Genomic DNA, 174,938 nt, shown 5'->3' on the forward strand with positions numbered 1-174,938 from the left:
CCCTTCACGTCGGGCACGGGGTCACCCGATGCGAAAACGCCGGAGAAGACGAGCGCGGCGATGGCGATGACGGCGATGGCTGCCACGATAGCCACGATGAGCCCCGTCTTCTTGCCGCCCTTGTCCTCGGGCATGTTCGGGGTGTTGGCTCCGTGGTAGTTCGTCTGGCCGCTGTGGGTCACGGGCTTCACGGGCTGGGGTATGACCATCGTGCTGTCGGCGCCTGCCACGCCGCCCTCGATGGGGCTCATCACGCGGGTCTGCGCGCTCGTGAATCCGCCCGGCACCGCGGCGCCCGCAAGTTTCACGGGGCGGCCTGCCAAGAAGTCGTTCAGCGCGAGGCGCATGTCGTTCGCAGTGGCGAAGCGGTCCGCGGGGTTTTTCTGCATGGCCTTCGCGATAATGCTCTCAAGGCCCGGGTCGATGTCGGGGTTGAAGTCGGAGGGCAGCGGCGGCTCCTCGTTGACCTGCTTCATGGCGACGCTGATGGCGTCGGGGCCGTCGAAGGGGAGCTTGCCCGTCGCGGCCTCGAAGAGCACCACGCCAAGCGAGTAGATGTCGCTTGCGGCGGTGAGCTCCTTGCCCTGCGCCTGCTCGGGCGAGATATAGTGTGCCGTTCCGAGAACGGTGGACGTCTTGGCGTTCACCGAGTTCTTTGCGCGCGCGATGCCGAAGTCCATCACCTTCACGTTGCCGTCGGGCTGGACCATAATGTTTTGCGGCTTGATGTCGCGGTGGATGATGTCCTGGTTGTGGGCGACGGAAAGCGCCTGGCACACCTGCGAGCCGATTTCGGCGACCTTGCGCTGGTTGAGCGCGCCTCGCTGCACGATGCCGGTCTTGAGGTCGGTGCCGCGGATGTACTCCATGACGATGAAGTACGTGCCGTCGTCCTGGCCCCAGTCGTAAACGTTCACGATGTAGGGGCTTTGCAGGTTGGCGGCCGACGCGGCCTCCTGGCGGAAGCGCTGCGCGAACGCGGCGTCCGATGCGTATTGGGGCAGCATCACCTTTACGGCAACGCGGCGCCCGAGGACATTGTCCTGAGCCTGGTACACCTCGGCCATGCCGCCGATCCCGATGCGCTCGGTGATCTGGTACCTGTTGTTGAAGATTCTGCCTGTCATCGCTGCGCTAGACACGTTTGCTCCTTAAACTTCCCTGCTGTGCTGCGTTTTTGTTTCGTTTATGCCGGTTCGCATTAGCATACCAAATTATAAATCGCCTTGTACTTCCAACGCCGTTTTCATCACATCTCGAGCCTTGCTGGCGGCGTACTCGCTGGATTGTCCCTTCTCGATCACGATCGCCACGACGACGTTGCAATTCTCCGACGGCGCCATGCCGACAAACCACACGTCGTTGTAGCCGTCGTGCTCGGCGGTGCCCGTCTTGCCCGCCACGGTGACGCCGTTGATTTGGGCGGAAGTGCCGGTGCCGTTGTTCACGACGCCCTCGAGCACAGTGCGCACGCGGCTTGCCGTATCGGTGCTCACTGCTTGCGAGAGCTTCTTCGGTGTGGCCGTGTAGCTGCGCTTGCCGTCGGCGTTGTAGATGCCGTCGACCAGGTAGGGCTGCATGATCGCGCCGTCGTTGGCGATGCCGCAGCCTGCGAGCGCCATCTCGAGCACGGTGGCCTGGGGACCTGCGGGGCTTGGGTGGTTGGTCGTCTTGCTCTCGCCGACGGGCTCGCCCGCCGCCGCCCAAGCGGTCTCCCACGTGGTCATGTCCTTCGCGTCGGGCATGACCGAGGTTGCGAGGGGCAGATCGAAGTCGATGTCCATGTTGAAGCCGAAGAGCTTCGCGTAGTTCACGAGGTTCTCCGCGCCGATCTGCACGCCGAGCTGGCCGAAGACGACGTTGGAGGAAAGCTCGGTCGCGCGTGCGAGCGAAATCGTGCCGTAGTCGTGCTTCTCGAAGTTGGTGACGGCGGCGTTGCCGATGTCCATCGACGAGGGCGACTCGAACATGGTGCTCTCGGTGGCGATGCCTTCCTGCAGCGCGCAGGCGAGCGAGATGATCTTGAACGTTGAGCCCGGCGCGTAGAGTGCTTGCGTCGCGCGGTTGTACAGCTCGCTCGAGCTTGTGGAATTCGCTCCCGAGCTTGCGGCGTCGGCGATCACCTGGTCGATGTCGGCGGCGTCGTAGGTCGGGGCCGAGGCCATCGCGAGCACGGCGCCCGTCTTCGGGTCCATGACCACGCAGGCGCCCGAGTCGTTGACCAGAGCATCTTGCGCCGCCTGCTGAATCTGCGAGTTGATGGAGAGCGTTACGTCGTTGCCAGGGGTGCCCACGCCCGAAAGCGAGTTCACGACATCGGTAATCGACGCGAAGTTCTTCTCGCCCTTGAGCGTGTCGTTGTAGCTGGCCTCGATGCCGCTCGTTCCGTACTTCGACGAGGTGTAGCCCACCACGTGGCTCGCGAGGTCGCCTGCCGGGTAGACGCGCGAGTACGTGCCGTCGTCGTTCTTGACGCTCTGCGCGAGGATGGTTCCGTCGTAGGTGGAGATGGTGCCGCGTTCGGTCTTCGATTCGCGCGCCATGGTGTGGTTGTTCGCCGCCATGTTCTGGTAGTCGCTCGCCTGCACGACCATAATCAGCGTGAGGTTCGCCACGAGCGCCGCGAACATGAGCGAGAACACGATCATGGTGTGCGTGAGGCGCTTGCCGAGCGAGACGCGCCCGAGCACGCTGTTCGCGCTGATGATGGTCGTGGTGTTCATGATCTCGGAAGACGAGCCTGTGCCCTCGTCGCCGCAGCGCAGGAGGAACCCGACGATGATGAACGCGGCGAGCAGCGACGAGCCGCCTTGGCTGACGAAGGGGAGTGTGATGCCGGTGAGGGGGATGAGCCTGGTGACGCCGCCGACGATGATGAACGCCTGGAGCACGATGATCGAGGTGAGGCCTGCGCCGATAAGCGAGCTCACATCCGATTTCGCGCGCGCTGCGGTCACGAAGCCGCGAATCGCGAAGCACAGGTACAAAAGCAGCAGGCCTGCCGCGCCTAAAAGCCCCGTCTCCTCGCCGATGGCCGCGAAGATGAAGTCGCTTTCCACGACCGGGATGCGGGTGATGCCGTTGCCGCCGCCTGCCATGCCGCGCCCGATTCCCGTGCCGAACAGGTCGCCGTCGGCAAGCGAATAGATGGTCTGCACGAGCTGGTAGCCGGTGTTCTGCGCGTCGGCGAAGGGGTTAAGCCAGGTGGCGACACGCGTCTGCACGTGGTCGAAGGCGAAGTAGGCGCCCACGCCGCCGATGGCAACGAGGCCCAAGCCGATGACCAGGTAGAACTTCTTTCCCGTGGCAACGTAGAGCATGACCAGGAACACGAGGAAGAAGACGAGCGCGCTGCCGAGGTCCTTCTCGAACACGACGATGAGCATTGCCACGCCCCACATGAGGAGCAGCGGCAAGAGCGTGCGGATGTCGGGCAAGCGGAACGGGCCCACATGCCAGGTGAACACCGAGAGCATCTCGCGGTTCTGCGCAAGGTAGCCGGCCAGGAAGAGCACGATAATGATCTTCGCGATTTCGCCTGGTTGGAAGGAGAATCCGCCCACATGCAGCCAGATGCGGCTGCCGTAGATTTCCTGGCCGATGCCGGGGATCATCGGCGAGAGCAAAAGGATGACGCCGACGATGGCGAGCGTGTACTTGTAGTTGGCGAGCCGGTCGGGGTTGCGCAAAAACGCCATGACCGCGATCATGAGCACGACGCCCAAGAACAGCCAAACGACCTGGTTGATGGCCATGTTGGGGCTGTCTGAGAAGGGCGCTACGCGCGTGATGAAAGCGATGCCGATGCCTGAGAGCGCGAACGAGATCGGCAGGATGGCGGGGTCGGCTTCGGGGGCGAGTATGCGCGTGGCGATGTGCGCCACGACGAAGGCGCCGAAGATGCCGATCGGCACGCCGAGGGTCTGCATGTCGAGCGCTTGCCCCTCGTTGATTGCAAGCATCGCGAACATCAAGATGACGAGCGGCGATGCGATGAGCAGCAAGATGAGCTCTATGTTGCGCCTCGTCATGCGGCATCACCGCTTCCCGATGCGCTGGGGGATGCGCCGTCGTTTTGAGTCTCCTCGCTGGAGGCGGCGCTTGCGGTGGTGGAAGCGCTTTGCCCTAAGGCTTTCGAGTCGTCGGATTGCGCATCGTCGCGCGTGCGGTCCCGCTCGTCCTCGGTCTGCTTCTTGTTTAGGACTTCCTGCTCGTATTCGGCAACGAGGCTTTCGGCAGCCTCGACGTTGTCGCAGGTGATGGAGTTCTCCGCCAGGCGATTGGCAAGGCCTGGCTGCAGGTCGTCCACGTCGATGTCGGTCGTCTTCTCGAGCGTTGAGAAACTCATCCCCGCGAACTCGCCGGGAACTCCGCGGTAAATCGCGACTTTCCCCTGGTCAACGCCGAGATATGCCGCGGTGTTGATCCAGTAGTTCAGCCCGTATGCCGCACCGCCCACAATCGCCGCGAGCAGGACGAGGACGAATGCAATGGTGATCTTCGTTTTGCGCGCCACTTTGCGGCGACGCTTCTCGGCAAAGCCCTTCACATCGACCACGATGACGGTCACGTTGTCATGGCCGCCGGCGGCGATTGCCTCGTTTACCAGCTGCGATGCGCAGCGCTGCGGGTCTGAGACGCGATTTAGGATTGCCTCGATGTCCTGGTCGAGCACCATGCCCGAAAGTCCGTCTGAGCACAAAAGCAGGCGGTCGCCTGCGTCGACGTTGATCTCGTAGAGGTCGGCCACGGTGCGCGGGTCGCTGCCGAGCGCGCGCGTGATGACCGAGCGCTGCGGGTGGACGCGCGCCTCTTCAGGGGTAATCTGGCCGGCTTCGATGAGATCGGCCATGAGCGAGTGGTCGCGCGTGAGCTGCTGGATCTTCCCTTTGTGGAGCAGGTACGCTCGCGAGTCGCCCACCTGCGCGATGACGAGGCGCTCGCCTTCGAGCATGGCACAGGTGCAAGTGGTGCCCATGCCCTCGCGACCGCGCCCTTCATGTGCCGCCTTCAGGATCGCGTGGTTTGCGGCCTGGACAGCGCGCCCGAGCTCGTTCGCATCGGGATGCTCCGGCGCCCGCTCGGCGATGACGTTGACGGCGATTTCGGATGCGACCTCGCCTGCGGCGTGGCCGCCCATGCCGTCTGCCACTACGAACAGCGGCGGCGCCACGACGAGCGAGTCCTCGTTGTGGTCGCGCACGCAGCCGACGTCGGTTCTGCTGCCGAACGTCGCCGAAGAAGCTCGACGCCCGCGCCCGCTTGAGCGATGCCCTTTCGAGGGGCGCTCCCCGCGCGCTGCGCGATGCGGGTCGTGATTGAATGATTGCTCGTTCTGAACTGGCATTATGCGAACCTAACGCGGATGGCAACGTCGCCGATGTTAACGACGTCGTTGTTCTTTAGGGCTACGGGCCCGGCGATGAGCTTGCCGTTGACGGCGGTTCCGTTGGTGGAGCCGAGGTCTTCGATGAACAGGTTCTGCCCCATGGGATTAAAGCATGCGTGACGTGCGGAAACGTACCCGGCTCCAATCACGATGTCGGCGCCAGGCGTGCGGCCGACCACAACCGGCCCGCGCACTGCGATGGAGACACCGCGAAGCTCCTTCGGGCCGCGTTCGATCGACAGGTTCCACGAGCGCTCCTTCTTGCGCTGTCCGCGGACGAGTCCCACGCCGGTTTTCATGATGGCGAACAGGAACAGGTACAGAAGCGCCACGAACAGCAGGCGCGCGATGAGCAATACGGTGTCGATCACGATGTGCCTTTCGCGTTATCCGATCACGAATTGAAGGTTGGTGGTTCCCATGACGATGCGCTCGCCGCCCTGCAGTACCTGCGAGGTGATCTGTCGGCCGTTCACGAGCGTGCCGTTCGTGGAGCCGAGGTCGGTGAGAACCCATACGCCCGGCTGCTCGAAGCGCAGCTCGGCGTGCGTGCGGCTTGCGTTGATATCGGGGATAACGATGTCGCAGTTGGACTCGCGTCCGATGAGCTGGCGCGCGGAGGAAAGCGGGAACGTCTTGCCGTGCGTCGTGTCGATGAGAGCGGCGCCGCCTTGCTGAGCGCGGGGCTGCTCGCGGCGCGCTGCTTCCTGCGGGAAGGCCATGGTCTGGGGTGCTCCCTGCGCTGCGGCACCCGCGATTGCGGCGCCTGCGTCGGCGAAGGATTCCCCTCGGTTCATCGGGGGCTCTGCCCAGCCGGGTTCTTCCTGCGACTCGAAGGGCTGGTCGTCGTCGTAGTTGTCGTAATCGTCATAGCCATCGTAGTCGTCGTAGTCGTTGTAGTCGGAATAGCCCTCGTCTTCGGCGTAGTCGTCGTATGCGGGCTGATCGTAGCCGCCGGCGTACGGGGCGGCCTGCGGCTGAGGGGTATATCCGCCAGCGGGGGCGCCGTAGCGGTTGGCCGCCGGCGCGGCGCCGATGCCGTAGCGCGCCATTTCCTCTGCGCGGAGCTGCGCGATAAGGGGTGCGGCGACAGGCTCTGCCACCACGTCGAACTTGCCGTGGCGAAGGCCCTCGTCGACGATGAAGCGCACGAGCGGCTGCCCGTCCATGAGAAGCCCCTCTTCGGCAGCCTTCGCGGAAAGGTAGGTCTCGGTCTCGCCCGCGAGGGTGGGGTAGTAGCCGAACAGGCGCTCGTCGTCGTCGGCGTTCACAAGCACGGTGTAGAGCGTCGGAGCGTATTGCTTTCCTGCGCCGACCATCTTGTTGCGGCGCATCTGCTTTTCCGCCTTCTTGGCAATCTGCACGGGCGACAGCGGCGAGTTCGCCATTTTGTCGGCTGCGCCCTCGAACGTGTCTTCCATTTTGCCTTCGAATTTGGACAGGAAGCCCATCTCATCTCCTTCGCGCGGTGTTTTCGAAGTCTCCATGTTGCCACAAAGCGGGCAAGAGGGCTCAAGCTTTACCGAATTGTCATTTAATCAGCGGATTCGCGTCGGGAAAGTGCGGGGGAAGGGGAAGACGATGGGACGGGTGCGCGACGGCGGCGTGAAGGGGACGAGCGGGCGCGCAGGGGAAAGGCGCCTCGCGGTGTGCGCGACGGGGAACGGGAAGGCGGCGGGGCGTGCGGGCGCGCGGGTGGGCGAGCGGGGGCGCGACTCGTTTCGGCGCCCTCGCTCTGCGCAAGCTGTGGCGCGGGTGCGCGGTATCGATATAATTGGCGGCAACAAGTTTCCCGAAAGGATTGCCCATGACGCGCATCTACTCGTATTCCCAGCCCATCGATTCCGACATCGTCGACGGGTTCTGCCTTTTGCAGAAGGGCTTCACCGACCAGTTCGTCTACTACGACAAGCAAAGCGCGAACCGCTACATGGGTCTGGGGCGTTGCATCGCGTTACCGCAGATGGAAGGCGTGGAATACGAAATCGAGGGACCTATTGACCAGCCGCCTGTGTTCTTCTCGTTCAACCGTTTCGACGCGGAGAACCCCAAGGCCACTGACGAGCTCTTCGAGGCCTTCCCGCGCCTTCGATTCATGCTGCCCGAGGTGGTGCTCGTGGAAAACGAGCGCGGGCGCATGTTGCAAGTGAACAGCCTCTCCCCCGTGTATCCGGGCCGCATCGCGCGTTTCGCGCGCCAGGCGGCAGGCGCTCCGCGCCGCGAGCGTGTAACGGTGCCGTTTACGTTGGAGCGCGACTCTCGCGAGCAGTGGCGATCTGAAGTGGACGCCGCGCTTTCGGCGATTCGCTCGGGGCGCGTCAGCAAGGTTGTGCTCTCGCGCAGGCAGAGGCTTCTCGCCGAGCATCCGTTCTCCTCGAAGGATCTGCTGGTCAACTTGATAGACGGCGATGCGCGCGGCACGGTGGTGCTCTACCGCTACGCCGACGTGTTCTTCTGCGGCTGCACGCCCGAGCTGCTCGTTCGCAAGCGCGGCCAGCAGCTCGAGAGCATGTGCCTGGCGGGGACGTGCCTTGCTTCCGAAGACCCTGATCGCGCTCGCGAGCTGGCAAGCGAGCTTATGGCGGACGAGAAGAACCGCGCCGAGCACGAGCATGTCGTCCACTTCATGCGCGAGGTTCTGGGGCGCATCTGCCATGACGTGCGCATCCCGCGCGAGCCGCAGATCCTCTCGCTGCGCCACGTGCAGCACCTCCACACCCCGGTGAGCGCGAAGGTGCTCGAGGGCGTGAACCTGCCCGAGCTCGTGGGCGATTTGCACCCCACGCCTGCGGTGGCGGGCACGCCCGTCGGTGAGGCGAAGATGCTCATCCGCCAGATCGAGTCGTACAACCGCGGGTTCTTCGCGGGTGCGTGCGGTTACATCGACGGCGCAGGTGACGGTTCATTTTCGGTCGGTCTTCGCACGGGCGTGTTCGATGGGGAAGGCGGCTGGGTGTACGCCGGGTGCGGCATCGTCGAGGGCAGCGTGGCCGACGACGAGTTCGACGAGATCGACATGAAGCTCAAGACCATCTTAAGCGCGTTCGGAGAATAGGGCGGGTCGCGTGCCGGTTTCCTTGCGGCGAGGAGGTGCTGGCCGCGCCAACAATCAGATACAAAATAGAATATCCTTTATCAGAATAATCAAAACAGTGTAGCCTCGCCCCTCGCCTGGTGGTCTTCTTCGTTGCTTGTTTCATAACCATCCCTATTTAGGGATATTCCCGCTTGCGTAATTCTGCATATATGTATATATTTCGGGAGTAGCATTATTCGAAGGGAACGATGTGCCGAAACTTGAGGGAACAGATCCGGGGAGAAGAATCTCCCTGCGCGAAGATTTCGTCATCATGGCTCTTGCCGTGATTTTGGTTGCCATCACGTCGGTCTCGCTTATGCTCGGCAAATTCCCCATCGAACCCCATGAGGCCATTTGCATGCTGCTTGGCCAGGTATTTCCCATCGACCAGTTTTGGACGAACCAGCAGCAGACGCTGTTCTTCAACGTTCGCCTGCCGCGTATCCTGCTCGCGCTCATGGTGGGCTGCTGCCTTGCGGCCGCGGGCGCGGCGTTCCAGGGAACCTTCCAAAATCCGCTCGTGTCGCCCGATATCCTGGGCGCGTCCCAAGGCGCCGCGCTTGGAGCCGCGATTGCCATCCTTTTGGGAGCGAGCGCGTTCGCCACAAGCCTGTTCGCGTTCTGCTTCGCTATCGCGACGGTGTTTCTCGTGCTGCTCATATCGAGCCGGGCGAAGGGGAACCGCATCCTTGTCGTGGTGCTCGCAGGCGTTATGGTGAGCTCGCTGTTCCAGGCGGGCGTCTCGTTCACCAAACTGATCGCAGACCCCACCGACCAGCTTCCCGCTATCACGTATTGGCTGATGGGAAGTTTGACAAGCGCCAAGATGTCCGACGTTACGCTGGTCGCTGCCCCGATGATCATCGGGTGCGTCGTGCTGTTCGCCATGCGCTGGCGCATCAACATCCTTACCATGGGCGACGACGAGGCCGCCACGATGGGCGTGAACGCCAAGCGGATGCGCGTCGTCGTTCTGCTTGCGGCCACTCTTGTCACCGCGTCGAGCGTGGCGGTGTCGGGCATGGTGGGCTGGGTCGGCCTGGTCATTCCGCATCTGTGCCGCATGCTCGTGGGCTGCGACTATCGCAAGCTTTTGCCGGCGAGCATGCTTATGGGCGCGAGCTTCCTTTTGCTTGTGGACGACATCGCGCGTCTTGTGGCCACGTCCGAGATTCCCATCGGCATCCTGACCGCGTTCGTCGGCGCGCCGTTCTTCCTCTATCTCATCACGAGGGAGCGTAAGATTTGAGTATAGATATCGAACATGTGAGCTTCTCCTACGGGAAACATCAGGTGCTGCGCGACGTGAATGCGAGCATTCCGGACGGCGTGCTCGTGAACGTGCTTGGGCCCAACGGCGTGGGCAAGTCGACGTTGTTTCGCTGCATCCTGTGCCTGAACAGCGATTACGAGGGAGTCATTCGCGTAAACGGCAAGGACTTGCGCGATCTTTCGGTGCGCGAGCGCGCGCGGGAGATTTCCTATATCCCCCAAACCCATGCGCCTGTGTACAACTACAAGGTGCGCGACGTCGTGCTTATGAGCACGGGCGCCGATGTGGGAATATTCGGGACGCCTGGCCGCGAGCAGGTCGAGCGGGCGGAACAAGCGCTCAAGCGCATCGGCATCGGGCATTTGGCGGATCGCATGTACACCCACATTTCCGGCGGAGAGCAGCAGCTCGTTCTGATAGCCCGCGCGCTTGCCCAGAACGCGAAGACGATCGTGATGGACGAGCCCACGAGCGCGCTCGATTACGGCAACACCGTGCGCGTGCTGTCGTGCGTGAAGCAGCTTGCGCGCGAGGGACTTTCCATCGTGCAGTCGACTCATCAACCTGACCAGGCGTTTCTCTTTGCTGATAAGACTCTCGTGGTGTACGACGGCACCGTCGAGGCGTACGGCGACCCAAAGGATGTGATCACCGCCGAGCTGGTGGGGCGCATCTACGGTGTGGATGTCGAGGTCAACTCACTATATGGCGACAAGGTGCGCGTATGCGTGCCTACTAGCGAAATCAGGGAAGAATAGGATGCAAGGAGGAAGAATGGAGATGACGAAGAAGCGCGGCATCGGGTTCGCAATCGCGGCGACTGCGATGGCACTCGCGCTCGCTTTCTCGCTTGCCGGATGCTCCGGTGGGCAGAAGGAGTCAAGCGACCAGAAAAGCGATGCGCAGGCCGAGGCGCCGGCAACGCGCACCTTCACGGACTCACTCGGACGGGAAGTGGAGCTTCCCGCGCAGATCGATCGTGTGGCGGCTTCCGGCCCGCTCGCACAGAACGTGCTATTGACGATCGCTCCCGAGAAGATGGTCGGCCTTGCAACGAAAATAGCTGACGACCAGGCAAAATACCTGGGTAGCGAATATGCGTCGCTCGACGTTTTCGGTCAGATTTACGGCAGCAAGGGCGACTTCAACAAAGAGGCCGTCGCTGCAGCCGACCCGCAGGTCGTGATCGACGTGGGCGAGGCGAAGGATGGAATGAAGGACGACCTCGATACGCTGCAGGAGCAGATTGGCATTCCCGTTGTCCACATCGCGGCGTCGCTCGATTCCTATGACAAGGCTTACACGATGCTCGGTGAGCTTCTGGGCACCACCGATCGCGCGAAGGAGCTTGCGGACTATTGCAAGAAGGCCTACGACGAGACCACTTCGGTGATGGCGGGTATTCCCGAGTCTGAGCGCGCGAACGTGCTTTACTGCGTGGGCGACTCCGGCCTCAACATCATCGCGAAGGGCGCTTACCAGGGAGGCGTCGTCGACATGTGCGCCAACAACATCGGCGTCGTCGAGAAAGCGACCGGTTCGGGCACGGGCAACGAGGTGAGCTTCGAGCAGATCGCCAACTGGAACCCCGGCGTCATCCTGTTCGCCACGAACGGCAAGGATGCGGGCGATTTCTACGAGGCCGCTGGTAACGATCCGACCTGGGCTTCCCTCGAGGCTATTCAGAGCGGCTCGTACTATCAGGTACCGAAGACGCCCTACAACTGGCTGTCGAGCCCGCCGTCGGTGAACCAGGTGCTCGGCATGCAGTGGCTGCCCCGCGTGCTTTACCCGGGCAAGTTCTCCACGAGCGTGACCGACGTGGCGAAGGATTACTACAAGACGTTCTACGGTTACGACCTTACCGATGCGGACATCGCCGAGCTTATGGCCCACGCCGTTCCGTCGAAGTAGGTTTCAAGCTGCTCTTCGCGAGCGGTGATGTTCGGGCCCGAGCGCTTTGCCGCTTCGGGCCCGTTTTATGTTGTGGGATAGTGCGGAACGCGAATTGCTCGCTTGGCCTGCGCGCCAGGTACGCCCCGCATCTGGCGGGGTCGCGTGGCGGACGTGGTGGGCGCGCCCCCGCGCTTAGCGGGCCGCCTCGAATGCGCGGCGGATCGCCTCTTCCGCATCTTGTGTGGGACTTATGAGCGCGGGGTCGCCCCATGCGGGTGCGAACCGTTCGCGCGCCAGGTCGACCAGCGCGTCGCGCACCACGATGAGCGCGTGGGGGAAGGCAGGGTTGGGGCCCTCGTCGAGCAGGGCGAGCGCGCTTGTGAGCCCCTGATTCCGCATGAGCTCGAGACGCCCGAGCTCGTCGACGACGAGCAGGCTTTGGCGTCCGTTGGGGTGGATGCTGGAGGCGATGAGGTCGAAATGGGCATTCACCTGCACTATCGCATCGTCGGAGATTTCCCATCCCAGCTGCATCTGCGCGCTTTGGCTGTTCGGGTCGAACGTTCCCTCGACCTGCGCCAGGTCGCGCCTGCGGGCGAAGGGAATGCGTTCGCCTTGCGGTAGGAGCAGGTTGTCGATTCCGAGCTTCTCGAACCCGTTGGCGTCGTCGTGTTCGGAGGGCACCCAAACGCCAGGCGCCACGACGCCCGCGCAGGGGATGCCGTCGGAAGTGAGCTTTCGGCACGTGCTCTCGAGCCAGCGCGTCTTGCCTATCTGGATATCACCTGTCAGTATGAAAAGCACGCCGACCTCCTCGCGTTTCCCTTTGCGTCGTCGTTGGCGAAAGTATACTTCTTCAAGGTCAATTATCGGCATGCCCCGCGAAAAAATGCGGTCGCGGGGCTGTTTCGCGCGGGCGCTTTCAGGCTCGGGCAAAGGAAGGTAATGCGAGATGGCAGAGACATCTTCGGTACAGCAGGCTACGGCACTCGTCGTTTCGGCGTTTTTCGACGAGCTTGCACGCTGGGGCGTTCGCGAGGTGGTGGTGAGTCCGGGTTCGCGCTCGACGGCGCTCGCCATGTGCGCGTACGAGCTCGGCAGGCGCGAGCCCGAGCGCATGACTGTTTATGTGGACATCGACGAGCGCAGCGCCTCGTTCTTCGCGCTGGGGCTGGCGAAGGCGTCGGGTCGCCCCGTGGCGCTTGTGTGCACCTCGGGCACGGCGCTCGCGAACTACTACCCCGCGGTGCTGGAAGCTGAGACCTCGCGCGTGCCGCTGATCGTGCTTTCGGGGGACAGGCCTCCTCACCTGCAGGGACTTGGCGCGCCGCAAACGTGCGACCAGGTGAAGGCCTACAGCGACCACGTGCGCCGCTTCATCCAGATGCCTCTTGCGGAGGACTCGCCCCGCGCGGTCGCCTTCGCGCGCCAGGCTGCTCGCGAGCTTGTCCTGGGCGCGCTTCCCGAGGGGTGTCTTCCCCTCGAAGGCGATGCCGTCGCCTCGCGCGCGTGTTCGCGCATGGCGGGCCCCGTGCACGCGAACTTCCTCTTCGACGAGCCGCTGAAACCTGACTTTTCCACGCCCGGGGTCTTTTCGACGGGACGCAGTGCGCTCGATGGTGCGGGCGGCTTGGCGGGGACGGCGGGCATTGCCGGGCCCGAGGCCGCTGCCGTAAGCCGCCTTTCGGCAGCAGCGTGCGACCAAGTGAAGGCCTTAATCCGTGGGCGCCGTGCACTGGTGCTTGCGGGCGAGGGTACTTGCGAGAGCTTGGAAGAGGCGCGCGAGATGGCGGCATGGGCGAAGGCATACGGCTTACCTCTTCTAGCTGACCCGCTTTCGGGACTGCGCTCGCTTGGCAGCGAGGCGATCATCGACAACTATGACAACGTCTTCGGGCGTGACGATTTCCCCGCCCCGGAGGTGGTCATCCGCTTCGGGCGTTACCCCGTATCGAAGCGCTGCGTGCAGAAGCTTGCCGCGGCGCGTCCCATTGAGATTGTCGTAGACGCAGGTGAGACGCGCGATTTCAATGCGATGACCGACCTGTTCGTCGCTTGCACGCCGATTGATTTCGCGCGATCCTTGCTGGCGTGCGATTGCGATGTGCAGGCGAGCGCGGGCTTCTTTTCCGCGTGGCGCGAGGCGAACGCGGCCGAACGGGCACGCATCCTTTCGGTAGAGGAAGATTTGCGGCAGGGAGCGACGGGCGACGCTGCCGACGAGGCCTGGGTCGCAGGAGGCGCCGATTCCGGTTCCGCCGTTACCCCTCGTCCCGAAGGCGCGTACGTGCGCGAGATTCTGAAGGCGGCGCCCGTGAGGTCGTGCTTGTTCTCCGCGAACTCGATGGCGATTCGCGCGATCGACACCTTCTACGTGAAAGGCGACAAGCCGCTTGCCGTGCTGTGCAACCGAGGGCTCAACGGCATCGACGGCACGGTGTCGACCGCCCTTGGCGTCGCGCAGCATTTCGAGCAGACGACGTTCCTTACGGGGGATTTCACGTTGCAGCATGACTTGGGCGGGCTTGCGCTCCAGCGCGAAATCGCCCAGGTTGCGGCCGAGCACGGCAAGCCTGCTCCGAGCATCGTCGTGGTGCTGCTGAACAACAACGGCGGCGGCATCTTCGAGATGCTCCCGCAGGCGTCGGATGAGCCGTACTTCGCGCGCCTGTTCTCGGCGCCGCAGGACGTCGATTTCTCCCACGCGGCGGCTGCCTTCAACGTGCCTTATCGCAAAGTGGGCACTCCGAGCGAGTTTTCGCAGGTCTACGGGGAGATGCTCGGGACGCCGGGCATAAGCCTCATTGAAGTGAAGCTGCCGCTTTCTGGCCTCAAGGCCCGCTATCGAGCGTACCAATAGGGTTGCGGGGGAGCCCTTCGGCTTGCGTCCCACATTGCTTTCGGCTCGTTCGCGCCTTGCGTTTGAGCTCTTGCGGGCAAGATAGGGCCCTTCGGCGGTGCCCACAAAGCGAGTTCCGCAGCGCAGTGAGGACTGTCTGAGCGACTGGGCACTGCCGAAGGGCCCCTCCCGCGGTTCGGTGTAACACCCGCAAAGCGAGTCCCGCAGCGCGAAGGGGACCGCCTCGGGCGACTGGGCACCGCCGAAGAGCCTCGCCTTGCGGAACTCGTGTTCGCGCCTTCCGTTATTCGTTTTCCCAAGCGGCGCGCAGGGCTGCGATCTCCTCGCCCCACCCCGAGAGCTTGTCGTTCGGGGTTTCCAGATAGAAGGGCAAATCGCGCAGCGCGGGGTGCTTCGTGACTGCCGAGAGCGCCTCGAAGCCGATGTGCCCCTCCCCGATGCGAGCATGGCGGTCCTTATGCGCGCCGCAAGGGTTCAGGCTGTCGTTCAGGTGGATGGCACGCAACCTGTCAAGCCCGATGATCTGGTCGAACTCGCGCACCACGCCGTCGAGGTCTCCCGCTATGTCGTAACCCGCGTCCCAAATATGGCAGGTGTCCAGACACACGCCCACGTGGTCGGACAGTTTCACGCCATCGATGATGCGCGCGATTTCCTCGAACGTGCGCCCGACTTCGCTTCCCTTTCCCGCCATCGTCTCGAGCAAAAGCGTGGTCGCCTGGTCGGCGCGCAACGCCTCGTTGAGCGCGTCGACGATCATTTCGATGCCGGTGTCGACGCCTTGCCCTGTATGGCTTCCCGGATGCATGTTGTAAAACTGACCAGGTGTTTCTTCCATTCGTACGAGGTCGTCCGTCAGCGTCGCGCGCGCAAACTCGCGCGTTTCGGGGCTCTTCGAGCACGGGTTGAGCGTATAGGGCGCGTGCGCCAGGATGCGCGTGATACCATGCGCCGCAGCGAACTCGTGGAACGCGGTCATGTCGGCGGGGTCGATTGCCTTCGCCTTGCCCCCGCGCGGGTTGCGCGTGAAGAACTGGAACGTGTTCGCGTCAATCGAGACGGCGTCTTTCGCCATCGCCAAAAAGCCCTTCGCGACCGATAAATGACATCCGATGGTAAGCATATGCGTCCTTTCTACTGCTTCGCGACATTTTAGCTCGATGTGCGTAGGTATTTCCGCGGCTTGCGAGCCTATCGCCGGGGTGCGGGCGAGTGTTTCTCTATAACGCCAGGTCAGAGAGGCGCGGTCTTTTCAGCCCTTCACATCTTCGGTCGCCCTCTCGCTAAAACCTACGCACATCGAGCTAAAATATTTCAGAGACGCGGTGCAATCGATCGAATCGCCGCATCGGGACAGAAGAGGGGCGTCGAAGGTGGCAAACGAGGTTCTGAAGAAGGGCGGCGAGGTGGCGAGCGAGGTTTTGGGAGAGACGCGCAGCTTCGATTTCGAGGGCATGCGTTTTGGCGTGAAGGTGTGGCGCGCTTCGGCGTCGGATGCGAGGGCGCATGGCACCTCGACGGTCCCGATCGTGCTCGTTCACGGCTTCGCGCAACAAGCTTCTACCTGGGACGATACGGCGCGGCTCCTTGCGGATGCGGGGGCTCGGTGCTTCGGCTTCGAGCTTGCGGGGCATGGGGCGGGCGCCTGCTCCGCTGGCGGCGACCCCGCGGAGCGCCCTGACTTCTTCGACCTGTGCTTCCAGGCGCGAGCGCTCCTTGCTTTTTGTAGGGTCGTTGCGCGCGACGCAGGTGTGGCGCCCGTTCTGGTTGGGTACTCCATGGGCGGGCGCGTGGCGCTTCGGGCGGCGTGTCTTGCTGCGGACGACCTGCGGGGCGGCGACCAGCTCAACCGCACTGCGCTCAGAAGCTCCGCAGCCATCGCTCCGCGCGGTCGAGATCGCCGCCTGGATGCGATCGCAGCCCTCATTCTCGAAAGCGCTGGTCTTGGGCCTGTCGACGATGCCGCGCGCGAAGCGTTGCGTGAGCGCAATTTCGCCTGGGCGGCGCGCGTGCGAGGCGAAGGGGTGTCCGCTTTCATGAACTGGTGGGCGGGCCTGCCCTTATTCGAAAGTCAGCGCAACTTGGCCAATGACCAGCAAAAACGACTCCGGGTGGGCCGTCTTGCCAACGATGCGGAATCGCTTGCGCTCTCCTTCGAGCGAGCAGGCGCCCACGTGATGCCCCCAAAGCAGGAAACGATTCGCGCGCTTTGCGAGCTTTCGCGGCGCGGCATTCCCGTAAACTACCTGGCGGGGGAGCTCGACGCGAAATACTGCAAGGTTCTCGCCGACCTTCGCGCGGAATCCCAGGGCGCAATTTCGTGCCGCATTGTTCCCGCTGCCGGGCATAACGTCCACCTCGAGCAGCCCGAAGCGTTCGGCGCGATCCTGGAAGAAGTGGTCGAATCGTGCACTCCCGAACCCGCGGCCCCATGACATACCTCGTCGCGGTATGATATAGAAACTTGCGAAACAGGAATCATTCGAAGCGAAAACGCAGAATCAAACATCGTCAATCGCCGGCATGGCGTCGTTTTCCCCTGAGTGCGAAATCGGCGTCGTGAAGCCGATGCCTCCGTTGCGGGGCGCGCCAACCGTTTCGCGTCCTGCAACGAATCAACGATATGCCACGAAAGGACAGCTATGGATGACGTAGCTTGGAGATCCGCCAAGCAATATCGCGAAATCAAGTACGAAACCGCTGATGGGATTGCGAAAATCACCATCAATCGCCCCGAGCGGCGCAACGCGTTCACCCCGCTCACCGTGACTGAGATGTACGACGCGTTCTCCGTGGCGCGCGATGACGCGTCGATCGGCGTCATCATCCTGACCGGCGCGAACCACGGCGGCCGCCACGAAGACGAGGCGTTCTGCTCGGGCGGCGACCAGAAGATCCGCGGCAACGGCGGCTACGTGGGCGAGGACAACATCCCTCGCTTGAACGTGCTCGACCTGCAGCATCTGATCCGCGTGGTGCCCAAGCCGGTCATTGCCATGGTGAACGGCTACGCTATCGGTGGCGGGCACGTGCTGCACCTGCTGTGCGATTTGTCCATCGCTGCCGAAACTGCCAAGTTCGGCCAGACGGGCCCCAAGGTCGGCAGCTTCGACGCTGGCTACGGCGCGGGGTACCTGGCAAACGTCGTGGGTCAGAAGAAGGCGCGCGAGATTTGGTATCTCTGCCGCCAGTACTCCGCCGCCGAGGCGCTCGAGATGGGGCTGGTCAACAAGGTCGTTCCCTTCGAGGAGCTCGAGGCCGAATGCGTATCGTGGGCGCGCGAGATGCTGCAGTTCTCGCCGACGGCGCTGCGCTTCATGAAGGCGAGCTTCAACGCGGCAACCGATGGGCTTGCGGGTATCCAGCAACTCGCCGGCGACGCCACGCTTTTGTACTACACCACCGACGAGGCGAAGGAGGGCCGCGACGCGTTCAAGGAGAAGCGAGCGCCCGACTTCACTCAGTATCCTAAGTTTCCCTAAAGCCAAGCGACCCGATGCCCTGCGTGTCGGGTCGCTTCCCATTTCCTTTGTCCGCCCAAGTCGCTGATGCGGCGTCCGAAGAGAACAGTGGTCTGAACTCGCGATGATCAATGCGTTCGAAAGCTTGGTGAGATTGAATCCCGACGGGGTCTTCTTCACGTTCGTCGCGCGCGACGGCTCGGAGCATTCGTGCACCTATCGCCAGGCCAGGCTCACGGCGGCGGCAATCGCCCGTCGTCTGCGGAGCAAGGGGGTCGGGCGCGGCGACTGCGTCTCGGTCGACCTTCCGAACTGTCCGGAGTTCATCTTTCTCGCCCTGGCCGCGGGGTACGGGGCGTTCTCGCTCGTCGTGCTGAACAATCGCCTCACATCGGCGGAGAAGCTTTCGCGCCTGTTCGATCTGGAAAGCTCGGGCATTCGCGTGGCGTGCCGCATCGACGAAGCGCGGGCTGAAACGCTTATGGACCACGTGGCGGATGACCTTGCGGGGGTGTCGCGGCTCCAAAGCGGCAGGCGCGTCATCATGAGCGCCGAGCGCGATGCGGTTTTCGAGGCCACCCATTTTGCGGAAAGAGAATCGCACCTGTTCAATGACAAGGAGCGGGCGCTCATCCTCTTCACGTCGGGCACGACGGGCAAGCCGAAGGCGGTGCCGTCGACCTGGCGTATGCTCACGGCCGCCGCTGAGTCGTCCAACGCGGTGCTCTCGGTGCGGGGCCGCGGCATGTGGCAGGTGGCGCTTCCCCTGTACCATATTGGGGGCTTCGAGCAGGTGGTGCGCAGCATCACGAACCGCACGCCGTTTCGCCTCTACGCGCGCTTCGACGCGGCGCGGATCCTGAAGGACGCCGCGCGCGTCGGCTTCACCCATATCTCCGTGGTCGATAAGATGCTGCAGGACCTGCTCGCTGTCGAGGGGGGCGGCCCTGCGCTGGCCGCGTATCGCTGCATCCTGCTTGGCGGCGGTGCGCTCAATCCCGCCACCATCGCCCGCGCGCACGAGGCGGGGCTTCGCCTGTATGCGAGCTACGGGATGACCGAAACGTGCAGTCAGGTTGCAAACAGCCTGATAGATGGGTCGTTCACGGGTGGTATGGAGCTTCTACCCGGCTACCAGGCGCGTATCGTCGAGCCCGATGGGCGCGGTTTCGGCCGCCTGGCGGTGCGCGGGCCGGGCGTGCTGTCGAACTACCTGAATGCGCGCGCTGCCTTCACCGCGGATGGCTTCTTCCTCACCGGCGATGTGGCGGCTCTCCACGAGGGCAAGATTTACGTGAAGGAGCGCACCACCGACATGTTCGTCTCGGGTGGGGAAAACGTCTATCCCGCAGAGATTGCCGACAAGCTCATGGCGATTCCCGGCGTGGCGGACGCCTACGTTTTCGGCGCCCCCGACCCCGTGTGGGGACGGCGTCCCGTGGCGTTCATCGAGCGCACGAGCGAGGTTCCCGAACGTGGTAGTCGTGACCAGGCTTTTGACAGGCTTTCCCCGGTGAAGACGGCACGCTTCGGTCGCGAGGTGATGAAACCGCAGGTAAGACGGCATACCCCGAAACCGCTCGCCCCCTCTCGCCCGAGTGACCGCGAGTTCGTCGCCTCTGTCCATAGCCAACTCGAAGGCGTGCTCTCGAAGCTCTACCGCCCCAAGCAGATTTTCGTCATGGAAAGCCTGCCGCGGCAGGGCATTGGCAAAATCGACCGCGCTGCCATCGAGCGAATCTACTCAGAATGCCTCGATGTTCGTCGCGTGATTCTGCATCGTGTGCGTATCCCCTTCAAAAAGCCGTTCGTGACGGCGAAGGCGACGCTTGAATTCCGCGAGTCGATCATCGTGGAGGTTGTCGACGCGAAAGGACGCGTTGGCCTGGGCGAATGCGTCGCATTTTCCTCTGACTGGTATCTTCCGGAAACAATCGAGCAGGATATTGAGGTGCTGCGAGGCACGCTTGCGCCGAAGGTGATCGGCGAGGTCTTCCTTCACCCGCGGGAGGTCTCCGCGGCGTTCGCCTCCATCTCCGGGATGGAGCGCTTCCCGCTCGCTTGCGGCGCAATCGAGCCCGCGCTGTGGGACCTTTACGGCAAGATCGTGGGGAAACCCCTCGGGCGTTTGCTTAACGAGGAATACGATGTGATTGAGCGCGCGGCTCATCGCGGACGTGCGAATGGCGAGGTGAGAGGTTCGTTCGAGAAGACGTGCGAGGCTGCCGTCTCGGCGGGCGCGGTGGTCGGGATGGGCAGCGTGGAGGAGACGCTCGATTCGGTCTCGCGCTGCGTGGAGGCGGGCTATTGCCGCGTGAAGCTCAAGGTTGCGCCTGGTAGTTTAGGCGTGGTTCGCACGATTCGTCAAAAGTACCCGCACCTGTTCGTCACGCTCGACGCGAACCAGAGCTTCACGGACCGCTCGATCGCCGAGCTCCGCGCTCTCGATCCGCTCAATGTCGCGTGGATTGAGGAGCCTATCGATTTGACGCCGTGCGGGGGGTCGACCGCCCGGGCTTTTGCGCGGCTGGCGGCGCTGCAGCGGACTATCGCCACACCCATCTGCCTGGATGAGTCGTTCGTGAACGAGCGTGAGGCGTACCAGGCGCTTTCATATCCTGAGCTGCGATGCTTCGCGGTGAAGGTCGCGAAATTCGGGGGCGTGGAGGCTGCGCTCAAGTTCATCTTTGCGGCGCGTTCGCGCGGGCGCGAGGTGTGGATGGGCGGCATGTACGACACGGGAATCTCGAAGCGCATGCACGCGGCGTTCCAAACTCTCGATGAGGTGGTGATGCCGGGCGACATCGGGTCGACCTCGCGTTACTTCGACGTCGACGTGACCATGCCCCCCTATACTGCCGAGCGTGGGAAAGTGACGCTGAACCGGGCGGGACACGAGTTTGGCCTGGGGTGCAGCCTGTGCCCCGAGGCGATTTCGAGCGTGCAGATCGACCGCATCGTGATCGAGTAGCGCCGGGGGGTGCCTCATAATCGGCAGCCCCATCGCAACCCGCGCCCCCACCTCGGCTCGCGTTCCGTCGCAACCTGCGTCCCTTCATCGCTCGCTTACCGCCCCATCTGGTCAACTTGGTGAACAAAATGGCAACAAAAGCGCTCTCGGATGCGGAATATGCCATACTTCAAGGTTAAAAACGTCGCTTGAAAACAAAACGCGCCCTGAGGAGGCCCGCATACCCGATGTCCATAGCTGTCAGCCTGATTCTTGTCGTCTTCTTCCTTTTGATGAACGCGTTTTTCGTTATCGCGGAATTCGCCATGGTGCGCGTGCGCAAGTCGCAGATTGAACTTGCCTACGATGAGGGCAAGCGCGGCGCGAAGAACGCGAAGACCATCACCGAGAACGTCAACGCGTACCTGTCTGCCTGCCAGCTTGGAATTACGCTTGCTTCGCTTGCACTCGGCTGGTTGGGCGAGCCCGCTATCTCGGCGCTCATTCGCCCGCTGTTCGTTCTGCTCGGCCTGCCCGATGCTGTCATCTCGGTAATTGCGGTCGCAATCGGATATTTCCTCATGACGACGTTGCACGTGGTCGTGGGCGAGCTTATCCCCAAATCGTTCGCCATCTTCGCGACGGAACGCTACGCGCTTATGACGGCGACCCCGCTTCTGTGGTTCTATCGCATCACCTATCCGATTATGCTTATGTTCAATGGCATCACCAACGGCGTCGTGCGGCTGACCGGGCACGATCCGGCCAACGAACACGATGTGTATACGGGCGAGGAGATCAAGCTGCTCATCGACGAGTCCACGGAAAGCGGGCTTATCGAGCCTGAGCAAAACGAGTACGTCGACAACATCTTCGATTTGGGCGACAAGGACGCCGAGGCAATCATGACGCCGCGCACCGAGCTGACCTGCCTCGATATGGAGGACTCGCTTAAGGAGAACCGCGAGCTTGCCGAACGCTACAAGTACACGCGCTATCCGGTGTGCCAGGGGAGCAAAGACCACCTGGTCGGGTTCGTGCACGTGAAGGACCTGTTCATGATGGATGCCGACGCTTCGATGGAAGATCTGCCCATCCGCGAGTTGTACGCAGTGCCCGAGAGCATCCCCATCGCGAAGCTCTTGCAGCTGCTGCAGCGCCGCCATACCAAGATTGCCGTGGTTGTGGACGAGCACGGTGGCACGGCGGGCATCGTCACGATGAGCGACATCATGGAGCAGATCGTGGGGCGCGTCGACGACGAGTACAGCCACGGTTTGGCCGACGAGATCGTGAAGAAAGGCGACGGTCGCTACTTGATTGACGGCTCGCTTTCCATCGATGACCTGGAGGATCTGCTCGGCTTCCTTCCTGAGGAAGCGAACGAATGCGAAACGGCGGCAGGTATTTTGCTCGCTGCGTTCGACCGCATTCCCGAGGAGGGAGACACGGTGACGTTTACGGGGCGCGACGCGAAGGCGACGTTCACGGTGGTCGACATGGATCGCCACCGCGTCGACAAGATTCTCGTGCGCGTGGAGCAAATTTCCCACGAGGACGACGAGGAATAGCCTGCGCGTTGGCGGCGGCGGGAGTATTCTCGCCGCCGCTTTTTTGTGACAGCGAGAATGTGATAGCCTGGCCCCTAAAGGTTTCTAGCGAATGTCCATCCCGATGAATCGCTCGGCGTTATGCCAGGTCATTTTCTCGAAATCGGCTTTGGGGAAGTCGAGTGACTCGAACATCTCGAACTCTTCTGAGGGGTCCCACATGGGGAAGTCCGACCCGAACAGGATGCGGTCGGCGCCGTAGATTTCGCAGAGCTCCCGCGTGCGGCGACGCCCCAGAAACTTCTGCGAGCTCGACATGTCGAGGAAGCAGTTTTCGTTTTCCAGATACTCGACAGCCAGGTCGAACACCGACCAGCCGCCGAAGTGCGCCGCGTCAACGACGAGGTTCGGGAACTCGTGCAGGATGCGCTTCATTCGGCGCGGGTGCGAGAAATCGGTTCGGTAGTCGCCGCAGTGCATGACGAGCGGCATGCGGCCCTCGATCAGCTCGTAGATGCGCATGAGCCGATCGTCGTCCATGTTCACCTTCTGCGTGTCGGGATGGAGCTTCATCCCTCGAAGTCCCAGGCCAATCGCACGTTCGATTTCGGCCTCCGGATTGGGATAGTCCTGATGCATCGCCATGAAGCCGACGAAGTTGGGGTGCTTTTTGCACTCTGCCGCGATGAAGTCGTTGATGGACTCGACGTTGGAGGGTTTCGTCGCCACCGAGTAGATGATGTGATGCGTGATGGGCGAGCCCTCCACAGCGGCGAGCATTGCAGGGATGGACCCCTCCTTGAACATGGGGTACTGGTAGAAGTCGCCCACGCTTTCAGCGGCGCGGAGCGCGATTTTCTCAGGGTATACGTGAACGTGGGCATCGACGACGGTCATGGGGTGGAATCTTCTTTCTAGCTTCTTCTCTGGGTGCTTGCTTGATTGTCCAACTTCTGGGTGCTTCTGTCTTCGGTTGTTTTTGCGGAAGCAAGGCGTTCGGCGGCTTCGTGGGCCCGTGCGGCAGCGGCGGCGGCCCGAGCGGAAGCGGCAGCTGCTTTTGCCGAGGCTGCAACCTGGGCTTTCTCTGCGGCTTCGTGCGCTCGCGCGGCTGCCTCGTGGGCGCGGGCTGCAGTGTCTGCTGCCTTTGCCGCCGCAGCGTCGCTAGCAGCCTCGGCGGCGGCACCCGCGGCGCTGCGAGCAGAGGAGGCGGTCTTTGCTGCGAACTTGCCGGCGTCGATCGCGTGGGCGGCCACGTCGGCGGCTGCGTAAGCGGCGCTGTCCGCGGCACTCGCCACGGCAAGGGCCGCGTCCGAGACAGCAGAACTTGCCGCCTGCGGAGCGCAAGCAGGCGCTTTCTCAGCTTCTACCTGGGAATTCTCTGCACCCTTTGCGCTTAGGATGAGCATCTGCAAGCGGTTCTCGATGTTCGCGAAGCTGACGTCGGGGTCGTAATCGAGCGGCAAGATGTTCGCCTGGGGGTAGAGCTCCTTCAGGCGTTTGGCGATGCCGCGCCCGACGACGTGATTCGGTAAGCACCCGAACGGTTGCAGGATCAAAAACGACGTGCAGCCGTGGGCGGCGTGGTGCAAGATCTCGCCGGGGATGAGCACGCCTTCGCCCGCGTCGAACGTGTGATGGATGATGGGATCGCTCGCGCGTACCAGATCGGGCATGCGACAGGGTGGCTCGTAAAGCGGGTGCGCGCACGCGATGCTGTCGCACACGTTGTGGGCCACGTCGAACACATTGTCCGCGACCGCGTGCCATGCCTTCTCCTTGAGGGGGCGCGTGACGCGGTACTCCTTTTCCTGTGCATGCTGGTAGAAGTACGTCTTCCTGATGACGTCGGTCATGCGAGCCTCGATGACCTCGAGCCCGTTGTGCTCCAGGTACAGCTCGACGTCGTGGTTGGCGCCAGGGTGGAAGTTCAGCAGGTACTCGCCAACGATGAGCACCTGCGGCTTGCGGTGCGTACGGTCGTAAGGGACTTTCTTCATCGCGTCGATGGCCTGGGAAAATCCACGTTTAAGGGAGCGAAGCGACTTGCCGCGCAAACCCTCCATCAGCAAGTCGAGCGCCTCGTCGAAGGCGCGGTCGGCAGCTCCCGGCTCGGTCTCGTAGGGGCGCATCTTGCGCAGCAGCTCCTCGAGCGCATCGATCATCGGCAGCGTGAAGGCGACTTTCAATGCCGAGCTCACGTTCATCTTGAACCCAGGGTGCACGTTGTGGAAGTCGACGTCGTCGTTCGTGATGATAGGGACCTGCGGATAACCGGCGTCGTCGAGCGCCTTGCGCAGGAGCGCCTCGTAGTGTGTGAGGCGGCAGTCGCCAATGTACTTGCCGGTGCCGACAGCGACCTTGTCGGGGTCGTACTTCCCACTGCGGAGCGCGGCGAGTGCTTCGCCGATGACGATTTGCGCGGGGAAGCAGATGTCGTTGTGCACGTATTGTTTACCCAGGCGGATGGCCTCTTCGCGCCCGATCTCAAGCGGGATGGTTCGCAACCCTTGGCTTTCGAAGGCGACTGACATCAGGCGACAGAACGCATGCGAGGTGTTCGGGATGAGCACCACCTTGTCCTGACGGTTGGCTTTCGTGAACTTCTGCGGATAGGGATCGGGCAGCTCACAGGCGCGCTTTCTCGTTTGCGGAGCGGGGGTCGCGGCAGCTTGCGTGGTTGTCGGGGCGCTCGCGGAGGCCTCGGGGGTCGCGGCGGGCGGCGCGGCAACTTCCCGATCGCTCACCTTCTCGTTCTCGGCCTTTTTCCTGCGTAGACGGATGGTCTCGATGAACGAACGCACGCGGATGCGCAGCGGCCCTTGGATGTCGCTCTCGTCGACCTTCAGGATGAGGGGCGCTTTGGGCCCGGCGAGATGCATGAGGCGTATGATCTCGTCGGAGAGGTAGGCGTCGTGGCCGCAGCCGAAGCTCACGAGCTGGACGTATTCCAGATTCGGGCTTCCCGCAGCGATCACGGCGGAGCCCAGCATGCGCGCGTGGAAGTTGTTCACCACGTCGAGGCGGCTTCTCGAAAGGTCGACCTCGTTCACGTGGGGCACAGCATCGGCGCAGATCACGGGGATGCCAAGCTCGGTGAAGGCGCGCGGCAGCTCGTGGTTGACCAAGTCGTCGTTCTGATACGGCCTGCTTGCGAGCACGACGGCGAAGGAGCCTTCACGTTCCACCTGGTCGCAAATGCGCTCGCCTTCCCGCGCAAGCTCGGCCTTGAACGTTTTTTGCGCAGCGTCGGCCGCACCGATCGCCTGGCGTATGCTTGCGGTGTCGAGGGAGAACTCGCGTGCGAGGTACTCGGTGAGCTGGCGGTCGCGGTCTTTCTGCGAGAGCCAGTGGAACAGCGGCGCGTCGAAGGGGATGCCGAAGCGCTTCTCGGGGTTGTCCGAATTGCGCATGACGATAGGGTAGCCCTTCACCACCGCGCACATCGACTGGCTCGTTTTTGCAGTGTTTTCCGAGGTCACCGTCGTGACGGAAGGCATGAAGATGCGGTCGACCCCCTGATCGGCCAAATCGCGCACGTGCCCGTGGACAAGCTTTGCGGGGAAGCACACGGTGTCCGAGGACACGGCCGCAAGCCCGCGTTCATACATGGCGCGCGTGCTCGGGCGCGACAGCTTCACCGTGAAGCCGAGCGAGCGGAACAGTGTCGTCCAGAAGGGGGCGTATTCCCACATCGAGAGGACGCGGGGCATGCCGATGACCGTGTTTTGCGGCGCAGGGTTGGGCGTGCAGGGCCAGTCGCGGAAGAGGAGCTTCTCGCGGACGTCGAACAAGTTCGGCACGCTGTCGACGGCGGCAGCGATGCGTTTTACCTGGTCGCGTATGGATTTATCCTTCGGGTCGCCCACCACCTCGCCGCGCGGGCAGCGGTTGCCTGTCACCCACGAGTCGCCGTTCGCGAAGGTGATGCGCGTGCGGTTGCAGTGGTTCGCGCAGAAGGGGCAGATGAGGTTAGACTCCTGCGTATACGAGAAGGCGTCGAGCGCATCGAGGGAGAAGGCGGTCGCGCGTGCGGGCTCGCGCCCCTCGCTGGTCGCGTTTTCGTTGGTCTCGTTCGCGTTCTCCAAGCTTGCCGCGACCTCGCCCCTCTCGCGGCGGGCGCCCTCCAGATGCTCCTGTGTAAGCAGCGCGATGCCGATGGCGCCCATGAGCCCCGGGTAGGGCGCGCGCGTGACCTCGCGGCCGATGTGCTGCTCGAGTGCGCGCAACACGGCGTCGTTTAAGAACGTGCCGCCCTGCACGACGACCTTCTTGCCGAGGCTTTCGAGGTTCGATATGCGAATGACCTTGGTAAACGCGTTCTCGATGATCGAGCGGCACAGGCCCGCCATGATGTCGGCGGGCGTTTTCCCGCAGCGCTGTTCGGATACGATGCTGCTCGTCATGAACACGGTGCAGCGGCTGCCGAGCACGGCGGGGTTGGTCGAGGAGAACGCGGCCTGCGCGATGCCTTCCACGGGGATGTTAAGTGAGGACGCGAAGTTTTCCAGAAACGACCCGCAGCCCGATGAGCAGGCCTCGTTCACGACGATGTCGGTGATGATGCCGCCGTCGAGCCAAAGGGCCTTCATGTCCTGCCCGCCGATGTCCAAAACGAAGCTCGCATCGGGCACGCACGCCTCCGCCGCGCGGGCATGCGCCACGGTCTCGACCGTGTGGTAATCGGCGCCGAAGGCTTTCGCGAACATGAGCTCGCCGTAGCCAGTGGTTCCCACGCCCAGGATGTCGAGCGTGGCACCCGCTGCGCGATAGCGGTCGCGCAGCGCGATGAGCGCCGCGCGTGCGACGTCGAGCGGCTCGCCCTCGTTGGGAGCGTAAAACGAATTGACAAGCTTCCCATCGGGGGAAACGAGTGCGAACTTGGTGGTGGTGGAACCCGAATCGATGCCCAGGTAGGCGCGCACCGTCGAGCCAGGGACGGGGTCGGGCGGCGTTTGGGAGGCGAGCGCATGCGAGGCTTCCCACGCGGCACGCTCCTCGTCCGAGGCGAAGTAGGCTGTCCCGCGCGTGCTGGGGGCGGGGCTCGCCGCAGCCTTGTCGAGAGCGTCGGCTGCATCGAGGAGGTTTGCGACGAGGCAGTTCTCGTTATCGGCGAACAGCTCGTCGGCGGCGAGCGCGGCGCCCAGGGCGACGATGGTCTCGGGGTTTTGGGGGATCACGATGTCGTCGCCTGTGAGATCCAGGCGTTCGGCGAACACGCGCACGAGCGTCGGGTTGAAGGTTAGCGGGCCGCCTTCGAAGATGACGGGCGGATGGATGTCGAGGCCCTGCGCCAAGCCGCCGATCGTCTGCTTCGCGATGGCGTGAAACGACGACAGTGCCAGGTCCTCCTTCGAAACCCCCTGGTTGAGCAGGGGCTGGATGTCGGTCTTCGCGTAAACGCCGCAACGGCCCGATACCTGGTGGACCGATTGCCCGCGCGCGGCGAGCTCGTCGAACTGTTCGACAGGCACCTTCAGAAGCGCGGCCATCTCGTCGATGAAGGCGCCCGTGCCGCCGGCGCACGAGCCGTTCATGCGCATGTCGGCAACGGTGGTTGCGCCCGACTTCTCGTCGCGCTCGAAGAACACCATCTTCGCGTCTTGGCCGCCGAGCTCGATCGCGCAGCGCACGTTCTCGTGGTCGCGGCGCACGGCGAGCGAGTTCGCCACGACTTCCTGCACGAAGGGCACGCCGAGGGCGTCGGCGATGGTAGTGCCGCCTGACCCGCATGTTACCAGGCGAAACGAGCACCCGGGGAATTCTTTTGCCACCGTGCGCAGGAGGGTGGCGACCGTTTCCACCTGATGCGCATTGTGGCGCACGTAGCGCGAGAAGAGCACGCGCTGCGCGAGCGGGTCGAACACCACGGCTTTCGCGGTGGTGGATCCGACGTCGATTCCCAAATGGTAAGTGCTAGCTATCATTGATTCCCACGTTTCACAAGGTCGGCGTAGAGCGACATGGTTTGGAAGCGTTCGCTCATAAACTCGTCGCTGTAGTTCTCTGCAAAGTATGACTGAAGCGGCGTCTCGATGGGGTTGCCATTCTGCCGTTCGTACCAGTAATTGAAGCTGAGGATGGTCATCACGATGTTCGCAATCATGTACGCGCAGAGGATGGTCGTGAGCGGCTTGCGGACGCTTTTCGGGATGTCCTCGATGATGCGCAGCATGGGCGGCAGGCCGATCCGCATCCAGGCGAGGCCGGCGAATCCCCAGACGATCGCGATGCCGAGGCAGGTGTGTCCTCCCAGGTTAAAGGGCTGGTCGGCGTAGCTCCACGCGACGATTCCGAAGAACGTCTCCCAAAACCAGCCTGCGATGAACTCGAAGCCCGCGCCGACGAAGCCCGCGCAGATTCCCATGGCGAGCGCGCTTTTGTCGCGCAGGTTCCACAGCGCCATGGTGATGAGCATGCCGCCGACACCGTAGATCGGGGAAAAGGGGCCCCAGACCAGGCCAGCGCGGTCTTTCCAGATGCCGTCGATGGGGTAGCTCACGATGGTCTCGACGACGAGGCCGATGACGCTGCAGATGACGAAGATCCAGAAGAGGTGGAAGAAGGTGAGCTTTTCGGGGAGGGGTCTGGCGCGGCGCACCATGCGATGGGAGGGAAGCGCGGGGACGTGTGGACGCGCGGAACCGTCCGTATTGCGATGGTTCGCATCGGCCATTCGCCCCTGCTCCTTTCCCCAGATAGATGACTTGCTCGCATTATTCCGTAGAGACACTATTATATGCTCCCCACTTGTGGCGAAACGAAATAATTCGAGAAAGGTTGCGGAAGGGTTGCCGAGAGCTGCATGTGGTGGTTTTGTGACGCGAGATTTAATTCTTGCCTTGTGCGACCCACAAGGGTAATATTCTTTCTTGCAGCTTTTCTCATTGCGGAAAGCGCCAAACATACATTGCGGGGTGGAGCAGTCTGGTCAGCTCGTCGGGCTCATAACCCGAAGGTCGGTGGTTCAAATCCGCCCCCCGCGACCAAAATTTCAGCAGGCTAGAACGGTAAATGTTTTTGCCTGCTTTTTTCTGTTCTCGAATTCGCCCCTGGGGCTTATAGGCAAATATTGCAATGCTTGTATGGCAAATGGTTTGAGTCGACCCGCTTAAGGTATCTCGTTCCTGATTATTTCGGCTGCCACTGTTAACTTTGTAGCTACGTGATCCTGCCGGTGACGGGCGCAAAGACCGACGAAGAGACGGCGCGGATTCTTTCAGGGCATGGGTGCTGCAATCTTTGTAGTCTTATGTCCATATAGACATCGTTCGTCTCAAGCAGACGGTGAAAAGCTATGGCGAGTTGGTTGCTTCGAGCGGTGGTTTGGCAAGCAATGCCAATTGCAAAAGGCGGCCGCCTTCGTCAGCCGATTATGCAAGAGGAGCAGCTGGGCCAATGGCTCGAAGGTCGACGTAACCTGCGTTTCGAATAAATGCGGCAAAGGAAAAATCGTAAGGAGCGTGGGGAATGCGACGTTGTAATTCAAGGATGGGGGCTGTTGTTTTCCTGACGACAGAGAAGGCCGTTACCTGTCGGTGCGGTATGAGCGTATGCCGCTCGCGATCATTGGTTTACACTAGCTGATGTCAAATGATGAAGGAGCCGCATATGCAGCAGCCTATAGCGATGAACGACGTCGCCCGATTTTCTTCTACGAAAGAGAGCCAATACTTCGATCGCAAGAGTGCCCGCAAAGACGACAAGGAGGTCGCCAAACATATAAGCGCGTTTGCGAACGCCGCTGGCGGCAAGCTCGTTATCGGAATTGAGGACGATGGTGAGGTGACGGGCTTCAAGCGCAATGGAGCGCGCGACATCGAGAATTTTGAGCGCGCTCCGATCGCTACATGCTCTCCGAGCCCTGTCGTGCATAAGGAGCGTATTTCTGTGGTGAACTCTTCAGGTGAGGATGACGTGGTTCTCGTTCTCGACGTTGAAGCCTCGTCTAGCCACGTTATATCGAGGATGAGTGACGGCGAGGTGTTTCTTCGCCAGAATGACAAAAGCGTCAAGCTGACGCGCGAGCAGGTCTCGGCGCTCCAATACGACAAGGGACAGCGCGTTTTCGAGGATGAGCTCGTGCTGGACTCCTCGATTGACGACGTCGACCACGAAGTGCTCGACCGCTATAAGGAATTGCTTGGAACCGAGGCTTCCGACGAGCAGGTGCTCAGGAGCCGGCGTTTCATGCGCGACGGCAAGCTGACGGTCGCGGGTGCACTGCTGTTCGCCCAGGATCCGTCGGTCATGATGCCGCAGGCGCGCGTACGCGTGCTTCGTTACGATGGCGTGAGGATGGAGACGGGCGAGCGGCTCAACATCACCAAGGAGCGCACGTTCTGCGGCCCGCTTCCCAAGGTCATAGAAGGGGCGCACGCACTCATTTCAGGCATGCTCCGCGAGTTCCAATTCCTCGGACCCGACGGAAAGTTCAGAACGGTGCCCGAGTATCCGGAGTTTGCCTGGTTCGAGGGTTTGGTCAACGCCGTGACGCATCGCGACTACGCTTTTCGCGGTGATTACGTGCGCGTTTCGATGTTCGATGACCGCCTGGAGATCGTGAGTCCTGGCGCGCTGCCCAACATCGTGACGCTTGACAACATGCGCGAGACGCGTTATTCGCGAAACCCGCGCATTGCCCGCACCCTCGTTGAGTTCGGGTGGGTTCGCGAGCTCAACGAGGGCGTGCAGCGCATCTACAGCGAGATGCGAAGCATGCTTTTGGGCGCACCTACGTATTCAGAGCCCGACAACGCGAAGGTCAGGCTTACGCTGGAAAACAATATCGTGGCGCGAACCGTCAGACGTCGCGAGGCGCTGGAGGACAGGCTGTCGCCGGAATCCATGGCGCCGCTGGGCGAATACGAGCTTGCCGCCGTGCGGCTCGCGTTTGCAAACGGCAAGGTTACGGCGGCGGAGCTCGCCGAGCATATCGGCCGCGGGCAGCGCACAGCAACCCGTGTCCTCAAAGGCCTTTCCAAAGATGGCGGGCTGCTTGAATGGCACGGATCTTCCGCCACTGATCCTAATCAGTTTTATACGCTGGCATAGGTATGGCGTCGGAGCTTTGTCGGAGCTTTGTCGGAGCTTGTCGTAGCTTTGTCGTAGTTTGAATATGTATCCGATATCGCATCCAGGCTTGTTCTGGGAATGCTGCTCTATGCGATATCGGCCTTGCGGCCGATGCCCGCGTTGCTTTGCGGGCGTTTCTTATAGCAATAATGATGAGCACTGTTCCGCTATTTGCCGCGCTTCGTTCCGTTGTTTAACGAGCGAGGCCAGCAACTCGAAGGCGTCGTACACCTGGCCGTCGAAGAACGCCTTCTGCTTCGGCGCCTCGCGGGTCTCCATGTAGTCGAAAACGCGCTCGAATTGCTCGTCGGCTGTCTTCTGATATCCGAACTGCCTCAGCTCCACGGCTCGAATCTGCTCGAATATGACGGTGTTGTCCGCAACGAAGTGGCGCATCTCCACGAAACAGTCCATGATGCGGACGCTTGCATCGATAGCCGTGTCGCTGCGCAATACCCTCGACAGCATCGAGACGCCCTGCTCCGTGAATACTCGGGACATATAGCGCCATTAAATGTATTGTTTCCCCAGGTCAGGTATAATATCACAATTTGTGACCTTAGATCGTCGGCCTCTTCTATGGTCAATCTGAAACAAAACCGTTCCGGGAACCTTTTCGGGTTTCTGGCACTGCTTGGTTAAGCGCCTCCGTCTCGACGCCGTACAGCATCTCTAAGTCGCTGTCGAGCATGACCTGCATGCCACGCATCGTATGCTGGAAAGCGTGGTTTCAGGTGGAAACGGTGATTAGGAAAAACGAGGTTCCATTAGATCTGAATTGGAGTTTTGGGAATGGTAAGTAACGCTGATTCGTTCTGAAAACGCTTTGATTCGCTCATAACCCGAAGGTCGGTGGTTCAAATCCGCCCCCCGCGACCAAAATTTCAGCAGGCCAGAGGCTAGAACTCTGGTCTGTTTTGCATTTTGGAGAGACTCCCTGGGGGTGAATGGGGAGTGAATCAAAATGCGTTATTTGATACGTGCTCCCTAACCAGTCTGTCTGATGACTTTTTAGGATCATTGGTGCTTTGGGTAGGACTTTCGTTTTAAGGAGCCTATTGTTGCTCCGAAGAGATGCTGCTTCCGGATTGTTTGTCCGCGCGATTAGCATGCTGTAACGGGCAACGTTCCATGCGTCGAGCGCAATGAGCGGGATCAGGAAGAACGGGGCTGCCTTGCACCGTGGGTTTGCGGACGGCGGATTAGTCGAACTGGCCTGAATTTACCGATCGATTCGAGCCGCATTTTATCGCGGTAAAGCTCTTTGTCAGCGTAATGTTCTTCTCAAGAATACTCAGCTCTGCCTGACAGGATAGGGAGAACAACTGTGAGAAGAGATCCGTTTGCTGGCCAAAAGGACATGTCCGGTTACCCCGAATGTATAGCCTGCATTTCCTATTGCCAGATGAAGATGCCTTGGCGAAACCCAGAAGGAAAGATTGAAATGCGTTGCAGCAGTCCAATCCGAAATAAAAAAACGAGTACAGTAAGTGTATCGAAAAGTGGGGGAGCGCCAGTTTCGGAGATTCAGCGAAACCTACCTTAGAATAAAGATTTATTCTGTTGTCTATGGATGCGATATGTTGTTGGCTGCAGGGGGTTCGAAACGCGATCGCCGGTGATGATGCGTCTCACGACAGGGTATCGTTTCCTATGATTTGGAAGATGTCCAGGGCGAGGGCGAGATCAAAAAGGGTGCGTGTTTCTCGTATATCGACCCCCGTTATCTTTTCTATATTTTTCAAGCGATATTTCAAGCCGCTTGAAGATAGATTGAGATCTTGGGCCGTTTTATGGGCGTTGCCTTTGTTTTTCACGTAAGCTTCGAGTGTTTCGAATAGCTCGGCGGAGTTTTGCTCGTCGAAGTCGAGCACGGGTCGCAAGCGAATTTCAGCGAATTCAGCCATGACTTCGCTGTCGAGCGAACTATACAGCAGAGCACGAGAGCTGAACTGCTCGAGGGAGAGCACTTGCCCCCTTCTATGGAGGCTCACTCCTAATTCAATAATCTTGCAGGCGGACTTAAAAGATCGGGCATAGTCATTTGCCGACCTGCATACTGATCCTACCCCCAAGGTAAAGATGAGATGGGGGTAGTTGTTCTCGAGATTGTCTTTGAGTCGTTCAGCGAGTTCGCAAAATCTTCTCGTTGAATGGTCCTCGGGATCCTGCAAGATGGAGACGAGGTGCTTGTCTCGGTATACGATGATCATTTTGGCGTTGCCAAGAGGCATTTGTTCGGCGCGGCGGCGGATGATCTGAATCCAGTTGTCGGATTGGGGAGCGCCGGGCATCGGAGGAAGGCGCCCTTCGGGATCGTGAATCTCTACCACTACCATGCGGCTAGGAAGATTCAGATTGAATCCCAGTTCTTTGGAGTGGTCGAGAGCGGGATTCGAGTCTTCGTAGTTGCCGGTGATCAGATTGTCAACAAATGCTGTCATCAGTTTGCCTTTAAGCTCTTGAATATAGCGCTCTTCTGCGATTTGCTTGGCAAATATGCCCGAGACTTTTCCACAAGTCCTTTATCAGCTTCCGAAAAGGGGAAATCTATCCGAATGAGCGAAAGATAGCCGAGGCGCCGATTGTTCGCTAAAAGGGGGCAAACTAAGCGATTGACGGTATGTCCATTGACTTCGTCGGAGATTAGGAAACCCTGACGCTTGCTCTCGTAGAAATTTAAAGCATGGGAAAACGAGGAGCTGTTTCTGAGCGATAAGCTCGCAAGCAAGGGGGAGACGGACCCGCCTGAGTCGCGGTCGTTTCGATGAATGCAAGAATAGGTGACAACACTGAGTTCCTCGATAGACACAGTGCATCCGAATGCTTCGGAAAGTTCGACGACGGCATTCTCAATCCCTTTCTCGGAATTAATTTGGCGGCCGTCAGTAATGATTTCGGATACAGATGAGATGATAGCGTCAACCTTGCTGCGGTGTTGAGAGTTGTTGATGGGGAATAGCCCTGTTCCTCCTTTGATGTCGTCTATCTGCTGAATAAGTTCGGAGAGATCTTCGTTCCAATCTTGCTTAGGTTTGCCTACGAATAGGCAACGATGGTTGTGGGCGCATCCGCATTCGATTTCTTGATAGAAGTAGTGCATGTCGGGGATCAAGGCATTGATATACCCAGAAAGATAGCCGCCAGTGAACCAGCATGCGGGAGTTTGATGCTTGCCGAATTGAAGCATATGCTGTTCGGCTTCGAGAGAATTCTCTATTTCGATTACGTGCCATAGTGGATGGTCTTTTGGCAATGAGGAACTTGCTACCATGTCCAGGTTATTCAAAGCCTGCGCAGTAATCCGGAACGCTTTTCGTAAGCATGTGGGATCCGATGAAATCCTGTGTTGGTAGTCGCTGCTCTTCGCTGCCTGTGCGCCGCAGATATATCCGTAACGAACGAGGACCTCCGCCGCCTCCCTGATACCGAATCGATTGATTAGGTCTTGACGAAGCAGCCCCAGTGATGCCATATCTACGGGTGAGGGAGCGTTGTCCTTCGCGGCATCATGGGGCGTCGCTCTCGTCGAACGGTCATTCTCGGAAGGGTTACCGATAGCGTGTTCGAGGTTATCGGTTGGATGCAGGGACGTGGCCATTCCGCCTCCTTGACGCTGGTAATTTGCAATTGCGCGAGAAATCTCAACCTAGAAAAGCCAAGACCTATCTCCATCGCGCTGCATTACTGAAGTATATCAGCATAGAAAAACGACTAGATGGACGCTTTGCGGCCGGATGGCGGAATCATTTCGCATAGCTAAATCGCCTCGTTCTCCCTACTGGTGCTGTTGTGAGAGTCGATGGTTTTCGCAATGGGTCTCGGAAGTGTCAGCGTAAGTGCCGTGGAGATGAGCATCATGATGGCGGCAAACAGAAAAGCACCTCCAAGCGAGCCGATTGCATCTGCTGCAATGCCGCCAAGGACGGGGCCAACGGTTCGGCCAATCATACCCAGCGTGCAGATCACCCCCGACCCACTACCGCGCAAACCAGCAGGGTAGTAGTCCGCCATCATGGCGGATATCACTGGAACCATGCCGAGGCCGATTCCCATGAGCACTACCAGGGCAAACATGATTGGGATGTTGCCATAGGATAAGAAAAAGCCTATGGCGCATAACGACCAGAGTGAGGCTGAACAGGCGACGATATGTTTGCGCTGGAAGCGATCGGAAAGGGGGCCCCAGATTTGCTGACCGACAAGCTGTCCTAGGCTGTAAACTGAAACGGCGAGGCCGGCGATCGCTGCTGCTCCCCCTGCATCCAATATTGATTTAGACAGAAAACCTGATATTACAAGATAACCTGCCTGCCAGAATATATACATGATTCCCAAATGCCATGTGATGGGCATCTTGAATATTCGTAAGTAGTGCTTTTTGTCGGATGGCTCGGCTATCTCGATGGCGGGCGTGCCAATAGGCTCGAGGTTCTTTTCTTTCGGCGAATCGCGCAGGATGGCGAAAATTAATCCGGAGAAAACTACGACTATGGCGCCCATTCCGACGGAAGTCTGCTGCCAGCCAAATGTAGATGAAATCGTCGGAATAGTTGCGCCAAGCAGCATGCCCATGATGACGGATCCGGGAGTAATAAGGCTCATGGCGCGTCCGCGCTTGTCTGGAAAGAACCAGGCTCCGACAAGCTTGGACAATGTTGCGTTGAAAACACCTGCAGCGCCGAACCCTACGATGCCATATAGAATGATCGCCTTGACGTAGCTGTCCGCCATAAGTCCGAAGAATATGCTGAAAACTCCAATGATCAATGCCGCAAAAGCGGACACTTTGCGAGGTCCGAAGCGGTCGGCGAGGAAGCCCCAGAAGAAAGCGGCGACTCCCGAAGTGAAACCGTAAACGGATATGATGAGACTAGAGGATGCGTTATCGAGCTTGAGCGTGTCTGCGATGAAGCCGAGCTGCAATGGAACGAGCTGAATGGCAAACATCATGGCGGCAGTGCAACAAAGGCCGCCCACAACGATAAGCCACCCGTAATGCGGTGCTTTAGATCCCATGATCTCCCCCCCCTGTTTCATATAAGACAAGTTGGTGCTGGCTCTCTTTTGTATCGAACCCGCATGGGCGTTGCCCGCGCGGGTTCGATATCGACTGATATGAGCTTATACAAGTTTGAAAACTAGTCGAGTACCTTGCCCTTGGTTTCGGGGAGGAACAGCAACACAGACAGTCCGCATACGAGAGCGAGGCAGGCCGCGACAATGAACGCTCCGTTCATTCCGAAAGTGGTCATCGACCACGCCATGATTATCGGACCCGCAATGCCGCCAATGCGTCCAAAGGCGAGAAGCAGGCCATTGCCGGTGGAGCGTAGTGAGGTCTCGAACAATTCAGGCAAAAACGCGGTGGACGCTTGGGAGAGTATTGCTCTGCCGAACTGGAACAGAATGCTGAGTGTGGCAACCATGACCACAGTGGACGCTAGCCCGTAGACGTAGGCAAACAATGCCGCAAGGACGGCGCCCACCATGACCGACCAACGACGGCCGATATGGTTGGAGATCCAGGTTACGCAAAAAGCTGCGGGTAGTGCGCCGAGTTGGCCAAGTGCCGAGAATGCGACGGAACGGATTACATCAAAGCCTTTCGACATGAGCAGAGAGGTGATCCAAGCGTTTAGGCCAAAGTCGAAAGCCATGCAGCAGAAGAACCATACGAAGCCTGCAGCAACGATTTTTATGTATTTCTTAGTGAACAGGTCGGTGAGCTTGCCTTTTGCAACATTGGGACGAGGGCGGTCAACAACTTCGGGCAGCTCTGTCCCGTTAAGAGAAGCCCTTGCTTTGTCCTCCCACCAGGAAACGATTTCGTCTGCCTTGTCGAGGCGGCCTTTCGTTTCAAGCCACATTGCTGATTCGGGGACAAAGAAGGCGATAAGCAAAAACGTGAGGCCGAAGGCGCCTTCAAGCCGGTATACGGCGCGCCAGCCCAAGCCGTTAGCGAAGAACATGGTAATGAGACAAGCGGTGACTACGCCAGTCGCGCCGATGAGCATGTAGAGCGTGATGTACTTCGGGCGCTTAGCGGTGGGGATGATTTCGCTGATATAAGCAACAAGAATAGGGGTCATGGCTCCCATTCCGATGCCTGCTATCACGCGACAGGCAAGCAGGGTTTCAAGGCTATTCATGAAGCCCGTGCCGACAGAACCGATTCCCCAGACAATGACGAGGACGGTGGAAACCCATTTGCGTCCAAACTTATCGGCGAGAACACCGGAAACCAACGAGCCGACAAGCATGCCCGCAAACGCAGCCGAAGAGAAGTAGCCTCCTTCCATATTGGAGAAACCGAAATCGTTAATTACAAGTGGCAGTGTGAAATTGGTGCTGGTCATATTCATCGAGCACGATGCCCATGTGATGAATATCAGGGTACATATGAATCGATGAGTAGCAGTGACGGGGAGTCGCTCCATGCGATCGGCGACTGAGTGTCGTTGTGACATGCCTTCCTCCTTTTTCAGTGGTCTTTGGTACGGCTCCTCCCATCGTCATGGGTTTTGCCGCTCTCCCTTTGGCAGCTTTCTGAAAGCTATTAAGAGATATTACTGAGGCTAATGGGGTGACGGAGCATCTACAGTGGACGGAAAAGGATGGGGATTTCCGCCCACTTTCTTCCGCTTTCGGATTTTGTTGCTGGCTATTCTGGGCTCGTCGACATGATGCGTCTATTTGATTTACTGAATTCGAAGGAGGAGTGCAAATGGCTGAACTCGATGCTGATCTGAAAGCATTTTTGGTCGAGCACAACAAAAAGCCGCCTGTGCCGAAGGATGTGTCTCCGTTGCTTTTTCGTGGGACGATCGGTACGACGAAGGAGCCGCCACGCAGGGCGCCTTATGTGAAGGATTTTCTTGCCCCGGTAAAGGGCGGAGAGATCGTAGTAAGAATTTATAAACCGTCTCGGGATATCGAAAAACCGCTTCCGATTTGCGTGTTCTACCACGGTGGTGGCTTCATGGGAGGTGACGTTGACGGCTACGATTATCCCTTGCACCAGGTATGCCTCGAGGCAAATTGCATCGTTGCATCCGTGAATTACCGCGTTGCGCCCGAGAACAAGTTCCTTACATGCTTTTACGATTGCTACGATGCGACAAAGTGGGTATCGGAACATGCGGCAGAGTTCGACGGGGATCCTGATCGCTTGGCGATTTCGGGTGTGAGTGCAGGCGGCACGCTAACCATTGCAGTTGCGATTCTGGCTCGCGACGCAGGCAACGAACCCAAGATCATGTTCCAGGCTCCCATGTACGGTGTGTACGACATGTCGGCAAGCCACGATTTCCAATCTCGCAAGGATCTTGCCGAAGGTTACTATCACTGCTTGAGTACCGGTGAGGTGTTCGATGCGTTCTTGGTTAATACCGAGGAGGACAAGAAACACCCCTTCCTTTCCCCAGTAAATATTGAAGATCTGAGCAATTTGCCTAAGACTTTCTTGATGACCATGGAATACGACCTGCTTAAAGACGAAGGCAAGTACATTGCTGACCGAATGATTGATGCGGGAAACGATGTCGAATATTACGAAGCGCCGGGTATGATCCACAATTCTTTCGTGTTCAGCTCTTTTTCTCCGAAGGCAAAAGAAATGGTGAACGATGTTTTCATCGATCGATTGAAAGAGGCTTTTGCAGAGTAGATTACTTCCTTTCTGACCTTTTGCGACAATATCCCTCTATGTGGCAAAAGGAATCACCCTCCCTCCTCAACCAAACTGAGCAAAGCCAAGCGACGCATTGTCGCTCGGCTTTGCTTGGGGCTTCTTAACGTCATCCCATTTAGCCTCTTTCTTTTTTGGTATTGGCGCAGAAGCCCCCTTATCCATCTCAATACCCTAGTCCTCATCATCTGAAATGGAGGTTCTTATGTGCTTTAGGCCCAGTGGCGCAAGCATTGGCCCGCAACCTGTGAAGTGCGGTAATTGCGGGAAAACGGTCTTTCCTTCTGACGGTATCCTTCCTAAAAAATGCCCATTCTGTCGCGAGGATCTACACGGAGAGTCGGCGATCATGCCCCCTCCGGTTGCGCCGGGCGCTCCTAGTGCCCCCTCTGCACCCAGAGTTCCGATGCCTCCTCGGTAACGCTAGCAAGAAGAGCAAAAGATCGCGGTGTTGCGATTCTGCTGGATTTCGCAGAAGTAATGCGGTCGCATTCATGAATCTAATCTAGAGCAAAGGAAGGAGAGTTTTCCAACATGGACGGAGAATGGACGGAAACTCCTTGGCGCGTCGGAACCGAAAACGATCATTGGGTACGTAGCTGCGCTTGGTCGGCACCAGGATGCCATCCTGTCGGTTGCGGCGTTCGCCTTCACGTGGTTGACGGCAAGCTCGTTGAGGTCGAAGGCGATCCCGAGCATCCAATTACGCAAGGCAGGTTATGCGTACGCTGTCTGACATTACCCGAATACCTTTACCATCCGAAGCGTATAGTACATCCCTTGAAACGCGCTCCCGAAGATCGCGGGAAAGATGCTTGGGAGAGGATTACTTGGGACGAGGCAATTGATTTGATTGTCGAGAAAACCGAGGAACTGCAAGCAAAATACGGACGTGAAACGGTTGCCGTGTTTGGCGGCACTGGTCGCGAAGCATGCCTGTACGGGCCGGCAATTTCTTCAGCAGTGTTCCGCACTCCTTATTACGTGTATTGCATGAGTGGCCAAGCTTGTTACGGGCCGCGAAACATGACCGCGGCTTGTGTTTTCGGCAACATCGGCTATCCCGAGATTGATATTGCTGCTTGGTCGCCAAAGCGCTATGACGACCCAAATTATGTTCTTCCCGAGCTCTTGGTATGCTGGGGCAAAGACCCTCTTCCGTCGAATCCGGATGGGCTTTTTGGCCATTCCGTCATCGACATGATGAAGCGCGGTAGCAAACTTATCATGATTGACCCGCGCATTACTTGGCTTGGCTCGCGCGCTGAGAAGGTATTGCAGGTACGTCCTGGTACGGACGGAGCTCTTGCCATGGCTGCGTGCAATATCATTATCCAAGAGGGACTCTACGACAAAGAAATCGTGGAGCAATGGGTGTATGGGTTTGAGGAGTTTAAAGAGCGAGTTGCTACTATGGCTCCCGAAGAGGCTGCGGATATTTGCGGAATCGATGCAAGCGACATTTATTATTTCGCCCGTCGCTATGCGACGGCAAAGCCTGCATCGATAGCATGGGGCCTTGCTTTCGATCAGCAATATACGGGTACTCAGGCCGGAATTTGCGTAATGGCGATGATTTTCATGACCGGCAATATGGATGTGCCAGGTGGCAATACATGCGGCGGTTCCACGTACAGCTTCCTTGGGAAATGGAGAATTGATACTCAGGCATGTTTGCCTCCGGGGCAGTTCGAGAACCGCATCGGCAAGGAAGAATACCCTCTTTTCACTCATCGAATGTTCTTTTCTCAACCTGATGTTTGGCTCGAGCATCTTGAATCTGATGAGCCAGTTAAGTTTAGAATGGCTTATTTCAGTAGTTCCAATCCCCTTGCGCCCTCCAATAGCAATGAAACGGACCGTTGGTATCGCGCGTTCAAAAAACGTATCGAATTTTCCGTGGTTACAGATTTGTTTATGAATCCAACTGCGATGGCTTTAGGCGATGTGTTTCTTCCCGTATCCACTTTTGTGGAGCACAATGGACTTGTGCAGCCGTACTACGGTGGCAATATGCAATATATGGGAGCAATCAACAAAGCAGTCACAGTAGGGGAAGCGAAATCGGACCTTGAAATTAGCATCTTGCTGGGAAAGCGCCTGAATCCCGAGGCATGGCCCTGGGATTCCGCTGAGGAATTCTTCGAGGATCAGTGCTCGACCATGCTCAATGTCCACTTCCGCGAGATCCAGGACAAGGTGTGTTATCAAATCCCTTACGAGTATAAGAAGTATGAAAAAGGTTTGATGCGGGGTGACGGCTGGCCAGGATTCAATAGCTCTACTGGCATGGCGGAGTTCCGCTCAACTTACATCGAGGATTATGGCGAAGATCCTTTGCCCTACTTTGCCGAGTGTCCATATGCCCCCGTCGAAGATGCCTCGATGTACGATGCTCGCTATCCGTTATCGCTAACGACCGGAATGAGAAAATACACGTCATTCCATTCCGAGCACCGTGCTATCGAATCGCTTCGCGAGATAGATCCCTGGCCGTGGGCGGAGGTCAATCCTACGACAGCGAGGGAGTACGGTATTGCCGACGGTGATTGGATGACGATAGAGAATATGTTTGGCAAGTGCACCATGAAAGCGCATACGAATGCCGGTGTCAAAGAGGGCGTCGTCGTCGCTTCGCACGGCTGGTGGTTCCCCGAGCAAGAAGGTTCCGAACCGAACCTGTTCGGAACATGGAAATCGAACGTGAACAAATTGCTGCCAAACAGGCTGTGTTCGCCGCTGGGTTTCGGTTCCATTCAGGACAACATGTGTTGTGCGATTTCCCCTTGTAAGGGACTTGGGGACGGAATTGCATCCCCTATGGTCGACGATCTCGTTTCTTCAGCCGAGAAATAAGGAGCCTGGAACATGAAATTGACTAAAGCGCTTCTGATCAATTACGAATATTGCTCTGGCTGTCATAGCTGTGAAATTGCCTGCCGCAATCATCTGGGCATTGGCTTGGGGAAGTGGGGCATAAAAGTGGCAGAGATCGAGCCCTTTGAGCTCGATGACTCAGAGCGACGGATTGAGTGGATCTACCAGCCCGTACCGACGCGGCTTTGCGATTTGTGTACTGATCGCATTGCAGAAGGTCAAAAACCTGCTTGCGTTCATCATTGTCAGGCGTTTTGTATAGAGTACGGAACGCCGGAGGAAATGCTTGCTCGAGCAGAAGAGATTGGTGGTCGCACAAGCATCTTCTTCCCGGGGGTGGCTGATTAGGTTTAGGATAGGTGAGAGGATGTGTTACTCTTGCAGTTCGAATTGCGATAATTGTCATCCGAAGATGATGAAATGCCCTGCGTGCGGCTATATAAACTATTTGAAGAGTGCCGTTTGCAGTAATTGCGGAGCTTTCTTTGAGGAGAAAGATAGAGAGCGTGCTCGCAAGTTATGGAAGCAGGGCGTGCGTTTCGGGAGCGAGCTGAAACCGAAGATCAAGCCAATGAGCCGCACCAATTCTCCCTTTGCGCAACGATAATGCCAACTGCCTGTTTCCCTTTCTCGCCATTGCTTGCGTAAGATGCTTACGAGTATCATACTCATAAGTATCTTATACAGAAGAAAGTGGTGAGCATATGTTCGTTGGACGTGAAAAGGAGCTTGCCCAGCTCAATCGCATGTATGCGAAAAACGGGTTTCAGATGGCGGTAGTCTACGGTCGTAGGCGCGTTGGAAAAACCACGCTTATCGACGCCTTCGCCAGCGATAAGCCGACGCTCTATTTCACCGCGCAGCAGCGTAGCTCGCTGCAGAATCTGGTTCACTTTTCGCGTGCCATCTATTCGTTTTTTGGTTTGCCGGGAGATACTGGTGCGTTCCCTGATTGGCGCAGCGCCTTCTCCTTCATCGCGAACGCCGCCAAGCAGCGCGAAGGCGAGCCGTTTCTTCTCGTCTTCGATGAGTTTCCTTATGCTGCGGAAACCGAGCCGTCTCTTCCGTCGGTTTTGCAGATTGCTATCGACCATAGTTTTAGCGCAACTAACGTTCGCATCATCTTGTGCGGAAGCAACGAGGGCTTCATGGAGGGCGAAGTGCTTGGGCGGAAAAGCCCGCTGTACGGTCGCCGCACTATGCAGCTGAAGGTTAAGCCGTTTGACTGTTTCGATGCGGCGCTCATGCTGCCAGGGCTTTCGCCGGAGCAATCGATTACGTATTACTCGACATTCGGAGGCACGCCGTATTATTTGGCGCAAATCGATGCGGGGGCAACGTACGAGGAGAACGTTATGGAGCTTCTGTTCGACACTTCGGGGATCCTCTACGAAGAGCCACTCATGTTGCTTCGCCAAGAGCTGCGCGAGCCTGCGCTGTACAACTCGATTCTCGATGCGATCGGTTCTGGCGAGACTTCCCCGAAGCGGATAGCCGAGCGAGCGGGCGTGAGCGCGTCCTCTATGTCGAAGTATCTAAAAATGCTTCTTGACCTGGGCATTGTTAAACGCGAAGTGCCATTCGGCGAGAATCCGAACACATCGCGCAGGGCGTTGTATACGCTCGAGGACCCGTTCTTCGCGTATTGGTACGCCTTTGTGAGCAAAAGCGTCGGTGCTATTGAGGCGGGTGCTGGGTCGGCGGCTGCGTGCGGGTCGGCCTTTGGCCAGGCCCTGCAGACGTATGTGGGGAGACAATTCGAGGCGGTGTGCGGGCAATGGGTTGTGCGCGCGAACGCCAAGGGGGAGCTGCCATTTCTTGCGTCGTCATTCGGCCGTTGGTGGGGAACCGATTCGCGCGACAAGACCGAGACGGACATCGATCTCATTGCCGCAGACAAGGAGTCGAAAGCAATCCTTCTGGGCGAGTGCAAGTGGCGCAATTCATTCAACGAGTCGCGCGCGGTCGAGATGCTTGAGCACCGCGCTCTCCTCGTGAAGGGGTACTCTCGTCGCTCGTTCTTCCTGTTCACGAAAGAGTCTGTGAGCGAAGCGACGCAGAAGAAGGCGAAGGCGCGCGACGATTTGACGCTTGTGACCGCAGGCGAGATGTTCGAAGCGCGCTGATGCTGATCGCGGTACGGAACGAGGTGCACGCGGTCGTTGGCTATGAGCATGGCCGAGCTGCGAAAAGCGGCCCCGGTTGTTTCGTTGAGCAGGGGTTTGCGGCCTTTCCGGAATGGTTGTGGCGTGGTGCATTGTAAGGTGCGCCTCGATTCACGCGGGTCCGCCCTATGGGGCATGCATGGCGAACGAAGTGCATCCTAGAAGGCTGTTTGCGGCACAAAAACCGAGGAATCCCACAGGGAAAGGCCCTAAGCGAGAGAAAACGGACTTGTCGATTTTCTCCACATGATAAAAGCCAAGGTCAAATAATCAGGAAGCGAACGCTTCGCATACGAACAAATGGGACAGCTCGGTTTTTGTGCCAGAATCTTTCGAAATGTTTGCACTTTTTTGATTACGTGCAAAATCGAGTTGCGGGGTCGATCGAATTTGCCGCCCGATCGGCGCTTGGGGCAACGATCGCCCGCTGTCGTCTACCCGCCGCCCGTCGTTGCCCGTTCGGTATTTGCTCGTCATTCGCCTGCTATCCGGCCTTGCGTCCACTCGTTGCCGCTCGCCGTCGTATGGGGTCGCGTGCCCGCTCGGTATGGTGCAAGTTATTCTCGCTGTTGTTCGCTTGCCGACCAGATCTCGCATCCGCTCGACGTCCTGCGGATTACTCCCCGTGGGCGTCGCTCCTTTCGACGCCGCGCTGCCTGGCTACTCGTTCCACTGGTGCTTTTTCATGTCGACGCAGCCGTTGTCTCGGAAGGTGACTCCTTCCTCCGTCAGTAGTGCTCGCTGGTCGGGGAAGTTGGGCGCGAGGCGTCCCGCGTGGTTGACGACGCGGTGGCACGGATAATCGCCGTAGCGATCCGCCTCACTCAGCACGGCTCCGACCAGGCGAGAGTTTTTCTCCCTGCCGATGAGGCGCGCTATCTGACCGTACGAGGCGACGCATCCCGCCGGGATCTCTGCCACGACGGAGAGAATCTCGTAAACCAAATCTTCGTCCAGGACTTTTCCCATCGTATTGCTCCCGTGTTCGCCTTCGCATTCAAGGTCGCGGGGCTGATTGCTGACCTTGGCTCCGCGGCGTCTCCGGAGAAGCATCGAGGGAAAGCGCGTGCGTGTCAAGGTTGTCTGGCCCAGTTGCTGGCTTGATGCCTCGAGGCGTTCGCCCCAAGTGCGACCTGCCCCTATTGGAAAAGGATGCCGAAGACGTATTTCGTGATGGCGGAGCGGCGGATAACGCCCACGAGTTTGCCCTCGTCATCAACCACAGGAAGCTTCTTGAACTTCTTCTTCGCCAGCAGCGCGGCGACGCGGGCGATGCTTTGGTCGGGCCGAGCGCACACCACCTTGCGCGTCGCGAAATCCATGACGCAGCGATCCTTTAGGTCCTCGATGCGCTGCTCAAGGCTCTGATCGTCGAAGTACAGCATAGACGCGTCGCCGCCCGTGAAAATGGTGTGGGCGCGATGTTGCGCGATGGCACCCATGACGTCGCCGTCGGAGATGAACCCGACCACTTGGTTGCGCTCGTCGACCACGGGCATGCTGCTCACCTCGTTCTCGGCGAGCATGCGCACCACATCGGAGACCGTGCAATCCTGCGTGCAGGTGAACGGCTCTTCAATCATGATGCTCGAAACGGGTGTCCCCTCGAGCTCGAGCGGGATGCGCTCGGACAGAATCTCGGACATCGCTTATGCCTCCTTCGTTTTAGGCGCAGCCTTCTTGGCGCGCACGCTGAACACGGCGTAGATAAGGGAAACGAGGCCGATTGCCGCGCACACCTTGTAAGCGACGCCCGCGCCCACGGCGGTGGCGACCTGGATGCTCGCGTCGACGCCGGCGGACGCAGTGACACTCGTCATGACCGTGATGATGAGCGCCGTGCACAAACCGCCGGCGACCTGGCGGCCGGTGTTCGCGATGGCGTTGCCGTGGGCGATCATGTCGTTGGTTAGGGCATTGACGCCCCATGTGTTCACTGGCATGTTCGCGAGCGACTGGCCGGCGGACTGCAGCATGCAGAACAGCGCAACCACCAGGATGGGTGTGTTGACCGTCGAAAGCGAAAGCAGGAACAGGGCGCCGGTCATGAGCGCCAGGCCGACGATCGAGATAGCACGCGGGCCGAACTTGTCGAACACCACGCCGGAGATGGGGCTGATGATGATGCCCACCGCCGCGGCGGGAAGCATGGCCATGCCGGTTTCGAAGGCCGAAGCACCGAGTGCCGTTTGCAGCAGCAGCGGCAGCAACGTGTTGGTGACCAGGCATGCGGCGTTGATCAGCGTGACGATGATGGCTGCCACGCGGAATTCGCGCGTCTTGAGCGTGCCCAGCTGAAGCAGCGGGTCCTCGATTTTACCCTGGCGCACGACGAACAGCACCAAGCACACGACGCCCGCGACGATCGAGCCGAGCACCACGAGGCTGCCCCATCCCATCGACGAGGCGCTGGAGAACCCGTAGAGAAGTCCGCCGAAAGCGATGGTGGAAAGGACGACCGAAAGGAGGTCGAGCTTGGGGTTCTTCAGCTCGCCCACGTTCTTCAGCATGAACACGCCCAACATCAGCACGAGAATTGCGAGGGGGACGATGGCGCCGATCATGGTGCGCCAGCCGTACGTGTCGATCACCGCGCCGCCCACGACGGGGCCGACCGCAGGGCCCGCCGACATGACGATGCCCGCCATGCCCATAGCCGTCCCTCGTCTCTCGACGGGGAACACCAGCATGGGAACCACCGAGACCAGCGGCATGAGTACGCCCGATCCCGCCGCCTGCAGCACGCGGCCGATGATGAGGAACAGGAAATCGGGCGCCGCGGCGCACAGCAGCGTGCCCAGCGCGAACACCAGCGTTGCCCCGAAGAACAGCGCGCGGGTGCTGAACTTGTCGATAAGGAACGCCGAAACGGGGACCATGATGCCGCTCACCAGCGGATATATGGACATGATCCATTGGGCGGTCGAGGCATCGATGGCGAAATCGGACATGATGACCGGCAACGCAGGCGACATCACCGTTTGGTTCAGTAGCGCCAAGAAGGCACCCAGGACGACGACCGCGACGATGCGGATCTGGGTACCGGTAATGCGCCCATTGGCGGGCGCGACCGTGGAATTATCAGACATAAGCTTCCTTCGTATCTATTCGGTTCTTCGCCAAAGGTACGCTGGCCTGTGGCGAAATTTCATGCACGCGCTATGCGCACATCAGATACGACAAGAGGAAAGCGGCTGCTCAGAGCGCACTTGGGGAACAACAGGAGAGGCCCCGTATACCAGGGGCCGCCGAATTGCGATGTATGCTTTGGTCAAATCCTTCATAGCGGGGAGGTATCCTAGCAGCCGTCTTCGCCCCTTTCAAGGGATGTAACCCAGACGTTGATTTTCTTCACCGAGGCGCCATCGCTGACGGGTGGTGTGGTTCTCTATCGCCACGCCGCGTGGCGAGGGAACGCCGCGGCGAGCTTGCGCATCGGCTATGTGTGCAGCTGTGAGCGTGTTGCCGGCGCGCACTGGGTGCCAGTCCGATCCGGCCGACTCTTGCCGACGGTCGGTCGCCGTCCTCCTCCATCTCCGCCTGCTCTGTTTTTGCACGGCTCCCTTGTCGTATCATGGATGGACGAGAATTGACCGAAGGCGGTACGTATGAACATCCAGATATTCGGCACGAAGAAAAGCTTCGATACCAAGAAGGCGCAGCGTTACTTCAAGGAGCGTCGCGTGAAGTTCCAGTTCATCGACTTGAAGGAAAAGGGGATGAGCAAAGGAGAGCTCGAAAGCGTGGCGCGCGCCGTCGGCGGGATCGACGCCGTGATTGATCAGAAGGCGAAAGATGCCGACACGGTTGCGCTCGTACAGTACCTCGCTGCCGACCAGAAGTTCGAAAAGGTGCTCGATAACCAGCAGATTCTTCGCGAGCCCATCGTTCGCAACGGCCGCCAGGCAACCGTTGGCTACGAGCCCGACGTGTGGAAGGGCTGGGAATAAAGCGGCTGGGAGTAAAGCGAAGCGCCCGCGCCCGTGGTTTTATCCATGGACGCGGGCGCTTGCGTAAGACGTCTTTTGTCGTTTGGGCGGAGCGCCCTGGCGGCGCCGAACAACACGCCCTGGCGATGTGGCTGGGGCGGCGGGGCCCCTCGGTGCGGGTCGTTTACTTCTCAGACTGCGCGAGCCTCTTCTTGTCCTTATAGGGAACGAGCAGCACAAGCCCCACGATCGAGCAGGCGGCAACGAAAAGCGACATGCCCTTGAAGCCGCTGTTCATCGTTTGCTGGTAGGCCTCCTGAATCTCCGCGGCGTCGTTGTCGACCTCGGTCAGGTAATTCTCCTTCGCCTCGTCGAGCATGGTGGGCACGGCGTCTCGCGCTTCCTCCATCTGCGACACGACGGTCTGCAGCTCGTCGCGTTGGGCGGCCATGGCGGCTGCCGCAGGTGCTGGCGCACGGCTCATCTGGGCATTCATGCTGTCCAGGCCTTCCTGCATCGAGGCTATGCCCTTATCGAACCCGCCTTGGATGTTGCCCTCGATCGTTGGCTTCATGGCGTCGAACATCTCGCTCGAGAGCGCCTTGCATGCGGAAACCACTGTGGTGACGTCGGAGTTCTTCAGCTGCTCGAGCGTCTCGTCGCTCATCTCGAAGCTTCCGTCTCCGCTCGCGCTGTCCATGCCTACGTCGATGGTGCGATAGTCCTCGAGTGACGGGATGTCGACGCCCTCGAGCATTTTCGCGCCATTCTCGGTCTCGCGAAGGCTCGCAAGCTCGCTGTCGAGCTCGGCGGCGTGGGGCAGTTCGGAGACGCTCACCTCACTCGGCATCGCATCCATGAGGTTGCCCTGCAGGTAGGCGCTCGCGTGCACGATGAACGCGACCATGATGGCGGGCGCGATCGCGGTGCCGATGGAGCGGACGAGGGACAGCGCGGCCAGCGCCGAGTTCGATTCCTTCTCGTCGGTGTTCTCCAGCATCATGTAGTTGAGCGGCGTGCCCATGGTGAAGCCGAGGCCGAGGCCGGTGATAATCATGGTGGCGCACACGGTGAGGAGGCTTGGCCAGGTGCAGGCCACAAACGCCATGAAAACCGAGCCGATCGCCACGCCGATGAAGCCCATCGCGAGCACCGGTTTCACGCCGTGTTTGTCGATGAGCTTGCCCGACATCATAGCGCCAACGCCGCTGCCTACGCCGAGCAGCGCGATGAAGTAGCCGCCCGATCCCGATTTCATCATCATGGCGTTCTCGCAGAACTGCGGGAAGAAGATAGTGCCCATCATGGCGATGCCTGAAATCACCGCGCATAGAAACGCGATGACGATGTTCGCGTTGGTGAAGTATTTCAGGTTGAGAATCGGGTCGGCGGCGCGGCGCTCGCGCAGCACGAACAGCGGCAGGAGCACCACGAACGCCACGAGGAACGGCCATACCTCGGTCGATGCGATCGACGTCACGAAATCGAAGAAGTCGATGTTCTTAAGCCCGTACATAAGGCTGAGCGTCATGAGCGTGAGGATGAGAATGCCCAGGCCATCGAGGGGTCCCGTCTTCTCGGCTTGTGCGTTCGGGAGACGCTTGACGCCGAGGATCAGCACGATGATGCAGATGGGGATGTTCACGTAGAAGATGAATTGCCACTGCGTCGCCCCGAACACCTCGAGGATCGCGCTGCCCACCGTCGGGCCCAGGATGGAGGCGAGGCCGTACACCATGCCTACGATGCCGAGCGCCATGCCGCGTTTTTCCTCGGGGAACGCGGTGCCGAATTCCGCCGTAGCGACCGGCATGATGCCGCCGCCGCCGAGCGCCTGGATGACGCGCGCGCCGATGAGGATCCAGAAGTTGCCCAGATCCTGCGCGACGCCACACAGCGCCGAGCCGATGCCGAAGAGCAGGATGCATAGCAGGTAGACGCCCTTGCGGCCATGACGGTCGGCGAGCTTGCCCATGATGGGAATTGACACGGCATAGGCGAGCGTGTAGATGGTGATGATCCATACGCCAAGGCTATCGTCAACGCTGAGCGTGTTCTGGATAACGGTACGCGCGGGGTTGACGATGCCCATGTCGAGCGCGCCCATGCACAGTCCGAGCAAATAGACTACGGCGACAAGCGCGTAGCCCTTTCCCTGGCTGCGGGCGGTGGGTACTGCTTTGGAGGGGGAATTGCCCGCTGGAGCTTGCGGTTCGATGTCCGATCCCTCATTGGGTTGAGCGGGCTCGATGTCCTGCTCTTTCGTTTTCCGGTGCATCATGGGTTTGGAGTCTTTCCTTTCTGATGATTGATGATGCGGTTGTGGGGAAAGCCGCGGGAGCGGTCGCGAGGCGGGCGCGGCGCGACCGTCGGGCGCTCGCTAGCGGCCGTCGGTCGCGGTGGGCGCGGCATCCACTGCCTGCAGATTGGCGGCCATGCGCGCTATGAGCTCGCAGGCGCTCGCTTTCTCCTCGGGGGTGAAGCCGTTAAAGAGCGTGCTGTCCAACTCGATGAACGATGCGCGCATCTCGTCGAAGACGCTTGTTGCCTCAGGCGTTGCGCACACGATCTTCTCGCGCTTGTTCATGCTGTTGACCTTGCGCGCTACCAGGCCTTTTGCCTCGAGCTTCGCGAGTGTCTTCGCGATGGCGCCGCGATCGATGCCGTGCTCGGCTGCAATCGACTCCTGGTTCGATTCGCCGTTTGCGAGAAGGCTCATCAGCACGAGTTGCTCGGGAAACCCGATGCCCCTGTGAGCCATGTTCCGCTCGGCGAAGGTACGCATCTTCCGCACAATGATGGAAATGTCCGACATATACAACGGTTACCTTCTTCCGATTATCTTATTGTTGCTACGACAACAGTTGCAACGGCAACAATAATGAACCTGACGAATGGTGTCAAGAGGCTGCCCCTAAACGTCGTATCGCGGCCTTTCGCGGGTTGGAAACCCTTATTTCTCACGGCCGAAATAATCTCGAAAAGTACTTCCCCTAACTTTTACCGTGCAATGTAAGTGAAAAACGCATGCGCTTGCGAGGCGGTTTGGCGACTTGGGCCCGGAATCCGACTCGAACTCCGACTCGGCCTCAGCCTTCTCGGCCTCCCTGGTACATGCGCTTTTCCCTGTAGAAAGGAGGAGCCGTGGAGGACTTCCTGACATCGTTCTTCGTCGCTCCGTTCACCGGGCTGGCAACGGGGATTGCGAGCGCGACAAGCCCCCTCGACGTCATCGATGCGATCGACGGTTTCGTATGGGGTCCGATCATGATCTTGCTGCTGCTGTTCACGCACATCTTCATGACCGTCCGCACGGGCTTCATTCAGAGAAAGCTCGGTACGGGCATCAAGATGTCGGTCACCAAGGACGATCCTTCCGATGCAAGCGGCGACATCACCCAATTCGGTGCGCTGACCACGGCTCTTGCCGCCACGATCGGCACCGGCAATATCGTCGGTGTGGGCACGGGCCTTCTGTTCGGCGGCCCGGGCGCCATCTTCTGGATGTGGATCACGGGCATCTTGGGCATCGCCACCAAGTACTCCGAGGTCTTCATCGGCGTGAAATACCGCGTGAAGGACCACTCCGGCAAGATGCTCGGCGGCGCCATGTACGCTCTCGAGCGTGGCTTCAAGAACAAGAAGCTTGGTCGCACTCTCGCTATCCTGTTCGCCCTGTTTGCGTCGCTGGCCGCCTTCGGCATCGGCGCTTCCACGCAGTCGAACTCGCTTGCCGACGCCCTCTACAACACCTCGCTCGTCGACGGTAAGGCCATCCCGCAGTGGCTTGTGGGCGCAGTCGTCGTGGTGCTTGTCGCCATCGTCATCTTGGGCGGCATCAAGTCTATCTCCAGGGTGTGCGAGAAGCTTGTCCCCATCATGGCGCTCTTCTATGTGGTGTGCTGCCTGATTATCATCGGTATCAACGGCCAGTACCTCGGCGAGGCGGTCCGTCAGATCATCGAAGGCGCGTTCACTCCCGCAGGCGCTGCCGGCGGTGCCGTCGGCTCGACGGTGACGCTTGCTTTGCAGTTCGGCTTTAAGCGCGGCATCTTCTCCAACGAGTCCGGCATGGGTTCCGCGCCGCTCGTCGCCGCTTCCGCCACCACGAAGAACCCCGCACGTCAGGCTCTTGTTTCCATGACGGGCACTTTCTGGGACACCGTCGTCGTGTGCCTTATTACCGGCCTCATGCTGATGACTACCCTCATTGCGAACCCGGAGCTTTCCACCGCCATCGCGGACGGCACCATCTCATCCGGCGCGGGCCTTGCGACCGCCGCCTTCGAGAAAATCCCTGTGTTCGGGCCGTTGGTGCTGCTGGTGGGCCTGCTCACCTTCACCTACTCCACCATCCTCGGCTGGAGCCAGTACGGTAACCGCGCGATCAGCTATCTGCTCGGCAAGAAGGCGGTTCTTCCGTACTACATCGTGTTCCTGCTGTTCGTGTTCTGGGGCTGCATGATGGTCGGCGACGCGTCGAACAGCGCCGCGGTCTCCAACTTGAGCTCCACGGTGTGGGATTTCGCCGACGTGATGAACGCGCTTATGGCCATCCCGAACTGCATCGCGGTGCTCGGCCTGTCCGCCGTCATCGCGCGCGAGACCAAGCACTACGTCTACGACGGCAATCTGGAGGAAGTCGACGACACCGAGATTCCGCAATACGACGAGAAGTAGCGGCTTGCGCGAATTGCATCCTTAGTTGAGGGGTGCAGGTATCAAAATGCCCTCGGTGGTGTGCGTTTTCGCAGGCCATCCGAGGGCTTTGTGTGGTTGAGTGGCGTAAGACCTACGCCGTCGAGCCGCCTCAACTCGACCCCGATCCCGCGCAGCAGGCGTAGCAGTGGTTGCCGAAGCGGATTTCGCGCTTCAAAGGAATCGACGGATCCGCCGCCACATCCGCGATGGTGAGGCCGTTTTTGCAGGGCATGCCGACCGCCTGGTTGAAGTCGCAGTCGTACAGGGTGCCGTCCCACGACACCGAAAGCTGCGTGCGGCACATCATCGCCGGGACGGTTTCCTCATTGAAAGCCCCGATCAGCGTGTTCATGTAGCGGTCCATGTTGTTCGTCTTGAGCAGCCGTTCGCCGAAGCGGCCGCCGGGTGCGTTGGTGATGGCGAACAGGTTGTCGAAGTCGATGTCGAAATCGGCCTTCAGCTTCGCCTTGTACTCTGCCTCGAGCGCTTCCTGCTCGGGCGGGAGAAACGCACCGAGCGGGTTGAACACGAGGTCGAGCTCGAGCTTTTTGCCGCCGGGTCCGGCGCCTTCGCCCTTCCCGTATCCGAGCGCGCACAGGCGCTGGAGCATCTCGATCGTCGGGTCGAAGGTGCCCGCGCCGCGCTGCTTCTCGGAGGTTTTCTTCACGTAATGGGGAAGCGAGGCGATGACGGTGATGCCCAGCTCGGCCCACAGGTCGGGGATGTGCTCGTAGCCGGGCTCCTTGCAGATGCTCAGGTTCGAGCGCGTCATCACGCTTGCGCCCGCGCCGACGGCCTCGCGTAAGAACCACTCGTAGTTCGGGTTCATCTCGGGAGCGCCGCCCGTGACGTCGATCGTCTTGAAACCGCGGTCACGGAAAACGGTAAGGCACTGCTCGAGCGTCTCGCGCGACATCTCTTCGGTGCGCGCGGGGCTCGATTCCACGTGGCAGTGCCTGCATGCCAGGTTGCACCTGAGCCCGATGTTTATCTGCAGCGTGTCGAGCGCGTCCTCGGTGAAACGATAGTCGCCTACGCGTTGCCAAAACGCTGGGTAGGCGGCGAGCGCCTCGTTCACCTCTTCGATGTATCCCATGATCCTCCTCTCGTCTTTCTCGTAAAGCGAGGGCCCGGCGCGCTTCGCGACCAGGCCCTCGAAGGATACGCGATGGGGCTACATCTCGAGGTTCTCTACGATTTTCTTCATCTGCACGCCATGGGCGAGCGCCGCGCCGCCGCGGATCGCATTGACCACGTGGAAGGCCTCGGTCATCTGCTCTTCGGTGACGCCCTTCTGCAGGCAGGAGTTCGTGTAGGCGTCGATGCAGTACGGGCACTGCACGGCGGCTGCCACGGCGAGCGCGATGATGGACTTCTCGCGGGCGGTCAGCGCGCCCTCCTCGAACACCTTGCCGTAGTACGCCATGAAAAGGTCCCACAGTTCAGGGGCGCCTTCGCCAATGCCGTCGGCGGAGAACTTTGCGAGATCTGCCGGGTCGTAATACGTTTCCATGGGGGCTCCTTTCGTTGGTCTACCCGCCGCGCATTGCGCAACTTGAAGATAGACATCTGCCACTAATAGAATGATGCCATTATAGCGATGAAGCACTCCTTTTCACGAGGCCTCCTCTTTTTTCGTTGCTGTTTTGCGATGTTGTTGGAGGGCATGCGCGCATCTTTGCGGTGCGGTATCATGACGAAAGCTTGGACCCTCCGAGAAAAGAGTGATTATGGCAAACAAATCTCTGGCGAAATCGCCAACCGAGCTTACCATCTTGGTTACCGGCGGCGCCGGGTTCATCGGCTCGCACACCTGCGTCGAGCTGCTTGCGAAAGGCTTCAACGTCGTCATCGTCGACGATTTGAGCAACTCGAGCGAAGTCGCCGTCGAACGCGTGCGCAAGATTGCTGGAGTCGGCGCTGATCGATGCGCGTTCCACGAGGCGAACGTGCTCGACCGCGACGCGATGGAAGCCATCTTCTCCGAGCATGACGTCGATGCGATCATCCACTTCGCCGGCTTCAAGGCGGTGGGGGAGAGCGTGCAGAAGCCGCTCGAGTACTACTGGAACAACATCGCGGGCACGCTCGTCCTGTGCGACCTTGCGCGCAACCACGGCGTGAAGAACATCGTGTTCTCATCGAGCGCCACGGTGTATGGCGAGCCGGAGTTCGTGCCCATCACCGAGGAGTGCCCGAAGCATTCCGCCACGAATCCCTATGGCCAGACGAAGACCATGCTCGAACAGGTGCTCACCGACCTTTACGTGGGCGACAACGAGTGGAACGTCGTGCTGCTGCGCTACTTCAACCCGATTGGCGCGCACGAGAGCGGCCTTATTGGTGAGGACCCGAAGGGAATCCCCAATAACCTGGTGCCCTATGTGGCGCAGGTCGCCGTCGGCAAGCTCGCTGCGGTCGGCGTGTTCGGCGACGACTATCCCACGCCGGACGGTACGGGCGTGCGCGACTACATCCACGTGGTCGACTTGGCGCGCGGGCATGTTGCCGCGCTCGACTGGATGGGCGGCAAGGTCGGTACGGGCGAGCCTTTCGGGCTCGGCTCTATCCAGGGCGAGGCTCAGGCCGATGGTTCGCGCCGAGGTGTGGGCATCTTCAACCTGGGAACCGGCAAGGGCTCGAGCGTTCTCGACGTGATCCATGCGTTCGAGCGTGCTTGCGGCAAGACGATCCCCTACGAGATCAAGCCTCGCCGTGCGGGCGATATCGCGACCAATTACGCTGCTTGCGACAAGGCGGAGCGAGAGCTGGGCTGGGTTGCGCAGTACGACCTCGACCGCATGTGCGCCGACAGTTGGCGCTGGCAGTCGATGAACCCCGACGGCTACGCGACGGAGGCGTAGACTTTCGAGAAAATATGGGGGCGGGCATTGAGTGCCCCTATATTGTTAGTATACGAAAAGGGAGCGGCTCCTCAACTGGGGAACCGCTCCCTTTGGTTTTGCCCTTGTTGTCTTGGGACTCTAGGATTCTGGTGCATATTCCAGCAGGTCGGAGAAGCTTTCGAGCATGATGTCCGATCCTGCGTCGCGCATTTCCTGCGCGGTGTGGTACCCCCACGAAACGCCGATGCCGCAGGCGCCGGCGCGATGAGCGACCAAGATGTCGTTCGGTGAGTCGCCCAGATAGGCGGTGCGTTCTGGCGTGCTGCCCAGCTCCTCGATGGTACGCAGCAGGCCCGCCGGGTTTGGCTTTCGGGGAATTTCCTCGCATTCGCCGTGTTCCACGTCGAAGAGACCGGGGAGGCATTGGGCGATAATCTTGTGCACGCCTCCGTCGAACTTGTTGGAGAGAACCCCCAGTTTGCAGCCCCGACGGCGCAGCTCGGCGAGCGTTTCGGGGACGTGCGGGTAGGGCGCGGTCAGGTGGTTGTCGTATTCCAGGTTGAAGCGCTTCCAGTATGCAACCGCCCGGTCGGCTATGTCTTTCGGGGTGTTCTCGGGCACCGCTTGGTACATGAGCGCGACGAGCCCGTTGCCCACGAAGCTCAAAACCTCGTCGTGCGTTCGCTCGGGAAATCCCTGTTCGCGAAGGGCCTCGTTGGTGACAACGACCAAATCGGGCAGCGTGTCCAGGATGGTGCCGTCGAGATCGAAGATGAAGGTGTCGAATGTTTTTTTGTCGCCCATGAATGAAGTCGCTCCTTCTCTTCCTTATAAGAGAGACCTGCTGCAATAGAAAAACCCGCCGCAGCGGGTTTTTCTAAAAGGCAACGCATGTGCTCCATTGCCGCTGGTTTTCAATGGAGCGGGTGACGGGACTCGAACCCGCGAATACGAGCTTGGGAAGCTCGGGCCTTACCACTTGGCGACACCCGCATCAGGTTACGAATTATACCCTAAGCGCTCGAAAAGGGGTAGAACGTTTTCGGACGGTTCCATATTCTGCGCGTTTCCCGCGCTGAAGGTTGATTCGCGTCCTCCATGAACCTCGAGACGAGCCTGCCGATGCAGCGGCGCTTGCTTCATTGGCAGGCATCTGGGTAAGCCAGGAGAAAAGAAAAGGAAGACATCACTTCGCTAAAGCCTGGTACGACTCCCCCCAAGCCCACATGGAATCCATGATGGGCCTCAAGCTTTGGCCCAGCTCCGTGAGAGAGTACTCGACGCGGGGTGGGACCTCCGCGTAGACCCTCCTTACGACGAGCCCCGCGTCCTCCATGCTGCGCAGGTTCGTGGTAAGGACCTTCTGGGAGACGCCCCCGACGCTGCGCTGGAGGGCCTTGAACCGCATCGAGCCATTCAGGAGCAAGTCCCGCATTATGAGCAACTTCCACTTGCTGCCGATCAGGGACACGCAGGTCTCCACTGGGCAGACGGGGAGGTCGCTTCTCTTGGGGAGCTCGTCATTGCGATACTCGGTATAGCTGATTCCGTCGTCGCTCATTGCATATCACCTGTTCATTTATGGTTACTTATAGGTACCTACAGCACTAAATAGTGCCTACTTTTCTATTTGCACCACAGATTTTACCATGAAGCCAAGCAAGCGGCGAGAAGGGCCGCAGAACCGCAAGGAAAGGAACGGAAATGAGCAACATCCAGAAAGCACTCGACCTCATCAGCACGTTCGCCACCGGAGACGCGGAGCTGGCGGCGAGCCTCCTCGACGAGGGCTACATCCAGCACAACCTCGCCTACGGCACGGGCCGCGACGCGTTCGTCGGGTCCGTGAAGTACTTGGCCTCCGCGCCCGCCGAGACGACGGTGAGAAACATCCGCGCGTTCGAAGACGGCGACAAGGTGTTCCTGCAGAGCATCTACAACTTCGCGGGGGCCGGCGAGCAGGTCGCCTTCGACATCTTCCGCTTCAACGGCCAGGGGCTCATCGCCGAGCACTGGGACAACCTCGCCAATGTCGCCGGGCCGAACCCCTCCGGCCGCACGCAGACCGACGGCACCACCGAGGTCTCCGAGCTCGACAAGACAGAGGAGAACCGAGCCCTCATCGAGGCGTTCCTCGAAGACGTCATGCAGGGGAAGCGCCCCGAGAAGACCCCGGAGTACTTCGCGGGCGACGCCTACCTCCAGCACAACACCGGAATCGCCGACGGCCTCTCTGGTCTGGGGGCCGCGCTCGAGGCGCTTGCCGCGGACGGCATCCAGATGATCTACGATAGGACCCACCAGGTTCTCGCGCAGGGCAACTTCGTTCTGGGCGTGAGCGAGGGCACCTTTGGCGGCAAGCCCACGTCGTACTGCGACCTCTGGCGCGTGGAGGACGGCAAGGTCGCGGAGCACTGGGACGTCATGGAGACTATCGCCGACCCGGCCGACTGGCAGAACGAAAACGGCAAGTTCTAGCACCGCAACAGAACAGGACAAATGCCGCGGCGCCCTCTGCAGGAGGCGTCGCGGCCGATTGTGAGGAGGCAGGAGATGGGCCGGGAGAGGGCATGGCACGGGCAAGGAGCGCGAGGCGATTTCGGCCTGGCGGCATCCGATCGCATCCCCGTTGCCGGCGCCGAGCAGATAGACGCTAGGTACTGCCTGCGCTTCCTGAGGCACATCAGGGACTGCTCGTTCGCGACGGTCGACGCCGAGGGGCTTCCCGCCGTCCGCGTGATAGATGTGATGCACGTCGAGGATGGAAGGCTCTTCTTCCTTGCGCCCCGCGGCAAAGAGTTTTACAGGGAGATCCTGCGCAACCCCGTCGTCGCCATCGTCGGGCAGACGACGGACTTCAGGACGTGCAGGCTGCGGGGGCGGGCGGTCCGCGCCGCCGACGGGGAGCAGAAAGCGCTCGTCGACCGGATGTTCGAGCTGAACCCCTCTATGGACCAGTTGTACCCCGCTGAGTCCCGCTACGCCTGCGAGGTCTTCTACATCGAGGACGGGAGCGGCGAGTACTTCGACCTCGGCCAGAAGCCCATCGTGAGGGTGCCGTTCGCCATAGGCCGCGCCTCTTTGGACGTGAAAGGCGTGTTCGAGGTCTCGGAAGGGTGCGAGGGCTGCGGTGTGTGTGCCGCCGTCTGCCCGCAAGGCTGCGTTGCGTGCGTCGAAGACGGGACGTTCAGGATTGACCAGGGAGCATGCTTGCGTTGCGGGCTGTGCGAAGAGGCGTGCCCGCACGGCGCGATATTTCGGTCCGCAGGGTGCGCGGATGGCTGGACGAGAGAGAATCGGGCATCCGCGTGGTGTTCGACGTCTTCCTAGAATCGGACGAGAGGATCTACCGTGACATTCTTTTCATCTAACTTGTTCGCCGGCGGCGGGTATGCGCGCGCCAAGCGGAACGCGGCCCTCGTGCGCGGGGCCGACGCGACGGCGGAAGAAGCGGCAGAGGCGATGAGGCGGGAACTCGACGAGTGCGACGCCGTCCTGGTAGGCGCAGGCGCCGGGCTCTCCGCCGCGGCGGGTTTCTCCTATTCCGGCAAGCGCTTCGACGAGAACTTTGCGGACTTCCGCGACCGGTTCGGGATAACCGACATGTACTCGGGCGGGTTCCATCCCTTTCCCGATCTGGAGACCTACTGGGCGTGGTGGAGCCGAGCCATCCTGCTCAACCGCTACGAGGCGGGGGCTGGCAAACCCTATCTCAACCTCCTGCGCATCCTCGAAGGGCGAGACTGCTTCGTCCTCACCACCAACGTCGACCACCAGTTCCAGCTGGCGGGGTTCGACAAGGCGCGGCTGTTCTACACGCAGGGGGACTACGGCCTGTTCCAGTGCGCCCGCAACTGCTCCGGCGAGACGTACGACAACGAACGGCAGGTCCGCGAGATGGCGGGCAGCCAGAAAGACCAGCGGGTGCCGAGCGAGCTCGTTCCCCGTTGCCCACACTGCGGGGCGCCTATGGTCCCCAACCTGCGTGTCGACGGAACTTTCTGCGAGGACCGCGGATGGCACGAGGCGGCTTCCCGCTACCGCGCGTTCTGCGAGGCACACTCCGGCGATCGTGTCCTGTATTTGGAGCTGGGCGTCGGGGACAACACGCCCGTCATCATCAAATACCCCTTCTGGAACGCCGTGGGTCGGAACGGCCATGCGACGTACGCCTGCGTGAACATAGGAGGGGCGTGCGCTCCGACTACCATTGCGGGCAGGAGCATCCTCGTGGATGACGATATAGCCACATTTATCCAAAACGTTTTAGCCTGATGCGGTTGGAAAGCGCGGAACTGGACTGGAGCTTCCAGTGTTTCTTCCGTTTCCCAAATCCTTCCCACTGAAGGCAATTGAATAGAGAAAAGTCATATGACGTGGGATTATTTGGAAAAGAAGTTTGGAAAGGAAGCTGGCGGAACGTGCCAGCAAAAACAATGGGAAGTTCGGGCCTTGCCACTTGGCGACACCCGCATCAAATTTCGGGTTATACCCTAAGCACTCGAAAAAAGAAGAACGTTTTCAGAAGGTTCCATATTCTGCGCGTTTCACGCGTTTGAGGTGGAGGGCATAACAAGAGCTCCGTCGACGGCAGCAAGTCACAATAGCCTATTGCTATCCTAGCCATCAATTGAGTATCATAGTCAAATATAGAGTAAATGGCTAAAATAATTGTTATCAGGAGTATTGTGGCGCAGTTCAACTATAGCAAGATATTGTCCCAGCTCATGATTCCCGAGGCAGTAGCTGCCTTGGGGAACGTGCGCGAGCATCGGGGGAAGCAATCTCTCTACATGGCGACCAAGCCAGATGTTCTCGATAAGCTATGCGAAGTGGCGAAGATTCAGAGTACGGGCGCATCCAATCGGATAGAAAATATATCGACCACCGACAGACGCCTGCGTGAGCTCATGGAACAGAAAGTCGAACCGAGGAACCGTGACGAGCGAGAGATAGCTGGGTACCGATATGTGCTCGACGTTATCCACGAAAGTCACGACGATATCCCCGTGACTCCAGGTGTCATACTTCAGTTTCATAGAGACCTTTATCGATACCTTGACGCCTCTTTTGCCGGCAGGTGGAAAGATTCCGACAACACGATAGCGGAGCGGCTCCCAACGGGCGAACTCGTAACCAGGTTCGTGCCGACGCCCGCCGCTGCTACGCCCGCTGCCATTCAGGAAATTTGCGATTCATACGCGCATGAAATCAAAAGGGGGGTATATGATCCTCTGTTGGTGAGCCTTGTGTTCGTTTTCGACTTCGTGAGCATCCACCCGTTTAACGACGGCAACGGGAGGATGAGCAGGCTCATAACTCTGCTGTTGCTTTACCGTAACAACTACACTGTCGGAAAATATATTTCCATTGAAGCGGAGATTGAAAAAACGAAGGAAACGTATTACGAGGCTCTTAAGGCGAGTTCCGTCGGGTGGAGCGAAGGCAGCGGAGATTATGCGCCATTCGTAACTTATATGCTTGGAGTGATTGGCGCCTGTTACGCTGAGCTCGATGCGAGATTCTCCTTGCTTTCGTCGGGCGGGTCGAATGAGGACGCGCTGAGGGAGTACTTCGATTCCCTCGTCGCAAGCGTGAGTAAGCGCGAAATCACTGATGCTAACCCCTCCATGAGCCTGAGGACAGTGGAGCGTATATTGCAGAAACTGCAAGCTGAGGGTTACATAGAGAAGGTCGGCGCAGCAAGATCGACTCGATACAGGAGAATTCATCAGGGACATTAATTTGATCTGAATCGCATACTCCCTCAGTTTCTGGCCACCCTTCCTCTTCCCTTCGCGCTTCTTACAACCTCGCGGCTCCCGGCGGGGCGCTTCCCCGCGCTTCCAGGCCGCTTGTCGATGTTGCGACAACGAAATACTTGCACGGCGCAACGAGCGCTATCATCGAACAAAAGACGAGTCCCATTCGTGAGTTCCATCAGAAGGCAAGCCATGAAAATCACCCCGAACGACGAGCCGTTGCGCTTCGACGGCGATAATAGTTACCCCGATTGCACTTGTTGCGGACAGTGCTGCGGGTTGAACGTGCTGGCCATCACACCCAAAGAGCTCGACGCCATGCACGAGTGCATCGAACGCAAGCACGTGCGCCCGATCGACCGCAAAGGCGAGCGCTGCCCGCTGCAGTCCCCTGAAGGCGGCTGCATGATCTGGGAGGCGCGCCCGCAGGTATGTCGCCTGTTCAACTGCCATGTTCCGCGCATTGAAATCCTCAAGCAGAACCCTTCGATCGTCGTTCCCGAGGACATTCCCTTGCTCGATTTGACGGAGGAGTTCGTGCGCGGGCGCTCCGGCTACGAGGCCATAGCCCGCTTGATGCGCGCGGCCGCGAGCTAGCTTTGCGCAGACTCCGCGTTATCGCCCCCTCCTTCGCGATCGATTGCGCGCCGCGCGTATACTGAAAAGGCAAATAAGCGGACGCGTGAAAGGTCTTGACATGGCAGACAAAAAGCCCGTTGTGGGCATTATCATGGGCAGCAAATCCGACATGCCGGCGATGGAGCCGTGCATGCAGCAGCTCGACGAATTCGGCATCTCCTATGAGGTGAAAGTGGCGAGTGCCCATCGAAAGCCGCTTGAAGTGCATGAATGGGCGTCCACGGCACACGAGCGCGGCATCAAGGTGATCATCGCGGCGGCGGGCAAGGCCGCGCACCTCGGCGGCGTCGTTGCAGCCTACACGCCCGACCCCGTCATCGCCGTGCCTATGAAGACGAGCGATCTGGGCGGCCTCGACTCCCTTCTCTCCATGGTGCAGATGCCCTCCGGCGTGCCGGTTGCCTGCGTCGCCATCAACGGCGCAAAGAACGCTGCCATCCTCGCCGTGCAGATGCTCGGCACCAATTGCGATGGCTGCCGCCAGAAAATCATCGACTTCAAGGCGGCCATGGTCGAGGCGTAGCGCTTCACGTCCCGCACGGCGTTCTGTGAAACATAAGTGGGCAAATTGTGCGACCTTATGTTTCCAAATATTCCTATGCGAAAATACTTCGCGGCATTACATCTCGTGCGGAATCGACGTCTCATGTGCGGCTTTGCGTCGCCGCTGCCGCACGTTTTCATGTAAAGGGAAGGGTTTCATGAAAGCTTCTACAATCGCTAAGGCCGTTTGCGCGGTGAGCCTGTCCGCCTTGTGTGTGGTCAGCATCACGGCGTGCTCGGGCAATTCCACGTCGGGATCGAAGGGTGTTGGAGGCGTGGCGGCGACCGTCAACGGTGCCGAAATCCAAGAGGAAGAGGTTACTGCCTCCGTCGAGAGCATCCGCTCCCAGATGTCTTTGACCGACGAGGACGCGTGGGGCGAGTGGATGGTCAAATACGACTACACCCCCGAGAAGGTGCGCGAGGAGGTCATCGATTCCCTCGTGACCAAGCAGCTGATCATCCAGGGCGCCGAGGAAAAGGGCGTCACGGTGAGCGATGACGAGGTGCAGTCCTACGTCGACCAGATGAAGCAGAACTACGCGAGCGACGACAAGTGGAATGAGGCGCTCCAGGCGGTCGGAATGACCGAGGACGAGTACAAAAGCAACATCAAGACCTCTCTTCTGCAGCAGGGCCTCATGAAGTCCTTCGAGGGCGACGATCCTTCCGACGAGGACGTTCTCTCCTATGCCCAGACTTACGTTTCCAGCTTCGACGGCGCGAAGCGTTCCTCCCATATCCTCTTCGACGCCGACGATGCGGAAACTGCGCAGAGCGTGCTCGACCAGATCAACGCCGGAACGCTTGATTTCGCCGAGGCTGCCAAGACCTATTCCAAGGACAGCTCGGGCCAAAACGGCGGTGATGTGGGTTGGGATAAGCTCAACTCGTTTGTGAACGAATACACCGCAGGCCTCGCCGATCTTTCGAAGGGCCAGGTAAGCGGCCTTGTCACGAGCAGCTACGGCATCCATATTATCAAGTGCACCGACGAGTTCCACGCTCCTGATGAGCTGACGAGTCTCGATCAGCTGCCCTCCGAGTTCGTCGAGCAGTTCAGAGGCTCGCTCAAGTCCTCGAACCAGTCGAAGGTCTATCAGCAGTGGCTCTCCGATGCCAAGGAAAACGCCGATATCGAAATCAAGGACATGCCGAGCGGCCTGCCCTACGACCTCGATATGTCGAAGTATCAAAGCGATGATTCCTCCGACAGCTCCTCCACCGATGGGAGCAGTAGCTCCGCCGACAACGAGGTAAGCGCAACCGACGATTCCTCCGTCTCGAGCGATACTGCTTCGGACAGCGGTGATTCCGAGACCAAGAAGGCAGCATAAACCACATGGCTGACAGTCAGTTCGAGGGAGGGCGCGAAGCGGATTCGCGCCCTCCCTTTCTTTGCTTGAACAACGCGATCGTGAAACGGTCGGGCAGAACCATCTTGCACGTCGGCTCCTTCGAGCTTGCCGAGGGGGAGAGCATGGCGCTGCTCGGCCCGAATGGCGCCGGCAAATCGACCTTCATCAAGCTGATCACGCGTGAGATTCTCCCGCTTTACCAGGACGAGCCGCCAGTGCTTTTCCGCGGGAACGCCCGGGCGACGCTTGAGGACGTGAAGAAGAGCCTCGGCATCGTGTCATCGACGATGCAGGACCAGATCACGGTGCACATGCCTGCCATCGAGGTGGTTGCGGGCGGCCTGTACGGTTCGCTCGGCGTGCCGAAGCGGGTGAACGCGAGCGAGGACGACTATGCGCGTTGCAGGAAAACGATGGCGACGCTCGGCGTCGAGTCGATCGCAGACCGCGATGTGATGACGCTGTCCACGGGGCAGGCGAGACGCGTGTTGTTCGCGCGCGCTCTCGTTCACGATCCCGACGTCGTTGTGCTCGACGAGCCGTGCACGGGGCTCGATCCGCAGGGGATGCACTACGTGCGCCGCTCCATGCGCGCGATTGCGCAGTCCGGTCGTGCGATTCTGCTGGTCACCCACTATGCCGAGGATATCATTCCCGAAATCGAGCGGCTGCTCTTGATCAAGGACGGGTCGGTGCACGCGGACGGGTCGAAAGAGGAGCTTCTGTGCGACGAGGCCATGTCTTCGCTGTTCGATGTTCCGATGAGCGTTGCCGAGGTGACACCTGGCCATTACTCGCTGACAAGCGAGTACTAAACGCGAATGCCCTGGTAGAGTGCGCGTTTTCGCTTTGAGCCGCCGCAGTGGGCGGGTTTGCGAGTTTTTGAAAAATATCCTTGTGGACAGACAGGGTCTTATGTATAATACTTAGCTGCTGCAATTGGCAAAACGGAGAGATGTCCGAGCTGGCCGAAGGAGCACGATTGGAAATCGTGTATGCCCCAAAAGGGTATCTGGGGTTCGAATCCCCATCTCTCCGCCAGAAAAAGTAACGCGCTTCGGCGCGTTTCACATATCAGGGGCATAAGCCCCACACCCCATGCGGAGGGGTGGCAGAGTGGTTGAATGCGGCGGTCTCGAAAACCGTTTTGCCCGCAACCCGGGTAACGAGGGTTCGAATCCCTCCTCCTCCGCCACGAAATTATGAGCCCTCGCAATCGCGGGGGCTTTTCATATCCCGGGGGCTCCCCGGGGATTCGAACCGATGAGGTGGAATTCCGTTAAGAAAACGTGCCAGTGACACGTTTTTAGGAATTCGCCCGACCGAGCTTGCGAGGGAGGGGTGCGGGTTCGCGAAGCGGGCGCGCGAATCCCTCCTCCTCCGCCACGAAATTATGAGCCCTCGCAATCGCGGGGGCTTTTTCTGTGCTCCCCTCCCCAAAGCGAATACGGTGGACTACACTGTGACAATCGATTATCGAAAGCAAAGGAGCGACCTTATGGCCGATCGTACTGTTGAAAACTCATCTGAGGAAGTCCCCGAGATTCCGGAGATGCTCGAAAACGTGCTCCTGTTCGCGCTCGACGAGGCGAAGGAGAAGATGGAAGAGGGAGCCGAACTCGTTCCGTTCACGACGCTCGTCGTCAAGGAAAACCTGTTCATCGAGTCGCATCCGGGCGATTCCTCCGAGGAATGCTACAACCTCGCGCAGCATACGGTGGAAGGCGCGCGCGGCGCGGACGCGTATGCGTTCTGCTACGACGGCTACGTCGAGACCGACGATGGCACGAAGGACGTTATCATCGCGGAAGGCGGCGTGCCGGGCGCAGAGGACGGCTATGCGGTTGGCTACCTTTATACCGTCGATGACGAGGGCGGCTACACTTTCGAGGACGAGGCGGCCTACATCGGTGAGGCCCCGAACTTTATGGCGAAACTCAAGAGCGGGGTCGACTACGGCGAGGACGAAATCGACGAGAAGTATCTGACGGAAGTCGACGAGGATCCTTCGACAGGAATCGACGCCGACGGAGAATAAATCCTCCTCTTAGATTGAATATCTGCGAGAGCCTCGCGCAAATGCACGGGGCTTTCGTTTTCGTTTTGGGAGAACTCGCATCGAAATTCGGGAAGGTATCGGGAAGGTTTCTGCCAGGTATGCATGCTAGGATGCCCCAAAACGAGCTCGGCGGCTCGAGAAGATGTGTGGTTCAGGTGATGGGAGACAGCTTTAGTCTACCCGAAGCAGGAAGCCTACGTTAATATAGTCAGGCTATATCCTGCTCTGGGTGAATGCCTTCACCAGACCCAGAGCCGTAAAGTCCAAAGGAGGTGAGCTGATGAAGGCTTACGAACTGCTGTTTTTTGTCGCCCCGACCATTTCCGACGAAGATCGCATTGCCGTCATGAAGCGAATCGAGACCACGATCGCTGAGGGCGCAGGCAAGGTTGACAACGTCGACGAGTGGGGCAAGCGCAAACTTGCTTATGAGATCAATGGTCTGACCGACGGTGATTACACTCTCGTCAATTTCCACGCTGATCCTCAGAACGTTGCCGAGCTCGATCGCGTTCTGCGCATCAACGATGCTGTGGTCCGCCACATGATCGTGAAGCGCGAAGACCGCGACTAACTGGAGCTTAATGGGCGCCTTTGGCGTCCGGCACATGGGAAGAGGCAAGAATTATGAGCATCAACAGAGTTATCATCAGCGGTAATTTGACTCGCGACCCTGAGCTTCGCAGCACTGCGGGCGGTACTTCCGTTCTCGGTTTTGGCGTGGCGGTCAACGACCGTCGCAAGAATCAGCAGACCGGCGAGTGGGAGGACTACCCCAACTTCATCGATTGCACCATGTTCGGCGCTCGCGCCGATGCCTTGAACAAGTACTTGTCCAAGGGTACGAAGGTCACGATCGAGGGTAAGCTGCGCTGGAGCCAGTGGGAACGCGACGGGCAGAAGCGCTCCAAGATCGAAGTGATCGTGGACGAGCTTGAGTTCATGTCGAGCCGCAACAGTGATGCACAGTATTCTTCCGGTCAAAGCTATGGGCAACAAGGCGGCTATCAGCCTGCACCTCAGGCGAGCTACCAATCTGCTCCGCAGGCGAGCTACCAGCCCCAGCCGGCACCGACGATCGATGCCTCTTCTTCCGTCTACGATGAAGACATCCCGTTCTAAGGAAGAGTAAGTTGAAGAAAACGTCAGATTACGCGAAGCAGCCGCGTCGCAAGTTCTGCCAGTTCTGCAAGGACGATGTTGAGTACATCGACTACAAGGACACGCAGATGCTGCGCAAATATGTGACCGACCGCGGAAAGATCAAGCCGCGCCGCGTGACGGGTGCCTGCACCCAGCATCAGCGTGACATCGCGAACGCCGTGAAGCGCGCTCGCGAAATGGCTTTGATGCCCTACGCGGTTCCCGCCGTGAGCGGCCGTGGCGACCGCCGCAACCGCTAGGCGAAGGAGGTACCATGAAAGTCATTCTGCTTAAAGAACTGAAAGGCAGGGGCGGCGAAGGCGACGTTATCGAAGTTGCCAATGGTTACGCCAACAATTACCTGCTGACCCAGGGCTACGCCATCAAGGCGACCAAGGGCAACCTCAAGCAGCTCGAGCAGCGCAAGCACAACATCGCTAAGCGCGAGGAGACTCGCCTTGCCGACGCTGAGGCCATGCGCGCCAAGCTCGATGGTGCAACTGTCAAGGTTCTTGCCAACGTTGGCGAAGAGGGCCAGCTGTTCGGCTCCGTCACCTCTTCGATCGTCGCCGACGCAATCGAGGAGAACCTTGGCGTCGAGGTCGACCGTCGTCGTGTAGAGCTTGGCAACCCGATTAAGGTTGCCGGTGAGCATGCCGTCGCTATTTCCATCTATCGCGACATCAAGGCCACCGTTACCGTGAACGTCGTGAGCGACAAGGCTGTCGAGGCTCCGGAAGAGGAAGAGGCTGTCGAGGCTCCCGCCGAGGAAGCAGCTGCTCCCGCTGAAGAGACCGAGGCTGCTGCCGAATAGCGCATCGCACATTGCGAACACGCTTATTTCGAGACCCCTTGCCCGTTTGGGCGAGGGGTTTCTTGGTGTTTGGGGTACCTCTCGCCGAGAGCGCTCGCGGTGGGGTAAGATACAACGGTTAAACGAATCCTCGAAGACGCTCATCAACGCACCCAGAAGGAAGCCATCGCATATGCCCGACAACCGCTCCAACACCCCGCGCAACCCAGATTTTGCGCCGCAGTCAACGCCGCAGAACAGACCATTGCCCCAGAACATCGAAGCGGAGCAATCCGTTCTGGCGGCATGCATGCTCGACGCCGAGGCCGTCGAGGAGCTGGTGTTGAAGCTGAAGCCCGAGAATTTCTTCCGCCCTGCTCATCGCATCATCTTCGAGGCGATATGCGACCTGAACATCCGCCGCATCCCCATCGACCAGATTTCGCTTGCCGACACGCTCAACGCGTCGGGGCAGCTCGAGGCGATCGGCGGCAAGGCGTACCTCGTCGACCTTGCGGACAACACGTTTGCGCTCACCAACTGGCAAAACCATGCCGACATCGTGAAGCGCACGGCCATCCTGCGTGAGCTCATCTTCGCGTCTGCGCAGATCAACGCGCTTGCTTACGATGCCCCCGACGACCTGAACGAGGTCGTGGAGACCGCCGAGAAAACACTCTTCAACGTCACGGAGAAGCGCGTGTCTTCGACGTTCGCACGCGTCGACACCCTGCTCACCGAGGCGTTCGAGGAAATCACGAAGCTCGCTGAGCAGAAAAGCCACATGGCGGGCGTTCCGACGGGCTTCAAGGACGCAGACGACCTCTTCCACGGCTTGCGTGCGGGCGACCTGGTCATCCTTGCTGCAAGGCCCGGCGTCGGCAAGACGTCGTTCGCGCTGAACCTCGCCGTGAACGCGGCGAAGGCGGGGACGTCGGTCGCCTTCTTCTCCTTGGAAATGTCCGCAAGCCAGCTTATGCAGCGTATCCTGTGTGCCGAGGCGCGCGTGAGCCTCTCGAAGATCCGCGGCGGCTTCATCGCCGAAGGGGATTGGGGCGCCATCGCCGATGCATCGAACGCGCTCTCGAAGCTCGATATGTACATCGACGACTCGCCGGGCCTGTCCATCCTGGAAGCTCGCGCGAAGGCGCGCCGCGAATTGCGCCATGCGCAGGGAAACGGCCTGATCATCGTTGACTACCTGCAGCTCATGCAGCCCCCGCAAACGCGCCGCGACGGCAATCGCGCCGTTGAGGTCGGCGAGATTTCCCGCGGCCTTAAGATCCTCGCGAAGGAGATGGGCATGCCCGTTATCGCCCTCTCGCAGCTCTCCCGTGCCGTCGAGATGCGAGGCAAGAAGCGTCCCATGCTTTCCGACCTGCGCGAATCGGGCTCCATCGAGCAGGACGCCGACATCGTCATGTTCATCGACCGAAGCATGAACGAGGAAGAGGGCGAAAGCGACGACCGTCCCGATTGGGGCACGGCGGAGCTGATCGTCGCCAAGCACCGCAACGGCCCGACGCGCGACATCCCGCTCGCCTTCAACGCCGAGTACACGCGCTTCATGGACCTCATCGACGACTCGCGCGTCGGCGGATACGCATAAGGGGCGGCTTCCGATGGCGGAGCGCCTGACATTCATCCATGCTGCCGACCTTCATATCGGGGCGCCCTTTCGCGGCCTTCGAGCCTTATCCGAGCGTTGGGCGAGCCGTCTCGTCGAGGCAATTCCCGAAGCGTACGAGCGCGTGGTTTCCGCCGCCATCGACAATCGCGTCGACTTCGTGGTGATCGCCGGCGACATCTTCGACACGGCGCGACCGTCCTATGCCGACTACCTCACGTTTTTCGATGGCCTCTCGCGCCTCGACGCCGAGGGCATTCCTGTGTACATCTGCACAGGAAACCACGACCCCTATACCACCTGGCAGCGCGACCTGTTCAACCTGCCGGGCAACGTGACCATGTTCTCCGCCGACAAGCCGAGCTTTGCGCTTTACCGTCGGGATGGCAAGCCCGTGTGCGTGCTCGGCGGGCGCGGCTACTACAACCAGACATGGCCTGCCGATGTCTGCATCGCCGAGGGTGTCACGCGCGCTGCCGCGAACGAGGCCCTTGGGGAAGACGCCGCCTCGGCACCTTTCGGTGTCGGCGTGATCCATACCGGGCTCGATCTCGATTCGAACAAGGCGCCCGTGTCGCCCGCGAAGCTTTTGCGCGCGGGGTTCGACTACTGGGCGCTCGGACACGTTCACAAGCGCCTGCTCTACACCGACGAGAATCCACGCCTCGCGTTTTCCGGCTGTATCCAGGGGCGCGACATCAAGGAGACGGGGCCGCGCGGCGTGAACCTGGTCACGCTCGAGGAGGGGCGCCGCAACGTGGTCGAGTTCGTCCCCACCGCAAGCGTCGTTTGGCAGCGCATGAAGGTGGACATTTCGGAGTGCGTCACGGTTCCCGATGTATCCGACCTGGTCACGCGCGAGCTTTTCCGCGTGAACGGCAAGGCGCACTGCGGGGAGATGTGCACGCGCATCGTGCTTTGCGGCACGACGCCCCTGCATGAGGTGCTCAAGCGCCCCGGGCTGGTCGACGATCTGCGCAACCAGATCAACGATTCCCACCCAGAGTTCTTCTGCGACGCGCTTATCGACAAGACGCGTCGGCCCTTTGACCGCGAAGCGGCGCGCCGCGAGGGGATGTTCCCTGCGGTGTTCCTCGGCGTTGCCGAATCGATGCGCGAAGACGAGGCCGGCGAGGCGGCGTTTCTCCAGGACGAGTTCCTGAAGAGCAACGTCGCGCTGCCGAGCGCCCTCGTGCAGAGTATCCCGACGCTTGCCGAAGAGGCGCAAGACCTGGTCATCGACCTTTTGTGCGGAGGTGACGACCAATGAGGCCCTTCTTGAAGCACATCAAGATGGAAAGCTTCGGCGCGTTTTCCGGTAAGGTCGTCGGCCCCTTCGGGCCCCATTTGAACGTGGTCTTCGGCCCGAACGAGGCGGGCAAGACGACGACCGCGTCGTTTGTCCGCGGAGTACTCTTCGGCTGGGAAGAGGCGCGCGGGGTCCGCAACACCTACAAGCCGCAGGCGGCCGACCGCGCGGGCTCGCTGTTCTTCGACGACGGCGAAGGCGGCGAGATCGAGCTTTCCCGAAGCCGCAATGCGGAAGGCCTCAAGGGCGACGCCTCCCTCGTGCACGATATCGACCGCGAGACGTTCTCTACCATGTTCTCGCTCACCAGCGACGAGCTGCGCCGCCTGCGCAACACCACCGACGTCACGGCGCGCCTGCTCACAGCGGGGTCTGGTACGGGGACATCCCCCGCGCACGCGCTCTCCGTGGTGCAAGGGCGCCTTGCTGCCTGCACGTCGCGCGCCGCAAGTGCCGAGGAGTCGCTTGTGAACCTGGGATCGCAGCTCGCGGACGCGAAAGAGGAGATGGCCCGCGCCGCCGAGGTAGCCGAGAGCCTGCGTCGCAAGGACAAGGAATTCCACGAGATGGAGCCCGAGCGCGAGTCGCTCAGCGCGCGCCTGTCGAAGCTGAACGCGCGCATCGAGGAGCTCACCGCATGCCGCGCGCGCATTGAGAAGCTCGCGGCGGAGCGCGAGGAAATCACCGAGGAGCACGCGCGCCTTGTCGAGGAGCAAACGCAGGCGGCGCTCGCGAAGCGGCGCGGGAGGCATGCGCTCCCTCGCGAGCTTATGGTCATGACTGCGGCCGAGGACCGTGAGTTGCGCGATCGGATCGACGCCTTCGGCGACCGGGAATCGAAGTGCTCGCACAGCGTTGAGCTGGCAAAATCGAATTACGCTGCATCGAAGGCGGCCTACGAGGTGCGCCTAGAGGCACCCGACACGCGCGAGATGGAGCTGCGCGCCCGCCATCAGCGCACGGCACAGGTGGTGCTCTCCATTGCGCTGCCGCTTGTGTTCGTCGGGTCTGGTGTCCCCCTTGTGGTACATGGGCGCGAAATCTCGAGCCTGTCGTTCATGGCGCTCGGTTTGGGTTTGGTCGCCATGGCGGTCTTTCTCGCTGCGGGAGCGCTTGTGATGCTGTTCCGCCCGAGCAAGGAACAAGAAGCGCGAAAGGCCGAGCTCCAAAGTGCGCAATGGGTCATGTTGCAGGACAAGAAGAAATACGAGTCATGCCTTGCCGAGCAGGAGGCGCTCTCGGGGGAGATTCGCGCGTTTCTCGAGAGCCGCGGGCTGGGTGAGGCTTCGTCGAACCTGCGCCGTGCGCGGACGATCCTCGACGAGGCGAAAGACGCTCGCGGCGACATGGCCTTGCTCCAGCAGCGCTCCCAAGCGCTCACTGCGCGCCTGACCTCGCTCGAAGAGAAGATTGCGCGCAATGCCGATGCGCTTGCGAGCGCCTACACGCAGGCGCATCTGCCGAGCGAGAACGCGACGCTTGCGGCGCTCGACGCGAAGATCGCGCGCAAGGTTTCGCAGCGCACTAACCTCATGGAGGCCTTCGAGAGTACGAACCGAGCGTACGGCGAGCTCAAGCAAGAGCTTGCGGCGGCGCATGGCGAGCATACGCTCGACGAAGTCCGCATGACCTACCAGCAGATTCGCACGCGCTACAACGAGTCGCTGCAAACTTTCGCGAGGCTTCTTCTCGCCCGTCGCATGCTCGAGATGGCGATATCCTCTTGGGAGAGCAAAAGCCAGCCCGAGGTGTATGCGCAGGCGAGCGAGCTCATGTCGCTTATGACCGAGGGTCGCTGGGTGCGCGTGTACATGACCGCCGACGGTCATCTGCGCGTTGTCGACTCCGTTCATACCGAGCGCGATCCGGTCCATCTCTCGCTCGGCACGTGCCAGCAGCTCTATCTCAGCTTGCGCATCGCGCTTCTGCTCGCCGCCGACAACGTGGGCCGCGCGATTCCCATCCTCGCCGATGATATTCTCGTGAACTTCGACTCCCGCCGCCGCCGCGGGGCCGCGCGTGCCTTGGCCGAGCTCGCGAAGACGCGCCAAGTCATTATGTTCACCTGTCACGAAGAGGTCGTTTCCGTTCTGCGCGAAGTTAGTGACGCTACCAACGTCATCGAACTCGCTGTGTAACCCATACCTTATAATGCAAGGGTTGCAGGAAGAATGCCGATCGGCCTCGCTCGCGCGGGGCGACGAAAGGATGAACGCTCATGCCCAGTACAGTTCTCGTCGGTGCCCAATGGGGCGACGAAGGCAAGGGTAAAATCACCGACCTCATTGCGAGCAAGTACGACTACGTCGTGCGCTACCAGGGTGGAAACAACGCAGGACACACCGTTATTCACGGTGACAAGAAACTGGCGCTGCACCTGATGCCCTCGGGCGTCATGTACGAGAACGCCATTCCCGTCATCGGCAACGGCGTCGTCGTCGACCCGGGCGTGCTCGTGAAGGAAATGGCGATGCTTCAGGCCGAGGGCATTTCGTGCAAGAACCTGAAGATCAGCTGCGATGCGCATGTCATCATGCCGTGGCACAAAGACCTCGACGGCGCCGACGAGAAGAGCCTCGGCGAGCACAAGATCGGTACCACCAAGCGAGGCATCGGCCCGTGCTACCAGGACAAAGCTGCTCGCAAGGGCATCCGCATCCAGGATCTGTTCGACGAGAAGATCTTCCGCCTGAAGGTCGAGACCGCACTCAAACAGAAGAATCCCGTCCTGAGCAAGATCTACGGCCTCCACACCTACACGGTCGAGGAAATCTGCGAGGAGTATCTGCCTTACGCGCGCATCCTGAAGCCCTACATGGCTGAAACTGCCCACATGCTCAACAGCGCGCTGCGCGAGGGCAAGTCGGTGCTGTTCGAGGGCGCGCAGGGCACGTTGCTCGACATCGATCACGGCACCTACCCCTATGTGACCTCCTCTTCTTGCTGCGCGGGCGGCGCGGCGACGGGCTCGGGCGTGGGCCCTGTGAACATCGACCGCGTGCTCGGTATCGAGAAGGCCTACGTGACACGCGTTGGCGGCGGCCCGTTCCCCACTGAGCAGCGTTTCCCTGAAGACGGCGGTGTGGGCGAAGAGGCCGAAACTGGCGAGCTTCTGTGCTCCGTGGGCCACGAATACGGCGTGACCACCGGCCGCAAGCGCCGCTGCGGCTGGTTTGACGCGGTCATCGCGCGCTACGCCGCGGAGGTCAACGGCCTCACTGATGTGGCGCTGACCAAGCTCGATGTGCTTTCCGCCTTCGACACCATCAAGGTGTGCGTGGCCTACGAATGTAACGGCAAGCGCTATGACTACTTCCCCATGCAGCAAAGCGTGCTGTTCCACGCGAAGCCCATCTACGAGGAGCTTCCTGGCTGGAAGGGCGAGGACATCACGGCGTGCAAGTCCTTCGAGGAGCTGCCCGAGAATGCACAGAAATACGTCGAGCATCTCGAGGAGATCACGGGTGTGAAGATCTCGATCGTGGCCGTCGGTCCCGATCGCGACCAGACCATCATGCGCGGTTGGTAGGCTATGGGTTTCGCGGGCCTTACGGCCCGCGAAACGAGTCGACGCTGCGCGCGGCTCTGGCGGCGCAGCTGGCGCTCCAAAGGTTTCTTGCGTACCTTAAAGTACGCGTCGAAATCTTTTCACGCCATCTGCACTCGACAGAGCTACGCTCGCTGACTTTTGTTCGACCTGCGGGTTTTGGCTGTTTGGCCTGCGTATGTGGTTAGCCCGCGGCTTTGCAGTTCGGCTCGCGAGCTTTCCTTGCTTGTATTTGGCGAACCTGAGAGAAAGGGTTTGTTGTGAACATTTTGGTGCTTGGCAGTGGCGGTCGAGAGCATGCGATCGCTTGGGCGCTTTCCAAGTCGCCTCAGTGCGATGAGCTGTTCGTTGCCCCTGGTAACGGCGGCACGGCTGCGGTTGCGACCAACGTCGACGACGTCGATATGATGAGCGGCTCGTCCGTGCTTTCCTTCGTGCGTGAGCACGGTGTCGACCTTGTGGTCATAGGCCCCGAGGCCCCGCTCGTCGCGGGCGTTGCCGACGAGCTGCGCGACGCGGGCATCTCGGTCTTCGGCCCCGATGCCGCAGGCGCGCTGCTCGAGGGAAGCAAGGCGCACAGCAAGGCGTTCATGGAGAAGAACGACATCCCCACGGCGGCGTACGCCACCTTCGATTCGTGTGATCCCGCGATCGCCTACATTCGCGAGCAGGGCGCTCCCATCGTGGTGAAGGCCGACGGTCTGGCGGCCGGCAAGGGCGTCGTCGTCGCTTCGACGGTAGAAGAAGCCGAGGACGCTGTTCGCGAGTGCTTCGACGGCAAGTTCGGCGATGCTGGCAAGACCGTCCTTATCGAGGAGTGCATGACGGGGCCGGAATGCTCGCTGCTTGCCTTCGTGGCAAACGGCAAGGCGTTTCCCATGGCTCCTGCTCAGGACCACAAGCGTGCGTTCGATGGCGACGAGGGCCCGAACACGGGCGGTATGGGCGTCTACTCGCCCGTGCCCATCGTGACCGACGAGGAGATGGCATCCATGGTGGCCATCATGGACAAGGCCGCAGCTGCCACGGCGGCAACCGACGACGCGCGCGACTATCGTGGCGTGCTCTACGGCGGCTTCATGCTGACCCCCGCGGGGCCGAAGATCGTGGAGTTCAACGTGCGCTTCGGCGATCCCGAGACGCAGGTGATACTTCCTCGCCTGAAGACCGACCTGGTCGATGTGATGTGCGCCGTGGCCGAGGGCCGCGTCGACGATTTGTCGCTCGAATGGGCCGACGAATGGGCGGTGTGCGTCGTCCTTGCGAGCGCCGGGTATCCGGGCGCCTACGAGAAGGGCAAGGTCATCCTGGGGATCGACGAGGCCGAGGCGCTCGACGGCGTGTCGGTCTTCCATGCGGGCACCAGCCACAATGCCGACGGCGAGCTTGTCACGGCAGGCGGGCGCGTGCTCAACGTGGTGGCGCTCGGCAAGACCTTCGAGGAGGCCCGCGAGCGTGCTTACGCCGCCTGCGACCTCATCAGCTTCGAGGGCAAGCAGTTCCGCACCGACATCGGCGCGAAGGCCGCGCGCGGCCGTTCCGCCTGGGAATAAGGGCGTTACGAAGGCGAAATAGCAGGGAAGAAGTTAGAATATGCTTTCTGAACGAATGCTGAGCACGGTGGTTCGCGCGTGCTCGAACCAATATCTGAAGCTCACGCCGACCGACGATGCGAAGGTCGTTCCGCCGAAACCCGGGCAGCGCTACATGCTCTATATGCACGTTCCGTTCTGCGAGCGCCTGTGCCCGTATTGCTCGTTCAACCGATTCCCGTTCAAGGAAGAGCGCGCGAAACCCTATTTCGCCAACATGCGCAAAGAGATGATGATGCTCAAGGACTTGGGCTACGATTTTGAGAGCGTCTACATCGGCGGGGGCACGCCCACCATCATGATCGACGAGCTGTGCGAGACGATCGATATGGCGCGCGAGAACTTCTCCATTAAGGAAGTGTCGTCCGAGACCAATCCGAATCATCTTATTCCGAGTTATCTCGAGAAGCTGAAAGGGCGCGTCGATCGCCTTTCCGTCGGCGTGCAGAGCTTCGACGACGGGCTGCTCAAGCAGATGGATCGCTACGAAAAGTACGGCTGCGGCCAGGAGATCATGGAACGCATTCAAGAGGCGAGCCCGTATTTCGTGTCCATGAACGCCGACATGATCTTCAACTTCCCGGCGCAAACCGAGGACATCCTGATCAACGACATCGAGCGCGTAATCGAAAGCGGCGCGAGCCAGACCACGTTCTACCCGCTCATGGCGTCGCCGAGCGTACAGCGCTCGCTTGCGCGCACGGTGGGCAAGGTTGACTACAAGCGCGAGCAGCGTTTCTACGAGATCATCTGCGAGCTTCTGATCGGCGGTGACAAGCCGCTGTTCGAGAACGGCAGCGCATGGACGTTCAACCGCCTGGGCACGGGTGCCGCGGGCGAGGACGCGATGATCGACGAGTACGTGGTCGACTACGAGGAGTACCCGGCAATCGGTTCGGGCGGCATCACGTATCTCGGCGAGAACATGTATGTGAACACCTTTTCCGTCAGCCAGTACAACGAGAAGATCGAAAGCGGTCGCATGTCCATCATGGGCAAAACGCACTTCTCCAAGCACGACCGCATGCGCTACCGCTTCATGATGCAGCTGTTCGGCCTTCGCTTGGACAAGAAGCAGTTCAAGAAGGATTTCGGCTGCTCGATCGAGGCCGGCCTTCCCGCTGAGATGGCGTTCATGACTGCGGCGGGGGCGTTCGCCACCAACAACGACGAGGAAATCACGCTGACGCCGAAGGGCCGCTATCTCATGGTGGTCATGATGCGCCAGTTCTTCATCGGCGTGAACAACCTGCGCGATCAGGCGCGCGCGGCGCTTCCGGGCGAGGAGAAGGAGCTTCTGTTCGGCTGCTAGCGTCGATTTGAACGGCCGCGTGGAGCATAACCGGTAGTTGGTGGTCAACTGAGCGAGTTGTGCACTGGTTTGCGAGGCGGAACCTCAGGAAAAGCGCGTCGGCGTTTGCCTTTTCCTGGGGTTTTACTTTTGTTTGGCACGAATCGCGGTAAACAAGGTTCGAAAAACGTCGCATAGCTCTTCCAGTTGTCCACCAAGTCGCAGTACTCCTACAGAAAGAGAGCCCGATGAGCGTATCAGTCGTCCTTGGCAACGCCCCCGCGTATGCGGGTGGGGCGTCGTTCGCGCTCTTTTTGGTGCTGCTAACCTGGGCGAGCGCGATCGACCTGCGCGAGAGGCGGATTCCCAACAAGCTAGTGATAGCGATGGCGGCGCTTTGGCTTGCCGTGCGCGTTCTGCTTGCTGTGATGGTGGCCGCCTGCTCTGCCGGCGCCTTCGGCGTGGACGCGCAAATGGGGAATGCGGCGTCAGCTGCGTCCGTCGCGGCGATGAGAGTATCCCCCTTCGGCCTGACGCTTGGCGACGGGCTTGTGGGGGCGCTTGTGCTCGGGGGTGGCTCGCTTGCGGTCTCGATCGCGTTCGAGGGCTTAGCCCAGCGCCCTTCCATGGGAGGCGGGGACATCAAGTTGCTTGCGGTGGTCGGACTGTTCCTGGGCTGGGAACGGGGGCTGTGGTGCCTGTTCGCGGCGTGTCTCGTCGTCCTCGTGATGCAGGTGGTCTCGCGTTTTCGCGAAGGCGGGAAGGGAATCGGCTCCCAGACGTTCCCGTTTGCCCCGGCGATTCTCGTGGGCGTCGTGATAGCTTCACTACTTTGAAAAAAGCTATTGACGCGCTTTGCCATTTGCCATAAAATACTATCTTGCGTTTGCTCGAACGGATTCTCCGCGAAAGGCAAGCACATATGGTCAGGTAGCTCAGTTGGTAGAGCAGCGGACTGAAAATCCGCGTGCCGAGGGTTCAAGTCCCCCTCTGACCACCATAAACTCAAGGCCCCGCTTCGGCGGGGTCTTTTGCATTTCAGGCTTTTCCGCTTTCTCCCCGATTCAATTGAACACCCCCGAGCGGAACGAGAGGGGTGAAATTCAGCGTCGGCGGGCTCTGCTACGATTCAAGCACGTCCCCGTTGCGGGTGACGAAAATCGCCTTGCGGATGGCGGGGTGTTCTCGCGTGAAGGCGAGCCCTCGCGTGGTGCCGAGTGCGAGCAAGGTGGTGGAATACCCCTCGGCGTCGATCGACCGGTCGGCGATAACGGTTGCTCCTGCAGCATCGGTTTCCACGGGCATCCCCGTTTCGGGTGAGAGGATATGGTGGTAGAACTTTCCATCCACCTCGCAGCAACGCTCGTAGATGCCGCTCGTCACCGCGGACGCGTCGCGAAGCGGCACCGCTCCCACGATGGCGCCCTCGTTGCGGGGGTCGCGGATTCCGATGTTCCACGCTGCGCCGCCGGGCTTTTCCCCGTGCGCTACCACGTTGCCTCCCAAGTTGATGAGGAAGTTCTCCAGCCCCACTTCGACCAGGGCGTTCGTGAACTTGTCGGCGATCCAGCCCTTGGCGATGCCTCCGACGTCGACCGCAGCTTGTGGGTCGGTGAGCTGGGCGAAATGGCGCCCGCCTTCTTCCCGTACGCGGACCCCGCGCCAGTCGACATGGGCGACGGCTTCGCGAAGCTCATCCTGCAAGGGAATGATCGCGCGCCGCAGGTCCCACAGTTGCACGGCAGCGCCCATTGTGATGTCGAAGCGCCCGTCGCTGTCGGCGCAGTAGGAAAGCGCGCACTCCAAAAGGTCGGCCGTGTCGCGCGAAATCTCGACAGGGGTGCCTTCCGCCCTGTTCAGACGTGAAATATCGGAATGGGGAAGCGTTCTTGAGAAGAGCCGCTCGAACCTGCGCGCCCCCTTGCGTACGCGTTCGAATGCAGCGAGGCAGGCTTGCTCGGGCGCGAACGTCTGCAGCGTGATTGCGGTGTTGAACGCGAGGAAGCGCTGCGTGACCATGCCCGCCTCGTTGGGGCCGCTCGTGTCGAGGAAGTCCTCTTGCGGGATCGCGTCTTGGGTGATGCCTGCTTCGTTCATGCTATGCGCGCTCCTTGCGGTGCTCGACGGCGAGGGAAAGCGTCGGCTCGCGGGTTCCCTTCGCAATCTCGACGGCATCTTCGCCTTCTTCCGAAAGCTCGCAGCCTGCAGCTGCCAGGCAACATGCGAAAACGACTGCCTTGTTTGTGATTCTATCCATGGCTGCATGGTAGCAAACTCTCGTGCCCATTTGCCCCGCGCTGTCGTTCGGGTTCGTTACCTATCCTTTCGCGAGATTGCTCCACTCTCGTGGCGTTTCTTCGTATGCTTCGGGTTTCTTGTGCGCTACACTGTTCCCCATGAAAACGGGGCAATTCAAACAAACGAGGGTGCGGAAATTGACCGCAGACGAGCTGGCCGAGATCGACCAGGCGGCTTCTCCTGCGCTCAGCATGCTTTCACGCTGGGCAAACAAGAAGATGCAGTGCGCGCATTGCAAGCGTTGCACGCTTCGCTGCGAGGTGCTCAAGGAACCTGGCCTCGATGTGGGCACGGTTCAGGAAGCGTACGACCGCATTATGTCCCTTCCCGCTGACGAGCGTCCCGCCGCGGTGGCCGAGCTCATGCAGTCGAACTACGACATGTACCACGCGCTTCGCCGCTGCTGTTTCTGTGGTTACTGCACGGCGGACTGCGCGGTTCACATGCTCGCCCCCGACCGTATGCGTGACTGGCGCGAGCTGTTCATGCAATCGGGGCTCTACCAGCCCGAAAAGCTCACGATGGTCGACAACGAATGGCACATCTTCAGCGCCTACCGTGCCATCTTCGGCATCGGATATCCCGAAATCGTCGCACTGCGCGATGCGGCGGCATACGAGCCGGGAACGTTCGACACGGTGTTTTTCCCTGGGTGCTCGCTGGTGAGCTACGCGCCCGATCTGACCCGCCGTGTGGGCGAATGGCTTACCGCTGCGGGATTTAAATGGTGCATGTCCGATGACTGCTGCGGAAGTCCGCTCATGAGCGCGGGCTTCTTCGACCGCGCCGCGGCGCATCGCGAGAAGATCTTCGAGCAGATAAAAGCCGCGGGCATCACGCGCATGGTAACCGTTTGCCCTGGTTGCGGTGAGGAATTCGCCGAGCTTATGGCCGACGACATCGATATTATCCCGCTGCCCGAGCTCATCTTGGAGCGCGGTCGCGAAATGGAACGCACGGCGGGGGTCGCACTGCGCGCCGATGGCATGCCGGAAGACGTTGACGCGGCGGTTCGTGCAGCGGGCCTTTCCCCTTCGAGCGTGCCTTCCGTCACCGTGTTCGACTCATGCCACGACCGCCATGACGGGCGCCATGGCCGGGCGATTCGCGGCGTGCTGCGTCGCTATATGCCGCAGGTCGAGATTCGTGAGATGGACGAGCGCCGCAAGCAGACGCTGTGCTGCGGGGCGGGCGGCGCCGTTGCAGGCTACGACCCCGACATTACGAAGCGCCGCGTCATGCGCGTGGTTGACGAAGCCCGCTCAACGGGCGCGAACACGCTTGTCACCATGTGCCCCACCTGCACGTACACCATCGCGCAGGAGAACCTGTCCGCAGCGCCCGAGCGCGTGATCGACAGCCATAACTATCTGGAGCTGTTCTTCGGGCAAACTATCGACTGGGCGGTCGTCTTCGACCAGCTTGGCTCCATGTGGACGGGCGAATACGGTCCGTGGCTGAACGCCACGTTCTTCTCGTAAGGAACCTTCGGAATTCGCATCGACCTCTCTGTAAGGTTAACGGGCTTCGAGGGCCGAAGCGTTCTGCGATTTGCGGAACGCTTCGGTCTGATGTGTTCTATATTTTATCAAGGATAAATATATTCTTGACGTGGAATAATCGAAGGGCTATTCTTCTAATCGTTCCAAAGATTTCTCCTCACTCCACTCGTCCGAGAACAAGGCCGCCTCCCCCGCGGCCTTTTCTCGTTTCCGGGGATGATTTGCGCGGCGCGGCGAGGTCATGCCGTGGCGGGCGCGCGAGGGTGAGAGTGGCGCGCAGGTCGCGAGGCTCGCGAGTGGCGCGCAGGTCGCGGGGCGCGGTGAGGTCGCGCCGTGGCGGGCGCGGGATGCGCGCGAGGGACGCGAGTGACGACCAGGTTGCGAGGCGCGCAGCCTCGCGCACTGGTCGGTCTTCTCCTATTTCCCCAGGCGGGGAAGCTTCTTGAACAGCGCCCAGGCGCGCTGCTTTCCCTCGGGGGTCTCAAGCATGCTCTCCAAATCCCGAAACGCCACGGCGTCGCGGCAGAAGATGCGGCTGGCCTCGTCGACAGGGACGTTTTGCCGATAAGCGCGCGCGAGCCGGGCCGCTGCGGCGGCATCCGTCGCCACGATCGCAAGCGGGTCGATTCCTTCCACAAGGGTGAACAGGTCGACATCGCCGAGCGGGATATCGTCGACGGCGAGGGTCACGAAGGCCAGCGCGCCGCCGTAGCCGAGGGCGGCCATCGAGCTTTCGAGGGCATGCTGCGCTGCCTCGCTTGCCTTGCGTGAGCCGATTGCGCAAGCGAGCGTCGTGCGCGATCCCGACACGTAGTCGGCGTACAGGTCCCAAACGAGGCTGCCGTTCGCCTCATAAATGTTACTTCTTGTGGATTCTTTCACATCAATCCCCCATTGGGTGGCTTGAAGGGGTATACCTGAACCCATGATAGCAAGAAACAAAGTGCCGGGTTTGCGATTATGCGCGAGGTGCGCCTATTCGCCCGACGCGATGAAGGAGGCTGTTTTATGTGCACGAACGGTATTAACACGGGTCAATTCTCCCAGATGATCGATCAGATCGACGATCACATCAAGCTGGAGCGCCGCTGGGCCCATACGCTTGCCCACCAGGCGGGCGATGCCGGCTTTGCGCAGACGAACGAGAAGCTTCACAACGTGCAGGCGCTGCTCGACGATGTGCGCGCCATGCTCGACGAGGCGAAAGACGCGCTCGAGGACGACGCGGAAAACGCTCCTGGTGTCACCGTCAACCTCGTGTAAGCGGCGCGCATCATGAGCAATGACCTCATGCGCTTCTCGGTGGCGATGCCCGAGGAGCTTTTGATGCGCTTCGACCAGCTGGTCGCTCGCCGTGGTTTGGCGAAGAACCGCAGCGAAGTGGTGCGCGACCTGGTGCGCGATGCGCTCGTCGAGGACGAGTGCGCGACGCCTGGCGTGGAGGTGATGGGCACGCTGACGATCGTGTTCGACCATCATGCGTCGGATGTGCAGGAGAAGCTGCACAACATCCAGCACGACTACTTCGGCAACATCGTGTCCACGCTCCATGTGCATCTCGACCAGCATCATTGCCTGGAAGTGGTGATTCTGCGCGGCGAGACTGGGCTCGTGCAGACCATCGCGAACCTGATCCTTGGCACGAAGGGCGTGAAGAACGGGCGACTGGTCCTCACCACTGCGGGCGAAGGATTGTAGAGGGCCTTTCGCGAAAGGCCCCGCAAAGGGTTCCCGCAAGGAGCTCTCTGCGAAGGAAAAAGACGCGAGAAGCGCCCAGGTGAGCGGCCTATTCGGTCGCAGCCTGGGCGCTTCGTTGCGTTCGCGCTAGTCTTTGGCGGGGAAATATGGGCAGCCTTCCTTGAGGCACTCGGCGTTTCTCGTGTAGAACGCGCAGGTCACCTTTTCAGGCACCTCCATTTCCACACCGTGCATCTCCTTGGCGAAGGCGACGCCCTCGAGGATTGCCGTGAATCCCGTGCGCTTGCAGCAGCGCGGGCCTCCCAAATCGGCGAGCTTCCCCAAGATACGCGAGGTCAGGCGCTGCGTTTGCGCCCAGGGGTCGCGCGTCATGGGCGTCGACCCGGAAACGATCGACCACCACTGCCCGGCGCTCGTCGCGGCGCCGCATGTGCCCCAGAACCCGCAGGTGCCGCCTGGCACGAGAAGTGAGCGCTTCTGTAGCTCGGCGAGCGCTTTCTCCAAGTCGATGTCGCCGCCGGCGTTTCTGTAGGCGGCCATGAGCGAGGCCCCGATGAGCGTGTGGTGCTCAGGCCCGTTCGGGTAGATCGACTTGTCGCTCATGATCTTCTGCGCGATGCGGATGGGGCTCTTCGAGTCGGTCTCGCGGCATACGGCCATGATGTGCTCGACCCCGCCCGCGCGATGGCACGCGTCGCACACGTAGTGGCCTTCGACGCAGACGGAATGCCCCGTCTCCTTCTTACCGCAAATCTGGCAGGTGACGTCCTGCGCCTCCTTGAAGTAGGTAAGCGGCTCCCCGCACACCAGGCAAATTCCTTTTCCTGCTGACATACCTCTCCTCTCTTTCGCCTCAACCAGGCTAGCTCCACTTCACCGTCTTGCGAACGAGAAGCCCCACCAGGAAGTCCAAAATGGTGACAACGATTCCAACCATGATAATGCCCGCGACGACGTTCGTGTAGTTCGCGTAGTTCGTGTAGTTGATGACGAAGTACCCAAGCCCGCTCGTGGCGCCGTACATCTCGGCCATGACCAGCATCAACATGGCGGTCGGCAGCTGCGTTTTCAGCCCGGTCGCAACCGTGGGGTACAGATACGGCAGAAGGACCCGGAAAATCATCGTGGGCGTGGAGAGACCCATCATGCGCGCCGAGTCGATGATGTGCTTGTCGAGGGACTCCACGCGTAGGATGGTGTTCAAAAGCGTCGGCCAGAAGATGCCGAGGAAGATAACGGCGACGGCCGCGGCCTTAAACGAGGGCAGAAGCATCACGAGATACGGCGCGAACACGATGGCCGGCACGGGTGCGAGCACGTGAGCGATGGGGTAGACCGCTTCGCGCACCTTGGGCATCCAGCCCACGAACAGCCCGATGATGTTGCCGGCGATAAGCGAGGTGATGAAGCCCTCTGTGAGCAGGATCATCGATGACGTTACGTTCTTGAGGAGCTCCTCCCATCGTGTGGGGAACACGGCGAACACGTTCTCGGGGTTGGGGATGAGCACCGGGTGCGTGAGCTTTAGGTCGGTCGATACGGTTTCCCAAACGATGAGCAGCAAAAACACGACGATCACGATGTGGCACGTCGAGCGCTTCCGCCCGCCTGCGAAGTAGCGCCACAAGAAGAGCGCCTCGATGATCGCCGCGGCGATGTAGAAGGGGACGCTTGTCTTCGGGTGGATCTTGCCAGGGATCGCGATTGCCGCGAGAAGCGCCAGGAACAACACGTTCGCCAGGACAAACGACACGGTAAGCACCTGACGTGCGCGGCTTTTGGCCGGGGTGGGCGCAGGGGTCGCGGTGCGTGCGACCTCGCACCCGACGGCACGTGCACCGTCTGCGGTGGGCTTTCTCCCGAATGGCATCAGCGGTCCTCCTTTCCCGTTGCGGTGACATCGAACAGCTCCATGACCTCGCGTTTGATGTCGTGCAGTCGCGCATCTTCAACGATGGCATCGGCTGTGCGGGCGCGGTCTTTCGGCAAGATGAATTCACGCGTGATGTGGCGGGGCTCCATGAACACGATGCGGTCGGCGAGAATAAGCGCCTCGTCGATGTCGTGCGTCACGAAGACCGCCGTCTTGCAACAGCCTTCGCCTTCGTTCCACAGGCGCAGCAGCAGCTCCTGCAGCTTGCCACGGATGAGCGGGTCGAGCGCCCCGAAGGGCTCGTCGAGCAGCATCGTTGGCGCGTCGATGCCCAGTGCGCGGGCGATCGCCACGCGCTGGCGCATGCCGCCCGAGAGCTGAAAGGGGTAGCGATTCGCGGCGTCTTCCATGCCTACCTGGGCAAGCAGTTCGAGCGCACGCACCTTCGCCTGCTCCTTGGAGATGCCCTTGTTCGTCTGGCGGATCGAGAACGTGACATTCTTAAGGGCGGTCTGCCAGGGGAACAGGGAATAACTCTGGAACACGATCGACCGGTCGGGGCCGGGCCCTGAAACGGGGGTGCCGTTGATGAGGATTTCTCCCGAAGTTGGCATCGACAAGCCTGCGAGCAGGGACAACAGCGTCGACTTACCGCACCCCGAATGGCCGATGAGGCATACGAACTCGCCGTCGTCGATTTCCAGATTGACGTTTTCGAGCGCTAAATACGACTCGTTGCCGTCGACGTAGGAATAGCTGACGTTCTTGAATGAGATGGCAGGCATGGGGTCCTCGCGATACCGGATGGAAAAGACGCGCGCCCGCGAGGCGGGCCGCGGGCGCGCGTTGGGGGGAAGGTGATTAGATGCCGAGCGTGTTGTGCTTCTCGTATTCGGCGGCGAGTTTCTCGTAGAAGTCCTTGTTCTCGCCGCGCTCGATAAGTGCATCGAGCGCTGTCTTGTAGATGGTGGAGTCCATGTGCTCGACGATGAGCTCCTTGTTGGTGTCGTCGATGTCGCCGTTGTCGATCATATCGCCGTAGAACGCCTTCACGTCGTCGGTGTAGGGGTCCATCTCGAACTTCATCGCGGCAACGTAGTCGCCCTTGCCGTACGTGATGTTCTCGATGTACTCCTCGGGCTGGCCGGAGTACTCGACGATGGTCGCGATGGTCCCCGCGTGGTCGCTTTCAATGTCGTAGAGGGCGCGCAGGTTGGCGATCTCGAACTTGATGAGCGCCGAACGCTTCTCCTCGAACGCCTTGCGGTTCGTGGTCTGGCGGCAGCAGGGGAACTCCTTGCCCGTCAGCTCGTTGGGGCGGAACGCCACGGCGCATTTGCCGCCCTGCGTGGCGACGTAGCCGTAGCCGCTGTTCACGAAGCACATGTCGATCTCGCCGTTTTCAACTGCGGCAACTTCGGCAGCGGAGCTTTCCAGCAGGATGAATTCCACGTCTTTGCCGTCCTCGATGCCGTTTTGGCGCAGCCAGCTCTTGGTGATCATGTGGCCGGTCTCCATGCGGAAGCAGCCGATCTTCTTCCCCTTGAAGTCTTCCGGCTTCTTGTAGGAGTCCTTGTTCTCGATAAGCGTGACGCACTCGGAGCCGTCGGCGACGGTGCCGCCGAAGATGACCAGGTCATCGCCCTGTCCGATATAGGTGCAGGAAGGGATGGAGCCGAAGGGGAGCACGTCGGCGGTGCCGTTGGAGAGCGCAGGCATTGCCTCGGGGAAGCCGCCCGACACGGTCTGCGTGGCGACGTTGAGCTTCTCCTCCTCGTAGTAGCCCTTCTTGAGGGCCAAGATGATGGCGGCGATTTTCGAGTCCTTGCCCAAAAGCACGATGTTGAGGTCTTCGGTGTCGGCCGAAATCGTGTTGTCGTACTTGCTTTCGGGGGCGTCGGTTTTCGCCTCGGACTTGTCCTCGGTTTTCTGCTCGCTTGCACATCCGCCGAGAGCGGCGATGCCTGCAAGTGCGCCCGCGGCTGCGGCGCCCTTGACGAAGGTACGGCGAGAAAGGTTGTCGATGAGCTGGGCCATGCGGTTCCTCCTTGACTTGGTGGGATGTCCCCTATAAAGACGTGATTCACATATAGCACATAATCCAGTATTGGATACAGGACAATGCTTCGAAATGTCACTTTTTTTCTTGAACAGATAGCGAATGAACTGGGAAAACTCTAGCGAGTAGCTCGGAATTACTAACCTTGCTAAACATACTTAAACAGTCGGGATAAATCTGATTTCGGCTGAATGGCGGCTATAAGGCAATTGACAATAATTGCATCGTAAGCGTATGGTTTGGCAATAGCCTAGCGGTAGCCTAGGATTAACAAGAAAGGTGAGAACATGGGCGATATTCGCGAACAGGTCAAGGAATACTACAGCAAGATGTCCATCGACAACGGTGGTGAGATGGCAACTCATACCTGCAGCTGCGGCACCGACAGCTTGCCCCAGTACATCAAGGATGTCTTAGCCGAGATCCCCGAGGAAATCACCTCGCGCTTCTATGGTTGCGGAAGCCCGCTTCCGCCGGCGCTTGAAGGATGCACCGTGCTCGACCTGGGCTGCGGCACTGGTCGCGACGTCTATCTGGCGAGCAAGCTCGTCGGCCCCGAGGGTAAGGTTATCGGCGTCGACATGAACCCCGATCAGCTTGCGTTCGCCAAGAGCCATCGGGCTGAAATGGCCGCGAAGTTCTACGACAACGTAGAGCTCATCGAAAGCTACATCGAAGACCTCTCCGCAATTCCCGACGGATCGGTCGATGTGGTCATCTCAAACTGCGTCATCAACCTCTCGCCTATGAAGGAGCAGGTCTTCAAGGAGATTTGGCGCGTGCTCAAGATTGGCGGGGAGCTGTACTTCGCCGACATTTTCGCTGATCGCCGCATTCCGAAGGAAATCAACGAGAACCCGCTTCTTCTGGGCGAGTGCTTGGGTGGCGCGATGTACATTGAGGACTTCCGTCGCATGATGGCGCGCGTGGGCTGGGTCGACTTCCGCTATATGAGCTCGTCGGCGGCCAGCATCGACAACCCCGAGGTCGAGGCGCTCGTGGGCAACATCCAGTTCAGCTCGCGCACCGTCCGCGCGTTCAAGTTGCCCGATACGCTGGAGGACATTTGCGAGCAATACGGCCAGACGGCGATCTACCGCGGAGGCATCGAGGGCTGCGAGAACTACTTCGACCTGGACGATCATCACCGCTTCTTCAAGGATTTGCGCCTCGATGTGTGCGGCAACTCTTGCAGCTACGTGCAGGATACCCGTTTCGGCAAGTACTTCGAGATCTTCGGCGATCGCTCTATCCATTTCGGCCCCTATGAGGGCTGCGGCAACGCCCCCTCGGTTGACGGCGGCGGCTGCTGCGGTGGTGGTTGCTGCTAGCGAGTGCGGGCTGGCCTCTTCCCGCTCCTGTTGTTTACCTGCCAACGCGTCGGCGGGCCGTGCCCTGCCGCGCGTTCTGGCGTATGATGGGGCAAACTGAGAAATCGCTTCATCCACGAAGGGGGATTCATGTCCAAGAAGGAAAAGAAGCAGAAGCTGGGAAAACTCGCTCAGGCGGCGAAGCGCGCCAGAAAGGGCAAGGCGTCGGCTGACGAGTGCTCGTGCGGCCAGCCCACCGAGCGCGCGATCGTCGCGTTCGATCAGTGGCAGCCCTCGCCCGTGCCCGCCGCGGAGTCGGCGACGCTTCCGCCCTATAGCTCGGATGCGTCTTACAGCTGCTCCGACGATGCCTACGCCGGGCGCAAGAAAACAGTTGTCGTCGACTTTTTGTACCTCGATCTTACGGTGTGCGAGCGCTGCCAGGGTGCTGACAAGCGCGTCGAGCGCGCGGTCGAGCTGTGCCGCCCGGTGCTTGCTGCATGCGGCTACGACATCACGCTGAACTCGGTAAACGTCGATAGCGAATGGCTCGCCGAGCAGTATAGCTTCTATAGCTCGCCGACCGTTCGCGTGAACAACGTCGACATCTGCCCCTCTATCGAGGAGAACGACTGCGACTGCTGCAGCGACATCGCCAACTACGATGTCAAGTGCCGCCTGTTCCCGTTCAACGGCACGTACTACGAGGTGCCGCCGACGGATTTGCTCGTGCGCGGCATCATGGAAGTCGTGCTCCAAGGCCGCACGGCCGAGCCTGGTGCCGACAAGCCCTACGAGCTGCCCGAGAACCTTGCTGGGTTCTTCGCTGGCAAGCGCAAAAAGGACGCGGAGAATCGTGCTGAGCAGGGCGAGAGCTGCTGCGGGGACGGCGACGAGTCCTCTTCTTCGAGCTGCTGATAGGCAGCCTGCAGGCGGTCGCCTGCAAAGAGCTCGTTATGCATTGTTTCGCGCAGATAAAAGACAATACATAGCATTAGATTTAGTCTATTACTTTCAATAAATGTAGTAGAATAAGCGTTAACAATGCGGGTGCGCAGTTGATGTGCACCCGCGCTGCATCTTTAGGGAAAGTAAGGAAGGACGAAAATGGAACTCAACCTCAATCGCCGCCAGTTCGTCGCGGCGGGAACCGTTGCTGCGATGGGCGCTATGGCCGGTTTGGCAGGGTGCTCCTCGAACGATTCCAAGACTGAAGCCAAGACCGACGACAAGAAGGTCGAAGCCCCCGAAAAGCTCGTGTTCGCGTGGGAGCCGGGCGCGTCGGAGGGCAAGTACGAGAACATGCGTGACCTCATCGCCGAAGCGATGGCCGAGGGCGCGGGCGTGCCGTGCGAGCCTATGACCACCACCGACTACAACGTGTGCATCGAGGCCGTGAACTCGGGCAAGGCCCACTACGCCTCGCTCGGTGCCAAGGAGTACGTCGAGCTCCACAAGAAAAACCCTGCAGTCGAGGTGGCCTGGGTCCTCTCCGACGGGGAAGGCAAGCTGAACCAGGTTTCCTACCATTCCCAGATTCTCGTGCTCGACGAGAACGCTGACAAGTACAAAAAGGGCGACTCCTACGAGCTTTCGCAGGACGCCATGAAGGGCAAGAACATGTCCTGGGTCGAGCTTTCCTCGACTTCGGGCTACGTCATTCCCTCGATCGCGCTCGCGACCGAGTTCGGCATCTCCGACTCCGAGGAGCTCGGCGAGTCGGGCAAGTTCTTCAACACGGTGCTCTTCGGCGGCAGCCATGTGAACTCCATCTACAACGTGCTCACCGGCGACGCCGACTTCTGCGCGTGCGATGACACCGGCGCCGCGAACAACTACAACGTCATCGAGGGCGAAAACGGCGAGCTCGGCGCGGTCTACGAGATCAAATCCGGCCTTGAGGCCCCGCTCGACAAGTACGCAGGTGTGAAGCTGCGCTGCGTGTCGTCCCTGCCCGTTCCGGCCGTTCCCTTCGTCGTGAACACCGATTACGTTCCCGAGGACATGAACAAGAAGGTCGTCGACTACATGTGCTCCGACGCGGTCTCCGGCAACAAGGAGCTGTTCAAGGACCCGAAGGACAAGGACACCGTGACCAAGTGGAAGCAGACCACGGGCAAGGTCACCTTCACCCCTGCCGACGACTCCTATTACGACGACTTCCGCAAGCTCATCGGCGAGGAATAGCGCTCCATGCCGCATACTGGGTGGCATGACTGAAAGGGAAAGGAGGCGCCGATGGGTGCGACTGAGACATTGCTCCAGGTCGAGGGGCTGACGAAAAGCTACGATGGTTCCTTGAAGGCACTCGAAGACGTCTCCTTCTCCTTGAATCGCGGGGAGTTCGTCTCCCTTATCGGCAGCTCGGGGGCGGGCAAGTCCACGCTTTTGCGCTGCATCAACCGCCTGATCGACCCGACTTCCGGCTCCGTCGTGTTCGATGGTCGGGAAACGACGTCGGCGCGCGGCCGCGCGCTGCGCGAGATTCGCCGCCGCATGGCGATGGTGTTTCAGGGGTACAACCTGGTCTATCGGTCGACGGCAATCGAGAACGTTCTTCAGGGCCGTCTTGGTTACAAGAATTCCCTCACGGGCGCTCTCAGCATATTCACGGAAGAGGAAAAGCGCGCTGCATTCGACGCCCTCGAGCGCGTGGGGCTCGGGTGCTGCGCGTACATGCGCGCCGACCAGCTTTCAGGCGGGCAGAAGCAGCGTGTCGGCATCGCCCGCGCGTTGGTGCAGGACCCGCTGCTCATCTTGGCCGACGAGCCCATCGCAAGCCTCGACCCGAAATCGTCGAGAACGGTGATGGAGCATCTGCGCTGGGCCGCAGACGAGCGGGGAATCGCCTGCTTGGTAAGCCTTCATCAGGTGGAATACGCGCTCGAGTTCTCCGATCGCATCATCGCGGTGTCGGACGGCAAGCTCGTTTTCGACGGGGCCCCGGATGATTTGACCCCAAGCATCATCGCGTCGGTCTATGGCGAGGAGGATCCCTCGAGCTCGACTGCGGAGTGCTGCTGATGGCTCTTCTCAAGAAGCGCGGATGCGCCAGTTGCCAGCCGGCTGGTGAACCGCTCGCAGACGAGGGGAAGGCGTCGCCCGACCCGCTGTTCTTCCCGAAACGACACGCGTCCTATGCGGGCATTCTCGTCGCCTTCCTCGCGGTGACCTTCGTCGCGGGTGGCCACATCGATTTCAGCTTCCTCGATGCGGCCAAGGACTTCCCTGGCGGCTTCGTGTGGTTCATCGAGCAGTTCATGCCGAACGCCAAGGCGTTCGACCAGATGGGGAAGATCACTTCCGCGCTCGCCATGACCATCTTAGACGCCATCGCCGCAGGCACGCTTGCCGCTATCATCGCGTTTGTCCTGGCCGTCATCGCCTCGCGTGTATCGGGGGTCGGCGGCCCTGTTCAGATGGTCATCCGCGCGTTTGCGACGGTGCTGCGCAACATCCCGACCGTCGCATGGGGCTTCATACTGCTCTTCTCTTTCAAACAGGCGGAATTCACCGGTTTTCTGGCGCTGTTCTTCAAGAGCCTCGGTTTCCTGACGCGCGCCTTCATCGAGACGATCGATGAGGCGGATGCGGGATCGATCGAGGCGCTCAAGGCAACGGGGGCGTCAAAACTCCAGATCATCGTGCACGGTGTCTTCCCGTTAAGCCTGACGCAGGTGGTGAGCTGGGTTCTCTATATGATCGAGACGAACTTCCGAGACGCGACGCTCGTCGGCATGCTCACGGGCACGGGAATCGGGTTCGTGTTCAACTGGTATTACCGTACGTTCAAATATCCCACGGCCGGGCTCGTCATCATCTGCATCGCCGTGGCGGTGATCGTCGTCGAGGCGGTTTCCAACTACGTGCGTCGCCGCATCGGCGCGCCCGACGGCCATTCAGGCGAGATGCGCGCCTCGCGCGGGAAGATCAAGGTGCGCGTTCGCACGACCTCGGGCACCGTGCTCGCCGTGCTTGTCGCCTTCCTCGCCGTCGCGACGACCTACACGATGGTGAACATGGGCTACGGCTCTGCAGACACGATGCAGGCGGCGTCCGATCTGGTCGAGTACTTCAAGCTCATGTTCCTCTCCCCTTACCTTTCGAACTACACCTGGGCCGACATGTTCGAGGGGCTTGCCGTCACCCTCTGCATCGCGGTGCTGGCGACGGCGGGCGGTGCGCTCATTGCGCTCGTGCTGTCGCTCTTTGCGGCGAGCAACCTATCGAACAAGCTTTTGAGCAACATCATCAAGACCGTGATGGCCGTCATCCGTTCGGTTCCTACGATTATTTGGGTGCTCGTGTTCACCGTTGCCATCGGGCTTGGCTCCGAGGCCGCCGTGATCGGCATGATGTTCCACACCGTTTCCTTCCTGACGAAGGCGTTCTCCGAGGCGTTCGAGGAGGTCGACCGGGGCTCCCTTGAGGCCCTCAAGGCGACGGGCGCGACGTGGTGGCAGCAGGTTGCGCGCGGCGTGTTCCCCGACAAGCTCAACGAGATACTGTCGTGGGTGTTCATCCGATTCGAGAACAACTTCGTCGGAGCGGTCACCGTCGGCGCCATCGCGGGCTCGGGCGGCATCGGTTACTATCTCTACATCGTTGCGAACTACATGTTCAACTGGCACGAGATGGGGCTCATCATCTATCTCTGCCTTGCCGTGTCAGTCACGTTGGAAATCATCGCCACGCAGCTGCGCAAGCGCTTCATCGTGCATCGCTAGGTGCGTGGCTTTTCGGGTAAGATGGCCGCATGGAATCATTCGAACTGACATTGACGCATTATTCAGGCGATGGGGAAAGCGTCGTCGTGCCGGAAGGCGTGACGGTTATTGCTCATCGTGCGTTCGCGAACAACGGTTCCGTGCGCGAGGTCTTGCTGCCCGAGGGCGTCATGGAGGTGGCGAGCCAAGCGTTCGGCTCATGCGTGCATTTGCGGCGCGTCTCGCTTCCAGGCTCGCTTGAGGTGCTCGGCCCCGCCGCGTTCCGTGGATGTCGCGAACTGCGGGAGATCAGCCTTCCAAAGAAGGTGAAGACCATCTCTGAGCAGGTGTTTCTTCGTTGCTTCCATTTAGAGGAGGCCGTCTTGCCCGAAGGGCTTGAGGTGATCGAGAACGAGGCGTTCCGCAAATGCGGCGATCTTCGGTCGATCGACCTCCCGTCAACCGTGAACTGGATCGGCGAGCGATGCTTCAAAGACTGCGCCTCGCTTGAGGAGGTAACGCTGCCTGCGGGGGTGCGCTCGCTTGAATCCGAGGTATTCGCGGGGTGCGCGAGCTTGCGGGCGGTTCGCTCGGCTTGCGCGCTCGACTACATCGCGCCCGACGCGTTCGACGGCTGCGCAGCGATCGAGGTGCGCCCATGGACCGAGTGATCCCGTCGGCGTGCCAGGGGTGCCTGTCGAACTGCCCCGTGCTTGTCACGGTGGAAGGCGGCCGCGCGGTGAGGGTTCGCGGCAACGCGGCGAGCGCGGCGACGGGCGGCAGCGCGTGCCCAGCCCTCGCGATCACGCTCGAGCAGGAATACGACCCCGACCGCGTGTCGACGCCGTTGCGCCGCCGCAATCCCCGAAAGGGCCGCGGGGTGGATCCCCGGTTCGAGCCCGTGACGTGGGACGAGGCCCTCGATGAGCTTGCCGATAGGATGATGACCTTGCGTCGCGCGGGGCATCCGGAGCGATTTGCGCTTGCGAAGGGGCGCTCGACCGGCATCAACGAGGTGCTGACGCGCGTCCTCCCCGAGATTTACGGCACGCCGAACAGCTTCAACCATGATTCCATCTGCGCCGATGCTGAGAAGCTGGCGACCGGCGTGATGGATGGGGCATACGACTACCATGATTACGATTGGGAGCATCTGGAGTGCGCCATCCTGTGGGGTGCCGACCCTATCGCCTCGAACCGCCAGAAGGCGCACGCCAGGCGCGCCCTTCCCGAGGCGCTGCGTCGCGGTGCGGCGGTTTACGTCGTCGACCCTCGCCGCTCGATGACGGCCGAGCTCGTCGAGAAGGAGACGCGCTCCGACGCAGGTTGCTGGGTCCCCGTTGCTCCCGGAACCGACGGTGCCCTTGCGTCCGCGATTGCCCGCGTGATTCTCGCCGAGGGGCTTTGGAACCGCGACTATGTCGGCGATTTCGAGGGCGCAGAGAACCTCTTCGCCGAGGCGGCCCAGCTCAAAGGCGGGGTTGACGAGGGCTCATTCCAGGAACGGTTCACGCACGGTGTTTGCGCGTGGTGGAACGAGGAGCTTTTCGACAAGACGCCCGAGTGGGCCGAAGCGGAGACGGGAGTTCCCGCGTCCGCTATCGTGCAGATGGCGCGCATGTTCGCGGGGGCTGGCCAGCATGCGGTGTCGTGGATTTCTCCCGGTGTCGCCATGTCGGCTCGCGGCCTCTACTCGGGGATGGCTTGCTATGCGCTCAACGGCCTCGTCGGGTCTGTCGGGGCGGAAGGCGGCGTGCTCGTCTTCCCCTCGCTTCCCATCGAAAAACTCCCCAGCACCGAGCCGTACCGCGACGAGATTGCGCGCCGCGCATGCTCGCTGCCTCGCGTTGATGTTCCCCAGCGGGCTGACTTCCTGTGCGCCAAGGCGGGCTGCGCGCATCGCGCCCCGGTCACGAACCTAATCCCCGAGGCCATCGAGGGCGGTCGCGTCGACACGCTCGTCGCCTACTGGTGCAACTTCCCGTTTTCGTGCGCGGGAGCCAAGCGGTGGGAGCGCGCGCTCGAAAAGCTCCCGTTCCTCGTGCACGTGACGACCCATATCTCGGAGATGTCCCAGTATGCGGACATCGTGCTGCCAGCATGCCACCATCTTTTCGAGACGTGGGGGTTCGCGCGCTGCCGCCAGAACAAGCGCTCGTCGGTTGTGCTCGAGCAGCCGTGCGTGAAGGCTTTGGGCGAGTCGCGCAACGACGAGGCGGGCCTCGCCTTCGCATTGGCCGAAAAGCTTGCCGACCGCGGCTTTCCTGCAGTGCTCGACTACTTTCAACGCGAGTGCGCAGACTCGTGTTCAGGCGTTTCCCCGGCATCGGGGGAGGAACTTGCGGAAAGCGCGCTCAAGATGATGACCTCTCGGATGTGGGACTCTGACGAGTTGGATGCCCCGGATGACGCCTGGCGGGACTTCCTCGCGAAGGGCTTTTGGGAGACTGCCCCCGCGTTCGGCCGCCAAGAGGGCGAGGTCCCTTCGCCTCTTTCCACGCCGACGGGGCGATTCGAGTTCGAGAGCGGTGCGCTTTGCCGCGCGTTCGAAGAACACGCTCGGCGTTTCGGGGTTGCTCCTGAAGAGGTTGCGGTGGCGCTTGGGTATGAGGCGCGGGGGCGCAAGAGCCTTGTGCCGCATTACGAACCGCCTGTTCGCAAGGGGGACGAGTGCGAATTCCCCTTCGTGTTCTCCCAGCATCGCTCGATTGTCAACTTGGAAGGCCGATCGGCGAACGCTCCGCTCTACCACAAGCTGAAGAGGCTCGATCCCGGGGATGAGCCGGGGGCTGACGTCGTGAAGATCCACCCGAGTGACATGGAGCGCCTTGGCCTTCGCTCGGGCGATGAGGTGCGCATATTGTCGCCCGAGGGCTCGATCGTCGTGCGCGCGAAGGCGTGGGACGGGACGCGCCCGGGCGTGGTCGTGAAGTGCTATGGGCAGGGCCATTGGGCGTATGGCCAGGTGGCGGCATGCGATTTCGGGCGGGGCATCCCGCGCGGAGGCAATAACAACGAGATCATCCCGCCTGAATGGGAGCGGGCGAGCGGCGCGACGGCGCGCCACGGAGGCCTCACCCGCGTGCGCATCGAGCGCGCGTAGGCGAATAGGGCTTCGGCGCGCTGTCTTCCCATTGCTGCCAGAGCGGCCGAATTGCAGACAACGCACTTTCATCGGGCCGACCCTTCTCCCGCTCCTGTTGTTTACCTGCCAACGCGTCGGCGGGTCGTGCTCTCGTCCTGCGTTCTGGCGTATGATGGGGCAAATAGACGATTTCCCCGTGCTCGACAAGCGCGACGCGGGCGACGAAGACAAGGGAGTCCTCATGGACGAGAAAGTGATGCTCGGGCACGGCAGCGGCGGATCGATGATGAAGCGCATCATCGACGAGGTGTTCTACGAGGCGTACGGCAACGACGAGCTTTTACAGGGCAACGACGCGGCAGTGCTGCCGGCGCCTAAGCCTGGCGAGCGGTTGGCGTTCTCAACCGACAGCTTCGTCGTGACCCCCCAGTTCTTCCCCGGCGGCGACATCGGGCGGCTCGCGATTTGCGGCACGGTGAACGATGTTGCCACCTCAGGTGCGCGCCCGCTGTATCTGAGCTGCGGTTTTATCCTTGAAGAGGGTTATCCCATGGCTGACTTGAAGCGCATTTGCTCCACGATGGCGGAAACGGCGCGCGAGGCGGGAGTGCGCTTGGTCACGGGCGACACGAAAGTGGTGAACCGCGGTCACGGTGACGGTGCGTTCATCAACACCGCGGGCGTGGGTGCGGTGCCCGAAGGGGTGAACCTGGGCGGCGAGCAGTGCAAGCCGGGCGACAAGGTGCTCGTCAGCGGCACATTGGGCGATCACGGCATCACCATCATGAGCTGCCGCGAGGGCTTGAGCTTCTCGGCCGACCTGCAAAGCGACGCCGCGCCGCTGAACCACCTGATCGCCGGTGTTCTTGCTGCCGCGCCGAACACGCGCTGCTTCCGCGACCCGACGCGCGGCGGTTTGGCGTCGACGCTCAACGAGTTCGCCGATCAGGCACAGGTAGACATCACCATCGAGGAGGACTCCGTGCCCGTGAAAGACGCGGTGCACGGCGCATGTGAGATGCTCGGCTACGACGTGCTCCAGGTGGCGAACGAGGGCAAGATGGTTTGCGTTGTCCCCGCTGACGAGGCGGATGCCGCGCTTCGGGCCATGCGCGCGAACAAGTACGGAGCCGATGCGGCGATCATCGGCGAAGTGGGCGAGATGCAGCCCGAGCGCGGGCCGAAGGTGTACCTGCGCACGGCTTTCGGCGGCAAGCGCATTCTCGACATGCTGGTGGGCGAGCAGCTCCCGCGCATCTGCTAGTAGGCCCTTGCTGGCAGGCTCTTTCCGTCAGTCTTTTATCGGCGACCCCCGTAGTGCCTTGCTTGCTAGCCTTCGCTAGCGGGCCGGGCCCTTGTCGGCGGGCTCTTTCTGGCGAACCCCCCTGCGGACTCTTGTCGGCGAGCCTCCGCTGCCGAGCTCCTTTGGCGAGCCCCACAAGCGAACCCGTCCTCCGGCGATCCTCAAGCGGGATGGAGCAGTTCGCCCCATAATGGGGAATAATCATCGGACGCGCCGCGAGACGTGTCCGATTTTGCCCGAGACATTTTGACGTCTTGGCATCAATTCGCGCCGCACCCTGAAAAACGCTCGATTTCCCTTGCATTTAACGGCTGCAATGGTATCTTTTCGGGCAGTAGTTTCCCGAGCGTGCGGTGGTCAGCCGCGAGAGGGCGCCGGGATTCGCTTTCATCTGAATGAGACGAGAAGGAGTTTGACATGGCTCACCCGGTTATTGATGCAGATGAGTGCATCGGCTGCGGCATTTGCGTTGACGCCTGCCCGCAGGAGGTTCTCGAGGTCGTCAACGGCGTTGCGGCTCCCGTGAACGAGGACAACTGCATCGCATGCGGCGATTGCGTCGAGGAGTGCCCGATGGGCGCTATCCCCGAGGTTGTCGAGGAATAAACCTCGCAGACAAAGCGAGAAAAGGCCGGCTGTCCATCGGGCAGCCGGCCTTTCTGTTTGCGGGACGTCCCTCCTACTCGATGATGCTCACGAACAGCTCGTGAATCCTCAGGTCATCGTCGAGTTCGGGGTGGAAGGCTACACCGATCTGGTTTTCAGCCCTCACGGCGACAATGCGTCCGTCGACCGTGGCGAGCGGGGTTGCGCCCTCGTGGACTTCGGCGATGTAGGGCGCGCGGATAAACGTCATGGGAACGTCGCCCTCGATGCCCGAAAACGGTGCTTCTGTGTGGAAGCTGCCCAGCTGACGCCCGTAGGCGTTTCGTCGCACAGTTACGGGCAGCGTCCCGAAAGCGCCTGGCGCGACGTCTCCTCCGACCACTTCCGCTGCAGGGTCGCCCGCGGCAGGAATGCCCTCCTCGACAGTTTGCGCGAGCAGGATGAGCCCCGCGCAGGTGCCCATGACGGGCATGCCGTCCGCAATGCGGCGGTGCAGCTCGTCGATCATGCCAAGCTCGCGCAGGAGCTTCGCCTGCACCGTGCTCTCGCCTCCTGGCAATACAAGCGCGTCGAAAGACTGGCGGACGTCGGGCCCTTGCCGCAGTTCCACGCATTCGCATCCCAGCTTCGAAAGCGCCCGCTCATGCTCGATAAACGCCCCTTGAACAGCCAGGACGGCTACTTTCTTTCCCATATGCAAACCTTTCAGGCGATATCGGCGTTCGCGCAGGCGCCTATTTGCCGCGCTCGGCCATGAGCAGGGCGATCTCGTTCTCGTTGATGCCGACCATCGCTTCGCCAAGATCCTCGGACAACTCGGCGATGAGCTTGGCGTCGGTGTAGTTCGCCACGGCCTTCACGATGGCCTGCGCGCGCTTGGCGGGGTTGCCTGACTTGAAGATGCCCGATCCCACGAACACGCCCTCGGCGCCGAGCTGCATCATGAGCGCGGCGTCTGCAGGGGTCGCCACGCCGCCGGCGGCGAAGTTCACGACGGGCAGCTTGCCGTTTTCGTGCACGTACTTCACGAGGTCGACGGGCACCTGCAGCTGTTTGGCCGCCTCGAACAGCTCGTCTGCGCGCAGGTTCTGGATGCGGCGGATCTCGGCGTTCATCATGCGCATGTGGCGCACGGCCTGAACGACGTCGCCCGTGCCCGGCTCGCCCTTCGTGCGGATCATCGTGGCGCCCTCGGCGATGCGGCGCAGCGCCTCGCCCAAGTCGCGCGCGCCGCACACAAATGGCACGTTGAACTGGGTTTTGTCGATGTGGTAGGTGTCGTCGGCGGGGGAGAGCACTTCGGATTCATCGATGTAGTCGATGTCGATGGCCTGCAGCACCTGCGCCTCGACGAAATGCCCGATGCGGCACTTCGCCATGACGGGAATGGACACCGCCTTCTGGATCCCCTTGATCATCTTCGGGTCGCTCATGCGGGACACGCCGCCCGCCGCGCGGATGTCGGCGGGGATGCGCTCGAGCGCCATAACGGCGCAGGCTCCGGCCTCTTCGGCGATGTGCGCCTGCTCAGGCGTGGTGACGTCCATGATGACGCCGCCCTTGAGCATCTGCGCGAGCTGGCGATTCAGCGCGACGCGCTCTGCTGCGGTTTGCGATTCGGTCATTTCCTACTCCTTCTGTCGGTATGTAATAGTTTGGAATCATACGTCGGGCTTGAACCTGTTAACATGGTCAAATTGCGAGTAATAAATAAGACCAGATTGAGGCGAGAGCGAGAAATGCTGTCTTACGACATGAGTGAGCGAGGGAACGCGAGCCGTTACGACTACCTTTATCGGCGCATCCGCCACGATATCGCCCATGGGAACATCTTGCCCGACGAGAAGCTTCCCTCCAAGCGGGCTCTCGCGCGCAACCTCGGCGTGAGCGTGATCACGGTCGAGGCTGCCTACGCCCAGCTCATCGCAGAAGGCTATGTGCGCGCGGAGGAGCGCAGGGGCTACTTTGCGTGCGAGCTTTCCCCCGTTGCGCGCGGAGGGCGGCGCGAAGGGGCGCGATTGCGCGGGGATGCGGGGCGCGCCGGCGCCCCCGAGGGCAACCTGACGACTCCCGCCTTGTCGTCGGCGTCGGCGGCCACGGCGTCGGCGGCGACGACGTTCTTCCCCTATCAAACGTGGGCGCGCGTGATGCGCCGGACGCTCACGGAGGAGTCCTCGGCAACGCTCGCGGAGGCCGCCCTCGGTGCCGGCTCCCCGCGTCTGCGCCAGGCAATCGCCGCCTACCTGCGCGAATATCGCGGCATGGACGTGCCCGCCGAGCGCATCGTCGTCGCCGCGGGGTCGCAGACGCTCTATCAGCTGATAATCCAGCTGCTCGGGCGCGATCGGGGCTTCGCGACAGAATCCCCGGGATATCCGCTGCTCGAGCGCATGTATGAGGCCCAGGGCGTGCACTGCGCGAGCATCCCGCTTGCGGCGGGCGGCATCGATGTCGCTGCATTGCGGGGGAGCGGTGCGAGTGTGGCGCACGTGATGCCCGCGCACCAATTCCCGACGGGGGTCGTCATGTCCGCGGCTCATCGACGCGACCTGCTCAACTGGTCGCGAGCGGATGAGGCTGCGTTTGCCGGGGCGAAGGGCGGCGAGCACTGTGGCCGCTTCATCGTCGAGGACGACTACGACGCGGAGTTCCGCATGTCGGGGCGCCCGATTGCGCCGCTTGCGAGCGTCGATGTGGCGGGGCGCGTCATCTACCTGAACTCGTTCACGAAAAGCCTTGGCGCTGCCTTCCGCATTGCCTACATGGTCCTCCCCGAGGATCTCGCTGCACAATTCGAGCTCAACCTGGGATTTTACTCGAATACGGTTAGCCCGCTCGAGCAACTCGCCCTCGCGCGATTCATCGAGAAGGGGCACTACGAGCGCCACGTCAACCGTTTGCGCACCCACGCGAAGCGAACGCAGGATGCGGTGGTCGAAAAGCTGAAGACGGATTGCGCGAGCGGCAGCTTGGCCTTTACGGGACTCGACGGCGGTTTTCACTTTTCGGTGCGTTTGGAGGCGAAGGGCACGCTTTCTTACGCCGACGTGGAGCGCGATTTCCTAAGGTCAGCCCATGAGTGCGGCGTCCGTGTCTCCGCCATCGACGAGGTGGGTCGCTACCTGGTCAACTATGAGCAAGCTATTGTTCAAGGCGGCCTACGGTAAACATGTTCGGCGCCAGGCGGTTTGCGGCGTGTGAGCTCGATGTCGACCGACGATTTGACTTATCAAATTCTGACAGCCTCGCTCAACGCAGGAATCCCGCAGCATCGAATCATCTGCATTCAGGCCCCCGACCTGCCAAGACTCAAGTTTTCGGGGCGTTGCTTCGACGGGCGGTTTTAGGCTTTGGGTGCTTTCGGAATCTGTGTTGAATGGCTGCCAGGTTTTTGCCGATTTTCATTCGGCTTCGCAAGGGGAAAATGACAGATTCCAGTGACATATTGGGCGCATTGCCGCCGAATAACTTGCGCGCGAGCAGGGACAAACGACAGTGCATCTCGAAAGAATCAGGTGCTAGCCTGCTTTTCCATGGGAGTTATTCTCGCCGACATATCCGCATTCGAATACTGGCGCCGTTTCGAGGGTCCGATTGACCTGTGCCGAAAGGCGCCGGTCGGCCTGGCGTCGGCAAAGGCGAGGGATACGTATCGCCCCTGTTCATCCGAAATCGGCGAGTTGACTCAACGTGGCTTCGCGTTTCTGTCGAGCCCAGTGCGCATCATGGTTCCCGACGCGGCGATGCGTTTGCGAAACGAGAACGTCGTCAACCATGTGTGCTCGGCTGCAATACTTCGCAGCGAGCTTATCGTCGCTGGTCATGGCATATACGTTGCATCCCCGCGACTTTGCCTCGCCCAGCTCGCTTCGCGTCTTTTGCGCCCTCGAGTAGCACGTGCCGCATTCGAGTTGTGCGGATCGTATCGCGAGGAGGCGGACGGGCTTCGCGAGGCCCTGCCCCTCGTGTCCCCAGAGTCGCTTCGAACGCTGCCCGCTTCGCTCAGGCGCGTGAGAGGGTCTGCTGCGCTCGGGGCAACTGCGAAGTACGTTTTGCCCGGGTCCGCCTCGCCGATGGAGTCGGCTCTCGTTGTCCTGTTGTGCTTCCCGAGCGAATTCGGGGGATACGAGTTCCCCCCTCCCGTCCTCAACAAGCGTATCGACGTGGGCTCTTCCATTCGCGACGTGACGCGAAACAGCTATTTCAAGCCCGATCTTTACTGGCCCGAAGCGAGGCTTGCCGTGGAGTACGACAGCAAACAATTCCACTCGAATCCCGATAAGATCGCCGCCGACGCAGCCCGCCGCAATGCGCTTCTCCATATGGGGATCGAAGTGGTGACGGTGAGCGCTGACCAGGTTATGAATGCGGCTCGATTCGACGAGGTCGCGAAAATCATCGGGCGGCGTATAGGAAAGAGAATGCGGTATCGGGGTAAAGCTATGGCGGATAAGCGCTATCGACTTCGCAGGGATTTGCTTGACCTCCACTTCTGATTAGCTGCTTTCGACGGGTTTGAGCTGGTTGAAATTGCAAAACCTCAAAAAGTGGTAACGAATCCGCGTTATGCGCATTCATCCTAGGGCCCACCGCGGGGTCTAAGGTTATCTCGTACGAGTTAGTCCACAAATCAATATTAGTTGTGGCAAAACGAAAGGCTGTTTCGCCTGTAAGCTCTTGCCAACGCACGTTCGAGTGCGCATAACGCGGATTCGTGACCACTTTTTCGTTTTCGAGCGTTTGGACGATTGATTTTGCGCTTGACTCAATCCTGCCTCTTAGTGGAATCTGCGGCTTCTCGGTTGAGCTTGCGATTCCTTGGCGTTTCCGGGCGGTTTGGGGCGCGTGCTTTCGCATGGTTGCTCGCTTCGGCTGCTGCACGACCCCATGGCTTGCGATTCCGGTCAACCTCACGGCTCCTCAATGCATCTTTGCGAGGCAATCCAGCCACCTTGAGCCTTCCCGACTTAGATTTCATATGCGTCATCTTCATAATTCCTGCATGCCAGAATTTGCGTTTGCGCAGGTCAATCGTTTGAGCATTACTTTGGCAAAAAACCTCAGCGAAATTTAGAAGCAAACTTGACAGTATCGCACTTAGATTTTATAGTATGCATTATCGAACGGGTAGGTCGATAGGACGGCTGCGAAAACTCGGAGCAGCTCTTCTGAAAGCCTTCCTCTCGAAACCACGGTAACTATCTCTACAAAGGAGAGGAAACATAATGTCTAAGATTCTCGGTATTGACTTGGGCACCACGAACTCGGCAATGGCAGTCATGGAAGGCAGCGAGCCTGAGATCCTCGTGAACGCCGAAGGCGATCGCACCACCCCGTCGGTCGAGGGCTTCCGCAAGGACGGCGAGCGCGTCGTCGGCAAGGCCGCGAAGAACCAGGCAGTCACCAACCCGGAGAACACGGTTTCTTCCGTCAAGCGTTTCATCGGCCGCTCCTTCAACGAGACGAAGGCTGAGCAGGCCAAGGTGAGCTACAAGGTTGAGGCGGGCAAGGACGGCCGCACGGTCATCGACATCGAGGGCAAGACCTACACCCCCGAGGAAATCTCGGCAATGGTGCTCCAGAAGCTGAAGACCGACGCAGAAAAGCAGGTCGGCAGCCCCATCACCCAGGCCGTCATCACCGTGCCCGCGTACTTCAACGATGCGCAGCGCCAGGCGACGAAGGACGCTGGCAAGATCGCCGGCCTCGAAGTGCTCCGTATCATCAACGAGCCGACGGCAGCTGCTTTGGCCTACGGTCTCGATAAGACCAACAAGGACGAGAAGATCCTCGTGTTCGACCTCGGCGGCGGCACCTTCGACGTCTCTATCTTGGAGCTCGGCGACGGCGTCTTCGAGGTTGCTGCAACCGCTGGCGACAACCAGCTCGGCGGCGACGACTGGGATCATCGCGTCATCGATTGGCTGGCCGACAAGTTCGCAGCTGACAACGGCGGCATCGACCTGCGCAAGGACAAGATGGCCCTGCAGCGTTTGAAGGAAGCTGCCGAGAAGGCGAAGATGGAGCTCTCCTCCACCACGCAGGCAAACGTCAACCTGCCCTTCATCACGGCGGACGCCTCCGGCCCGAAGCACCTTGACTACACGCTTACCCGCGCGGAGTTCGAGCGCATCACCAAGGATTTGCTCGACCGCTGCCGCAAGCCTGTTGAACAGGCGCTTCGCGACGCAAGCATGTCCCAGGGCGACATCGACGAGGTCATCCTCGTCGGTGGCTCCACCCGTATGCCGGCCGTTCAGGAACTCGTGAAGACCATGACGGGCAAGCAGCCGAATATGTCGGTGAACCCCGACGAGGTCGTTGCTATGGGCGCGGCTGTTCAGGGCGGCGTGCTCGCCGGCGACGTCGAGGGCATCCTGCTTCTCGACGTGACCCCGCTGTCCCTGGGTGTTGAGACCATGGGCGGCATCATGACCAAGATGATCGACCGCAACACCACCATCCCGACCCGCAAGACTGAGGTCTACTCCACCGCCGCCGACAACCAGACGTCTGTGGAAATCCACGTCCTGCAGGGCGAGCGCCAAATGGCGAACGACAACAAGACGCTCGGCCGCTTCCAGCTCTCTGGCATCCCGGCTGCTCGTCGCGGCGTTCCGCAAATCGAAGTCACCTTCGACATCGACGCGAACGGCATCGTGAACGTTTCCGCTAAGGACCTGGGCACGGGCAAGCAGCAGCAGATCACCATTTCCGGCTCCACCGCGCTTTCCGACGACGAAGTCGACCGCATGGTGAAGGACGCCGAGACGCATGCCGCCGAGGACGCTCAGCGCAAGGAAGAGATCGAGACGCGCAACAACGCCGACTCTCTGGTGAACGCGACGCAGCAGACCCTCGACGAGCTGGGCGATAAGGCTCCGGCCGACGCGAAGGCCGCTGCCGAGTCCGCTATCGCCGAGGCGAAGAGCGCGCTTGAGGGCACCGACATCGAGGCCATCAAGGCCGCGGTGGAGAAGCTCCAGCAGGCCGGCTACAAACTCGCCGAGGTCGTGTACTCGCAGAACGGCGGCGATCCCGCGGCTGCGGCGGCTGCAGCGGCCGGTGCCCAGGGCGGCGCGGCTCCTGCCGACGACGACACGATCGAAGCTGACTACGAAGTCGTCGACGACGACAAGAAAGAAGGCAAGTAATCGCTATGGCGAAATCTGGAAAGGACGACGCCGTGAGTATTCCCATCGATGATGCCAACACGGGCGCAGAGGCTCCCTCCTCCTCCCCAACCTGCGCCAACGATAGCGCCACCGCGGCCGATGCGAAGTTGGCTGCGGAGGGCGCTGCCGCCGAAGCGCTAGAGGCGGAAGTGCTCGAAGGCGAGCCCGAAGAGGCGGAAAAGCCCGCCGAGGACGCTGAGGACGCCGAGGGCGAGAAGCCTGCCGATGACGCGAAGGCCGAAGCCGAGAAGGCTGCCGCCGAGCTTGCCGCCGCGAAGGCCGAGGCTGCCGAGTGGAAAGACAAGTTCATGCGCCTTCACGCCGAGTGGGACACCTACCGCAGGCGCACGAACGAGCAGCGCGAAGCTGAGAAGGTCCGCGCCGCGGAGAAGCTGGTCACGAGCCTGCTTCCCGTGATCGACGATTTCGAGCGCACGATTGACTACGCTGAGAAGAACGGCGAGGGCGAGCTGCTCGGAGGCGTCCGCGCGGTGCACTCCAAGTTCGTCGGCGTGCTCGAGAAGGACGGTGTGGAAGTGATCGACCCGGCTGGTGAGGCGTTCGATGCGTTGGAGGCTCAGGCGGTCGCGACCGTTCCCGACACGGAGGCGTTCGACGAGACGGTCCATGAGGTGTACCAAAAAGGGTACCGCCTTGGGGCGAAGGTCATCAGGCCCGCTATGGTTACGGTAACCACCGGCGGTCCGAAGCGACCCAAGCCCGAAGAGGACGAAACCGAAGAGTAATTCATGGGGGCGGGCGCGTGAGTCCGCCCTCGTTTTTCAAGTGAGAAAGGCAGGTGGTCGTGTATGCCGGCAACTCCGGATTACTACAAAACGCTGGGCGTTCCGCGCACGGCGTCCACCGATGAGATAAAGAAGGCGTTTCGCAAGCTCGCGCGCAAGCACCATCCCGACGCGGGCGGCGACGAGGCCAAGTTCAAGGAGCTCAACGAAGCCTACGAAGTGCTCTCCGACGACAAGAAGCGCAAGCTCTACGACCAGTACGGCACGGCGAACGAGAATCAGATTCCGCGCGGCTGGGGCGGCGGCCAAGGCGTGAACGTCGAGGACATCTTCGGCGGCATGGGCGGCGCCGGCAGCTGGGCCGACATCCTGGAAAGTATCCGCCGCGGCGAGGGCGCCTTCGGTACGGAATGGGATTTCGGCAACTTCGGCGGCGGTGGACACCGTGGTCCGCGCCCCCAGAAGGGCAAGGACATGAACGTCACCTTGAACGTGACGTTTGACGAGGCATTCGGCGGCACCGAGAAGCGCGTGACCGTTCGCATCCCCGGCAAGGATGCCCCCGAAACCTTCACGGTGAAGGTTCCCGCGGGCGCCGTTGACGGCGGCAGGCTTCGTTTTCGCGGCAAGGGCGGCTTGGGCACGAGCGGCGGCGAGGCGGGAGACCTGCTCATCACCACCAAGATCGAGCCCCATCCCTACTTCTCGCGCGACGGCGCCGACGTGCTCGTCGACGTGCCGGTCACCGTGGCGGAAGCGGCGCTCGGAGCAAGCGTCGTCATCCCTGCGCCGGACGGCACGAAGGTGCGCGTGAAGGTTCCCGCCGGAACGCAGAGCGACACGAAGCTCACGGTTCGCGGCAAGGGCGCGCCGCGAGTGAAGGGACAGGGTTCGGGCGACCTGAAGATCAGGGTAATCGTTAAGGTCCCCGAGCATTTGAACGAAGGACAACGTAGGGCCCTGGAGGAATTCCAGGCAGCAACGACCGAGGACGTGAGGACATGGTAATGAACGACCGCAACAGACCCCTGTACATGATCAGCGTGGCAGCGGAGCTTGCGGGAGTGCATCCTCAGACGCTGCGCGCGTACGAGCAGAAAGGCCTCGTCACGCCGCAGAGAACGAGCGGCAACACCCGCATGTACTCGCAGGCCGACATCGAGCGACTCGGGCTCATCAACGAGCTCACCAACGAGGGCATCAACCTCGCGGGTGTGACGCGCATCCTCGATCTGCAAGGTCGCCTGGACGCCCGCGACGAGGAAATCGATGACCTGCACAAGCGCGTGCGCCGCTTGGCCGACCGCGTGCATGAGCTCGAGACGCGCGAGAGCGTGAACTCGCTCGTGCAAAACGACGTCGGCGGCGTCACCCCGGGCGCCATCGTCTTACGGCGCCTCTCTTAAATGGCAAACCATCTCCTTGTGAAGGAGGCTTAGATTATGAGGTTAGACAAACTTGCAATCACCGCCCAGGAGGCGTTCCAGAACTCCATGGGTGTGGCGAGCGATGCCGAATCGGCGGTCATCCAGCCGATTCACCTGCTGAAGGCATTGCTCGATGCCGACGAGAACAACCTCGCGGCAATCATCAAGCGCATCGGCGCCGATCCGGTGCAGCTCGGGCGCAACGTGAACGAAGAGGTCGAGCGCGGCCCGAAGTCGCAGGGCGGCATGCCCATGCCGATGCCGGGCAACGACCTCATGAAGACGATCGACAACGCGGTGAAAGCGGCCGAGAAGCTCGGCGACAGCTACGCCACAAGCGAGCACCTGCTCATCGCGCTTTCGGAGGACAAGGGCGCGGCCGGGCGCATCCTGAACAGCGCGGGCATTACGCGCAAGAACATCGAAGCGGCCTACGAGGAGCTCCGCGGAGACACGCGCGTGACCGATCAGCAGGAGAAAGCCCAGTTCGAGGCCTTGGAACAGTACGGCCAGAACCTCACCCAGCAGGCGCGCGAGGGCAAGCTCGACCCGGTGATCGGCCGCTCTGAGGAAATCCGCCGCACCATCCAGGTGCTTTCCCGCCGCACCAAGAACAACCCGGTGCTCATCGGCGAGCCGGGCACGGGCAAGACGGCCATCGTCGAGGGGCTCGCTCAGCGCATCGTCGCAGGTGATGTGCCTTCCAGCCTGAAGGACCGCGACATCGTGTCGCTCGACTTGGGCGCGATGATGGCGGGTGCTAAGTACCGCGGCGAGTTCGAGGACCGCTTGAAGGCGGTGCTGCGCGAGGTGAAGCAGTCTGAGGGCAAGGTCATCCTGTTCATCGACGAGCTGCACACCATCGTGGGCGCCGGCTCCTCGGGCGACAGCACGCTCGATGCGGGCAACATGCTCAAGCCTGCGCTCGCGCGCGGCGAGCTTCACGCCATCGGTGCGACGACGCTTGACGAGTACCGCAAGTACGTTGAGAAGGACAAGGCGCTTGCCCGTCGTTTCCAGCCGGTCACGATCGGCGAGCCGACGGTGGAGGACACCATCGCCATCCTGCGCGGCTTGAAGGAAAAGTACGAGATTCACCATGGCGTGCGCATCACCGACGGTGCCATCGTCGCCGCCGCGGAGCTTTCCGACCGCTACATCTCCGACCGCTTCCTCCCCGATAAGGCGATTGACCTGATGGACGAGGCGGCGAGCCGTTTGCGCATCGAGATCGACTCGATGCCCGAAGAGGTCGACATGGCCGAACGCAAGCTCACCCAGATGCAGATCGAAGAGCAGGCGCTCATGAAGGAGAGCGACGAGGCCTCGAAGGAGCGCTTGGAGGCGCTGCGTCGCGACATCGCGAACGCGCAAGAGGACCTCGACCGTCGCAAGGCCGAATGGCGCAACGAGAAAGACGTCATCGAGAACGTGCAGACGCTCAAGGCCGACCTGGAAAGCGCCCAGGCCGAAGAGGAGCGCGTCACGCGCGAGGGCGACCTTTCACGCGCTTCTGAGCTGCGCTATTCCACCATTCCCGAGCTGCAGCAGCGCTTGAAGACGGCGGAGGAGACGCTTGTCGGCAAGCAGAAGGACGGCGCGATCTTGAAGGAGGAGGTCTCCGAAGACGAGATCGCCGAGGTGGTGTCCGCGTGGACGGGCATCCCGGTCCAGAAGATGATGCAGGGCGAGATGGAGAAGCTCGCCGACTTGGAAGACAAGCTGCATGAGCGCGTCGTCGGTCAGGACGAAGCCGTGCATGCGGTGGCGGGCGCCATTCGCCGCAACCGCGCGGGGCTTTCCGACCCGAACCGTCCGGTGGGCAGCTTCATGTTCTTAGGCCCCACGGGCGTGGGCAAGACCGAGCTCGCCAAGGCGCTTGCCGAGTACCTGTTCGATTCCGAGAAGGCCATGGTGCGCATCGACATGTCCGAGTACATGGAGAAGTTCAGCGTCCAGCGCCTGATCGGTGCCCCTCCGGGATACGTGGGCTACGACGAGGGTGGCCAGCTCACCGAGGCCGTGCGCCGCAAGCCCTACTCGGTCGTGCTGCTCGACGAAATCGAGAAGGCGCACCCGGATGTGTTCAACGTGCTTCTGCAGGTGCTCGACGACGGTCGCCTGACGGACGGCCAGGGGCGTGTGGTCAGTTTCAAGAACGCCATCATCATCATGACGAGCAACATCGCCAGCCAAGAGATTCGCGACTTCGCGAAGGAAAACGAGTCGATGGGCGAGATGATGGAAGGCATGATGAAGGCCGACGTGGCCACTGCGTCGAAGAAGCTCGCCGAGTTCACGAACAGGATTCAGGATTCGCTGCGCGCGACGTTCAAGCCCGAGTTCCTGAACCGTATCGACGACATCATCACGTTCAAGCCGCTGTCGATCGAATCGATGGAGCCTATCGTGAAGCTCCAGCTCGAAGACGTGCGTCGTCGCTTGGCCGACCGCCACGTGTCGCTCGACGTGACGCCCGCGGCGCTCGAACATCTCTCGATCGACGGCTTCGACCCGGTGTACGGTGCTCGTCCGCTAAAGCGTTTGATCCAGCGCGAAGTGGTCGACCGCATCGCCGACGCGGCTGTTCGCGGCAAGCTGCTCGACCGCAGCCATGTGCTGATCGACATCGACGACACCGCGGGGGACTACACCTGCCGCGTCGAGGCGCCGCTCGATTTGGACGCCCTGCCTTTGGAGTAAGGCTCGAGAGCAGATATGACTATCGAACCCGCCAAGTTGCGAGAAGCAGCTTGGCGGGTTTCTTTGCGCGTATAAGCATGTTCCCTGCGTCGGTTTTAGCGCCCGCAAGCCGCGGGGCACTGGCTTTTGACCGCTCTTGGGGCGCTATGGGACAACCCGTCGCGCCCGACGTGCCTTTTTCAGTAAATGTACTAGAATATGCCCCATGCAAAAGTCATGGTCTGACATACGCGAATCCATCACGACGCCCCTCATGGGCTTTGCGATCGTCGTGTTGTTCCTTGTGTGCCTCCTCCTTGCGATGGTGGTCCTGGTCAGCATCGCCCGCGTGCTGATGGGGTAGTAGCATGTGGCAGAGGTTCTCGCTTTACGACCTGCGCGTTATCGGACACTACCTCGGTACGCTCACCCAGCTCTTTGCGGCGCTCATGGCGGTGCCGTTCATAACGGCGCTCGTGTTCCAGGAATGGGAACCCGCTGAACGCTACCTGCTGGGCATCGGCATCGCGCTCGTCGTCGGCACGCTGTTGCAGTTCCTGCGCATCGAGCCTGGTCGCTTGGGACGTCGCCAGGCGCTTGCGGTCACAGGCTTCGCGTGGATCGTGCTCGCATTCTTCGCGTCGGTCCCGCTTTTTCTCTCTGGGCACTACGCCACCTATATGGATGCGCTTTTCGACGGCGTCTCGGGCCTTACGACGACAGGCGCCACCGTCGCGCTCGATATCGACCACTTCTCCAACGCGGACAACATGTTCCGCTTCATGATGCACCTGGTCGGCGGTTTGGGACTTATCGTCGTCGCGCTCTCGCTCGGCATCTTCGGCAAGCGCTCGGGCTCGTCGCTCTACACCGCCGAGGGCCGAAGCGAGCACGTGGTGCCCAACGTCGTCCAGACGACGCAGCTTATTTTGCGCATCTCGCTCGTCATCATCTTCATCGCTGCGGTGGTGCTCGCTGCGCTGTGCATGTCGATCGGCATGGAACCGGCTCGCGCCGTGCTTCATTCGCTCTGGCTGGCCATCACCGCGTTCAACACCGGCGGCTTCGCGCCGATGGCCGAAAGCGTCTCCTACTACAATTCGATCCCCATCGAGGCGTTCCTCATGCTGCTCATGATCTTGGGCTCTGTGAGCTTCGTTATCCACGCCGAGGTGTGGAAGGGGCGCCTGCAGTCGTTTTTCGGCGACATTGAGATTCGCACGATGATCATCTGGCTGCTGGTGATGACGGTCGTCGTTGCGGCGTCTCTTTCGGCGAGCGCGCTGTTCTCTGACCTGCCTGCGATGATTCGCCGCGGCCTGTTCATGGTGGTGTCGGCGTTTTCGACCACTGGGCTCCAAAACGTCACGACCAACCAGCTCACGACGGTGTTCTCGTCGGGCGCCTTCCTTGCGCTCGCGCTGATCACGGCTGTTGGCGGCTCGGCGGGATCGACTGCGGGCGGTGTGAAGCTCTACCGTGTGGGCATCATTTTCAAGTCTATCGTCTCCACGGTGAAAGAGGCGGTGTCTCCCTCGTCTGCTCGCGTTGTCGTTTCCTATAACCACCTGGGACGACGCGTTCTCACTTCCGATGCCGTGAAGGAGGCGATGACCGTGTTCGTGCTCTTCGTGATTACGTACTCGGTCGGCGCACTCGTGGGCATCGCGCACGGATACGAGGCGTCGCAGGCCATTATGGAATCGGTCGCCATGACGTCGAACGGCGGCGTCATCACCGGCATCGTGACGCCTGGCATGTCTCCTTCCCTTGAGACGTTCTACATCTTCCAGATGTGGGCGGGCCGTCTTGAGTTCGTCACGCTGCTCGCCGTTTTGGCCGAGATCGTTGTGTCGTTGGTGCCCCGAAAGAGGGGGCGGCGCCAATGAGCGGACTCGATATGACAATGCGGTCCTCGCTTTCCCGTCGTGCGCTGCTAGCTGCGCTCGCGGTGGCGTTTTGCCTGTTCACATGCGCGCCCGCCATCGCCTTCGCGGACGACAGCGATGACGAAGACGATTCCAACCTGATAAACCCCCAGCAGCGGCCCGATTCGTCGTTCATCTACGACTCGTCGATCATCGATCTGTCGAACGCCGACTCCTACTACGATAAGCAGACCGTGCAGATTACCGGCGAGGTTGTGGGAGACATCATCGACGCGCGCGACGGCATGGTGTGGGTCACGCTCTCTGAGGCCTCGAACTCGAGCAACGCGTCGGTTGCGGTGTTGATGACGCGCGAGTCCGCGTCGCATATCGATACGCTCGGCCGCTATGGCGCCACGGGGACGATGCTGCAGGTTCGCGGCGTGTTCCACCTCGCCTGCCCCGAGGACCAGGGGCTAAGCGACGTGCACGCGACGAGCGTCGCCGTGGTCACGAAGGGCTCGCATCATGCCAACGAGTTCCGTCCTGAGGCGTTTGCGGTTGGCGCTGCTCTCACCGTCGTCGGGTTTGCTCTCATGGGACTGTTCCGCTACCTGCGGGAACGCCAGCGTTAGGGGGAGTTGTTGGAAGAAACGGTTGCTACCGGGTGCGTCGTCAAGCTCGACCGCGGGTTTCCCTTGGTGCGCCTTGAGGACGGGCGGGAGCTTCGCTGCAAGCACGCGACGTCGCTCGTGAAGGGCGAGCGCGTTCGCGCGGTGATTGGCGACAGGGTGCGCGTTTCGTTTGCCGAGCGCAACGACAAGGCGCTCATCGTCGAGGTGCTTCCCCGCACCCGCGAGCTCGTGCGGAAAGACCCCACCGAGCGAGCCGTTCCCCAGGTGCTTGCCGCCAACTTCGATCGCGTTGTCGTGACGCAGCCTTCGACGGAAGTGAATATGCGCAGGTTGGAGCGCGAGCTGGTGCTCGCCCACGAAACGGGCGCTGCCGTGTCCGTCGTGCTCACCAAAGCCGATCTCGCCGAAAGCGAGGACGAGGTCGTGCGTGTCCGCGAGCGCGTACTGGCGCTTGTCGGCGCGGACGTGGAGACGCTCGTCGTGTCGGAGGCGATGCCCGAAAGCGTCGAGGCTGTGCGCGCGCTCGTGCCCGAGGGGACGACGGCTGTGCTCATCGGGCGAAGCGGCGTGGGCAAATCGAGCCTGGTCAACCTCCTTGTTGGGCGCGATGTACAAGAGACGGGGACGGTGCGCGAGACCGATGGCGCGGGCCGTCACACCACGGTGAGCCGTGAGATGGTGGCCATTCCCCACGGCGGCTACGTGGTCGATATGCCGGGCGTGCGCGGGCTTGGCCTGTGGGATGCTGATGCAGGTATCGGCGTCGCCTTCGCCGACGTGGAGGAACTTGCCGAACAGTGTCGCTTCCGCGACTGCAAACACGAGAACGAACCCGGTTGCGCCGTTCGCGCCGCCGTCGAGCGCGGTGATCTTGCGCGCGAACGCTTCGAGTCCTACGTTTCGTTGAAGCGCGAGACCGAGGTCGTTCGCGAGCGTCGCGAGCAGGCGCGATGGATGCAGCGTGAGCAGGCCCAGGGGGGCTCGCGCGGTTCCCATCGTTCGGGCAGCGCGGCGGGAACGGGTGGCAGCGCGGGCGGGCGGAAGACGTCGGCAGCCTCGTCGAAGATGCGTCGCAACAAGTCGGGCCGAGGCGGCGGCGGCTCGAGCTGGCGCAAATACGGCCAGTAACGCGCGCTCGCGGCCCCGCGGCCCCGCCCCGGGTCGCCCTTGTGCTCTCCAATGTAAGCGATTCCTGCATGTTTGGGTAAGGGAGAGGTAAAGCTGCGTCATACTTGCGTCATGGCTTGCCGCTGTGCTCCCATCGGGCGGATTTGCTCCCTACTATTTTCATCAGCGAGAAACGGCGAAACCCAATTCAACGCCAACGCTCGCCAAAAAGGAAATCTCGAAGGGAGAATAAAACTATGCAGGGCAACCTCATGAGCCGCCGTAACTTCGTTGGAGCCGCCGCGGCCACTGCCGCAACGGTCGCCGCCTTCAGCCTCACCGGCTGCGGTTCGAACGGCTCGAGCGACGCGAAGTCCGACGCGAAGGAAGACAAGGCCGAGACGAAGGCGCTCTCCGGCACCATCACGGCTGTCGGTTCCACGGCGCTTCAGCCCCTCTGCGAAGCTGCTGCCGAGCAGTTCATGGAGAAGAACTCCGGCGTTCAGATCACCGTTCAGGGTGGCGGCTCCGGCCAGGGCATCACGCAAATCACCCAGGGCGCGGTGCAGATCGGCAACTCCGACGTGTTCGCCGAGGCGAAGGTGAAGGACACCGCCGACCTGAAGAAGATCACCGACAACAAGGTCTGCATCGTCGGCATGGGCCCGATCGTCAACAAGGACGTCACCGTCGACGACCTGACGATCGACCAGCTGAAGTCCATCTTCACCGGTGAAGTCACCAACTGGAAGGAAGTCGGCGGCGCTGATGCAGCCATCACGGTCATCAACCGCGCATCCGGTTCCGGCACCCGCGCGACCTTCGAGGCCGCCGTGCTCGGCGACACCAAGGTGCCCGATGCCTTCAAGCCCCAGGAGCAGGATTCTTCGGGCACCGCTGCGAAGATGGTCGCTTCCACCCCGGGTGCCATCTCCTACCTGGCGTTCTCCTACTACGACGACACCGTGAAGGCCTTGAAGGTCGGCGGCGTCGAGCCGAAGGAAGCAAACGTCGAGGACAACTCCTGGACCATCTGGGCTTACGAGCACATGTACACTGCCGCCGATCCCGACGAGGCTACCAAGGCATTCATCGAGTACATGATGAGCGACGATGTCCAGGGCGAGCTCGTCGAGGCGCAGGGCTACATCCCCGTCTCCGGCATGAAGGTCGAGAAGGACGCTTCCGGCAAGGTCACCAAGAAATAACTCGAAAGGAGACGCGGCTTTATGGCTCAATTGCCAAAGCATCGCGTCGAGCTTATCGGCAAGGGCGTCACGGGTGCGTGCATCGCGCTCGTGGCGCTTCTTGTTGTTACGCTCGTTGCAATGGTCGCGCAGCGCGGTATCGCGACATTTGCCGTTGACGGCATCGACCTGGGTGCATTCCTCACCGGCACCACATGGAATCCCCATCAGGACGATGCGAACGGCATGCCGACGGTAGGTGCGCTGCCGATGATTTCCGGTTCGTTCGCAGTCACGCTGCTCTCGACGCTGTTCGCCCTGCCGATCGCCATCGGCTCGGCGATCTTCGTCGTGGAAATCGCCCCCGGGTTCGGGCGCCGCGTGTTCCAACCGCTCATCGAGCTTCTGGTGGGAATCCCGTCGGTTGTCTACGGCCTTATCGGCCTCACTGTCGTGGTGGCGTGGACTCGTGACATGGCGGCTGCGGCTGGTCAAACCATCACCGGTTTCGGCATCTTCTCGAGCGCTATCGTGCTCGCCGTGATGATCCTCCCCACGATCACGAGCCTCTCGATCGACGCGCTCGCCGCAGTGCCCGGGCAATATCGCGAAGGTTCCTACGCGCTTGGTTGCACGCGCTGGCAGACGGTGTGGAACGTGGTTCTGCGCTCGGCGGCCCCGTCGCTTATGACGGCGGTCATCTTGGGGATGACGCGCGCGTTCGGCGAGGCGCTTGCCGTGCAGATGGTCATCGGCAACGCTATCCAGATGCCGACGAGCCTGTTCACGCCCGCGTCGACGCTCACGTCCGTGCTCACCATGGGCATGGGCAACGAGGCGATGGGCACCGTGTACAACGACGTGCTCTGGTCGCTTGCGCTGCTGCTTTTGCTCATGTCGCTCGTGTTCATCCTGATTATCCACCTGATCGGGCACAAGGGAGGGACCAAGCGTGGCTAAGTTCGACATGGCGGCGCACGTTCGCCGCATCAACTCGCAGGACAAGATCGCCACGGGAATCCTCACCGCCATCGTGGGCCTCGTGCTGCTCATATTGGCCGCTATCGTGATCTACATCCTGGTCGCGGGCGCGGGCAAGCTCTTCGACGTGAGCTTCCTCACCTCCAAGCCGCAGCAGTTCAAGGCAGGCGGCGGCATCGGCCCGGAGCTGTTCAACTCGTTCTACCTGCTGTTCCTGACGCTCGTCATCAGCGTGCCCCTCTCGCTTGGCGCGGCGATCTACCTATCGCAGTATGCGCCCGAGAACTGGGTGACCAGCGTGGCGAAGACGATCATCGAGACGCTCTCATCGCTGCCGTCGATTGTCGTCGGCCTGTTCGGCTTCCTGTTCTTCGTGCTGACCATGGGCTGGGGATTCTCGGTCATCGCGGGCGCGGTGGCGCTCACGATGTTCAACATCCCGATTCTCGTCCGCACCTGCCAGCAGGCGCTCGAAGACGTGCCGCGCTCGCAGCGCGACGCGGGTCTCGCCATGGGGCTCACCCGTTGGGAGACGACGATCCATGTGCTGCTGCCCGCCGCGATGCCCGCCATCGTCACCGGCATCGTGCTTTCCGCCGGCCGCGTGTTCGGCGAGGCTGCAGCGCTCATCTTCACCGCAGGTCAAAGCGCGCCAGTGCTCGACTTCACGTGCTTTGACCTTTCGAGCCCGTCGTGCCCGTGGAACATCTTCCGTCCCGCCGAGACGCTCGCGGTCCACATCTGGAAGATCAACTCCGAAGGCGTCGTGCCCGACCTCGAGGCCATCTCGAACGGCACTGCGGCCGTGCTCATGGTGTGCATCCTGGCCTTCAACCTGATCGCCCGCTTCGTGGGCAAGCTTCTGGAAAGGAGGCTGACAAGCGAATGACGACGCAAGGGAAATCCCTCGCCGAAACGGAAAATCGCGTGCCGGACGTTGCGACGGAAGCGGAGGCCCCCGCACGGGAAGGCGCCGAGCCGCTTTTGCGCACGCGCGACGTCACGGTGACCTACGATACGTTCGAGGCGCTGCACAAGACCTCTCTCGATTTCGAGAGGGGACGGGTCACGGCACTTATCGGCCCCTCGGGCTGCGGCAAGTCTACCTTCCTGCGCTGCTTAAACCTCATGAACCGCGAGATTCCCAAGTGCAAGGTCGCAGGCCAGATCGACTATCACGGCCGCGACATCAACACGCGTTCGGAAAATCTCTTCGAGCTGCGCAAATCAATCGGCATGGTGTTCCAGCAGCCGACGCCGTTCCGCAAGTCGATTCGCGACAACATCCTGTTCGCGCCGAAGCGCCACGGTCTTGTGAAGGGTAAAGACGAGTGCGATGCGCTTGTGGAAGAGGCCCTGCGCGCGGGTGCGCTGTGGGACGAGGTGAAAGACAAGCTCGACCAGAGCGCCCATGCCCTCTCTGGCGGCCAGCAGCAGCGCCTGTGCATCGCGCGCACGCTCGCCATGCATCCTGACGTGGTGCTTTTCGACGAGCCGTGCTCGGCGCTCGACCCGATTTCGACGTTCTCGGTCGAGGAGACCATCCGCGACATCGCGCAGACCGGCATTTGCGCCATCATCGTCACGCATAACATGGAGCAGGCAACGCGCGTCTCCGACCGCACCGCGTTCTTCTACGTGGGCGACATGGTCGAGACGGGCCCGACCAAGCAGATCTTCTCGGCGCCGAAAGACCAGCGTTTGCAGGACTATCTCACCGGAAGGTTTGGCTAATGAGCATGGTGGAACGAAAGAATACGGAAAAGAGCAGGTCGTTGTCGGATTCTCAGGCGAGCATGCTCTCGGTCGCCGAGGGCGAGTCGGTCATCTCGATTCGCAACTTCAACCTGTGGTACGGCGATTTCCAGGCGCTGAAGAACATCTCGCTCGAGATTCCGAAGAATAAGGCGACCGCGTTCATCGGCCCCTCCGGCTGCGGCAAGTCGACGCTTCTGCGCACGTTCAACCGCATGTGCGACTTTGTGCCGACGGTTCGCACCGAGGGAACCATCGAGGTTGCGGGCCGCGACATTTTCACGACCGAGCCTAACGAGCTTCGCGTCATGGTGGGCATGGTGTTCCAGCACCCGAACCCCTTCCCGATGAGCATTCGCGACAACATATTGTACGGGCCTCGCCGCATGCGCAAGATCTCGAAGGCGGAAGGCGACGAGATCGTGGAGCGATGCCTGCGCGATGCGGGCCTTTGGGACGAGGCGAAGGACAAGCTCGACCAGAATGGCCTGGGCATCTCCGGCGGCCAGCAGCAGCGCCTGTGCATCGCGCGCGCCCTTGCCGTGGAGCCGCAGGTCCTGCTCATGGACGAGCCGACGAGCGCCCTCGACCCGATCTCGACATCGCTTATCGAGGAGCTCATGGTCGAGTTGGCACGCGAGCGCACCGTCGTCGTCGTGACGCACAACATGCAGCAGGCGACGCGCGTTGCGGACAAGACCGCGTTCTTCTATCTGGGCGAGCTCATTGAGGAAGGCCCGACCAAGCAGCTATTCTCGCAACCGCGCGAGGAGCGCACGAAAGACTACCTGACAGGAAGGTTCAGCTAATGTTGGTTCCCCGTTCGAAATATTTGAAGCAGCTTGACGATTTGTCTGCCGCTATGGAGGATCTGGGCCAGAAGACGATTGCCGACGTGACGGCGGCTGGCCTTGCGCTTGCGAAGGGCGACGCTGAAGCCGCCGAGGAAGTTATCTCGGGCGAGATGCGCATGCGCCGCCTTCGTGCGACGATCGAGGACACGTGCCTCGACATCATGCTTATGCAACAGCCCCTCGTCGCTGACGACCTGCGCTACGTTTCCGGGTCGTTTCGCCTGGTGAGCGACTTGGCGCATATCGATTCGAAGTCGCGCGACGTGGCATATCTGGCAACTCAGATTCCCCATGAGGTCGCCTCCGCGATCGAGGCCGAGATCGCCGCGGCGTCCGGCAAGGTCGCCTACATGGTGAAGACGGCGCTCGATAGCTTCGCTGACGCCGACCGCGACCGCGCCGAAGAAGTGTTCGCTTCCGACGACGAGGTCGATGCGCTTTACGCGCGGGCCGAGCAGGTGGTGGTCGACTTCATCCGCAAGGGGGATGCCGACGCGACGCATTTGCCCGAGCTTTTGATGGCCGCGAAGTACTTCGAGCGCATGGGCGACGATGCCGAGCGCATCGCGAAGTGGACGATCTTCCGCATCACTGGTACGCATGACTTGAAGGTTGGGGAGACCCCGGCCGAATAGCTTCCCGCCTCGCATCGCCGTGAGCCCGCACGGGCACCGCGCAGCCGCGTGGGCTCGACCGGGGCCCGCCGCCCGACCCCCGTTCCTCCCGACGCTCAGTCTCCCGCCGCCCGACCCCCCCGTTCCTCCCGATGGGCGGGCGAACCGACTCTCGCCTGAACCCTTCCCTCTGTGCGATAATCGACTGGATAAGGGTTTTCGGCGAGGGAAGGCGGCAAGCTATGGTGTACTGCGTGGAAGACGACGCGAGCGTCCGCGAGCTGGCACTTTACGCCCTCACGCAGGCGGGGATTGAGGCCGAGGGCATGGCGAACGACGTGGAGTTCCGTGCGGCCTGCGCGCGCCGCCTTCCCGATGTGGTCATGCTCGACATCATGTTGCCCGGCGCCGACGGGCTGGAAATCCTCCATCGCATCCGCAATACCCCGGGCCTTTCGCGCGTGCCCGTGATCATGGTGACCGCGAAAAGCACCGAGCTCGACATTGTGACCGCCCTCGACGGCGGCGCCGACGAGTACCTCACCAAGCCTTACGGCATGATGGAGATGGTTTCCCGCGTGCGTGCCTTGCTGCGCCGCGCCCCCGATTGGTGCAACGAGAGCCCCCAGGGGTCGGGCGACGAGATAACGATCGGGCCGCTTTCCATCTCCGAGATGCGCCACGAGGCGTTTTGCGGCGGCGAGCCGCTTTCGCTTACGGCGCGCGAGTTCGACCTGCTCCTTCATTTCATGGAAAACCCCGGCGTCGCCCTTTCCCGCGATGCACTGCTGCAGCACGTGTGGGGATGGGACTTCGCGGGCGGCAGCCGAACGGTCGACATGCATGTCCTCACGTTGCGCCAGAAACTCGGTGAGCATGCTTCCCTCATCGAGACGGTGCGCGGGGTGGGGTATCGCCTCGTCTCACAATAGCGGGTTCCCGGGCGCTCGCCGTGAGAAATCGGCCCTGCACGAGCGAGCCATTCCCCAGCTGCACCAGGTTCACCGTTCTTCGCATTCGATGGAAGGTCTCGCGCGCTTTCGCCACGGGAAGCGCGCAGCGATATAATAATTCGGTTCATGAGGTTCGCTTGTGGGCGGCGTGTGGCGGGCCTTTCCCTCGCGGGATGGCAAAATCTGCCGCGGCGTTCGCTAAGCGCTTCTGTGAACAGGCCAAACGGGGCCGACTCATCGAACTATAAAGGAAGCATATGAACCCGGTTGTTGTCATTCCCACCTTTGCCTCAACGCGCTCGCAACGCGAGGGCGGCTCCATCATCACCACGTACGACCATCCGACACCCTTGTCGCAGGAAGGCGAGCTGCCGCGCTGCCTCGAATCGCTCACTAAGGTCGAGGGCATCGGGCAGATCATCGTGATCGTCGCGGCGGAGCCCTCCATCGCGCACAAGGCCGCGCAGAAGACTCAGGCCATCGCCGCGCGCTTTCCCGAACTGCATATCGCAGTCATCGGCGCCGCGGAGGCGGGCTTGGTGCAGCAGCGCATGGAACAGCTCGGCCTGGGGAAACTCACGCGTGAAGTGGGCTTGTCGGGTTACGGCGCCGTTCGTAACCTCGGTCTTGTCGTGGCGTGCGCGCTCGGGTTCGACGCGGTGGTGTTTCTCGATGACGACGAGGTGGTGACTGACGCCGATTTCCTGCGTCGCGCGATGTACGGCCTGGGAAAGCTCACGCGCAAGGGCATTCCCATTCTCGCGAAGACGGGTTTCTACTACAATTCGGAAGGCTCCTATCTGTCAAAGAGCCAGAACAAGTGGTACAACCGCTTCTGGCAGCAGGGAAGCGCGTTCAACAAATGGATCGAACGGGCTATGCATGCGCCACGCCTTTCGCGTTCGAACCACGTGTGCGGCGGGTGCCTCGCGCTTCACAAGGAGGCGTTCAAGCGCCTATCGTTCGACCCGTGGATCCCGCGCGGCGAGGATCTGGACTACATGCTTGACCTGCGTATGTACGGTTCCGATATCTGGTTTGACAACAAATGGAGCCTGCGTCACCTTCCGCCCGAATCGGCGAGCGAGGGCACGCGTTTCCGCCAGGATATCTATCGCTGGCTCTACGAATATCGCAAGATGGAGTACAGCCGCACCCAGATCGACCTCATGCAGGTGAAGCCTTCGTCCCTCGAGCCGTATCCGGGGCCGTTTTTGGAGCCGAGCATCGTGCGGCGGATTCGCATCACGGCGTTTCTGCGCAGCCTCGCCCGCCCCGACAAGAAGGCGTATCGCAAGGCGGCGAAGGCGGCGCGCACCGAGGCGGCGCAATATGCCCAGCGAAACTGCACGAAGTACTTCGAGTTCCAGTTCGTGTGGTCGGAGCTTATGTCTCGCATCGAGGGCGATCAGATCTTGAGCACCGCCCTGGTCCGCAGCGCCGTGTCCCGCGCAGAGGCTGTGGCCAGCGCAAATGCGAACGGTCGGGTTGTCGAGCGCGCTCCTCGCGTTGAAGGGGCGGGGAATGTGGGGGCGCCTGCAGCTTCCCAAGCGGGCGTTCCCGAGCAGCTAGCAGCCCAATATTCCAATATCGACCCGGGCATGACGAGCGAGATTCGCCTGAACCTCGCCGATTAAAGGCGAATGCGCGCGGTTGACCTTTCGTGGCGAATCGGCGCGCGTTTCGGCGATACACTGCATGCGAGGGAAACGTCCCGTTGAGGGCGTTCTCGGTGCGTGCCCTGTCAGGGCGAATCTGCAGTAGAAAGACACGATGGTGGAAATACTCGTTCATTTTGTTGTTCCCGCTCTGGTCGGCGTGCTGATTGGCGTCGCCTCGGGGCTTCTCGGTATCGGCGGCGGCACGGTCATGGTGCCGATTTTCCGCCTCGCATTCGGAATGAGTGCCACTATGAGCACGGCGACCTCGCTGTTCGCCATCATCCCGACGTCCATTTCGGGCGCGATTTCGCACGTGAAGGGCAAGACCTGCATTCTCGCGCTCGGCATCGCCGCTGGTCTCGGGGGAGCGTGCCTGTCGCCTGTGGGGGTGTGGCTCGCGCAGCTTTCCCCCGACTGGCTTGTGATGCTCGCCGCGGCGCTCATCATCGGCTATTCGGCCATCAACATGTTCAAAAAGGCTTTCAAGGTTCCGCGGGCTTGCCAGCCCGCGGAAGGGGCCGACGCTGCGGCTTCCCCCAGTACCCAATCTTCGGGCGCTCCCGAAGGCTCGCGTACCGAAGTACGCGTCGCCTCCGCGACCGCCCGAATCTCGGGCACCGGGGAAACCCTCGCTGATTCTTCGGCGACCGGTGGCTCTTCGAGTGAGGCGCCCTCGCTGGCTTCCTCGGGCGGACAGGCGGCTTCGGCTTCCTCTGACGATTCGCCCCTTTCCCGAAAGCAGCTCTTGCAGGGCGCCGCAATCGGCCTGGTCGCAGGCCTTGCCTCGGGTTATGTCGGCGTTGGCGGCGGGTTCATCATGGTGCCGCTCATGCTCTCGATCATCGGCATCCCCATGCGCAAGGCGTCGGGCACCTCGCTTATCGCGGTCATGATCTTGGCCATTCCCGGCGTAATCGAGCAGGGAATCATCGGCAACATCAACTACCTCGCCGGAATCGCCGTCGTCATCGGCACTATTCCCGGCGCTGTTATCGGCGCGAAGCTCGTGACGAAGGTTCCCGAGCGTACGCTTCGGCTGCTGTTCGGGTGTTTTCTTATTGTGGCGGCGGCCATGCTTGTGCTGAACGAGGTCGGCGTCCTCGGGTAATCGTCTATACTTAACGCAAACTGACGATGGGGGCGAGATGATGGGCGAAACAGGCATGCGTGATAGCGGAGCAGCGAATTCGATCGACGGAGCGGCACCGGGGGCAATCCCCCCGAGGAAAGGCGTCGCCCGCGTGTTCACGGTCGAGATGCTGCTTGCGATTATCGCGGTCCTTTCGGGCGTGACGCTTCTTTGGACGGCGCTCGCCCCTTCTCACAGCATCCCCATCATGATCACCGCAGGTATCATGTTCACGCTCTCGATTGTGCTGGTGATCCGCCTGTCGATGGACCCGGATTCGGTACGCGCGCGCCAATCGGACGCCATGCTGCGCCTGGCGAGCAAGACGCTCGAGAGCATGCAGGACGGCCTGAATCGCGAATCCGCGCAGGAAATCTGCCAGCTGCTGCTGCCCTCGACGGCCGCCATCGCGGTGGCCATCACCGACAAGAAGCAGATCCTCGGTTACGCGGGCTACCTGGAGGCCGAGAACCCCGCTGGCGGCAACATCCGCACGCATGCCACGCAGGCCACGCTCGACGATGGCAACATGCGCGTGCTGTTCACCAGCATCGACATCGGCTTCCCGGAAAACGCCACGACGATCAAGGCGGCCATCGTTGTCCCGCTTTTGGTACGCGGCGACGTGGTGGGCACGCTGAAGTTCTACTATCGCTCGGCCAAGCGCATCAGTGAAACGCAGAAGTCAATCGCCGAGGGCTTCGGCACGCTGCTTTCCACCCAGATGGCCGCGGCGCAGCTTGAAGAGCAGGCGCGCCTCGCCACGAGCATGGAGCTCAAGGCGCTCCAGAACCAGATCAACCCGCACTTCCTGTTCAACACCATCAACACGATCGCCTCGCTCATCCGCACAAGCCCCAACGAGGCCCGCGTGCTTTTGCGTGAGTTCGCGGTGTTCTATCGCCGCACGCTGGAGAATTCCGACAGCCTTATCTACCTCTCGCGCGAGGTGGAACAGACACAGCGTTACTTCTCCTTTGAGGTGGCGCGCTTCGGCGCCGAGCGCGTGGAACTCAACGTCGATTTGGCGCCCGAGTGCGAGAACATGATGGTCCCTTCGTTCCTCATTCAGCCGTTGGTGGAAAACGCCGTCCAGCACGCCATGCCCTCTGAAGGCAAGCTCACCATCACGGTGACCGGCGAAGTCGAGGGCGACGACGTGTACCTGCGCGTGAGCGACAACGGCACGGGCATGACCGAAGAGGCGCGCCAGGGCATCATGCATCCCAAGGAAACTAAGGGAATCGGCATCGCGGTGAAGAACGTGCACGACCGCATCGTCGGGTTCTTCGGATCGAACTCCTATATGGACGTGCAAAGCGAGTTGGGCGTCGGCACCACGGTGACGCTGTTTTTGGAAGGATGCGCCGCCCAGACGAAGTCCCAGGTCGCTGCGAGCGACGCGGAAGCCCTGCGTCGGTAGGGGAGGAAAATGGATCCCGAAGAGCAGACATCCGGCCTCTACGACGTCATCCAGGGCGTCGTCCATGTTGAGTGGCTTTCCACCGCGCTGACGGTAGCGATTGCGCTCGCCTTTACGGCGCTCGTGGCTCGCGCCGTGACGAAGGTGCTGCGCCGCGTGCTCTCGCATGACAATTCGCCGCTGCCCTCGTCGAGCATCTTTATCAATATTGCCCGCATCGCCGTGTGGGCCATCGGCATCAGCGTGGTACTGTCGAGTTGCTTCGGAATCGATGTTTCTGCGGCGATCACCGCGCTCGGCATCGGCGGTATCGCCATCTCGCTCGGCTTCCAGGACACGCTTTCGAACCTGATCGGCGGCGTGCAAGTGAGCATCACCGGGCTTGTGGAACCGGGTGACTACATCGAGGTCGGCGGGCAGCGCGGCGTCGTGCGCGATGTGACTTGGCGGCACACGTCGCTCGAGACGCTTTCGGGCGAGCGCGTCGTGGTGCCGAATTCGGTGATCAACAAGTCGTCGCTCACGCATCTGCCGCCGCTTACGAAGGTGGTGGTACCCCTGCTTGTCACCACGGGCGGCGCAGACCTTGATGCCGTTGCTGCGAAGATTGCTAAAGCTGCAGGTCAAGCAGCGCAAAAAGTGGGTGGGGGCATGTCGCGAGAGCCACAGGTGCTCTTCACGGAGGCCATGGAGTACGGTTACCGCGCAAGCCTCATCGTGTGGGTCGAAGACGGCGACAAGCATTCCTTGGTGAAAGACGCCGTCGTGCGCGCCGTCGCGCCTTATACCATGGCATAGATCAGGGTTGCGCGCGTTCAGACGCGCTTTCGTGAAGGAAACCATCGTGCGCGCCGTCCCCCCCCTCCATCGTGGCATAGAGGCCGCGCGTTCGATTGTTCGCTCTGCGCCGGCGCGTGATTGTCGGGGCAACTCCTTGGCGTCTGCCTGATTGCATTGTATTGTTCTATCTGTTATATTCCCAATAGAACAAAATGAAAAGTCAATGCGAGAAACCGACTTGTCCGGCAAAGTCAAACCCATCAATTATGCGAGGAGGCACCTGTGGTCATTCGGATTGATCAATCGGATGAAGCCCCCATCTACCTGCAGATTCGCGACCAGATTATCGAGGGGATCGCTCGTGGCGAACTATCGCCGGGTGACAGTCTGCCGAGCGTTCGCCAGCTTGCGGCCGATTTGGGCATCAATCTCCACACGGTCAACAAGGCGTATGCCGTCTTGCGGGACGAGGGGTACGTTGCCATGCGGGGACGCAAGGGCGCCGTCATCGCCAACGCGCAAAGCATCGGCGCGCCAAGCCATCAGACGATAGACGACGAGCGAATGGCGAGTGGAATTTATCGCCTGGCGCTCGAACACCGCGCGCGAGGCGGCACACCAGAAAGCTTCATAGTTATCGCGAAATCCCAGGTCAAACGTGCATTTGAAAGTGAAAGGGACTCAAGAAGCAAAGGCAGCTTGTCCCAAAAGGAGGTCGGCAATGACTGATTCCCTCACCCTGATGGTGTTTCTTATCGCAATTGTTTTACTCTCCGGAGCGATTCTCGCCGCAACGCCGTGGTTCATGAAGAAAAACGAGTGCTTCGCGGTGACCATCCCCGAATCGGCGCAAGCCGACGTGCGCTTTCTCGCCTTTCGAAAGCGCTATGCGGCGGCGGTCCTCGCGGTGACCCTTATCTGCGCGGTCGCGCTTGGCGGCGTTTCGAACGTTGCCCTCGGGAAGATGGGCTCGGCGGACGATTCCGATTCATTGAACGCAATTCTTGCTGCGGCAATTGTCGTGGCAGCAATGATGCCCCTGGTCGCGTCGTTCGCGCTGATGCTTCACTACCGCAAAAGGGTCGAGGCCATCAAGAGGGAAGAGGGTTGGAAAGCCGAGCGCGATGAGGCCGTTGCGCTCATCGGCTTCGAGGAGGCGCCCGTGCCGCCGTCGCTCGCATGGAACGTGGTGTACGTGCCCATTGTCCTGATCACGCTCGCCATCGGGCTTGCGCTTTACCCGTCGACTCCCGATTTGGTTCCTACACATATCGACTTCGCGGGGAACGTGAACCAGTGGACGCCGAAAGGCCCCGCGCTCATCGCGTTCCCCCTGTTGGTCGAGGTGTTTATGGCTGCGTGCTTCATTTTCAGCCACTGGATGACGATTCGCTCGAAGAAAGACGTCGACCCTGCGCGACCGGCCATCTCGGCATATGCCTACGGGGCTTTTGCCCGCGCCGAGTGCATCCTGCTTCTCGTTAGCGGATCGGTGCTTACGGCGGTGTTGGGAATCGTGATGATCCTGATGATGACGGAGACCCTGTCAATGCTCGTGACCATGGTACTGATCATCGTGGCGACCTTGGTTTTCGTCGGTGCGATGATCGCCTTCTCCGTCGTCTACGGACAATCGGGGTCGCGCCTGGTCAAGCGCTTGGAAGAGAACGGGGGCATAATCGCCGACAACGACGAGCACTGGAAGGCGGGCATCTTTTATTGGAACAAAGGCGATGCGAGCTTGATTCTGCCCAAGCGATTCGGGGTAGGTTGGACGATGAATTGGGCGCGCCCTGCGGCGTGGGTCATCGTCGGAGGGTTCACGTTGGCTTCGATTGCCTTCGTGGCCGCTTGCGTATTCCTGATGTAGGGGCTTTGAGGCGCGTGGCACATCTCGCTTTCGAAGGGGACGCGCGGGCTTGGCTTGGCTATACTTCTCGATAGCAAACGCAGCTCAAATGGACTCGGAGTTACATGGCAGGCAAACAGCTCATACTTGATCGTTATCGCCCGATGTCGGAAGCCGGCGCGGGTGGCTTCGCGACGGTGCAGGTCGCGTGGGATACGCAGATGCGCCGCAAGGTCGCCATCAAGTGCATCGAGCTGCCGAAGGCGCCGCCTGACTCCTTAAGCCGGGTCGCGCCTGCCGAGCAGCCGAAGGCGGCACGTCATGCGCGGGCCGAAGGTGATGCCGCGCCATCGGCGCCAACGCAGGTTGTTCGCCTTGAGGACATTCCCCCTTGGGAAGACGTTCCCGAAGACTTGGGCTCTTCCGACGAATTCGCTTCCGACATCCCCGGTCTCGCGGAAGCTCGGGCGATTGCCCAGTTCAGCGACGCGAACATCGTCACGGTGTACAACTTCGAGGTCAAAGACTCCATGGCGTACCTCATCATGGAGTATGTGGAAGGGACGACGCTCGAGCGGTTCTTGCGCGAACACGACGGCGACCTCACGCTCGACGTGGTGGCGCACGTCTTCTCGAGCATCGCGCATGCGCTCGAGGTCGCGCATTCCCACAACGTGCTGCATCTCGATATCAAGCCCGCAAACGTGCTGATCAACCGTCAGGGAGAAGTGAAGGTGACCGACTTCGGCCTTGCGACCCTCGCCGATGCCAACGGCACGGGGCGTGCAGGCGGCGGCACGATCGGCTACATGCCGCCCGAGCAGATGCGATCCGAGGCGCTCGACGCCCGCTGCGACGAATGGGCGCTCGCGAGCCTGACCTACGAGATGCTTGTGGGAGACAATCCCTTCTTCGCGCGCGATTTGCCCCGCGCCGCGGCGGCGATTGAAAACGCCGAGCTCGTGCTTCCCTCGCTGTGCTGGGACGACGTGGAAGAGGGCATCGACGACGTGATGTTCTACGCGCTCGACCCCGATCCGGCGGAGCGCTACGCCACGGTGCGCGATTTCGACGAGGAGCTCATGCCCTACTTGGGCGATGTAAAGACGGGTAAAAAGGAGTTGTCTCGCCTGGTCAGCGGTGTGAACGAGGAAAGGGAAGACGAAGCGGGCGAGGGCGAGTTCGAGCCACGTGCACCGCGTGTCCCCCTCATCGAGCGCTTGACGCCGCGCGTTATGGCGGTGGCCGCGCGCGTGCTTTCCGTTGCCGCGGCGGCTTTGGTGGGGACAGTCGCGTTCGCCAACTTCCCCGCGTTTGGCCCTGGGGTGTTCTCGAACCCGGTGTTTTGGGGCTTGCTTGCGGTGGTGTGCGTGCTTGCGGCGGTAAAACCCCATGTCGGGGCGCTTGCGTCGTTCGCCGCTCTAGGCGTGTCCCTTACGGCGAATGGGGCGTACGCGCCCGGGATCCTTCTCTTCCTCGGCACCGTCGCGTGGTGGTGGTTTGCCGCGCGCGGCTCCGATGCCCCGGCGGTCGCCGCTTTCTTGGCTCCGCTTTCGGGGGCGGTCGGCTTCGCGCCGCTCTCGCCGGTGGTCGCGGGAAGCCTTATCGTCTCGGTTGCCCGCGCAGCGGGAACGGCGGCATTCGCCGGGCTTTGCGCGATTGCTCTCGGCAGCTTGGGAACGTCAGGCATGATTGATTGGAATGCGTCGATGTACTGGGATTACGCATCGATGTCGGGCGCGGCTTCGGCGGGAAGCAACGCCGTTGTCGACCCCGATGCGGTGGCGTCGGCGGTGCTTTCGAGCACGGGGATCGGCGCGCAGACGCAGGCGCGACTGGGCGGCATGCTGCTGAAGCCGGGCACGTGGTGCGTGTTCGCGAGCTGGGTTGTCGCGGCGGTGGCAATGAGCGCGCTTTCCCGTTGGGGGATGTCGCGCAAGGTCGATGTCGCGGCCGCGTCCGCGGGAGCCGTCATCCTCGTGCTCGGCGTATGCGGCGCCGCATGGCTGGCGAATCCCGAGTCGTGGACGCCGCCGAGCACGATGGCGCTTGTCGGCTCGATTGTCCCCGGCCTTGTGGGCATCGTGCTCGCCGCCGTGGGCATTCCCGACAAAATCAGGCAGTAAGCCGCTCGCTTCTACCCTAAAAGTTCGGCGACCTTTCCCAGAAGCGGCTCGAAGCTTACGCCGCGGTTCTTGAAGTCAGGCTGCTTGGCCGACACGATCATCGCGTCGTGCGTGAAGTCGCCCGCGAACACGACGGCGTCGTGCAGGCTGCGACCAGCCATGACGGCCGCCATCAGACAGGAGCAGTACAAATCGCCCGTGCCGTGCAGCATGTAGGGAAGGTACTCGTTCGCGGCCTCGAACATGTCGCAGTCCACGCCGCCCACGAAGTTGCGGATGACGCTCTCGCCCTCGCGCTGGATTCCCTTGAGCACCACGTGCTTGGCGCCCTTCGCCACGAGCGCATCGATCATGCGCGCCGCCTCGGCATCGGAGATGTCGGTTCCGCACCAGTCGTCGCCGATGGGCTCGCCCAAGATGATGGCGGCTTCGGTAAGATTCGGCGTCAAGATGTCGGCGCCGGCGGCAAGTTCGGCCATCGCGTCGCACAGCTCGGGCGTGTAGGTGGGATAAACCTTGCCATGGTCGGCCATGACGGGATCGACCACGCGCAGCGCGTTCGGGTAGGTGGCGTACAGATCGCGAATGCGATCGACCTGTTCGGGCGCGCCCAAAAAGCCGGAGTACACAGCGTCGATCTCGACCCCGATGCCCTTCCACGCGTTCGTGTAATCTTCCATGATGCTCGTCGTGTCGTGCATGTACCAGCCGGGGAAGGCGGTGTGGCTGGAGAACAGCCCCGTCGGCACGGGACACACGTCGCAGCCGGCGGCGGAAAGCACGGGAATCGCCACGCCGAGCGAGCATTTCCCGTACCCGCACAGGTCGTGGACTGCGGCGACGCGCGGGATGTAGTCGCCGCGGCGCTCGTAGAGATGCAGGTCGTTCGCGCTTGTCATGATGCTAGTCTTCCTTTTCCTCGTCATCCTCGTCGTCATCGTCGAAGATCGACCAATCGTCCTCGCCCTTCGGACGGTCCGCGAAACGCTTGCGTGTGCGGCGCTCCATGATTACGCAGACGATCAGGCTCAGCACCAGGCAGATGCCGACCAGGCATCCGACACCTTCAGGCGTCTCGAAAAGAAAATGGTACAGCTCGGTAATATCCATGTTGGCCTCGTTGCTTCTTCGGAGGTGGCGTGCTGCGGCTCGTTGCCGCAACCGCATAAGCATAACGTGAACCAGTATACCGCGCACACCTCGCGCGAAGATTCCACGTTCGGGGAAGGTCTGGGCAATTAATCGCGCTTGTTAGGCTTCTTGCGTAAGCTGTCGGGTGCCGATGACGGAGGAGCATCTGTCCAGCGTACTGAACAAAATGCAAGGGAATCTGTCCAGCATACTGAACAAAACAACGCGTGTTTCGCTCCGCTCGCGTCTTCGTTTCGCGTGAAGGCTTGGGCATGCGGGCCCCTGAGGTTTTCGCTGCGCTATACTGGTTCGACCGTGTAAAACAAGGCTGCGCGCGAGGTGTGCGCAGCGACGGCCCGAAGGCAAGAAGGAGCGCGTCTCATGTTAGACATCAAGTTCGTCCGCGAAAACCAAGAAGCAGTCGCCGAGGCGATGAGGAACCGCAACGCTTCATGGGATGCGGAGCGCTTCTCAAGCCTCGATGAGAGCCGTCGCGCCGCCATCGTGAAGGAAGAGGCGCTGCAGCAGGAGCGCAACACCGCATCGAAGTCCATCGGCGAGATGATGCGCGAGGGCAAGAAGGAAGAGGCCGAGGCCGCCAAGGAGCGTGTCCGTGCCATCAACGAGGAGCTCGACGAGATCTCCGCGAAGCGTGAGGCCATCGACGCCGAGCTCACCGACCTCATGCTGCATGTGCCCAACATCCCCTGCGCCGCAACGCCCGTCGGCAAGGACGAGACCGAGAACCCCGAGCGCCGTCGTTGGGGCACCCCGCGCGACTTCGCGGCCGAGGGCTTCGAGCCCAAGCCCCACTGGGACCTCGGCACCGACCTCGACATCCTCGATTTCGAGCGCGGCAACAAGATCTCCGGCAGCCGTTTCACCGTGCTCGGTGGCGCAGGTGCACGCCTCGAGCGCGCGCTCATCAACTACTTCCTCGACACGCACACCTCCCGCGGCTTCAAGGAATGGTGGCCGCCTGTGATCGTGAAGCGCGAGACCATGGTGGGCACCGGCCAGCTGCCCAAGTTCGAAGACGACGCCTACCACGTGTCGGGCGACATGTTCCTCATCCCGACCGCCGAGGTCACGCTCACGAACCTGCACGCGGGCGAGGTACTCGACGCCGACACGCTGCCGCGCTGGTACACCGCGTTCACCCCGTGCTTCCGCGAAGAGGCGGGCTCGGCGGGCCGCGACACGCGCGGCATCATCCGCCAGCACGAGTTCGACAAGGTGGAAATGGTGAAGTTCGCCACGCCGGAGGACTCCGACAACCAGCTCGAGAGCATGACCGCCGAGGCGGAATACCTGCTCCAGCAGCTCGGCCTTCCGTACCGCGTCATCTCGCTGTGCACGGGCGACCTGGGCTTCTCCGCGCGCCAGACCTACGACGTTGAGGTATGGCTGCCCAGCTACAACGGCTATAAGGAGATTTCCAGCTGCTCGAACTGCGGCGACTTCCAGGCGCGCCGCGCCAACATCAAGTACCGCGACCCAGCGAACTTCAAGGGCTCGCGCTACCTGCACACGCTCAACGGCTCCGGCCTGCCCGCGGGCCGCACTATGGCCGCCATCCTGGAGAACTACCAGCAGGCGGACGGCACTATCAAGGTGCCTGACGTTCTCGTTCCCTACATGGGCACCGACGTCATCAAGCCGGTGGAATAACGAGCGTGGATTCTCGCAATCAACAACGCGCGGGCGCTCGGCCGTCCGCGCGCACGGGGGGCGCATCGTCGCGTGATCGCGGGGGCGCCCCCCGCCCTTCTTCCGCGAAAAAGCGCAGGAAGTGGCCTTTCGTCGTTGCTGGCGCCGTGGTGCTCGTCGTGGTTGCCATCGTCGTCGCCTTCTCCTGTTGGCGCTGGACGTTCGCGAACGACGCGCAGGATATCCAGGGCACGTGGTACATCGCCGGCACGCAGAAGACGGTTGAGGTCACGGCCGACGGCATCAAGCTCGCCGACGACGTCACTTATTCCTGCACGATCGACGAGGGCGCGAAGACGCTTTCGCTTTCTTTTGGCAACATGGAAGGCGAGGCGCGCTATCGCTTCTCGCTCGACAGGCAGACGCTTGCCTTGCGTGATGGGGAATCTACCTGGGGAAATTCGCTCTCCGAGGACATCTCTTGGACGATTGCCGCTCTCGGCCGCGCCATCCAGGGGGAACAGGCGAGCCCCGAGCTTTCGGGCGATTCGACCATGGTCCTCACCCGCACGCCACAGGACTCGTCGTCGGAGGGCGCATCCCAGGCGGCTGCGTCCCAGGGCGCCGCGTCCCGGTCGGCCGCGTCCCAGGGCGCGTGATGGAGGTCATCCGCGCCTCGCGCATCTGCGTGCGCCCACGGCGAATCGAGGCGAACATCGACGTCGCCGCCGGATTCCGCACAACGACGCCCGAGCTCGCCTCGCGCATCTGCGCGCGGTTTCCCAACCTGGTGCGCCATGCATGCGTGAACGACGAGGGCCCCACCTTCGGCGCGGTGATCGATCATACGCCGTTGCCCCACTTGCTTGAGCACCTCGTCATCGATTTGCAGGTGGCGGCCGAGAAAAGCGGTACTCTGTCACAAAGCTTTACGTACGTCGGAACGACGCAGTGGCTCGATGAGCAGCGAGGCCTCGCGCGCGTGGAAGTAAATTTCACGGACGATTTGGTGGCCCTGCGTGCTTTTAAGGATGCCCTCTGCGCGATTAACGAGGCGGTGGTACTCTAAGCATCATGACTACGGCACACATGAAATTCGACCAAACGAGCGACAAGATCGCCGACCGCGTGCGGAATCTGCGCTCAAGCGCCGTGCGCGACCTTTTCGCGGCGGCGGTTCGCCCGGATATCATTTCGCTTTCCGGCGGCATGCCCGACGTGTCGCTCCTTCCGCAGCGCGCCATCCAGAAGGCGGTGCACGCCGCCATCACCGACGAGCGCGCCGTTGCCCTGCAGTACGGCTCGACGAACGGCCGGCTGGAAACCCGTCAGGCGCTTTGCGACATCATGCGCGACATCGGCGTCCGCGTGAAGCCCGAGGAAATGCTGCTCACGTCCGGCGCCCAGCAGGCATTGAACCTGCTCGGCGAGACGTTTCTCGACAAGGGCGACATCGTTTTGGTGGAAGGCCCCACCTACTTAACGGCGCTTTCCGCGTTCAACGCCTACGAGCCCGAGATTCACTCCGTGCCCTTCGACGACGAGGGCATGCGCATGGATTTGCTGGAAGAGGAGCTCAAGCGCATCGGCAAGGGCAACAAGCGCTTGAAGATGCTCTACACCATTCCCAACTTCCAGAACCCCGGCGGCGTCACCATGACGGGCGAGCGCCGCAAGCGCCTTATCGAGCTTTCGCATGAGTACGACTTCATGATCATCGAGGACGACCCCTACGGCCGTTTGCGCTACGAGGGCGGGCACATGGTTCCGCTGAAGGCGCAGGACGATCGCGTTATCTACCTGGGCACCATCTCGAAGATCTTCGCACCGGGCCTTCGCATCGGCTGGATCTGCGCGCCTGCCGACGTGCTCGCGCGCATCAGCCTGGTGAAGCAGGGTGCCGATCTGTGCGGTTCGACGTTTGACCAGGTCGTGGTTGAGCATTACTTCACGGACACGCCGTGGCAGCGTACGCTGCAGAAGTTCATCAAGACCTACGGTGAGCGGCGTGACGCCATGCTCGCTGCGCTTGAGGAGTACTTCCCGCCCGAGGCGTCGTGGACGCATCCGGAGGGCGGCTTCTTTTTGTGGGTCACGCTGCCGAAGTACGTGGACACGGGCAGCATGCTCGCCGACGCGCTCGAAGCGGGCGTGACGTTCTGCCCGGGCGACAGCTTCTACGTCGACGGAGTGACGGGCAGAAACTGCATGCGCCTGAACTTCAGCTACGAGACGCCCGAGAACATCACGGAGGCGATTCGTCGCCTAGCGAAAGTGATCGAGGAGCGCTTGGAGCTCTATCGCGCGTTCATCGATGCGGGCGCCATCAAGGTTCCGGAAGAATAGCGGCAAACACTCCGCGCCGTGGGCGAGCGGCGCTATCGAAAGGGAAGAACATGGGTCTCAAAGTTGCAGTTTTGATGGGCGGAACCTCGTTCGAACGAGAGTTTTCGCTGGCCAGCGGCAAGAATGTGTGCGCTGCACTCGAGGAGGCGGGGCATAAGGTCGTTCCGCTCGACACGACGCGCGAGCTCGTTCCGACGCTGCGCAGCGAGCGCCCCGACGTGTGCTACAGCGCGCTTCACGGCAAGCATGGCGAAGACGGCTCCATCCAAAGCCTGCTTGAGCTTTTGGGTATTCCCTATGTCGGCTCCGACGCGCTCGTGTGCCGCCGCGCCCAGAACAAGGACTCGCTGCACGCGACGATGGAGGCATATCGCGAGCTCACCGACGAACCGGCGGTCGCCTCGTGGCCGCAGGGCATCTGCATCGCGCGCGACGCCTTCAAGGACATGGGTGCCGCGACGGCGCTCGATTTGGTGGAGGAACGCGTTCACGGCGGTTACCCCGTGGCGGTGAAGCCGGCGCACGGCGGATCTGCGATGGGCGTGCACCGCGTCGACGACATCGATCACTTGGGCGAGGCGATCCTCGATGCGCTGTCCTACGACGATCACGTGGTCATCGAACAGTGGATCGAAGGCGTTGAACTGGCAGTTTCCGTCATCGGCACCGGTTGGGACGCTCATGCGCTGCCCCCGGTGGAGATCGTTCCCAAACGCGGGCTCTACGATACCGCTGCCCGCATGGACGCGAGTCTGGTCGACTACTATGCGCCGGTGCGCAACGAGTCGCTTTCCTCGAACGAGGCCGACGCCCAGGCGATCCGTGCTGAAATTGAGCGCGCGGTTTTGGAAGTGTATCGTGCGTACGGTCTTCGCGACCTGGGCCGCATCGACCTTATCTGGGACGGCGCACAGGCGCGCGTGATGGAGACGAACGTGTCCCCGGGCATGACGGAGACCTCGCTGTTCCCCGCGGCTTGCAAGGCGGGCGGGCTGAGCCTGTCCGCTGTGCTGAACGAGCTGGTCAACAACGCGAAAGAGCGCGGCGCCGTCTTCTGCTAGACAAGCTGGTGACAAGTTAATCGTTAGGGAAAGGCTCGTTCGCGGGCCTTTCTTGTACCCAAAGCGCGCCTTCTCTTCAACGAAACGGCAACCGATTAGTGGAGGGGTCGCGATTTTAGGCGGCGTCGTCTCGCAAGCACCTATAATGAGCGCATCGAGAAAACATCTTGAAGGAGGCCGTTATGGGCAACAAACTCGGAGTTTTTCTGGCAGGCGGTCTTGTCGGCGCAGTCGCAGCGCTTCTGTGCGCCCCGCGCACGGGCAGTGAGACTCGCAACATGGTAGCCGAGAAGGCGAACGCCGTGTGGGGCGAAGCTCAGGAACTGGGAGCCCAAACCGCCTCCACCGCGCAGCAAGTTGTGGAAGACGTCGCTGGTGCGGACGCCGCAGCGCGCACGCAAACGTTCGCGCAGGACGCCGTCGCCAAGGGCCAGAACGTCGTTTCCGCCGTCGCCTCGAAGGGGCAGGAAATCTACGGCGCAGCCGCTTCCCGCGTGCAAGAGGTGAAAAGCGGCGTGAAGCCTGCTCCCGACAGCACCGATGACCTCCGCGAGAAGATTGAGGCCGCCCGCGCCCGCATCGCCGCGCAGGTTGCCAAGAACGCCGAAGAGTCTGCGGCTGCAGCTTCCGAGGAGATTCCGGTCGAGGTCGCTCAGAGCGAGGCGCCAGCTGCGGGTGCTTCCGAAGGCGAACAGGCGTAACGAACAGCAGGACGACGCGCTCGCACCAAGAGCGCATGTGAAAGGGGCGCAATGCTCGTGTGCGGTTTCCACTGCGCACAGCGCGCCCCTCTGATTTTCCGGGGACGAAATGGCAAGCAATCTCATCACTACCAAGGAATTCTACAACGTTCGAGTCATGGGCGGGAAGAACGCGTCGAAGCGCATCGGCAAAGTGCGCGCGTTCGTCTACCACCCCAAGGAGCGCCGGTGTATCGGCATCATGGTCAAGCGCCCCGACCTGCTCTGGATGTTCCACCGCAAGGATTTGTTCGTCTCGCTCGACGGCTTCGAATTCGAGGACGGGCGTGTCGTGCTTGCCGACGACGCGAAAACGCGCGACAAGGCGGCCTGCAAGGCGATCGACGTGCGCCTGGACGACTGCGTCATCTGGGGCGGCATGCCGGTGATCACCGAGTCGGGCGCAACGCTTGGCACCGTCGGAGTGGTGACGTTCAGCCTGGTGACGGGCAAGGTCGAGTCTTTCTTGGTCGATACGGGGGCTACGGCGAACGCGCTTTTGGGCACGCGCTCGGTCCCGGGCGATCTTGTGCTGGGCTTCCGTCGCGGCATCGGATGCGCCCTCTCGGGTGAATACGAGGGCTCGGATGAGAACCCCGTTCTCGGTGCCATCCTGGTGAAGGACGAGGCAGCTGACGTTGCGATCGAAGGGGGCGCTGCCGAGAAGGCGGGCGCCGCCACCGCCGTTGCCATGGACAAGGCGCATACCGCGGTCGACAAGGTGAAGCCCAAGGTCAGCGAAGCTGCGCACGTTGCCGGCGACGCGGTAAACAAGGGAGCTTACGCGACCGGCAAGCAAATCGGTAAGGCGACGGGGATGTTCTCCGAGTTCAAAGAGGAGTACGACAAGGCGCGCGGCCCCAAGCCCGAGAAGAACCGTGCGGCCGACGAGGAAGCCCTCGCCGCCGACGACGCCGAAGACGGCGCATCTGAGGTCGTCCCCGATGAGGCCCCGAAGAAGAAGCCGGCGAAAAGGGCTTCTCAAGATTCGGCGTCGGAGGGAATCGGGCGCGCGGTTGGCAGCCAGCTCAAGGCCGCTGGCGGCATGTTCTCGGCGTTCAAGGAAGAATTCGACAAGGCTCGTCGTGACGACTAGGTGAGACGTGTGCAAAGCAATGCAGAAAGCGATTCAGAAGTGAACAACGGGACCATCAGCCTGAATAATCCGCAGGTGAAAGCCTCATCGAACGATAAGAGCGGTCAGGGGAAAGCTATGCCTCAACGCGAGTGCGAAGGCGAGCGCCGCGAAACGGTGAAGGCGCGCGCTCGCGAGCGTCGCGAAGCGGCGCGCGAGAAGGCGCAGGAAATCACGACGGTCCGCGGTCGCGAGATGACGCGCGGCGACATCTTCAGGTTCGGCGGGCTTATCGCATTTTTGGCACTCATGGTGGTAATCATGGTCCTGCTTTGGCCCTACATCCACGAAGTCTTCGAGCCGGGCGGGCTCAGCCGCGTGATCGACGACGTGCGCAACGCGGGCCCTCTGGGATTCCTCATCCTTTTGGCTATGCAGTTCATGCAGATCGTCGTGGCGTTCATTCCCGGCGAGGTCGTTCAGATGGCGGCGGGCATGATGTATGGCCCTTGGCTCGGCGCTGCGGTCATCTTGCTCGGATGCATCATCTCGAGCGCGTTTGTGTTCGTAGTGGTTCATCGCTTGGGCGCGCCGTTCGTGCAGGACATGGTTCCCACGAAATACCTTGACAAGTTTCGCGCCTTCGAGGAAAGTGGCAAGCTGTCCATCGTGGTGTTCATCCTGTTCTTGATCCCCGCAATGCCGAAGGACACCTTCACGTATCTGGTCCCGCTTACGAATATGCGCATGCGCGACTTCCTCGTCCTGTCGAACGTGGGCCGCATTCCGGGCATCGTTATCTCGACCTATGCGGCAAATGGCCTGGTGGACGGAAACATTACGCAAAGCCTTGTCATCTTTGCGGTCGTCGCGGTCATCGCCATCGTCGCCATTGTCTTCCGTGACAAGATCATGAACCTCTTCCATCACGATAAGGGCGAAAACGACCGATAACGTTGGTTCGGCCGGCAAGTGCGTGGCGCTTGCCGGCGCTGGTATTCCGCGAGGTGTCGGCTCGATAACGGACGCGTAACGCAATCGCGGGTTGCGTCTACCTGCGGCTATTATGAATGAAAGGACGCAGGTCGAAAGGTTTTCCCATGAGCGATACCAACAACATGAACGACGAGATTGCCGCCGCCGAAGCTGCGTTGAAAGAAGCGCAGGAACGCCTTCGCATAGCGCGCGAGAAGCAGGCTCAGGGGGCTCAGCCCGAAGAATCAAGCGAAATCGGCGGGGCGGACCAGCTGGGAGGGGCGAGCCAGCCAGACGGCGCGAACCAACCGAGTGGGGCGAGCCAGCCGAATCAGCAGGGCCACGACGCCTGGAGCCAGGCCTACCAGCAGGGCCACGACGCTTGGAGCCAGCCCTCCCAGCAGGCGAGTGCCGTCTGGGGGCAAACATACCAGCAGGCAAATGGCCAAACCTACCAGCAGTCGCAAGGCCCCTGGCAAGCCAACCAGGCCTATTCCCGGCCCTACACGCAGCAGCCTTACGGACAGCCGTACCAGCAGCCCTACGCGCAGGCCGCCCCAAACACGAAAGACCATGTGGCGGCGGGGCTTTTGGCCATCTTCCTCGGCAGCCTCGGCATCCACAAGTTCTATCTGGGCTACAACACGCCGGGGTTCATCATGCTCGCCGTCACTATCGTGGGCAGCATTTTCTCTCTGGGGATCGCGGGCTTGGCCATGGTGGTCATCTCCATCGTCGAGGGCGTGCTCTACCTTTCCAAATCGCAGACGGAATTCGAGCAAGTCTACGTTTTCAATAAGAAGGAATGGTTCTAGCGGTTCCTGGGCTGATTTCGCGTGCGCCGCATATCGCTTGCCGACGCGTGCGGCGCGCAGGCCTCCCTTTTGCTAGAATATCTTCCGTGCGTCGCCTGACGAATCGCCGATGTTTCGGCCGCGGCGCCTTATATCGCATCCTAAAAGGAGGATCAACATGCCGAAAATCACCCGTGATCAGGTTCGTGTTCCCGCAGACGTCATGCCCGAGTCCCGCGAGGAGTACATCGACAATTACCTGAAGGCCACGCGTGGAACCGGTCGACTCATGCTCTTCGCATGCGACCAGAAGATCGAGCATTTGAACAAGGACTTCTACGGCGAGGGAATCGATCTGGCCGACGCCGAGCCCGAGCATCTCTTCGAGATCGGCCGTCAGGGCGTGTGCGGCGTCCTTGCTGGTCAGCGCGGTCTCATCGCGCAGTATGCCACCGATTATCCCGAGATCAACTACCTCGTGAAGATGAACTCCAAGACCAACTTGGTGAAGACTTCGCAGGACGACCCCTACTCGCCCCAGCTCTACGATTTGGACGCCATCCTCGCCATGCGCGAAGCGGGTGTGAACATCGTCGGCCTGGGCTACACCATCTACCTGGGCAGCGAGTACGAGTCCACCATGATGGCCGAGGCCGGCGAGCTCATCGCGCAGGCGCACGCGAACGGCCTGCTCGTCGTGCTGTGGATTTACCCGCGCGGCAAGGCTGTCGCCGCCGAGAAGGACCCTGACCTCATCGCGGGCGCTGCCGGTGTGGCGCTTTGCCTCGGCGCCGACTTCGTGAAGGTGAACCCGCCGAAGCCTGAAGGCGACGATACGCGCACCCCCGCCGAGGCCCTGAAGGTCGCTTCCATGGCTGCGGGCCGCACGGGTCTCGTGTGCGCAGGCGGTTCGACCGTCGACGCGAAGACGTTCCTGACGCAGCTCTACGATCAGATTCATGTGGGCGGCGCCTGCGGAAACGCAACGGGCCGCAACATTCACCAGCGTTCGCTCGACGAGGCGGTGCGCCTCACGAAGGCTATCAGCGCCATCACGCTGGCCGATTATTCCGTGGCCGACGCCCTCGCGGTGTTCAACGGCGAGAAGGATTTCAGCCTGTAACTGTCGGGCCTCAGCTGGCGCGCCGACGTGGGTGAGCTCGCGTAAGGTCGCAGCTGGCACGCAGCAAGCATGTCATGCAAGCGCTTGGGGAGTGGATTTCGCCCCAGGCGCTTTCTTTTTGGGAAAAATCTTTGTGCATTCGCAAAAGAATACCGATTTTTATGTTTCCGAGCGGTTACGTAGGACATAAAATAAGCCGTTCGCATTGAGATGTGGGGTGCGATGAGTGCGAAGTGGAAAGGTTTTCGGGTTTCTTGAGCGTGGGTTCAGCAGTTCAATCAGACGCCAAAGGCACTGACGAACAGGTCGAACAGACAGGTTCGTCGGACAACTCCGAAAGGGCGGTGGCCGAACATGTCGCCGCATCGGACGGACAGCCAGTCCTTCGGTCTTCGGGCGAGGCCCAGAAGGCACAGGACGAAAAGCAACTGGTGCTGAAACGTATTCTCGCTGCACATGAGGCATTCTTCGATGTGCATCGGGATTACGAGTTCGCGGGGAAATCATTTCCCGGCTTTGCGGAGTTTCATTCGTTTGGTGAACAGTATGTGCTGGTCAAACGAGCAAAGCTGTGGGAGGCAAACTCTCATGAGTATCTTTTTTTCGCCTTTGCGGAAACTTTTGACGAAGCTCAGCTCGATGAGTGGGTTCGGTTCATGAAGGAGCGCGGCCTTGAGAAGGTCACGTCCGAGCCAAACCACATGTCGTCAGGGCTTGCCATCGTGGTCATCGCCGACGATTGCACGGAAGGCGCGAGGCGCGCGGTCCGAAGAGTCCGGTTTCGAAAGAACTTCGCTCTCGGGTTTCGCGGTTGGGCAGATCTTCGCGTGGTCGTAGCCGACCTTTCAACTCGTTGCGTCTATGCGAACGCTGCTGGGAAGCAGGTGGCTTCGACAATCGAGGCTAATCTGCGCCTGGCGTAAACGCACTTCAGACATACGTAAGGAACCTTCAATGAACGCATTGATTATCTTCCTTGTTGCTATGGTCATCCTGGTCATCGGCTATGTGTGCTACGGTGGCTGGCTTGCCAAGCAATGGGGAGTCGATCCAAAGCGCCCGACTCCGGCTCATGAGTTGGAAGACGGTGTGGATTACGTGCCGGCGCCGCCCTATGTGGTGCTCGGCCATCACTTCTCGTCGATCGCAGGCGCGGGTCCGATCAACGGCCCGATCCAGGCGGCAGTCTTCGGCTGGGTCCCCGTGCTTTTGTGGGTGCTCATCGGCGGCATCTTCTTCGGCGCTATGCACGATTTCGGCGCCCTGTTCGCCTCGCTTCGCCACAAGGGCCAGACGCTCGCCGTCGTCGTCGCGGAGAACATCGACAATACGGCGAAGAAGCTCTTCTGCATCTTCGCGTACTTGACGTTGCTGCTGGTCGTTGCCGCGTTCGCCTCCATCGTTGCGAACACATTCGTCGTTTCCGCCTCGGCGGCCCCGGCGACCAACCTCGCCAACGAGCAGACGGCCATGATCTCGGTCATCTTCATTGGTGTCGCCGTCGTCTACGGCTTCATCACGCGCGGCCGCAACATCCCTGGCCCCGTGAACATCGTCTCGGCAATCGTCCTGATCATCATCATGGTTGCCATCGGGTACAACTTGCCGCTCATGGGCATCGCGATCTCGCTTAACTACGATACCTGGATGATTATCCTGGGCGTCTACATCCTGGTCGCCTCCGTTGCCCCGGTGTGGATTCTCCTGCAGCCGCGCGATTACCTGTCGAGCTATCTGCTCTACGGCATGATCATCTTGGCGATTATCGGCATCGTGGGCGCGAGCATCATGGGCGCCGCGACCGACCTGCAGATTCCCGCGTTCACCGGCTTCGTCGCCTCCAACGCCGCTTTCGATGCTTCCACTGGCCAGGCGCTCGTCGACGAGGCGGGTAAGGCCATCACGAACAAGGCTGCCGCAACGGGCTTTTTGTTCCCGGCGCTGTTCATTACCATCGCGTGCGGCGCAATCTCCGGCTTCCATAGCCTTGTTGCTTCGGGCACCACGTCTAAGCAGCTCGACAAGGAAAGCCAGGCGCAGCCGATCGGTTATGGCGGCATGCTCATCGAGTGCGTGCTCGCGGTGATCTCGCTGTGCGCCGTCGGCTTCGTGTGGAGCAAGTACGCGGCTGGCGGATATGCGTCCCCGACGGCGGTCTTCGCGGACGGTCTCTCGCAGATGCTCGCCTGCATCCCCGGTCTCGCCGATGTGCAAGGGCTCGCATATGCGCTGCTCATCCTTGCCGTTTCCGCATTCTGCCTGACCTCGCTCGACACGGCGACGCGCCTTGCGCGCTACATGTTCCAGGAACTCTGGACGCCGGTCGACAAGAAGCCCGAGGAGCTCACGGGCGTGCACAAGTTCATGGCGAACCCGTACGTGGCGACCATCATCACCGTGGTCATCGGCATCGTCTTGGGCATGACGGGCTACTCCATCATCTGGCCGCTGTTCGGCGCTGCGAACCAGTTGCTCGCCGCCCTTGCCCTGCTCGCCGTGTGCGCGTGGCTCGGAAACGCCGGGCGCAACAACAAGATGTTCTTCGTGCCGATGGCGTTTATGCTGCTCGCTACGTTGACCTCGCTTGCCATCACTTTCTACCAGAAGGTCACCGCCATCATGACGGGCGGCATCGCGCTCGCGCCGGTGCTGCAGGCGATTCTCGCCGTGCTGCTGTTTGTGCTGGCTATCGTGCTGGCCGTCAAGGGCGTGAAGACGATTGTCGCCACTGCGAAGAAGCAGAAGGCGCCTTCTGCCGAGTAGCTCGGTAGCTCATAGTTCTTTTCGCGAAGAGACGTGCCCCGCATGAAGAGGCGCGTCTCTTCGTTTTATCTGCGAGCGCTAGCGCACGTTTTGCCTGAGCGCGGAGTTCTCGGGGAATGGTTCCTCGTCCGCGTTCTGCCGGGGTCAGCAGCCATTGCAGCTTCCGCATCCGCATGATTTCTTGGACGCTTCGGCCTTGCGCGCTTCCTCATCGGCGCTCGCGAGTGCGTCTAGGTCGATTGCCTGGAGACGTTTCTCCAGGTCGGATTGACCGCTCGCGGCGAGAACATCCTTCCCGTGTTCGGCGTATGCGTCGCTGCCGAAGCGACTCGCGAACTGCGAGGTCCCCTCGCGTGCGGCGAACTCAGCAGCGAAGGCGACCATTTCCCGCCCATTCCCGAAAGTGCCCTTAATGAATCCGAATGCGCGCTCGATTTCCCGCGCACATGCCTCGGACTGCTCTTTCATCTCCTTCACGTGAGTCGAATAGGCGCGCTCTATCACGGAGAAAGCCGTTTCCCCGGAAAGCGCTCGCTCGCTCTCGCATGCGCCCGCGAACTCGGAAAGCCATGCTGCGCCGAGTCGATAGGAGCGCAACTTCTTTGCGGGGATCCCCGCTTTCTCATCGAGCGCCGCTCGCTGTATGAGCGCGCAGGACGCGCCCTCGAGTGCGTCCTGCGCGTTTTCGCCGCTCAGGATCGCGGGCTTTATTTCCCTGATCGCATCGCGCACCACGCGCACGACCTGTTCGGTCTCGACAACTGCCCCGGTGTGTGCATCGAGCGCGTCGAGAATCAGACGTGCGAGCGCCAGCCTTTCGTCGAAGCGTGCCGCTCTCGCTCGCTCCTTTATCTCGTCGGGGGCGCAACCTGCAAGAATTGCCGAAATCTGATAGTCGGAGCGGTATTTTGTGAACAGCAGATAGTATTGGGCGAATCGCTCGGCAATCGAGTCGTCTTGCAGGAACTGATCGACGAGGATGCGGTCGACCGGCTTGCCCTTCATCTCGCGGAGCTTGATGATGCGCGACAGGTCGTCCCAGCCGCGCGCAGTGACGAACGACTTGCCATCGGGTGTTGATTCGACGGAGTAGAAGTGGTCGGGCTTCACCTCGAGATACGACAAAATCGCAGGATGAACACCTGTTTTGAGCGCATAGGCTCGCCAGGCTTCAAGGTCGGGCTCGACGGCGATCTTGCGCAGTCGGTCGAGGGTCACCACGTCGAAATCGTACACCGATCGGTTGAACTCGGGCGGATTGCCCGCACACACCACAATCCATCCGTCGGGAATCCTATGTCGCCCGAAAGTCTTGAACTGCAGAAACTGCAGCATTGAAGGATAGAGCGTCTCGGACACGCAGTTGATCTCGTCAAGAAAAAGAATTCCCCGGTCATGCCCCGTTTCCTCGCGGTAATCGTAAATCGATGCGATGATTTCGCTCATCGTGTACTCGCTGACGTCGAACTCCTCGTCGCCGTAGTGTTTGTGCACGATGAAGGGCAGGCCGAGCGCGCTTTGCCGCGTGTGGTGCGTCATGGAATACGACACGAGTCCGATGCCGAGCTCTCTTGCAACCTGTCCGACCACAGCCGTTTTCCCAATGCCGGGTGCGCCGAGGAGGAACAAGGGGCGCTGCGCTTCGGGCGCGATGAGGTAGGCGCCGGTTTCATCGCGGGTAAGGTATCCCTCGACGGTGTCCGCGATCTGGTTTTTCGCTTCTGCGATGTTCATACAGGAAACTCCTTTCGGAACGGCCGCCCGCCGCCGCGCATCGCGGCACGTAAGGCGCCTAACTGTCGGTATCTTTGCCGAGCTTTCCTTACAGCTCGAATACGTCGTCTTCGTCCATGATCACCTTCATTGCCCAAGGTGGCACCTTCCTTTCTCGCGGCGTTTCGTCGACGAACACGAACGCCGTCTCGTAGGCAGGTGGGTTTTTGGGGTATTTCCCCAGGCCATCGGTGAAATAGATGAGCCCTTTCAGGTTCGCGAGCTCGCGTGTGCGAACAAGCTCGTCGACGTATTTGAACACGGGGCGGAAATCGGTGCCGCCGAAGCCGCGCGTGACGAATTCCTCGAAGGCGCGGTCGATATCGCGAATCGAGGTTATCTTCACGTCGCGCGTGATGTCGCAGTCGCACTGGATCACATGGATGTTCACCTTGTGGCCGAAGCCCTCGGAGTTTTTCAGCACGTCGTAGGTCTTCTCCGCGAAGGTGCGCACGAGCTTTCCGGCGCACGACGCCGATGTGTCGATGGCGATGACGAAGTCGCGGATGCGGTTCGACTCCTGGTATTCAAGCGGCTCGATGAGCGGCATGTTCTTGTATCGCGAAAGCCCGTACGTGTAGTAGATGTAGTCGAACTCGTCGGGACTTGTCTTCATTTCCTCCGACAGCGCGGAAAAGCGCTTGAGGAACGCGCGGTAGTCGTATCGTTTGCGATTTGCGACTGTGAGGTTCACCTGGAAGGTTCCGACGTTGAGGCCGATCTTGTCCGAGAACGCCTCCATGTCCATATCGATCTGCGAGCTGATATCTTGCCAGCTCATGTCTGAGAAATCGGAGAAGGATACGCCGTCCATCGATTCGAAGGTTGCCTCGGCTTCCTCGGAGGACTCCACATCGACGATCGCGTCGGGGTCCTCGATGTCCCCGAGCACGGCGTTGCTGCTCGACGATGGTGCCGCCATTCCGGGCATGTTAGCTCCAGGAGAGCGGCTCTTATCCTCGCTGTCCGCGTCGTCATCGGGTTTCCCGCTGAGCTTGTCGGTTCCGTCGGACGGCATAAGGAAAAGCTCGTCACCTGTGCTTTTCATCGAAAAGGCGTTCTCGTTGGTGCGCGGCCACGCCTCGTGCCCGTCGCGTGCGAACACGTTCTCGAGCGAAGCGGCGAAAGCGGGGGAGAGCTCTGGCGGGTTTTCCTCGCCATCTCCGACGAGCGCGCGATAGATGCTCTGCGCGGTGAGGGTTGGGCAGCTCTCGCGGATTTTGCCAAGCATACGTTTCGCCGTGCCGTCTTGCGCGCTTGGGAAGCCCGTTCCGAGCAGTTCGATCGCGGTCGCCTCGACCGATGCATCGCATGCGATGTCCCAAAGGGCACGTGCGGGGTGTTTGTCGTCGAAGGGGTGGCGGAAGACGCAGTGCATGATGGTGTGGAAGTATCCGCGCAATACTTCGTTGGGGCTTTTTCGGTACAGGTCTATCACCTGCGCAGCGTCGAACCAGAGAAGGCGCCCGTCGGTTTCGAACGCGTTCTCCTGAAGGCGCGCCACAAGCGGCATGCGCCACAGCGCGACGTCCATAAAGGGAAGCTGCGCCATGAGGGAAACCCGCGCATTCTCGATTGCTCCCTGCGCGATGCTTGCTGCTTCGACGAGGACGTGCGCAGTTGCCGGTGATGCGCTAGATTCCGTAGTCGATGCACTGGCTGCCAAAACGTTTCTCCTTTCCGTCGATGACATGCGCGGCGGCGAGCGTGAACCCGAACCGGTTGAGCGCACTTACGGCCTCAGGCGCGCGCTCGCCGTCGAGTATTCCCGAATCCATGAGGTCGTCGAGCGTTTCCCAGTTGCTGCGGGCGCCGGCGTGAACGCAAAGGCTCACGAACGACTCGTCGACGACGCTGCGGAAGAGCGCCTTGTGCGCTTCGTCGAGCAAGACGGGCCTTGCGAGGCGCGCGGCCATGAGGCGTGTCTGCTCGAATTCATCTTTGACCTGGGGGAGCGAATCATCATAGGCGCAGGCTAGTGCTTCGGGATGGATGCGTCCTCCGAGAAACGCCGCGTCGATGATGCATTTGCGGACGGCGCCCGAAGGCAGCTCGAGCGAGATTTCCCAGGATGTGCCGCGCGGGGTTGAGAAGTCGATGGTGAGGCGGTCGCATGCGCGATTGGGAAGCGGCGGCGTTTTCTCGGGGAAGGAAACGGTCTCGAAAACGATTAGATGCGCGATGCGATGGGTCCCCGCGAAGGTGCTTGGGGCAACCGAGCGCACGCGCTCGCCGAGCACGACGTCGTCGGCCGATCCGGGGCAGAACACGGCATCGAGTCGACCGTCGGGCACCTCGCGGCACAGCACGCCGCCGTGCATCCCGTAGGCGCGGTTTCCCGGGGCGACTGATACCTCGCTGAGCGAAGACGCGTATGCGAGTCCCGCCGATCCGGGGAAGGATGGCCCGGTGCACAGGGCGTCGCCGCCGATGTTCACGCAAGAGGAGGGGATTATCAGCTGCGAAAGCGACGTGTTTGAAAACGCTGAGTCTCCGATGCTCGTCAGCGACTTTGGCAAATCGAGGCGTTCGAGGTGCGAACAGCCGCGAAACGCTCCCTCGCCAATGGATTCGAGGGCGCAGCCTAGCTTCGCGTCGCGAAGGTTCGTGCAGCGGGCGAATGCCTCGGCGCCGATGGACGTAAGCGAGTTGGGAAGGGAAACGCGTTCGAGGGCCACGAGATCGGAAAACGCGCCTGCGGCAATTGCGGTGACGGGAGCGCCGTCGATGGCCCGAGGGATGGTCAGGTCTTTCGACGAGGAGTCGGCAAAGAGGATGCACGCCTTCCCCGCTTCGATGCGATAGCGGTATTCTGCCTGGTCGGTGCAGTGTGCGGAGGCCGCTTTTAGTGAGAAAGGTGAAGCTGGGTCGTCTGCGCGTCGCGAGAGGGATGTGCCGGGCGGAGCGGGCGTGCGCGGAGTTGCGCGCCGCTCGGCGGCGGTGTGCGGCAAACGCAGTGTGCGAGTTCCCCGCCCTCCCACTGCGCGGCGAGACAGTGCGGGGGAGGAAAAGGCTGCTGCTCGCTCTTCCCGTCGGGGCGTTTGCGTCAATGCTTGTTGGCTCATCTCGGATTGCGCCTTTCGGTGGACTTCGTGCCGGCCTGTCGAGGTAAACAGCGCGAGCTCACTGCCGCGCGATGGCAGTGATGAGAAGTTCGCTCTATCTAACATGGTTGGCAGTATACCGCGAAAGGTGGATAGAAGTTAACCTAACCAAACAAAATTAGTGCAACAAGCTGTGAAGAACGTTCGACGACGTGCGCGCTTGGGCTCGAGGCATTCGGCCGTCTCAAGGGGGAGTGGGGCTTGAAGGCATGAAAAAACCGCCTAATCGGCGGTTTGCTTGCGAGAAAACTGGTGCCCGAGGCGAGAGTCGAACTCGCACGTCGTGAGACAACGGTTTTTGAGACCGCCGCGTCTGCCATTCCGCCACTCGGGCACATCAGCCTTCACAGTATAACGGAAGCGCGCATACGCGTCTATGACAAAATTGCTCCGCGCCCGGCTTTGCTCTCCGCGCGCGGTCCAGGCGCCTTCCCGCGTCTCCCCGCGCCCCGCGCTCGTCCAGCTCTCATCCTCCTTTCGCGAATCGCGCGATTGCGGGCTGTTCGCGGGCTGCGCACTGGGGTAAAGTTGGTGCGATAGCAACAAGACCAAGGAGGCTGCCTCGTGGAAGACGTTCTTGCGGGCGAGATCGATTCGTATCTCGAGAAGAATTGGGAAAGCATCGTCGCGGACATCGAGCGTGTCGTGCGCATCGAGAGCACGGAGGACCTGCCGGCGGCAAAACCCGGCGCACCGTTTGGCCCCGGCCCCCGAGCTGCGCTTACCGAGGCACTCGACATCGCGCGTGGTATGGGCTTTGAGGTCCACGACGTCGACGGTTACGTGGGATACGCCGACCTGCCGGGCGAATCCGATACGCAAATCGGCATCATCGGACATGTCGACGTGGTTCCCGCCGGCCCTGGCTGGACGGTCGAGCCGTTCGCCGTCACGCGCCGCGAGGGCTACCTCATGGGTCGCGGCGTCATCGACGACAAGGGCCCCATCATCACGACGCTCCACGCGGTGAAGTTCTGGCTCGACAAGGGCGAAAAGCTGCCTTACACGATTCGAGTTATCTTCGGCGCGAACGAGGAAACGGGCATGCACGACGTCCCGTATTACCGCGAGCGCTTTGCCGACCCGGCGTTTCTCTTCACGCCCGACGCTGAGTTCCCGGTGAGCTACGGCGAGAAGGGCCTCTACGACGCCACGCTCACGAGCAAGCGCTTCGAGGGCGGCGCGATCATCGACATCGAGGGCGGCGCGGCGTCGAACGCGGTCCCGGGCATCGCCCGCGCGATCGTGCGCGCCGACGCATCAACACTTCCCGCGGCCGAGGGCATCGTCGTCACCGATGCGGGCGAGGGCACCGCGCGCATCGACGCGCAGGGGAAGGCGGCCCACGCGAGCTTGCCCCATCTCGGCAAAAGTGCCATCGACTTGCTCGTCGCCTATCTTCTGGAAAACGACGTGTGCACGGCGGACGAGCGGGCATTCTTCGAGCTGGTTCGCAAGCTCACGAGCGCGACCGACGGCTCGAACCTCGGCATCAAGACCGCCGACGAGCACTTCGGGGAACTAACCGTCGTCGGCGGCACCATCTGCATGCAGGACGGGCGCGTGAAGCAGACGCTCGACAGCCGTTTCCCCACGTCGACCACGCCCGAGGAGCTCACGAGCGCCCTTTCGGCGCTTGCGAGCGAGGTGGGCGCCGACTGCGAGGCGACGCGCACGGTCGAGCCGTTCCTCATCGACCCCGAATCGGGCTACGTCCAGGCGCTTCTCTCCGCATACAACGAGGCCACGGGCGAGCACGCCAAGCCCTTCACGCAGGGTGGCGGCACGTACGCGCGCAAGTTCTCCTGCGCCGCGAGCTTCGGCCCCGAGATGCCGTGGATCGAGATGCCCGAATGGGCAGGCGGCATGCACGGCCCGGACGAGACGGTGCCCGAGGAGCTGCTCAAGAAGGCGTTCAAAATCTACGCGCTCACCATCGCCCGCCTGATGGAACTCGATTTGTAATGGGCTGGCGCGCCGGGTCGCCCTGCGGTCGGCGCGTCGTTCGACGGTTGGTGCGGGGGGGGGCGGAGTCTGTCTGAGGCGGGGCCAGGTGCTCGATTCACCTGCGAGAGTCGCCAAGCGAGGTGAATCGCCCGGCAGCGTCTCGCTTTGACCCCCGTCTCACCCTCGGCCATTCCCACCGCGCCCAACCCTGCCCGACGCTGTTTCGAAATGATGCCGCATAACGTACAAATTCTGGATGCTTTGATTTATAATCGACCGTTAGGAGTACGCTCTGCGAAAGGCGCAGAAGCGGCATCATCGAACACGAACTGGGAGGCTTATATGCTCAAAGCAATCATCGTCGACGACGAGGCCCCCGCGCGCTCCGAATTGAAATTCCTGCTCGACGAACTTGGCCAGACCGAGGTTGTTGCCGAGGCGGCTAGTGTGCGCGAGGCTATCGAAAAGCTCAAAGAGTACCCCTGCGACGTCATGTTCCTCGACGTGAACATGCCGGAAGCCACCGGCCTGCAACTGGCCGAGGCGCTGCAGCACCTGAAATTCCCGCCCGCGGTGGTGTTCGTCACCGCCTACAGCGAGCATGCGCTCGACGCGTTCAAGGTCAACGCCATCGATTACCTGGTGAAACCGGTCGAGACCGAGCGCCTCTCCCAGGCGCTTGCGCGCGTGCGCGAGCACGTCTCGCTGCATGTGCAGGCTCAGAAGTCCGAGCGCATCCCCGTGGAAAAGGGCGGCAAGAAGATTCTCATCGGCATCGATAAGATCCGCTTCGTCATGGCGCGCGACGATTACGCATACCTGCAAACCGACACGGACCGCTACTTCTCCACGGTGAGCTTGGCTCAGCTCGAGAAGCGCCTGGACGGCCACGGGTTCTTCCGCGTGCATCGCGGGTACCTGGTGAACCTTTCCATGGTCGAGGAAATCGAGTCGGTCTCCGGCGGCACGCTGCTGCTCACGCTGAACGGCGTGGAGGAGAAGATCCCCGTAAGCCGCAGGCGCGTGAGCGCGCTCAAGAAGGCGTTGGGACTGTAAGCGGCAGGATTCTCGCCGCAGGTTTCTCGATTGAGGTCAAAAGCGCTCGTCGCGTTCGCGGCGGGCGCTTTTTGCGCGGGGCGAAACGCGGTGATTTCGACCCGTTTCCCCACTTGTCCATAACTCCACCACAGGGTTCGAGGATAATTCAAGTCGTGCGTGCCTTTGAGGGGGCCTACACGATACCGAAAGAAGGTTCACATGCTGACAAGCGACATGGAAAAGTTATACCCTTCTGCGAAAACGCTTGTGAAGGAATGCGTCGCCAGCCGTGTGCTGGCCAAGGACGCATCGCTTTATGATTTCTCCGACGGTGCGCGCGAGACCGCCGAGAACTTTATGGGCTGGGTCGATTTGGGCATGCGCCCGCAGTGCGACCTCGCGAAAGTTCAGCGCTTTGCTGACGATGTGGTGGCGAGCGGCATCAAGACCGTCGTCCTCATCGGCCAGGGCGGATCCACGCAAGCGCCCATGACCATCACGAAATACAACAAGTCTGACACGGTTCGGGCAAACCGCGTCTCGTTCAAGACGCTCGATTCCGATTCTCCCGTGCGCATGCGCGAGCTGCTCGCCGACTGCGATCCCGCGACGACGCTCGTCATCGTGTCCTCGAAGTCGGGCGGCACCATCGAGCCGCGCCTGCTCTCTTCTGCGCTGCGCGACGCCCTCGAGGCGCAGGCGCCGGAAATCAACTTCGCGAACCACCTGGTCGCCATCACCGACCCTGGCTCGCAGCTCGAGCGCCAGGCGCACGAAGAGGGTTGGCTGGCCGTCTTCAACGGCGAGCCCACCGTCGGCGGGCGCTTCTCCGCGCTGTCGATCTTCGGCCTTCTGCCCGCAGCACTTGCCGGCATCGACCTGGAGCAGTTCATCGCCCACGCGAAGGACGCCGAAGAGCGCTGCAGCGAGGACTCCATCGACAACCCGGCGATCAACCTCGCCGCGTTCCTCTACGACAACTACCTTAAGGGCCGCAACAAGTTCTCGTTCCTCACGCCGAAGCGCGGGCGCGTCTTGGGCCTTTGGATCGAGCAGCTCGTCGCCGAGTCGCTTGGCAAGGAGGGGCAGGGCATCCTGCCGAACATCGAGGTCGATTCGCTCCTGCTCGCGCGCGATGCAGGCGATCGCAGCGTCATCATGTATCAGACGAAGACCGACTTGTGGGACGAGCGCAAGAACTTCGAGATGAGCCTCGCCTATATCGACCCGGCCATCCCGCGCCTGAACTTCAAGATCGACTCCGCGCTCGAGCTTGCCGAACACTTCGTGATGTGGGAATACGCCATCGCGATGTGCGGCTACCTCATGCGCGTGTGCCCGTTCGACCAGCCCGACGTCGCGTCGGCGAAGGCCGAGGTTTTAAAGATTCTCGCCGAGGGCCAGCCCGAGCCCGATTTCGTGCAGGACTTCATTGGCGATGTGCACATGGGCGAGGTCGAGGTGCGCTTGGCCCCGTGCTTTAAGGACTGCACCGACGTGCGAGCTGTCCTGCGGGCGCTGCTCGGCAGCATCCAGCAGGGCGATTTCTTCGCGCTGAACGCGTTTCTGCCGTTCACAGGCGAGGGGCGCCGCGAAGCGCTCGAGGACATCCGCCACGGGGTGGGCGAATCGCGCCACGTCGCGTCGTGCCTGGAAGTGGGCCCGCGCTATTTGCACTCCACCGGCCAGCTGCAGAAGGGCGGCCCGAACTGCGGCGTGTTTCTCATTTTGTCGGCCGACGAGCTGAAGGACATCCCGCTCAAGCGCGAGGCGGAAAGCCTGGGCGCGCTCGCGAAGGCGCAGGCGTCGGGCGATTTGCTCACGCTGGCAAGCCGCGGCCGACGGTGCGTGCACCTGCATCTCCCCGATAACTCGGGAGTGACGCTGCGCGCGCTTGCCGCCGTCATTCGCGAGATTCTGGCCGAGCTGTAGGTCCCTGCTGATTCGCGCCGCGCCCGTCGCAAGAGGGGCGCGGCTTTCTGTATTGTCTGAGTTTTTGAGGGTGAGAAGCATGATCGAGGCGCTCGATATTCATGTGACGGGAATCGTCCAAGGGGTCGGGTTTCGACCCTTTGTCTACCGAATGGCGAAAAAATACCTGATCAACGGATGGGTCTTGAACGCGGCGGACGGCGTGAACATCCATGCGGAAGGGGAGAGCCGCCTGCTCGACGAGTTCGTGATCGAGCTTTCCGAGAACGCGCCCACGGCGGCGCAGGTGAAGGAAATCGAGCTTAAGGAAGTGCCCCTTCAGGACTTCGACTCGTTTGAGATCCGCTTCTCGGACGACGCCGCGGTGCAAGAGACCACGCTCGTGTCAGCCGATTTGGCCACCTGCGATGACTGCGCGGCGGAACTGTTCAACCCGAATGACCGCCGCTTCCGCTACCCCTTCATCAACTGTACCAATTGCGGGCCTCGTTTCACGATTATCGACGCGCTGCCTTACGATCGCGCGAGCACGTCCATGAAGGATTTCCCCATGTGCAAGCGCTGTGCTGCCGAATACGCCGACCCACTCGACCGCCGCTTCCACGCGCAGCCGGACGCGTGCTTCGAATGCGGCCCGCACCTTTCTTTGGCGTGGCGTCCCGACTGCGAGGCGACGCCGGGCGAGGACTTCCCGACGCGTGGGGCGGGGGACGTGTCCTCCGATGCTCTTCCCGATGGCTGGCGCATCACCTGGGGAAAGACGCGTGAGACCTCGGATGCCCTTATCGCGCGGGCGGTCGATCTGCTGTGCGCCGGACAAGTCGTGGCCGTGAAGGGACTCGGCGGGTTCCACCTGGTGTGCGACGCACGCAACGCCGAGGCGATCGCTCGGCTTCGCGAGGGAAAGCGCCGCGGCGGCAAGCCGTTCGCGGTCATGATGGCGAACGCCGAGGCGGCGCGCAGCGTCTGTGAGGTGACGCCCGAGGAAGAAAAGGCCCTCGCCGATCCGGCGCGTCCGATCGTGCTGCTGAAGAAGCGTCAGGGCGTGGCGCTTGCTGCGGGCCTTGCCGACAAGCTGCCCGAGCTCGGCGTCATGCTCCCCGCCACCCCGGTTCAGCTCCTTTTGCTGCACGATTTCGCCCGCACCCTTGAGGAAATGGGCGTCCCTGAACCTCCGATGCTTGTGATGACCTCGGGAAACATCCACGATGAGCCGATCGTCACCGACGATGCCGAAGCATGCGGGAAGCTCGGGGGCATCGTGTGCGCCGTGCTGGGCAACGATCGCGCCATCCTTTCTCGCTACGACGACTCGGTGGTTCGCATCATTTCGGCGGGCTCTGCGGGTGCTGCCGTGCAAGTGATCCGCCGTGCGCGCGGGTTCGCGCCCGTGCCGTTGAAGCTGGCGCAGGCGAACACCAACCCAGAGGCTGCCGCCGACGCGAGCCCTGATACTGTCGCGGACCCCAAAACGACCACTGCCGCCTGCACCGAAGACGCTTCCGAAACCGCAGGCCACGAAGCTGCTGCGGTCGCCCCGGTGCTCTTTGCGGCGGGCTCGGAGCAGAAAAGCACCTTCGCTTTCGTCCGCGGTTCGGAGGCGTTCGTCTCCCAGCATGTGGGCGATCTGGAAAACGCCGAGGCGTTCGACGCCTGGCTCGACGCGAAAAGCCGCTTCGAGAAGCTCTTCGAGCTGCGCGCGACGCGCCTTGCCTGCGATGCGCACCCTGAGTACCTCGCTTCGAAATGGGCACGTGAGCAGGCGAGAAAGCTCAATATCCCACTGGTTGAGGTGCAGCATCACCATGCGCACATCGCTTCGGTCATAGGCGAGAACGGCCTTTCGGGCGCGGTATGCGGAATCGCCTTCGACGGAACAGGGTTCGGCGCGGACGGCTCTATCTGGGGCGGGGAAGTGCTGCTCGCAAACGTGCAGGCCTATGAGCGGTTCGCGAACTTCGCCTACGTTCCCATGCCGGGCGGTGCCGCCTGCGTGAAGAATCCCTTGCGCATGGCGTACGGCGTTCTGTGGGAGTTCGACCTGCTCGAACACCCGGCGGCGAAGCGGGTACTCGATGCGCTTGGCGAGCAGGCCGACCTTTGCGACCAGATGATCGAGCGCGGCTTGAACACGCCGATGACCTCGTCGGTCGGGCGTCTTTTCGACGCGGCGAGCGCCATCTTAGGGATATGCGAGCATCCGACCTACGAAAGCGAGGCGGCGGTTCTCTTGGAGGCTGCCATGGGGCCGGCCGCATCTCCTGACGGTGGTTCGACCGACGAGGCGGGCGTCAACAGCCGTTACTCGGTCGCCATTACAAAGAACACCGCGACGTCGAAGTCGACCGCCCAAGACACGTCGGTCCTGCTCTTCGACGCGGCGCCCACCTTCAAGGCGCTTCTCGACGACATGCAGGCGGGCATCCCCGCAGCGACCATCGCCCGCCGCTTCCACGGTGCTTTTGTGGAAGCCATCGTGAACGCGGCGAAGCTTGCGTACAGCGTTTACGGCGTGTCCACGGTGGCGCTCTCGGGCGGCGTGTTCATGAACCGCTTCATAATCGAGCATGCGCTCGCGGCTTTGCAGGACGAGGGCTTCACCGTTGCCGTCAATCGCGAGCTGCCGCCCAACGACGGATGCATCTCCTACGGCCAGGCTGTGATAGCATGTGCGCAAGACGAGACGACGCACGACGAGTAAAAAAGGACTGAGTGCCTATGTGTTTGGCAATACCCGCGTTGATCACGGAAAAGAAATCGGACAATTTGGCGACGGCAGAGATTCTCGGCGTCACGCGCGAGGTGGCGCTTGATCTCACGCCGCAGGCGAACGTCGGCGACTACGTGTTGGTGCATGCCGGCTTCGCTATCGAAGTCGTCGATGCCGATTATGCGAAAGAGACCATTGAACTGGTTAAACAGCTTGAGGATGTCGCCGTATGAGCGCCTTGGAGGATGCGGCCGACATCGATTTCTCGGCCTTTAAGGACCCGAAGCTCGCGCGCGGTCTCATCGAGACCATCCACCGCCTTGCGCCCGAGCACGCGACGCTCATGGAGGTGTGCGGCACGCATACCGTTGCCATCGCGCGCAACGGCATCCGCGATTTGATGCCCGAGGGGCTGCGCCTGGCGTCGGGTCCCGGCTGTCCCGTTTGCGTCACATGCAACCGCGACATCGACACGGTGATCGCGCTCGCGCGCATCCCGAACGTGACCATCACTACCTTCGGCGACATGACGCGCGTTCCCGGGTCCACTTCGAGCTTGCTTGCGGAGCAGGCCGCGGGTCGTTCGGTCGAGATCGTCTACTCGCCTCTCGACGCGCTCGCCTTCGCAAAGGCGCATCCCGAGCGGGAGGTCGTTTTCGTGGGCGTCGGCTTCGAGACGACGACTCCGCTTGTGGCTATGGCGATCAAGCGCGCGAAGGCCATGGGGCTTTCCAACTTCACCGTGTTCGCGGCGCACAAGAACATGCCCGGCGCGTTGGAGCTGCTCGTAGGCGATCCCACGCTCGAGCTCGACGCACTTATCCTCCCTGGTCACGTGAGCACCATCATCGGTGCTGAGCCGTACCGCTTCCTGGCGGAGAAGTACGGCATCCCCGGTGTGATCACCGGGTTCGAGCCAGTCGATGTGCTGCAGGGCATCGCCATGCTCGTGCGCCAGCTGCACGAGGGCCGCGCTGAAATCGAGATAGCGTATGCGCGCGGCGTCATGCCCGAGGGGAATCCTGTTGCCCTCGCCGCGATCGACGAGGTCTTCGAAACCTGCACGGCCACGTGGCGCGGCTTGGGCGATATCCCCGGCTCGGGGTATCGCATCCGCGAGGAATTCGCCGACTTCGACGCGGTTCGCCGCTTCGAGCCCGATGTCGAGCCGACGCACGACCCGAAGGGGTGTCGCTGCGGCGATGTGTTGCGAGCTCGCATGGCTCCTAACGAATGCCCGCTGTTCCGCACGGTCTGCACGCCGGAGAACCCGGTGGGGCCTTGCATGGTGTCGAGCGAAGGCAGCTGTGCGGCGTACTACCGGTATTACTAAAGTTAGCCACAGCTAAGACCTTCCCCGTTACCCTTCGCGCTGTGGTACCATAGAAAAAAGCGCTGATTGGAGGATGGAAATGGAAAAAGTCTCCATGTCGCATGAGGATTACCTTGAGGCTATCGTCATGCTGGGTGGAACGACCGAGAACTCTGTGCGCTCGGTCGATATCGCGAACAAACTGGGGGTTTCCAAGGCCTCTGTCAACAAGGCGATGAACGCCCTGAAGGAAAAGGGTTTCGCCGATCAGCCCTATTACGGCGACGTCACGCTGACGGAAAACGGCTATCGCTATGGCGCGGCGGTGCTCGAGCGCCACGAGCTTCTGCGCAAGTTCCTCACCAAGGTTTTGGGCATTCCCGAGGACACGGCCGAAGAGGAAGCGTGCTTGATGGAGCACGCCATCAGCGACGAGTCCTTCAAGAAATGGAATTCTTATATCAAGCAGCTTGACCTCTAGAGTACCAATCTTCGCCCCCTATTTTTCTCGTGATAGCATCGGGGCTGTTCAGCGGGTCAAAGATAGAGCAAACCATCACAGAGCGCCGGCCGTTTTCCCATGTGCCGGCGCTTCGTTTGTGTGGTATCCTGCGAAGAGCTTCTTGCATTACACACACTCTTATCAAACCACGATGCACTAAGGGGCCATTCGTTGACACACCAGGCGAAAATCCTTTCGTTTGACAAGGCGCGTCGCGCGCAAAGCGACCGCTCGCACTCACACGATTCCTCTCGATACGCAACGCGCGATGCGCGCTCTTCCCGAACGGGGCATTCCTCCCGCGAGCGCTCGGGGTCATATGCGGCCGCCCGCACGCGCCGGGGCTCCGACTATGCCGCCCGCGCGGCGGAGCGCTTGCGCTATTCCGAAGACGACGCCCGTGAAATCCGCCAGCGCTCGTTCGACGGTGCCCGTGGCGATGCCCGCTCGCGCTCGTTCGGCGACGTCCGCGGCGACGGTCGCTACTCGTACGACAGCGCCCGCGACGTTCGTTCCGGCTCGTATGATTCCCGACGCCCCGCCTCCAACAGGGGGGCCTTCGATGGACGCGCATATTCAGCGCAATCGCGAGATGCTTACGCGGACAGCCGTCTTGCCTGGGACGATTCCCTTGAAGAGGAGAATCCCGAGCAAGCTGAGCGCGAGCCCGAGACGCTTTCTCGCTTCGAGAAGCTCAAGCGCAAGCACGCCAAGGACAAGGCGGACCGCAAGTTCGCGCGCCAGTACGGCGGCGGCGGTGACGCTGCGCCTGGAGAAGGCGGCTCGCGCGCCGCGGTGTACAAGGGGGAAATGGGCTCGGCGCATCGCCGCTCCTCCCGCATGCAGAACGAGGAATCATCGTCCGCGTCGCGGCGCACCCGCGGCGGCGACTCTCAAAAACCCGCAGCGCGCCTTGTGAGGAAGCCTTGGTTCATCGCAACCGCGGTCACGGCGTTTTGCCTGGTGTTCACCGTGTCGTTCCTCTACCCTTCAGCGGCTCAGCTCTACCATTCCGTGCGAGAGCGCGACCAGCTCCAGGCGGAATATGCCGCCATCGAGCAGCGCAACGACTCGATTCAGGCGACGGTCGACGCGCTTTCGACCGATGCGGGCGTGGAAGATCGCGCCCATCAGGAGTTCGGCTGGGTCTCGAAGGGCGAGAACGCCGTCACCGTGTACGGCCTCGACCTCGATGACGACTCGACGTTCACGGCAAGCATCGTGCCTGGCAGCATCCCCGCTCCCGAGACGTGGTACTCCAAGCTGCTCGATCCGATCTTCGGGGAGAAATAATGCGCTGCGGGCGGTATGCCGCAATCGACATTGGGACGGTGACGTGCCGTATGCTCGTCGTCGATGCGGACGAGTCGGGGCTCCGCGAGCTCACGCGGGAATACGCCATCACCAACCTCGGTGAAGGGGTAGACGCAACGGGCGAGCTCAAGCCCGAGGCGATCGACCGCGTCGTTCGAGCCATCGACGGGTTCCTCGCGGTGCGCGATTCGCTCTCGACGCCTGATCATCCGGTGGTTCGCACCGTTGCGGTGGCGACATCGGCAGCTCGCGACGCGCGCAACGCCGCCGATTTTGCAGCGCGTCTGCGCGAACGGGGTATCGAGCTTTCCGTTATCCCTGGATCCCGCGAGGCCGCGCTGTCGTTCTCGGGCGCCTCGATCGACTTTCCGGGCGAGCGCCTCATGGTGGTCGATGTGGGCGGCGGCTCGACCGAGGTCGTCATGGGAACGGGTGGCGCCGAGCCTTTGTGCGCGCATTCCTTCAACGTGGGATGCCGCCGTGTGACCGAGAAGTTCCTGGCGAGCGACCCGCCTGCGCTCGAGGAGCTTGCCCGGGCGCGCGCATGGATTCGAGAGCAGATGGCTTCCTGGTTCGCCGATCAGGCGAAAGAGGCGGCGTTGCTCGAGCGTGTCGTCGCGGTGGCGGGCACGGCGACGACCGTCGTCAGCATCCGCGAGCGCATGGAGACCTACGACTCCTCGCGCGTTCACAAGGCGCTGGTTTCCCGGCAGGATCTGCTCGAGGTGTACGAGCGCTTGGCCGTCCTGCCGCTTTCTGAGCGAATGCAGGTGGTGGGGCTCGATCCCAAGCGCGCGCCCGTGATGGTCGTGGGGCTTCTCATCCTGCTCGAAGTGCTCGATTTCGCCGGCATTGATGCGTTTACGGTGAGCGAAACGGACATTCTGCATGGTATTACGCTCGCAGTCTCGCATGAGGCCTGCGAAAAATCGTGCTTGTGATAGGATTTGCACGAGCAAATCGCGGGGGCGTGGCGGAATTGGCATACGCAGCGGACTTAAAATCCGCCGCCGCAAGGCTTGTGGGTTCGAGTCCCACCGCCCCTACCAGATGTTTGCTTCTGGAAACGTTCGATCTATGAAGACAGGCGATTTACCGACCGCATGGAAACCATCAACGACATCATCGCATTGACCGAGCAGCCCCCCACCTCTTTCGAGGAGTATCTGAGCTGTTACGCGTCCAAAATTGGGGACATCCTCAACGCCTACATTCCGTCGGGCTCGCATCCCGACATGGATCGCTATCTCTACGATCCCCTGAAGCGCTATAGCGAAAACGGCGGCAAGCGCCACCGCCCGCTCATCTGCTTCGCAGCATGTCGCGCAGTCGGCGGGAACATGGAGCTTGCCACGAGCGCTGCGGCGGCTATCGAGCATTTCCACACAGCGGCGCTCATCCACGACGACATCGCCGACGAGGCCGAGCTGCGCCGCGGCGAGCCCTGCCTGCACCTTACCGAGGGCGTAGGACTTGCCATCAATATGGGAGACCTTGCGTTGTCCCTGGTCAACGGCACGGTAATCAATGATCCGCTGTTGAGCGACGCGGTGAAGGTGCGTGTGGTCAGCGAGCTGATCGAAATGACGCGCCGCACGATCGAGGGCCAGGCGCTCGATATCGGATGGGCGCGCGACGGTCGCTACGACATCACGCCCGAGGATTACCTGGTCATGGCGACGCACAAGACCGCGCACTATTCGGGCGCGGTGCCCTTAGCGGTCGGCGCCATCGTGGGCGGCGGCACCGAGCAGCAGATTGAGGCGCTGCGCTCTTACGGTCTCGACACAGGGCTCGCTTTCCAGATCCAAGACGATTTGCTGAACCTCATCGGCAGCGAGGAATCCACCAAGAAGGATTTCCGCAGCGACATCACCGAGGGCAAGCGCACGCTCATGGTCGTCCATGCGCTGCAGAACTCCCCGAAGCGCGAGCGCCTGATCGAGATTCTCTCCTCGAAGGAGAAAGATCCCGCCGTCCTCGCCGAGGCGGTGGACGTCATGGTTGAGTCCGGGTCCATCGAGTACGCGCGCACCTACGCGGAAAACCTGACGAGCATCGCCAAGAATCGCCTGGTCGACCTTGTCGAGCCGTCCGATTCGCTGAAGCTGCTCATCTCCATGGCCGATTGGTTCGTCAACAGATTGAAGTAGGCGGTTCTCATGGATAGGATCAAACGAAACGACAAAGGGCCGGCGGTCGAGGACGTGCAGCAGCGCCTCGTCGCTGCCGATTGCCTTGAGGAAGGCGCCGTGAGCGGCGTCTTCGACGACGCGACGGTTGCCGCGGTGCGCGCCTTCTGCGTGAAGTCGGGCCTTCCTGCGGCCGAAGAGGTCGACGAGAAGGTGTGGTCGGCGCTCGTCGACGCGACGTTCTCCCTGGGAGATCGTACGCTCTACCTGCGCATGCCGTACTTCCATGGCCGCGATGTGCGCGAGCTGCAGCAGGTGCTTTCCGCGCTCGGGTTCGCCTGCGGCGTGATCGACGGCATCTTCGGGGCCCATACCGAAGACGCGCTGCGCAAGTTCCAGCTCAACCTGGGCCTTCCTTCCGATGGCATCGCGGGCGCATACACGTATGCCGCGATCCAGAACCTGCATCATTCGTGGGTCGGCAAGGCCGCCATCCACGAGATTGTCCACCTTGGGTTCGCGCGTGCGGCGGGAGTGCTCGAGCGGAATGCGTTGTGCCTGTTCGGCACCGAGGAATTCGCCCGCAGCGTTGCGTCGCGTATGTCGAACCTCTCGCTTGCCACGAACCCGCAGTCGAAGATTCTCTCTGCGGATTCGCTTCTCGTCGCGCCTGACGAGTCGATGCTTCTCGTGCACATCGTGCTTCCCGAGGAGGAGGCCGTGCAGAAGATACCGCGCGTGAGCTACGAGGACGAGGCCACGCTGCCGCTTCGCTTGGAGCAGGCCATCGCCGCAGCTCGCAAGGCGACGCCGCGGCGCATCGCTATCGAGCTTCCCGGTCGTGTGTGGGAAGACGCGGGTGAGGGCCGCAGCGCCCAGCATTTCGCGATCACCCTGCTCGACGCCTTGTGCACTGCGCTTTCCCAAAGCGAGCGTTCCGCCTAAGCGCTGCCGCTCGGCGTGCGTCTTGCGGGGAATGACTGCGCGTCTTACGCGGTCGTGTGGCGCGACAGCTAGACAAACCAAACGAGAGCCGCCAGAGTGCGGCTCTCTTGCTGTATGGGATGGCGGAACTGCCCGAGAGTGCTTCTCCTCGCCGCATGGGGTGGGCCATTGCCTGCGTGCTTCTCCTGCTGCATTGGGGGCGGGGCAATTATGCCCGTGCTCCTCTTTGCGTCGGGTGATATTCGCTCGCGCGAGCGCTTTGCATTTTTTGTGGCGGAGGTTTTTCGTAAGGCTACTAGCAAGTAAAACTCGATACTACTTTGTTTTTTCGGGGGGGGGTTGATTGCCCTTGTTTTATCGACTTCAAGCATGACATAATGCCTGACAGTTGTAAGAAAATGGGGGACGCGTAATGAGGACATCTGCAAATAAAATACTCGGTCTTATAGTGGCTGCAGCTCTTGCCTTCGGTCTCGCACCCGGCGGACTGGTCGCCTACGGAAACGACGCGAAAGATGCCTCGTTTGCCTCTCGCAAACGCGCTCAAGCGGGACAGCGTTAGGCTGCTTACCATACGAGCGCGCATCATGAAAGAGCAGAGGCGGCAAAGGCGTCAATTGTTATTTGCGCATCCCTCAATTGGGCAGGTGAACAGGGGTGCGCAGCATATAATCGAATAGAGGCCTGAACGGCTCTTGACGATTCCCAGCAACAACATCGAGAAGATGTTCAATCGATATAAAACGGACGAGGAACGAACCAAAAGGGGGACACTATGGTGTCAAAGGCAGAAACGCCCACGGAAGAAGAGCGCGAGCATCTCACCCCGATGCAGGAACGCCTGCTCGGCTATATTGCCTTCCGGACGGTCGGTCGAGACGGGACGAGCGAATCGAAGCGCCAGCTCGCCGAGCACCTTCGCAGCAGCACGAAGACGGTCGACCGGGCGATTACCCGCCTGTGCAATGAGGGCTACATCGAGGTGGAGGAGAATCTTCTTCCCGACGGCCGGCAAGGCGCCAACACGTATCGACTGAGTAGATAACGAGCAGCTTACTTGCTCCGCGCGCTTCGTCGCAAGGCTCTCAAGGGCTCGAATTCTCCCGTCTCTCGTGCGCTTTCCCCTTGCCGCGCGCTGCCCCCTGTGCGCTTTCCCGTGCGCTCCTCTCGCCTTCCCGCTGCGAGCTGCCTTCCGTCGCCCTTTCCCTCTCCACGAGCCTTCCCCCGCCGTGCGCTTTCTCACGCTTTGTCACAATCTGCATCTTACGTGCGGATGAACTTCGTGACCTGGCGGGAGTGCTACAATGTGCGGGTTTCACAGACGGTTCAACTGCACGAAAGAGGGAGTCAACATGGCACGTCCCATGACCATGGCGGAAAAGATTCTGGCCGCCCATGCGCATCTCGATGAAGTGGAGCCGGGGCAGCTGATCGAATGCGATCTCGACCTCGTGCTTTCCAACGACATCACGTCGCCCATTGCGATCAAGAACTTCAAGAAGATCGGCGTCGAGAAGGTGTTCGACCCGACCAAGATCGCCCTGGTGCCCGACCACTACGTTCCCAACAAGGACATCAAGAGCGCCGAGCAGGCCAAGCAGGTGCGCGAATTCGCCCGCGAGCAGGGCATCACGCACTATTACGAAGTCGGCTGCATGGGCGTTGAGCATGCGCTTTTGCCCGAGCAGGGCGTTGTGGGCGCGGGTGACCTCATCATCGGCGCCGACTCCCACACCTGCACCTATGGTGCGCTCGGCGCATTCTCCACGGGTGTCGGCTCCACCGATGCCGCGGTCGGCTATGCCACCGGCAAGGCGTGGTTCAAGGTGCCCGAGACGCTGCTCTTCAAGATCGACGGCGAGCTCAACCCGGGTGTTACCGGCAAGGACATCATCCTCTACATCATCGGCATGATCGGCGTCGACGGTGCGCTGTACAAGGCGATGGAGTTCACGGGCAGCGCCATCCGCAGCCTGTCGATGGACCAGCGCCTTTCCATCTCCAACATGGCGATCGAAGCTGGCGGCAAGGCCGGCCTCATCGAGGTGGACGATATCGCGCGCGCTTACATGGACGGCCGCACCGAGCGCCCCTACACCGAGTATCATTCCGACCCCGACGCGAAGTACGCGAAGGTGTACGAGATCAAGGCGTCCGACATTCCGCCGACGGTTGCGTTCCCGCATCTGCCGTCGAACACGCGCCCGGTCGCCGAGGCGCGCGACGTGAAGATCGACCAGTCCGTCATTGGCAGCTGCACGAACGGCCGCCTGGAGGACATGCGCCAGGCCGCGGCCGTGCTCAAGGGCCGCAAGGTTCATCCCGACGTGCGCTGCATCGTGATTCCCGCCACCCAGCAGGTGTACAAGCAGTGCATCGCCGAGGGGCTCATGGATATCTTCCTTGACGCCAACTGCGCGGTTTCCACCCCGACATGCGGCCCGTGCCTGGGCGGCTACATGGGCATCCTCGCCGCAGGTGAGCGCTCGATTTCCACCAGCAACCGCAACTTCGTCGGCCGCATGGGTGACCCGACGAGCGAGGTCTATCTCTCCTCGCCGGCCGTTGCCGCGGCGAGCGCCGTCTTGGGGCACATCGGCCTGCCGGAAGATTTGGACTAACGGGAAGGGAAGGTTCCACTCATGCATTTCAAGGGTACCGCGCATCGCTACGGGCGCGACATCGACACCGACGTCATCATTCCGGCCCGCTACCTGAACTCCTCCGAGCCCGAGTGGCTCGCGCAGCATTGCCTGGAGGATTTGGACGCCGACTTCGTGAAGAAGGTCAAGAAGGACGACATTATCGTTGCCGAGGAGAACTTCGGCTGCGGCAGCTCGCGCGAGCATGCGCCGATCGCCATCAAGGCGGCGGGCGTCGACGTGGTCATCGCGAAGAGCTTCGCGCGCATCTTCTACCGCAACTCGATTAACACGGGCCTCGCCATCATGGAGTGCCCCGAGGCGGTCGATGCTATCAAGCAGGGCGACGTTGTGGATGTCGACGCCGATGCGGGCATCATCACGAACACCACGACGGGCGAGACCTTCAAGGCACAGCCGTTCCCGCCGTTCATCCGCGAGATCATCGAGGAAGGCGGCCTGATCAACCGCACGAGGAAGGTACTGGGGAAGTAAAACTCCCCTGACGACATCGATTGCGATGCACCTCCCGTTTCCCGGACCGATAAGGCTTGAGGGAAGCGGGAGGTTTTCTTTCGCGGGGGTCGTGCGGGGTGTTGCGGGCGCTGTCGCAAATGCATTGCCCAACGCTCAGTTACGCGGGAATGCTCGAATTATGAGTGTCTCCTCGCGCATATTTGCTGCGGATATTTGGAAGGTCGGCGTGAGAAACGTTGTGAGGTGCCGATGATGGCTGTTTTGTCGTGCGTCGCCTCTCGTTTGCACGAAAAGGCTGCCGTCGTGTTCAAAACTGAAGGTCTCTACATGATACGCTGAGACTATTTCGACTTCTTTTTATAGGCATCAATTTCAGCTTGGAGCTTTGCATTCTCTTGCTTCAGAAAAGTTACTCCGCTCAATTCAAATGAAGCAATTTCGCTTGGGTCGGCGTCGATGTCGTTGAGTATGGCTATCGCTTTAAAATCTGCCGTTTCTCCTGCGTCTATATTCTCTGCTACTCCCAGAGCTGTGCCAATTTCCGTCCCTGATGAATTGTATAGATGCCATGTCATTGCGATAGTTTCTTTTCTGCCGCAAGCATTATTTACCCTGCCTGTAATGTAGGGAAGGCTGTCAATAGTTTCGATTTTTTGATTTGTAATCTTATATCCGTCTCCGCTATCGGTTTTTCCTTGGCTTCCAAGAAAAAGAAGCGCCACTATAATGGCGATAACTATGACGACAATGATAATTCCGAACGCTTTTTTCCGATTGACTGGCTTCCCTGTTTTGCAATCAGTAATGTCGTTATTACTTTGGGCTGAAGAGGGGCAGCTGCTTTCGTCGAGCATCGTATTTGCATTTTCTGGTCTAAGGTCAGTCATGGCTACTCCTTCTCGGCTGTGCTTATTTGATTTGCTTGATTAGCAGTGGATTTGTTGGGTAAAGCAATGACGTAAAGCCCTGTTGCTATTGGCGTAGCGAATATTCCGATAAACCAAAGAAGCCCCCTATTATTCATAGAATAGCCTTTCGCCTCCCCTACTTGGATTAGGAGCTTGATTGATATGAGCCAAGCTGCAATTACGGCAACGATAGTGCATACATAGATAAGAATAATAATGACGGTGATCAAGATGCAGACTCCTTTGTTGCTTAGAGAGAGGCTATCGAATACGTTGATTGAAGAGATAAGAGTGATATTGATATTGCGAAGCGTCGATTTCTCGGCATTTTGCTTAGCAGAAAGTTCCAGCCTTGTTCTGTGATTATGTAGCAAATGCCTTTGCCGCCTCCGCTGTTGCGGGGGGTAACGATGTGTGCTTGTGCCAAGAGATCCCAATAATTAGTTTGCAAATCGTCGCCGTAGAGAAAGTCGCTGTTGCTGTTTTGGGACTTGAGATAATCGAAAAGAAATCTTCTAAGAGAACCGATTGTGACTGGCGGAATTGCGCTAATGGGAATCCGCCAGTCACCACGGTTATTTTTGATTGCCCCAAGTGCATCTTTGTATTTGCGGCAATATGATGAAACGCGGTCTCTGTCTCGAAGGCCCCATATCACTTTTGCTTCGTTTGTATCCATGTAATCTATACCGTTGATTGTCTCCATGGAAATAATTCCTAAAACTGTGTGTTGACTAACTGTAGGATTGACGCTCGATCGAGCATGTTCTTTGGACAAATAGATTTATCGAGTTTGTCATTGTCGGCTAATAACTTGAACGGTGGATAGCGAATGAAATGGACTAGCATAACTGACTCTCCTAGATACCTGCAGGTTTGCGATTGCTAGGGAAAATGGGTATTCTTCCTGGTAACAGGTTATCGGGGGGGGGCTTGTCAATGATTGTTTTGGCTACTCTTCTGGTCAGAGGATTTCGCTGCGTAGATAGTCTCCTAAGTGTGGCGTAGAGAAGCGCACGAGGCCATAACCTGCCGACTCGATGACGTGCTCGCGAATGAGGCTGGCCCGATATTTTGCCGCCCAGCTTGTGGTTCTCCCGGTGCGCTCGGCAATATCGGAAACCTTCGACGAGGCATCGCCGTCTTTCGCCATCGCCTCTATGAAGAAACGCTGCGGACTGCGGAGACCATAATACAATGGCGCGCATATCGCCTCGTAAAAGGCGAGAAGGGCGTCGGATTCCCCAGTTGAAACGTCGCAGCTCTCGATAATGCGCGATCCGCGCCGCTCGGCGGCACGCCACATGTAATACCCGACGAGTTGGATCATGTATGGATGCCCGCCCGCCTTCCGCGCAGCGTCGAGCGCTATCTCTTCAGGGATTTCCTTCCCAGACTTCGAGGCGACACTTGCATACGCATCTCGTACTTCAAGTAAGGGAATCTCCTTGAGAATGCGGCGCTGGCTTCGCCTTAAAAACGTGAGGACATCGTTTCCTGTAAGGTCGTCGACAATTGAAGGAAGGCCGGCGAAGGCGAATGCGATGCCCTTCTTTTCACTATCAGGGGTGTTCGTCAAATCCTGATCTCGGATAACGTGCTGCAGGGCGGTTGCAAGCGCCACCATATCATCCGGTGAGGCGGCTTGCGCTTCGTCGATGGTGAACACGATGCCTTTCCCCGGCGCTTCTTTTTTCAAGCGCTGATTTATCGCTTCGCGCAAGGTGAGGGCGCATTGTTCGGATGGGGCGAATGATGCTGCTCCTAAACTCGCACTTGCGATGCCTGGAATCGAAAACGAGGGCCCTATGTTCGCGCTTTTAAGCTTGAGTCCCTGGGGCGCCAGGGCGGCGACGATGCGGTCGCAAAGGCCGAAAGACGCAGTCTCGGAGACGACAGTCCAGCCTTGAGCGGTTGCAAGGCGGGCAAATTCGCTGAGCATGACTGTTTTCCCGTAGCCGCGCTGGCCGGTAATGAGCATGAGCCGTCCAGGTGCTCCAGCACCGTTTTCGAGCCCCTCTGCGAAATCGTCGATAATTGGCTGTCGGCCGATAAGCAGCGGGGGAATTTTTCCTGCGGTGGGTTTGAAAGGATTTTGAGTCAAGCGGGCCTCGCTTCGATTTTCTTTTCGTGGTGAACAATTACTAAACTGTATTAAATTATACCAACTTCTACCAAACACTACGACTCGAATTGACGTACTTTGGGCGGATTGGAGGTTGCCTTTCCGTAAACGTGGGAATGGGTTTCAGCCTGATAGCTGGTGTTTTACTAGGGAAATGATGGCTGCTCCGTCCTGCCTCTGCACGTGCCGTGCCGGGTGGGCTAGCGCAGGTCACGCGCGCACGTGCCGTGCCGGGTGGGCGGGAGCCTTGAAGATTTCTGCGAGCTGTTGCGCCTCTCGGTCTTTGCGCGCCCCGCATGGGCGATCACGTGCTGGTGAGCGACGACCTTTACGGCGGCACGTATCGCCTGTTCAGCAACATCTATACGCAGTACGGGCTGGAATTCGACTACGTCAACCTTGCCGATGCCAACGCGCTCGCGGCGTGCAGACGTACGGCTTGATTTCGAAGCCGATGCTCGACAAGCTGGGAATCGATGAGCGCCTGCTGCGCCTTTCGGTCGGCCTCGAAAACGCGGAGGACCTTATCGCCGACCTGGAGCAAGCAATAGGGTAACCTTATCGATTGAGGAAAAATCACCAAGGTTGCGCGTTTTGCCCGGGACGGGTGCGCCTGGGTGCGGCCTTGCGTGTTCAAGTGAATGGAGCATTCGCATGACGAAGTACGATTTCGAGACGATTATCGAGCGTCGCGGTACGGGCAGCTTGAAGTGGGACGCGTGGAGCCGCCGCGGTCACGCCGCCGATGAACTGCCGCTTTGGGTCGCCGACATGGATTTCAAGACCGTGCCCGCCGCGATCGAGGCGCTGACGGATCGCGTGGCGCACGGCGTGTTCGGCTACTCGATGGCGTCCGACGGATACTACGAGGCGGTGCAAGGGTGGTTCGAGCGCCGTCACGGTTGGCGCCCGGAGCGCGAGTGGTTCGTCATGACCCCCGGCGTGGTGTTTGCCCTGGCCATGGCCGTGACCTCATTCACGCAGCCGGGCGATGCCGTGATCATCCAGCCGCCCGTGTACTACCCGTTCCGCATGATGATCGAGGATAACGGCCGCAAGATGGTCGCGAGCCCGCTGCTCTACGACGGCGGACGCTACACCATGGACTACGAGGGCTTCGAGCGCGAGCTGGAGAAATCGGGTGCGAAGCTGTTCATTCTGTGCAACCCGCACAATCCCGTGGGGCGCGCGTGGACCGAAGACGAGCTGCGGCGCATCGGCGACATCTGCCTGCGCCACAACGTCGTGGTGGTCGCTGACGAGATCCACGCCGACTTTGCGCGCGCGGGCCATGTGCATGTGCCGTACGCCTCGCTCGGCGAGCGCTACGCCAAAAGCGCCGTCGTCTGCACGGCGCCGAGCAAGACGTTCAACCTGGCAGGACTGCAGCTGTCAAACATCTTCATCCCGAGCCCCGATCTTCGCGCCGCGTTCAGGCGCACGCTCGACCGCACAGGCTACGACGAGCCGAGCGTGTTCGGCGTCGTGGCCACGCAGGCGTGCTATGAGCAGGGCGGGGAATGGCTCGACGAGCTTAAGGGCGTGCTCGATGAGAATTACGCCGTGCTCGAAGCGGCGGTTTCGCGCATGCCGGGCGTGGAGCTCGTGCCGCTCGAGAGCACGTACCTGCCGTGGATCGACTGCCGTGGCCTGGGGCCTAGCGACGTCGAGCTCAAGCATCTGGTGGAGCATGACGCGAAGCTCTGGCTCGACATGGGAACGATGTTCGGCTCCGAGGGCGCGGGCTTCGTGCGCGTGAACCTTGCAAGCCCGAAGACCATGATCGAGGACGCCTGCGGCCGACTCGAGCGGGCGGTGGCGGCTCTGGGGAGGTAGTCACCTGAGGGAGCGTGGTACGAGTATGCGAGGGAGCCTCGTTGCGGGGCTGGTTGCGGTTCGCCGCAGCCTTCTCTTATGTCGCGTTGCTCTCGTTTTCCATTTGCGATTTTTCTTCGTTCAGATATTTCTAAGTGAATATATGTGATTATAAAATAGAATATAGATACGCTTATAATCACTTAGAAACGAAGGACTTCGCGTGATTAATCCATTTAATCCTGGTGCAGGCAGAATGCCACCCTTTCTTGCGGGCCGCGCTTCAATTGTGCGTTCGCTAAAGGCAGACATGCGGCAAGTGTATGACCACTCGGAAGGCGCGCGGCCTGTTATTATTTCGGGGCTGCGGGGCATGGGAAAGACAGTACTTCTTCAGGAGCTTGCTGAAGAAGCTCGCAATCGCGGTTGGATTGTCGTTTGGGCGGAGGCTGCGAAAAATGACTCGCTTGCCAGGAAGCTTGCGCGAGCCACGTTTGTCGAGTTGCGGCGCTTGAGAGCTATTCTCGACCCTTCGCGTTCCGCTTTCTCTCATGCGCTTGCGGTGTTGCGGTCGTTTCAGATTAAAGTCGATCCGACTGGGTCATTCTCTCTTGGGGTGGACGTAAAGCCAGCTTCGGGATACGCCGATTCAGGGGATCTTTCGCTCGATTTAGGCGACTTGCTGCAGGCTCTGGGCGAGGCTGCTCGCGAGGCGGGGACTGCTGTTTTCATTGGAATCGATGAGCTTCAGGAAGCTGCGCCTGACGATTTGTCTGCCCTGAATGTGGCTCTTCACGCACTCGGGCAGGGCATTGACCCCGTTCCTGTTTACTTTGCGGGAGTGGGCTTGCCGACTCTGCCCGCGGCTTTGGCCGAAGCGACGAGCTACGCTGAGCGAATGTATAGATACTATTCCCTCGATCTCCTTTCGGAAGACGAGGTTCGCGATGCATACGTAGTTCCCCTTAACGACATCGGCGTGACATGGAAGGATTCTGCGCTGGAGCGGGCTAAGAAAGCTGCTGCGGGGTATCCATACTTCATTCAGCAGTGTGGCTACTGTATCTGTGAGCAGCTCGGTTTACCTGGGGAAATAGGAGATGACGAGGTTGTTGCGGGTATTGCGTTAGCGGAAGATGAGCTCGATCGAGGGCTTTATCGGTCTCGGTGGGATAGGGCTACGCCCCAAAGTAAAGTAATGATGTCCGTCATGGCGAAACTTGGTTGTCCGGTTAGATTGAATGAGGTGGCGCTTGCTATGGGCAAGCGACGCACAAGCGACCTGTCGCCTCTTCGCGATCGCTTGATTGAGGACGGCCTTATCTATTCGCCCGAACGCGGATACGTTTCATTCACCGTGCCGGGAATGGACAGGTTTATTGCCGGCGTTGAGGGGTAGCGACCTGCCCCTCGGCTTAGGAGTTGCCAGATGATTGGGTGTACGGGGTGCTAATCCGAGCACCCAATCTTATCGGAGCCTATCGAGTTCATTCAGATAGCTGAATTGCTTGTCGCAGGTAAGCTGATAGGAACCATTCTTCATTCGACATTTGCAGACTTCTATCTGATCGTCGCAGCTCCTGCAGAGGTTTGGCCGCTTGATAATCTCTAGGGAATGAAGGTAGTCTCCGTTTTTCTCCGAAAGCAAACCAAAAGTGATTCGCTTTACCTTGCCACTCATAAGGGTCGTTTAGAACACTAATCGGTGAAGCGAATGCTCCGTATTCGATTGCGCTCTGAATGTATCGAAGCTGAGTGAATTTGAATGCTCCCATTGCGGCGGAATCGATTCTGGCTAGTTTATTTGTTGTGCGAAGCTGCGTAATCGGGCGACTGGAGTTCCTTTTCGCATAGGATTTCCCCGTCTGCCCCTTTGACCGTAATGCGCTTGGCTACCTCATCCTCGGCAATCGTTCATAACCCCCGAAAAAGTCACCACTTCTGCCGGAAAAAATGCCGCGGAATTTAAATGAGGGGTTTCCAGCCTTGGGATTGGGGCCTCTGGCTTTGGAATCGGGTCTCCGACCTCGGGATTGGGCTTTCCGGCTTCAGAGTCGGGTCGCCGGCCTTAGAATCGGCTCTCCTGCCTTAGTCCTCGCGGCTACGCAAAGGGGGCGACCAGGCCATCGCTTGCCCTGGTCGCCCCCTTCTTGTAAGTGTTTGTCGCCTGGCGACTTACTTCCCGAATATCTTCGAGAAGAACCCTTGCTTTTTAACCTTCTCCTCGCGCAGGGACCCCTCGCGCTTCGCCTCTGCCTGCGGGGCGCCGCCGTTGCCGCCGCTGCCGCCGATGCGGACGATCTCGTGCAGGAAAGGCGACTTCACGTAGCGAATCTCGATGGGCGTCGCGTGCACGGTGCTCTCGCCCGAGAGGTGCACGGTCGAGCTGAGCGGGGCGACGACGTGAGTTTCGCGCGTCTCGCTGAACAACACGGCGGCGGCGCGTCCCGTCTGGCCATTCACGGCGATGCGCACCTGCTCGCCCTCGCGCCCGTCCGAGGCGGGCCTATCGACGTAGTAGATGGGCACGAGCATGAGCCCGGAAGTGTGCTTCCTCACGTTATATGTCCAGGTGCGGAGGCTCTTCTTGCTCAGGCCGAGCGCTTCCTCGGCGTCGTTTTTCGCAATCTTGAGCGCCAGGTTGTCGATGATGACGCTGTCCTTCGCGAAAGCCTCGACGGCCGCCACGCGGAAATTCCCCTCCTGCATGGCGGGGTCGAAAGGGGCCACCGCCGAGAAATCCCACGGCTCTAAAAGGTTCATGAGGGACAAATCGAATATGCGCGTCTTGGGATAGACCCAATCGAGTACCTCGAAGAGCACGAGCGTCTCCTTCTGGAGCTTCTTACCGGGGTAAGACGCGATTATGCGCAGGTCAGCGAGCGATACCGCGGCATATGCGAGAACCATCTGGTTGTCGATGGCATCCTCGACGCTGTGCCCCGCGAAGAGGTCGGGGTGCTGCCGCACGAGCTCGCGGGCGTTTGCGCGCGCCTGCTGCTCGGATATGCGGCAGGGAATTGCCTGGTCGGGGATGTACTCCGAGCCCGTCCCGATGGACAGGTGCTTGCTGAAGGTGCCGGGTTGCAGCAGGTCGGTGGCGCCGATCTTGTTCCCGCACGACGGGCATTCGAACACGCTCTGGGTCGACTTGCCCTCGAACGCCGCGCCGCAAAACGGGCAGGGGATGCTTACGGTCGTCGCGCGCTCGAACTCGCCTGCGGTGGCGGGGTCCTCGTTCAAGATCCACTCGGCGAGGGACATGTTGCGCCAGTAGGGCTTGAAGAAGTACCAGTCTGATTCCTTCGGAGGCTCAAGGCGCGACACCTGCGGCAGTTTGATCAGGCCGTTTACTATCTGAAGGGGCTGGTGGCGGAACTTCACGATGGAATCTTGCCCCGTCGCGCCTTCTCCCCAGGGTTCGCTCGTCCCGCAATACGCGCATTCGAAGCTGCGGGTTGCCTGGTGGGAATACATGGGGCCGCCGCAGTTGCGGCATTTGATAGCGAAGAAATCTTCCATGAAGCCTCCTTGGCATTCGGGTTGTCGCTTGGAAGTATGTGGGAGCGAGCGCGGGTTTGGGAATACCCCTATGGCCCATTTCGCGCCGCTGCTGCAGCTTTCGTTTCGCAAGTTTGCGCGGGGAAATCCGAGTGAGCCCCTTCCTTGTTATCGCGCTGCGCTACTATAGGCGGGTGCGAGAAAACGCTTATCGAAAGAGGCATGCAACTATGACTACGAAGTACAACATCTGCCTTTTGCCGGGCGACGGCATCGGCCCCGAGATCATCGCGGAAGGGGTGAAGGTCCTAAATGCCGTCGGCGCGAAGTACGACACGGAATTCGCGTGCGAGGAATCGCTCATCGGCGGCGCCGCCATCGATGTTGTAGGTGAGCCGCTTCCCCAGGCGACGCTCGATGCCGCGAAGGTCGCCGACGCCGTGCTTCTTGCCGCTGTGGGCGGGCCGAAGTGGGACACGACCGACCCGAACGCTCCGCGCCCTGAGCAGGGTCTTCTCGGTATCCGCAAGGGCTTGGGCCTCTACACCAACCTGCGCCCCGTGCAGATCTTCGACGCGCTCGCCGGCGCTTCCACGTTGAAGCCCGAGGTCATCGCAGGCGTCGACCTCATGATTGTGCGCGAGTTGACGGGCGGTTTGTACTTCGGCAAGCGCGAGCGCTTCTACGATGAGGAGGGTGCTGGCGTAAACGGCGCCAAGGGGCAGCGCGCCTACGACACGCTCGAGTACCGCGAGTACGAGATCGAGCGCATCGCTCGCCAGGCGTTCGATGCTGCGCGTAAGCGTCGCAAGAAGGTGACGAGCGTCGACAAGGCCAACGTGCTCGAGACCTCTCGCATGTGGCGCGAGATCGTGCATCGCATCGGCGAGGCCGAGTATCCCGATGTCGAAATCGAGGACCTGCTCGTCGACAACACGGCGATGCAGCTGATCAACCGTCCTGCCGACTTCGACGTTGTGGTGACCGAGAACATGTTCGGCGACATCCTCTCCGACGAGGCGGCCCAGATCACGGGCTCGCTCGGCATGCTCGCCTCCGCCAGCTTGGGCGACGGCACCGCGCTCTACGAGCCTTCCCACGGAAGCGCGCCCGACATCGCGGGCAAGGGCATCGCGAACCCGCTCGCGCAGATTCTCTCCGTCGAGATGATGCTGCGCTACAGCTTCGACATGAACGATGCCGCCGACGACATCCGCCGCGCGGTGACCAACCTGCTCAACGACGGGTGGCGCACGGGCGACCTGAAGGATGCCACCACTCCTGCCGACAAGGTGGTCAACTGCGCCGGCATGGGCGATTTGGTCGTGAAGTACCTGTAAACTAGTCCTGACGTGATGCTATCGAAAGGAGCCGACATGGCTGACGATTGCTTGTTCTGCAAACTCATCTCCGGGGAAATCCCCACGAACAAGGTCTACGAGGATGACATCTGCTTCGCGTTCGACGACATCGAGCCCGAGGCGCCCGTGCACACGCTGCTCGTGCCGAAGAAGCACTACGACGACATGTGCGACGGCGTGCCCGAGGAAGTTTTCGGCCACATGATGTCGGTCGTCCCGAAGGTCGCCGAGATCAAGGGCGTGCGCGAGTCCGGCTTCCGCACGGTGGTGAACACCGGCCCCGATTCCGCGACCACGGTGAAGCATTTCCACATCCACATTCTGGGTGGGGTGAAAATGGGACGCTTCACGTTCGAGAACTCCCAGCGCGCGCAGGGCGAGGAGTAAACACCGGCGTTTAGCGCGACGGCGCGCGGGCGAGCGTGGGTGCGCGACCCTTTCGTCAGCGGGTACGCTGCCCAATCGGCGAACGCGTGCGAGCTGCTGGCCACCTTGCCTCAACGAGCAAGCTGGCAATCCGCCGGCGGCATGTTTTTCAAGCCCCTCCTGTTCGCAGTTCAGTTCGACCTGGGCCTTTTGAAGTAAAGCTGCGGCTGATTTCTGTTCGCTGACGTTTGGCGTGCAACATGAGCCTCTCCGCGGTTCCTGCGCGGAGAGGCTCGCCTGTTTTGCGGACGGTGTAAGCCTCTCTTTGCGAGGAGCGGAATCTTTTCCTGCGTTTTGCGGTTCTCGTCCTTGGACTAACCGGGCTTCCTTCTCGAGCGTTCCGACTCGACCAACGTGCGCGGCCTTTTTCCGGGCGTTCTGCCTCTGCCAGCTTGCGCGGCCGCTTCTCGAGCGTGCCGACTCGACCAGCTTGCGCGGCTCCTTCCCGACTTCTATATCTCGATTGATATGATAGTAATTAAGTGTCATTTAGAGACAAATTCATGCCATTCGTCCTAGAACG

General features: G+C 60.9%; 149 protein-coding genes, 7 tRNA genes and 1 pseudogene (1 of these 157 only partly in view). 111 read left to right on the forward strand and 46 right to left on the reverse strand.

What is annotated here, in order from left to right; all coding sequences use genetic code 11:
• The 5 genes from pknB to Q0I65_RS01995 form a co-directional block, all read right to left on the reverse strand.
• On the reverse strand, nt 1-1,142 hold the 5' portion of the coding sequence (gene pknB, locus Q0I65_RS01975) for a Stk1 family PASTA domain-containing Ser/Thr kinase (protein WP_366513199.1). Its footprint begins 856 nt before the window's first position; 1,142 of the gene's 1,998 nt are visible here — the first part of the coding sequence; its start codon is at nt 1,140-1,142; the stop codon falls past the left edge of the window.
• A gap of 72 nt (nt 1,143-1,214) precedes the next feature.
• Nucleotides 1,215-4,031: an FtsW/RodA/SpoVE family cell cycle protein gene (locus tag Q0I65_RS01980; protein ID WP_296059183.1), complete on the reverse strand. Its 2,817-nt coding sequence runs from the start codon at nt 4,029-4,031 to the stop codon at nt 1,215-1,217.
• Complete coding sequence (locus tag Q0I65_RS01985; RefSeq protein WP_296059185.1) at nt 4,028-5,347, reverse strand: Stp1/IreP family PP2C-type Ser/Thr phosphatase; 1,320 nt, start codon at nt 5,345-5,347, stop codon at nt 4,028-4,030. The genes Q0I65_RS01980 and Q0I65_RS01985 overlap by 4 nt, the downstream gene beginning before the upstream one ends.
• Nucleotides 5,347-5,760, reverse strand: coding sequence for an FHA domain-containing protein (locus tag Q0I65_RS01990; RefSeq protein WP_158050157.1), 414 nt, complete (start codon nt 5,758-5,760; stop codon nt 5,347-5,349). The genes Q0I65_RS01985 and Q0I65_RS01990 overlap by 1 nt, the downstream gene beginning before the upstream one ends.
• 15 nt (nt 5,761-5,775) lie before the next feature.
• The gene (locus Q0I65_RS01995) at nt 5,776-6,876 is read right to left on the reverse strand and encodes a DUF3662 and FHA domain-containing protein (RefSeq protein WP_366513200.1); all 1,101 of its coding nucleotides are present in this window, start codon (nt 6,874-6,876) and stop codon (nt 5,776-5,778) included.
• Nucleotides 6,877-7,196: 320 nt separating this feature from the next.
• Between Q0I65_RS01995 and Q0I65_RS02000 the strand changes: the two genes are divergently transcribed.
• From Q0I65_RS02000 to Q0I65_RS02015, 4 genes are all read left to right on the forward strand, one after another.
• Nucleotides 7,197-8,444, forward strand: a complete 1,248-nt coding sequence (locus Q0I65_RS02000; RefSeq protein WP_296059191.1) for an isochorismate synthase — start codon at nt 7,197-7,199, stop codon at nt 8,442-8,444.
• Between the two features lie 232 nt (nt 8,445-8,676).
• Entirely contained in the window at nt 8,677-9,717 is a 1,041-nt protein-coding gene (locus Q0I65_RS02005) for an iron ABC transporter permease (RefSeq protein ID WP_296059193.1), read from the forward strand.
• On the forward strand, nt 9,714-10,499 hold the full coding sequence (locus Q0I65_RS02010) for an ABC transporter ATP-binding protein (protein WP_296059195.1): 786 nt from the start codon (nt 9,714-9,716) through the stop codon (nt 10,497-10,499). The genes Q0I65_RS02005 and Q0I65_RS02010 overlap by 4 nt, the downstream gene beginning before the upstream one ends.
• Nucleotides 10,500-10,515: 16 nt before the next feature.
• Entirely contained in the window at nt 10,516-11,655 is a 1,140-nt protein-coding gene (locus Q0I65_RS02015; RefSeq protein WP_296059197.1) for an ABC transporter substrate-binding protein, read from the forward strand.
• Between the two features lie 174 nt (nt 11,656-11,829).
• On the opposite strand, the gene Q0I65_RS02020 is transcribed toward Q0I65_RS02015, so the two are convergent.
• Nucleotides 11,830-12,441, reverse strand: a complete 612-nt coding sequence (locus tag Q0I65_RS02020) for a nucleoside-triphosphatase (protein WP_296059199.1) — start codon at nt 12,439-12,441, stop codon at nt 11,830-11,832.
• 148 nt (nt 12,442-12,589) lie between these two features.
• Between Q0I65_RS02020 and menD the strand changes: the two genes are divergently transcribed.
• The gene (gene menD / locus Q0I65_RS02025) at nt 12,590-14,497 is read left to right on the forward strand and encodes a 2-succinyl-5-enolpyruvyl-6-hydroxy-3-cyclohexene-1-carboxylic-acid synthase (RefSeq protein ID WP_296059201.1); all 1,908 of its coding nucleotides are present in this window, start codon (nt 12,590-12,592) and stop codon (nt 14,495-14,497) included.
• 283 nt (nt 14,498-14,780) lie between these two features.
• Here the strand turns inward: menD and Q0I65_RS02030 are convergent, their stop codons facing one another.
• Entirely contained in the window at nt 14,781-15,620 is an 840-nt protein-coding gene (locus Q0I65_RS02030) for a deoxyribonuclease IV (RefSeq protein ID WP_296059203.1), read from the reverse strand.
• A gap of 250 nt (nt 15,621-15,870) precedes the next feature.
• Between Q0I65_RS02030 and Q0I65_RS02035 the strand changes: the two genes are divergently transcribed.
• From Q0I65_RS02035 to Q0I65_RS02050, 4 genes are all read left to right on the forward strand, one after another.
• On the forward strand, nt 15,871-16,932 hold the full coding sequence (locus Q0I65_RS02035) for an alpha/beta fold hydrolase (protein WP_296059205.1): 1,062 nt from the start codon (nt 15,871-15,873) through the stop codon (nt 16,930-16,932).
• 207 nt (nt 16,933-17,139) lie between these two features.
• Nucleotides 17,140-17,979 (forward strand): 1,4-dihydroxy-2-naphthoyl-CoA synthase, encoded by an 840-nt coding sequence (gene menB / locus Q0I65_RS02040; protein WP_296059206.1) that lies wholly within the window; start codon nt 17,140-17,142, stop codon nt 17,977-17,979.
• A 103-nt stretch (nt 17,980-18,082) separates the two neighbouring features.
• Nucleotides 18,083-20,929: an AMP-binding protein gene (locus Q0I65_RS02045; protein ID WP_296059208.1), complete on the forward strand. Its 2,847-nt coding sequence runs from the start codon at nt 18,083-18,085 to the stop codon at nt 20,927-20,929.
• Between the two features lie 227 nt (nt 20,930-21,156).
• On the forward strand, nt 21,157-22,479 hold the full coding sequence (locus Q0I65_RS02050) for a hemolysin family protein (RefSeq protein WP_296059209.1): 1,323 nt from the start codon (nt 21,157-21,159) through the stop codon (nt 22,477-22,479).
• Nucleotides 22,480-22,563: 84 nt separating this feature from the next.
• Here the strand turns inward: Q0I65_RS02050 and Q0I65_RS02055 are convergent, their stop codons facing one another.
• From Q0I65_RS02055 to Q0I65_RS02065, 3 genes are read right to left on the reverse strand one after another with little or no spacing between them, the layout of a single operon-like run.
• A complete protein-coding gene (locus Q0I65_RS02055) occupies nt 22,564-23,355 on the reverse strand; it encodes an amidohydrolase family protein (RefSeq protein WP_296059210.1) in 792 nt (263 codons plus the stop codon).
• Between the two features lie 17 nt (nt 23,356-23,372).
• The gene (locus Q0I65_RS02060; RefSeq protein ID WP_296059211.1) at nt 23,373-28,382 is read right to left on the reverse strand and encodes an acyl-CoA dehydratase activase; all 5,010 of its coding nucleotides are present in this window, start codon (nt 28,380-28,382) and stop codon (nt 23,373-23,375) included.
• Nucleotides 28,379-29,131, reverse strand: coding sequence for a putative ABC transporter permease (locus tag Q0I65_RS02065; RefSeq protein ID WP_296059212.1), 753 nt, complete (start codon nt 29,129-29,131; stop codon nt 28,379-28,381). The genes Q0I65_RS02060 and Q0I65_RS02065 overlap by 4 nt, the downstream gene beginning before the upstream one ends.
• Nucleotides 29,132-29,366: 235 nt before the next feature.
• Between Q0I65_RS02065 and Q0I65_RS02070 the strand changes: the two genes are divergently transcribed.
• Together Q0I65_RS02070 and Q0I65_RS02075 are read left to right on the forward strand one after the other, a co-directional pair.
• Nucleotides 29,367-29,444: transfer RNA gene (locus Q0I65_RS02070), tRNA-Met, on the forward strand.
• Nucleotides 29,445-30,066: 622 nt separating this feature from the next.
• Complete coding sequence (locus tag Q0I65_RS02075) at nt 30,067-31,509, forward strand: ATP-binding protein (protein WP_296059213.1); 1,443 nt, start codon at nt 30,067-30,069, stop codon at nt 31,507-31,509.
• 159 nt (nt 31,510-31,668) lie between these two features.
• Here the strand turns inward: Q0I65_RS02075 and Q0I65_RS02080 are convergent, their stop codons facing one another.
• The 6 genes and pseudogenes from Q0I65_RS02080 to Q0I65_RS02100 form a co-directional block, all read right to left on the reverse strand.
• Nucleotides 31,669-32,031: a hypothetical protein gene (locus Q0I65_RS02080; protein WP_296059215.1), complete on the reverse strand. Its 363-nt coding sequence runs from the start codon at nt 32,029-32,031 to the stop codon at nt 31,669-31,671.
• Nucleotides 32,032-32,060: 29 nt separating this feature from the next.
• Nucleotides 32,061-32,239 (reverse strand): annotated as a pseudogene (locus Q0I65_RS09645) (ORF6N domain-containing protein); the annotation flags it as partial.
• Between the two features lie 922 nt (nt 32,240-33,161).
• Nucleotides 33,162-33,974 (reverse strand): helix-turn-helix domain-containing protein, encoded by an 813-nt coding sequence (locus Q0I65_RS02085; protein WP_296059217.1) that lies wholly within the window; start codon nt 33,972-33,974, stop codon nt 33,162-33,164.
• Entirely contained in the window at nt 33,974-35,131 is a 1,158-nt protein-coding gene (locus tag Q0I65_RS02090; protein WP_296059219.1) for a XylR N-terminal domain-containing protein, read from the reverse strand. The genes Q0I65_RS02085 and Q0I65_RS02090 overlap by 1 nt, the downstream gene beginning before the upstream one ends.
• A gap of 158 nt (nt 35,132-35,289) precedes the next feature.
• Complete coding sequence (locus tag Q0I65_RS02095; protein WP_296059221.1) at nt 35,290-36,549, reverse strand: MFS transporter; 1,260 nt, start codon at nt 36,547-36,549, stop codon at nt 35,290-35,292.
• Nucleotides 36,550-36,671: 122 nt separating this feature from the next.
• Nucleotides 36,672-38,000 (reverse strand): MFS transporter, encoded by a 1,329-nt coding sequence (locus Q0I65_RS02100; protein ID WP_366513202.1) that lies wholly within the window; start codon nt 37,998-38,000, stop codon nt 36,672-36,674.
• Between the two features lie 257 nt (nt 38,001-38,257).
• Here Q0I65_RS02100 and Q0I65_RS02105 point away from each other — a divergent pair, with 257 nt between their 5' ends.
• From Q0I65_RS02105 to Q0I65_RS02120, 4 genes are all read left to right on the forward strand, one after another.
• Nucleotides 38,258-39,199, forward strand: a complete 942-nt coding sequence (locus Q0I65_RS02105; RefSeq protein ID WP_296059223.1) for an alpha/beta hydrolase — start codon at nt 38,258-38,260, stop codon at nt 39,197-39,199.
• A 555-nt stretch (nt 39,200-39,754) separates the two neighbouring features.
• Nucleotides 39,755-42,076 carry a molybdopterin-dependent oxidoreductase gene (locus Q0I65_RS02110; RefSeq protein WP_296059225.1) on the forward strand — a complete coding sequence of 774 codons (2,322 nt, stop codon included), beginning with the start codon at nt 39,755-39,757 and terminating at the stop codon, nt 42,074-42,076.
• Between the two features lie 12 nt (nt 42,077-42,088).
• The gene (locus Q0I65_RS02115; protein WP_296059228.1) at nt 42,089-42,445 is read left to right on the forward strand and encodes an oxidoreductase; all 357 of its coding nucleotides are present in this window, start codon (nt 42,089-42,091) and stop codon (nt 42,443-42,445) included.
• Nucleotides 42,446-42,801: 356 nt separating this feature from the next.
• A complete protein-coding gene (locus tag Q0I65_RS02120) occupies nt 42,802-44,223 on the forward strand; it encodes an ATP-binding protein (protein WP_296059230.1) in 1,422 nt (473 codons plus the stop codon).
• A 699-nt stretch (nt 44,224-44,922) separates the two neighbouring features.
• On the opposite strand, the gene Q0I65_RS02125 is transcribed toward Q0I65_RS02120, so the two are convergent.
• The 3 genes from Q0I65_RS02125 to Q0I65_RS02135 form a co-directional block, all read right to left on the reverse strand.
• On the reverse strand, nt 44,923-45,231 hold the full coding sequence (locus Q0I65_RS02125) for an MGMT family protein (RefSeq protein WP_296059231.1): 309 nt from the start codon (nt 45,229-45,231) through the stop codon (nt 44,923-44,925).
• 170 nt (nt 45,232-45,401) lie between these two features.
• Nucleotides 45,402-45,908, reverse strand: coding sequence for a CBS domain-containing protein (locus tag Q0I65_RS02130; protein ID WP_296059234.1), 507 nt, complete (start codon nt 45,906-45,908; stop codon nt 45,402-45,404).
• A 3-nt stretch (nt 45,909-45,911) separates the two neighbouring features.
• Nucleotides 45,912-47,351 (reverse strand): DHA2 family efflux MFS transporter permease subunit, encoded by a 1,440-nt coding sequence (locus tag Q0I65_RS02135; RefSeq protein WP_296059236.1) that lies wholly within the window; start codon nt 47,349-47,351, stop codon nt 45,912-45,914.
• Nucleotides 47,352-47,870: 519 nt separating this feature from the next.
• Here Q0I65_RS02135 and Q0I65_RS02140 point away from each other — a divergent pair.
• On the forward strand, nt 47,871-48,212 hold the full coding sequence (locus Q0I65_RS02140; RefSeq protein ID WP_158049539.1) for an ArsC/Spx/MgsR family protein: 342 nt from the start codon (nt 47,871-47,873) through the stop codon (nt 48,210-48,212).
• A gap of 163 nt (nt 48,213-48,375) precedes the next feature.
• Here the strand turns inward: Q0I65_RS02140 and Q0I65_RS02145 are convergent, their stop codons facing one another.
• Nucleotides 48,376-50,472, reverse strand: a complete 2,097-nt coding sequence (locus Q0I65_RS02145; RefSeq protein ID WP_296059240.1) for an MFS transporter — start codon at nt 50,470-50,472, stop codon at nt 48,376-48,378.
• A 99-nt stretch (nt 50,473-50,571) separates the two neighbouring features.
• Nucleotides 50,572-51,006 carry a MarR family transcriptional regulator gene (locus tag Q0I65_RS02150; RefSeq protein WP_296059242.1) on the reverse strand — a complete coding sequence of 145 codons (435 nt, stop codon included), beginning with the start codon at nt 51,004-51,006 and terminating at the stop codon, nt 50,572-50,574.
• Nucleotides 51,007-51,458: 452 nt separating this feature from the next.
• On the opposite strand from Q0I65_RS02150, the gene Q0I65_RS02155 reads away from it, so the two are divergent.
• On the forward strand, nt 51,459-52,871 hold the full coding sequence (locus Q0I65_RS02155; protein ID WP_296059561.1) for an amino acid carrier protein: 1,413 nt from the start codon (nt 51,459-51,461) through the stop codon (nt 52,869-52,871).
• A gap of 130 nt (nt 52,872-53,001) precedes the next feature.
• On the opposite strand, the gene arsS is transcribed toward Q0I65_RS02155, so the two are convergent.
• On the reverse strand, nt 53,002-53,988 hold the full coding sequence (gene arsS / locus Q0I65_RS02160) for an arsenosugar biosynthesis radical SAM (seleno)protein ArsS (protein ID WP_296059244.1): 987 nt from the start codon (nt 53,986-53,988) through the stop codon (nt 53,002-53,004).
• Nucleotides 53,989-54,066: 78 nt separating this feature from the next.
• Nucleotides 54,067-54,405 carry an arsenosugar biosynthesis-associated peroxidase-like protein gene (locus tag Q0I65_RS02165; RefSeq protein WP_276995450.1) on the reverse strand — a complete coding sequence of 113 codons (339 nt, stop codon included), beginning with the start codon at nt 54,403-54,405 and terminating at the stop codon, nt 54,067-54,069.
• Between the two features lie 217 nt (nt 54,406-54,622).
• Here Q0I65_RS02165 and galE point away from each other — a divergent pair, with 217 nt between their 5' ends.
• On the forward strand, nt 54,623-55,756 hold the full coding sequence (gene galE / locus Q0I65_RS02170) for a UDP-glucose 4-epimerase GalE (RefSeq protein WP_296059250.1): 1,134 nt from the start codon (nt 54,623-54,625) through the stop codon (nt 55,754-55,756).
• 120 nt (nt 55,757-55,876) lie between these two features.
• Here galE and Q0I65_RS02175 read toward each other — a convergent pair whose 3' ends face one another.
• The 3 genes from Q0I65_RS02175 to Q0I65_RS02185 form a co-directional block, all read right to left on the reverse strand.
• Nucleotides 55,877-56,542 carry an HAD family hydrolase gene (locus Q0I65_RS02175; protein WP_296059252.1) on the reverse strand — a complete coding sequence of 222 codons (666 nt, stop codon included), beginning with the start codon at nt 56,540-56,542 and terminating at the stop codon, nt 55,877-55,879.
• A 114-nt stretch (nt 56,543-56,656) separates the two neighbouring features.
• Nucleotides 56,657-56,731 (reverse strand) — tRNA-Gly (locus tag Q0I65_RS02180).
• A gap of 193 nt (nt 56,732-56,924) precedes the next feature.
• Nucleotides 56,925-57,299 carry a helix-turn-helix domain-containing protein gene (locus Q0I65_RS02185; protein ID WP_296059255.1) on the reverse strand — a complete coding sequence of 125 codons (375 nt, stop codon included), beginning with the start codon at nt 57,297-57,299 and terminating at the stop codon, nt 56,925-56,927.
• Nucleotides 57,300-57,442: 143 nt separating this feature from the next.
• On the opposite strand from Q0I65_RS02185, the gene Q0I65_RS02190 reads away from it, so the two are divergent.
• From Q0I65_RS02190 to Q0I65_RS02300, 23 genes are all read left to right on the forward strand, one after another.
• On the forward strand, nt 57,443-58,216 hold the full coding sequence (locus tag Q0I65_RS02190; RefSeq protein WP_296059257.1) for a nuclear transport factor 2 family protein: 774 nt from the start codon (nt 57,443-57,445) through the stop codon (nt 58,214-58,216).
• Between the two features lie 75 nt (nt 58,217-58,291).
• Nucleotides 58,292-59,068 carry a 4Fe-4S binding protein gene (locus Q0I65_RS02195; protein WP_296059260.1) on the forward strand — a complete coding sequence of 259 codons (777 nt, stop codon included), beginning with the start codon at nt 58,292-58,294 and terminating at the stop codon, nt 59,066-59,068.
• A 21-nt stretch (nt 59,069-59,089) separates the two neighbouring features.
• The gene (locus Q0I65_RS02200; RefSeq protein ID WP_296059262.1) at nt 59,090-60,013 is read left to right on the forward strand and encodes a Sir2 silent information regulator family NAD-dependent deacetylase; all 924 of its coding nucleotides are present in this window, start codon (nt 59,090-59,092) and stop codon (nt 60,011-60,013) included.
• 383 nt (nt 60,014-60,396) lie between these two features.
• The gene (locus Q0I65_RS02205) at nt 60,397-61,482 is read left to right on the forward strand and encodes a Fic family protein (protein WP_296059264.1); all 1,086 of its coding nucleotides are present in this window, start codon (nt 60,397-60,399) and stop codon (nt 61,480-61,482) included.
• Between the two features lie 210 nt (nt 61,483-61,692).
• On the forward strand, nt 61,693-62,097 hold the full coding sequence (locus Q0I65_RS02210; RefSeq protein ID WP_296059267.1) for a YkgJ family cysteine cluster protein: 405 nt from the start codon (nt 61,693-61,695) through the stop codon (nt 62,095-62,097).
• Between the two features lie 100 nt (nt 62,098-62,197).
• Complete coding sequence (gene purE, locus Q0I65_RS02215) at nt 62,198-62,662, forward strand: 5-(carboxyamino)imidazole ribonucleotide mutase (RefSeq protein ID WP_296059271.1); 465 nt, start codon at nt 62,198-62,200, stop codon at nt 62,660-62,662.
• 178 nt (nt 62,663-62,840) lie between these two features.
• Nucleotides 62,841-64,019 (forward strand): SurA N-terminal domain-containing protein, encoded by a 1,179-nt coding sequence (locus tag Q0I65_RS02220; protein WP_296059273.1) that lies wholly within the window; start codon nt 62,841-62,843, stop codon nt 64,017-64,019.
• 5 nt (nt 64,020-64,024) lie between these two features.
• Nucleotides 64,025-64,855, forward strand: a complete 831-nt coding sequence (locus Q0I65_RS02225) for an ATP-binding cassette domain-containing protein (RefSeq protein ID WP_296059276.1) — start codon at nt 64,025-64,027, stop codon at nt 64,853-64,855.
• Nucleotides 64,856-64,989: 134 nt separating this feature from the next.
• Nucleotides 64,990-65,081 (forward strand) — tRNA-Ser (locus Q0I65_RS02230).
• A gap of 61 nt (nt 65,082-65,142) precedes the next feature.
• Nucleotides 65,143-65,235: transfer RNA gene (locus tag Q0I65_RS02235), tRNA-Ser, on the forward strand.
• A gap of 303 nt (nt 65,236-65,538) precedes the next feature.
• Nucleotides 65,539-66,078 (forward strand): hypothetical protein, encoded by a 540-nt coding sequence (locus Q0I65_RS02240; RefSeq protein WP_296059279.1) that lies wholly within the window; start codon nt 65,539-65,541, stop codon nt 66,076-66,078.
• Between the two features lie 301 nt (nt 66,079-66,379).
• On the forward strand, nt 66,380-66,673 hold the full coding sequence (gene rpsF, locus Q0I65_RS02245) for a 30S ribosomal protein S6 (RefSeq protein WP_296059282.1): 294 nt from the start codon (nt 66,380-66,382) through the stop codon (nt 66,671-66,673).
• 53 nt (nt 66,674-66,726) lie between these two features.
• Nucleotides 66,727-67,221 (forward strand): single-stranded DNA-binding protein, encoded by a 495-nt coding sequence (gene ssb, locus Q0I65_RS02250; RefSeq protein WP_296059285.1) that lies wholly within the window; start codon nt 66,727-66,729, stop codon nt 67,219-67,221.
• 11 nt (nt 67,222-67,232) lie between these two features.
• Complete coding sequence (gene rpsR, locus Q0I65_RS02255; RefSeq protein ID WP_158049124.1) at nt 67,233-67,502, forward strand: 30S ribosomal protein S18; 270 nt, start codon at nt 67,233-67,235, stop codon at nt 67,500-67,502.
• 14 nt (nt 67,503-67,516) lie between these two features.
• The gene (rplI, locus tag Q0I65_RS02260) at nt 67,517-68,056 is read left to right on the forward strand and encodes a 50S ribosomal protein L9 (protein WP_296059290.1); all 540 of its coding nucleotides are present in this window, start codon (nt 67,517-67,519) and stop codon (nt 68,054-68,056) included.
• A gap of 172 nt (nt 68,057-68,228) precedes the next feature.
• Complete coding sequence (gene dnaB / locus Q0I65_RS02265) at nt 68,229-69,644, forward strand: replicative DNA helicase (protein ID WP_296059292.1); 1,416 nt, start codon at nt 68,229-68,231, stop codon at nt 69,642-69,644.
• 13 nt (nt 69,645-69,657) lie between these two features.
• Nucleotides 69,658-70,932: a DNA repair exonuclease gene (locus tag Q0I65_RS02270; RefSeq protein ID WP_296059295.1), complete on the forward strand. Its 1,275-nt coding sequence runs from the start codon at nt 69,658-69,660 to the stop codon at nt 70,930-70,932.
• Nucleotides 70,933-70,940: 8 nt separating this feature from the next.
• Nucleotides 70,941-73,109 carry an AAA family ATPase gene (locus Q0I65_RS02275; RefSeq protein WP_296059299.1) on the forward strand — a complete coding sequence of 723 codons (2,169 nt, stop codon included), beginning with the start codon at nt 70,941-70,943 and terminating at the stop codon, nt 73,107-73,109.
• 80 nt (nt 73,110-73,189) lie between these two features.
• Nucleotides 73,190-74,500: an adenylosuccinate synthase gene (locus tag Q0I65_RS02280; protein WP_296059302.1), complete on the forward strand. Its 1,311-nt coding sequence runs from the start codon at nt 73,190-73,192 to the stop codon at nt 74,498-74,500.
• Between the two features lie 278 nt (nt 74,501-74,778).
• The gene (purD, locus tag Q0I65_RS02285; RefSeq protein WP_296059305.1) at nt 74,779-76,071 is read left to right on the forward strand and encodes a phosphoribosylamine--glycine ligase; all 1,293 of its coding nucleotides are present in this window, start codon (nt 74,779-74,781) and stop codon (nt 76,069-76,071) included.
• Between the two features lie 40 nt (nt 76,072-76,111).
• On the forward strand, nt 76,112-77,422 hold the full coding sequence (locus Q0I65_RS02290) for a coproporphyrinogen III oxidase family protein (RefSeq protein ID WP_296059307.1): 1,311 nt from the start codon (nt 76,112-76,114) through the stop codon (nt 77,420-77,422).
• Nucleotides 77,423-77,649: 227 nt separating this feature from the next.
• The gene (locus Q0I65_RS02295) at nt 77,650-78,237 is read left to right on the forward strand and encodes an A24 family peptidase (RefSeq protein ID WP_296059310.1); all 588 of its coding nucleotides are present in this window, start codon (nt 77,650-77,652) and stop codon (nt 78,235-78,237) included.
• Nucleotides 78,238-78,325: 88 nt separating this feature from the next.
• Nucleotides 78,326-78,401: transfer RNA gene (locus tag Q0I65_RS02300), tRNA-Phe, on the forward strand.
• Nucleotides 78,402-78,523: 122 nt separating this feature from the next.
• On the opposite strand, the gene Q0I65_RS02305 is transcribed toward Q0I65_RS02300, so the two are convergent.
• Both Q0I65_RS02305 and Q0I65_RS02310 read right to left on the reverse strand, forming a co-directional pair.
• A complete protein-coding gene (locus Q0I65_RS02305; protein ID WP_296059313.1) occupies nt 78,524-79,498 on the reverse strand; it encodes an FAD:protein FMN transferase in 975 nt (324 codons plus the stop codon).
• Between the two features lies 1 nt (nt 79,499).
• Nucleotides 79,500-79,658, reverse strand: a complete 159-nt coding sequence (locus Q0I65_RS02310) for a hypothetical protein (RefSeq protein ID WP_296059315.1) — start codon at nt 79,656-79,658, stop codon at nt 79,500-79,502.
• Nucleotides 79,659-79,836: 178 nt separating this feature from the next.
• Here Q0I65_RS02310 and Q0I65_RS02315 point away from each other — a divergent pair, with 178 nt between their 5' ends.
• Nucleotides 79,837-81,180: a (Fe-S)-binding protein gene (locus Q0I65_RS02315; RefSeq protein ID WP_296059317.1), complete on the forward strand. Its 1,344-nt coding sequence runs from the start codon at nt 79,837-79,839 to the stop codon at nt 81,178-81,180.
• Between the two features lie 438 nt (nt 81,181-81,618).
• Here the strand turns inward: Q0I65_RS02315 and Q0I65_RS02320 are convergent, their stop codons facing one another.
• Entirely contained in the window at nt 81,619-82,083 is a 465-nt protein-coding gene (locus Q0I65_RS02320) for a hypothetical protein (RefSeq protein WP_296059318.1), read from the reverse strand.
• Between the two features lie 126 nt (nt 82,084-82,209).
• Between Q0I65_RS02320 and Q0I65_RS02325 the strand changes: the two genes are divergently transcribed.
• Together Q0I65_RS02325 and nikR are read left to right on the forward strand one after the other, a co-directional pair.
• Nucleotides 82,210-82,464: a dynein gamma chain protein gene (locus Q0I65_RS02325; protein WP_296059321.1), complete on the forward strand. Its 255-nt coding sequence runs from the start codon at nt 82,210-82,212 to the stop codon at nt 82,462-82,464.
• 12 nt (nt 82,465-82,476) lie between these two features.
• The gene (gene nikR / locus Q0I65_RS02330; protein WP_158049136.1) at nt 82,477-82,899 is read left to right on the forward strand and encodes a nickel-responsive transcriptional regulator NikR; all 423 of its coding nucleotides are present in this window, start codon (nt 82,477-82,479) and stop codon (nt 82,897-82,899) included.
• Between the two features lie 126 nt (nt 82,900-83,025).
• Here the strand turns inward: nikR and Q0I65_RS02335 are convergent, their stop codons facing one another.
• From Q0I65_RS02335 to Q0I65_RS02350, 4 genes are all read right to left on the reverse strand, one after another.
• Nucleotides 83,026-83,733 (reverse strand): DUF5714 domain-containing protein, encoded by a 708-nt coding sequence (locus Q0I65_RS02335; RefSeq protein WP_296059326.1) that lies wholly within the window; start codon nt 83,731-83,733, stop codon nt 83,026-83,028.
• A 28-nt stretch (nt 83,734-83,761) separates the two neighbouring features.
• Entirely contained in the window at nt 83,762-84,769 is a 1,008-nt protein-coding gene (locus Q0I65_RS02340) for an ABC transporter permease subunit (protein WP_296059328.1), read from the reverse strand.
• Nucleotides 84,769-85,557, reverse strand: coding sequence for an ABC transporter ATP-binding protein (locus tag Q0I65_RS02345; protein WP_296059330.1), 789 nt, complete (start codon nt 85,555-85,557; stop codon nt 84,769-84,771). Before Q0I65_RS02345 ends, Q0I65_RS02340 begins: the two co-directional genes overlap by 1 nt.
• A gap of 76 nt (nt 85,558-85,633) precedes the next feature.
• A complete protein-coding gene (locus tag Q0I65_RS02350) occupies nt 85,634-86,809 on the reverse strand; it encodes an ABC transporter substrate-binding protein (protein ID WP_296059334.1) in 1,176 nt (391 codons plus the stop codon).
• Between the two features lie 309 nt (nt 86,810-87,118).
• Between Q0I65_RS02350 and Q0I65_RS02355 the strand changes: the two genes are divergently transcribed.
• From Q0I65_RS02355 to Q0I65_RS02395, 9 genes are all read left to right on the forward strand, one after another.
• Nucleotides 87,119-88,162: a methyltransferase domain-containing protein gene (locus Q0I65_RS02355; protein ID WP_296059336.1), complete on the forward strand. Its 1,044-nt coding sequence runs from the start codon at nt 87,119-87,121 to the stop codon at nt 88,160-88,162.
• Between the two features lie 129 nt (nt 88,163-88,291).
• Complete coding sequence (locus tag Q0I65_RS02360) at nt 88,292-89,059, forward strand: DUF2703 domain-containing protein (RefSeq protein ID WP_296059339.1); 768 nt, start codon at nt 88,292-88,294, stop codon at nt 89,057-89,059.
• A gap of 189 nt (nt 89,060-89,248) precedes the next feature.
• Nucleotides 89,249-90,328, forward strand: coding sequence for a PhnD/SsuA/transferrin family substrate-binding protein (locus Q0I65_RS02365; RefSeq protein WP_296059342.1), 1,080 nt, complete (start codon nt 89,249-89,251; stop codon nt 90,326-90,328).
• A gap of 51 nt (nt 90,329-90,379) precedes the next feature.
• Nucleotides 90,380-91,165, forward strand: coding sequence for a phosphonate ABC transporter ATP-binding protein (phnC, locus tag Q0I65_RS02370; RefSeq protein ID WP_296059345.1), 786 nt, complete (start codon nt 90,380-90,382; stop codon nt 91,163-91,165).
• Nucleotides 91,165-92,868: an ABC transporter permease subunit gene (locus Q0I65_RS02375; RefSeq protein WP_296059347.1), complete on the forward strand. Its 1,704-nt coding sequence runs from the start codon at nt 91,165-91,167 to the stop codon at nt 92,866-92,868. The genes phnC and Q0I65_RS02375 overlap by 1 nt, the downstream gene beginning before the upstream one ends.
• Nucleotides 92,869-92,897: 29 nt before the next feature.
• Nucleotides 92,898-93,518 (forward strand): leucine-rich repeat domain-containing protein, encoded by a 621-nt coding sequence (locus Q0I65_RS02380; RefSeq protein WP_296059350.1) that lies wholly within the window; start codon nt 92,898-92,900, stop codon nt 93,516-93,518.
• Entirely contained in the window at nt 93,506-95,950 is a 2,445-nt protein-coding gene (locus tag Q0I65_RS02385) for a molybdopterin-dependent oxidoreductase (RefSeq protein ID WP_296059352.1), read from the forward strand. Before Q0I65_RS02380 ends, Q0I65_RS02385 begins: the two co-directional genes overlap by 13 nt.
• A 223-nt stretch (nt 95,951-96,173) precedes the next feature.
• The gene (hypE, locus tag Q0I65_RS02390; protein WP_366513205.1) at nt 96,174-97,196 is read left to right on the forward strand and encodes a hydrogenase expression/formation protein HypE; all 1,023 of its coding nucleotides are present in this window, start codon (nt 96,174-96,176) and stop codon (nt 97,194-97,196) included.
• Between the two features lie 456 nt (nt 97,197-97,652).
• Nucleotides 97,653-97,841 (forward strand): 4Fe-4S binding protein, encoded by a 189-nt coding sequence (locus tag Q0I65_RS02395; protein WP_158049141.1) that lies wholly within the window; start codon nt 97,653-97,655, stop codon nt 97,839-97,841.
• 73 nt (nt 97,842-97,914) lie between these two features.
• Here the strand turns inward: Q0I65_RS02395 and pdxT are convergent, their stop codons facing one another.
• Both pdxT and pdxS read right to left on the reverse strand, forming a co-directional pair.
• Nucleotides 97,915-98,535 carry a pyridoxal 5'-phosphate synthase glutaminase subunit PdxT gene (pdxT, locus tag Q0I65_RS02400; RefSeq protein ID WP_296059357.1) on the reverse strand — a complete coding sequence of 207 codons (621 nt, stop codon included), beginning with the start codon at nt 98,533-98,535 and terminating at the stop codon, nt 97,915-97,917.
• 40 nt (nt 98,536-98,575) lie between these two features.
• Nucleotides 98,576-99,466 (reverse strand): pyridoxal 5'-phosphate synthase lyase subunit PdxS, encoded by an 891-nt coding sequence (gene pdxS / locus Q0I65_RS02405; RefSeq protein WP_296059360.1) that lies wholly within the window; start codon nt 99,464-99,466, stop codon nt 98,576-98,578.
• A gap of 129 nt (nt 99,467-99,595) precedes the next feature.
• Here pdxS and Q0I65_RS02410 point away from each other — a divergent pair, with 129 nt between their 5' ends.
• The 25 genes from Q0I65_RS02410 (at nt 99,596) to Q0I65_RS02530 (ending at nt 128,793) form a co-directional block, all read left to right on the forward strand.
• A complete protein-coding gene (locus tag Q0I65_RS02410) occupies nt 99,596-101,008 on the forward strand; it encodes a PLP-dependent aminotransferase family protein (RefSeq protein ID WP_296059362.1) in 1,413 nt (470 codons plus the stop codon).
• A 348-nt stretch (nt 101,009-101,356) separates the two neighbouring features.
• Nucleotides 101,357-102,337: a hypothetical protein gene (locus Q0I65_RS02415; RefSeq protein WP_296059365.1), complete on the forward strand. Its 981-nt coding sequence runs from the start codon at nt 101,357-101,359 to the stop codon at nt 102,335-102,337.
• Between the two features lie 729 nt (nt 102,338-103,066).
• Nucleotides 103,067-104,995: a molecular chaperone DnaK gene (dnaK, locus tag Q0I65_RS02420; RefSeq protein ID WP_296059370.1), complete on the forward strand. Its 1,929-nt coding sequence runs from the start codon at nt 103,067-103,069 to the stop codon at nt 104,993-104,995.
• Nucleotides 104,996-105,000: 5 nt separating this feature from the next.
• Nucleotides 105,001-105,762 carry a nucleotide exchange factor GrpE gene (locus Q0I65_RS02425; RefSeq protein WP_296059373.1) on the forward strand — a complete coding sequence of 254 codons (762 nt, stop codon included), beginning with the start codon at nt 105,001-105,003 and terminating at the stop codon, nt 105,760-105,762.
• Between the two features lie 63 nt (nt 105,763-105,825).
• Nucleotides 105,826-106,770 (forward strand): DnaJ C-terminal domain-containing protein, encoded by a 945-nt coding sequence (locus tag Q0I65_RS02430; RefSeq protein ID WP_296059376.1) that lies wholly within the window; start codon nt 105,826-105,828, stop codon nt 106,768-106,770.
• A complete protein-coding gene (locus Q0I65_RS02435; RefSeq protein ID WP_296059378.1) occupies nt 106,770-107,168 on the forward strand; it encodes a helix-turn-helix transcriptional regulator in 399 nt (132 codons plus the stop codon). The genes Q0I65_RS02430 and Q0I65_RS02435 overlap by 1 nt, the downstream gene beginning before the upstream one ends.
• A 36-nt stretch (nt 107,169-107,204) precedes the next feature.
• Nucleotides 107,205-109,892: an ATP-dependent chaperone ClpB gene (gene clpB, locus Q0I65_RS02440; RefSeq protein WP_296059381.1), complete on the forward strand. Its 2,688-nt coding sequence runs from the start codon at nt 107,205-107,207 to the stop codon at nt 109,890-109,892.
• Between the two features lie 205 nt (nt 109,893-110,097).
• Nucleotides 110,098-110,235, forward strand: coding sequence for a hypothetical protein (locus Q0I65_RS02445; protein ID WP_296059383.1), 138 nt, complete (start codon nt 110,098-110,100; stop codon nt 110,233-110,235).
• Nucleotides 110,236-110,239: 4 nt separating this feature from the next.
• Complete coding sequence (locus Q0I65_RS02450; RefSeq protein ID WP_296059385.1) at nt 110,240-111,760, forward strand: potassium transporter TrkG; 1,521 nt, start codon at nt 110,240-110,242, stop codon at nt 111,758-111,760.
• A gap of 11 nt (nt 111,761-111,771) precedes the next feature.
• On the forward strand, nt 111,772-112,374 hold the full coding sequence (locus Q0I65_RS02455; protein WP_296059388.1) for a hydrolase: 603 nt from the start codon (nt 111,772-111,774) through the stop codon (nt 112,372-112,374).
• Nucleotides 112,375-112,383: 9 nt separating this feature from the next.
• Nucleotides 112,384-113,502: a ribosome small subunit-dependent GTPase A gene (rsgA, locus tag Q0I65_RS02460; protein WP_296059391.1), complete on the forward strand. Its 1,119-nt coding sequence runs from the start codon at nt 112,384-112,386 to the stop codon at nt 113,500-113,502.
• A gap of 251 nt (nt 113,503-113,753) precedes the next feature.
• Nucleotides 113,754-114,689, forward strand: coding sequence for a phosphate ABC transporter substrate-binding protein (locus tag Q0I65_RS02465; RefSeq protein WP_296059393.1), 936 nt, complete (start codon nt 113,754-113,756; stop codon nt 114,687-114,689).
• Nucleotides 114,690-114,710: 21 nt separating this feature from the next.
• A complete protein-coding gene (gene pstC / locus Q0I65_RS02470) occupies nt 114,711-115,628 on the forward strand; it encodes a phosphate ABC transporter permease subunit PstC (protein ID WP_296059396.1) in 918 nt (305 codons plus the stop codon).
• Nucleotides 115,621-116,538, forward strand: coding sequence for a phosphate ABC transporter permease PstA (gene pstA, locus Q0I65_RS02475; protein WP_366513203.1), 918 nt, complete (start codon nt 115,621-115,623; stop codon nt 116,536-116,538). The genes pstC and pstA overlap by 8 nt, the downstream gene beginning before the upstream one ends.
• A complete protein-coding gene (pstB, locus tag Q0I65_RS02480) occupies nt 116,535-117,383 on the forward strand; it encodes a phosphate ABC transporter ATP-binding protein PstB (protein ID WP_296059399.1) in 849 nt (282 codons plus the stop codon). The genes pstA and pstB (Q0I65_RS02480) overlap by 4 nt, the downstream gene beginning before the upstream one ends.
• Nucleotides 117,384-117,445: 62 nt before the next feature.
• Nucleotides 117,446-118,213, forward strand: coding sequence for a phosphate ABC transporter ATP-binding protein PstB (gene pstB / locus Q0I65_RS02485; RefSeq protein WP_366513206.1), 768 nt, complete (start codon nt 117,446-117,448; stop codon nt 118,211-118,213).
• Nucleotides 118,213-118,893 (forward strand): phosphate signaling complex protein PhoU, encoded by a 681-nt coding sequence (phoU, locus tag Q0I65_RS02490; protein ID WP_296059403.1) that lies wholly within the window; start codon nt 118,213-118,215, stop codon nt 118,891-118,893. Before pstB (Q0I65_RS02485) ends, phoU begins: the two co-directional genes overlap by 1 nt.
• A 221-nt stretch (nt 118,894-119,114) precedes the next feature.
• Nucleotides 119,115-119,804: a response regulator transcription factor gene (locus Q0I65_RS02495; RefSeq protein WP_296059406.1), complete on the forward strand. Its 690-nt coding sequence runs from the start codon at nt 119,115-119,117 to the stop codon at nt 119,802-119,804.
• A 278-nt stretch (nt 119,805-120,082) separates the two neighbouring features.
• On the forward strand, nt 120,083-121,462 hold the full coding sequence (locus Q0I65_RS02500) for a hypothetical protein (RefSeq protein WP_296059409.1): 1,380 nt from the start codon (nt 120,083-120,085) through the stop codon (nt 121,460-121,462).
• A gap of 136 nt (nt 121,463-121,598) precedes the next feature.
• Nucleotides 121,599-122,594 carry a sulfite exporter TauE/SafE family protein gene (locus Q0I65_RS02505; RefSeq protein ID WP_296059411.1) on the forward strand — a complete coding sequence of 332 codons (996 nt, stop codon included), beginning with the start codon at nt 121,599-121,601 and terminating at the stop codon, nt 122,592-122,594.
• A 133-nt stretch (nt 122,595-122,727) separates the two neighbouring features.
• Nucleotides 122,728-124,038, forward strand: coding sequence for a histidine kinase (locus tag Q0I65_RS02510; RefSeq protein WP_296059413.1), 1,311 nt, complete (start codon nt 122,728-122,730; stop codon nt 124,036-124,038).
• A gap of 9 nt (nt 124,039-124,047) precedes the next feature.
• Nucleotides 124,048-124,836: a mechanosensitive ion channel domain-containing protein gene (locus Q0I65_RS02515; RefSeq protein ID WP_296059415.1), complete on the forward strand. Its 789-nt coding sequence runs from the start codon at nt 124,048-124,050 to the stop codon at nt 124,834-124,836.
• 264 nt (nt 124,837-125,100) lie between these two features.
• Nucleotides 125,101-125,547 carry a GntR family transcriptional regulator gene (locus tag Q0I65_RS02520; protein ID WP_296059417.1) on the forward strand — a complete coding sequence of 149 codons (447 nt, stop codon included), beginning with the start codon at nt 125,101-125,103 and terminating at the stop codon, nt 125,545-125,547.
• Nucleotides 125,540-126,688: a DUF1648 domain-containing protein gene (locus tag Q0I65_RS02525; RefSeq protein WP_296059419.1), complete on the forward strand. Its 1,149-nt coding sequence runs from the start codon at nt 125,540-125,542 to the stop codon at nt 126,686-126,688. Before Q0I65_RS02520 ends, Q0I65_RS02525 begins: the two co-directional genes overlap by 8 nt.
• Before the next feature lie 104 nt (nt 126,689-126,792).
• Nucleotides 126,793-128,793 (forward strand): serine/threonine-protein kinase, encoded by a 2,001-nt coding sequence (locus tag Q0I65_RS02530; RefSeq protein WP_296059421.1) that lies wholly within the window; start codon nt 126,793-126,795, stop codon nt 128,791-128,793.
• Nucleotides 128,794-128,804: 11 nt separating this feature from the next.
• Here the strand turns inward: Q0I65_RS02530 and Q0I65_RS02535 are convergent, their stop codons facing one another.
• Complete coding sequence (locus Q0I65_RS02535; protein WP_296059424.1) at nt 128,805-129,692, reverse strand: PfkB family carbohydrate kinase; 888 nt, start codon at nt 129,690-129,692, stop codon at nt 128,805-128,807.
• Between the two features lie 4 nt (nt 129,693-129,696).
• Nucleotides 129,697-129,903 (reverse strand): DUF6724 family protein, encoded by a 207-nt coding sequence (locus Q0I65_RS02540; RefSeq protein WP_296059426.1) that lies wholly within the window; start codon nt 129,901-129,903, stop codon nt 129,697-129,699.
• A gap of 402 nt (nt 129,904-130,305) precedes the next feature.
• On the opposite strand from Q0I65_RS02540, the gene serS reads away from it, so the two are divergent.
• The 12 genes from serS (at nt 130,306) to Q0I65_RS02600 (ending at nt 142,451) form a co-directional block, all read left to right on the forward strand.
• Nucleotides 130,306-131,595, forward strand: a complete 1,290-nt coding sequence (gene serS, locus Q0I65_RS02545; protein WP_296059429.1) for a serine--tRNA ligase — start codon at nt 130,306-130,308, stop codon at nt 131,593-131,595.
• A gap of 5 nt (nt 131,596-131,600) precedes the next feature.
• Nucleotides 131,601-132,233 (forward strand): hypothetical protein, encoded by a 633-nt coding sequence (locus tag Q0I65_RS02550; RefSeq protein ID WP_296059431.1) that lies wholly within the window; start codon nt 131,601-131,603, stop codon nt 132,231-132,233.
• Complete coding sequence (locus tag Q0I65_RS02555; RefSeq protein ID WP_296059438.1) at nt 132,233-132,643, forward strand: hypothetical protein; 411 nt, start codon at nt 132,233-132,235, stop codon at nt 132,641-132,643. The genes Q0I65_RS02550 and Q0I65_RS02555 overlap by 1 nt, the downstream gene beginning before the upstream one ends.
• Before the next feature lie 20 nt (nt 132,644-132,663).
• Nucleotides 132,664-133,920, forward strand: a complete 1,257-nt coding sequence (locus tag Q0I65_RS02560) for a PLP-dependent aminotransferase family protein (protein WP_296059441.1) — start codon at nt 132,664-132,666, stop codon at nt 133,918-133,920.
• Nucleotides 133,921-133,970: 50 nt separating this feature from the next.
• Nucleotides 133,971-134,981, forward strand: coding sequence for a D-alanine--D-alanine ligase (locus tag Q0I65_RS02565; protein ID WP_296059444.1), 1,011 nt, complete (start codon nt 133,971-133,973; stop codon nt 134,979-134,981).
• A 182-nt stretch (nt 134,982-135,163) separates the two neighbouring features.
• Nucleotides 135,164-135,682 (forward strand): YtxH domain-containing protein, encoded by a 519-nt coding sequence (locus tag Q0I65_RS02570; protein ID WP_296059447.1) that lies wholly within the window; start codon nt 135,164-135,166, stop codon nt 135,680-135,682.
• A 109-nt stretch (nt 135,683-135,791) separates the two neighbouring features.
• The gene (locus Q0I65_RS02575) at nt 135,792-136,817 is read left to right on the forward strand and encodes a PRC-barrel domain protein (RefSeq protein ID WP_296059449.1); all 1,026 of its coding nucleotides are present in this window, start codon (nt 135,792-135,794) and stop codon (nt 136,815-136,817) included.
• A gap of 39 nt (nt 136,818-136,856) precedes the next feature.
• The gene (locus tag Q0I65_RS02580; protein WP_296059450.1) at nt 136,857-137,750 is read left to right on the forward strand and encodes a TVP38/TMEM64 family protein; all 894 of its coding nucleotides are present in this window, start codon (nt 136,857-136,859) and stop codon (nt 137,748-137,750) included.
• Nucleotides 137,751-137,896: 146 nt separating this feature from the next.
• On the forward strand, nt 137,897-138,586 hold the full coding sequence (locus Q0I65_RS02585) for a TM2 domain-containing protein (RefSeq protein ID WP_296059453.1): 690 nt from the start codon (nt 137,897-137,899) through the stop codon (nt 138,584-138,586).
• A 157-nt stretch (nt 138,587-138,743) separates the two neighbouring features.
• A complete protein-coding gene (locus tag Q0I65_RS02590) occupies nt 138,744-139,688 on the forward strand; it encodes an aldolase (RefSeq protein ID WP_296059456.1) in 945 nt (314 codons plus the stop codon).
• A 254-nt stretch (nt 139,689-139,942) separates the two neighbouring features.
• Nucleotides 139,943-140,611: a hypothetical protein gene (locus Q0I65_RS02595; RefSeq protein WP_296059458.1), complete on the forward strand. Its 669-nt coding sequence runs from the start codon at nt 139,943-139,945 to the stop codon at nt 140,609-140,611.
• A gap of 31 nt (nt 140,612-140,642) precedes the next feature.
• On the forward strand, nt 140,643-142,451 hold the full coding sequence (locus Q0I65_RS02600; protein WP_296059461.1) for a carbon starvation CstA family protein: 1,809 nt from the start codon (nt 140,643-140,645) through the stop codon (nt 142,449-142,451).
• Between the two features lie 144 nt (nt 142,452-142,595).
• Here the strand turns inward: Q0I65_RS02600 and Q0I65_RS02605 are convergent, their stop codons facing one another.
• The 4 genes from Q0I65_RS02605 to Q0I65_RS02620 all read right to left on the reverse strand — a co-directional run bounded on the left by Q0I65_RS02605 (nt 142,596) and on the right by Q0I65_RS02620 (nt 147,662).
• Complete coding sequence (locus Q0I65_RS02605; RefSeq protein ID WP_296059465.1) at nt 142,596-144,185, reverse strand: MoxR family ATPase; 1,590 nt, start codon at nt 144,183-144,185, stop codon at nt 142,596-142,598.
• A gap of 88 nt (nt 144,186-144,273) precedes the next feature.
• On the reverse strand, nt 144,274-145,890 hold the full coding sequence (locus tag Q0I65_RS02610) for a VWA-like domain-containing protein (protein WP_296059468.1): 1,617 nt from the start codon (nt 145,888-145,890) through the stop codon (nt 144,274-144,276).
• Nucleotides 145,859-147,289, reverse strand: coding sequence for a leucine-rich repeat domain-containing protein (locus tag Q0I65_RS02615; protein ID WP_296059470.1), 1,431 nt, complete (start codon nt 147,287-147,289; stop codon nt 145,859-145,861). The genes Q0I65_RS02610 and Q0I65_RS02615 overlap by 32 nt, the downstream gene beginning before the upstream one ends.
• Nucleotides 147,290-147,578: 289 nt before the next feature.
• A tRNA-Leu gene (locus Q0I65_RS02620) sits at nt 147,579-147,662 on the reverse strand.
• A gap of 230 nt (nt 147,663-147,892) precedes the next feature.
• Between Q0I65_RS02620 and Q0I65_RS02625 the strand changes: the two genes are divergently transcribed.
• The 15 genes from Q0I65_RS02625 (at nt 147,893) to Q0I65_RS02695 (ending at nt 164,297) form a co-directional block, all read left to right on the forward strand.
• Nucleotides 147,893-149,293: a Sapep family Mn(2+)-dependent dipeptidase gene (locus Q0I65_RS02625; protein ID WP_296059473.1), complete on the forward strand. Its 1,401-nt coding sequence runs from the start codon at nt 147,893-147,895 to the stop codon at nt 149,291-149,293.
• A gap of 324 nt (nt 149,294-149,617) precedes the next feature.
• Nucleotides 149,618-150,331 carry a LytTR family DNA-binding domain-containing protein gene (locus Q0I65_RS02630; RefSeq protein ID WP_158050265.1) on the forward strand — a complete coding sequence of 238 codons (714 nt, stop codon included), beginning with the start codon at nt 149,618-149,620 and terminating at the stop codon, nt 150,329-150,331.
• Nucleotides 150,332-150,532: 201 nt separating this feature from the next.
• Entirely contained in the window at nt 150,533-152,245 is a 1,713-nt protein-coding gene (locus Q0I65_RS02635; RefSeq protein ID WP_296059480.1) for a glucose-6-phosphate isomerase, read from the forward strand.
• Between the two features lie 79 nt (nt 152,246-152,324).
• A complete protein-coding gene (locus tag Q0I65_RS02640; protein WP_296059482.1) occupies nt 152,325-154,946 on the forward strand; it encodes a carbamoyltransferase HypF in 2,622 nt (873 codons plus the stop codon).
• 17 nt (nt 154,947-154,963) lie between these two features.
• Complete coding sequence (locus Q0I65_RS02645; RefSeq protein WP_158050267.1) at nt 154,964-155,188, forward strand: HypC/HybG/HupF family hydrogenase formation chaperone; 225 nt, start codon at nt 154,964-154,966, stop codon at nt 155,186-155,188.
• A complete protein-coding gene (hypD, locus tag Q0I65_RS02650; RefSeq protein ID WP_296059488.1) occupies nt 155,185-156,288 on the forward strand; it encodes a hydrogenase formation protein HypD in 1,104 nt (367 codons plus the stop codon). The genes Q0I65_RS02645 and hypD overlap by 4 nt, the downstream gene beginning before the upstream one ends.
• A gap of 79 nt (nt 156,289-156,367) precedes the next feature.
• A complete protein-coding gene (locus tag Q0I65_RS02655) occupies nt 156,368-156,748 on the forward strand; it encodes a metal-dependent transcriptional regulator (RefSeq protein ID WP_296059490.1) in 381 nt (126 codons plus the stop codon).
• 192 nt (nt 156,749-156,940) lie between these two features.
• Entirely contained in the window at nt 156,941-158,062 is a 1,122-nt protein-coding gene (locus Q0I65_RS02660; protein WP_296059493.1) for a septum formation initiator family protein, read from the forward strand.
• Complete coding sequence (locus Q0I65_RS02665) at nt 158,062-159,024, forward strand: Ppx/GppA family phosphatase (protein WP_296059496.1); 963 nt, start codon at nt 158,062-158,064, stop codon at nt 159,022-159,024. The genes Q0I65_RS02660 and Q0I65_RS02665 overlap by 1 nt, the downstream gene beginning before the upstream one ends.
• A 23-nt stretch (nt 159,025-159,047) precedes the next feature.
• A tRNA-Leu gene (locus Q0I65_RS02670) sits at nt 159,048-159,132 on the forward strand.
• 54 nt (nt 159,133-159,186) lie between these two features.
• Nucleotides 159,187-160,236 carry a polyprenyl synthetase family protein gene (locus tag Q0I65_RS02675; RefSeq protein WP_296059498.1) on the forward strand — a complete coding sequence of 350 codons (1,050 nt, stop codon included), beginning with the start codon at nt 159,187-159,189 and terminating at the stop codon, nt 160,234-160,236.
• A gap of 9 nt (nt 160,237-160,245) precedes the next feature.
• On the forward strand, nt 160,246-161,160 hold the full coding sequence (locus Q0I65_RS02680; RefSeq protein WP_296059500.1) for a peptidoglycan-binding protein: 915 nt from the start codon (nt 160,246-160,248) through the stop codon (nt 161,158-161,160).
• A gap of 775 nt (nt 161,161-161,935) precedes the next feature.
• Complete coding sequence (locus tag Q0I65_RS02685; protein WP_296059503.1) at nt 161,936-162,205, forward strand: helix-turn-helix domain-containing protein; 270 nt, start codon at nt 161,936-161,938, stop codon at nt 162,203-162,205.
• Between the two features lie 307 nt (nt 162,206-162,512).
• Nucleotides 162,513-163,781, forward strand: coding sequence for a 3-isopropylmalate dehydratase large subunit (gene leuC, locus Q0I65_RS02690; protein ID WP_296059505.1), 1,269 nt, complete (start codon nt 162,513-162,515; stop codon nt 163,779-163,781).
• Between the two features lie 21 nt (nt 163,782-163,802).
• Nucleotides 163,803-164,297 (forward strand): 3-isopropylmalate dehydratase small subunit, encoded by a 495-nt coding sequence (locus Q0I65_RS02695; RefSeq protein ID WP_296059507.1) that lies wholly within the window; start codon nt 163,803-163,805, stop codon nt 164,295-164,297.
• A gap of 323 nt (nt 164,298-164,620) precedes the next feature.
• Here the strand turns inward: Q0I65_RS02695 and Q0I65_RS02700 are convergent, their stop codons facing one another.
• From Q0I65_RS02700 to Q0I65_RS02715, 4 genes are all read right to left on the reverse strand, one after another.
• On the reverse strand, nt 164,621-165,166 hold the full coding sequence (locus tag Q0I65_RS02700) for an FxLYD domain-containing protein (protein ID WP_296059509.1): 546 nt from the start codon (nt 165,164-165,166) through the stop codon (nt 164,621-164,623).
• A 2-nt stretch (nt 165,167-165,168) separates the two neighbouring features.
• Nucleotides 165,169-165,417 (reverse strand): hypothetical protein, encoded by a 249-nt coding sequence (locus Q0I65_RS02705; RefSeq protein ID WP_296059511.1) that lies wholly within the window; start codon nt 165,415-165,417, stop codon nt 165,169-165,171.
• Between the two features lie 20 nt (nt 165,418-165,437).
• A complete protein-coding gene (locus Q0I65_RS02710) occupies nt 165,438-165,893 on the reverse strand; it encodes a hypothetical protein (RefSeq protein ID WP_296059514.1) in 456 nt (151 codons plus the stop codon).
• Nucleotides 165,894-166,151: 258 nt separating this feature from the next.
• Nucleotides 166,152-167,291 (reverse strand): ATP-binding protein, encoded by a 1,140-nt coding sequence (locus Q0I65_RS02715; protein ID WP_296059518.1) that lies wholly within the window; start codon nt 167,289-167,291, stop codon nt 166,152-166,154.
• 317 nt (nt 167,292-167,608) lie between these two features.
• Between Q0I65_RS02715 and Q0I65_RS02720 the strand changes: the two genes are divergently transcribed.
• The 4 genes from Q0I65_RS02720 to Q0I65_RS02735 all read left to right on the forward strand — a co-directional run bounded on the left by Q0I65_RS02720 (nt 167,609) and on the right by Q0I65_RS02735 (nt 170,526).
• Complete coding sequence (locus tag Q0I65_RS02720; RefSeq protein ID WP_296059521.1) at nt 167,609-167,755, forward strand: PLP-dependent transferase; 147 nt, start codon at nt 167,609-167,611, stop codon at nt 167,753-167,755.
• Nucleotides 167,752-167,868 carry a PLP-dependent transferase gene (locus Q0I65_RS02725; RefSeq protein WP_296059524.1) on the forward strand — a complete coding sequence of 39 codons (117 nt, stop codon included), beginning with the start codon at nt 167,752-167,754 and terminating at the stop codon, nt 167,866-167,868. Before Q0I65_RS02720 ends, Q0I65_RS02725 begins: the two co-directional genes overlap by 4 nt.
• Before the next feature lie 98 nt (nt 167,869-167,966).
• Complete coding sequence (locus Q0I65_RS02730) at nt 167,967-169,148, forward strand: MalY/PatB family protein (protein WP_296059526.1); 1,182 nt, start codon at nt 167,967-167,969, stop codon at nt 169,146-169,148.
• Nucleotides 169,149-169,350: 202 nt separating this feature from the next.
• Entirely contained in the window at nt 169,351-170,526 is a 1,176-nt protein-coding gene (locus Q0I65_RS02735) for an ATP-binding protein (RefSeq protein ID WP_296059529.1), read from the forward strand.
• Between the two features lie 776 nt (nt 170,527-171,302).
• Here the strand turns inward: Q0I65_RS02735 and Q0I65_RS02740 are convergent.
• The gene (locus Q0I65_RS02740) at nt 171,303-172,649 is read right to left on the reverse strand and encodes a hypothetical protein (protein ID WP_296059531.1); all 1,347 of its coding nucleotides are present in this window, start codon (nt 172,647-172,649) and stop codon (nt 171,303-171,305) included.
• Nucleotides 172,650-172,858: 209 nt separating this feature from the next.
• On the opposite strand from Q0I65_RS02740, the gene leuB reads away from it, so the two are divergent.
• The gene (leuB, locus tag Q0I65_RS02745; protein WP_296059533.1) at nt 172,859-173,968 is read left to right on the forward strand and encodes a 3-isopropylmalate dehydrogenase; all 1,110 of its coding nucleotides are present in this window, start codon (nt 172,859-172,861) and stop codon (nt 173,966-173,968) included.
• 36 nt (nt 173,969-174,004) lie between these two features.
• Nucleotides 174,005-174,376 carry a histidine triad nucleotide-binding protein gene (locus Q0I65_RS02750; protein ID WP_276998092.1) on the forward strand — a complete coding sequence of 124 codons (372 nt, stop codon included), beginning with the start codon at nt 174,005-174,007 and terminating at the stop codon, nt 174,374-174,376.
• The last annotated feature ends 562 nt before the right edge of the window (nt 174,377-174,938 follow it).

The organism is uncultured Ellagibacter sp., assembly GCF_934643285.1.
Lineage (GTDB): Bacteria > Actinomycetota > Coriobacteriia > Coriobacteriales > Eggerthellaceae > Ellagibacter.

What these genes read in the sequence shown, in the direction of transcription:
- Q0I65_RS02685 (WP_296059503.1), top strand. Translation starts at nt 161,936, where the DNA reads ATGGTGTCAAAGGCAGAAACGCCCACGGAAGAAGAGCGCGAGCATCTC.
- Q0I65_RS01985 (WP_296059185.1), bottom strand. Translation starts at nt 5,347, where the DNA reads ATGCCAGTTCAGAACGAGCAATCATTCAATCACGACCCGCATCGCGCA.
- Q0I65_RS02050 (WP_296059209.1), top strand. Translation starts at nt 21,157, where the DNA reads ATGTCCATAGCTGTCAGCCTGATTCTTGTCGTCTTCTTCCTTTTGATG.
- Q0I65_RS02120 (WP_296059230.1), top strand. Translation starts at nt 42,802, where the DNA reads ATGTTCGTTGGACGTGAAAAGGAGCTTGCCCAGCTCAATCGCATGTAT.
- Q0I65_RS02065 (WP_296059212.1), bottom strand. Translation starts at nt 29,131, where the DNA reads ATGGCCGATGCGAACCATCGCAATACGGACGGTTCCGCGCGTCCACAC.
- Q0I65_RS02105 (WP_296059223.1), top strand. Translation starts at nt 38,258, where the DNA reads ATGGCTGAACTCGATGCTGATCTGAAAGCATTTTTGGTCGAGCACAAC.
- Q0I65_RS02455 (WP_296059388.1), top strand. Translation starts at nt 111,772, where the DNA reads ATGACAATGCGGTCCTCGCTTTCCCGTCGTGCGCTGCTAGCTGCGCTC.
- Q0I65_RS02175 (WP_296059252.1), bottom strand. Translation starts at nt 56,542, where the DNA reads ATGGGCGACAAAAAAACATTCGACACCTTCATCTTCGATCTCGACGGC.
- Q0I65_RS02630 (WP_158050265.1), top strand. Translation starts at nt 149,618, where the DNA reads ATGCTCAAAGCAATCATCGTCGACGACGAGGCCCCCGCGCGCTCCGAA.
- Q0I65_RS02695 (WP_296059507.1), top strand. Translation starts at nt 163,803, where the DNA reads ATGCATTTCAAGGGTACCGCGCATCGCTACGGGCGCGACATCGACACC.
- Q0I65_RS02655 (WP_296059490.1), top strand. Translation starts at nt 156,368, where the DNA reads ATGGAAAAAGTCTCCATGTCGCATGAGGATTACCTTGAGGCTATCGTC.
- phnC (WP_296059345.1), top strand. Translation starts at nt 90,380, where the DNA reads ATGGGTGCGACTGAGACATTGCTCCAGGTCGAGGGGCTGACGAAAAGC.
- Q0I65_RS02540 (WP_296059426.1), bottom strand. Translation starts at nt 129,903, where the DNA reads ATGGATATTACCGAGCTGTACCATTTTCTTTTCGAGACGCCTGAAGGT.
- Q0I65_RS02165 (WP_276995450.1), bottom strand. Translation starts at nt 54,405, where the DNA reads ATGGAAACGTATTACGACCCGGCAGATCTCGCAAAGTTCTCCGCCGAC.
- Q0I65_RS02280 (WP_296059302.1), top strand. Translation starts at nt 73,190, where the DNA reads ATGCCCAGTACAGTTCTCGTCGGTGCCCAATGGGGCGACGAAGGCAAG.
- rpsF (WP_296059282.1), top strand. Translation starts at nt 66,380, where the DNA reads ATGAAGGCTTACGAACTGCTGTTTTTTGTCGCCCCGACCATTTCCGAC.
- Q0I65_RS02720 (WP_296059521.1), top strand. Translation starts at nt 167,609, where the DNA reads ATGGGCGATCACGTGCTGGTGAGCGACGACCTTTACGGCGGCACGTAT.
- Q0I65_RS02570 (WP_296059447.1), top strand. Translation starts at nt 135,164, where the DNA reads ATGGGCAACAAACTCGGAGTTTTTCTGGCAGGCGGTCTTGTCGGCGCA.
- Q0I65_RS02000 (WP_296059191.1), top strand. Translation starts at nt 7,197, where the DNA reads ATGACGCGCATCTACTCGTATTCCCAGCCCATCGATTCCGACATCGTC.
- Q0I65_RS02080 (WP_296059215.1), bottom strand. Translation starts at nt 32,031, where the DNA reads ATGTCCCGAGTATTCACGGAGCAGGGCGTCTCGATGCTGTCGAGGGTA.
- Q0I65_RS02125 (WP_296059231.1), bottom strand. Translation starts at nt 45,231, where the DNA reads ATGGGAAAAGTCCTGGACGAAGATTTGGTTTACGAGATTCTCTCCGTC.
- Q0I65_RS02130 (WP_296059234.1), bottom strand. Translation starts at nt 45,908, where the DNA reads ATGTCCGAGATTCTGTCCGAGCGCATCCCGCTCGAGCTCGAGGGGACA.
- dnaK (WP_296059370.1), top strand. Translation starts at nt 103,067, where the DNA reads ATGTCTAAGATTCTCGGTATTGACTTGGGCACCACGAACTCGGCAATG.
- serS (WP_296059429.1), top strand. Translation starts at nt 130,306, where the DNA reads ATGTTAGACATCAAGTTCGTCCGCGAAAACCAAGAAGCAGTCGCCGAG.
- nikR (WP_158049136.1), top strand. Translation starts at nt 82,477, where the DNA reads ATGAGCAATGACCTCATGCGCTTCTCGGTGGCGATGCCCGAGGAGCTT.
- Q0I65_RS02045 (WP_296059208.1), top strand. Translation starts at nt 18,083, where the DNA reads ATGATCAATGCGTTCGAAAGCTTGGTGAGATTGAATCCCGACGGGGTC.
- Q0I65_RS02640 (WP_296059482.1), top strand. Translation starts at nt 152,325, where the DNA reads ATGATCGAGGCGCTCGATATTCATGTGACGGGAATCGTCCAAGGGGTC.
- Q0I65_RS02225 (WP_296059276.1), top strand. Translation starts at nt 64,025, where the DNA reads ATGGCTGACAGTCAGTTCGAGGGAGGGCGCGAAGCGGATTCGCGCCCT.
- Q0I65_RS02615 (WP_296059470.1), bottom strand. Translation starts at nt 147,289, where the DNA reads ATGAGCCAACAAGCATTGACGCAAACGCCCCGACGGGAAGAGCGAGCA.
- Q0I65_RS02445 (WP_296059383.1), top strand. Translation starts at nt 110,098, where the DNA reads ATGCAAAAGTCATGGTCTGACATACGCGAATCCATCACGACGCCCCTC.
- Q0I65_RS02350 (WP_296059334.1), bottom strand. Translation starts at nt 86,809, where the DNA reads ATGGCCCAGCTCATCGACAACCTTTCTCGCCGTACCTTCGTCAAGGGC.
- Q0I65_RS02530 (WP_296059421.1), top strand. Translation starts at nt 126,793, where the DNA reads ATGGCAGGCAAACAGCTCATACTTGATCGTTATCGCCCGATGTCGGAA.
- Q0I65_RS02555 (WP_296059438.1), top strand. Translation starts at nt 132,233, where the DNA reads ATGGAGGTCATCCGCGCCTCGCGCATCTGCGTGCGCCCACGGCGAATC.
- Q0I65_RS02310 (WP_296059315.1), bottom strand. Translation starts at nt 79,658, where the DNA reads ATGGATAGAATCACAAACAAGGCAGTCGTTTTCGCATGTTGCCTGGCA.
- Q0I65_RS02430 (WP_296059376.1), top strand. Translation starts at nt 105,826, where the DNA reads ATGCCGGCAACTCCGGATTACTACAAAACGCTGGGCGTTCCGCGCACG.
- Q0I65_RS02290 (WP_296059307.1), top strand. Translation starts at nt 76,112, where the DNA reads ATGCTTTCTGAACGAATGCTGAGCACGGTGGTTCGCGCGTGCTCGAAC.
- Q0I65_RS02340 (WP_296059328.1), bottom strand. Translation starts at nt 84,769, where the DNA reads ATGCCATTCGGGAGAAAGCCCACCGCAGACGGTGCACGTGCCGTCGGG.
- galE (WP_296059250.1), top strand. Translation starts at nt 54,623, where the DNA reads ATGGCAAACAAATCTCTGGCGAAATCGCCAACCGAGCTTACCATCTTG.
- Q0I65_RS02075 (WP_296059213.1), top strand. Translation starts at nt 30,067, where the DNA reads ATGCAGCAGCCTATAGCGATGAACGACGTCGCCCGATTTTCTTCTACG.
- Q0I65_RS02730 (WP_296059526.1), top strand. Translation starts at nt 167,967, where the DNA reads ATGACGAAGTACGATTTCGAGACGATTATCGAGCGTCGCGGTACGGGC.
- Q0I65_RS02145 (WP_296059240.1), bottom strand. Translation starts at nt 50,472, where the DNA reads ATGATGCACCGGAAAACGAAAGAGCAGGACATCGAGCCCGCTCAACCC.
- Q0I65_RS02500 (WP_296059409.1), top strand. Translation starts at nt 120,083, where the DNA reads ATGAACCCGGTTGTTGTCATTCCCACCTTTGCCTCAACGCGCTCGCAA.
- Q0I65_RS02355 (WP_296059336.1), top strand. Translation starts at nt 87,119, where the DNA reads ATGGGCGATATTCGCGAACAGGTCAAGGAATACTACAGCAAGATGTCC.
- menD (WP_296059201.1), top strand. Translation starts at nt 12,590, where the DNA reads ATGGCAGAGACATCTTCGGTACAGCAGGCTACGGCACTCGTCGTTTCG.
- Q0I65_RS02575 (WP_296059449.1), top strand. Translation starts at nt 135,792, where the DNA reads ATGGCAAGCAATCTCATCACTACCAAGGAATTCTACAACGTTCGAGTC.
- Q0I65_RS02525 (WP_296059419.1), top strand. Translation starts at nt 125,540, where the DNA reads ATGACTGATTCCCTCACCCTGATGGTGTTTCTTATCGCAATTGTTTTA.
- Q0I65_RS01980 (WP_296059183.1), bottom strand. Translation starts at nt 4,031, where the DNA reads ATGACGAGGCGCAACATAGAGCTCATCTTGCTGCTCATCGCATCGCCG.
- pdxT (WP_296059357.1), bottom strand. Translation starts at nt 98,535, where the DNA reads ATGGGAAAGAAAGTAGCCGTCCTGGCTGTTCAAGGGGCGTTTATCGAG.
- Q0I65_RS02560 (WP_296059441.1), top strand. Translation starts at nt 132,664, where the DNA reads ATGAAATTCGACCAAACGAGCGACAAGATCGCCGACCGCGTGCGGAAT.
- Q0I65_RS02665 (WP_296059496.1), top strand. Translation starts at nt 158,062, where the DNA reads ATGCGCTGCGGGCGGTATGCCGCAATCGACATTGGGACGGTGACGTGC.
- Q0I65_RS02410 (WP_296059362.1), top strand. Translation starts at nt 99,596, where the DNA reads ATGAGTGAGCGAGGGAACGCGAGCCGTTACGACTACCTTTATCGGCGC.
- Q0I65_RS02210 (WP_296059267.1), top strand. Translation starts at nt 61,693, where the DNA reads ATGAAAATCACCCCGAACGACGAGCCGTTGCGCTTCGACGGCGATAAT.
- ssb (WP_296059285.1), top strand. Translation starts at nt 66,727, where the DNA reads ATGAGCATCAACAGAGTTATCATCAGCGGTAATTTGACTCGCGACCCT.
- Q0I65_RS01995 (WP_366513200.1), bottom strand. Translation starts at nt 6,876, where the DNA reads ATGGAGACTTCGAAAACACCGCGCGAAGGAGATGAGATGGGCTTCCTG.
- Q0I65_RS02385 (WP_296059352.1), top strand. Translation starts at nt 93,506, where the DNA reads ATGGACCGAGTGATCCCGTCGGCGTGCCAGGGGTGCCTGTCGAACTGC.
- Q0I65_RS02750 (WP_276998092.1), top strand. Translation starts at nt 174,005, where the DNA reads ATGGCTGACGATTGCTTGTTCTGCAAACTCATCTCCGGGGAAATCCCC.
- Q0I65_RS02425 (WP_296059373.1), top strand. Translation starts at nt 105,001, where the DNA reads ATGGCGAAATCTGGAAAGGACGACGCCGTGAGTATTCCCATCGATGAT.
- Q0I65_RS02590 (WP_296059456.1), top strand. Translation starts at nt 138,744, where the DNA reads ATGCCGAAAATCACCCGTGATCAGGTTCGTGTTCCCGCAGACGTCATG.
- Q0I65_RS02565 (WP_296059444.1), top strand. Translation starts at nt 133,971, where the DNA reads ATGGGTCTCAAAGTTGCAGTTTTGATGGGCGGAACCTCGTTCGAACGA.
- Q0I65_RS02740 (WP_296059531.1), bottom strand. Translation starts at nt 172,649, where the DNA reads ATGGAAGATTTCTTCGCTATCAAATGCCGCAACTGCGGCGGCCCCATG.
- Q0I65_RS02305 (WP_296059313.1), bottom strand. Translation starts at nt 79,498, where the DNA reads ATGAACGAAGCAGGCATCACCCAAGACGCGATCCCGCAAGAGGACTTC.
- rplI (WP_296059290.1), top strand. Translation starts at nt 67,517, where the DNA reads ATGAAAGTCATTCTGCTTAAAGAACTGAAAGGCAGGGGCGGCGAAGGC.
- Q0I65_RS02515 (WP_296059415.1), top strand. Translation starts at nt 124,048, where the DNA reads ATGGATCCCGAAGAGCAGACATCCGGCCTCTACGACGTCATCCAGGGC.
- menB (WP_296059206.1), top strand. Translation starts at nt 17,140, where the DNA reads ATGGATGACGTAGCTTGGAGATCCGCCAAGCAATATCGCGAAATCAAG.
- Q0I65_RS02535 (WP_296059424.1), bottom strand. Translation starts at nt 129,692, where the DNA reads ATGACAAGCGCGAACGACCTGCATCTCTACGAGCGCCGCGGCGACTAC.
- Q0I65_RS02395 (WP_158049141.1), top strand. Translation starts at nt 97,653, where the DNA reads ATGGCTCACCCGGTTATTGATGCAGATGAGTGCATCGGCTGCGGCATT.
- Q0I65_RS02030 (WP_296059203.1), bottom strand. Translation starts at nt 15,620, where the DNA reads ATGCTTACCATCGGATGTCATTTATCGGTCGCGAAGGGCTTTTTGGCG.
- Q0I65_RS02635 (WP_296059480.1), top strand. Translation starts at nt 150,533, where the DNA reads ATGCTGACAAGCGACATGGAAAAGTTATACCCTTCTGCGAAAACGCTT.
- Q0I65_RS02140 (WP_158049539.1), top strand. Translation starts at nt 47,871, where the DNA reads ATGAACATCCAGATATTCGGCACGAAGAAAAGCTTCGATACCAAGAAG.
- Q0I65_RS02015 (WP_296059197.1), top strand. Translation starts at nt 10,516, where the DNA reads ATGGAGATGACGAAGAAGCGCGGCATCGGGTTCGCAATCGCGGCGACT.
- Q0I65_RS02150 (WP_296059242.1), bottom strand. Translation starts at nt 51,006, where the DNA reads ATGTCGGACATTTCCATCATTGTGCGGAAGATGCGTACCTTCGCCGAG.
- pstC (WP_296059396.1), top strand. Translation starts at nt 114,711, where the DNA reads ATGGCTCAATTGCCAAAGCATCGCGTCGAGCTTATCGGCAAGGGCGTC.
- Q0I65_RS02710 (WP_296059514.1), bottom strand. Translation starts at nt 165,893, where the DNA reads ATGGAGACAATCAACGGTATAGATTACATGGATACAAACGAAGCAAAA.
- hypD (WP_296059488.1), top strand. Translation starts at nt 155,185, where the DNA reads ATGAGCGCCTTGGAGGATGCGGCCGACATCGATTTCTCGGCCTTTAAG.
- Q0I65_RS02495 (WP_296059406.1), top strand. Translation starts at nt 119,115, where the DNA reads ATGGTGTACTGCGTGGAAGACGACGCGAGCGTCCGCGAGCTGGCACTT.
- Q0I65_RS02135 (WP_296059236.1), bottom strand. Translation starts at nt 47,351, where the DNA reads ATGTCTGATAATTCCACGGTCGCGCCCGCCAATGGGCGCATTACCGGT.
- Q0I65_RS02090 (WP_296059219.1), bottom strand. Translation starts at nt 35,131, where the DNA reads ATGGCCACGTCCCTGCATCCAACCGATAACCTCGAACACGCTATCGGT.
- Q0I65_RS02505 (WP_296059411.1), top strand. Translation starts at nt 121,599, where the DNA reads ATGGTGGAAATACTCGTTCATTTTGTTGTTCCCGCTCTGGTCGGCGTG.
- clpB (WP_296059381.1), top strand. Translation starts at nt 107,205, where the DNA reads ATGAGGTTAGACAAACTTGCAATCACCGCCCAGGAGGCGTTCCAGAAC.
- Q0I65_RS02375 (WP_296059347.1), top strand. Translation starts at nt 91,165, where the DNA reads ATGGCTCTTCTCAAGAAGCGCGGATGCGCCAGTTGCCAGCCGGCTGGT.
- Q0I65_RS02100 (WP_366513202.1), bottom strand. Translation starts at nt 38,000, where the DNA reads ATGTCACAACGACACTCAGTCGCCGATCGCATGGAGCGACTCCCCGTC.
- Q0I65_RS02365 (WP_296059342.1), top strand. Translation starts at nt 89,249, where the DNA reads ATGGAACTCAACCTCAATCGCCGCCAGTTCGTCGCGGCGGGAACCGTT.
- Q0I65_RS02115 (WP_296059228.1), top strand. Translation starts at nt 42,089, where the DNA reads ATGAAATTGACTAAAGCGCTTCTGATCAATTACGAATATTGCTCTGGC.
- Q0I65_RS02240 (WP_296059279.1), top strand. Translation starts at nt 65,539, where the DNA reads ATGGCCGATCGTACTGTTGAAAACTCATCTGAGGAAGTCCCCGAGATT.
- Q0I65_RS02345 (WP_296059330.1), bottom strand. Translation starts at nt 85,557, where the DNA reads ATGCCTGCCATCTCATTCAAGAACGTCAGCTATTCCTACGTCGACGGC.
- dnaB (WP_296059292.1), top strand. Translation starts at nt 68,229, where the DNA reads ATGCCCGACAACCGCTCCAACACCCCGCGCAACCCAGATTTTGCGCCG.
- Q0I65_RS02450 (WP_296059385.1), top strand. Translation starts at nt 110,240, where the DNA reads ATGTGGCAGAGGTTCTCGCTTTACGACCTGCGCGTTATCGGACACTAC.
- Q0I65_RS02325 (WP_296059321.1), top strand. Translation starts at nt 82,210, where the DNA reads ATGTGCACGAACGGTATTAACACGGGTCAATTCTCCCAGATGATCGAT.
- phoU (WP_296059403.1), top strand. Translation starts at nt 118,213, where the DNA reads ATGTTGGTTCCCCGTTCGAAATATTTGAAGCAGCTTGACGATTTGTCT.
- Q0I65_RS02295 (WP_296059310.1), top strand. Translation starts at nt 77,650, where the DNA reads ATGAGCGTATCAGTCGTCCTTGGCAACGCCCCCGCGTATGCGGGTGGG.
- Q0I65_RS02335 (WP_296059326.1), bottom strand. Translation starts at nt 83,733, where the DNA reads ATGTCAGCAGGAAAAGGAATTTGCCTGGTGTGCGGGGAGCCGCTTACC.
- Q0I65_RS02195 (WP_296059260.1), top strand. Translation starts at nt 58,292, where the DNA reads ATGGGCCGGGAGAGGGCATGGCACGGGCAAGGAGCGCGAGGCGATTTC.
- purE (WP_296059271.1), top strand. Translation starts at nt 62,198, where the DNA reads ATGGCAGACAAAAAGCCCGTTGTGGGCATTATCATGGGCAGCAAATCC.
- Q0I65_RS02700 (WP_296059509.1), bottom strand. Translation starts at nt 165,166, where the DNA reads ATGACTGACCTTAGACCAGAAAATGCAAATACGATGCTCGACGAAAGC.
- Q0I65_RS02060 (WP_296059211.1), bottom strand. Translation starts at nt 28,382, where the DNA reads ATGATAGCTAGCACTTACCATTTGGGAATCGACGTCGGATCCACCACC.
- Q0I65_RS02220 (WP_296059273.1), top strand. Translation starts at nt 62,841, where the DNA reads ATGAAAGCTTCTACAATCGCTAAGGCCGTTTGCGCGGTGAGCCTGTCC.
- Q0I65_RS02600 (WP_296059461.1), top strand. Translation starts at nt 140,643, where the DNA reads ATGAACGCATTGATTATCTTCCTTGTTGCTATGGTCATCCTGGTCATC.
- Q0I65_RS02095 (WP_296059221.1), bottom strand. Translation starts at nt 36,549, where the DNA reads ATGGGATCTAAAGCACCGCATTACGGGTGGCTTATCGTTGTGGGCGGC.
- Q0I65_RS02205 (WP_296059264.1), top strand. Translation starts at nt 60,397, where the DNA reads ATGGCTAAAATAATTGTTATCAGGAGTATTGTGGCGCAGTTCAACTAT.
- arsS (WP_296059244.1), bottom strand. Translation starts at nt 53,988, where the DNA reads ATGGGATACATCGAAGAGGTGAACGAGGCGCTCGCCGCCTACCCAGCG.
- hypE (WP_366513205.1), top strand. Translation starts at nt 96,174, where the DNA reads ATGGACGAGAAAGTGATGCTCGGGCACGGCAGCGGCGGATCGATGATG.
- Q0I65_RS02680 (WP_296059500.1), top strand. Translation starts at nt 160,246, where the DNA reads ATGGATAGGATCAAACGAAACGACAAAGGGCCGGCGGTCGAGGACGTG.
- Q0I65_RS02185 (WP_296059255.1), bottom strand. Translation starts at nt 57,299, where the DNA reads ATGAGCGACGACGGAATCAGCTATACCGAGTATCGCAATGACGAGCTC.
- Q0I65_RS02085 (WP_296059217.1), bottom strand. Translation starts at nt 33,974, where the DNA reads ATGACAGCATTTGTTGACAATCTGATCACCGGCAACTACGAAGACTCG.
- Q0I65_RS02435 (WP_296059378.1), top strand. Translation starts at nt 106,770, where the DNA reads ATGAACGACCGCAACAGACCCCTGTACATGATCAGCGTGGCAGCGGAG.
- Q0I65_RS02190 (WP_296059257.1), top strand. Translation starts at nt 57,443, where the DNA reads ATGAGCAACATCCAGAAAGCACTCGACCTCATCAGCACGTTCGCCACC.
- Q0I65_RS02360 (WP_296059339.1), top strand. Translation starts at nt 88,292, where the DNA reads ATGTCCAAGAAGGAAAAGAAGCAGAAGCTGGGAAAACTCGCTCAGGCG.
- pstB (WP_366513206.1), top strand. Translation starts at nt 117,446, where the DNA reads ATGCTCTCGGTCGCCGAGGGCGAGTCGGTCATCTCGATTCGCAACTTC.
- Q0I65_RS02465 (WP_296059393.1), top strand. Translation starts at nt 113,754, where the DNA reads ATGAGCCGCCGTAACTTCGTTGGAGCCGCCGCGGCCACTGCCGCAACG.
- Q0I65_RS02585 (WP_296059453.1), top strand. Translation starts at nt 137,897, where the DNA reads ATGAGCGATACCAACAACATGAACGACGAGATTGCCGCCGCCGAAGCT.
- Q0I65_RS02380 (WP_296059350.1), top strand. Translation starts at nt 92,898, where the DNA reads ATGGAATCATTCGAACTGACATTGACGCATTATTCAGGCGATGGGGAA.
- leuC (WP_296059505.1), top strand. Translation starts at nt 162,513, where the DNA reads ATGGCACGTCCCATGACCATGGCGGAAAAGATTCTGGCCGCCCATGCG.
- leuB (WP_296059533.1), top strand. Translation starts at nt 172,859, where the DNA reads ATGACTACGAAGTACAACATCTGCCTTTTGCCGGGCGACGGCATCGGC.
- Q0I65_RS02270 (WP_296059295.1), top strand. Translation starts at nt 69,658, where the DNA reads ATGGCGGAGCGCCTGACATTCATCCATGCTGCCGACCTTCATATCGGG.
- Q0I65_RS02675 (WP_296059498.1), top strand. Translation starts at nt 159,187, where the DNA reads ATGGAAACCATCAACGACATCATCGCATTGACCGAGCAGCCCCCCACC.
- Q0I65_RS02155 (WP_296059561.1), top strand. Translation starts at nt 51,459, where the DNA reads ATGATCTTGCTGCTGCTGTTCACGCACATCTTCATGACCGTCCGCACG.
- pdxS (WP_296059360.1), bottom strand. Translation starts at nt 99,466, where the DNA reads ATGACCGAATCGCAAACCGCAGCAGAGCGCGTCGCGCTGAATCGCCAG.
- Q0I65_RS02055 (WP_296059210.1), bottom strand. Translation starts at nt 23,355, where the DNA reads ATGACCGTCGTCGATGCCCACGTTCACGTATACCCTGAGAAAATCGCG.
- Q0I65_RS02645 (WP_158050267.1), top strand. Translation starts at nt 154,964, where the DNA reads ATGTGTTTGGCAATACCCGCGTTGATCACGGAAAAGAAATCGGACAAT.
- pstB (WP_296059399.1), top strand. Translation starts at nt 116,535, where the DNA reads ATGACGACGCAAGGGAAATCCCTCGCCGAAACGGAAAATCGCGTGCCG.
- Q0I65_RS02110 (WP_296059225.1), top strand. Translation starts at nt 39,755, where the DNA reads ATGGACGGAGAATGGACGGAAACTCCTTGGCGCGTCGGAACCGAAAAC.
- Q0I65_RS02605 (WP_296059465.1), bottom strand. Translation starts at nt 144,185, where the DNA reads ATGAACATCGCAGAAGCGAAAAACCAGATCGCGGACACCGTCGAGGGA.